At 44.4% G+C, this 230,686-nt stretch carries 182 protein-coding genes, 1 tRNA gene and 1 pseudogene (1 of these 184 cut by a window edge); 117 read left to right on the top strand and 67 right to left on the bottom strand.

The window, feature by feature from the left end; all coding sequences use genetic code 11:
- Nucleotides 1-82: 82 nt before the first annotated feature.
- From AABW11_RS08680 to AABW11_RS08690, 3 genes are all read left to right on the top strand, one after another.
- Nucleotides 83-661 (top strand): AI-2E family transporter, encoded by a 579-nt coding sequence (locus AABW11_RS08680; RefSeq protein ID WP_340104660.1) that lies wholly within the window; start codon nt 83-85, stop codon nt 659-661.
- Between the two features lie 136 nt (nt 662-797).
- On the top strand, nt 798-920 hold the full coding sequence (locus tag AABW11_RS08685) for a hypothetical protein (RefSeq protein ID WP_340104662.1): 123 nt from the start codon (nt 798-800) through the stop codon (nt 918-920).
- Between the two features lie 173 nt (nt 921-1,093).
- Nucleotides 1,094-1,435, top strand: a complete 342-nt coding sequence (locus AABW11_RS08690) for a cupin domain-containing protein (protein WP_340104664.1) — start codon at nt 1,094-1,096, stop codon at nt 1,433-1,435.
- A gap of 229 nt (nt 1,436-1,664) precedes the next feature.
- On the opposite strand, the gene AABW11_RS08695 is transcribed toward AABW11_RS08690, so the two are convergent.
- Nucleotides 1,665-2,225: a helix-turn-helix domain-containing protein gene (locus tag AABW11_RS08695; RefSeq protein WP_340104666.1), complete on the bottom strand. Its 561-nt coding sequence runs from the start codon at nt 2,223-2,225 to the stop codon at nt 1,665-1,667.
- A gap of 661 nt (nt 2,226-2,886) precedes the next feature.
- On the opposite strand from AABW11_RS08695, the gene AABW11_RS08700 reads away from it, so the two are divergent.
- The 3 genes from AABW11_RS08700 (at nt 2,887) to rpoN (ending at nt 8,479) form a co-directional block, all read left to right on the top strand.
- Entirely contained in the window at nt 2,887-6,120 is a 3,234-nt protein-coding gene (locus AABW11_RS08700; protein WP_340104668.1) for a S41 family peptidase, read from the top strand.
- Between the two features lie 275 nt (nt 6,121-6,395).
- On the top strand, nt 6,396-6,980 hold the full coding sequence (locus tag AABW11_RS08705) for a DUF3109 family protein (RefSeq protein WP_340104670.1): 585 nt from the start codon (nt 6,396-6,398) through the stop codon (nt 6,978-6,980).
- Nucleotides 6,977-8,479: an RNA polymerase factor sigma-54 gene (gene rpoN / locus AABW11_RS08710; RefSeq protein ID WP_340104672.1), complete on the top strand. Its 1,503-nt coding sequence runs from the start codon at nt 6,977-6,979 to the stop codon at nt 8,477-8,479. Before AABW11_RS08705 ends, rpoN begins: the two co-directional genes overlap by 4 nt.
- 360 nt (nt 8,480-8,839) lie before the next feature.
- Here rpoN and AABW11_RS08715 read toward each other — a convergent pair whose 3' ends face one another.
- On the bottom strand, nt 8,840-10,321 hold the full coding sequence (locus AABW11_RS08715; RefSeq protein WP_340104675.1) for a hypothetical protein: 1,482 nt from the start codon (nt 10,319-10,321) through the stop codon (nt 8,840-8,842).
- 12 nt (nt 10,322-10,333) lie between these two features.
- Nucleotides 10,334-10,813, bottom strand: coding sequence for an Lrp/AsnC family transcriptional regulator (locus tag AABW11_RS08720; RefSeq protein ID WP_340104677.1), 480 nt, complete (start codon nt 10,811-10,813; stop codon nt 10,334-10,336).
- 197 nt (nt 10,814-11,010) lie between these two features.
- Here AABW11_RS08720 and serS point away from each other — a divergent pair, with 197 nt between their 5' ends.
- From serS to AABW11_RS08755, 7 genes are all read left to right on the top strand, one after another.
- Nucleotides 11,011-12,276, top strand: a complete 1,266-nt coding sequence (serS, locus tag AABW11_RS08725) for a serine--tRNA ligase (RefSeq protein WP_340104679.1) — start codon at nt 11,011-11,013, stop codon at nt 12,274-12,276.
- Between the two features lie 534 nt (nt 12,277-12,810).
- Nucleotides 12,811-13,713 carry an AAA family ATPase gene (locus tag AABW11_RS08730; RefSeq protein ID WP_340104681.1) on the top strand — a complete coding sequence of 301 codons (903 nt, stop codon included), beginning with the start codon at nt 12,811-12,813 and terminating at the stop codon, nt 13,711-13,713.
- On the top strand, nt 13,691-14,119 hold the full coding sequence (locus tag AABW11_RS08735; RefSeq protein ID WP_340104683.1) for a CBS domain-containing protein: 429 nt from the start codon (nt 13,691-13,693) through the stop codon (nt 14,117-14,119). Before AABW11_RS08730 ends, AABW11_RS08735 begins: the two co-directional genes overlap by 23 nt.
- A gap of 19 nt (nt 14,120-14,138) precedes the next feature.
- Nucleotides 14,139-15,635, top strand: a complete 1,497-nt coding sequence (locus AABW11_RS08740; RefSeq protein WP_340104685.1) for a metallophosphoesterase family protein — start codon at nt 14,139-14,141, stop codon at nt 15,633-15,635.
- 369 nt (nt 15,636-16,004) lie between these two features.
- Entirely contained in the window at nt 16,005-17,009 is a 1,005-nt protein-coding gene (gene dgcN, locus AABW11_RS08745) for an N-acetyltransferase DgcN (protein WP_445263750.1), read from the top strand.
- Nucleotides 17,006-17,980, top strand: a complete 975-nt coding sequence (dgcA, locus tag AABW11_RS08750; protein WP_340104689.1) for an N-acetyl-D-Glu racemase DgcA — start codon at nt 17,006-17,008, stop codon at nt 17,978-17,980. Before dgcN ends, dgcA begins: the two co-directional genes overlap by 4 nt.
- 228 nt (nt 17,981-18,208) lie before the next feature.
- Nucleotides 18,209-19,387 carry a lactonase family protein gene (locus AABW11_RS08755; protein WP_340104691.1) on the top strand — a complete coding sequence of 393 codons (1,179 nt, stop codon included), beginning with the start codon at nt 18,209-18,211 and terminating at the stop codon, nt 19,385-19,387.
- Between the two features lie 237 nt (nt 19,388-19,624).
- Here AABW11_RS08755 and dusB read toward each other — a convergent pair whose 3' ends face one another.
- Nucleotides 19,625-20,614, bottom strand: coding sequence for a tRNA dihydrouridine synthase DusB (gene dusB, locus AABW11_RS08760; RefSeq protein WP_340104693.1), 990 nt, complete (start codon nt 20,612-20,614; stop codon nt 19,625-19,627).
- A 224-nt stretch (nt 20,615-20,838) separates the two neighbouring features.
- Between dusB and AABW11_RS08765 the strand changes: the two genes are divergently transcribed.
- From AABW11_RS08765 to radA, 3 genes are all read left to right on the top strand, one after another.
- Nucleotides 20,839-21,915, top strand: coding sequence for a class I fructose-bisphosphate aldolase (locus AABW11_RS08765; protein ID WP_340104695.1), 1,077 nt, complete (start codon nt 20,839-20,841; stop codon nt 21,913-21,915).
- A gap of 111 nt (nt 21,916-22,026) precedes the next feature.
- Nucleotides 22,027-23,094, top strand: a complete 1,068-nt coding sequence (locus AABW11_RS08770; protein ID WP_340104697.1) for a lysylphosphatidylglycerol synthase transmembrane domain-containing protein — start codon at nt 22,027-22,029, stop codon at nt 23,092-23,094.
- A 6-nt stretch (nt 23,095-23,100) separates the two neighbouring features.
- Nucleotides 23,101-24,447: a DNA repair protein RadA gene (radA, locus tag AABW11_RS08775; RefSeq protein WP_340104699.1), complete on the top strand. Its 1,347-nt coding sequence runs from the start codon at nt 23,101-23,103 to the stop codon at nt 24,445-24,447.
- Nucleotides 24,448-24,455: 8 nt separating this feature from the next.
- Here radA and rpsU read toward each other — a convergent pair whose 3' ends face one another.
- Nucleotides 24,456-24,650 (bottom strand): 30S ribosomal protein S21, encoded by a 195-nt coding sequence (gene rpsU / locus AABW11_RS08780; protein ID WP_116037453.1) that lies wholly within the window; start codon nt 24,648-24,650, stop codon nt 24,456-24,458.
- 257 nt (nt 24,651-24,907) lie between these two features.
- Here rpsU and AABW11_RS08785 point away from each other — a divergent pair, with 257 nt between their 5' ends.
- Nucleotides 24,908-25,462 (top strand): hypothetical protein, encoded by a 555-nt coding sequence (locus AABW11_RS08785; protein ID WP_340104701.1) that lies wholly within the window; start codon nt 24,908-24,910, stop codon nt 25,460-25,462.
- A gap of 32 nt (nt 25,463-25,494) precedes the next feature.
- On the opposite strand, the gene AABW11_RS08790 is transcribed toward AABW11_RS08785, so the two are convergent.
- The 4 genes from AABW11_RS08790 to AABW11_RS08805 are packed head-to-tail and all read right to left on the bottom strand — an operon-like array spanning nt 25,495 to nt 29,969.
- The gene (locus AABW11_RS08790) at nt 25,495-26,334 is read right to left on the bottom strand and encodes a TIGR02757 family protein (protein ID WP_340104702.1); all 840 of its coding nucleotides are present in this window, start codon (nt 26,332-26,334) and stop codon (nt 25,495-25,497) included.
- Complete coding sequence (mutY, locus tag AABW11_RS08795; RefSeq protein ID WP_340104703.1) at nt 26,334-27,425, bottom strand: A/G-specific adenine glycosylase; 1,092 nt, start codon at nt 27,423-27,425, stop codon at nt 26,334-26,336. The genes AABW11_RS08790 and mutY overlap by 1 nt, the downstream gene beginning before the upstream one ends.
- Nucleotides 27,425-28,993 (bottom strand): Ig domain-containing protein, encoded by a 1,569-nt coding sequence (locus AABW11_RS08800; RefSeq protein WP_340104704.1) that lies wholly within the window; start codon nt 28,991-28,993, stop codon nt 27,425-27,427. Before AABW11_RS08800 ends, mutY begins: the two co-directional genes overlap by 1 nt.
- A gap of 4 nt (nt 28,994-28,997) precedes the next feature.
- Nucleotides 28,998-29,969 (bottom strand): NAD-dependent epimerase/dehydratase family protein, encoded by a 972-nt coding sequence (locus tag AABW11_RS08805; RefSeq protein WP_340104705.1) that lies wholly within the window; start codon nt 29,967-29,969, stop codon nt 28,998-29,000.
- A gap of 78 nt (nt 29,970-30,047) precedes the next feature.
- Here AABW11_RS08805 and AABW11_RS08810 point away from each other — a divergent pair, with 78 nt between their 5' ends.
- From AABW11_RS08810 to AABW11_RS08830, 5 genes are all read left to right on the top strand, one after another.
- Nucleotides 30,048-31,202: a glycosyltransferase family 4 protein gene (locus tag AABW11_RS08810; protein WP_340104706.1), complete on the top strand. Its 1,155-nt coding sequence runs from the start codon at nt 30,048-30,050 to the stop codon at nt 31,200-31,202.
- A gap of 306 nt (nt 31,203-31,508) precedes the next feature.
- Entirely contained in the window at nt 31,509-32,756 is a 1,248-nt protein-coding gene (locus AABW11_RS08815) for an aminotransferase class I/II-fold pyridoxal phosphate-dependent enzyme (RefSeq protein WP_340104707.1), read from the top strand.
- Between the two features lie 5 nt (nt 32,757-32,761).
- A complete protein-coding gene (locus AABW11_RS08820; protein WP_340104708.1) occupies nt 32,762-33,895 on the top strand; it encodes a hypothetical protein in 1,134 nt (377 codons plus the stop codon).
- An 82-nt stretch (nt 33,896-33,977) separates the two neighbouring features.
- Nucleotides 33,978-35,369 (top strand): class II fumarate hydratase, encoded by a 1,392-nt coding sequence (locus tag AABW11_RS08825; protein WP_340104709.1) that lies wholly within the window; start codon nt 33,978-33,980, stop codon nt 35,367-35,369.
- 116 nt (nt 35,370-35,485) lie between these two features.
- Nucleotides 35,486-37,900, top strand: a complete 2,415-nt coding sequence (locus tag AABW11_RS08830) for an alpha-ketoacid dehydrogenase subunit alpha/beta (protein WP_340104710.1) — start codon at nt 35,486-35,488, stop codon at nt 37,898-37,900.
- A 192-nt stretch (nt 37,901-38,092) separates the two neighbouring features.
- Here the strand turns inward: AABW11_RS08830 and cyoE are convergent, their stop codons facing one another.
- Entirely contained in the window at nt 38,093-38,998 is a 906-nt protein-coding gene (gene cyoE, locus AABW11_RS08835; RefSeq protein WP_340104711.1) for a heme o synthase, read from the bottom strand.
- Nucleotides 38,999-39,140: 142 nt separating this feature from the next.
- Between cyoE and AABW11_RS08840 the strand changes: the two genes are divergently transcribed.
- Complete coding sequence (locus tag AABW11_RS08840; protein WP_340104712.1) at nt 39,141-40,100, top strand: COX15/CtaA family protein; 960 nt, start codon at nt 39,141-39,143, stop codon at nt 40,098-40,100.
- A 54-nt stretch (nt 40,101-40,154) separates the two neighbouring features.
- On the opposite strand, the gene AABW11_RS08845 is transcribed toward AABW11_RS08840, so the two are convergent.
- A complete protein-coding gene (locus AABW11_RS08845; RefSeq protein WP_340104713.1) occupies nt 40,155-40,487 on the bottom strand; it encodes a MerR family transcriptional regulator in 333 nt (110 codons plus the stop codon).
- A gap of 77 nt (nt 40,488-40,564) precedes the next feature.
- On the opposite strand from AABW11_RS08845, the gene AABW11_RS08850 reads away from it, so the two are divergent.
- Nucleotides 40,565-41,539 (top strand): glycosyltransferase family 2 protein, encoded by a 975-nt coding sequence (locus AABW11_RS08850; RefSeq protein ID WP_340104714.1) that lies wholly within the window; start codon nt 40,565-40,567, stop codon nt 41,537-41,539.
- On the top strand, nt 41,536-42,360 hold the full coding sequence (locus AABW11_RS08855; protein WP_340104715.1) for a class I SAM-dependent methyltransferase: 825 nt from the start codon (nt 41,536-41,538) through the stop codon (nt 42,358-42,360). The genes AABW11_RS08850 and AABW11_RS08855 overlap by 4 nt, the downstream gene beginning before the upstream one ends.
- 260 nt (nt 42,361-42,620) lie before the next feature.
- On the opposite strand, the gene AABW11_RS08860 is transcribed toward AABW11_RS08855, so the two are convergent.
- The 12 genes from AABW11_RS08860 to AABW11_RS08915 all read right to left on the bottom strand — a co-directional run bounded on the left by AABW11_RS08860 (nt 42,621) and on the right by AABW11_RS08915 (nt 56,451).
- The gene (locus AABW11_RS08860; protein WP_340104716.1) at nt 42,621-43,037 is read right to left on the bottom strand and encodes a type II toxin-antitoxin system VapC family toxin; all 417 of its coding nucleotides are present in this window, start codon (nt 43,035-43,037) and stop codon (nt 42,621-42,623) included.
- Entirely contained in the window at nt 43,038-43,283 is a 246-nt protein-coding gene (locus tag AABW11_RS08865; RefSeq protein ID WP_340104717.1) for a FitA-like ribbon-helix-helix domain-containing protein, read from the bottom strand.
- A 354-nt stretch (nt 43,284-43,637) separates the two neighbouring features.
- Nucleotides 43,638-43,928: a hypothetical protein gene (locus AABW11_RS08870; RefSeq protein ID WP_340104718.1), complete on the bottom strand. Its 291-nt coding sequence runs from the start codon at nt 43,926-43,928 to the stop codon at nt 43,638-43,640.
- A 1,288-nt stretch (nt 43,929-45,216) separates the two neighbouring features.
- Nucleotides 45,217-45,915, bottom strand: a complete 699-nt coding sequence (locus tag AABW11_RS08875) for an SOS response-associated peptidase (protein ID WP_340104719.1) — start codon at nt 45,913-45,915, stop codon at nt 45,217-45,219.
- 142 nt (nt 45,916-46,057) lie between these two features.
- Complete coding sequence (locus AABW11_RS08880; RefSeq protein WP_340104720.1) at nt 46,058-47,221, bottom strand: T9SS type A sorting domain-containing protein; 1,164 nt, start codon at nt 47,219-47,221, stop codon at nt 46,058-46,060.
- Nucleotides 47,222-47,374: 153 nt separating this feature from the next.
- Nucleotides 47,375-49,900, bottom strand: a complete 2,526-nt coding sequence (locus AABW11_RS08885) for a serine/threonine-protein kinase (RefSeq protein WP_340104721.1) — start codon at nt 49,898-49,900, stop codon at nt 47,375-47,377.
- Between the two features lie 56 nt (nt 49,901-49,956).
- On the bottom strand, nt 49,957-50,511 hold the full coding sequence (locus AABW11_RS08890; RefSeq protein ID WP_340104722.1) for a sigma-70 family RNA polymerase sigma factor: 555 nt from the start codon (nt 50,509-50,511) through the stop codon (nt 49,957-49,959).
- A gap of 146 nt (nt 50,512-50,657) precedes the next feature.
- Nucleotides 50,658-51,572: a glutaminase gene (locus tag AABW11_RS08895; protein WP_340104723.1), complete on the bottom strand. Its 915-nt coding sequence runs from the start codon at nt 51,570-51,572 to the stop codon at nt 50,658-50,660.
- 75 nt (nt 51,573-51,647) lie between these two features.
- Nucleotides 51,648-52,241: an acyltransferase gene (locus AABW11_RS08900; protein WP_340104724.1), complete on the bottom strand. Its 594-nt coding sequence runs from the start codon at nt 52,239-52,241 to the stop codon at nt 51,648-51,650.
- Nucleotides 52,242-52,255: 14 nt separating this feature from the next.
- On the bottom strand, nt 52,256-52,735 hold the full coding sequence (locus AABW11_RS08905) for a four helix bundle protein (protein WP_340104725.1): 480 nt from the start codon (nt 52,733-52,735) through the stop codon (nt 52,256-52,258).
- A gap of 214 nt (nt 52,736-52,949) precedes the next feature.
- Nucleotides 52,950-54,155 carry a 3-oxoadipyl-CoA thiolase gene (gene pcaF / locus AABW11_RS08910; protein WP_340104726.1) on the bottom strand — a complete coding sequence of 402 codons (1,206 nt, stop codon included), beginning with the start codon at nt 54,153-54,155 and terminating at the stop codon, nt 52,950-52,952.
- A 319-nt stretch (nt 54,156-54,474) separates the two neighbouring features.
- Nucleotides 54,475-56,451 carry an ABC-F family ATP-binding cassette domain-containing protein gene (locus AABW11_RS08915; protein WP_340104727.1) on the bottom strand — a complete coding sequence of 659 codons (1,977 nt, stop codon included), beginning with the start codon at nt 56,449-56,451 and terminating at the stop codon, nt 54,475-54,477.
- Nucleotides 56,452-56,557: 106 nt separating this feature from the next.
- Here AABW11_RS08915 and AABW11_RS08920 point away from each other — a divergent pair, with 106 nt between their 5' ends.
- Nucleotides 56,558-57,817, top strand: a complete 1,260-nt coding sequence (locus AABW11_RS08920; protein ID WP_340104728.1) for a hypothetical protein — start codon at nt 56,558-56,560, stop codon at nt 57,815-57,817.
- Nucleotides 57,818-58,320: 503 nt separating this feature from the next.
- Nucleotides 58,321-59,598 carry a dipeptidase gene (locus AABW11_RS08925; protein ID WP_340104729.1) on the top strand — a complete coding sequence of 426 codons (1,278 nt, stop codon included), beginning with the start codon at nt 58,321-58,323 and terminating at the stop codon, nt 59,596-59,598.
- Nucleotides 59,599-59,685: 87 nt separating this feature from the next.
- Here AABW11_RS08925 and AABW11_RS08930 read toward each other — a convergent pair whose 3' ends face one another.
- From AABW11_RS08930 to lysA, 3 genes are all read right to left on the bottom strand, one after another.
- Entirely contained in the window at nt 59,686-60,612 is a 927-nt protein-coding gene (locus AABW11_RS08930; RefSeq protein WP_340104730.1) for a hypothetical protein, read from the bottom strand.
- A 247-nt stretch (nt 60,613-60,859) separates the two neighbouring features.
- On the bottom strand, nt 60,860-62,011 hold the full coding sequence (locus tag AABW11_RS08935) for a 6-bladed beta-propeller (protein WP_340104731.1): 1,152 nt from the start codon (nt 62,009-62,011) through the stop codon (nt 60,860-60,862).
- Nucleotides 62,012-62,117: 106 nt separating this feature from the next.
- Nucleotides 62,118-63,272 (bottom strand): diaminopimelate decarboxylase, encoded by a 1,155-nt coding sequence (gene lysA / locus AABW11_RS08940; RefSeq protein ID WP_340104732.1) that lies wholly within the window; start codon nt 63,270-63,272, stop codon nt 62,118-62,120.
- A 386-nt stretch (nt 63,273-63,658) separates the two neighbouring features.
- Between lysA and AABW11_RS08945 the strand changes: the two genes are divergently transcribed.
- Nucleotides 63,659-63,796, top strand: coding sequence for a hypothetical protein (locus tag AABW11_RS08945; RefSeq protein WP_340104733.1), 138 nt, complete (start codon nt 63,659-63,661; stop codon nt 63,794-63,796).
- Between the two features lie 202 nt (nt 63,797-63,998).
- Here AABW11_RS08945 and AABW11_RS08950 read toward each other — a convergent pair whose 3' ends face one another.
- Nucleotides 63,999-64,262, bottom strand: coding sequence for a type II toxin-antitoxin system VapC family toxin (locus AABW11_RS08950; protein ID WP_340104734.1), 264 nt, complete (start codon nt 64,260-64,262; stop codon nt 63,999-64,001).
- A 360-nt stretch (nt 64,263-64,622) separates the two neighbouring features.
- Nucleotides 64,623-65,924, bottom strand: coding sequence for an NRAMP family divalent metal transporter (locus AABW11_RS08955; protein WP_340104735.1), 1,302 nt, complete (start codon nt 65,922-65,924; stop codon nt 64,623-64,625).
- Between the two features lie 229 nt (nt 65,925-66,153).
- Here AABW11_RS08955 and AABW11_RS08960 point away from each other — a divergent pair, with 229 nt between their 5' ends.
- The 4 genes from AABW11_RS08960 (at nt 66,154) to AABW11_RS08975 (ending at nt 74,252) form a co-directional block, all read left to right on the top strand.
- Nucleotides 66,154-67,218, top strand: a complete 1,065-nt coding sequence (locus AABW11_RS08960; protein WP_340104736.1) for a S1 family peptidase — start codon at nt 66,154-66,156, stop codon at nt 67,216-67,218.
- 543 nt (nt 67,219-67,761) lie between these two features.
- Nucleotides 67,762-71,706, top strand: coding sequence for a hydantoinase B/oxoprolinase family protein (locus tag AABW11_RS08965; RefSeq protein WP_340104737.1), 3,945 nt, complete (start codon nt 67,762-67,764; stop codon nt 71,704-71,706).
- Nucleotides 71,707-71,797: 91 nt separating this feature from the next.
- Entirely contained in the window at nt 71,798-72,211 is a 414-nt protein-coding gene (locus tag AABW11_RS08970) for a Fur family transcriptional regulator (protein ID WP_340104738.1), read from the top strand.
- A gap of 88 nt (nt 72,212-72,299) precedes the next feature.
- Complete coding sequence (locus AABW11_RS08975) at nt 72,300-74,252, top strand: heavy metal translocating P-type ATPase (protein ID WP_340104739.1); 1,953 nt, start codon at nt 72,300-72,302, stop codon at nt 74,250-74,252.
- A gap of 187 nt (nt 74,253-74,439) precedes the next feature.
- Here AABW11_RS08975 and AABW11_RS08980 read toward each other — a convergent pair whose 3' ends face one another.
- The 7 genes from AABW11_RS08980 to AABW11_RS09010 all read right to left on the bottom strand — a co-directional run bounded on the left by AABW11_RS08980 (nt 74,440) and on the right by AABW11_RS09010 (nt 84,320).
- A complete protein-coding gene (locus AABW11_RS08980; RefSeq protein ID WP_340104740.1) occupies nt 74,440-75,387 on the bottom strand; it encodes a response regulator in 948 nt (315 codons plus the stop codon).
- 167 nt (nt 75,388-75,554) lie between these two features.
- Entirely contained in the window at nt 75,555-77,843 is a 2,289-nt protein-coding gene (locus AABW11_RS08985) for a tetratricopeptide repeat protein (RefSeq protein WP_340104741.1), read from the bottom strand.
- Nucleotides 77,844-77,849: 6 nt separating this feature from the next.
- Nucleotides 77,850-78,356, bottom strand: coding sequence for an ankyrin repeat domain-containing protein (locus AABW11_RS08990; RefSeq protein WP_340104742.1), 507 nt, complete (start codon nt 78,354-78,356; stop codon nt 77,850-77,852).
- A 60-nt stretch (nt 78,357-78,416) separates the two neighbouring features.
- Nucleotides 78,417-79,889 (bottom strand): sulfatase family protein, encoded by a 1,473-nt coding sequence (locus AABW11_RS08995; RefSeq protein ID WP_340104743.1) that lies wholly within the window; start codon nt 79,887-79,889, stop codon nt 78,417-78,419.
- Nucleotides 79,890-80,143: 254 nt separating this feature from the next.
- The gene (locus AABW11_RS09000) at nt 80,144-80,947 is read right to left on the bottom strand and encodes a 3-keto-disaccharide hydrolase (protein ID WP_340104744.1); all 804 of its coding nucleotides are present in this window, start codon (nt 80,945-80,947) and stop codon (nt 80,144-80,146) included.
- Nucleotides 80,948-81,007: 60 nt separating this feature from the next.
- Entirely contained in the window at nt 81,008-82,324 is a 1,317-nt protein-coding gene (locus AABW11_RS09005; protein WP_340104745.1) for a Gfo/Idh/MocA family protein, read from the bottom strand.
- Between the two features lie 460 nt (nt 82,325-82,784).
- Nucleotides 82,785-84,320 carry a sulfatase gene (locus AABW11_RS09010; RefSeq protein ID WP_340104746.1) on the bottom strand — a complete coding sequence of 512 codons (1,536 nt, stop codon included), beginning with the start codon at nt 84,318-84,320 and terminating at the stop codon, nt 82,785-82,787.
- 815 nt (nt 84,321-85,135) lie between these two features.
- On the opposite strand from AABW11_RS09010, the gene AABW11_RS09015 reads away from it, so the two are divergent.
- Nucleotides 85,136-85,534, top strand: coding sequence for a DoxX family protein (locus AABW11_RS09015; RefSeq protein WP_340104747.1), 399 nt, complete (start codon nt 85,136-85,138; stop codon nt 85,532-85,534).
- Between the two features lie 311 nt (nt 85,535-85,845).
- Here the strand turns inward: AABW11_RS09015 and AABW11_RS09020 are convergent.
- Nucleotides 85,846-86,088, bottom strand: a pseudogene (locus AABW11_RS09020) (glycoside hydrolase family 97 C-terminal domain-containing protein); the annotation flags it as partial.
- 429 nt (nt 86,089-86,517) lie between these two features.
- Here AABW11_RS09020 and AABW11_RS09025 point away from each other — a divergent pair.
- Nucleotides 86,518-89,250, top strand: a complete 2,733-nt coding sequence (locus tag AABW11_RS09025; protein ID WP_340104748.1) for a DUF5916 domain-containing protein — start codon at nt 86,518-86,520, stop codon at nt 89,248-89,250.
- A 427-nt stretch (nt 89,251-89,677) separates the two neighbouring features.
- On the opposite strand, the gene AABW11_RS09030 is transcribed toward AABW11_RS09025, so the two are convergent.
- The gene (locus AABW11_RS09030) at nt 89,678-91,717 is read right to left on the bottom strand and encodes a glycoside hydrolase family 97 protein (protein WP_340104749.1); all 2,040 of its coding nucleotides are present in this window, start codon (nt 91,715-91,717) and stop codon (nt 89,678-89,680) included.
- A 596-nt stretch (nt 91,718-92,313) separates the two neighbouring features.
- Entirely contained in the window at nt 92,314-93,051 is a 738-nt protein-coding gene (locus AABW11_RS09035; protein ID WP_340104750.1) for an SDR family NAD(P)-dependent oxidoreductase, read from the bottom strand.
- 361 nt (nt 93,052-93,412) lie between these two features.
- On the opposite strand from AABW11_RS09035, the gene AABW11_RS09040 reads away from it, so the two are divergent.
- The 10 genes from AABW11_RS09040 to AABW11_RS09085 all read left to right on the top strand — a co-directional run bounded on the left by AABW11_RS09040 (nt 93,413) and on the right by AABW11_RS09085 (nt 107,499).
- Nucleotides 93,413-93,856, top strand: a complete 444-nt coding sequence (locus AABW11_RS09040; protein ID WP_340104751.1) for a DUF2267 domain-containing protein — start codon at nt 93,413-93,415, stop codon at nt 93,854-93,856.
- 100 nt (nt 93,857-93,956) lie between these two features.
- The gene (locus AABW11_RS09045; RefSeq protein WP_340104752.1) at nt 93,957-94,712 is read left to right on the top strand and encodes a hypothetical protein; all 756 of its coding nucleotides are present in this window, start codon (nt 93,957-93,959) and stop codon (nt 94,710-94,712) included.
- Between the two features lie 119 nt (nt 94,713-94,831).
- Nucleotides 94,832-96,037, top strand: a complete 1,206-nt coding sequence (locus AABW11_RS09050; protein ID WP_340104753.1) for an aminotransferase class V-fold PLP-dependent enzyme — start codon at nt 94,832-94,834, stop codon at nt 96,035-96,037.
- Nucleotides 96,038-96,197: 160 nt separating this feature from the next.
- Nucleotides 96,198-97,643: a lipase maturation factor family protein gene (locus tag AABW11_RS09055; RefSeq protein ID WP_340104754.1), complete on the top strand. Its 1,446-nt coding sequence runs from the start codon at nt 96,198-96,200 to the stop codon at nt 97,641-97,643.
- A 457-nt stretch (nt 97,644-98,100) separates the two neighbouring features.
- Entirely contained in the window at nt 98,101-98,559 is a 459-nt protein-coding gene (locus AABW11_RS09060; protein WP_340104755.1) for a hypothetical protein, read from the top strand.
- Between the two features lie 759 nt (nt 98,560-99,318).
- Complete coding sequence (locus AABW11_RS09065) at nt 99,319-101,802, top strand: cation:proton antiporter domain-containing protein (protein WP_340104756.1); 2,484 nt, start codon at nt 99,319-99,321, stop codon at nt 101,800-101,802.
- 881 nt (nt 101,803-102,683) lie between these two features.
- The gene (locus tag AABW11_RS09070) at nt 102,684-104,798 is read left to right on the top strand and encodes an amino acid permease (protein WP_340104757.1); all 2,115 of its coding nucleotides are present in this window, start codon (nt 102,684-102,686) and stop codon (nt 104,796-104,798) included.
- 123 nt (nt 104,799-104,921) lie between these two features.
- Nucleotides 104,922-106,712: a SulP family inorganic anion transporter gene (locus AABW11_RS09075; protein ID WP_340104758.1), complete on the top strand. Its 1,791-nt coding sequence runs from the start codon at nt 104,922-104,924 to the stop codon at nt 106,710-106,712.
- 125 nt (nt 106,713-106,837) lie between these two features.
- Nucleotides 106,838-107,104 carry a hypothetical protein gene (locus AABW11_RS09080; protein ID WP_340104759.1) on the top strand — a complete coding sequence of 89 codons (267 nt, stop codon included), beginning with the start codon at nt 106,838-106,840 and terminating at the stop codon, nt 107,102-107,104.
- The gene (locus AABW11_RS09085; protein WP_340104760.1) at nt 107,101-107,499 is read left to right on the top strand and encodes a type II toxin-antitoxin system VapC family toxin; all 399 of its coding nucleotides are present in this window, start codon (nt 107,101-107,103) and stop codon (nt 107,497-107,499) included. The genes AABW11_RS09080 and AABW11_RS09085 overlap by 4 nt, the downstream gene beginning before the upstream one ends.
- 12 nt (nt 107,500-107,511) lie before the next feature.
- Here AABW11_RS09085 and hisS read toward each other — a convergent pair whose 3' ends face one another.
- The 5 genes from hisS to AABW11_RS09110 form a co-directional block, all read right to left on the bottom strand.
- The gene (gene hisS, locus AABW11_RS09090) at nt 107,512-108,771 is read right to left on the bottom strand and encodes a histidine--tRNA ligase (protein ID WP_340104761.1); all 1,260 of its coding nucleotides are present in this window, start codon (nt 108,769-108,771) and stop codon (nt 107,512-107,514) included.
- A 165-nt stretch (nt 108,772-108,936) separates the two neighbouring features.
- The gene (locus tag AABW11_RS09095; protein WP_340104762.1) at nt 108,937-109,851 is read right to left on the bottom strand and encodes a universal stress protein; all 915 of its coding nucleotides are present in this window, start codon (nt 109,849-109,851) and stop codon (nt 108,937-108,939) included.
- Between the two features lie 15 nt (nt 109,852-109,866).
- Complete coding sequence (locus AABW11_RS09100) at nt 109,867-111,477, bottom strand: BCCT family transporter (RefSeq protein WP_340104763.1); 1,611 nt, start codon at nt 111,475-111,477, stop codon at nt 109,867-109,869.
- 52 nt (nt 111,478-111,529) lie between these two features.
- Entirely contained in the window at nt 111,530-112,768 is a 1,239-nt protein-coding gene (locus tag AABW11_RS09105; RefSeq protein ID WP_340104764.1) for a hypothetical protein, read from the bottom strand.
- 952 nt (nt 112,769-113,720) lie between these two features.
- Nucleotides 113,721-115,331 (bottom strand): arabinan endo-1,5-alpha-L-arabinosidase, encoded by a 1,611-nt coding sequence (locus AABW11_RS09110; RefSeq protein WP_340104765.1) that lies wholly within the window; start codon nt 115,329-115,331, stop codon nt 113,721-113,723.
- 417 nt (nt 115,332-115,748) lie between these two features.
- On the opposite strand from AABW11_RS09110, the gene AABW11_RS09115 reads away from it, so the two are divergent.
- The 7 genes from AABW11_RS09115 to AABW11_RS09145 all read left to right on the top strand — a co-directional run bounded on the left by AABW11_RS09115 (nt 115,749) and on the right by AABW11_RS09145 (nt 123,715).
- Complete coding sequence (locus AABW11_RS09115; protein ID WP_340104766.1) at nt 115,749-117,170, top strand: DASH family cryptochrome; 1,422 nt, start codon at nt 115,749-115,751, stop codon at nt 117,168-117,170.
- A gap of 69 nt (nt 117,171-117,239) precedes the next feature.
- Nucleotides 117,240-118,292 carry a PA0069 family radical SAM protein gene (locus AABW11_RS09120; protein ID WP_340104767.1) on the top strand — a complete coding sequence of 351 codons (1,053 nt, stop codon included), beginning with the start codon at nt 117,240-117,242 and terminating at the stop codon, nt 118,290-118,292.
- A gap of 347 nt (nt 118,293-118,639) precedes the next feature.
- On the top strand, nt 118,640-119,221 hold the full coding sequence (locus tag AABW11_RS09125) for a thioredoxin family protein (protein WP_340104768.1): 582 nt from the start codon (nt 118,640-118,642) through the stop codon (nt 119,219-119,221).
- Between the two features lie 3 nt (nt 119,222-119,224).
- Nucleotides 119,225-119,866: a pyridoxamine 5'-phosphate oxidase gene (gene pdxH, locus AABW11_RS09130; RefSeq protein ID WP_340104769.1), complete on the top strand. Its 642-nt coding sequence runs from the start codon at nt 119,225-119,227 to the stop codon at nt 119,864-119,866.
- A gap of 5 nt (nt 119,867-119,871) precedes the next feature.
- Nucleotides 119,872-120,534: a tRNA (guanosine(46)-N7)-methyltransferase TrmB gene (gene trmB, locus AABW11_RS09135; RefSeq protein ID WP_340104770.1), complete on the top strand. Its 663-nt coding sequence runs from the start codon at nt 119,872-119,874 to the stop codon at nt 120,532-120,534.
- An 80-nt stretch (nt 120,535-120,614) separates the two neighbouring features.
- Nucleotides 120,615-121,202 carry a TetR/AcrR family transcriptional regulator gene (locus tag AABW11_RS09140; protein ID WP_340104771.1) on the top strand — a complete coding sequence of 196 codons (588 nt, stop codon included), beginning with the start codon at nt 120,615-120,617 and terminating at the stop codon, nt 121,200-121,202.
- A gap of 11 nt (nt 121,203-121,213) precedes the next feature.
- Nucleotides 121,214-123,715: an acyl-CoA dehydrogenase gene (locus AABW11_RS09145; RefSeq protein WP_340104772.1), complete on the top strand. Its 2,502-nt coding sequence runs from the start codon at nt 121,214-121,216 to the stop codon at nt 123,713-123,715.
- Between the two features lie 192 nt (nt 123,716-123,907).
- Here AABW11_RS09145 and proC read toward each other — a convergent pair whose 3' ends face one another.
- On the bottom strand, nt 123,908-124,786 hold the full coding sequence (proC, locus tag AABW11_RS09150; protein WP_340104773.1) for a pyrroline-5-carboxylate reductase: 879 nt from the start codon (nt 124,784-124,786) through the stop codon (nt 123,908-123,910).
- A gap of 150 nt (nt 124,787-124,936) precedes the next feature.
- On the opposite strand from proC, the gene thrA reads away from it, so the two are divergent.
- From thrA to thrC, 3 genes are read left to right on the top strand one after another with little or no spacing between them, the layout of a single operon-like run.
- The gene (thrA, locus tag AABW11_RS09155; protein ID WP_340104774.1) at nt 124,937-127,411 is read left to right on the top strand and encodes a bifunctional aspartate kinase/homoserine dehydrogenase I; all 2,475 of its coding nucleotides are present in this window, start codon (nt 124,937-124,939) and stop codon (nt 127,409-127,411) included.
- A 3-nt stretch (nt 127,412-127,414) separates the two neighbouring features.
- Nucleotides 127,415-128,368, top strand: coding sequence for a homoserine kinase (locus tag AABW11_RS09160; RefSeq protein WP_340104775.1), 954 nt, complete (start codon nt 127,415-127,417; stop codon nt 128,366-128,368).
- Nucleotides 128,369-128,387: 19 nt separating this feature from the next.
- Nucleotides 128,388-129,707, top strand: coding sequence for a threonine synthase (gene thrC, locus AABW11_RS09165; RefSeq protein ID WP_340104776.1), 1,320 nt, complete (start codon nt 128,388-128,390; stop codon nt 129,705-129,707).
- A 7-nt stretch (nt 129,708-129,714) separates the two neighbouring features.
- Here the strand turns inward: thrC and AABW11_RS09170 are convergent, their stop codons facing one another.
- The 3 genes from AABW11_RS09170 to AABW11_RS09180 all read right to left on the bottom strand — a co-directional run bounded on the left by AABW11_RS09170 (nt 129,715) and on the right by AABW11_RS09180 (nt 134,278).
- Nucleotides 129,715-131,790 carry a thioredoxin domain-containing protein gene (locus tag AABW11_RS09170; RefSeq protein WP_340104777.1) on the bottom strand — a complete coding sequence of 692 codons (2,076 nt, stop codon included), beginning with the start codon at nt 131,788-131,790 and terminating at the stop codon, nt 129,715-129,717.
- 14 nt (nt 131,791-131,804) lie between these two features.
- Nucleotides 131,805-132,239, bottom strand: a complete 435-nt coding sequence (locus AABW11_RS09175) for a methylglyoxal synthase (protein ID WP_445263751.1) — start codon at nt 132,237-132,239, stop codon at nt 131,805-131,807.
- Nucleotides 132,240-132,421: 182 nt separating this feature from the next.
- Nucleotides 132,422-134,278, bottom strand: coding sequence for an adenylate/guanylate cyclase domain-containing protein (locus AABW11_RS09180; protein WP_340104779.1), 1,857 nt, complete (start codon nt 134,276-134,278; stop codon nt 132,422-132,424).
- A 109-nt stretch (nt 134,279-134,387) separates the two neighbouring features.
- Here AABW11_RS09180 and ndk point away from each other — a divergent pair, with 109 nt between their 5' ends.
- Together ndk and AABW11_RS09190 are read left to right on the top strand one after the other, a co-directional pair.
- Nucleotides 134,388-134,819, top strand: a complete 432-nt coding sequence (gene ndk / locus AABW11_RS09185) for a nucleoside-diphosphate kinase (protein ID WP_340104780.1) — start codon at nt 134,388-134,390, stop codon at nt 134,817-134,819.
- A 180-nt stretch (nt 134,820-134,999) separates the two neighbouring features.
- Complete coding sequence (locus tag AABW11_RS09190) at nt 135,000-136,172, top strand: exo-beta-N-acetylmuramidase NamZ family protein (RefSeq protein WP_340104781.1); 1,173 nt, start codon at nt 135,000-135,002, stop codon at nt 136,170-136,172.
- Nucleotides 136,173-136,206: 34 nt separating this feature from the next.
- Here AABW11_RS09190 and rlmB read toward each other — a convergent pair whose 3' ends face one another.
- On the bottom strand, nt 136,207-136,953 hold the full coding sequence (rlmB, locus tag AABW11_RS09195; RefSeq protein ID WP_340104782.1) for a 23S rRNA (guanosine(2251)-2'-O)-methyltransferase RlmB: 747 nt from the start codon (nt 136,951-136,953) through the stop codon (nt 136,207-136,209).
- Nucleotides 136,954-137,071: 118 nt separating this feature from the next.
- Between rlmB and AABW11_RS09200 the strand changes: the two genes are divergently transcribed.
- The 15 genes from AABW11_RS09200 (at nt 137,072) to AABW11_RS09270 (ending at nt 154,305) form a co-directional block, all read left to right on the top strand.
- Nucleotides 137,072-137,422: a hypothetical protein gene (locus AABW11_RS09200; RefSeq protein WP_340104783.1), complete on the top strand. Its 351-nt coding sequence runs from the start codon at nt 137,072-137,074 to the stop codon at nt 137,420-137,422.
- A 73-nt stretch (nt 137,423-137,495) separates the two neighbouring features.
- On the top strand, nt 137,496-138,350 hold the full coding sequence (locus AABW11_RS09205) for a glycerophosphodiester phosphodiesterase (protein WP_340104784.1): 855 nt from the start codon (nt 137,496-137,498) through the stop codon (nt 138,348-138,350).
- Nucleotides 138,351-138,442: 92 nt separating this feature from the next.
- Nucleotides 138,443-140,092, top strand: a complete 1,650-nt coding sequence (locus AABW11_RS09210) for a CTP synthase (protein WP_340104785.1) — start codon at nt 138,443-138,445, stop codon at nt 140,090-140,092.
- Nucleotides 140,092-140,565: an NUDIX domain-containing protein gene (locus tag AABW11_RS09215; RefSeq protein WP_340104786.1), complete on the top strand. Its 474-nt coding sequence runs from the start codon at nt 140,092-140,094 to the stop codon at nt 140,563-140,565. Before AABW11_RS09210 ends, AABW11_RS09215 begins: the two co-directional genes overlap by 1 nt.
- 207 nt (nt 140,566-140,772) lie before the next feature.
- Nucleotides 140,773-142,443 carry an amidohydrolase gene (locus AABW11_RS09220; RefSeq protein ID WP_340104787.1) on the top strand — a complete coding sequence of 557 codons (1,671 nt, stop codon included), beginning with the start codon at nt 140,773-140,775 and terminating at the stop codon, nt 142,441-142,443.
- Nucleotides 142,443-144,134, top strand: coding sequence for an NAD+ synthase (locus tag AABW11_RS09225; protein WP_340104788.1), 1,692 nt, complete (start codon nt 142,443-142,445; stop codon nt 144,132-144,134). The genes AABW11_RS09220 and AABW11_RS09225 overlap by 1 nt, the downstream gene beginning before the upstream one ends.
- A gap of 88 nt (nt 144,135-144,222) precedes the next feature.
- On the top strand, nt 144,223-146,214 hold the full coding sequence (locus tag AABW11_RS09230; RefSeq protein ID WP_340104789.1) for a LysM peptidoglycan-binding domain-containing protein: 1,992 nt from the start codon (nt 144,223-144,225) through the stop codon (nt 146,212-146,214).
- Nucleotides 146,215-146,226: 12 nt separating this feature from the next.
- Nucleotides 146,227-147,864 (top strand): S41 family peptidase, encoded by a 1,638-nt coding sequence (locus AABW11_RS09235; RefSeq protein WP_340104790.1) that lies wholly within the window; start codon nt 146,227-146,229, stop codon nt 147,862-147,864.
- Between the two features lie 2 nt (nt 147,865-147,866).
- The gene (locus AABW11_RS09240) at nt 147,867-148,703 is read left to right on the top strand and encodes a PHP domain-containing protein (RefSeq protein WP_340104791.1); all 837 of its coding nucleotides are present in this window, start codon (nt 147,867-147,869) and stop codon (nt 148,701-148,703) included.
- A gap of 18 nt (nt 148,704-148,721) precedes the next feature.
- Entirely contained in the window at nt 148,722-149,174 is a 453-nt protein-coding gene (gene ribH, locus AABW11_RS09245; RefSeq protein ID WP_340104792.1) for a 6,7-dimethyl-8-ribityllumazine synthase, read from the top strand.
- Nucleotides 149,175-149,244: 70 nt separating this feature from the next.
- Nucleotides 149,245-150,072 carry an isoprenyl transferase gene (locus tag AABW11_RS09250; RefSeq protein WP_340104793.1) on the top strand — a complete coding sequence of 276 codons (828 nt, stop codon included), beginning with the start codon at nt 149,245-149,247 and terminating at the stop codon, nt 150,070-150,072.
- Between the two features lie 27 nt (nt 150,073-150,099).
- Complete coding sequence (bamA, locus tag AABW11_RS09255) at nt 150,100-152,622, top strand: outer membrane protein assembly factor BamA (protein WP_340104794.1); 2,523 nt, start codon at nt 150,100-150,102, stop codon at nt 152,620-152,622.
- A gap of 3 nt (nt 152,623-152,625) precedes the next feature.
- Complete coding sequence (locus AABW11_RS09260; protein WP_340104795.1) at nt 152,626-153,165, top strand: OmpH family outer membrane protein; 540 nt, start codon at nt 152,626-152,628, stop codon at nt 153,163-153,165.
- A gap of 48 nt (nt 153,166-153,213) precedes the next feature.
- Entirely contained in the window at nt 153,214-153,735 is a 522-nt protein-coding gene (locus AABW11_RS09265; protein WP_340104796.1) for an OmpH family outer membrane protein, read from the top strand.
- 18 nt (nt 153,736-153,753) lie between these two features.
- Nucleotides 153,754-154,305, top strand: a complete 552-nt coding sequence (locus AABW11_RS09270; protein WP_340104797.1) for an OmpH family outer membrane protein — start codon at nt 153,754-153,756, stop codon at nt 154,303-154,305.
- A gap of 64 nt (nt 154,306-154,369) precedes the next feature.
- Here the strand turns inward: AABW11_RS09270 and AABW11_RS09275 are convergent, their stop codons facing one another.
- Complete coding sequence (locus AABW11_RS09275; RefSeq protein WP_340104798.1) at nt 154,370-155,482, bottom strand: vWA domain-containing protein; 1,113 nt, start codon at nt 155,480-155,482, stop codon at nt 154,370-154,372.
- Between the two features lie 182 nt (nt 155,483-155,664).
- On the opposite strand from AABW11_RS09275, the gene AABW11_RS09280 reads away from it, so the two are divergent.
- The gene (locus tag AABW11_RS09280; protein ID WP_445263752.1) at nt 155,665-156,219 is read left to right on the top strand and encodes a ribonuclease HII; all 555 of its coding nucleotides are present in this window, start codon (nt 155,665-155,667) and stop codon (nt 156,217-156,219) included.
- Between the two features lie 594 nt (nt 156,220-156,813).
- Nucleotides 156,814-157,245, top strand: a complete 432-nt coding sequence (locus AABW11_RS09285) for a VOC family protein (RefSeq protein WP_340104800.1) — start codon at nt 156,814-156,816, stop codon at nt 157,243-157,245.
- A gap of 176 nt (nt 157,246-157,421) precedes the next feature.
- Here the strand turns inward: AABW11_RS09285 and AABW11_RS09290 are convergent, their stop codons facing one another.
- Genes AABW11_RS09290 through AABW11_RS09305 form a run of 4 tightly spaced genes read right to left on the bottom strand, consistent with a single transcriptional unit; the run spans nt 157,422 to nt 161,701 of the window.
- Nucleotides 157,422-158,858, bottom strand: coding sequence for an OstA-like protein (locus AABW11_RS09290; protein ID WP_340104801.1), 1,437 nt, complete (start codon nt 158,856-158,858; stop codon nt 157,422-157,424).
- A 7-nt stretch (nt 158,859-158,865) separates the two neighbouring features.
- Nucleotides 158,866-159,393 carry an LPS export ABC transporter periplasmic protein LptC gene (gene lptC / locus AABW11_RS09295; protein ID WP_340104802.1) on the bottom strand — a complete coding sequence of 176 codons (528 nt, stop codon included), beginning with the start codon at nt 159,391-159,393 and terminating at the stop codon, nt 158,866-158,868.
- 13 nt (nt 159,394-159,406) lie between these two features.
- Nucleotides 159,407-160,042 carry a uracil phosphoribosyltransferase gene (gene upp, locus AABW11_RS09300; RefSeq protein WP_340104803.1) on the bottom strand — a complete coding sequence of 212 codons (636 nt, stop codon included), beginning with the start codon at nt 160,040-160,042 and terminating at the stop codon, nt 159,407-159,409.
- 30 nt (nt 160,043-160,072) lie between these two features.
- Nucleotides 160,073-161,701, bottom strand: a complete 1,629-nt coding sequence (locus AABW11_RS09305; protein WP_340104804.1) for an alanine/glycine:cation symporter family protein — start codon at nt 161,699-161,701, stop codon at nt 160,073-160,075.
- 195 nt (nt 161,702-161,896) lie between these two features.
- On the opposite strand from AABW11_RS09305, the gene AABW11_RS09310 reads away from it, so the two are divergent.
- The gene (locus AABW11_RS09310; protein ID WP_340104805.1) at nt 161,897-162,181 is read left to right on the top strand and encodes an HU family DNA-binding protein; all 285 of its coding nucleotides are present in this window, start codon (nt 161,897-161,899) and stop codon (nt 162,179-162,181) included.
- 177 nt (nt 162,182-162,358) lie between these two features.
- Nucleotides 162,359-164,392, top strand: a complete 2,034-nt coding sequence (locus tag AABW11_RS09315) for a glycoside hydrolase family 31 protein (RefSeq protein WP_340104806.1) — start codon at nt 162,359-162,361, stop codon at nt 164,390-164,392.
- Nucleotides 164,393-164,459: 67 nt separating this feature from the next.
- On the opposite strand, the gene AABW11_RS09320 is transcribed toward AABW11_RS09315, so the two are convergent.
- Genes AABW11_RS09320 through AABW11_RS09345 form a run of 6 tightly spaced genes read right to left on the bottom strand, consistent with a single transcriptional unit; the run spans nt 164,460 to nt 177,933 of the window.
- Complete coding sequence (locus tag AABW11_RS09320; protein WP_340104807.1) at nt 164,460-167,834, bottom strand: peptidase MA family metallohydrolase; 3,375 nt, start codon at nt 167,832-167,834, stop codon at nt 164,460-164,462.
- A gap of 24 nt (nt 167,835-167,858) precedes the next feature.
- A complete protein-coding gene (gene rnr, locus AABW11_RS09325; protein WP_340104808.1) occupies nt 167,859-169,997 on the bottom strand; it encodes a ribonuclease R in 2,139 nt (712 codons plus the stop codon).
- Nucleotides 169,998-170,021: 24 nt separating this feature from the next.
- A complete protein-coding gene (locus AABW11_RS09330) occupies nt 170,022-174,656 on the bottom strand; it encodes a hypothetical protein (RefSeq protein WP_340104809.1) in 4,635 nt (1,544 codons plus the stop codon).
- Nucleotides 174,657-174,714: 58 nt separating this feature from the next.
- The gene (aroB, locus tag AABW11_RS09335) at nt 174,715-175,809 is read right to left on the bottom strand and encodes a 3-dehydroquinate synthase (RefSeq protein WP_340104810.1); all 1,095 of its coding nucleotides are present in this window, start codon (nt 175,807-175,809) and stop codon (nt 174,715-174,717) included.
- On the bottom strand, nt 175,787-176,350 hold the full coding sequence (locus tag AABW11_RS09340) for a shikimate kinase (RefSeq protein WP_340104811.1): 564 nt from the start codon (nt 176,348-176,350) through the stop codon (nt 175,787-175,789). The genes aroB and AABW11_RS09340 overlap by 23 nt, the downstream gene beginning before the upstream one ends.
- Complete coding sequence (locus AABW11_RS09345) at nt 176,338-177,933, bottom strand: NFACT RNA binding domain-containing protein (RefSeq protein WP_340104812.1); 1,596 nt, start codon at nt 177,931-177,933, stop codon at nt 176,338-176,340. The genes AABW11_RS09340 and AABW11_RS09345 overlap by 13 nt, the downstream gene beginning before the upstream one ends.
- A 44-nt stretch (nt 177,934-177,977) precedes the next feature.
- Here AABW11_RS09345 and AABW11_RS09350 point away from each other — a divergent pair, with 44 nt between their 5' ends.
- The 11 genes from AABW11_RS09350 (at nt 177,978) to purB (ending at nt 190,851) form a co-directional block, all read left to right on the top strand.
- Complete coding sequence (locus AABW11_RS09350; RefSeq protein WP_340104813.1) at nt 177,978-178,628, top strand: hypothetical protein; 651 nt, start codon at nt 177,978-177,980, stop codon at nt 178,626-178,628.
- A 391-nt stretch (nt 178,629-179,019) separates the two neighbouring features.
- A complete protein-coding gene (gene lysC / locus AABW11_RS09355) occupies nt 179,020-180,387 on the top strand; it encodes a lysine-sensitive aspartokinase 3 (protein ID WP_340104814.1) in 1,368 nt (455 codons plus the stop codon).
- Nucleotides 180,384-181,055, top strand: a complete 672-nt coding sequence (locus AABW11_RS09360) for a dihydrodipicolinate reductase C-terminal domain-containing protein (RefSeq protein WP_340104815.1) — start codon at nt 180,384-180,386, stop codon at nt 181,053-181,055. Before lysC ends, AABW11_RS09360 begins: the two co-directional genes overlap by 4 nt.
- Nucleotides 181,052-181,933, top strand: coding sequence for a 4-hydroxy-tetrahydrodipicolinate synthase (dapA, locus tag AABW11_RS09365; RefSeq protein WP_340104816.1), 882 nt, complete (start codon nt 181,052-181,054; stop codon nt 181,931-181,933). Before AABW11_RS09360 ends, dapA begins: the two co-directional genes overlap by 4 nt.
- Before the next feature lie 3 nt (nt 181,934-181,936).
- Complete coding sequence (locus tag AABW11_RS09370; protein ID WP_340104817.1) at nt 181,937-182,683, top strand: 2,3,4,5-tetrahydropyridine-2,6-dicarboxylate N-succinyltransferase; 747 nt, start codon at nt 181,937-181,939, stop codon at nt 182,681-182,683.
- Between the two features lie 75 nt (nt 182,684-182,758).
- Nucleotides 182,759-183,211 carry a single-stranded DNA-binding protein gene (locus tag AABW11_RS09375; RefSeq protein WP_340104818.1) on the top strand — a complete coding sequence of 151 codons (453 nt, stop codon included), beginning with the start codon at nt 182,759-182,761 and terminating at the stop codon, nt 183,209-183,211.
- 235 nt (nt 183,212-183,446) lie between these two features.
- Nucleotides 183,447-184,841, top strand: a complete 1,395-nt coding sequence (locus AABW11_RS09380) for a hemolysin family protein (protein WP_340104819.1) — start codon at nt 183,447-183,449, stop codon at nt 184,839-184,841.
- On the top strand, nt 184,841-185,908 hold the full coding sequence (gene murB, locus AABW11_RS09385; protein WP_340104820.1) for a UDP-N-acetylmuramate dehydrogenase: 1,068 nt from the start codon (nt 184,841-184,843) through the stop codon (nt 185,906-185,908). Before AABW11_RS09380 ends, murB begins: the two co-directional genes overlap by 1 nt.
- Before the next feature lie 59 nt (nt 185,909-185,967).
- Nucleotides 185,968-187,782 (top strand): DUF2779 domain-containing protein, encoded by a 1,815-nt coding sequence (locus AABW11_RS09390; protein ID WP_340104821.1) that lies wholly within the window; start codon nt 185,968-185,970, stop codon nt 187,780-187,782.
- A gap of 64 nt (nt 187,783-187,846) precedes the next feature.
- Nucleotides 187,847-189,337, top strand: coding sequence for a M48 family metalloprotease (locus AABW11_RS09395; protein WP_340104822.1), 1,491 nt, complete (start codon nt 187,847-187,849; stop codon nt 189,335-189,337).
- A 221-nt stretch (nt 189,338-189,558) separates the two neighbouring features.
- Nucleotides 189,559-190,851, top strand: coding sequence for an adenylosuccinate lyase (gene purB / locus AABW11_RS09400; protein ID WP_340104823.1), 1,293 nt, complete (start codon nt 189,559-189,561; stop codon nt 190,849-190,851).
- A 21-nt stretch (nt 190,852-190,872) separates the two neighbouring features.
- Here purB and AABW11_RS09405 read toward each other — a convergent pair whose 3' ends face one another.
- Both AABW11_RS09405 and AABW11_RS09410 read right to left on the bottom strand, forming a co-directional pair.
- Nucleotides 190,873-191,292, bottom strand: coding sequence for a type II toxin-antitoxin system VapC family toxin (locus AABW11_RS09405; protein WP_340104824.1), 420 nt, complete (start codon nt 191,290-191,292; stop codon nt 190,873-190,875).
- Nucleotides 191,293-191,297: 5 nt separating this feature from the next.
- Nucleotides 191,298-191,543, bottom strand: a complete 246-nt coding sequence (locus tag AABW11_RS09410) for a type II toxin-antitoxin system Phd/YefM family antitoxin (protein WP_340104825.1) — start codon at nt 191,541-191,543, stop codon at nt 191,298-191,300.
- Nucleotides 191,544-191,671: 128 nt separating this feature from the next.
- On the opposite strand from AABW11_RS09410, the gene AABW11_RS09415 reads away from it, so the two are divergent.
- The 18 genes from AABW11_RS09415 to AABW11_RS09500 all read left to right on the top strand — a co-directional run bounded on the left by AABW11_RS09415 (nt 191,672) and on the right by AABW11_RS09500 (nt 207,441).
- On the top strand, nt 191,672-191,992 hold the full coding sequence (locus AABW11_RS09415; RefSeq protein WP_340104826.1) for a hypothetical protein: 321 nt from the start codon (nt 191,672-191,674) through the stop codon (nt 191,990-191,992).
- 80 nt (nt 191,993-192,072) lie between these two features.
- Entirely contained in the window at nt 192,073-193,551 is a 1,479-nt protein-coding gene (gene guaB, locus AABW11_RS09420; RefSeq protein WP_340104827.1) for an IMP dehydrogenase, read from the top strand.
- A gap of 2 nt (nt 193,552-193,553) precedes the next feature.
- Nucleotides 193,554-194,831: a glycosyltransferase gene (locus AABW11_RS09425; RefSeq protein WP_340104828.1), complete on the top strand. Its 1,278-nt coding sequence runs from the start codon at nt 193,554-193,556 to the stop codon at nt 194,829-194,831.
- Between the two features lie 42 nt (nt 194,832-194,873).
- Nucleotides 194,874-195,719: a M23 family metallopeptidase gene (locus tag AABW11_RS09430; RefSeq protein WP_340104829.1), complete on the top strand. Its 846-nt coding sequence runs from the start codon at nt 194,874-194,876 to the stop codon at nt 195,717-195,719.
- A gap of 5 nt (nt 195,720-195,724) precedes the next feature.
- Nucleotides 195,725-196,246 (top strand): bactofilin family protein, encoded by a 522-nt coding sequence (locus AABW11_RS09435; RefSeq protein ID WP_340104830.1) that lies wholly within the window; start codon nt 195,725-195,727, stop codon nt 196,244-196,246.
- A 3-nt stretch (nt 196,247-196,249) separates the two neighbouring features.
- Nucleotides 196,250-196,453, top strand: a complete 204-nt coding sequence (locus tag AABW11_RS09440; RefSeq protein ID WP_340104831.1) for an AtpZ/AtpI family protein — start codon at nt 196,250-196,252, stop codon at nt 196,451-196,453.
- A gap of 7 nt (nt 196,454-196,460) precedes the next feature.
- The gene (locus AABW11_RS09445; RefSeq protein ID WP_340104832.1) at nt 196,461-196,847 is read left to right on the top strand and encodes a hypothetical protein; all 387 of its coding nucleotides are present in this window, start codon (nt 196,461-196,463) and stop codon (nt 196,845-196,847) included.
- 13 nt (nt 196,848-196,860) lie between these two features.
- A complete protein-coding gene (gene atpB, locus AABW11_RS09450) occupies nt 196,861-197,913 on the top strand; it encodes a F0F1 ATP synthase subunit A (RefSeq protein ID WP_340104833.1) in 1,053 nt (350 codons plus the stop codon).
- Nucleotides 197,914-197,949: 36 nt separating this feature from the next.
- A complete protein-coding gene (locus tag AABW11_RS09455) occupies nt 197,950-198,171 on the top strand; it encodes an ATP synthase F0 subunit C (RefSeq protein ID WP_340104834.1) in 222 nt (73 codons plus the stop codon).
- Between the two features lie 12 nt (nt 198,172-198,183).
- Nucleotides 198,184-198,696 carry a F0F1 ATP synthase subunit B gene (gene atpF, locus AABW11_RS09460; protein WP_340104835.1) on the top strand — a complete coding sequence of 171 codons (513 nt, stop codon included), beginning with the start codon at nt 198,184-198,186 and terminating at the stop codon, nt 198,694-198,696.
- 9 nt (nt 198,697-198,705) lie between these two features.
- The gene (gene atpH / locus AABW11_RS09465) at nt 198,706-199,251 is read left to right on the top strand and encodes an ATP synthase F1 subunit delta (protein WP_340104836.1); all 546 of its coding nucleotides are present in this window, start codon (nt 198,706-198,708) and stop codon (nt 199,249-199,251) included.
- A 15-nt stretch (nt 199,252-199,266) separates the two neighbouring features.
- Nucleotides 199,267-200,886, top strand: coding sequence for a F0F1 ATP synthase subunit alpha (atpA, locus tag AABW11_RS09470; RefSeq protein WP_340104837.1), 1,620 nt, complete (start codon nt 199,267-199,269; stop codon nt 200,884-200,886).
- Nucleotides 200,887-201,783, top strand: a complete 897-nt coding sequence (gene atpG / locus AABW11_RS09475) for an ATP synthase F1 subunit gamma (protein ID WP_340104838.1) — start codon at nt 200,887-200,889, stop codon at nt 201,781-201,783.
- Between the two features lie 81 nt (nt 201,784-201,864).
- Nucleotides 201,865-201,949, top strand: a tRNA-Ser gene (locus AABW11_RS09480).
- 524 nt (nt 201,950-202,473) lie between these two features.
- Nucleotides 202,474-203,865, top strand: a complete 1,392-nt coding sequence (locus AABW11_RS09485) for a TolC family protein (RefSeq protein ID WP_340104839.1) — start codon at nt 202,474-202,476, stop codon at nt 203,863-203,865.
- Nucleotides 203,866-203,876: 11 nt separating this feature from the next.
- Nucleotides 203,877-204,473 carry an MlaC/ttg2D family ABC transporter substrate-binding protein gene (locus AABW11_RS09490; protein WP_340104840.1) on the top strand — a complete coding sequence of 199 codons (597 nt, stop codon included), beginning with the start codon at nt 203,877-203,879 and terminating at the stop codon, nt 204,471-204,473.
- Between the two features lie 159 nt (nt 204,474-204,632).
- Nucleotides 204,633-205,931, top strand: coding sequence for a glycosyltransferase (locus AABW11_RS09495; protein ID WP_340104841.1), 1,299 nt, complete (start codon nt 204,633-204,635; stop codon nt 205,929-205,931).
- A complete protein-coding gene (locus AABW11_RS09500; RefSeq protein ID WP_340104842.1) occupies nt 205,921-207,441 on the top strand; it encodes an oligosaccharide flippase family protein in 1,521 nt (506 codons plus the stop codon). The genes AABW11_RS09495 and AABW11_RS09500 overlap by 11 nt, the downstream gene beginning before the upstream one ends.
- A gap of 64 nt (nt 207,442-207,505) precedes the next feature.
- On the opposite strand, the gene AABW11_RS09505 is transcribed toward AABW11_RS09500, so the two are convergent.
- Nucleotides 207,506-208,339 carry an O-methyltransferase gene (locus AABW11_RS09505; protein WP_340104843.1) on the bottom strand — a complete coding sequence of 278 codons (834 nt, stop codon included), beginning with the start codon at nt 208,337-208,339 and terminating at the stop codon, nt 207,506-207,508.
- 118 nt (nt 208,340-208,457) lie between these two features.
- Complete coding sequence (locus tag AABW11_RS09510) at nt 208,458-209,552, bottom strand: glycosyltransferase family 4 protein (protein ID WP_340104844.1); 1,095 nt, start codon at nt 209,550-209,552, stop codon at nt 208,458-208,460.
- A 155-nt stretch (nt 209,553-209,707) separates the two neighbouring features.
- Between AABW11_RS09510 and AABW11_RS09515 the strand changes: the two genes are divergently transcribed.
- Nucleotides 209,708-210,178 carry a hypothetical protein gene (locus AABW11_RS09515; protein WP_340104845.1) on the top strand — a complete coding sequence of 157 codons (471 nt, stop codon included), beginning with the start codon at nt 209,708-209,710 and terminating at the stop codon, nt 210,176-210,178.
- On the top strand, nt 210,178-211,266 hold the full coding sequence (locus AABW11_RS09520; protein ID WP_340104846.1) for an HTTM domain-containing protein: 1,089 nt from the start codon (nt 210,178-210,180) through the stop codon (nt 211,264-211,266). The genes AABW11_RS09515 and AABW11_RS09520 overlap by 1 nt, the downstream gene beginning before the upstream one ends.
- Before the next feature lie 2 nt (nt 211,267-211,268).
- Here the strand turns inward: AABW11_RS09520 and AABW11_RS09525 are convergent, their stop codons facing one another.
- Both AABW11_RS09525 and AABW11_RS09530 read right to left on the bottom strand, forming a co-directional pair.
- On the bottom strand, nt 211,269-212,159 hold the full coding sequence (locus AABW11_RS09525) for a hypothetical protein (RefSeq protein WP_340104847.1): 891 nt from the start codon (nt 212,157-212,159) through the stop codon (nt 211,269-211,271).
- Nucleotides 212,159-212,659 carry a hypothetical protein gene (locus tag AABW11_RS09530; protein ID WP_340104848.1) on the bottom strand — a complete coding sequence of 167 codons (501 nt, stop codon included), beginning with the start codon at nt 212,657-212,659 and terminating at the stop codon, nt 212,159-212,161. The genes AABW11_RS09525 and AABW11_RS09530 overlap by 1 nt, the downstream gene beginning before the upstream one ends.
- 180 nt (nt 212,660-212,839) lie before the next feature.
- Between AABW11_RS09530 and AABW11_RS09535 the strand changes: the two genes are divergently transcribed.
- From AABW11_RS09535 to AABW11_RS09565, 7 genes are all read left to right on the top strand, one after another.
- Entirely contained in the window at nt 212,840-213,598 is a 759-nt protein-coding gene (locus AABW11_RS09535; RefSeq protein ID WP_340104849.1) for a DUF3047 domain-containing protein, read from the top strand.
- Between the two features lie 106 nt (nt 213,599-213,704).
- Nucleotides 213,705-214,706: a hypothetical protein gene (locus tag AABW11_RS09540; protein ID WP_340104850.1), complete on the top strand. Its 1,002-nt coding sequence runs from the start codon at nt 213,705-213,707 to the stop codon at nt 214,704-214,706.
- 67 nt (nt 214,707-214,773) lie between these two features.
- Nucleotides 214,774-215,940, top strand: a complete 1,167-nt coding sequence (locus AABW11_RS09545; protein ID WP_340104851.1) for a glycosyltransferase — start codon at nt 214,774-214,776, stop codon at nt 215,938-215,940.
- Nucleotides 215,941-216,389: 449 nt separating this feature from the next.
- The gene (locus AABW11_RS09550) at nt 216,390-218,918 is read left to right on the top strand and encodes an efflux RND transporter permease subunit (RefSeq protein ID WP_340104852.1); all 2,529 of its coding nucleotides are present in this window, start codon (nt 216,390-216,392) and stop codon (nt 218,916-218,918) included.
- 39 nt (nt 218,919-218,957) lie between these two features.
- Nucleotides 218,958-219,692, top strand: a complete 735-nt coding sequence (gene recO / locus AABW11_RS09555; protein ID WP_340104853.1) for a DNA repair protein RecO — start codon at nt 218,958-218,960, stop codon at nt 219,690-219,692.
- Nucleotides 219,689-221,239 carry a trypsin-like peptidase domain-containing protein gene (locus tag AABW11_RS09560; protein WP_340104854.1) on the top strand — a complete coding sequence of 517 codons (1,551 nt, stop codon included), beginning with the start codon at nt 219,689-219,691 and terminating at the stop codon, nt 221,237-221,239. The genes recO and AABW11_RS09560 overlap by 4 nt, the downstream gene beginning before the upstream one ends.
- The gene (locus tag AABW11_RS09565; RefSeq protein WP_340104855.1) at nt 221,236-221,781 is read left to right on the top strand and encodes a hypothetical protein; all 546 of its coding nucleotides are present in this window, start codon (nt 221,236-221,238) and stop codon (nt 221,779-221,781) included. Before AABW11_RS09560 ends, AABW11_RS09565 begins: the two co-directional genes overlap by 4 nt.
- A gap of 12 nt (nt 221,782-221,793) precedes the next feature.
- On the opposite strand, the gene xseA is transcribed toward AABW11_RS09565, so the two are convergent.
- The gene (gene xseA, locus AABW11_RS09570) at nt 221,794-222,987 is read right to left on the bottom strand and encodes an exodeoxyribonuclease VII large subunit (RefSeq protein ID WP_340104856.1); all 1,194 of its coding nucleotides are present in this window, start codon (nt 222,985-222,987) and stop codon (nt 221,794-221,796) included.
- 277 nt (nt 222,988-223,264) lie between these two features.
- Nucleotides 223,265-224,905 carry a phosphoglucomutase (alpha-D-glucose-1,6-bisphosphate-dependent) gene (gene pgm, locus AABW11_RS09575; RefSeq protein ID WP_340104857.1) on the bottom strand — a complete coding sequence of 547 codons (1,641 nt, stop codon included), beginning with the start codon at nt 224,903-224,905 and terminating at the stop codon, nt 223,265-223,267.
- Nucleotides 224,906-225,182: 277 nt separating this feature from the next.
- On the opposite strand from pgm, the gene AABW11_RS09580 reads away from it, so the two are divergent.
- The 4 genes from AABW11_RS09580 to AABW11_RS09595 all read left to right on the top strand — a co-directional run.
- Nucleotides 225,183-226,406: an ATP-grasp domain-containing protein gene (locus tag AABW11_RS09580; RefSeq protein WP_340104858.1), complete on the top strand. Its 1,224-nt coding sequence runs from the start codon at nt 225,183-225,185 to the stop codon at nt 226,404-226,406.
- Between the two features lie 187 nt (nt 226,407-226,593).
- Entirely contained in the window at nt 226,594-228,576 is a 1,983-nt protein-coding gene (locus tag AABW11_RS09585) for a hypothetical protein (RefSeq protein ID WP_340104859.1), read from the top strand.
- Entirely contained in the window at nt 228,533-229,786 is a 1,254-nt protein-coding gene (alr, locus tag AABW11_RS09590) for an alanine racemase (protein ID WP_340104860.1), read from the top strand. The genes AABW11_RS09585 and alr overlap by 44 nt, the downstream gene beginning before the upstream one ends.
- A gap of 759 nt (nt 229,787-230,545) precedes the next feature.
- Nucleotides 230,546-230,686, top strand: the beginning of a protein-coding gene (locus AABW11_RS09595; protein ID WP_340104861.1) for an endonuclease domain-containing protein. Its footprint extends 246 nt past the window's final position; only the first 141 of its 387 coding nucleotides appear in the window; the start codon lies at nt 230,546-230,548; the stop codon falls past the right edge of the window.

The following is a 230,686-nucleotide window of genomic DNA, read 5'->3' on the forward strand; positions in this document are numbered from 1 at the left end:
CGGAGGCCGGATAGGTGAAAAGCCTCAATACATTTTTAATTAATTTATTACGCAACCCACACAAATCAACATAGAGCCGAAAATGTTTATAACCTTTCTTCAAAAAGTTTTTGAGAAGAGTCAAAACTCTGAAATTGATGAGGTTATATTAAGAGTTCAAAATGTAACCCAGAATTATTTGGTGGGTCTGTTTACGGTTCTTGGGATTATGGCTGTTCTGAATTCTATCGGATTACTCATTATTGGTCTTGACTACGCTATTCCCTTTGCGATTATCGCATCTATTCTGGCAATCATCCCCTATGTGGGGGCAATATTAGGGGCTATTCCTGCCATTCTTTATGCGTTCCTGTTTTATGATTCACTTTTAATCCCGCTGCTTGTCATTGCGATTTTTACAGTCGTACAACTGATTGAAAGCAGCTTTCTCACTCCAAAAATTGTTGGGTCAAAGGTCTCTATCAATCCATTTGTGGCCATCATCGTATTGTTTTTGGGAGGAAAGATCTGGGGAATAGCAGGGATGATTCTCTTTATACCACTTATTGGAATCATGAGGGTTGGGTTTTCCCAGGTTCATGAACAAAAACCCTACGGGTACCTGCTGGGTAACTTTATTGAGTATAGGAAATATGAAGAGAATGAAAAGCAGGAACTGTAAATGGCTGTTCTAAAGGTGTCTAAAAAAACTTAAACTGTAGTAATTATGTAACATGAACTTGTTTAACTGTAACGACATGTACTGCTTGTTTCTATACATTGATTTATAGTTTATTAGTTAACCAAACGGAGTTCACATGGATAAGCATAACAGAGACCATAAGAAAAACAAGAAAGACGAGAAGAAGCCGGTAAACAAAAATCCGCAATTCACCCCGGAAAAGAAATCGGACGAAAAAGCGAAAGTCAAGAAAGCGTAATTAGCAAATCCGATCTGTTCAGGCGGGCTTCTGAAACCGGAAGCCCGTTTTTGTATTTATTCCCTTTTTCGAGTAAAAGATTTGGATTTGCATGAGAGATCTCTTCGTAATTGCGTATTATCAATTTTGGAAAAATTATGATATTAAACTATTGTTTATAAAAGAGTTTACCTATGAGTTCAAACAATCAGGAATTAGAGAAGGCGAAAACTCATATTATTGTTGAGATCATTGAGTATATACCGAATTCTGTGGTCATAAAGACGATCATCAAAAAAACCACGGGGAATATATCAGCGGTATCATTCGATTCCGGAGAAGCATTATCTGAAAAAATTTCGCCGTTTGATACTTTTATTCAGATCATAGATGGGGAGGCAATGATTGTAATTGATGGCACTGCGCATAAGCTCTCCGTTGGCGAATCGATTATTATCCCGGCACACACTCGAAATATTATTGAGGCCAAAGTGCGCTTCAAGATGATATCGACCATCATAAAGAGTGGATATTAAGGCGTAGGTATGGACAGTCTTGGATTGGGAACGGATGGTCATTCATTATAGTAAAGAAAAAAGATTTTGTGAGCTCTGAATAACCAGGGGAAACAAGCGTCAACCGTATAACTTCCGTAGCTATCACCTATAGATTTTTCGGAAAAGTGATCTACACTGATTGATCCTTTCGGTTACAGTAGAGTGGATGATTTAGCAGGAGAGCCTCTACGAAAGAAACGTAGGTTAGTTAAAAATCTTCGAGATTGCTTTGTCGCTTCTCCTTTAACTCTTTGAAGTAGGTAGGAGTAAGCCCCGTTACTTTTTTAAACTGATTTGAGAGATGAGCAACACTGCTGTAGTGTAGCTTATAGGCGATTTCCGTAAGTGTGAGCTCATCATAGATCAGCAGCTCTTTCACCTTTTCAATTTTGTGCTGTATGATGTACTGCTGAATCGTAATTCCCTTCACTTCCGAAAATGTATTGGAAAGATAGGTGTAGTCGTAATTTAGTTTCTCGCTGATGTAATCTGAGTCGTTCACTTTTGGTACTTCGTCGGAATAGTGAATCATCTCAATGATGACGGCTTTGATCTTTTCAACCAGGATGTTTTTCTTGTCATCCAGTAGTTCCAGCCCCGACTTCTTCAGGTTATTGTTGAACGTTTCCAGCTGTTGCTCTGTGATATCATCCTTGATCTCAACCATACCGAGATCTACAGAAATGCAATTCAGCCCAAGTTTTTCAAGCTCGCTCTTAACCAGCATTTTGCACCGTAAACTAACCATATATTTAATATATAGTTTCATAATGTACCTGTTGATTGAACACAATGGCCATTAAAAAGGTGTGGGGCTTAATGATTAGAAGCGGGCTTGATTGACTCGCTTGTATCATTCTAATAGTAAGATGATTTAAGACATGATATCCAACTTTTAAATTACTGAGTGCTAAATATAGTCAATAGTAACCCTTCGTACTTGTAAATATAAATGATAAGGTTACACATATCACACTTTTAATAACCATGCCCGGCGTAAGAAATTTGGATTAGTGTGCCATTTAACAAATCCAGATTCACTGTAAATAAAATATATTATGAATCGAAGGGAGGTTAAAAAACCCTGTTAATCCGCCAAGATAATTCTTGTTGACTAAGATAAATATGCAAATTTGTCTGAGTCCTTTACTATTTTAGGGCTTCAAAATCATAAAACGGATATCAATAACTTTATCGCTTTTACCAGTTCATAGTAAATGTGACCTTGAAGCGTCTGCAGTTCTGATTGCATCGGACGGAAGTTCTTCAAGCGTCACTGGATAACTAGCAAACGAACGCTTCTAGGACCTTTGGACGCTTGAAGGTTCTTAACTCCAATAACATATTCAAACGAACGCTTCAAGGACCTGAGGACGCTTGAAGGTTCTTCACTTGTAAACGAATTGCTTTTAATCAACGATCATCTACTCATGAAAAGATTTCTCACCGCACTGTTAATAACTCTCTTCAGTACTGCTGTTTTTGCCCAGGAAAACCCAAAATGGTTACGGTATCCGAGTATTTCAACGGAGGGATCTACTATTGCTTTTACGTATAAGGGTGATCTCTATTCGGTAGCCGCTTCAGGTGGAAATGCCACTCAGCTGACGTTCCATGAGGCTCACGATTATATGCCGGTATGGAGCAATGATGGGTCAAAACTGGCTTTTGCATCCGATCGGTACGGCAATTTTGATATCTATGTGATGGATGCTATTGGCGGCGATGCTACCCGGCTGACGTTTCATTCAAATGATGAGAAACCCTACAGCTTTAGTCACGATGACGCTTCTGTGATGTTTGGGGCCGTTCGTCAGGATCTTGCCAGTCACCGGCAGTATCCGACGGGCTCTCAGCCGGAGCTGTATAGCGTACCGGTCAGTGCAGGTCAGGTAGACCAGGTTCTTACCGTGCCGGCTGAATATGTGCAGCTGAACTCCGACGGAAGCATGATGCTCTATCACGATAAAAAGGGAGGCGAAAATGAGTGGCGGAAACATCACACATCATCAATCACCCGCGATATCTGGACGTATAATTTTGAGTCCGGTGAGCATACGATGATCACATCATTTGAGGGGGAAGATCGCCAGCCAATATTTACCTCGGATGAGCAGGAGATGTATTTCCTGAGCGAACGGGCAGGAAGCTTTAATGTCTTTAAAAAAGATCTTACCAACAGCGGAGAAGCAAATCAGCTTACAAATTTTGAGCTCCACCCGGTGCGCTTTTTGAGCATGGGAAATGGAACGCTGGCTTTTGGATATGACGGCGAGCTCTACACAATGACGGAGGGCGCAGAGCCTGTTAAGGTTCCCGTTACAATCAGAACCCAGGCCAAGGCTAACCCTGATAAATTTATCACCATCAACGGTGGGGTGGAAGAGATGGCGGTGTCACCGGATGGGAAAGAGATTGCGTTTATCGCACGCGGTGAGGTCTTTGTCACCTCTGTTGATGGATCCATGACCAAGCGCATAACCGATACTCCTGAAACGGAGGCGCACGTTACCTTTACGCCGGATGGAGAGAAGGTCGTGTACGCATCGGAGCGAAACGGTAAATGGAGTATTTATCAGACCGAAATCGTAAGAAATGAGGAAGAGCCCTTCTTTTTTGCATCAAGTCTGCTCAACGAATCCGCGTTGATCGAGACCGAGGTTGGCAATTACCTGCCAAGATTCTCACCTGATGGCAGTAAACTTGCATATGTCGCTGACAGACGTACGATTCGTGTGAAAGATCTGGAGTCAGGCGAAACGACTGATTTATTGACGCCTGAAGAACTCTTTCATATGAGTGATGGGGATAAATACTATCGCTGGAGTCCGGATAGTAAATGGCTGCTGATTGGCTGGAGTAAACTGCTCCAAAACAGCGAAGTGCTGCTGATGTCAGCCGATGGAGAAAGCCGCTACAATCTTACCGAGAGCGGCTATTACGATTATTCGCCCATGTGGATGAACGGCGGCAAACAGATGATCTGGTTCAGCAACCAGGATGGACTGAAGAGCTATGCCACCAGCGGCAGTTTCCAAAGTGATGTCTACACCATGTTTTTTGATCAGGAGGCCTGGGATAAATTCAATATGAGTGAGGAAGACTTCATGCTCATGCAGGAAATTGAAAAGCTGAATAAAGAAGATGACGAAGGCGAGAGTGATGAGGATGCTGATGACGAGGAAAATGAGGATGAAAAAGTAGAGGATATCTCCATCGACTTTGACCGGATGAAAGACTGGACGAAAAAACTGACGATTCACTCCAGTAACATGTCTGACGCTACATTGTCAAAGGATGGTAGCAAATTATACTATCTCACCCGTTTTGAGGACGACTACAATTTATGGGAAACTGACCTGAGGACGCGCGAAACCAAGATGGCGATCACGCTGAATACCGGCGGCGGAAGCCTTACCTGGGATAAAGAGATGGAAAATCTCTACTTGCTGAGCCGGGGCAGAATCTCCAAACTGGATCTTTCCGCAGGCAGTTCGGAGGGCATTGAGATAGCCGGTGAAATGGACTACGACGAAGTTGAAGAACGGCAAACCATGCTGAACCACATCTATATCCGAACAAAAAATATCTTTTATGAACCAACCTTCCACGGCAACGACTGGGATATGCTGTATGAAGAGTATCAAAAATATGTGCCGTATATCGGAAACGGCTATGAGTTTGCCGAGATGGCGTCTGAATTGCTGGGTGAGCTGAATGTTTCTCACGCCGGCGCAGGCTACAGCAGCAGCATCGGAAATGCGGATGCCACAGCCTCTCTTGGAATATTCATGGATTACGGCCATGAGGGGAATGGCATCAAAATTGTGGAAGTGTTGAAAGGCGGCCCGCTGGATAAAGCGGATCTGAATGTTCAGCCGGGGATGATTATCCGGGCGATAGACGGGGAGACTGTAACGCCTGACCGTGATGTGGCGTCTTATCTTAACCGAAAGGCAGGAAGGTATACGCTGTTGGAGATTACGGATGAAAATGGCGAGAATTCTCGCCAAGTGAGAATCAAGCCGATCAGTCTGGGTGAAGAGGGGCGATTGCTTTACGAACGCTTCGTGAAGATTAATGCTGACGAGGTAAAAGAGAAATCAAACGGACGGCTTGGATATGTTCACATTCCGGGCATGAGTGACGGGCCCTATCGCGATATCTATAAAGACATGCTGGGCAAGTACTACGATACGGAAGCAATGATCGTGGATACCCGTTTCAATGGTGGGGGTGACCTGGTTGCCGACCTTGTCATGTTCTTTTCAGGTGAAGAGTTCAACACCTACGCCACAGCAAGAAAAGCAGTTGGTGGTGAACCGACTTCGAGATGGACGAAGCCGACGATCACACTTTTTAACGAATCTAATTATTCTGATGGCCACTGCTACGCACAGGGGTACAAAGATATGGAGCTCGGACTCACCGTTGGCATGCCGGTTCCGGGAACGTGCAGCTGGGCCGGATGGGAGGGACTTCCCAATGGCGGCTACTGGGGCGTGGTGCCGGTCAGCGCCAAAAACAAAGCCGGTGAATGGATGGAAAACAACCAGACCGAACCGGACATCAAAGTGAAAAACCAGCCGGAAGTTATTGTTGACGGCAGGGATGAACAGCTTGAACGAGCCATCCGGGTGATGATGCGGGATTTAAATGAATAGAATTTCAGGTAATCAGATATTTCATCGGGGCACCATTGATTTAATAATCTGAAAATGAGAAGAAAATAATCATTGATCAGTCTTTGTAATTCTTTGAATAGCAATACCCTGTAAAATAATTTTAAGGCAAAGTAATAAAAAATTGATTCGTGCAGAGATTCTGTCATCATTCCTGATCTGGGATTGACTGAATTATTTTGCAAAAAGCAGGAAAGTATTTCGATCTTACACAGGTTTATATTTTGCTGTTTCCCATATAATCCTTTAGTTCTGTCATGTTTAAAGTACACGATGTTATACTGTCCGACGATATTGCTACCACCTGGTTTGCGTGTGACATAACACGCTGCAAAGGGGCGTGCTGTGTTGTGGGTGATGCGGGAGCGCCAGTTGACAAGAGTGAAATTGCGGTCCTGGAAAAAGCGTTTAAGCAGCTGAGCGATCGTCTTCATCCCGATGCGGTGGAAGCGGCTGAAGCGCAGGGCGTGGTTCGGCAGGATCGGGATGGCATCCATGAAATAACATGCGTGGATGATAAGGCGTGTATTTTTGTTGAGACAGATGACAACGGTGTGGCAACGTGTGCCATTCAAAATGCATACTACCGTGGCGAATTTAGCTGGGAGAAACCACTGAGCTGTCATCTTTTTCCCATCCGTTTAAAAAAAGTTGCGGGAACAGAGTTTGCAAACTTTGATTATCTTCCGGACATATGCTCGGCTGGCTGTGATAACGGTCGCAAGGAGGGAACTTACCTTTCTGATTTTTTAGAACGGGCATTGAAACGACGCTACGGAACAGATTGGTACAACGACTTTTTAACGGCGTGCCAGCAGATTAGAAGTGATGAACTGTCATGATTAAAACCGGTCAAAATTTAAAGCAAAGCCAAAATCTTCAGCAAAAGCTGTCTCCGCAGCAGATACAGTTTATAAAACTCCTTCAGCTTCCCACGGCGGCGATGGAGCAGCGGATCAAAGAAGAGATCGAGATGAACCCTGTGCTTGAGGAAGATGACCTGGATCGTCTTGAAGAGAGGGTTCAGGAGAATGACCCGGAATGGGAAAAAAAAGAAAAATCGGATGAAGTTGAGCCGGTTGATCAGCATGAGGACGTTGACTGGGACTCTTTTATGCACAACACGGAGTATGAGGGAAGCAATTACAACTCTGGTGGCGGAGGCAATGAAGACTGGAAAGATCTCCCCGACCCCTATCATGAGTCGCTTCTTGAAGAGCTTGAAAAACAGGTATCGCTCCTGGATCTAAGTGAAGATGAACGCCTGATCGCTGACCAGATTCTCGGATCACTGGATGAAGACGGATATTTCAGGCGTGAGACAGAGGCTGTTGTCGACAACATCGCGTTTAATCAGGGTGTTCTTGTCAATGCAGATGATATAGAAAAAGTACGAAAACAGATTCAGCAGCTGGACCCGATTGGGATTGCATCAAAAGATCTGAGGGACTGTTTAAGCTGTCAGCTGAAAAATCTGAATAATAAAAATGGTGCCCGCCAGAATGCGATTCAAATTGTGGACGACCACTGGGAATCGTTCGAGAAGAAACACTTTTCAAAACTAAAAAAACAGCTCGATATTGATGATGAAGAGCTAAAAGAAGCGTTTGATCTTATTCGCTCGCTGGATCCCAAACCCGGCGCCGTAGCCAATCCCGATGAAGATAACCAGCAGTATATTGAGCCCGATTTTGAGGTTTATTATGAACCGTCGGAAACAGATGAGGAAGATGGCGAGTTTGTGATCAGCCTGAACCGGCGAAATGTACCTCCGCTAAGAATATCTCCCGACTATAAGCAGATGTGGGATAACATCAAGAAAAAGCCTGAACAGGAATCATCCGATAAGAATGCGAAACGGTTTATCAAGGATAAGGTGGAGTCGGCGCAGTGGTTTATTGATTCCATCATTCAGCGGCAGAATACCCTGATGAACACCATGAAGACGATTGTATCACTACAGGAAGATTTCTTTAAGTACGGCGAGGGATTGAAACCCATGATTCTTAAGGATATCGCCGAGCGGATAAAAATGGATATTTCAACGATATCACGGGTTGTGAATGGGAAATATGTTCAAACCAATCACGGCGTGTATGAACTGAAATATTTCTTCAGTGAGGGGCTCCAGACCGAGGATGGCGAGGATGTCTCAAACCGTGAAGTAAAGAATTACCTTCAGGATATTATTGATAACGAAGACAAACAGAAGCCGCTCAGCGATCAGGCGCTTACTGATTTGTTGAAAGAGAAAGGATATAAAGTTGCACGCCGTACGGTGAGCAAATACCGGGAACAGCTCCAGATTCCTGTTGCGAGGTTGAGGAAGCAGATTATGTAGGTATATCTTAAACAACCCTCTAGCCTGAGTTCGATTCTTAAACGGATTCTCAAAAGTCCCCCTTTTCCGAAGGGATGCCCACGGCGAAAAAAGGGGGATTCAGGGGGATGTTCATCAGATCTATGAAAAAACCGATGGACACCCCTCTAAATCTCCCCTTGTTAGGGGAGACTTTATACTGAATAAATGAAATAGATTATAGATCGAACTGCGGTTTAAACCTCCCTCTGGCCTTATCATTGAACAAAATCCCTGATTCTGTTACTCAGAAACACCAATAAGAATACAAAAACCCTCCAAGAGTTTCCGCAAAGCGATCCCTGTGGGGGAAACTCTTGGAGGGCTTCCTGAGCTCGAGCTTTACGGCAGTTCGATTGCAAAAAGGATAGGTTCTAAAATTGATGGTGTAAAAAACAGGTAGACGAAAAGGCCAATGACCAGTATAATGTGAATTCCTAAGGTGCCTGAAAGAAAAAGAGTTCGCCCGTCTTCCAGAAATTTTGAGCTATCGATAGCTGCGATATTAAAGCTGAAAAACCAGATCAGGATAAAAACAGCACCGAGAATCAGGGTCCAGATTTCATCAAACCCAACCCTGTTAAATACGACAAGGAAAGTAACCACGATCAGGTTTAAATGAAGCGGCCAGCTGTATAGGTTGAGAATCTGACTGAATGAAGTCAGTTTTTTATTCGTGACATAGATCCAAATAACAGAGATTAGTTGGAGAATAACAGCTACAAGAATGGCAGATAAAAACAGGGATAGCAGTGTGCTCTCGAGCAGCATAAACGGCTGGAAATAATGTCGTATGACCTCCAGTCCCAGAGATGACACGATCACCTCAACACATGCAAAAAGGAAGAGGCCGGTGAGGAGTGCGTGCTGGATTAGTAAAATAAACCCCGGTAACACATTTCTCAGCCGATTCTCCATCACATCACTTACAAAAAAAGAATGGTTCGAAAAATAGCGGGTCATCGACTGACTGTAAATTGGCTGATACCGAAAGTGAAGTGCAAAACTTCCCCAGATAAGAAGGAGTAAAATAACGCTCCAATTCATAAAAGGAGGGGGTTCGGGCTGCTGGGGCAGGGGTAGCGTAATGTTGTTTCCATCTGTGAAATCCCTGAATAGATACCGAAGATCGCTTCGTTGTTCAATCTGCTCAAAAAACCAGCGCGCCGGTAGGATGGTGATTGACTCGTCAACGGTTTGCAGATCCTCAATGATTCTATTGAGCAAGGTATATGTGTCGTACTCATTGCCGGACGGCACCATGTGCATCACGGGGAATGCGCTTTGTAATGGCAGGTCGGGGGCCACTCTTTTGGATGTGAAGTTGTATCCGCCGGGAAGCAAATCTGCATCAGGAAACGCAGATTGGTAATAGAAAGGAGTTGAATACTTTCTGCCGAGCGAATCAGCGATAGCAGCGGCAGCCTGCTGGAAACCGTTGTAGGTTTCAAATGGGTAGCGGAACAGGCTTACAGCTGCAATTCGATCGCCGGCGCGCCGCTGAAAATCCTGGATACGCAAGCTGATTTCAGTGGAGACCGAGCCAAGTGTTTCGTCCAGTAAACCAGGCACCGAAAATTGAGGGCCTGCCTGAATTAAAAAGCGATAATTTTGGTCAGGCAGCCGGTCAGCCATAGCGGGGTCGGATATTTCAAACAGGCGGATATTCAGGTCATCGGCGATAGCAAGCTGCTGCGCGGTCGGTACAAAATCGTTATCGACGAATGTAAGTGCAATCCGCTGTGTCTGTTGCTGAGTGTCCTGGAGAGTTACCCCATAACCCGGCATAAGAAATAAAAAGAGCACTGAAAAGAGCAGGGGCACGTAGATCAGACTCTATTTTTTGATATTTGCGGTTCGCTCTATCGGAAGTAATCGTGTCTCTTTAAAACTGCTGAGCACGATATTAGACCGCGTTCGGGTTACGCCATCCCAGGACTGGATAAGAGAAAGGAATTTCTCGAACGATTCGGTGTTTTGTGTTCGTACTTTAAGAATATGAGATCCGTCGCCTGTGATAGAGTGACACTCAAGAACCTCGGGATGCTCGGTGACATGCTCAACAAAGTTGGTGTATTTTTCAGAACCATCCACCTCAACAAAAATAAACGCGGTGATATCGAAATTGAATTTTTTCGAATCCAGTATGGCATTGTATTCAGAAATCAATCCGCGCTGTTCAAGTTTGCGCATTCGCTCTGATACGGAAGGAACTGAAAGGTGAACAATGTCTGCGATTGTATTTCTCTGTGCACGCCCATCTTTCTGGAGGTGGTTCAGTATTTTAATATCCGTTTCGTCAAGTTGGTGACTCATATTACTTCTAACTTAATATTTCTAATTCTTATTGTGCCTACCTTAAATAAATTAGGAAATTTTGAGAAGAGATGCTTATATGAGTTATGGAATAAGGATCTAATTTTTATCTCTGACTGCGAAAAAGATTTCATTGCCGGTGAGATCAGCTTATCTTTGGGTATACAACCTGGAAAGTAAATTAGAGTGACCAAATTATGCTTGATATCACGTATATCCGTGAAAACAGAGACCTCGTCAAAGAAGGAATGATCAACAAAGGTGAAACCAATACATCGGTTGTTGATGAGGTTATAGCAAAAGATGAAGAATGGCGGGAGGCCGTTACTGAAACGGATAAGCTGCGGGCTGAAAGTAATGCGCGTTCTAAAGAAATTGGCAAGCTGATGGGGCAGGGTAAAAAGGAAGAAGCCCAGCAGATTATCAAAGAGACGGGAGAGAGCAAAGAGAAAATTAAAGAGCTTGAAGCCCGGATGTCAGAACTTCGTTTGGAACGCGACAACTTGCTCTATAAAATACCGAATGTCCCCGACAGCTCTGTTCCCGTGGGACATTCCGAGGAAGACAATGAAGTCTTCCATACGTGGGGTGAGCCCGCCGCCGATGATGTGCTGCCGCACTGGGATATTGCAGACAAAAAAGAGTGGATCGATTTTGAACGCGGCGTGAAGGTAACCGGTGCCGGCTTTCCTTTTTATCTTGGACGGCTGGCCGGCCTGCAGCGTGCGCTGGTCAACTTCTTTATTGCCGAAGCTACCGCGGCCGGTTACAGGGAGATGCAGGCTCCATATTTTGTGAATGAGGCATCTGCTCGCGGCACCGGCCAGATTCCCGACAAGGAAGATATGATGTATGAAATTCAGCGGGACCAGTTTTTTGTGATTCCGACGGGCGAAGTTCCGGTTACCAATTTTCACAGAGATGAAATTGTGGATCAGGATGAACTCCCTGTACAGTACGTGGCGCATACGCCATGCTGGCGTCGCGAAGCCGGAAGTTATGGAAAAGATGTTCGTGGATTGAACCGGCTGCATCAATTCGATAAGGTTGAACTTGTGAATATAGTACACACGGATGAATCGGACAGTGAGCTTGAAAAACTTCGTGAGCACGCGCAAATGCTCCTCGAAAAACTGGAGCTTCCCTATCGCACCCTTCTCATGTGTACCGGTGATATGGGGTTTACCCAAACGAAAAAATATGACCTGGAAGTATGGAGCCCTGGCCAGCAGCGATGGCTTGAAGTAAGTTCCTGCTCCAATTTCGGGTCATTCCAGGCGCGGCGGATGCAGCTTCGGTACCGTGATGATAATGGTAAAATTCACACGGCTCATACGCTGAATGGATCTGCCCTTGCGCTGCCCAGAATTGTAGCAGCCATTCTGGAAGCGTATCAAACCGAAGATGGAGATGTGAGAGTACCGGAAGTGTTGCAGCCGGCTATGGGAACAGCAAAAATATGATGAACAGACAAGAAAAAGTTTATTCTTCCCGGGATTGAGCTCTTTGAAAATGAGCGAATTTCTGCTGGAATGATAAAATTATATGGTGCTTACCCAAAATATTTTGGATAATAAAACTCCAAGTGGTAGGCAGAGTGACGTCCACTTAGCAGGATTAAATGGCAGCATGATCACATAGCAGGAATGGATTTCTAAGTCGTAACCACGCCGCCAATGCGTCAACCAATGAGCGTGTCATCCTGAATATGCGACCCGTGTTATCCGGGGAGAGTGGAAGGATCTGCGTTAGGATTAAGTTTGATAAGTGACGATATTTAACATGATAGAGTTGATCGTTCATAAATTAAACAACTATCCCACAGGCTTTCCTGTGGGTATTACATGAGATGTAATACCCGGGTAATTTCCTATGCCACAACGAGTAGGGAATGAAAAGGCCCCACAAGCACGTTTTATATTTTGCTAACTTTTAAGCAAAAGATGGTTTTGTAAAGCTATATTCAATGTAGATATAATCAACCCTGCCGGTCAATTATGCTTAAAATAGAGAAGGATGACAAAATCTATCCATTTTCCAAGGGCATACTTGCACGCTCTTTACTTCCCACCGGTTTATCCATAGACAGCATTTATAATATTGTTGGTGACGTGCAGCAAGAATATAAATTTGAAGAAGAGCCGGTTTCATCAGCTGTGATTCAAAACAAAGTAGCCCGTCTTTTGGTCGACAAAGAAATGGTTAAAGAAAAGAACCGGTATCTTGTCAGCCGAAAATTTGCACAGATAAAAGAACCGATGGTTATCCTCATAGGCGGAGTCGCCGGTGTAGGTAAATCGACCGTTGCGGCAGAGCTTGCAGATCGTCTGGGAATCCAGCGTGTTATCGATACTGACGAGGTCCGTGAAATCATGCGCTACACGCTTCCTGAAGATCTTCTGCCTGAATTGCATAAATCCAGTTTTGATGCGGGCGAGGTTGTAGCCGGGCCGGATATCAAGAAAAATGTGCTGGTGGGTTTTAGCCGGCAGGCCCGTATGGTAAATCGCGGGGTTCGGGCCTATATCGAACGAGTGGCAAAAGAGGGGATCAAAACAATTTTTAACGGAGTGCATCTTGTTCCCGGGCTGATGGAAATTGAGCAGAATAACAAGCCTGCTGAACATTTTACCTATCTGCTTACCCTGAAAGACGAACAAAATCATATCCGGAGATTTCATTCAAGAGCTGAACACAGTTATCGGAAAGCTAACCGCTATACCGAAAAGATGAAGAATATTGGAATTATTCAGGAGTATGCCATTGAAAGAGCAGAAGAATCAGGCACAACAATGATCGAAAATACCAGCCTGGATACTACAGTGACTCAAATTGTAGATGATTTGATCGATAACCTTCAAGACAAATATTTTCATTATGAAAAAGACACCACCCTCTGAAAAATTGGAAATTCCCATTCGGCGGTTCGTTACAAAACGGCTCATTGGTGTGAACAGGGACGCAACCATTCAGGAGGCGGCATCCCGAATGGTTGAATTCAAAATCAGCTCAATTGCAGTAGTAGATCATGAGGATGTGATTGGAATTGTTACTGATACAGATTTCAAAAAAAAGGCACTGGCTGAAGGGCGATCCCCGGAAGAAGCAGTTCACAAGATTATGACATCAAATCCCGTAACTGCAGATATAAACACCACAGTTCGGCACGTCCTGGAACTGATGTACAAAGAGAAAGTCAAGCATATTTTAGTGTCAGAAGATAAAAAAATTACGGGTATAACAACTCTGAAAGAATTGGAAGAGCTGGATTTGCACGGCCTCGAAACACTTATTGCCAGGGAATAAATACATTAAGCCACGTTTTATGAAGATTTTTCATTTTTCAGATATTCATGCGGGAAGTAAAAAACATTTCAGGCAAGAAAATCTGCTGCATATCATCGATGAGATTAACAACGGAGGATACGACCTCGCCATTTTTACAGGCGATGCCACTAATGAAGGCCAGCGTGATGAGTATGAATTAGCCCGTGAAATGCTGGATAAAATCGAGGTGCCGCTGATCTCTATTCCAGGCAATCATGACGCTCGTTCAGGCGGGATAAAACTATTTGAGGAGTACATCGGCCCGCAAAATGGCGTAAAAGTCTTTGGTGATGCGGTTGTCATTTATGTGAACAGCGCGATTGGCGATAGTAATGACGGCCGTGTAGGCAGGGTTAAATTTAATATGCTGAAAAAAGCGCTGAATGATCACAGCGACAAGCCCATAAAAATTGTAGCGATCCATCATCACATACTGCCAATCCCAATGTCGGGGAGGGAACGAAATGTACTGGCAAATGCAGGTGATCTGCTTGATTTGATCCAGAGGGCGGATGTAGACCTGGTGGTGTCGGGCCATCGCCATTATCCAAATGTTTACAAGGTCGAAAATACGGTTTTTATCAATGCTGGAACGGCATCATCAGCCAAAACACGATACGGGGATGTTAATTCCTACTGCACAATTGAGATTGACGATAAAGAAAATAAGGTGACCACCAAGCGGCTAAATGGCCAAAACACTACCCGGAACTTTAAGCGAAAATCGAAGCGTATTTTTACGGAATTCGGTGATCGGGAATTTAGGGCTGTACAATTATCCAATACCTATTTCTCAGAATCAAGTTCGTTTCTTTCAAATCATTTTGATCAAGCCCTTAAATCGCTTAAGACATTAGACCCGGATTTATTGATTCACTGTGGTGGTATTGTGAAAGAAGGGACTCCTCGTGACTATGATTTTGCGATTAAACAGCTTAATAAACTGGATTTGCCGATGATATTTACACCCGCCGCCAGGGATATCAACTACATTGGCTATCACCTCTTTAATCAGAGTTTTGGTGAACTTGATCAGAGCTTTAAAACCGATAAATTTTTGTTTCAAGGCTTGTCTACCCCCCAGTATGATTCATCAATTGGCGTGGTTGGGGAATCGGAACGGAAAGTGCTGCTTGAACTCCTGAAGGATTCGCCACAGGATTTTCGCACGGTATTCTTACATCATAATATAATTCCAATTCCTCATAGCCGAGAGAAAGGGCTGCTTGAAGATGCCGGTGACCTGCTCCGTGAACTTGTTGATGCGGACATTAATCTTGTTCTGACGGGGACGAGTTATCATCCTTATGCCACACGGGTTGGCGAAACGGTAATTGTGAACGTTAATTCTCTAAGCAGTGCCTACCAGCGAAGTCGCTTCGGGAATTCATTTAATATGATAGATATCTACGAAAAAGCTATTGTTGTATCTGAAGTTAATGCGTTGTGGGGAGAACACCGGTTCCTGGGAATTTGGGAACGTAATGAGAGGTAAATGGTTACAGCCGAGTTAGAATAGGAAAATAAAATAATCCTGTGTACAACGTCTCGCACAGTCTCATCAAGCCAATTGGGTCATTCAACACATAACACCATTTATTTATGTCATTTGGCAGAAAAAAAGGCTTACCATCAGGAATAATCTGAATATGTTCGCATCGATTGCTCTCAGATTCTGTTGTCAATCTACAATCATTTCCGTAGTGCAATAAATTGAATACTATAGATTTTTTTCAATAGTACGCAAACCAAATCGATGAGCCAGTTTTTTGAGACCGTTTCCACCCAAATCTAAGTGGGAAAAGTTTGTCAATCTTATTATCATCTCAGATTGTAACCTACTGAAAACATTACGATATCTATGATTCTAAAAACACCTTATCTCCTTTTTCTTGGCGATGCCCGCGATCAACTGGCTGCAAAAGTCGCAAAGGGAATTCGTGACTGGAGGCCTGAATTTGCACTCGGTCAATATAGGCTTCCGGATTGTAGTGCCGATTTGGGCCTGCCTGATATGACCATGGAAGAAGCGAAAGAGGCAGGTGTTAAAACCATGGTGATCGGTGTTGCCAACAGGGGAGGGGTCATATCAGATTCGTGGATAGAGGTGATGGTACAGGCACTCGAAAAAGGATTTGATCTCGCATCAGGCCTTCATAAACTCCTGAGGAATAACCCAACTCTGGTTGCTGCAGCAGAAAAGCATGGCCGGCAGCTGATTGATGTTCGTATTCCGCAGCAGGAGTATCCCATCGCAACGGGCGAAAAACGTACCGGGAAAAGATGCCTGACCGTTGGAACGGACTGTTCAGTAGGTAAAATGTACACGGCTCTTGCTGTTGAAAAAGAGATGAAGCAAAGGGGATTAAACGCAGATTTCCGGGCCACCGGCCAGACGGGGATCATGATTACCGGGCAAGGTGTACCGCTGGATGCGATTGTGGCAGATTTTATGGCCGGTGCTATCGAAATGATTACCCCCGATAACGATCCGGATCACTGGGACCTGATTGAAGGGCAGGGGTCGCTGTTTCATGTATCTTTTTCGGGCGTTACGCTTGCACTCATTCATGGCGGCCAGCCGGATGCTTTGATTCTTTGCCACGAACCGACCCGCGATCACATGCGGGGAATACCCAACTTCAAACTCCCATCACTGGAAGCGGTCAGAGATATGTCGCTGCAAATGGCCCATATTGTCAATCCTGATTGTGAAGTGGTCGGGATTTCAATCAACACGGCAGCGCTGGCTGTGGATGAAGCGAATGCATATCTCAAGGAAGTTGAAGACCGCATGAGGTTGCCAGCGGTTGATCCATTTCGCCACGGAGCCGCCCGTCTGGTGGATGAACTGGAGAAAATAGAATGAGTACGCTTCACGTTTCCATCAAAGCAGAATCATTTCCACTCGCTGAAGTGTTTACCATCGCACGCGGTTCACGAACTCACGCAGACTTGCTTATGGTAACTATCCGGCGTGATGGAGTTTTTGGTCGCGGTGAGTGTGTTCCCTATTCCCGTTATGGCGAGTCGATGGAAAGTGTGAAACATCAGATCGAGAGTCTTCCTGATGAGTTTAATCGAATAAGTTTACAGAATCTGCTTCAGCCGGGTGCTGCGCGGAATGCAGTGGATTGTGCTCTTTGGGATCTTGAAGCCAAAACGACCGGAAAGCGGGTTTGGGAATTAGCCGGACTGTCAACCCCAGGTCCTGAAATAACGGCGTTCACACTCTCCCTTGACACACCCGATCGTATGAAAGCGGCTGCCGAAAAACATGCCGATAAACCGATACTGAAAATTAAACTGGGCACACCGGATGATATGGAACGTCTTGAAGCAGTGCGTACCGGGGCACCGAAATCAAACATTATTGTTGATGCAAATGAAGGGTGGACGGCAGACATCTACAAAGAACTGGCACCACATCTTTTAAGGCTTGGAGTTTCAATAGTAGAACAGCCCCTGCCTGCCGGTGATGACGACCTGCTTGCAGAGATTGAACGTCCGCTGCCTGTCTGTGCTGATGAATCATGTCACGATAGAGCATCTCTCCCGGCACTGAATGGAAAATACGACATGGTTAACATCAAGCTTGATAAGACAGGAGGACTTACCGAGGCTCTGTTACTGAAAAAACAAGCTATTCAGGAGGGATATGATATTATGGTGGGCTGCATGGTGGGGTCATCGCTCGCAATGGCACCGGCAACGCTGGTGGCACAAAATGCAACCATCACCGATTTGGATGGGCCGCTGTTGCTGGCAAAAGACCGGGATACCCCGTTGAAGTTTGATGAGAACGGAATCCATCCGCCATCAGCTGAACTTTGGGGATAGTTTGAAATATTTAAGCCGGGATTATTGCTGAAGTATCAGTTTAGTTGTATTCAAACTCGTTTCGTAGATTATTAAGGTTATATCGCCGGGAAAATATAAATGGCTGAATAGTTCATATATCCCTTCCTAATACTAATCATATCTGATTTTTAACTCTTAGAAGGCTTTATAAAGCCAGTGATTTTACAAAGCTCTCTTGTTCATCACATAATCCATCATAAAAATAAAATGAAAATAGTGACCTGTTCTAATATTGAGTTTTTACTTATCAATCTGGTTTTCGGAATAGTTCTGACGGGCTGTTCCCAGGAACTGCAAACAGCCAACTCGAATGAGTTCGTTTATGTGGGTACGTTCCCGGATGATGAAAACGAGGGGCTTCATGTTTTCCAGTTTGATCGTATTACCGGTGATATGGAGGAAATTCAAACGATATCTGATCGCGAAGGTCCAAATTTTCAGGCGATTCATCCTGATAATAATTTTTTGTACTCGGTAAGTGATGACCCATTTTCTGATGATGAACCCTTTGGAACACTGTCAGCCTATAGCATTGATGCAGATACAGGAAAACTGGAGTTGCTGAACGAGCAGTCAGTACAAGGCCGGGGCACGGCGCATGTTAGCGTGGATCCGCTGGGAGAATTTGTATATGTCTCGAATTACAGTGAAGGAAATGTAGTCGTGCATAGAGTTAATGAGGACGGATCTGTTTCCGAAGCACTGGATATTGTGCAGCACGAGGGCAGCAGCATAAACGAGCAGCGCCAGCAGAGACCACATGTCCATTCAGCAATTCCCTCGCCGGATGGCCGGTTTATCTATGTATCCGACCTGGGAATTGATCAGATTAAGATCTATGAGATAGATCGTAATACGGGTGAAATTTCGGCGGCAAACATGCCCTTTTTTCAAAATGAACCAGGGTCCGGACCCCGGCATTTTACCATTCATAAAAATGGCCGGTTTGCTTATTCAGTTGAGGAATTGAGTGTAACTGTGGCTACATTAAAAGTTGACCCGGATGACGGTTCTTTAGAACAGGTACAGCGCCTGAGTTTACTTCCCGAGGATACAGAACGAGATGACTCGATGTCCGGCGCGGATATTCATATTTCACCCGATGGCCGGTTTCTGTATGCCTCTGTTCGGGGTGAAAACCTGATTGCTATCTATTCCATCAATGAAGAAAATGGAGAGCTTTCGCTGGTAGGACATGAATCTACGGTAGGAAGTCATCCCAGGAACTTTATGATAGATCAGAAGGGGGACTTTCTTTGGGTCGCAAACCGGGATAACGATCATGTGGTGGTTTTCAGAAGAGACCAGGAATCCGGTGAGCTCAATTTTACAGGTATAGAAGTCAATGTTGCAAAAGCTGTATGTGTAACTCAGTTTATTCCATGATGTCTGAGTTCTTCATAACAAATTGGAGCAATTCTCACCAACTGAGGCTGTGAGAAAATATTCGCCTACCATGATTGGCGCTCTGTTATGCTGAAAAACTCATTCTGAAACTTCTTTCTCTGACAAGCCACTTATTGGCTCAATAGTGAAGGAGTAGAACAGAGAGAATAAGAGCGTCGAGTCATTAAATTGTCAAACTGTTGAGCTGACACACTGCACAACTGTAAAACCGTAGCACTAAGCCACGGCGTAGAGTTCTTCCTCTTTAAAATTCAGGAGCAATTCAAGAACGGGCTGCATCTCTTTTTCCTGCATGATGGCGCCCCGAAGTTTCTTGCCGTTCCGGATACCTTTCAAGTACTGACCGTAATGTTTTTTCATGATGATGACGCCGTAACGCTCACCATGATGGGCCACGGACAGCCGGAGCTGCTCAGCACAAAGTGCAAGCCGTTCTTCGATTGTAGGATCAGGCAGCAGCTCTCCGGTTTCGAGATAGTGTTTGGTCTGCTCGAAAATCCAAGGGTTCCCGATGGCCCCTCTGCCAATCATAATGCCATCAACGCCGGTTTCTTCGAACATTTTTTTAGCCTGCTGTGGAGAATCAACATCTCCGTTTCCAATGATTGGTATTTCAAGTCCGGGAGTGTTTTTAAGCTGTTTGAGGTATTCCCAGCGGGCATCACCTTTATATTTCTGGCAGCGCGTTCGCGCGTGTACAGTGAGTGCTTTTACACCAAGTTTTTGAAGCATCAGGCCAACTTCACCAATCCGGATGGTGGAATCGTCCCAGCCGAGCCGTGTTTTTACCGTCACCGGCAGGTCGCCGGCCGCATCAACAACCGTTCCCGCCATACGCTCCATCATGCCTAAATCCTTCAGGCAGCCGGCACCGGCGCCTTTCTTTACAATCTTATAAACCGGGCATCCAAAGTTGATGTCGATCAGGTCAGGATTATTCAGTTTAGCCACTTTTGTAGCACCTTCCATTGCTTCTTCGCGACCGCCGAATATCTGAATGCCAAAGGGCCGTTCTATTTCTTCAAACGACATTTTATGCTGAGCAATGTCGGAATCACGAATAATTGCTTCCGAGCTGATAAATTCAGTATAGACGATATCCGCCCCCTTTGATCGGCAAATCTGCCGGAAAGGGGAATCGGTAACATCTTCCATGGGTGCTAGGAATAGGGGGTTGTCGGGTAAGGTGATATCGTGAAGCTTCATAAGTGGTACTGGAAAAATTATAAATAATTGGTCAGCAGGTTCATCTGACTCTCTTTTAGCTTTTAAAAATACTGTTTTTTTCTGTAGATAGCATCATTTTTCACAGAATGGGTTTACGAGACTGATTTGGAAGCGTTTCGATATCGAGAATGGATAGCCATTTGATAATCGATCATGTATATTCAACCATCAAATAATTTATAACCATAGAACGGAGCTTGAACATGGCACTTGATATTTCCGGTATCGAAGAACTTTTAGGTAACGATGCAGACTCTCTGCTGAATCACGTTTGCAAGACAATTCCAAAATCAGATCTTCACCTTCCAACTGATTCTTACGTTGACAGCGTTTGGTATCATTCTGACCGAAACAACAGGGTTCTTGGTAATTTAGAATGGTTGTTCAGTCACGGCCGGCTGTCAGGCACGGGGTATCTTTCTATTCTGCCTGTAGACCAGGGAATTGAGCACAGCGCAGGTGCCTCATTTGCGAAGAATCCAAAATATTTTGATCCTGAGAATATTGTTGAACTTGCAATTGAGGGCGGATGTAACGCTGTTGCTTCAACATTTGGAGTACTCGCCTCTGTCTCAAGAAAATATGCTCATAAAATTCCATTTCTCGTAAAGATCAATCACAACGAGCTCCTCACCTATCCGAATACGTACGACCAGATTATGTTTGGGTCGATTGACAAGGCTTACGACATGGGTGCTGCGGCAGTTGGAGCTACGATCTACTTTGGATCAGAGGAATCAAGCCGGCAGATCGTTGAAGTAGCCCGTGCCTTTGAATATGCTCACGAACTTGGAATGGCAACTGTTTTGTGGTGCTACACCCGGAACTCTGCCTTTAAAGTAGGCGATACAGATTATCATACATCGGCAGATCTCACCGGACAGGCAAACCACCTTGGTGCGACGATCGGCGCAGATATTGTGAAACAAAAACTGCCGACAAACAACGGCGGATTTAAAGCACTGAACACGGGTGATTCTTCCTACGGAAAACTGGACGAGCGAATCTACTCAGAGCTCACAACCGATAACCCCATTGACCTGACGCGTTACCAGGTGGCCAACGGTTACATGGGCCGTGCAGGGTTGATTAACTCTGGCGGGGCATCCGGTAAAGATGACTTTGCGGACGCTGTCAAAACTGCCGTGGTTAACAAAAGAGCCGGCGGTATGGGACTTATCAGCGGGCGAAAATCTTTTCAGCGGCCGATGGACGAAGGGGTAAAACTTCTGAACTTCATCCAGGACGTGTATCTCAACGATGAGATAACCGTAGCCTAAGTTTTAAATCTTCAAATTATATAGAGATCTTCGGTTTTATCTGCCGGAGATCTCTTTATTTTTATAGCTATATTCAGAGGAATCGGAGCTGAGACATAACCACTCTTATTTTTGTCAGACACGGATCTACATACGGGCGTTTCCTCTAAGAGCTTAATCTCATTTAAATACATTGCGATATCCATCACACTAAGTGTCGTGAGTATGGGCCTCGTGATCTATTTTACCTACACGCCGGGTGTGCTCGATCATTTGGCGCCAAAGCGGCTTCCCGGCCTGTTCATTGCCGTTGCGGTAACCCTCCTCAGAGTCTACTTTTCAGCCGCAAAACTTCGCTATCTTGCAGATAAAGAAATTGGCTGGGCAAAATGTTTCCGGATCATGCTCACCTGGGATTTTGCATCCGCCGTAACCCCCTCCACGATTGGCGGCGCACCGATTGCCACCTATGCAATGACGCGTGAGGGCATTAAGCTGGGAAAATCTTCAGCCATTGTTCTCTACGGCGTTCTTCTCGATCAGTTTTGGTATGCGCTTGCTGTACCTATTCTGCTGCTGGCCGGATTTTACTACGAAGTGATTCCCCCCGAAATTGGATTAGTGGGTAACCTTACCATGGTGCTGATCTATTCAGGCCTGCTTCTTTATGCAGGATTTTTAACATATGGTTTGATGATAAAACCGGCTTCTATTAAAAAAATAATAGCCTGGATTTTTAAATGGCCATTCCTGAACAGGCTTTCCGAAAAAATGAATGCCGAAGCTGAAAATCTGGAAGAGTACTCCTATGAAATCAGGCAAAAACCGATAGGCTTTTTTATGAAAGCCCTGTTTTTCACAACCATGAGCTGGCTTTGTAAAGTAGCCCTGCCGGTTATTGTTGTGCTGAGCCTGTTACCGGGGCCTGAAGTTTTGCTGGTACTTCGCAGTTTGGCCATGAACCTGGCGTTTCTCGTAATTCCTACACCGGGTGGATCAGGTGGTGTTGAAGGTCTTTTTGCACTGTTTCTGGGTCCGCTTATTTCCCGTACGTCATTCGTAGGCCTGGCAGTCTTTGCCTGGAGAATAATCACCTACTACATCAGTATAGGATTGGGGATCATCGCAGCATCGTGGTATGTTAACCACTCAGTTGTAGGGCCTGTAACAGAAGAAAAAGAACATTCAAACGTAATATAAGGCGGTGTGGCTAAACAGAAAATTCGGTATGAATGCGGAAATTGCGGGTACGATTCCCCAAAATGGCTCGGTGTGTGTCCCTCTTGCAATGAGTGGCACACGTTTGAAGAAATTAAGGAGACCAAAAGTTCTAAAAAGAAACACAAGGTAGAGATAGGAGAAGAGGATGAAACAGAAAAAGCAGTGCTTCTGTCTGATGTAGAGAGTAAAGAGCACGACCGGCGCTCCACAGGAATTACCGAGCTCGACCGTGTACTTGGCGGAGGCATTGTGAAAGGCGCATTTCTTCTTCTGGGTGGAGATCCCGGCATCGGTAAAAGCACGCTCATGCTTGAACTCGCCAAATCAAAACCCGACTGGAAAATACTTTATGTAGCAGGAGAAGAATCACCCACGCAAATCAAGCAGCGTGCAGCACGTATGAATGTGACCGGCGACCAGCTCTTTATTTTTTCGAACTCTAATATCGATTCTATCATTAATCAGGCGCGGAAAATACAGCCTGACCTCCTGGTCATTGATTCTATTCAAACCGCCTTCAGCTCAAACCTGACCTCACTTCCGGGATCGGTTCAGCAGGTGCGGGAATGCTCGGCAATGCTCCAGCAGCTGTCGAAGAAGGAGGGAATCACAACACTGATGATCGGCCACGTCACCAAAGAAGGTGATATTGCCGGTCCCAGAATTTTGGAGCACATGGTTGACACTGTGCTGCATTTTGAAGGAAATCAAAGCCAGTTTCACCGGCTGCTGAGAAGTGTGAAAAATCGATTTGGCCCGGCGCAGGAAGTGGGGGTGTTTGAGATGAAGCAGGATGGACTTTACGAGGTGGCTAATCCCTCCGAGCTCTTTTTGTCTGATCTTGATACGTCTATCAGCGGAAACTGCGTAACGTGCGTGATGGAAGGTTCCCGGCCAATCTTGATTGAGGTTCAGGCGCTTGTAACGGCAAGTACGTACAGTTCACCTCAGCGTACCGCGAACGGATTTGATCAACGCAGACTGGCACTGCTTATCGCGGTTCTGGAAAAACGTGCGGGCGTTTCATTTGCCGGACAGGATGTTTACCTGAATATAGCCGGCGGCCTAAAGATATCGGATCCAGCGGCAGATTTAGCCGTTATAGCCGCGCTTTCGTCGAGCATCAAGGATCACCCGATACGGAAAAAAGCTATTTTTATCGGAGAGGTGGGGCTTGGCGGCGAGATAAGGGGAATCCGTTTTCGGGAACAGAGAATACGGGAGGCTGAAAAAATGGGATTAAAATCGGTCGTTGCGCCTCCCGCAGAAAAGTCAATCCAAACAAGTATTGAGATTATAGAACGAACCTACATCTCTCAGATCGACAAGTAAAAAGCAGCTTAGTAATTCTCTCTTTGGCGTCGTCGTTCTTCACGAACACTTTTCTTGAGGGCTTCGCGGCGTTCCTCAGAAGGCTTCGTGTACTGCTGACGATCTTTATATTCATTCAAAAGCCGTGAGCGGGTTACCATTTTCTTAAAACGGTTAATTGCGCGATCAATGCTTTCGTTATCTTTTACGTTTACTCCAATCATATTCTTTATGTAGTTTGTAATTAGTTGACAGACGTCAAATATAGTGATTATTCTATCTCTAAAACAGTCTGTCTGTTTAAAAAATTTCATTACCTGTTACGCACCATAACCTATCACACAGAATGCCTGGCCTGATGTCGTTTATTAGAAATTATATTCATACAGTATCGTCCCTTTTTACGGAACCCCGCCAGGTTATCGACTCATTTTTGCATGACAACAGCGGGTCATATACACACCCTTTTAAATTCTGTCTGATGGGTACCGTCGTTATTATCCTGCTTAATACACTACTGCTCAATTTCAGTTTTGAGCCTGTTGCGGCGGATGTTCCGGCAGAATCGGAGGCGCTAAAACAGATGAGTGAGTGGACCCAGATTATTTCCGTGAGAGCAGCCACACAATTTCTGCCGCTCTCTTTATTCCTGCTGCATATTATAAGCCTTTCAATTGGCGCTATAATCTTTTTACGGAAAGCTACCAATGGTTTTTTTGATCATATTATCATCAATACCTACTCAGTTGGCGCTGCAATGGTAGCGCTGCCTCTCCTGATTCCTGTCTGGGGCTTTTCGGGAGCCCCGCTGACCGATCCATTTATTAACTCAACTGTTCCTGCAATGGTAGTAGCGGGAGTCGTCCTGTGGATTTATAATCTTTACTTCAGGCCTGAGGGATTCCTGCAGTGGATCAGGATACTGTCGGCTTACATCACCGGGTTTGTGATCTACGTACTTTTATCGGGCTTTGTCTCATCAGTAATTGCGTACACCGCCTTCGTGATTGAAAGGATTAGTAATATATCGGGGTGAGGATTTTTTGGAATGAGTTACAATTTTTTTCTCTACACCTTATTTAAGTGAAATTTCATTGGCAGTGAATAGTCAAGTGCACCAATGCCAAACAGCGCGTAGTCATACCGGGCGGGATCGTCCGGATTCAGTATGGCGAGAGTATCGGTGAGTTCGTTTACGGTTTTCCAGTCGTTCGTGCGGCGGGTGATCAGACCGAATTTTCTGCCCTGCCTTGCCACGTGCACATCCAGTGGAATTTGTAGTTCTGATGGGGGCATAAAACTCCAAATTCCGGGGTCAACCGGGCTGTTCTTGCGGATAGTCCACCTCAAAAACATGTAAAGACGCTTGCATGGACTCCCGTTTTCAGGATTGGAAACGTGTTTCCGGGTGCGGGTAGCGAGATCAGGTGACATCATAAAGAACCGCTCATGGAAAACGCCCAAAAAAGGTCGGGATTCTGCTTTTCCGGTCTGATAACATTCGTGCCAAAACGCTTCAAAATCCGAATATCTTCGGTAGATTTCCTGAAGGGTGAGGACCAGCCCGTGCATGTCAATTGGCTTAAATGTACGGTGTTTAAATCCTCTGAAGACAGAAAACTTGGACTGGCTGTAGCTCATTACAAACTCAAATGGCGAGTACCGCATGCGCTCCAGGAGTTCATTCACTTTGGCTACAACTATATCACGGCGTCCCCAGGCCATGGTGGCTGCCAGGAAACCGGCGATCTCCTGATCGCGTTTATCATTAAAAGCGTGCATAAACTGAACCGGATCTTTTGGTATATAATCAGGCTGTTCAACCCTGTCGTTGATGTGGTCGAGGAGCGGCTTGAGTTCAAAAAGAGCAGATTTCGAACGTTTTCGCAGATGGGGCTTTTCAGGCATCAGATCAACCCGTTATTATCCTTGTTGTTCAGCGTTAAAAGTTTGTTGATCAGCACTTTGTTCGCTTTTGGAAAGGGATACTCATCAATCTCATCAAGCGTGACCCATTTTAGGTCGGTGCTGGATTTTGGTTTGGGCGTTCCGCTTTTGATGGTGCACCAATAGGCGTGGAGAGTAATTTTAAAGTGGGAATATGCGTGTTTCAGATCCATAAATTTATCACCAACATCAACCGTCACGCCCAATTCTTCATGGAGTTCGCGTTCCACCGTCCTTTCTATAGATTCGCCCTTCTCCTTTTTTCCGCCCGGAAACTCCCATAGCCCGCCAAGCATGGCATCGTCGGGTCGAAGCGCTATCAATAGTCTTCCGTAATCATTTTTTATTAAACCGACACCAATATGATGATGGGGGACTTTCTTTCGGGGAGATTTATATGGGATGACGTCTGTTTCCGCAGTCTTATAGGCAAGGCAGTCTATTGAAAGCGGACAGCTTTCACACTCCGGATTTTTCGGCGTACAGACAGTTGCGCCCAGTTCCATTACGGCTTGGTTAAAATCGCCGGGAGAATCTTCAGGTATAAGTGAATCAGCAATCTCCTGAATGTCACTTTTTACCCCCGATTTTCTGACATCATCTTTGATGCCAAAGTAGCGGCTAAATACCCGGATAACGTTTCCATCCACGACCGCTTGCTGCCTGTTGAAAGCGATACTGCTGATAGCCGCCGCGGTGTATGGTCCAATTCCCTTCAGATTCAAGAGTTCGCTGTAGGAATCGGGAAATTCTGAGCTATATCCACTCACAACATCCTTTGCAGCCTGATGCATATTTCGAGCCCTGGAATAGTAGCCGAGTCCTTCCCAGATTTTGAGAACGGTTTGCTGAGGCGCACCGGCAAGTATATCAACAGTCGGGAATTTTTTCAGGAAGCGTTCGTAGTAAGGAATAACCGTGCTGACCTGAGTTTGCTGAAGCATGATTTCCGAAATCCATATTTTATACGGGTCGGAGGTTTGCCGCCAGGGCATAGTACGTTTATTTTTTTCAAACCAATCGAGCAGGGCGGTAAGGGGGAAATCGGTCACTATAAATCAACGCCGTTTTCAGTGTCTTCTGTTTCTATGTCCGTCATTTCTATCACCTGCATGTTGTAATCCTGAGATGCCGCTGCACCAAACTGATCGGTGGCAATAACCCTGAACTGATGATCTCCAACCTGGCGAATGGTAGGTTCCCAGCTGAATACGCCGGTCTGCTCGTTGAGCGATGCTCCGTTCGGCAAATCAACGCCAAGATAACGAATAAGCTCAGGGTGAGTGCCGTCTGGATCAAATGCAGAAATTTTTAGCTCAAATCGCTCATTAGCGGGTAAAGACTGCATCCTGGATGGAGCAAACCGCGGGGGGGAGTTGAAAGGCTTCACATCCACCGTAAATGATGTTTGTGTGTTTCTTCCCCTGGGAGTGGTGGCTGTAACGGAGACTTGGTGGCGGCCTGTACTAGAAGCGCCAGGCTGCCAGAATAGCGAGCTGCCCCGGACCCGTATGCCATCAATCGAGCTGTTAACGCTCAAAGTTATATCTGACACATTTCCTGGATATCCCAAGATTTTAATAGGCTGTAATAGCGGCTTGGGAAAGGGCAGGCTAACCGTTTCAATCGGTTGAATTGAAAACGGCTGGTTGTCAGAAGCAGATTGTTCGCCGGATAAAGATTCTTCAGGAGATCGCAGAACGGGAAAAATGGAATTAAATTCTGTGATATAAAAACGGTTTTTATTGACGGTAAAGTAGTTTCCGGCACGCTCGTTTTGCTTCCACTGAGTGAGATCATCACCAAGAACTCCAACCCAGAGTTGACCGCTGGTACTTCGAATAATGACTTCCTCCATCCAGAACGAGATATCATCAATCGGATGACCCAATTCATTTTGTAACCTGGTCTGGCCGTTTGAGTCAATCAAATAAATATTCCCGTCATTGTCTGCTCCGATTAGCTCGTTGTCGGCAAAGAAAATTTTATCAACAGACTCTTCAAGTTCCACACTCTCTTCTATTATAAGCTGATCTTCAGTTGAGTTGAATTGGTAAATATCAATCTGCCTGTTATCACTTAATACATAGAGAAAACGATTGGCATCGGAGGCCAGATCATTTACGATACGCCCCTCGAACCGGTCAGGGTCAACACCTGCAGGTTCAGTGTCGACGCTTTCAGGGGTTTGAAGACTCAGGGATCCCAGCGAGCCATTTCTCATGACGATGTAAAGATTGTTTCCGATCCTGCGTGTGGAAACAGGTACATCAGGCAATACGGTAGAGGAATAAACACCAAGGACTGAAGTTGGCTCAATGACGGTTAATCGCCTGGAATTGCCATAGAGATAGGCAAAACGGATATCGGCATGGAGGCGATTTCCCCTGCGCTGCATGCCTGTTGATGTGTAGAGCCACTGCAGTGAATCGGGATAGGCACGGTAAACAACCAATCCTTCAGATTCAGATAGCACGTACAAATGTGCTTCGGAGCTTTCAATATCCAAAATATCGGGAATTTCCATTTCCCTTGTGATATCATGGTTATACTGAGCAGTGACCTCCGAGCCGCAAGTGAAAAAAATGAGCAGTAGAGTTGCCTTCAAAAGATTGTTCATGAAATCAGAGCCATTTATGTTTTTTATACCAGTGAAGGGTTCGCGAGATTCCTTCTTCAAGTGATATTTTTGGTTGGTAACCCAGTTCCTTCTCAGCTTTTTGAGTGCTGCAGGTCCACTCCAGAACCATTTCCCGGGCTTTCTCACGGTTTACAACGGGATATGAACCAAATAATGTTGCAGTTGTTTCAATAAACCCCGCAACTTTTTTTACGGCTGCGGGTGGGATTTTTAGAGATATACTTTTCTTGCCAAACACGGTATCTGCTATTTCCTTGATCTCCTGCCAGCAGGTAATTTGTCCGGATATAAAATAGGTATGAATTCCTTTTCTCGAGTCGGCTGCTGCTTTTACGATACCATCGACCATATCGGACACATAAACCATAGATAATTTAGGTTTCCGGCCATCGCCAACGATCGGTGTTATCCCGAATTTCATCAGTTTGAAAAGCGTATAAATTTGATCTTCTCGCGGGCCATATACCGCCGGCGGACGGAGAATTTTAACAGACATTTCATCATTTACTGTCTTACGGATCATCTTTTCCATAAGCCATTTCGATTTCCCATACATACTTACCGGCTCCATGGGATCGGATTCCATTTTGGGAGCTCCGTTGCTTGGACCGGCGGCTGCAAGTGAAGAGAGAACTACAATATTGGATACACCAGCCTGTTCTGCCACGCGGAGCAGGTTTTCAGTGGCATCAACATTGGCCCGATTGAACTCTTTCTGTGTCGGTGCAGAAACAACACCTGCAAGATGATATAAGGTATCAACACCTGTGAGTGCTTCCCGGAGTGCCGTTATTGAACTCAAATCACCGTGGATACGGGTGTAGGGTTTACTTGCAAGCCACTTTTCACGATTTCGAACCAGGCACCGCACCTCCGAGTAATCAGCAGAATTCATCAAAGACTCAGCAAGATGACTGCCAATAAACCCGGTTCCACCGGTAACAAATGCTTTCATTTAATTGTATATTATTTGGCTGGTTAAAGACCGAGTATCTTCCTAAGATACAAAGTAGAACATTGTATAGAAAACGACATGAGTCATTTGAAGGTTGCCTTATTTACCGGCAATTACAATCATATTCGCGATGGAGTATCCCTAACTTTAAATAAGTGGGTCTCATTCTTAATTGAAAATAACGCGGATGTACTCGTTTTTGGTCCTACAGTCGAAAACCCGGATGTGGATCATGTAGGAGAGCTTTCGGCTGTTCCATCAATCCAAATGCCCGGGAGACCTGAGTACAGGATTACCACAGGGTTCCCAGATAAAAACAGGGAACAACTTGAGAAATTCCAACCCGATATTGTTCACATTGCCACGCCGGATATTCTTGGATTCAAAGCTTTAAAGTGGGCAGTCAAATCAGGTGTGCCTATCGTTTCCTCTTATCATACGCACTTTACCAGCTACCTTAAATACTACAATCTGGGATTTATTGAAAAAATTGGATGGACGTATTTACGCTGGTTTTACAAACATTGTGAGCAGATTTATGTGCCTACAAAATCGATGGCGGCAGAGCTCAGAGAGAAAGATATTGGACGTACATCCGACTCTTTAAAGATTTGGGCAAGAGGGGTTGATACCGACCAATTCAATCCGTCTAAACGAGACTTAGACTGGCGAAAAAAAATGGGGTTTAAAGATAACGATATTGTATTTACATTTGTGTCGCGGCTAGTGTGGGAGAAGAATCTTAAGTTGTTTGCAAGTGTAGTAAGTAAGCTTCAGGAAAAATATCCCAGTGTTAGGTCAATGATTGTTGGCGACGGACCGGCACGCGAAGAGCTGGAGGAGATGGCACCAGCCACGAAATTTACCGGGTTCTTGAAAGGAGACGAACTGGCGTGCGCCTATGCCAGCAGTGATGTATTCTTCTTTCCTTCCGATACAGAAACATTTGGAAACGTTACTCTTGAAGCGATGGCATGCGGACTTCCGTGCCTTGTTGCAGATGCCCAGGGGAGTAAATCCCTTGTCGATCATGGTGAAAACGGCTATCTTGTGCCGGTTGAAAACGAAACGGGTTTTTTTTCGTATGCTGAAAAACTTGCAAAAGATGAGATGCTAAGGATTAAGCTTGGAGACAGTTCATTGGAAAAAGCGATGAACTATACCTGGGAAAAAATTAACTCAGATTTACTGAACCACTACATGGAAGTTCTTGAAATTAGCAGAGAGAATTAAAGATTCTAATGTAACAGTTTTGTCTCATCACCGTTTATGTAGGTTAGATTTGATCAGAATCACCTGGAGAATTTGTTTCCAGCGATGAAATTTATCAAAAATATCTGAATTAATTTATGTCGCTGAGGGTTTAATTGTGCCAAACAAGCCAAATCAGTACACTGCAAATTTTGTTATTTGCAAATAATTAGATTTTTTAATTGAAAGATAGATAGCCAGTTGCCGGTGTTAAGCTTTTGTTAATTTGATGGAACCTTAATACTCGGTATATTCGTTGTTTCCAAAAGTTTAAATTAAAGTTTTGTAATGGGCCAACCTGAAGCCGATACACAACAATACCAATCGATTTTTAAAAAAGCCCACGATTTCACGAAGGCTGATGAAATTAAAAAAATGGGGCTCTACCCCTATTTCAAACCTCTTCAGGCTACGGACGGCTCAACGGTACAAATAGATGGCCGCGAAGTCATTATGGCCGGGTCCAATAATTACCTGGGCCTCACAAACGATCCCCGGACTATCAAGGCCGCACAGGATGTACTCTCTGTTTATGGAACAGGCTGCACCGGATCACGATATTTAAATGGTACACTCGATCTCCATTTAGAGCTTGAAGAAAAGCTTGCAAAATTTATGGGTAAAGACTCATGCGTACTTTTTAGTACAGGTTACCAAACCAATGAAGGATCTATCCAAACGATTGCAGGTAGAAACGATATTATTTTTTCCGATCGCGACAACCACGCCTGTATTGTTGTGGGCACACAGGTCTCAAATGCAAAAACTGTGCGATTTCGGCATGATGATATGGATCATCTGCGCAGTATGATTGCGAAATCTGATCCGGATGCAGGCAAGATAATTGTTACCGATGGTGTATTCTCCATGTCGGGTGTTATTGCAAACATTCCTGAACTTGTGGATATAGCTAAAGAATACAATGCTGGTTTGTATGTTGATGACGCTCATGCAATCGGGGTTATCGGAGATGGTGGGCGCGGCTCCGCATCAGTCTTTAATCTGCTGGATGAAGTGGACCTTATTAGCGGAACATTTTCAAAATCATTCGCTTCTCTTGGAGGTTTTTTGGTGGGTGATCGTGAAGTGATTGAATATATTCGTCATCACTCTCCCGCACACATATTTAGTGCAAGTATGCCCCCGGCTAACGTGGCAACTGTGCTTAAATCACTCGAAATTTTACAGGAGGAACCCTGGCGGCTGGAAAGGCTGGATAAGATTTCTAATTACATGCGCACAGAACTCAGAAATCTCGGATTTAATGTATGGTCGAGTCAAACTCCAATCATCCCCGTGGTTATTGGTGATATGTTCGACTGCTTTAAGTTCTGGAAAGAATTATTTGAAGAAGGCGTGTATTCAAACGCCGTTGTGCCTCCGGCAGTGCCAAAAAATCAATCACTGCTCCGCACCAGTTACATGGCAACGCATACCGATGAGCAGCTCGACAGAATTTTAAGCGCCTTCAAGAAAGTAGGTCTCAGACAAGGAATCATTGATAATAACGGCCGCTCACTGATCGGCGAATCGTAATTATTGTGAATAAACAAGCCAATACAGATGCCATCTCTGTAGTCGATTCAAAAGAAGAGAAGAAAGAATTTTTAGAGTTCCCCTACCGGCATTATCAGGATGACGAGTACTGGGTGCCGCCACTACGTATTGAGCAGAAAAAGCTGATTGATACGGAGAACAATCCTTTCTATGAAAATGCTGATATAGAGCTCTTTCTTGTTTATAATAATGAAGAACTTGTTGGGCGCATTGCGGCTATTATCGATCATCGCTATAACGATTATCATAACACCAAAACCGGGTTCTTTGGTTTTTTTGAATGCATTAACCGTGAGCGTACGGCCAGGCTGATGTTTCAAATGACTGAAGAATGGCTCCGCTCAAGAGGTATGAATGAGATAATGGGCCCTACTAATCCCGGAATGATGGATGAAATTGGAATTCTTGTTGAAGGATTCCAGAAATATCCGTCCATTCTTATGCCCTATCACAAAGAATATTATGATCTCCTTCTGAAATCTGTTGGCCTGGAGAAGGCTATGGATCTTCTTACATATGAAGTAAATCAGGATAATGTAGACCGTGAACGAATGAACCGCGCGGTAGAAATTGTAAAACGAAGAATTCCAAACATCAGTATTCGTAAAATCCGCCTGAATAAAATCAAGCAGGAGATCAAAATTATTCAGGAAATATTTAATGAAGCCTGGAAAGATAACTGGGGATTCATTCCGTTATCTGAAGCTGAATTCATGTACCTCGCAAAAGATTTGAAATCTGTTGTGGATGATAAATATGCTCATATTGCGGAAGTAGATGGCCAGCCAGTTGCTTTTTCGATAGCCTTGCCCGACTACAACCAGATCCTTAAAAACATGAATGGAAAACTCTTTCCATTCGGACTCCTAAAGATACTTTGGAACCGCAGGAAAATTACCCGCATCAGAACAGCGTTGATGGGCGTAATCCCTGAATACCAAGGGAAGGGGATTGACGCACTTTTACATAGAGAATCAATTGAAAACGGCCTGAAGTACAACAAATATGCTTCAGAAATCGGATGGATTCTTGAAAGCAATGTTCAGATGAACCGGGTTGCCGAGAAAATTGGTGGCGAGCATGACAAAACCTACCGAATGTACCGGAAATCGCTCTGAAACGGTTCCCCCACTTTTCTGATTGAGTCTCAAATATCGTATATTCAGGTCTAAGAAAAACCTGAATTAAGTATTTGAGATTATGAGTGAATTTCGAGTAGAAAAAGATTCGATGGGTGACGTAAAGGTACCAAAAAATGCCTATTACGGTGCCCAGACACAGAGAGCTTTTGACAATTTTCCGGTAAGTGGTATTCGCTTCAGCCGTGAATTTATTGCTGCACTTGGCCAGGTTAAGAAAACCGCCGCAAAAGTAAACGCCGATCTTGGTCTTCTCGACAAAGAAATATCATCCGCTATCCAAAAAGCAGCCCAGGAAGTATCTGACGGGAATTTTGATGAGGACTTTGTTGTGGATATTTTTCAGACCGGTTCCGGTACTTCCACAAACATGAACGCTAATGAGATTATTTCCCGGCGTGCTAACGAACACTATTCCGGAGAAAATGGCCCGATCCATCCTAACGATCATGTAAATTTTGGACAGAGTTCAAACGATGTAATTCCCACATCTATAAGAGTGGCGTCGGCTAAAGCTGTCACTGAGAACCTGATCCCTTCCCTGAGCCATCTTCACGAAACCTTTCTTAACAAAGCTGAAGAGCTAAAAGATGTTGTGAAAACGGGTCGCACCCATCTTATGGACGCAATGCCGGTTACTATGAAACAAGAGCTCAGCGGATATGCCCGTCAAGTAGAACTTGGTATTGACAGGCTTAATTCGGCACTTATCAGAATTCGGGAACTGCCTCAGGGAGGGACTGCTGTAGGAACAGGATTAAATACGCATCCGGACTTTGGGAAGCAGTTTGCCGCTGAAATTTCCGAGGCAACAGGAATCGATTTTAAAGAAGCCGAAAATCATTTTGAAGCCCAGGCTACTGTGGACGCCCCAGTGGAACTAAGTGGCCAGCTGAAGACAATTGCGGTTGGTATGATGAAGATTGGTAACGATTTCCGCTGGATGAATTCAGGACCGAATAGCGGGATTGGAGAAATTGAGCTCGAGGCCCAGCAGCCGGGTTCGTCTATCATGCCGGGCAAAGTAAATCCGGTAATGGAAGAATCTCTGACAATGGTTGCTGCACAGATAATAGGCAATGATGCTGCCATCACAGTCGGTGGTCAGTCAGGTAATTTTGAGCTGAATGTAATGTTACCACTGGTTGCTCATAACCTGCTTGAATCGATAAAAATATTGGGTAATTCGGTGAAGAATTTTGCTGAACGATCGGTGAAAGGATTCAAGGTAAAAGAGGATCGTATTAAAGAACTGGTAGGTAAAAATCCCATTCTCGTAACAGCTCTCAATCCACTGATTGGATATGACAAAGCTGCAAAAATCGCTAAAAAAGCATTCGCTGAAGATCGTGCGGTAATGGATGTGGCAAGAGAAATGACAGATCTTACAGATGACGAACTGAAGAACGCCTTGGAACCATTAAATATGACAAAAGGCGGCTTCATGGAGTAGAAAAGCGGTTTTATAATCGATTGCTCTTTGGTTTATCTATCGGAAGACCTTATTATTAGTCCGCCAAATTGGACAGTTCGAAGAAACGTGCGTGGTAATGAATTCTTAAAGGAATTATGAGTACAACAAAGGAAAAGCGTAAGACGAAATATTCTAAAAAAAAGGCGGAAGAAATTCTGAGTGACTACAGAATCGCTTGGCTGAGTCGGCATGTGTCGTACCTTGGAAGAAAAGAAGTGCTGACAGGAAAAGCTAAGTTTGGGATTTTCGGTGACGGAAAGGAATTGCCACAAATTGTGATGGCAAAATATTTCAAAAAAGGAGATTTCAGAGCCGGCTATTATCGTGATCAGACATTTATGATGGCCATTGACGGGCTCAAAATTGAGGAGTTTTTTGCTCAGCTTTATGCTAATCCGAATGTGGAAGAGGACCCGAATTCCGGAGGGCGCCAGATGAATTCACATTTTGCTACACGGCTTCTGAACGAAGATGGCAGCTGGAAACCTCAAACCGAGATGAAAAATACAGCGGCTGACTTGTCACCAACAGCCGGCCAGATGCCAAAACTTCTGGGGCTCGCCCAGGCGTCTAAAGTGTACCGACAGAGTGATGAACTTGGAAAACGAACGAATTTTACGAATCAGGGAAACGAAGTGGCTTGGGGTACAATTGGAGATGCAAGTACATCTGAAGGCCATTTTTGGGAGACAATGAATGCGGCCGGCGTTCTCCAGGTTCCCATGATTGTTTCGGTTTGGGATGATGGTTATGGCATTTCGGTATCAAAAAAATACCAGACCATCAAAGAAAGTATATCCAAAGCACTGCGGGGCTTTAAGCGAACAAAACGTCAGCCCGGCATTGAAATTATTACGGCGAAGGCGTGGGATTACCAGGAACTTATTGATGCATATGAAGAGGCGGAAAGGGTAGCTCGTGAAGAACATGTTCCGGTTCTTGTGCATGTTCAGGAAGTTACGCAGCCACAAGGGCACTCGACATCAGGCTCGCATGAACGGTATAAAGAAGAAGACCGCCTTGAGTGGGAAGAGAAACATTGCTGCAATCGCAAATTCCGATCCTGGATTTTATCAGAAGATATTGCCACAGAAGAAGAGCTTGATAAGATAGAAGAAGAGACCAAAGAGGAAGTGAAGGCTAAGCAGAAAAAAGCCTGGAAATCTTTTCAGGAACCCATTTTACGCCAAAAAGAGGATCTTAATAATAAGCTAAGCAACTTAATTGACTCCCATCCTGAGTTTTCAATACTCAGTAAATATAAAGATGAGCTGAAGCGTAAAACAAGACCCTATCGCAGAGATATTATTTCACTAGCGCGCAAAGCACTGACTGAGCTGAGGGGTAAAGATTCCGAGGCGATCAGGGATTTTAGAATTTGGCTAAAAGACCTTGTTGATAAAAACCGCGAACTGTATGATTCCCATCTGTACAGTGAGTCAAACCGCTCCCCTCTGCTTGTTGATGAGGTGAAACCTACCTACCCAAATGATGCTAAACGCGTTGACGGGAGGGTAGTACTGCGCGATAATTTTGATGTTTTATTTGATCAGTATCCTGAAGTAATGGTCTTTGGCGAAGATGCGGGGCAGCTGGGAGATGTGAATCTCGGCCTTGAGGGCATGCAGGAAAAGTATGGCAAAATGCGCGTGTCTGATACGGGAATTCGTGAAGCTACGATACTTGGCCAGGGCATTGGCCTTGCTCTTCGAGGCCTTCGCCCGATTGCTGAGATTCAGTATCTCGATTACTTGCTCTATTGCTTTCAGGGTTTGAGCGATGATTTGGCTACACTTCGGTATCGAACCCATGGCGGCCAGGCAGCACCCGTTATTGTTCGTACAAGAGGGCACCGGCTTGAGGGGATCTGGCACGCCGGGTCACCGATGGGCGTTATTCTTGGCGGGCTTAGAGGCATACATGTTTGCGTTCCCAGTAATTTGACGGACGCTGCCGGGTTTTACAATACTCTGCTTAAAGGCGATGACCCTGCACTGATAATAGAGCCGTTAAATGCGTACCGTCTGAAAGAAAAGCTTCCTGAAAATCTTGGTGAATTTACGGTTCCCCTTGGAATCCCATCCATCAAAGAGAAAGGTGATGATATCACGGTAGTTTCATACGGATCTACGCTGAATCTTGTTCACTCTGTTTTACCGGATCTAAAAGACGCAGATATATCTGTGGAGCTAATCGATGTGAGAACGCTTCTTCCGTTTGATCGAAACCAAATGATTCTGGAATCTCTGAAAAAGACGAATCGAATTCTATTTGTTGATGAAGACGTTCCCGGCGGGGCAACGGCGTATATGATGCAGCAGGTCATCGGCAAGCAAAAAGGGTACTATCATCTTGATTCAGAAGCAAAATGCCTGTCCTCGAAAGCGCACAGAACCGCCTACGCAAGCGATGGTGATTATTTCACCAAGCCTAATGCCGAGGATATTTTTGAGACGATCTATGGGATGATGAGCGAAGCGGATGTTTCAAAATATCCACCGTTGATTTGATTCAATGTATTTTGAGTTTCACTCCTGCTAAAGGAGTGCAAACCTAAGGCGTAAAACTAACTTGTACCAAAGGAATCGACCACTAAGCATTGTGAGTAGAATCCTTTAAAAAAGGGGGATTCCGGATCGTAGTTCGAAATGAATATTAAAAGTGGCTTTGTGCTTTAGATATTCCTTCAGCGGAAAGCCTTCTTAAAGAATGATCCAGTCAAGGAATATGAAAATCCAGATAAGCGGCAGGTAAGCGAAAGAGGAGAACATCACTCCCTTCGCCGTTGAAATGTCGCGCTGGATGGCAAATTTGAGGCCGTAATAAAGAAATGCAGCCGTTGAGAGGAGCGATCCTGAGAGATAAATCCAACTCACGAGATCCATCACAAAAAGTTTATAAACTGTAGGGAAAAGGATCAGCATGGGTAGAATGACCCAAATCGCGGCTTTAATTCCTTTCCGATCATTTTTTGGCAACATTTTAAATCCTGCGTGCTCATAGTCCTTTTTGCAAACCCAGGCTATGGCAACAACGTGGGGCACCTGCCAGCAGAAAACAATACCGAATAGGATCCACATACCGTGTTCAAGAACTGTTCCGGAGGCAGCCGCCCATCCACCGACAACCGGTAACGCACCGGGTACAGCACCCACAAATACGTTAAGAGCCGAAATGCGTTTCAAAGGTGTATAGGCAAACAGGTAAATGATGGTGGTGGCCAGGGAAACAATACCCGCTACAACATTAACCATGGCCAGGAGATAAGCAAGTCCGGCAAATATCAGAACGGTTGAAAAAATAAATCCGTTTTGAGAGCTGATTCTGGAATCGGGCAGGGGCCGGCTGCTTGTGCGATGCATCAATCCGTCGAGCCCGCGTTCCATAAACATATTATGTGCAGATGTGCCGGCCGCAATCAGGTAAGTGCCCAACAACGCATGAAACATCAGTACATAGTTCAGCGAGCCGGCTGAGCCCATGATAAAACCGATGAGCATGCTTGCTACAACACTCAATGTTATACCGGGCTTCGTAAGCTCGTAATAATCTTTTAAAGTGTCGGTAAAAAACTTTACCGAGCCCGATTGTGTACTTGTTGTTTCCATAAAACTAGTTATAAATGACAGCCTTAAATTTAAACTTTTTCAGCGTGATATGTTACCTTAATATCTGCTTCAAATTGGCGCCGTATAATTGGGCTTCAAAAGACTGAGCGGAGATAATGTCATTAATATTTGTGAATACTGAATGAAACTTAACTTATATCAAAAAACGGCAATCACGACGGTTATTGCCACATTGGTACTTATTTTAATAGGCGGCTTGGTTCGTGCTGCCGGGGCCGGGTTAGGATGTCCGGATTGGCCGCAATGTTTTGGTATGTGGATTCCTCCGACAAGCGCCGCTGAACTTCCGCCGCAGTATGATGCATCTCTTTTTAATCCTATTCATACATGGCTGGAGTATATAAACCGTCTGGTCGGTGTGCTCATTGGATTTCTTATAACGCTTACGTTTGTGTTTTCTTTCAAATATCGTAAAACAGATCCGGTTGTAACGATCTCTTCAGGAATTGCATTTCTTCTTGTGCTTGTACAGGGATGGCTGGGTGGACAGGTTGTGAAGTCCGGGCTTAGCGCCGGTATGATTACGATCCACATGATTCTGGCAATGATCATCGTAAACACGCTTCTATTTGCATCATTCCGTGCTATGAACGATCGGCTATCTACCCGATTGCTTCCAAAAACGAAGAAGTTATTGCTCATTGTTTCAGGAGCTATTTTGTTTGTTACTCTTGTGCAGTTGGTTCTGGGCACACAAGTACGGGAATCGATAGATGTGGCAAAAAACGTGCTCGAACTCCCGAGAGAACAGTGGATAAACACATCGGATTTACTGTACGTTGTGCACCGAAGTTTTTCCTGGATTGTGGTTATCTTGGCTGTTTATCTGCTTTATGTGAATAAAAAAAGAGATGTCCCCGGCCGTCTAAAAAATATTGGATATGCGATTTTCGGCCTGATCATACTGCAAATGTTCCTGGGTCTTGGAATGGAACGTCTGAATATTCCCGGCACCCTACAGCTTCTCCACCTCGTGAGTGTATCTGTGTTAATCTGTGCGGAATTTTTGTTTATGCTGATCGTTGGATTTTCACGTGATAAAGATCAGGGGCCGGCAAATTCAACAAAAGCAGCATCTTAATTGGTTTGATAAGAGTCATATTTACTTAAGAGGCAGGGCGGATGATATTGGGACCTACAATTTCTCCAGAAGTTTATTCAGAAATAGATTTACCTCTCTGAGATCCTTTTTGAGGTGCAGAGGGAGATCTTCAGTTCTAATACCCTCGGTTTCGGGTTCACCCTCTTCAATGATTTTTTTGGCACCTGCAGTACTGTACTTTTTTGTCTGGATGAGATCTTTCAAACGGAGGACGAATGTAAGGTCTTCTTCGCGGTAAGTACGATTTCCAGCTTTATTCTTTCTTGGTGAAAGATCATCAAAAATTGTTTCCCAGTACCGTAAAACGTGGGGTTCAATGGCTGTAATTTCGCTAACTTCACCAATTGAGTAATAGAGTTTCTTCATAGCACTGAAATCTGTTATTTTCTTTTTGATCATCCCGGGACGATAGAATGAAAATATTCTAAAGAATATGCAAGGCATTGGCTAAACAAAATACAGATAAAACAGTTAAAAGATCTGGCAGTGATTTGGAAATTAGTATTGTGATCCCTCTTCTCAATGAGAGAGATTCATTGCGTGAGCTAACAGGTCGAATAGATAAGGCTCTCAATAAATTCACTTACGAAATACTTTTTATTGATGATGGTTCGGATGACGGTTCCTGGGATGTAATTGAATCTCTCAGCGAATCTGACAACTCCGTAAAAGGGATTAAACTCCGCCGCAACTATGGGAAAAGTTCTGCTTTGCAGGCGGGATTTGTTGAAGCATCCGGCCGCTACATTGTAACAATGGACGCTGATCTGCAGGATGACCCATTTGAAATACCATCAATGATTCAAAAGCTCAAGGACGGAGCCGATCTCGTAAGCGGCTGGAAAAAAGTCAGGCATGACCCGGTATCGAAAACAGTGCCGTCTCGCTTTTTTAATGCCGTGACGCGGTGGACCACCGGCATCAACCTTCATGATTTTAATTGTGGACTGAAAGCCTATAGAAAGGAAGTAACGGAGCATATTCACCTTTATGGAGAGCTCCACCGATACGTTCCCCTTTTAGCAAAATGGCAGGGTTTCAGTAATATTGAAGAGCAGGAAGTAAAACATCATCCGCGAAAATACGGCCGTACGAAATTTGGGTTATCACGGTTTATGCACGGGTTCCTGGACTTGGTAACTTTGCTGTTTGTGCATCGGTACATGCAGCGCCCCATGCATTTCTTCGGATCTATCGGGGTGATCCTTACATTACTTGGAATAGCAATAAATGCGTATATCGCTATACTGAAGATATTTTTTGGACAGCCGATAGGCGATCGGCCCCTTCTGTTTTTGGGAATTCTGCTGGTCGTGATCGGCGTACAGTTTTTCTCCATCGGTTTCCTGGGTGAGATGGTCAACAAAAACCGGGTGCACAAATATATGCCCGGAATTGAGGAAAAGGCTGGTTTATGAGCAAAATTGAGTACGATCCGGTTAAGGACAAATTTTCGGCAATTATCAAGAATTCCCGGGTGTTGCGTAGGATCTTTTACTTCCTTTTGGATCTGTTTTTTCTGAGAAGCTGGCATATCCGACGTATGATCAAGCGAGCCGGGGAGGCGTTGGATCAAAAAGGAGAGTGGAAACTGCTGGATGCGGGCTGTGGATTTGGTCAGTACGATAGGTTTATTCTCAGCTGCTTTGATAACGTGACGGTTGATTCGGTAGATGTAAAAAAAGATTACCTGCGCGATAATGAGCATTATTTTGAAGATGAGATTAAGCGCGGAGAGGTCCAATTTTATTATGCGGATCTGCTACAGTTTGACGCCGATAAAACGTTTGATATGGCAATCTGTATTGATGTACTTGAACATATTGAAGAGGACGTTAGGGTGATGGAAAATATCAGCAAACATTTAAAACACGGCGGATATTTTTTGATGCATTCCCCATCTCACTACTCAGAAGAAGATGGCGATGAGGATGATTCGTTTGTAGGGGAGCACGCCCGCCCCGGTTACTCCAAAGAAGAGATTTCAGATAAACTGAAACAGGCAGGATTAGAGCCGAAAAGAGTCCATTACACCTACGGATTCTGGGGGCATAAAGCGTGGGTTCTGTCCGTAAAATGGCCGATGATATGGTTTAACAAACTGGGGCTGTTTGCGGCCATTCCGCTGCTGATTTATTATCCTGTTGTGATGCCTTTTTGCCTGCTGATGAACCTGGCCGATCTGTACACTAAAAACGAAAAGGGAAACGGGATTTATGCCCTTGCCAGAAAGGCATAAAATTGAACGTAGACATGGCATTTCTCAGGATGAATAAACCGGAATTAACCGGGAATCTGTTTGTGGTTTTTGATTATGCAAAACGATAGGAGTGCAAAAATGCCATGTCTCATTGGACCTTGCACTACACTTTCAGACATGATATTTTTAAAGATTGGAAAGCTGGAAAATCCTGAAAGTCTAATTGTAGCATTTCATCATGTAAAACAATGTAAGCACAGAAATGCCATGTCTCGTTCAGATTTTTGAAAGACTTCAGTCTAAGTCCATGGATTTATGACAACAATTCCACACTCCAGGAAATCGTCAACATTTCTTGTTGCAACTGTTGCTCCTCTTGAATGAGCAATCGCCGCAATCTGGGCATCGAACTGGCTTATCGGTTTGCCAATAGCTCTTCTTTTTGATGCGATGGATGCGTAAGACTGTGCTGCATTTGAATCGAAAGGCAGCACACGCCCCTTAAGATCTGTATTGAAAATTTGCAGAACGGCACTCTGAAGTTCTGATTTTCTCTTTCCTTTTGAGATAATCGATACTCCGTATAAAATTTCTGCTTCTACAATAGCAGAGGTGAAAAGCGACATTTTCGGATAAGAAGACACCCAGTTGACGACATTCTGATCAGGAGCGGGCCTCATTAATTCGGATATGACGTTTGTGTCTAAAAGAATCATTTAACTGAAATCAGCAGGTTTTCGAATGTCATCTCTCTGCAGGTCAGGTAGTTCAATTCCTCCGAAGGGAGCCATTCGTTCGCGAATTGAATCTGCCAGGTTCTCAGGTTCTTTATCATCTTGTGCAATCGCAGATTTCAGAATATTTCGTACCTCTTCCTCCATCGACCGTCCATGCTTCGCTGCCCGTATTTTCAACTCGGATTTCAGATCTCTATCAAGATTCCTGATCGTGATACTTGCCATAATAGTTCAATTAGATTACAATGAGATCAACGCATGCAATGATTGCAATATTGGAAATCAAATCAAAATTTCCAAGTGGTAACATAATCAGACATGGCATTTCTCAGGATGAGTAACTTTTCAACAAAACCGTAAAGCCTGCTAATGGAGTTTAATCATGAAAAACGAGTGGAGTGCAGAAATGCTATGTCTTGTTGTGGCTTTCAATGCTATCTCAGACATAGCATTTCTCATGACTGGTAAGCTGAATCAGTACAGAGAAATCTGCATATGGTGTTTTGTTTTATGAGAGGGGTGGATGCTCAGAAATGCCATGTCTCGCTGGGGCGTTGCCGGATCATCCTTGTAACTGCATCACTCATTGAAGAATAACATTTCATCCACCTCCTGGACCATCCGCCAGGAGAGCGTTGTGGTGTCGAACACCAGGTGAAAAAATCGCTGGGTTTCCGTTTTCACCACATAGTGATAGTGCACTCCCTTTCCGACGCGCTCCTTATGCATCTGCCGGATTTGCCGGATGTGAAACTGCTCTCCTTTAGGTGTCTCAAACCTGTAAGGGGTGATGTGGTATTTTAGCTTTGGGTTCGAGAACCCTCGTACCACGTTTAGTACATTGATTGGTGGGTATTTTTCCTTGTCCATAAACTCCTCCATTAAGGAAAAGTAAGTTTACACATATATCACACATATATCAATGTAAATTTTAGCGAATGGACCTGCAAGACCGCGAACGCAGAGAGCTGCTGGCAGAGTCCGTAGAGCGGTATCGCCGACCCGCTCTCTATACGCCCTCGATTAGCATAAATTTCTGAATAGGGATGGGCTTTCGAATACGATCAGGTATAAAAAGCCACATTGCCGTTGAATATGGTTTTCCTTCTCGGATCAGGCGACCTGGGCTACGGAAGGTGTGCCGTCCGTTTCACGGACTCATGTTAAGACTCAATCGCCGTTCACCCCACATTTAAACGTGGGGCTATGAAGGATCGTCCCTTTCGGGACTCTGGTCAGCCGGTTAATGGATTCGGGCCTTAGCAACTCATCCAATGATGGGAAGTCAGTGTGGATGAGGTTCTTCATCAGATGAATTGTGCGAGCTATACACCAACCATGATACAGAACTGAGAGGTTAATAGACCAAGGACCTGCAAGACCGCGAACGCAGAGAGCTGCGGGCAGAGTCCGCAGAGCGGTGTCACTGACCCGCTTTAGGACCCTCTCCCGTCCTCTTCCGCCGGGAGTCGGACTTGACCAGTCTTCGGTAAAAAACGCACTCCGCATGGAAAAGAACTCTCTGCAGTAATGGTTTGGTTTTCTGTTGATTAGCGTCGGGGTGAGAAAAACATGGTATATCTCTTCAATCCACTTTCAAAAATCGATGTTATGATTTTCTTCCACCCCATACTTCGGCTCAGCCTGTGACAGACATACTATGTTTCATTTATGAGCTGATAGAAACCATAGATTGCCGCTGTTGACTGTTTTCCCCTCGGGTCAGGCGACCCGAGTTACGTTGAGCGGCGTCGCCGACCCGCTACTTGAACATCCCGAACGATACAAATTACTTTAAATACAACGGTTTTTTATTTACATCCAGATGAGAAATAAACACGTTGTCGCTGTTGATTGCTTTCCCTCTCGGGTCAGGCGACCCGAGCTACGTGGAGCTGCAAGACCGCGAACGCAGAGAGCTGCTGGCAGAGTCCGGCCGGGGGCGTAGAACTGTCAAACCGTAGAACTGTTGAATCGGTAGTATTTCGAACCAAACATGGTATGTCTGTTCAATTTCCCTACATATATCTATCTATTGGCTGGTTTTGATACTGAATGCTGAATAGTAAAAAAATAGATATGCCATGTTTTAAGGACTTGAGCAGGTTACGGCACAACGCTGTCAGATCCGGTAGGTGCTGAACAGGTTGTTTAGAATTCAGGAAAAAAGATCACGATACGGCTCAATGAGTTCCGGTCGGTTGTTGCTCACATTTCCAACTTCTTTATTAACACGATAAAATTTTATGTCATCATCAGGCCAGGGACGGATTAGATCCTGCAGCGCTTCGGTATCATTAAAGGATGGATCGAGCCAGGTGTTAAACTCCTCCTGAAGTAGCAGAGCAGGCATTCGGTCGTGAAGCTCTTGCATGGGCTTGTTTGCGTCGGTAGTGATAATAGTGTAGCTGTTTATAGTCTCTCCACTGTCGGGATCTTGCCACTCTTCCCACAGACCGGCAAAGTGCATCAGGTTAGATTGTTTGCGCTGAACAAAATGGGGGACTTTTTCTGATGATGTGGTTTTCCACTCATAAAAGCCATTGGCTGGAACAATACAGCGCTGCGATTTGAAAGGTTTTTGAAATGATTTCTTTTTTGACAGTGACTCGCCCCGGGCATTAATCATCGAATAGCCGGTTTTTACGCTGTCGGCCCAAAATGGAACCAGTCCCCATCTGTGCGGACGGATGATTCTGTTGGCCTCTTCAGATTCATAGGGTTTGAGAACTACGGGCATGTGATGTGACGGTGCCACATTATAGTTTGGTTCAACCGGAAATGTACCGTCAAGAACTGCACCATAAGTTTTCTGAAGTTCTTCAAGCGTTGCTTTTAAGACATATCGTCCGCACATAAAATTTTACCTGGTTTGTTTTGAAGTAAAGGTGGGGAGATACTTTGAGAGTCGCAAGGATGAAGAGAAGAGAAGAGAAGAGAATTAAAAACTGCCCGGTTTATCATTTGAACGCCGGGCAGTGCTTCTAAAATGAGAAACACTATTTCAGAAGCGTCATCTTTCTCGTAAACATTTGATCACCTGCTCTGAGCCTGTACATATAAATACCGCTTGCAAGATCGCCTGCATCAAATGGCACACTGTATTCTCCGGCCTGTTTGAATTCATTGTTAAGCAGCGTTTGGACTTCTTGTCCGGTGAGGGAGTAAACAGTCAGTGAGACCTCAGCCGGGCTATCGAGCTGATATGAGATCTGCGTGGTTGGGTTGAACGGATTTGGGTAGTTCTGATTGAGTTTTACGGTCTCAGGAATATCAGGAGAGGATTCTGATGATACTGTTGTGAGTTCATCGAAAAGTGTTAACTGAATGTTGGCAGATGCCCGTTCATAGTCATCGTTTTGAGAAAATACGTCGATGTCCACGCTGGCACTGGCTACTTCAAAGCCGTTTTCATTAATAAAACTTACGTTAACCGTAGTAAACTCAAATCCTGATATTTCGGACGTTTCAGTTTCTGTAATACGAAGTACGGGTATTGATTCATCACCAATGAGTACTTGTCCATATCCATCAACTACGGCATTCACCGAATAATCCGTGCTGAATGGGGTGCTGCCAGACTGTGTTACCTCTGAGGTATATGAGTAATTCCACATGGTATTATAGGTGAGTGGAAAAGGAAAAAGGGGTTGAGCAGGTGTGTTTCGGACAGTGATTTCAGCGGTATTTGGGGACGCTGCATCAGCAGAAATAGTGCCATGCTCAACCAACCCATTTTCAGTAAGGCTGTTGTATGAATAAATAATCTGGTTAACCTCAAATATAACTCCATTGACCTCAAATGAGGTTTCAAATTCTGCTTGTGCCATTACATTTGCATCACTGAAGTGATCAAAATCGGCACCGAGTTTTCCGTCAAAACTATTGAAAAATTCTATGGAACCGGTAGATACGATGGAGTCTGCATTAGCGAAAACTGTTAAATCCCATGTTTCATCTTCTCCGGTTTGATCTATAATTGAAATGACAGGATCCGGATCGCTGTATGAGGTGGCAGTTACTTCGGTAGTGGTGTTCAGAAGCTGGGTAAAGGAGGATTGATCCAGGGTGATTTGGGCTGTAAGCCGATTCTGAGTCAGCGGCTGAATAACAAGTCCTATCAGGCAAAGTAAAAAAAGAATGAATGTAACTGTGTTTTTCATAACGTGTGATTTCTTGTTCGAGTGAAAGGAGTAGTTCTTTTAATGAATGCGTAACGTTTACCGAATAAGTATCATTAATTAGTCTCCTTAAGCACAAAAAGTGATAGGTGTGCTTACTCCTTGCGATGACAGGTTACAAAACGAAGCTGCTAACTACCTGATGGCATCTAAAAGCGCAAACTCCGGGGATGACGAAATCGACGGGTAAGATTTGAAGTCCTTAATCAGGTTGTTCATCAGGTTCACATCAAACCTTGAGAATGTGATTCGTTTCTCTTTAAGAGATTGAAACGCTTCACGGAATTCACTCTTAGCTACCTGGCTTTCGTTTGAGTTGAACCGGCTGAGCGAATAGTAGAGAATGGCCCGTTCAGTCCAGATATGATCATCGCCCAGTGCTTCTGAATAGATCTGAATGGCTCTTTCAAAAAAATCTGATGAACTGTCCAGTTGCTCCGCCTGAAGTTTTAGTTTACCAAGCGATTCGTAAGAAGCACCGGTTCTCCAATGCGACTCTCCAAAGTCCTCCCTGTTGATCTCTAACAGATCAAGCCTGATTTCTTCAGCGCGATCAAACCGCTCCATCGAAGCGTAAAGTACCGATAAATTATTGAGAATAATCTTGGTGTTTGGATGGTTTTCGCCATAGACAAACCTATTAATTTCAAGGGACCGGTTATAGTGAGCCAGCGCCTGTTCAGTTTCACCCTGGACTTTCATGAGAAAACCAAGGTTGTTGTGAATCACACTCATATCCACTGTATATGGATCCTCTGCAGGCAGCGAGTAAAGAACTTCTTTGTATAGCGTTTCACTTTTTTGATACTCATGATTACTCCGATATGCCTGCGCCAGATTCGTGCGTACGGACCGGATATAGGCGTCAGACAAGTCAGCAGTGCGGGCCGTGGTAAGTGCTTTATTCAGATGCATAATTGCAAGCTGAGGATTTCCGAGTTCTGACATCGTGTTTCCATATCCCGAATATAGGCCAGTGGTAATTTCTGGATCTGATATTTCGTTAATCTCCACAATCGAAAGTGCGCGATCGTAATAGTGAGCCGCCGGTTCAAATCCCCGGCGTTCTCTGTGCAGGCGTGCAAGCTCTAATGTGGGTTTAATCATATCAGACGCAGTAGAATCGCGTAACTCTGAAATGTAGCTATCGAACGCATTTTCAAGCAACGTTTGTGACTGCTCGAAATCACCAATTTTTTTATAGGCGTTCCCAAGGGATATCATGATGTCGGCCTTCGAAAGTTCTGATGCCTCCCAGTTATCGAGTTTTTCCAAACCGGATTGAAGGATGTCATACACGGTAAGTGTATCTGAAATATTATTTTCCGGATCTGATGCATCAAACAAATCAACCATAAAGCCGGCTATAAATGATGCCTGCTGCTCTTCTGCCATTGCTTTTTGACGTTCAGATTTAATCGTATCTATGTAGTAAAATGTCATTCCGGTCAGAATGATAAGAATAACCGCCAGCCCTGAAATGATCCCGCTGTTTCTGACCGTAAATTTTTTCAGTTTATAAAACTGCTGATCACGTTTAATTGAAATGGGGATGTTTTGCCGGTAATTACGAATATCAGAGAGTAAGTCACCGGCCGACTGATATCGTTCTGCGGGATTTCGGCGGAGTGCCTCTTGGAGAATGTCATCGAGGTCTCCCCGGAGTCGGACTGTTGTGGAATTGTCTTTCGCCCTGTAACTGGCTCGGGGTGGAGTTGAATTCGAAATAATCTGAATAGCTTCACGCGGAGATTTTCCATCCAGATTAAACGGGAAAGTTGTGGTAAGCAGTTCATATAGCAGCAGGCCCAATGCATATACGTCAGTAGATGTGGTAATCGCTTCACCGCAAAGCTGTTCCGGAGCTGCGTGCTGTATCGAAAACGGGTTCAGGCCGGCTGCATCTTCATCAGAACTGATCGATATTCCATCAGGGTCAATGATTTTAGCAATTCCGAAATCGAGAATTTTGCAGTTCCCGTCGGATGTCACAAAAATATTATCAGGCTTCAGATCTCTGTGAACCACCAGGTTCGAATGAGCAAAGTTTACACCTTCACAGATTTGTTCAAAAAGCATCAGTTTTTGTTCTACACTGCATTCTCGTGACCGGCAGTAATCGGTGACAGGGACTCCCTCCACATATTCCATCACAAGGTAAGGCCGCCCGGTTTCTGTGATGCCGCCATCGTAAATCCGCGCAATATGCGGATGATTGAGCTTTCCTAAGACGTTACGCTCGATATTGAACTGATGGATATGGTGAGAGTCGATGCACTCCCTGCGTAGTAGTTTTATGGCAACAGTGATCTGAAGATGTCCGTCTGTACGGTCAGCCCGGTAAACGGTTCCCATGCCGCCACTGGCCAGTTTTTCCAGAATTTTATAAGGGCCGATCTGCTGAGGTGGAGGTGACTGATCTTCAGCCACCGGCAGGCGATCTTCCTTGTTGATTTGATCGATCAGTTCACTGCTCGATTCAATGAGTTTGTCCCATAATGTATCGGATTTATGGATCGATTTTAGAAAGGATATGGCTTCCTGGCGCATCTCATCACTGAGGGCCGGGTCGTTTTCGATAAATGCAATGCGTTCCCCGGGAGGTAATTCAAGTGCACGATCAAGGATGGTATTGAGAGATGTCCAGTGCTTTGTATCCATAATTTTAAACAGAGCAGTTTCTTAGTTTTACATAGATGCGTGAACTGGATTAATACTCATTCATTTTCATTCATTTTTTGATAAAACCATCCGCGAGCTTTTATCCACTCCCGGTTGACCGTGCTTGGTGATATTTCCAGGTTTTCAGCCGTGTCTTCAATACTCAGTCCGCCAAAAAAACGAAGTTCCACAATTCTGTACATTCGCTCATCAAACGTTTTAAGCTCATCCATAAGATCGTCGATTTCGATAATGATATGAGCGTGTTCATCGATGCTGAGCCTCTCTTCATCGAGGGTAATCTTGTAGTTTTCTCCGCCACGTTTTTGTGCCGTTCGTTTACGTGCATAATCGACAAGAATTTGCCGCATAGACCGTGCGGAGATAGCATAAAAATGGGTGCGTCCATTGTAGTGAACAGCATCCTGGTTTACCAATTTTTCATACGCCTCATGAACCAGGCCGGTGTTACTGAGCGTGCGGGAAGAGTATTCATTATTTAATTGACGCCGTGCTATTCTCTTGAGTTTCTCGTAAACGAGCGGGTAGAGTTTTTTGTAAGCCTCTTTGTCTCCGGAACTTACGTCATTAAGTAGCTGTGTAATCTCCATATAGCCGGTCTGATTCTGGGGGTTCAGTTAGTCTATATGTAGCAATAAATATGCAAAATTTTATAAATTTTACTTTAAAAAATCTTAATAGTTATCTCTAAGTAAATGAAATGCCGTTAATACTGCTTGAGCAAATGGAGTAGTTCTTAAAAGATGGATGATTCCGTCACAGTCGTAAACCGTTCAAGAAACTCCATCCCTTTAAATGAATTTCCATTCGGATTCAGTTTCGGGCTCCAGACGGCGATGCTGTATTGGTTTGGGCAAACAGCGACAATACCTCCGCCAACACCGCTTTTTCCGGGAAGTCCCGTTCTAAAGGAAAACTCGCCCGCTTCGTCATACATCCCGCAAAGCTGCATGATGGCGTTGATTCGTTTCGACTTACTCACAGAGATGATCCTTTCCTCGGAATATGGACAATTTCCGTACCCGGCCAGGTAGAGAAATGTACTGGCGAGCTCACGGCATGTCATCTCGATGGAGCAGAGATTGAAGTAAAGATCGAGAACCTCTTCGATGTCATTCTCAATATTGCCAAATGCTTTCATCAGGTAGATGAGGCTGCTGTTTCTGTGGCCTGTTTTCTTCTCAGATTCCGCAACACGCTTAGAGTAATGGATGTCCTTGTTTCCGGTGAGACTTCGAATGAACTCAATCAGTTCTGTTTTGGGATTCTTGCAATGACTGATTAGAATATCGCACACAACAATGGCCCCGGAATTTATCATCGGGTTTCGGGGGATACCGTTATTGTATTCGAGCAGCGTGAGTGAGTTAAATGGTGCTCCGGATGGCTCCACACCCATTCGCTGCCAGAGGTAATCACCCTCGAGTTTATAGGCAAACGTTAGTGATAGCACTTTGGCAATACTTTGGATAGAGAATTTTTCGTCGGAATCACCTATGGAGAAGTGCTGATTGTTGAGGGTGGTGAGGTGAACCCCGAATTTTTCAGCATCAACGCCGGCCAGTTCGGGGATATATGTCGCCACTTCACCCGGATCGTCCATCTCTTTTAAATCATGAAAAATAGTGCCGATCGCGATCTGGTAGTCCATGTGAAAATTTTTAGCTGATTAAGAAAGCAATGAAGCAGCATAGCAGGAATTTTGAAAAAGACCTCTTGTCAACAATCAATCCGAACGCTTTTTCCATGTCTCATAACCGCCTTGTTGGGCTTTTCGATCTTTAGGAATCTCCCGGAGCGGCTCACACTCTTGCCATGAGTCTCGCATCTGTTGTGGAAGCCGCTGATACCATGACGTTCCTTCCGATTTCCACTTGGCCATTTCATCGGTCACATCTTTCACAATTTTGGCGGGATTCCCAACCACTACTTTTCGATTCGGGATGTTCATTCCCTCTTTCACAAATGCCAGCGCACCGATAACGCATTCTTTCCCGATGGTGACGTTGTCCATCACCACGGCATTCATTCCCACCAGCGTATTCTTACCGATGGTTGACCCGTGAATAATGGCTCCGTGACCGATATGTGCAGCTTTATGAAGCGTAACCGTCACACCCGGAAACATATGAATCGTACAGTTTTCCTGAACATTACATCCGTCTTCGATGACGATCTTGCCCCAGTCGCCCCGGATTGCCGCTCCCGGCCCGATGTATACATCCTTCCCAATAATCACATTTCCGGTCACTGCCGCCTGGGGATGGATGAAGGCGGTTTTGTGGATGACGGGTTTGTAGTCATTAAATTCGTAAACCATGGGGAATTAGTGGATTAGTTGATTGGGGAATTTGGTGATTGGGGATTTAGTTGATTAGCTCCAGATGATTGATCCAACGATTTGTACGAAGTGGGATCTTCTTTAATGATATTTGATTTCTGGCGGTTTAAATAAGCGATATATCCATTAGTTAATTTAATACAGCCGATAATTTTTTCTCGCAAGGATTTGTGTTTGATTTCATTAATGTATTCGCAGTCCAGGGCTGTGATTAAGTGATCAATCAATTCGTAAGCAGAGCCTCTTGACTGTCTGCAGAACTGGATATTTTCCTGGTAGTGGTATCTCCCATATCCTTCGGCAATGTTATTCCCAATTGAACGTGATGATCGGACCATCTGATCGGTGAGTTTATAAGTTTCCTCTTTTGGAAAACTTTTGCATAGCTGGAAAATTTCATTTCTTATCTCTCTGGCTTGCTGCCAAACGTTCAAACTCTCAAATGATCTGAATTCTGATTGGTTGTCTTCCATCTTAATTTGGTTTAATGTTGTTAGGTAAATTAGAGAAATAGGTAATTAGTTGATTTTGAAACTCTCTTAGTAAGATGTGATAACTATTATTTTAATTTCGAATAAATGTAATAATTAAAAAGTTGAAAGACCTTCCATTCCCATTCACCAATTACCCTATTTCCTTCTCTACTAAAAACCCAATCAACCAATTTCCCAATTTCAAATCAACCGATCAGCTCCTCTCCAAAACAACCGCATATCCCTGCCCTACACCTACACACATCGTCACCAGCGCATACTGCTTCTGCTGTTTCTGTAGTTCGATAGCTGCGGTTTGAAGGATGCGGGCACCGCTGACGCCGAGAGGGTGGCCGAGTGCAATGGCGCCGCCGTTCGGGTTGATGCGTTCGTCGTCATCATCAAGACCCATTTTTCGAGTGCAGGCTAGGACCTGGGCGGCAAACGCTTCATTCAGTTCGATGATGCCCATATCGTCCAGCGTCAATCCAGCGCGTTCTAAGGCAATTTCTGAGGCGTAAACGGGACCGATTCCCATAATCCGTGGTTCCACCCCGGCCACGCCCGAGGAGACAATCCGGGCCAGTGGCTCCAGGCCGTGATCATTCATCGCTTGTCCGGAGGCGATCAGCATGGCGGCTGAACCGTCATTAAGGCCTGAGGAGTTGCCTGCCGTCACGCTGCCGTCTTTTTTGAAGGCGGGACGAAGTTTGGCAAGAACTTCTGGTGTGGTTTCTGGACGAATAAACTCATCATCTTTGAAAAGCAGAGGCTCTTGTTTTCGGCGGGGAATTTCTACTGGCACAATCTCTTCGGTCAGGCGACCACTTTCGCGAGCTTTCGCCGCTTTCTGCTGACTCCATGCAGCAAACTTGTCCTGAGCCTCACGCTCAATTCCATATTTTTCAACCAAATTTTCGGCCGTATTTCCCATGCCGTCGGTGCCATAGAGCTCCTCCATTTTCGGGTTGATGAAGCGCCAGCCGAAACTGGTGTCGTGCATTTCAGAATCGTTGCCAAACGGCTTTGAGGATTTCGAAATCGCCCAGGGCCCGCGTGTCATGTGCTCTACGCCACCGGTAATGAACAGATCGCCTTCGCCAGCTGCAATCGCACGGCGGGCGTGAACGGCAGCCGACATACTTGAGGCGCAAAGCCTGTTCACCGTTTCACCAGGTACCGTATGAGGCAGATCGGCAAGCAGCAACGCCATCCGCGCCACATTCCTATTATCCTCACCAGCCTGGTTGGCACACCCAAAGATCACATCGTCGATAGCTTTCGGATCCACTTCGGGATTCCTTTTTATCAGCTCTTTAATGGTTAGTGCACCGAGGTCGTCAGTTCGAATAGGAGAGAGGGTGCCACGAAAATTCCCGATGGGGGTTCGGATAGCGTCGATAATGTATGCGTCTTTCATAGTGCTTTGTGTGCTATTCAAATTTGGATAGTAATTGTTTGTTGAATTGTTGAATTGTCGAACCGTTGAGAAATTTTGAATTTGATTTGGAATTAATTGCCGGCTCAAAAATCTTACGTTTCCACGATTCACCCAATTTCCCAATCCCAAAACCGGACGCTTCAAGGAGCTCCTCCGCCTCCCGGCGGATCGCACGCTTGCAGGAATGTGAACAACGGCTTATGGTCTTTTTTTATCCGGTCGTAAATGAGAGTCCATCCTAATTGAGGAATTAATGTTGTTCAAAACTTATGAGTAGCGGGTCAGCGACGCCGCTCTACTAACCCTCATACTCCTCTTCAATAAACTCAATCCGTCCCGCGATCTCTTCCCATTTGCCAAACGCTCCGTTGAGTGAGTTTTTCAGATCGTCATATTCCATGGAGATTTCCTTTACCCGGTCTGCATCATCGTAAAAATCGGGTTCGGCCATCATTTCCTCGATCTCTGCAATCCGCGTTTCGTAGGTTTCGATATCCTTTTCGAGTGCTTTAATGCGCTTTTTTAGTGGCTTGATTTTCTTCGAAAGCGCATTCCGTTTTTCAGCTTCAAGACGCCGCTGCTCTTTCCGGCTCAAAGTTTTGGACTGACCGTTTTCGCTTTTCGACGGCGCTGCAATACTCTGCTGACCATCACCGCCAGTCTCTTCTTCCTTAGACTTTTTATCGAGATAATAGCTGATATTACCCAGCCATGTTTTGATTCTGCCCGGCTGAACTTCAAGTGTTTTCGACACTATCGGATCCAGGAAATCCCTGTCATGCGATACAATCATAAGCGTGCCGGGGAATTGCTGAAGCGCCTGCTGCAGAATGTTTTTAGACTGCATATCAAGGTGGTTCGTCGGCTCATCAAAAATGAGAAAATTACCTGAGTTCAGCAGCATTTTTGCCAGTGCCACACGGCTCTTTTCGCCGCCTGACAACACACTCACTTTTTTGAATACGTCATCGCCCACAAACAGGAATGATCCGAGAATCGTACGAAGCCTGGTTTCGGATTCATGAGACCCTGCAAGCCGCATCTCATCGAGCGGTGTATTTTTAGGAGCCAGCTCGTCTGCCTGGTGCTGGGCAAAATAGCCGGGCGTGACGTTATAGCCCACTTTGCGATCACCATTTGTGATTGGCTCCAGACCCGCCAGGATTCGAATCATCGTGGATTTACCGGCGCCATTTGGACCCACTACGGCAATCTTGTCGCCACGCTCAATTTCGTAGTCGATGCCATCAAAAACCGTATTGTCGTCATATTTCTTTACAACATCCTCAAGTTTCATCACAACCTGACCCGACCGTTCCGGCGGCGGAAACTGAAAGGATATCTCCGACTGCTCCTGTTCCAGCTCAATCTGCTCCATTTTCTCGAGCTGCTTGATGCGGCTCTGAACCTGCTTTGCCTTTGTGGCTTTATACCGAAAGCGATCGATGAATTCCTGGGTCTGTTTAATTTCTTTTTGCTGGTTTTCGTACTGCTGTTTAAGTAGCTCCTTCTCTATAGCGTATTTTTTTTCGTAAAAGCTGTAGTTGCCGGCATACTCATCCAGCGAACCCATTCGCAAAGCCAGCGTTCGGTTGGTTACGTTGTCCAGGAACGCCCTGTCGTGCGACACAATAATGACGGCGCCGTCATAGTTTTTTAAAAATGATTCAATCCACTGCAGCGACTCAATATCCAGGTGGTTGGTCGGCTCATCAAGCAGCAGGTAGGTGGGATTCTGAAGAAGCAGTTTTGCTAAAGCGATTCTCATCAGCCAGCCGCCGCTGAATTCGGTTGTAGAACGGGAAAAATCCTCTTCATGAAATCCCAGCCCGACCAGGATTCGCTCAATTTCGGCCTGAAGGGTATACGATCCGGAGTTTTCAAGTTTATGCTGAATTTCCCCGAACTGTGTGAGTGCCTCGTCATGCTCCGTGCTGTCCGATGCGGCGGTTTCAAGTTTGGCCTGAACTTCATCAAACTCAGTGCGCAGCTTCATGATCTCAGCAAAGGCGTGCTCAACTTCTTCAAAAACGGTGAGATCCGGATCGGGTTCAACCCCATCCTGCGGCAGATAACCAACCGTGGCCTCGTTACTCATGCTGATGGAGCCGGAGTCAGCCTGCTGTTCACCGGCAATAATTTTTAACAATGTAGACTTGCCGGCACCGTTAGGCCCAACAAGGCCAATACGTTCGCCTGAATTTACTATTGTGTTGACGTTGTCGAAAAGTGCACGCTCACCAAAATGGAGCGTTATGCCATCTATCTGAAGCAAATGAAAGTGGTTAGGATGTTTAGTGTATCAGAATTATTTTGAAGCCGGATTAAAAAACGGCCGCCCGTAAAATACCAATGATTATCATCACCCAAAAAGATTTCGTATGAATCAATTTTCCAGGCTTTTTATTTTCTTATTAGTGTCCATAATGTTGTTCTCCTGCTCAGAAGAAAGGCAGCAGCCATCCTTCGAATTTACAGCCAGGAACCCGGCCGATTCCGGAAGCCAGTATCCGAACTTGTATAGAGACTCAACGGGTACTATTACCATGAGCTGGATACTTAAAATTGAGGAAGACCTGAACTCCATCCGATACTCAACATATACTGATCGTGGCTGGACCGCCCCGCAAACGGTAAATATCAGTTCTGACTATTTCGTGAACTGGGCCGATTTCCCCTCGGTTGTTTCAAAAGGTGGTAACGTAGTTGCTGCTCACTGGCTCCACAAAATTGAAGGTGGTCCGTATGCGTATAATGTAAATGTAGTGTTTCCCGGAGAACAGGCCAGGCGCTGGACAGAGCCGGTTGTTCCTCATAGTGACGAAACGGCAAGCGAGCATGGTTTCGTATCTATGGAGCCCTTATCTGATGATACCGTACTGGCGGTTTGGCTTGATGGGCGTCAAACTGCGGATCGCGAACACGACGAATACTCAGATCCGGAAAAGGCGATGACGTTGCGTTCGGCAGAAATCTCAAGTGATGGAACCGTTACGCGTCGGCGGGAGATTGACGCCATGGTATGCGATTGCTGCTCAACGGACCTAATAATGATGGACGGCCGCGCAGCAGTGGTTTATCGTAACCGTTCAGAAGATGAAATCCGGGATATTTTCATCTCATTTTACGACCTTGAGACAGGCGAATGGTCAGACCCAAAACCTGTTCATGCCGACGGCTGGGAAATCAATGGGTGTCCGGTAAACGGCCCGCGAATAGATCACAAAAACGGTAAAACCGGCGTGACCTGGTATACTGAAGCCGATGGCAACCGGCGCGTTTTGCTGGCAACATCAGGTGATAACGGCGAAACCTTTACCGAACCGATAACCATTTCAGAAGAAAATACAGCAGGCCGTGTGGACGTTTCAATTGCGGATGATGGCACAGTATATGCAAGCTGGTTCGCCACTCTGGACGACAATGGATACGTGATGATGCGGAGCGTAGCAGATGACGGAACACTGGGAAAACCGATACAGGTAGGAATTACTTCATCAAGCCGGAGAAGCGGATTTCCGAGAATGGCCCAAACCGGCGAGGGATTTCTTTTTGCCTGGACACAGACCGATCCGATTATTCGTGTAAGAACTGCCATCGTCACCTTTGAACAAATTGAACAGGCAAACCGGGGGGAGTAAATACATTTACATCCGTTCGGCTGTAGAATTTTTATTACTTAAAAATTGGTTCTACCGGGAAGTTTGTGGGTACATGTAATAATCCTATGCATAGTTTCATTAGACCAGATGAGTTATTCAGAAGGTTAATCCAGTAATCAGATAGAACACCAGTAATCAGATAGAACAAAATATGCTGCCTTTACAGATTCTTCACAAAACGGAGAACCACCGTTTTATTCAGAATGACAGTGATCAGGCTGGGTTTCGGGCGGCGTGATGAGAAGGCGATATTGAAAATGACGAATGGGCTAACGCCGCCCCCATACTAACCAACGAGCGTGTCATCCTGATCGAGCCATTGTAGTTGATGGCGAAGAGAAGGATCTGCAAAAGCAATGACCTAAAATTTTGGAAATTTTTGAACATGTTCTAAGCGATTATTCACATATTTTGTCATCAACCCACAAACTTTCCGGTAGAACCTATTAATTTACACTCTCAACCCAGATCATTCAGATATCATGCAGACATTAAAACTGATACCTCTCGTACTTTTGATTCTCTTCCAGGCATCGTGTGCCGGCGCTCAAATGACGGCCGATTCGGACGAAGACCGTCGCCAGCAGGCCATTGAAATCCTGGAACGGGTGCCGCTTTTTGACGGCCACAATGATGCTCCATACCAGTACAGGAATCGTGTGGGATATAAATTCAGCGAGCTCGATTTTTATGATACAACACAGCTTGAAAATCCCATGCACACCGATATCCCGAGGCTGAAGGAAGGCCGGGTGGGAGCCCAGTGGTGGAGCGTGTATGTGCCCGCCGGGATTCCCGAAGATGAAGCTGTGAAACGGACCATGGAGCAGATCGACTTTGTTTACCGCATGGCGGAGCGATATCCCGATGAGTTTGAAATGGCCTATACTGCAGACGACGTTGAGCGTATTTTTGATGACGGAAAAATAGCGTCGCTGATCGGTATGGAAGGGGGGCACTCTATCGCAAACTCACTGGCGGTGCTGCGATCGTTTCACAGGCTCGGCGCACGTTACATGACCATTACTCACGGGCGCACGCTCGACTGGGCAGATGCCGCAGGTGATGAACCTCAGCACGGCGGGTTGACTGAGTTTGGCGAAGAAGTCATTCGTGAAATGAACCGCCTTGGTATGATGGTGGATCTGTCTCATGTAACTCCCGAGACGATGAAAGATGCCATAGAGATATCTGAAGCCCCTGTGATGTTTTCACACTCAAATGCGCGCGCCATTTCAGGTCACCCGCGTAACGTACCGGATGATGTGCTCCGAATGCTGCCTGAAGAGGACGGCATTGTGATGGTCACATTTGTAGAGTCGTTCACCTCCGAAGAGCTTCGCCAGTGGTATGCTGAACGTAACGCATATCGCGAGAAAATAGAATCACTTTACCCGGGTCAGCCTGATTCGATAAGTACCAAAACCGACGCATGGATCAGTGAAAATGAGCAACCAAAATCAACGCTGGAGCAAGTGGCTGATCATATCGACCATATCAAAAATGTGGTTGGTGTGGATTACATTGGCATCGGCGGTGATTATGATGGTGTTTCGTCGCTGCCTTTGGGTCTTGAAGATGTTTCTACATATCCGGCTCTGTTCGCAGAACTGCTGAGCCGCGGCTATACGGAAGATGAGCTTGAAAAAATCGCCGGACTGAATATGCTGCGCGTGATGCGTGGAATGGAGGAGGTATCGGAAAGACTGCAGGCTGAAGAGGAGCCTAGTGAAACGCTGATATCTGATGTAGAGGATTGAAACATTCAAATCCCCGGAGCCAATTGGTGTCTCCGGGGCTTGATGTGAATCAAAGTGAGTTATACGCTTCAGACTGAAGTATTGTTGTCAGTTGCGCAGGTTGTTTCTCAGGCGGCCTGACGATGATCGGTTTTCAGATTCACTGCTGAAGGAGACCGTATCAATTTCAATCTCACTGGTATCGTGGTTCACCGTTTTGTTGGCACTCTTAAATGATGTGCTCTCTGATGCCAGCTGCTTGGCCTGTACCACAAGATTTTCAGCAATCTCGGTCACCTCATCCCGATGTTTGCGGAGCCTGTTTTTGCTTAGTTTTGAAATAAGGGGTACGAACAGAGCGGTAAGTGCCACACCCCCCAGCAGACCTAACCACGGAGAATCCATCACGGCATAGCTCAGCGCAATGCCAAGAGTTGTAAACAGAATGGCTGATGCTACACCCGAAAATATTTTCAGTCCATCCGAATTCCAGGAGAGGTTCCAGCCCTGACGTTTGCTCACACGAATCCGAAGTTTCTCACCGCGCTGCTGAATAAGCACGCGCAAGGTATGAAGTTCAAGCTCATCGGTATATTTCCAGTCAACGCTTGTAGAGGTTTTGTTGACCAGTGCCTTGCCTGAATAATCCCCAATAAGCTCATTCCACCAGGTAATTTCCTCTTGAGAGGTGCCAAACCTGTGATTCAGTTCAAGGATGAGATTATCAAGCATTCGCTCATCTGCAGTAGCCTTGATCCAGTGTTCTGCAACAATCTCTGATTTGGAGATTGTAGTATTATCCTCAATGTTATCTGCCTGGCTGTTTGGCGAGGTGTTTTTCTCCTTGAGTTCTTCGGCAGCGCGTCTCATAAGCTCCGGGTCAATACCGGAATCCGCCGCAATTTTTTCGAGATCCTGAATGGTGAGGCCTGCTTTATCGCTGGTAGAACCTTGCTCTGTTCTCTCTGATTCAAGCTCTACAGCTCGTCGAATGAGTCTGGCAACTTCTTCTTCTGAGTACAGGTGATCAGACATAGCTAGTTTTAAAAATGATGATTAAAAATGATCTTGATGTTTTAGCCAACATCAAGATTATGAATTTACGGTTTGAAGAGATAAAGTGTTGCGAATAGGATGTTAAGATCTGAATATGATTTGGTTTTCCGTAGTGATCGCGAAGGACTTAACTAAAGATATGACTTGAAATTATCCCACTATATATCTTCCTTGATGCTTTTGACGCTATTGATCGGCAAATACATAGTTCCAATAACCGCGGTAATTATTCAAACCGGTACTGATATTTTACTGCTCGCTGAATACCGGTATCGGGGTCAGATTCCAATGCAAAAAAAGCATCGTCGGTTACGATGCGGCTTGACTTACTCGTGGGGAAGTTAAATTTTGACAGCAGTTCTCCGTTGCTTGAAAGAACCCACCACTGATTTTCGGTTTCACTTTCGGTGATTGTTTCTAACCAAAAATTATCCTTGTCATCCATCACCACAGAACGAACGGCAGGCCACTTTTCCGGTATTCCGGTATTTCGAACCGCGGCTTTGTACTCTTCATTCTCAAGATAGTTTAAAACCTCGCTGTTGCTTAACGTCTTGTTAGCAAACGGGTGGTAAAACGCGCTTAAATACTCGCCGTTCAAACTATACTTTTTGAATAGTACATCTTCAGTCCAGATAGTGTAGATCTCATCAGCACTTGAAACTTTGATATTCCCACTGGGGCTGTAGGGTGAATGATAGACTCCTCTGTTATCAGGCAATTCAAAGTGTTCGGACTGAACCTGATCAAGAATCATGTCTGAAATTATTTCACCACTATTATTCATCAGATAGTGATAGTGCAGGTATTGGTGTTTTTCAATCTTTATAAAGCTCAATAAAAACCTGTTGCTATCAAGTATGATAAAATCAGATGGGAAAATATTGCTTAATTCTTCGATATGACTCCAGTTCCCGGGATTAAGCTGAATAGAGTTTTGGTACTCAAAGGAGTTGATATTGTAGATGTTAATCCTCATTTGTCTTACATCCATTGCATACAGCTTTTCGTCGTGTATTTGTGGACTGATGATGCTTCTGAATTCACCCGGCCCTTCACCATATCCGCCAATTGATGATATATAGGAGCCATTAGCATCAAAAACATGGATGGTAGCTCGGGACTGAGCTGCATCCGAAATATAAACTCTACCGGAATCGTCAACAGCCACATTTCTCAACCTTCCAAAAATCAGCTCATCAGATTCTTCAAAGACGCGAGCTTGTTCAAACTGAATGCTATGCTCTGCACTTTCATCTGATGGGTATACTTTAAGATTCTCGATTCCTTTCAGATGATCCGGAATTTCATTAGAATCTGGATTGATGCACCCCCCGCAAGAGAGCAGAAACAGGAATACGAGTGATAAATGCTTCATTAATGGAAGATTTTGAAAGACTGGCATTTTTTAAATGTCTTCAATTTATGATTGAGACTACATCTGCTAACTAAAAACTCAAAATTCAAAACTAACCACTCAGTATTTATATCTCATCAGAATAGTACGCCTTTACCTTCTCCCTCAAATTGAACCCGCTGCTCATCACCTCGCCGTAGGCTCCGGCGCTTCTGATAGCTACAAGATCGCCCCGTTCTACTTTCGGCATTTTGATTCCTTTTCGGAACGTATCGGACGTCTCACAGATTGGCCCGACCACATCGTAGGTTTGGAGAGGTTTGTCTGATGTGAGGACATCAACGCTATGAGACGCCTGGTAGAGGGCAGGGCGTATGAGCTCCGTCATGCCCGCATCAAGCACGGCAAAATCTGTTGTGATACCTTCTTTTACGAACAGCACTTTTGAGATGAGGCTGCCACACTGACCTACGATACTTCGCCCCAACTCGAAATGTACCTGTTGGCCGTCCCTTAGCTTGAGATTATCTTCAAAGAGATTGAAAAATGGTTCGAAATCGGGATAAGGTTCCTCATCAGGCTTTTCGTAGCTGATGCCGAGGCCACCGCCCACATTCACATGCGTGAGAGGAAATCCTTCCTCTTCAAACCGATCCTGAATGAGGTTCACTTTTTCACACAAATCCTTGAACGGCTGCAGGTCGCGGATCTGCGAGCCGATATGAAAATGGATGCCGGTCAGGTTGACCGATTTGAGGTTGGGCAGCATCTTAAACAGCTTAGGGAGATGCTCGGGATTGACGCCAAACTTATTTTCAGACAACCCGGTGGTAATGTATTTATGTGTTTTAGCTTTCACATTTGGATTAAGCCGGACTGATACGTTGGCAACTTTACCCGCTTCCCGGGCCAGTTCGTTCAGTACAGATATCTCCTGGATAGATTCACAGTTGAAGGAGAAGATGTTGTGATAGAGGCCGGTTCGAATCTCCTCGTCTGTCTTGCCCACGCCCGCAAACGCAATTTGATCAGGGGTGAATCCGGCTTCAATGGCGCGCTCAATCTCCTTGCCGCTCACACAATCAATCCCAAGTCCCGCCTCGCGAATGATCTCCAGAATGGGCAGATTGAAGTTAGCTTTTACAGCAAAATGCACGTGATACCCTTTGGACAGGCCATGTTTTTTCACTTGATCAAGCGTGTCCTGAAGCAGATTCAGGTCATAGTAGTAAAACGGAGTCTTGAGCGATCGAAATTTTTCGACGGGAAATGTGTCAGACATCAGTCAAATTGGGTTGGGTTGTCATCAAGCATGCAATAATACGGATTTGGATTCAATTATGTGAATGGGAATGTGGCCATAAACACTTACGGATACAATAAATCGATTTTTTTGATGAGAAATAAAATAAATGATTCTATTTACCACTCGAGAGTTTAAGATTTGGAATCAAAACCGACGGTCTTCATGGGTTGATAAGTGATTCTTTTAAATATGGGTTAGCAGATTGGCGGGTCTTTACATTTCCTCATGGCAGGTGGTCTTTCAAAACACCTGAGAGGAATTTAAATTTCCTGGCAAAGACGGGGAGAATAAATCCGTTGAGCGTCTGTGCCAGAATGATGACCGGCACGGGACGGAGCTCCATCACCCTAAACAGCAGACCAATGGCAAGCACGCCCATCCAGACTGACCGAAATTTCAGCCTTGTTACATTCTATGATGAATCGTTTGTGGGATCGGAAAGAAGTGATTTAGTCGTAATGGATCTGGATAGGGTGCGGTCTGGATACTTCTCAGGCTGATCGTTGTTCAAAGCCCTCTTCTCATAATTGCAGAACGCTTTGTTAGCCGCCGCGATAAATTAGAAAGTGTAATTTCTTTCACAGATTTAAAATCCTTTGTATTAAAAGTTGCCACTTTGTGGATGCTATGAGCTAAGCCAATGCTGATTATCTTAAAGTCATGGATTTTAAGGCCGGAAGGTGAATATCGATGCACCAATTCCTATAATATAGTTATTGAAACTTGTGTCGGATAGATAACTTCCACACTCTGAATTAGTTCATCAATAATCTCTAAAGCCAGTTCGGAGTTTAAATTATAGCCAGAGGATTTAGTGATGACCGTTAAAAACTCGATTAAATTCTTTGATGTGGTTATAAGCTGTTTCTCTCTTTGATCTAATATCTGTCTTGCCTGCCCGTAATATTTTGAGTCCTCATCAATTCCATAAACCAAAATGTTGGTATAAAAAAGTACTCTACTCATAAGCTAATGACCGCAGATCCTGATCATCCAGTTTCCCTTTGAGTTTTAAAGACTGGATATCAGGTCTGTTTTTTTTTAGTCTTTTTAAGAGAAGACAAATACAGGTAAACTTTTTCCAATTCTGTGTCGGAAAGTCGGTCTATTTCTTTTTTTAATTTCTCTTTTGTAATCATGGCATGCAGATTTGTTGACAGAAGTAATTTAACTTACGCCAAGGAATTTTCATAAGTATAGCAATGAAGGTTTTAAGGCGGCCATTATGTATTTAATCAGACATAACCGTCGATAAATAGTCTTTTCCTCAATATTTGATTTCACTACTACTTTCAAATAGTTGGAAGTGCTTGAGGTCTAAAAATCCTAATTCAACCAAACTCTCCGCCTTACCAAAGGAACAATCACAGCCAAAAACAAAATCCCTGAAATGAGGGTAAGCGTCGTTTGCCCTGGAACCGTGAACTCAAAGACTCCGGAAAGTGCAAGCAGCAGATTTGTCAGCCCCAACAGGATGCTCAGCCAGACGACGATGCCGGTCAACAGATTTTGAACGGTCCTGTTTTGATGTGCTTTTGGAAGGATCCGGCCATTATTCATCAGGAGAAAGAGGATGACGGCAATGACGGGCAGAATGATCCCGTTGAGCGCCTGCGCAAGAATAATAACCGGTATGGGCCGGAGCTCCATCACGCCAAACAGCAGGCCAATGCCGAGCACACCCATCCAGACCGACCGGAATTTGATGCCACGTTCACTCCAAGAGGATGGGGTTTTTGTATCGGAAAGAAGGGATTTTGCCGTAATGGATGCGGCCAGGGCGGCGGTGAGCGTGGAGCTGAGTCCGGCACCAAACAGGCCGGTGGCAAGTAGGAGTGATCCATAACCGCCCAGTTGCTGGGAGAGTGTAGAAGCCAGTTTTTCGAAGGAAAAATCACCGGAAATAGCAGTGCCGGTGAGCAGGATGGCGACAGAAATGAGTCCGCCCAGCCCAATCGCGATTCCCAGGCTTAGCTTCATCTCGGCGGGTGACTGGGCGTGTTTGAGCCCCGATCCCAGGAAAATGTTGTAGGGCACCACGGTTGTACCAATAAGCCCCAGCACGAGAATTTCAGACCCGTCAGGAATCGTTGGAATAAAGCCGTTGGCAAAGATCTCAGAAAGAGAAGGTGTAATCATGACGGCGGTAATCACAAAACAGATCCCCATGATGGCCACAATCACTCCCAAAAGCTTTGCAATCTGACGAACCGTACCGTTCCATAGCAGGATTCCCGCCGTAATACCAATCACTGCTACAATCAACGGAACAGGCACCGACCCGGTTACTAAAGTCAGGCCGGCAACGGCACCCAGAATATTCCCGGCCTCAAACGCGGCGCAGCCGCTGAGAATGGCAATCAGCGCGAGCCAGATCAGCCAGTTTCCCGCCCTTGAACTCCCGTATTCCTGCTTCATCGCCTGACCCAGATTTAGTCCGCTCACGGCGGTAATTCGTGCAGACGCCTCTTGCAGGATATAGCATGCAACTGTAGAGAAAATCAGCGCCCAGATGAGAGCATACCCAAATCCCGCACCGGCCGATGCGGCTGTGGTTACTGTTCCGGGGCCGATAAAAGCAGCGGAAATGACGGACCAAAATAGAATATTGATGATGCGTTGTTTCATGATGAGAATGTAGTCAAGGCAAAATTAGGAATGAAATTAACTCGTAGTGTGTAAACCCGATGATGCTCTATGTAAATCTGAGTTCAATTAATAATGTCTTTTGGATAGAGTGTTTTTTATCTGATTTACACTCATACGCATGTTGTAACCAGTACAAGGATAACTTTCAGTTTGAAAGTATCGTTATGTATAAAGAAGCCAAGTTTTTTCTAAACAAATGGATAAAGAAATGTCTGATTCAGAACTTATTTTCCCTGGTAAGAAGTCCCTCTTGCAGATAGGTATTATTATAGGTGTGCTGCTATTTACAGGTTGTTCAACATCAGAAAGAATAATTTTCGATGACAATGAAACATCTTATTACCGGAGTTCTACCGGCTCTGATGTTATCCGGGAACAGTTAAAAAATAGTTTAAAATCAATCAAAAGAGTTCAAAACGAGGTTGTCTACCAGACTTACTATTTTGATGAGTTGAATCCCCCAAGATGGACAGAACTGCGAGGCGTCGACTTTGAAACTGTAGCAGATCATTCAAAAATGGAAAACCATTCAACAGCAGGATCGGCCCTGACAATGTCCAACAGGGGAGGTCGTATCGCTTTGCTTACGGCGGCTCATATTGTTTCGTTTCCGGATACCATTTGGACGTTTGCTGATGAATCTGAGCCCGATGTTGAAAAACGGGTAAATGCAGTTTCTGTACAGGAGTCAGTAAACCATTTTGTGTATAGTGATGATAGAATCATCATATTTGATGTTGTAGTAACCGATCCGGATCGGGATTTAGCTGTTCTGATAAGAGATATGGGGGGTGACAGGGCTCGAACCTCTCTTGAAACACTTGCTATACCTCCAGGCAATGCTAACCAAATGGATTGGACGGATATGGTGTATGCGGTTGGCTACCCAAAAGGAATTCAAATGGTCACCCGTGGAATGTTGAGCAAAGCTTCGTTTAATCCCAGGAGGAGGCTAATCCTGGACGCCTCGTTTAACCCGGGGTTTAGTGGCGGAGCACTCTTTGCGGTCCGAAGTGACGGGTCAGGACTCGAGTGGGTAGGGCTTGTTATTATGGCTTCTGCAGAACGGGAACAGTATGTAGGACCTGAAGAAATCGCGGACGGGGAGTATCAATTTGGCAGGATATATGAAGGACCTTTGTATGTTCAATCTTCATTTCGATTGAATTATGGAATAACCTTTGCGATTGATATCAATGAGATCGGAAATTTCTTTCGTGATTATGAAGAGGAGTTGCGGCAAGAGGACATCCGGGTTCCTAAGATTCAGTGACTTGAACCCGTTGGATCCACCCTTCTCAGTACCCCTCCCTCCGCCGAAAGGCACGACGCCCGGAGGAGAGAAGTGTCAGATCGGAAGTCAAAAATCAAAAATCAAAAATCGCTAAATCGTAAGACTTAGTGACGGGACATAGGTGGGTTTTGCGGGCAGGTAATAATTCCAATCCTGGAACCCACCCCTGACTTCAAAAGCCTCGCTTTGCGAACTTTTTTAAGTCTGTCCCGCTCCGGTGGAGGGGAAGAATAAACCTGAGGCTGTCCAAAAAGGGTATTCAATAAAGAACTTTACAACTAAACAGTCATACCGGACTCCGATCCGGTATCTCCTGTCCATTCAAACGATTGGAGATCCCGTATCCCCCGGGATCCCATTTGGAAAGTACGGGATGACATCCTTTTTGCACAACCTCTCAGAATTCAAAGCGTACAGCGTTAGCTTAGAGCTGGGTTCCTTCCAGTATCTGAATCAGATTTGAGTTAATGTTTTGTTCTGTATCTTTGATCATCACTTGAAGACTTTAGATATACAGGCCCCATGAATACCCACGATTCAGCTTCTGCAGGTACCAGCCCATGGAAACTTTACATCGACACGGGCGGCACCTTTACTGACTGCCTGGCGTTTGCCCCTGATGGCGGGGAGCACCGGTGTAAAGTTCTGAGCAGCAGTTCGCTGCGTGGACTGGCATCTCCGGCAGAAAAGCCCTGTGAAATCAAAATTTCGATACATGAGAGAGTGCCGGATGACTTTTTTACCGGATTTGAATTTCTGCTGCTTAAAGAACCGGAGTCAACCTATAACGTCAAAGCGTATGATGCCGGCCGATCAACGCTGACACTGGATGGTGATATAGATCTTGCGGACGGTGATGAGCTTGCGTTTGAGCTTCGGAGTCCGGAGGAGGCGCCGATTTTAGGAGCGTGTATCATAACAAAAACACCAATGAACGGGGAATTTCCGCCGATGCAAATGCGGCTGTCGACCACCAAGGGAACCAACGCCCTGCTTGAGCGGGCCGGGGCGAAAACGCTGTTTTTGATCACGCAGGGATATCGTGACCTGCTGCATATCAGGAATCAGCAGCGACCCGAGCTTTTTGCACTCGATATCCAAAAATCAAAACCGTTCTTCCGTCATATTGTGGAAGTCCCGGAGCGGATTGATGCGGATGGGACTGTCATCACACCACTGGACAAAGAACTTCTGAAAGAGCGAATCGAACCATTTCTTGGCGAGATTGAGTCGGTGGGTGTTTGTCTGATGAACAGCTATCGAAATGACGAGCATGAGATACAGTTGGCCGGGATTCTGCGGGAGCTGGGTGTGAAATTCATCTCACGGTCGGCTGAGCTTAGTCCCGAAATAAAAATTGTGCCCCGAGCTGTAACGACAGACGTTAATGCTTATCTCGAGCCGATTATGGAACGGTATCTGTCAAGAATTTCGGACGTTATTCATGGGCACTCCTTCCGCGTGATGAGCAGTGGCGGCACCTTGGTGGAGTCGGAGCATTACCGGCCAAAGGATGGGTTACTAAGCGGGCCTGCTGGTGGTGTAATTGGCGCTGCGGCGATTGGGAAGCGGGTTGCAAAAAGCCTGTCAGGTTTCAGCCAGGGAAATTCTCAGACCAGATCTGATGCCATTGAAAACCTGACAGGCTTTGAAAAGATCATTTCTTTCGATATGGGCGGAACAAGCTCTGATGTGGCAAGGTTTGATGGTGAAATCGATTATGTGTACGAGCATTCTGTTGGCGATGCAACACTCTCCGCACCAGCGGTCGAGATCGAAACAGTAGCTGCAGGCGGTGGTTCTATCTGTGGTTTTGATGGACAAAGTCTTATTGTGGGACCCGAAAGCGCAGGGGCTGATCCGGGCCCGGCGTGCTACGGTCGCGGCGGCCCGCTGACTATTACGGATGTAAACCTGTTGAGCGGTCGGCTTCATCCGGCAAATTTCCATATTTCGATTGTACCTGAGGCGGCGGAAGAACGTTTGAATGAAATCCTGGAAGCGGCCGGTAAATTGTCCCGCGAAGAGGCACTGGATGGATTCCTTGATATTGCCAATGAGCGGATGGCGCAGGCAATACGAAAAATCTCGCTGCAGAAAGGGTTTGATCCCTCTGAATACGCAATGGTGGCTTTTGGCGGGGCCGGCGCACAGCATGCCCTCGCAATTGCGGCGAAGCTGAATATGGAACAGGTACTGGTTCCATCTGATGCGGGACTGCTCAGTGCCTACGGACTTCAGCAGGCTCGCCTCGAACAGATTGCTACAAAGCAGGTGCTGAAACAGTTAGATGAGGTTGAATCGGAGCTTGGTGCCTGGTTTGATGAACTAAAAGCAAAAGCCATGGAGGAATTAGAGAATCAGGGTGTTTCTGAAAACAGTATTGAAATTACGAGGCAAAATCTCTTTCTGCGGTTAAAAGGACAGGATTCCTCGCTTGAAATTGATTTTTCCAAAACCGGGACAATCGAAGATAACTTCAGAAAAGCATATGAAGATCAGTACGGCCATTGGATTGAGGATCGCGAAATTGAAGTGGAGGCAATTCGGGTGAAGGCTTCAGAAAGATCTCCCATTGAGGGGGGGCAATCCGAAGGAGCGAATGTGACGCCAGGCAGGGGAGTGTCCGCGGAATCTGAAATAACACCTCTCGACCTCGCTCCTCAAGGAGAGATCTCTTTTTCTACACCTTTTCAAGAGATTTATTCGAGACATGAACTCAAATCCGGCACGAAACTCACCGGCCCGGCGCTGATTTTGGATCCGTACAGTACGACTGTTATTGAAGAGGGGTGGAAGGGAACATTGCTTGATGATGGGACGTGGGTATTGAAAGACCTGTCAGGTTTTAGAAACCTGACAGGTCTAAAGTCTGACCAACGCTCCGAAGCCGTCAACCTGCAGCTCTACACGAACCGATTCCGATCCGTGGCGGATCAAATGGGGGAAATGCTTCGGAAAACGGCAATGTCAGTCAATGTGAAAGAGCGGCTGGATTTTTCCTGCGCACTGCTCGATGCAGATGGTTATCTCGTGGTAAATGCTCCGCATATTCCCGTTCATCTCGGGGCGATGGGAACGTGTGTTAGGACGCTGATTAAGGCACTAAAAAAAGACCCGTCAGGTTTTCAAAACCTGACGGGTCTCGGTGAGGAAAACGAATTCAAAGAAGGCGACATCATCGCCACCAATCACCCTGGTTATGGCGGATCGCACCTGCCGGATGTGACCGTGGTAACGCCAATCTTCTTTAATGGCAAGCGTATCGGGTTTGCCGCCAGCCGGGCTCATCATGCCGAGATGGGTGGGAAACGGCCGGGATCGATGCCCCCGGATGCCAACAACCTGGCAGAGGAGGGCGTGGTGATCCCGCCCACGTTCATTGCCAGGGGCGGTGAGTTCGACTGGGACCCCATCAAAAACCTGCTTCAAAACAGCCGCTGGCCAAGCCGATCTATTCATGAAAATATGGCCGATTTGCAGGCAGCCGTTGCGGCGAATCATCGGGGAGCGGAGGAGCTCAGGAAAATTGCGACTCAATTTGAAGTTTCTGAAGTAACACGTTATATGGACAAGCTGAAAAAGTATGCAGCCGGACGGATGCGATCAACGCTCAAAAAACTGCGTGATGGATCATATCATGCCGAAGAAGAGATGGATGACGGATCAAAACTTGTGGTGTCATGCGAGGTAAAAGAAGACTCGGTCAGCATTGATTTTACGGGAACATCCGGAGTCCATTCCGGGAACCTGAACGCTAATCCGTCGATCGTGAGCAGCGTGGTGATGTATGTGCTTCGGCTGATGGTGGACGAACCGCTGCCGCTCAACGATGGACTGCTGGATCCGGTGAAGCTTATCATACCGAATGGCATGCTGAACCCCAATTTTACGGATGATCCCTCCGACTGTCCGGCGGTGGTTGGCGGCAATATCGAAACGAGTCAGCGGCTGGCGGATACACTGCTGAAAGCGTTCGGGCTTTCTGCCTGCAGCTACGGGACGATGAACAATGTACTCTTCGGCAATGAATCATTTGGCTACTATGAAACGGTTGGGGGCGGAACCGGTGCGGGGGATAGATTTCACGGTTCTGATGCCATCCATCAACATATGACAAATACCCGCGCAACCGATCCCGAAGTTCTGGAACACCGCTATCCGGTTCGGCTGGACAGGTATTCAATCCGAAAAAATTCAGGCGGAAAAGGCAAGTGGAATGGTGGAGACGGTCTTGTTCGTGAAATGACGTTTCTTGAACCGGTCAGCCTGTCCGTTTTAGCACAGCATCGAGTGGTTGAACCGTATGGTTTGAATGGGGGTAAAAATGGCCAAACCGGTAAACAGTGGATTGAATCAAAAGATGGCTCACAAACCGAATTGAAGTGGAGAGACGGAGCCGATTTAAATAACGGAGACCGGTTTGTCCTGCATACACCGGGTGGCGGAGGGTATGGTGAACAATAGTCGTGACAGATTGCAACAAACCCCTTAAAAGACTGTTGATAATAAAACGGAAGGCGTAGTATTTTTATCTGAATTTAGATCAAAGTAAAACATGGAAACGGACACAGCAGAACAAAGGCTTGAATCCAGACGCATACAGCCAACGGCCATGCGATTGAGGGTTCTTAACTATCTCTCCGAAAGAAAAGCGGCGGTCAGCCTTGCCGATCTTGAACAACACTTTTCTAACTCTGACAGGACAACGCTTTACCGCACACTGAAAACATTCCAGGAGCATGGCGTTGTTCATCAAATATATGATGAGAGCGGAAGCACAAAATATGGACTTTGCGCAGAGAATTGTACCTGCTCTTATCCTGATGACATGCACGCCCATTTCTATTGCACATCCTGCGAGAATACATTCTGTTTCCAAAATCTGTCTATTCCGAATATTAATTTACCCGATGCATTTCAGCCATCATACGGCAACTTCGTGATTACCGGACGCTGCCCCGACTGTTGAAGCTAATCTTTGCAATACGGTTGCACGAGGTAAATCCATACTTTTCTGAAAGAATCTGGAAATAGAAATCCGTACATCCGAATTTAGTATGTCTGAAAATGTTACTGATGAAGCCTGCTGCGACTCGTGCGGTTCATGTTCGCCGCAAAAGACCTCCGAATCGTCGTCATATCTTACAGAGTATTGGGCGCCAATTCTTAGCGGGCTGCTTCTTTTGGGCGGTCTCTCAATAGAGCACTTGCTGCAGGCCGGCTGGTTTTCAGGCCCCGCTAAGCTGATCTGGTATCTCGTCGCCTACATGCCCGTTGGGCTACCGGTACTTCAACAGGGGCTCAAAAACGCCTTAAACGGCAGTCTGTTTACTGAATTCTTTTTGATGGGAATTGCTACGGTCGGGGCGTTCTTCATCGGCGAATATGCTGAGGGTGTGGCCGTTATGCTCTTCTATTCAGTGGGTGAACTCTTTCAGCAGCGCGCGGTACAAAAAGCCAGGGCAAATATCAGGTCGCTGTTGGATGTCCGTCCCGAGACTGCTCACCTGCTTCGCGACGGACAGGTGACGACAGTCCATCCCAAATCAATTTCTGTTGGAGAACAGATTCGGGTCAGGCCGGGTGAACGCGTTCCGCTTGATGGGGAACTGATATCAGAAGGTGGTGGCTTTGATACATCTGCCCTGACTGGTGAGAGTACGCCGCGCTATTTTTCAGAAGGGGAGACCGTACTCAGCGGCATGGTGAACCAAAACCAGGTAGTGGAGCTGGAGGTTACCAAGTCGTACGAGAACAGCTCGATTTCCAGAATTCTCCAGCTTGTCGAAGACGCATCATCCCGAAAGGCTGAGACGGAGCTGTTTATCAGGCGCTTTGCAAAAATCTACACGCCGGCAGTTGTGGGATTGGCTGCGCTGCTGGTTGCACTTCCTGCCATATTTGTAACTCCCTACGTTTTTGATGAGTGGCTGTATCGCGGCCTTGTTTTCCTGGTTATTTCATGTCCGTGCGCTCTCATGATTTCGATTCCGCTCGGCTATTTCGGTGGAATTGGAGCGTCATCCAAAAACGGGATTTTGGTAAAAGGCTCGAACTTTCTGGATGCGCTGACGTCGGTTAAAACGGTCGTTTTTGATAAGACGGGCACGCTTACGGAAGGACGATATTCTGTGCAGGATATCGATTTCATAAGTAATAACCAGGACCAGATGATTTCACTCCTAAACGCAGTTGAGACCTCTTCTACGCATCCGGTTGCTAAAGCGATAACAGAACATATTGGGAAGGAGACAATTCTTCAGCCGAAAGTAACTGATCAGCAGGAACTGCCCGGGTTTGGTGTGAAAGCAATTGCCGACGGTAAACCTGTCATTATCGGGTCTGAAAAGCTGATGAGACGGGAAAATATAGATTTGAATGGTCACGCAAAAAATGGGCGGTCAGACCGTTCAGTGGTCTACTTTGCTGTTGATGGTAAGCATGCGGGGACAATAACTCTGTCTGATCGGTTGAAAGCCGATGCTGCAGACGCCATCAAACAGCTAAAAAAACTTGGCGTTGAGCGGACGATAATGTTGAGCGGAGACCGGAAATCGATTGCGGATGAAGTGGGTAAAGATATCGGGATTGATGAGGTATTTGGCGATCTGTTGCCGGATGAAAAAGCGAACAAACTGGATAAGATTAAGCAGAGATATCCCGGTGTAACAGCGTATGCGGGAGATGGAATTAACGATGCGCCTGTGCTGGCTCTGAGCGATGTGGGAATTGCGATGGGAGCAATGGGAAGTGATGTAGCCATTGAAACGGCCGATGTGGTCATTCAAACCGACCAGCCATCAAAAATTGCGACATCTATCCGTATTTCGAAGGCAACCCGAACTATTGTCTGGCAAAATATTGGCCTTGCTTTAGGCGTCAAAGCACTGGTGCTTTTATTGGGTGCGGCCGGCATGGCAACTCTTTGGGAAGCGGTATTTGCTGATGTGGGCGTAACGCTGCTTGCTGTTTTAAATGCGGTAAGGATTCAGAAGATGGATTTTGATTGAGTTATGGAAATCACTGCTTTTGAGAGTTTATAGGGCTTTGATTGGCTCACTAAACACCCCTCCCACGCCATAGCGTGGACTCCCCTTTCCGCAGGGATTCCTTACGGGGCAAGGGAAGAGTTAATACTTCTACCTCTCAAATGCTGTTGCCCCGTTTTGGGAGAAAATTAGTGTTTACCATTGAAAATCACTTCACATAAAGACCCTGGAAAAGACCCCATAGCAGTGATCCACAATACTGCACGGTTTTGTTTATAATTTTAAAATCTTTTGTTGTAAACACACGCTGACGCTTGAGAATGACAAATCCATATACAGGTGTATCTTCAGGAATTCTCATCGTATTTTTCGTGAGCTCTTTGCGTGTTATTTTGAACAAAGGAATTCCAATTTCAGAACTCAATCCTTCTGCCATCGCAGTAGCAGAAAAAATTCCACTTTTCCCTGATCCGGAATTATTTGTGAGGTAAGCTTTTTTCTCCTGAGTCAGCACGTTGTAAGCGTGTTCAGTCTTGATGTCATCCGGCCCGAAGTCATCGGGCTGGCGACCGCCCAGATACATAAGCAGATTGGGCCGTTCATTTTCAATGGACCAAAATGAAATATAATCGATACCAAAATGTCGCTTTATATTGGCCCCAAGTCGACGTGCAGAGAAGAAAAAATCATTTTTTCCTGCATCAAAAACCAGCTCCTTAATGATTTCTATACTTTTTCTTCTATGATCTGTTTTCTGAGGGGTGGAAATTATAGTTCTTCCAACATGGCGTCTGATATGCTTTTGCAGGTTCTCTTTTCCCATATCGGTTAAAAGTGCGTCTTTGCTGATGAAAGTAGCTGCACCAAGCATCAGTGCTTTCTTTTCCCTTTCTTCGGTCACTTTTCCTGTAAAGATGATAACCGGAATCTCACGATAAGCGGAATCAAGCATAAGCGATTCTAACAGTTCCAGACCTGAAAGATCCGGCATCTGGATATCAAGAATCAGTAGATATACTGACTCCACAGCAAGTATATCTATTGCTTCCTGTGCATCAGAAGCAAACCGGAGGTCATATTGTTTGCCCAGAAGCGCTTTCAGAATAATATGTATCGTTGGTTCATCATCAACGATGAGCAGAGTTGGTTTCTTCATAACTGGGTGGCTGTAGTTTAAAATCTAATCACGTGAGTATAACTAAATTATCGGCACGTTGGAGAAATTGATTAACTGTAAACCTGAGTTCAATTGTAAATATTAGTGAAGTGCGTTAGCTATTTATTCTAATTTTTGAGTCTAACTCAAGTTTTAACAAAAAGCTGTCATAACCGTGATTGCACAACCTTCAATAATTGCTGAACCTGTGGATTGTTCGGATAGATCCTGCTCAACTCCTGGGCCTGTTTAAGCGCCATTTGGTTTCGTCCTTCTTGCAGATATAAGGTCGTCAATCCGTACCGAAAATCACCGTTTTCCGGCTCCAGTTCTATCGCCCGTTTGTATGCCGCTTCAGCTTGCTGTGGATTCCCCATCGTTTGATGAGCAATTGCAAGATTATAAAAAACACGGGCGTTGCCGGTTAGCAACTCCGCCGCCTGCTCAAAATAATCAACAGCTTCGTTCATCCGGTTTTCTTCAGCAAGCAACAGGGCCAGGGAATAATAGGCATCTCCAAACCGGGGCTCTTGGTCAATGACAGTTCGAAGCAGTTCCTCTGCCTCTTCATTTTTACCCTCAGCGTTGAGCAAATATGCCAGATTGATACGCGCAGGATTAAAATAGGGATCTCTTTGCAGAGCTTTCCGATAAGCAGCTATCGCCTGGTCTGTCTGCCCTTGTTTTTCAAAAAACTGTCCTCTGTTCATCAGGCCCTGTGGAAAATACTGGTTTACATCCAGGTAGGCTCTGTACTCCTGCATGGCGTTCTCAAAATGATCCCGGCTGCCTTCAGCTACGTCATGCAGAGCAAACCCCGCTAGTTGCTGAGCAGCCGAAAGCCTCACCGAGCGAACACTATCGGATAGTGCATGTTCCAGCAGTGTAAGTCGGCTATCAGATGGTAACGCCTCCATTGCTTTGGCAGCTGTGGTGCGAACCATTGGAGAGTCGGATTTTATCGCATCGCGCAGAATGTCAACAGCATCTTCATCCGGATAGCGCCCCACATACCAGACAGCTGTCGCGCGAATGATCTCCGGTTCTGAGGTATCTTCGATTAACTCCCGCAGGCCTTTGTTATCCGACCGCTGCTCTGCGTCGGCTTTCAATAATGCGTCTGAAAAATGATCGGGGCGGTCGGGGCCATACCACGTTTCAACAGCATCTGCTGCCCACTCCGCCGATCGGTCGGTGTGGCAGTCATTACAGGCATTGGGCGTGCCGAATTGGCTGCTTTGATCCGGACGCGGCACCCGAAAGCTGTGATCACGGCGGTAGTCGTTTTCCATATAAGTTCGCCCGGTCATATGGCAATTAATGCATTGGGAAGATTCAGTATTGGGCTCATGAAAATGATGGTCGGCAGTATTATACTCAGGCTCGTGGCAGCTCATGCACAGCTGGTTATTGGTCAGCGGCTGGCGCAGCTGCTGGCTGTGCGGGTCGTGGCAGTCGCTGCACGTTACGCCTTCAGTATACATTTTACTCTGCAGGAAGGATGCAAACACATATACCTCTTCAAGGATCTGCCCATCAGCAAAGTGAGTATTCGGGTGAGGAAGAGATGGATCAAAATGATCCAGGTAGGGATCCCCATGGATATAATCATCGGTGAGTTTTTGTCGAAGCGAATGGCACGGGGCGCACGTATTGATCTCCTCGATCTGTGAAGATGTGCTCGTCAGGGTCAGATCTTCCCGGATACGTTCCTCAGAGGCCTCTTCTCCCGCCGGACTCCTGACAAACTCTACGTGATCGCCGCCCGGCCCGTGGCACGCCTCGCAGCTTACATCGATGACGTCCCAGCTGGTGTGAAACGAATCGGCCTCGGCGATATAATTCTGTTTCAGGTTGGTCGAATGGCAGTCCGCGCACATTGTGTTCCAGTTCATGGAACCCCCTGTCCAGTGCATCCAGTCATCAGAGTCATACTCTTCATCAGGCTGCAGGGAAAACCATCGGTTTTCCTCCGTATCCCAGGCAATATGCAGCGCCTGTATTTTGCCGTCCCCAATATTAATCAGGTACTGCTGAAGCGGTTCCCAGCCGAAGGTGTAGTCAATTGTATAGGTTTCAGATTCTCCCTGCTCAGTGGCATCCACCATGTAGTTTTGGCCGTCTCTATAAAAACGATAGCTATTTTCTCCCTGCGAAAATTCTGCGTCCTCAAAATCTCCGCGTACATGTTCGTCATCTGCTTCCCCGATGGCATAATCGTGATGTGACCCTTTCCATGCGTCCCACTCTTGCCCGTGGCACGATTGGCAGGTTTGATCGCCGACAAACCGGTGATTGGGCGGGATACCATCGGAATTTGTCACTGTAGTTTCAGCCTTATCATTTTCTTGTTTGCAACTAAAAACGATACAGAAACAGAAGAAAAGAAGCAGAATGCCAATCAATCTGAGTGATGGTGAAAAAAACACGGACATATCAAGAGTATACTTCTTCATACTTTTCTACTGCTCACGTCTTGTTTCCATATTCGTGTGATCACTACCGGAAGCAAAGTCAATAGCTCTATCTCCATCTTTATCTTCCAGCGAAGCATCTGCTCCGTATTCAAGTAAAAGCTCAATTATTTTCAGATTTCCCTCTGCTGCAGCGTACATCAGCGGTGTCCACTCCTCCACTGAATCAGAACAGTTGACATCCGCACCATTTACGAGCAGCTGAGAAATTGTCTCTGGAAAAGGGCCGCTCGTGGTGAACATAAGATGCGTGCGGCCTTGATCATTTTCCAAATTTAGCTCTGCACAGTTTTCAATCAGTAAATTAATCACTTCATTAAGTCCATTGAAAGCGGCAAACATCAGTGCTGTACGTCCCAATTCATTGGCCTCATCCAAAGAGATACCTTGCCAGATGGATGCATTTACAGTCTGCAGATCACCGCTAAGTGCTGAACTATGTAAATAACAGCTTCTTTTAACTAATCCGAAACTCACTCCAATTCGTGATGTCATGCAGGGCAACTTGCGAATTGGCAGGATATAATTATGTAAAATGCTTTTGAATCTCCCAAGCTACTGCTTCACGTGAATTTTCTTTTCGTCAGCACTGAATTGAGACGGTCGGCGAAACCGCACATCGGTGGCGTCGGCTTTTTCGAATGTATCAAACATTTCCTGCCTCATCTGTTGTACCCGTTCCTGGTGTTCAGGAACATCGATCAAATTGTGCATTTCATTTGGATCGGTCTCCAAATCGTAAAGTTCATTCTTATCCCATACTCCGTGGTAGTAGATATATTTATAACGGTCACCCCGAATCGCATAGGTAGTGGGTGTATGAGGAAAAGAGTGTTCCCAGAAGTATTGGTACACAAAAGTTGATCGCCAGTCATCAATCTGCTCACCCCTTAATAACGGCAGGAAGGATTGGCCATCTAACGCATGATCCTCAGGCATGGAGCCTCCGGCAAGATCCAGCCAGGTTGGACTCATATCAATGTTCATTACGTTTTCTTCTATCACGGTTCCCGGTTCAATCATCCCCGGTGCCCAAGCCAGCATCGGCACCCGCATCGATTCCTCGTATGCCTGTCGTTTATCAATGAGCCCGTGCTCGCCAAGCATAAAGCCATTGTCGCCCATATAGATGACAAGTGTTTCCTCAGCCAGTCCTTCATTTTCCAGGTACTCTATTACACGGGCAACGCTTTCATCTACAGCCAGAAGCGACTCGCTGTAACGTGTAATAATCTCATCGAGATGTTTGGGGTGATCATCCCGGTTGTGGTACATATAGTCCACACCGTGCCAGCTATAACGTTGTTCTCGAACCCAATCGGGTTTTCCTTCGTAGTTGCTTTCAATATTTTTCATCGACTGAGGTTGCGGGATATACGCATCGGCGTACTCTCCTTCATGCCGCTGAGAGGGTTCAAATTCAGCATGAACAGCCTTGTGTGAGAGATAGGCAAAAAACGGTTGATCGCGGTCAATCTCATCCAACCAGTCAATGGTGTAGTCGGTCAGGATATCTGTGATGTATCCCTCATAATCATCCCGTTCACCATCAATATTTAAGGTGGGGTTATAATAAACACCCTGTCCCCGGAAACTAACCCATCGGTCAAAACCCGGTTTGGGATTGTCGTGATCACCACCGATATGCCATTTTCCAAAGTAGCCCGTTTGGTAGCCGGCTTGTTGAAGAGACTCACCAATCATGGCTGTACCTTCAGGCATGATGTTGTGATTGTCGACAACACCGTGGCGAAACGGATATTGTCCCGTAAGGATTGACGCCCGGCTTGGCGAACAGAGCGATGTGCTTACAAATGCATTGGCAAGATGCGCCCCTTCCTCAGCCATGCGGTCCATCGCCGGTGTTTCCAAAAAATCGGGACTATTGGGATGGAAGCTCATGTAATCGTATCGGTGATCATCTGCCAGGATAAAGATTACGTTTTTAGGTTGCTGTTGAGCAAAGCTAAGAGTACTGCATATCAGCAAAAGAGAGATGAGAAATGAGAATATCGAAATTTGTTTCATATCTAAGTTAGTTTATTGTTTTTAACAGGGAGACAATAATGAAGGAATTAATCCGGATAATTCTCCAGAATTTCATGGACTTAGAATGTCAGATTTTCCTGCTTTTGCAGCTGGTAATCCCGGCAAAGTAGCCTTTTGCAGTTTTGGGGATCAGTCAGCAGGCGGAAACCGCACTGAATATCCAGAGGCATGCCTGGCGCATAATTAAGCATGACGGTATTAACGTTAATTACCGGGCATTTTCATTCAAACAGTTATTCCATATGCTCTTTAATACTGAATTGATCGTTATCAAGCGGACGGATCCAGATGTTTCGGAAACTCACTTTCGAGTTGTGATCTTGCAACTGAAGGGGAGCTTTTCCGTGCGCTTCATATTCCGGGTAACCGATATATGGAGTATGACCGTAGATCTCGGTGTTATTTTGCACAACCACTCCATTCCATATAACCGTAATTCTCGCCGGTTCTTTCAGTGATCCGTCGTCGTTAAATCTTGGTGCTTTGTAAGAGATGTTGTAGGATTCCCACTCTCCCGGTTTTTTTGTTGGATTAACCAATGGGGATGTTTGCTTATAAATGCTGCCGGCCATCCCGTTAACGTATGTTGGATTTTGATAGGCATCCAATACCTGGAGTTCATACCGGCTTTGCAGGAAGATACCACTATTGCCGCGGTCCTGACCTTCATGTTCCATATTCATCGGTGATCTCCATTCAATATTGAGCTGCACATCACCGAATGATTCTTTGGTTTCTATTCCGCCTGTTCCGGGCACTACAGTCAAAGCACCATCTTCCTCAATTTCCCAACCAACATCACCGCCGTCAAAAGATTGCCAACGATTGGTGTCGGTGCCATCAAAAAGGATTATAGCATCCGATGGAGCATCGAAAAAGATGTTGTCACCCGAATCAATTACGGGCACTTCAGGTTCATAAAATTCAGTGTCTTCCGGTTCCATATCCTGATTTTGGGCACAGGATACTGTTACGGTTCCGAATAAAAGAAGTAAAGCAATAAGAGAAGCAAGTTTGGGATTTAGTATAGTATTCATTGAATGATTTGCACTTTAATTTATAATTGAGTGGCTTTTGATGTTCAATTTATAATTGATTCAAATGCTTGGAAACGTCCACGGATTTCTGTAGTCCGGTTTGATAATATCCGAATATTCATGCTCATCAACCAATTCGCCCGTGCTGTACCACTTCAGTGTATCCCCTGTGAGGTACGAAAGATTCCCCAGGTGAGCGTACATGGCCGCTAAGTGACCTGCCTCAATAGGAGCCGCTGCCGTTTCATTTCCGCGAATACTTTCAATGAAATTATTGGCGTGAACATCATGATAAGAGGAATCTCCTTCTTCTGAAATCCTTTCAACAAGCGGTCGGTCATCTTCTCCTTCAACCGGGATAATTTCCCAGCTCTCACGATTCACTACAAGTGTGCCTTTATTCCCTATAAATGCAATTCCATAATGGCGATTATAGGGCCCTATTTCAAGTCCGCCGGTATGCTTCCATTCCATATTAAAGTCATCAAATGCATAGGTAGTAGTCTGTGTATCAGTCACTTCAATCGCTCGGTCCATTCCTGAAAAAATGCCGCCAATAGAGTGAATCGAGTTTGGCATTCCCTCGACCTCCATTGCCCAGAGTGCAATATCCAGCAGGTGAACACCCCAGTCGGTCTGCACCCCGCCGCCATAAGGCCAGAAAAATCTCCATGAACCGTGGAAATGATTTTGGTTGAAAGCACGGTTTGGTGCGGGTCCTAACCACATGTTGTAATCCACTCCTTCAGGCACGGGACTGTTCTCCACAGGATCAGCACCTATTCCATACCCAAAATTTCCCCAAAGATCTACCTGTCGGATTTTTCCGAGATGTCCGGACTGAACAAGATCAACTACACGTTGCCAATGAGCACCGCTTCGCTGCTGCTGGCCAACCTGAACCACATGACCATAATAGTTTGCCGCTTTCTTCATTACGTTGATTTCTGCAATAGAATTGGCCAGCGGTTTTTCAACGTAAACATGTTTTCCTGCTTCAAGGGCGTGAACTGTCTGCAGGCAGTGCCAGTGATCTGGGGTTCCAACAATCACGGCATCAAGGTCATCGTTTTCGAGTAATTTTCGATAATCACTATAAAGCTCCGGCGTTTCTCCAGTCATCTGTTCAACATCCGCAGATCGATTCTCCAAAATATTTTGGTCAACATCACATAAACCAATACAGTTAACACCTTCAACATTTAGTGCATTTGTCAAGTCACCAAAACCCATCGATCGGCATCCGATAAGGGCTATATTTACAGTGTCTGACGGAGCAACGGTGAAATTTTTGAGGCTTGAAAAGGGCGCAACTGATGCCGCTGCCAGAGCCGAACTTGTAGTTCTGATAAATTGGCGTCGTGTATATTTGGTCATAGTAGCAAGGTTTTCTTAGCGAACGATGATGCTATTGTTGAGTCCTTAACTATAAATGATTTTTTTTAAGGATGAAAGCGGTTTTATCCAATTGATTTGCAGCTTCTTCCATTTATTGTATAACCTTATAAACACACAAATGCTAGGCTGATCTCTTCCTATGGTTATGGCTGCTCAAAGCCTGTCATTATCGCTTCGGGTGCATATAAAGTGCAAGCAATTGTTATTCAGAACTCACAAATTGAGTCTATCAGCCAATCACTCAAAAGCCCGAAATGTATATCCGGAAGCGGCGGCTTCCTGGTTTTCACATCCATCCATAAACCGACGACTGGGGTTTTTTGATCTTCGCAGTTTCAATTAGAAGAACAAGAGTTTATCATCAAAATTTTAGAGTAAAGTAGTTACATCATTTGGATTGATATTGATATGGATCGGTTTTTGCGACAGGTAAACCACTTCATTGCTGATTCTCATACATCAAATTCTTCATTTTATTCAGGACATCTGCATAATCCGGATCATGTGCAAGGTTACGGGTCTCTTCGTAATCTTCCTGATAGTCATAAAGCTCCCGGGCAATGACCTGGTTTCCCGGTTCGGGGTGGAAGAAATTGGTTCCATCCCATTCGGGGTTCACAACCCACTCGGTATAACGGTAGCGATCGCTTCGTATGGAATATCCCATTCCATTGGGATCACCGTGAATATTCCTGGGATACTGGCTGAGTGCATAGGGCTTCCAATCTGAGGCCGGATTTTCCATAAGTGGCACAAAGCTTTGCCCCTGAATCATTTCTGGCATTTCCAATCCGGCAAATTCAACCAGTGTTGGAAATATATCAAGAAGTTCTACCGGCCTTTTAACCACGGTTTTGGAAAACAGATCCGGATGGCGAAACATCAGGGCACTGTGAGTGGCCTGTTCGTAATTGGTATGTTTGCACCACATCCCATGATCTCCCAGATGGTACCCATGATCTCCGAACAGTACAATCGCTGTATTTTCATCAAGGCCGGTTTCTTCCAGCGCATCCAGTATAATGCCTATCTGTGCATCTATAAAACTGACTGACGCATAGTATCCATGTGTCAGCTCCAGCTGTTTCTCTTCGGGTATAGGTTCTCCACGTCCTGGAATATCGGGATAATTACGCAGTTCCCAGGAGTCCTGAAAGGCAAATTCCGGGGCTCCTTCCGGCATTTTCATGAAATCAGGGAGTGAGATTTCGGCCGGGTCATACAGATCCCAATATTTTCTGGGCGCAGAAAAGGGTAGGTGCGGACGAATAAAACCGATTGCATAGAAAAATGGCTCTTCAGTTCCAGCTTTCCCTTGTAGAGCTTCTACTAGTTCCATCGTCATATGGCCATCCGAATAGGCAATATCCGGTACATCGGCAATTTCGACTGATGGTCCACGTGTAAACAGGTAGTGTTCAAGGCCATTTAGGCCTCTCTCTTCAGCAAACTTGTCACGCATTCTATTATATGCAATGTTGTCTTTATCGGCGTAGTCCTTATGCCCGCCCATGTTCCATCCTTCTGTCCAGGCAAACGAATCATACGTCTCTGAGCCGGGACGCAGATCATGTTCCCTTCCTCGCCCCGGGAAATGAAACAACTTGCCCCAGCCCCTTGTCGAATAGCCATGTTCCTTGAAATGCTGAGGAATAGTCACTACTCCAGGAACCGTTTCACGGACATGAGTATTCAGATCATATACGCGAGTGGAATCAGGACGTAAACCTGTGAGCAGACTGGCACGTGAAGGTGAACAAATAGCCTGCTGACTATAGGCATTTGTAAATAATATGCCTTCGTTGGCCAGTCGGTCAAAATTTGGCGTGTGGATAATATCATGTCCGTACACATTCAGCATAGGTTTGAGATCATCCACTGAGATGAACAGGATATTCATCGGATCTTTGTCTGTGTTGCCTGAAAATAAAAAAAAGGCCGCTATAGAAAACAGAATGAGTGATATACGTGGCAAAATGGAGGATGTTTATTATTCAACGATTTAGTGTTTATCTGAGGCTGTTAATCTGGTTCAGGTTTCAGCCTGCTAATGGAGACATTATGATATACGTTAGTCTGGATGAGGGAGCCAAAACACTCGTAAAAGCAGATCTTACCCTTGTCAAGGTCGAGTGACTGGAACAGAGTTGATAACGTCAGTTTTACAGCCGGCACATCTTTGATACATTAAAACGGTTTAAATTCGATGTGTCTATTATGTTAAAAACAACGGTCATTCACAACAGTTTTGATTGAATCCAGTGATTGTGTTCTTTTGCTGCTAGCAGACATCCCAAACCAGCTCAATTCGGTTATCGATGTATTTGCTGATGTTGGCGTAACGCTGCTTGATGTTTTGAATGCTATCCGAATTCAAAAGATGGATTTCGGATAGTGATGAGTGAATGATATACAAATTATTAATCCAATCTTATTTACAGCTTTTCATGAGGTCTTATTAAGCCGCTTAGGTCATTCAGTAAGTAAGATTCGATATTTTTATCATTCGATAGGACAAAATTTGTTGTTTTAACAGTTCAAGCCATTGTAGTAAACGGCGCAGAGTCCCTTGGGATGTTAAAAAAGGATCTGCAAAAGCAAAGTCCCGTTCTCTATAATAAATTAAGGATGTTCTAAATGGTAGTTCAAAAAAAACTTGCCACCCAACCACAAGCTTTCCCGTGGATCCTACAAAATTATGATGTAAAGAGTTGAATTTCTTCCTTTTAATGTGAATTATAGACTGTGATTCAAAAAATATAAACATCGTAAAAAACTGGGGACATAGTTATGAACTTTCAAGGAATGAAGAAGTTAAACGATTTGGCACCACTTCTGCTAAGAATAGGTGTAGGCGTCATTTTTATTGTGGCTGGATGGGGAAAACTGAACGGAATAGAAGGAGTTCAAGGATTTTTCGGTGATCTTGGAATTCCTTTACCCGGATTAATGGCGTGGGTTGTAGCAATCGTTGAGTTTTTTGGCGGGCTGATGGTTTTACTTGGAGCATATATTCGAATTCCCGCGATGTTACTGGCATTTACCATGGTTGTGGCTATACTGACAACAAAACTAGGAGGCGAATTCAGCGCCGCAAGACTGGATATTATGCTGCTATTGACCACATTGGCACTCTTTTTCCTCGGAAGCGGGAAATATTCAGTGGATGATAAACTTGACAGGAGCTGACTAACTTCTACAGAGAATTTTTAGAAATATACTTCCAATAAAAGTCCTGTAGTTAATTCTACAGGCTTTTTTGTGTTTGGAATAATCATTTAACATTAATTTTTAAGAAACGACTTATGAGTCCACTCCGAAAAGTCAGATTTAGTGCCGCTAATTTTCAGAGGGCATGACTTTTCGGAGTGGACTCACTTATAGATCTCAAATCTCAAATCTTTCTGATGAGAGGAATCTGCATAGTTTCACAATCCATATATCTGTACCGACGGAAATTACCTAATCACCTAATCACATAATACCAAACTCCCAATCCACTAATTCTCAACCACAATAAACCGTATCGCCTGGCCGCCGCCGGGAGCGAGTTCCAACACAAGATTATCTCCAGCCGTGACCTCTTTCTCTTCCGTTGCAAACCCATATGGATTCGACTCCCAGTCTGCATCCTCCGAATCGTGATAAATTTCCGCAACGTATTGTTTTCCGTCATCAAGGAATTCCAGTTCGATGTCGAACGTGCGTGCTTCCTCATCCGTCACGCTGCCGAGGTACCAGTCGTCACTGTTCCTATTTTTCTGACATTAGTGATGAGGTTGACCATCTCAGTAAATAAAACCCAAATAAGAACTCAGGGCTTTTATGCAGGAAAAAATGTTTAACCATAACATTGATCGATTTCTACATTAATAAGATTTGGTAGAAAAGCATCTGAAAATTGGAGGTAAAAAACTCCTTTTTGTGAGCGGCACCCGGTTATTTGAATCCAGAGAAAGAGGTGATTTTATCAACATTAATTTCTTCTGTTAGAAGAGAAACAGCAAAAAATATTTAAATCATAGCTTTGATATTAGTATGAAAACCGAGTCAAAACTATAATTAGTGGTCGTTTAAATGTTGAAGCGCAATCGTTTGTGACTTTTTTTTGAAACAAGAATTAAAGAGGTCCGTAGATCAGCCATATAAATTTTATTTAACATCTAATATCTATGGCCAACTATATTACATTTTCTATTAAAAAATTTTCTCTCGCTTTCTTTACTGTAATTTTAGTGTGTATTGGTTCAATATTACCTTTAAGTAGTCAAGCCAACTCCTTTTTTAAAGATTCTGCAGCTAAAACTACCGATAAGACCAAACGAGATGATTACCGCTTACACGCAGTTCGTGTAATTTCTTCTGATCTTAAGCTTGATGGCAAACTGGACGAAGCTGCCTGGGCAGATGCTAAAACGATCAGCAACTTCACCCAGCGGTCACCAGTGATCGGCTCTTCTGCCAGCGAAAATACAGCCGTGAAATTTTTGTATGACAATGATGCACTCTATATCGGTGCGATACTATACGACTCCTCACCTGACTCGATTGCCGCGCCTCTTTTTCGCCGCGATGAAGATGGTTTCAGTGATTGGTTTTTTGCCGGTATAGATAGCTATAATGACGAGCGAACTGCGTTTGTGTTTGCTACTAATCCAAGAGGCGTGCAAAAGGATTTACTCTTTTATAATGACAATCAGGAAGATACAAGCTGGGATGCAGTCTGGGAGAGTTCAGCTGTTATTCATGAAGACGGCTGGTCTGTTGAAATGCGGATCCCCCTCTCACAAATTCGCTATAATCAATCCAAAGATATAAATACAATGGAGTGGGGTATAAATTTTTCACGGCATATTGCCAGAAAAGACGAGGTAGTGTATTGGTCGCCAACACCTCCGGATGATTCTGGTATTGTATCGAAATTTGGACGGTTGGATAATTTGAATAATTTACCAAAGAAAAATCAGCTTGAATTCATCCCCTATATTTCAAGTAAGCTTGACCGGACGCCGCTGACCGGGCAAAACCCCTTTATCAACGAATATGAGTCATCTGTTAATGTCGGGGCGGATATTTCTTACGGATTGAGTTCAAATATGACTTTGACAGCGACACTCAATCCCGATTTCGGTCAAGTGGAGGTAGATCCGGCTGAAGTGAATCTTTCGGCATTTGAAACGTTTTTTCCTGAACGGCGACCATTCTTTTTGGAAGGGTCAGAAATCTTCGATTTTGGTTTTCGGCCTATATTGAATTTGGGAGGTACCCCACAGATATTTTATTCGAGACGGATTGGCCGGGCGCCACAGGGAAGTGTCCCTTCGGAAGCGGCTTACAGCGATGTTCCGTCTCAGACACCTATTGCTGGGGCTGTAAAACTGAGTGGCAAAACACCAGGAGGATGGTCCGTAGGACTGATCAATGCGGTGACGCGACAAAATGATGCCTCTTATAGTCATTCTGATGGTCGTATAGAATCTATTGCTGTTGAGCCGCTGACGAACTACAGTGTTGGTCGGTTGCAAAAAGATTTCCGAGGCGGCAAAAGTGTCGTTGGTGTAATGATGAATTCCGTCATCCGGAATCCATCGCAACCGGCCCTCGCCGGGATTATTTCGGATCAGGCTTATAGTGCCGGCGCAGATTTTCAACATCAGTGGAACAATCGAAAATTTAGGATTAACGGGAAATTTGCCGCTAGCCAGGTCTCTGGCTCAAAAGCGATGATCTCACGTCTACAGCAGTCGAGTGCACGATATTACCAACGACCCGGGGCGGATCATCTTAATTTGGACCTCAACCGAGGTTCGCTCAGCGGGGTATATGGGGATCTTATGGTCACCAGGCAGACCCGGCACTGGATAACCCAGTTTAGGGGATATCGTGTGAGCCCGGGATTTGAAGTGAATGACCTCGGTTTCCAGACCGCTGCGGATCGAAGTACGTTTACCGGCGTCAACTTGTACAAGCAGCCTGAGGCAAACGGGATTTTCCGAAACTATTCTGTTTTTACCCTCGCAGCTCTGACATTCAATACCGCCGGAGATCTTGTGGGTAACATGACTGGAATCGGCAGCTCCTTCCGTTTTAAAAATTTCTGGTCAGTCAGTACAGAGGTATTGGGGTCGTTACGTTCGTATGACGATCGATTAACAAGAGGCGGCCCTATGGGTATGACTCCGGCATCTATGAAATTTAATACAATTGTTTCGACTGATTATCGAAAAAAACTGCAGCTTAAATTCACATCCCGACAGACTATAGACGAACTGGGCGGTCACAGGCGATCCGGATCGGTGATGGTCAGATACCGTCCTCTTCCTGCAGCCAATTTTTCTATAGAGCCACAGTTTACAAGTTACAAAACAACTACGCAGTATGCGGGCACAATCCAGTCACCATCAAATACGGCAACCTTTGGAAAACGCTATTTATTTGCAGATATGCATCAACAAACATTGGCTGCATCTATCAGGGCCGATTGGACTTTTTCCCCAAAACTCAGTCTTCAGTTATTTGCCCAGCCTTTTATTTCAGCTGGAGAATTCAGCCGGTTTAAAGAGCTCGAGCGAGCAGGAAGTATGGATTATAAAGTTTATGACGAAGAATCGGGCTCCGTTCAGTTCAACTCTGAAACAAATCGTTACGAGATAACTCCCGGCGATATAGCTGAAGAATCTTTCGAGATTCGCAACCCGAATTTTAATGTGCGATCGATTCGAGGAAATGCCGTACTTCGGTGGGAATACCGGCCCGGATCAACTGTATTCTTCGTTTGGCAGCAAACGCGAAGCAGCCGGGGAAATGCAGGAACACTCAATTTAGCCGATGATTATGACCAGCTGTTTCGGTCACCTGCCAACCATGCATTTCTCGTGAAATTATCCTTCTGGCTGGGAACCTAAAAGGAAGTGGTTTCTAATGAAAGTCTATAGTTTGATGGCGAAATTTGTGAGCTATCGCATTGACCCTATTCGAAATGTAGATCAATTCTTCTGGAGACCCTTTGATCAGATCCCTTGGGGGAGTAAAACGGTATTTCTCTGTTTTGAACCTCATGGGATGCCAAAGGCAGACAATTAGTAAAAATAATTTCGCACTATTAAACGAAAGAAATGACTGGTTAAACCGACTCGATGAGAAGCTGCAATTACTGAGTTTTACTATTTAATTAAATATAAGATGCCCGTAAAACCGGAAATCTGATAAGCAACATTCTCCGTTACCCAATTTCAGAGAGATTAAAGTCTGAATTAGGTACAGCAGGTCAATCCATCGGAAATTGCCGCTATTCACCAATACCAAAATGAAAAACACTTTATTCCCAATCACCTAATTCTCAACCACTCTGAATCGTATCGCCTGGCCGCCGCCGGGAGCGAGTTCCAAAACAAGATTATCCCCGGTCGCGATCTCTTTTTCTTCCGTTACAAACCCGTATGGATTCGACTCCCAGTCTGCATCGGCCGAATCGCGATAAATTTCCGCAACGTATTGTTTTCCGTTGTCCAGGAAATCCAGGTTGATTTCGAACGAGCGTGCTTCTTCATTAGTCAAGCTGCCGAGGTACCAGTCGTCACTGTTCCTGTCTTTTCTGACGATGGTGATGAAATTGCCGATCTCGGCATTCAGCACACGCGTGTCATCCCAGTCGGCTGGCACGTCTTTGATAAACTGAAATGGTTCGGGACGTTCTTCATAATTCTCGGGAAGATCCGCGGCCATCTGCAGTGGACTGTAGATGACAACATATAGCGCCAGTTCTTTGGCAAGCGTGTGATTCACCCGATTGTCGGGCCGGTATTCTTCAAAAGTTAAATCTACAATTCCCGGCGTGTAGTCGAACGGGCCAGCCAGAAGCCTAGTGAACGGAATATAGAGCACATGGTCAAGCGGATTGCCCTGGTTTTCGCCCCAAGCGTTGTATTCCTGTCCGCGCGCCACTTCACGGGTCATCAGGTTGGGCCAGGTCCGCCGCAGGCCGGTATCTTTTACACCTTCATGCACGTTTAGCATAATCTTATAATCTGCCGCCAGCTCTACAATATCCTGGTGATGATTGACCATATGCTGACCATGATGCCATTCATAATGTTTGTTTCCTTCCTCATTAGTCCAAAAAATCTCCTGCCCGTGGCCTACGTATCCTGTTTTTACTGCCCGAACACCAAGGTCGTTATACAGTTCAAATCCGTCTTCAACTTGCGATTCATAATGTTCAATTGTCGCGGATGTTTCATGATGCCCCATCAGACGCACACCTTTTTCAAGTGCATAATTGGCCAGGTAATCAAGGTCAAAATCATCCATTGGCTCGGTGAAACTGAACACAGCGCCGCTTTCGTACCAGTTTTCATCCCAGCCTTTGTTCCAGCCTTCTACAAGCACGTGATCAAATCCATGCTCGGCCGCAAAATCGATGTACCGTTTTGTGTTCTCGGTTGTGGCACCGTGTCGGGGCCCGGGCCCCCAGGTAGATTTGTCAAGGTGCATCTCCCACCAGATACCCACATATTTTCCAGGTTCAATCCAGCTCGTATCTTCCAGTTTATTGGGCTCGTTAAGATTCAGAATGAGGTATGAGGTGATCAGGTCGCCCGGATTTTCCGCGATCTGAATGGTTCTCCACGGGGTGACCGACGGGGCTTCGGTGCGCACCCGAATGCCATCATACCACGGCATAAGGTTTGCTTTGAGCCGGTTGCCCTCTGTTCTCTCCAGTGTCATGGTGGAATAATCTACAAGTGCCGCTTCATGAATGCTAAGGTAGAGCCCGTCATCGGTTTTCATCGTTAGCGGTGTGTGGACGGTGTCGGCCTCAGAGAGCGGCGTTTCGTTGGTGAGATATTCAAACCGGTTCCACTGGTAAGCGCCAATCCACCAAGCCATATGGTTGCCGGTGAGATTAAATTCAGTCAGTTCATCCATGATATTGAATGCTTTCAGGTTGTCTTGTGCCGGGAACTCGTAGCGAAACCCAATGCCATCATCAAAAGACCTGAAGACAATGATCAGTTCGCGATTCTCACCACCTGGTTCTTTAAGGCCTACTTTCAATTCGTTATAGTGATTACGAATCTCTCTCTTTTCACCCCATACCTGTGTCCATGTATTATCGAAAGTAGTTGATTCAGTGTATTCTATCTCAAACGGACCCGCTAAATCGGTTTCATTCTCAAGCTCAAACCCAAGGGCTGACCGGTCAATGACAGTTTCTGTGTTTCGGATTACAGAGTAATAGGGCCGGCCATCAGCCAGTTCAAATGTAATCGTGTGATTTCCCGCCGGAGAAGAGACTGTATGGCTGGTATCTGCTGCTTGAAATGGGTTGAAAGCGAGTAAAATCAGAAACAGGTAGTTGAGAGGAGCCATGGCAGGTGAATTTATATTATGTTTCCCGCAAAATGCTTACGCCGTATGAAATTACGATGAAATATAACTCCAAAGATTTTATGGTGTATATCGGTGAAATGTCCTCAGAAAAGTTGGCCTCGGAAAAACAGATTACAGAAAACATAATGTGTGATTAAAAATTATGATAGATCGACCCAGTTAAGGTAAACATCGTCAATATATAAGAGATATTGCTGTTGCAGATCCTCCCACTTGCCTCGGAAAAAACGGGCAAGTGTCAGGATGACGAGCTGATTTGTCGGGGCGTGGGCGGCGTGTTTATGACACAGATATTCATTCCAATTTAATGATCACGCCGCCATTTATTCCTGTAAAATTGGTGTCATTCTTCTCAAAATGGTGGGTTTCCATTTTGAGAAGAATCTGTAAAAGCAATAGATATAGCACTATCAATGGAAATTGCTTAATGAACTTTCTTGCTAATTGTATTCAAAAACCTCGATGAGACTCTTAGAAAAACTGTGCTTACTAAATAAATTTGGTTACACGCTGTATTTCCCTTGGAATTGAAAAAAAATAAAGTTGGATGCAGACCTAAACCGTCTCTCAAAGCGTCAATGTTCATAAATCATTTTGCGGGTCATGCCGCCGTCAATCACGAGGTTTTCTCCATTGATGAAATCATTATCAGGCTTTGTGAGAAACAGGCATGCACGGGCAATGTCCTCGGGTTTGCCCACTCGTTTTGATGGATGCTGCTCGTGATCTATATCTCGAAGATCGTCATAGTTTTCCGTTTTAATCCAGCCCGGGCTAATGCAGTTCACATTGATGTTGTCTTCTGCATAGGAAATGGACATGGCGTGGGTAAGAGCCAGTAGTCCACCTTTGGATGCTGCGTACGCCTCAGAGTTTGGTTCCGACATCATTGCACGGGTCGAAGCGATGTTGACGACAGAACCACCGCCGTTACTTTTCATCTCTTTTGCAGCTTCCCGGGTCAGCAGAAAACTGCTTCGAAGATTAGTGTTAATGACTCTATCCCAATCTTCAACGGTGAGTTCATTGGGCTGGGTAAATTCAGATAAACCGGCATTGTTGATGACAACATCAATTCTGCCAAATAACTGTATAGTTTTTTTGACCAGATTTTTGATGGAAGCCGGGTCAGATACATCGCACTCCACAAATTCAGCTATCAGATTGTCATTGTTCAGCGACTCACTGATAGCTCGGCCGTGTGTCACGTCAATGTCTGCGATAACTACGCTGTATTCGTTTTCAGCAAAAGCGGTAGCTATGGCTCTGCCGATTCCATTTGCAGATCCTGTAATAATGGCTGTTTTATTCATAGGTAATGATTCTATTTTATTTCAATTTATTTTGAGAAAATTTATGAGAAATGTTCCTCTTCCGTTTGGTTTATTTGAGTTTTCTAAGGCTCTGTCTATAGTTGAAACAAAATACCTTTCAAGAACCTTCGGGAGAATTAAAAGATGAATATAATGTCCTGATTTGTAGCTCTTAAGAAATTATGAAGTCTCTGTGCAAGAGGAGGTAGAAGCAGTTAGATGACACAATAAAACCATAATCCTAACAAGCTCATTTTTTAGTGTCATATGAACGTGAGTTGTTGTAAAAAAGTTAAACTTTTAGAGCGGTAAATCACCGATAAATTATAGAGAGAAATATTAATTAAATCATTCTATCCTTATGAATAATTCACCAGTTGACGTTGAAAAGTACGTACACGATGTTAATGAATATATTAATCAGCTTGCCGTGGATCTTGAACATCCGGAAGAGCAACAAAGAGTGTTAAGAATTTGGCGGGCAGTGATGCACACAATCCGGGACAGAATTACAATTTCAGAATCCTTTGATCTGATGGCGGCACTCCCGTTAATTCTACGCGGAATTTATACCACCGGCTGGAAATACACGGAATCGCCTAAATATGACTATGATACCGTAGAGGAGATGAAAGACCAGGTGAAGTCTCTTCAAAGCCAATATGGAGAGCAAGACTTTAACTGGATGAAATCCACTGAAGAAATAATTTCAATTGTTCTGGATTCTCTTGAAAGATATTTCACAGATGGACAAATGAAGCATATCAGAAGCCAGTTGCCGAAAGATATAAAGACGCTCGTTTAGTTTTAGCCCGCTTTTTTCACAAAGAAAATTATACGTGAGAAATGCGGGTAAGAATCGATTACAATTCGATGCTAAAAATTATACAAGCCGGGACCAGACTATGCTTCAATTTTCAAATCAGCCTGCAATTAACCGATTAAAAGTAAAAGAAGCAGTTTTCCTGATGATGGTATTTGGCAGTATGCTTGCTGGCTGTAACACGACCGACTCATCAAGTGAAGAACCGGAAGCTGTATTCGAATACGATTTCAGAGAAATGAAATCAGGTTGGGAGCCATTTTTCACAAATTATAACGTCGGCAATAGGGAAGGAATGGATTTCGATACCGGCTATCGTTCGCTTCCCGAGCCATTAAACACGGCAGACATGGCGCAATATATTCGCGCCACGAATCAAAGTGATGATGTCAAAATGTTGTTCAGGCGGCAGGTAAACAGACTTGAGCCTAATACAGAATATAGCGTTCAGTTCGTCATCCGATTTGGAACATCTGTGCCATCGGGATGTTTGGGAATTGGCGGGTCGCCGGGCGGATCTGTTCGTGTTATTACAGATGTGAGCCGCATGATGCCCGAACCGATTATTGAGGATGAGTACTATCTTCTGAATGTTGAGCAGGCAGGTAACCCTGAAGAGTGGTATCAAAATGCAATAGTGGGCGACATCGCAAACAGCCGTGATTGTGAAGATGGCTACCAATATGAAATCAAAGAGCTTCAGTCTGACCCGGGCCATGCTTCTGTAATCACTGATGAAAACGGAGCTGCATGGCTGCTCTTCGGTACACGATCAGGTTTTGAAGGGACGACTGAGCTATATTATACTTACTTCAAAGCTGAATTCCATGAAATGTAAGACAGGTAATTGTGCGTCAAACCAGAGGGTGGAAATCTCTGAGTATTAGGGGACATTTGTTAGTATGTTTGTGATGTTGAATTCTCACCCGCAAAGCTATCAATTCAGAAAAAGTTTTTATGACTGATCATTCACCCGCGTCTCCGGATCAAATCAAAAAATGGCGAGAGGATACCCCGGGCTGTACATACAGAAATCATCTGAACAACGCCGGCGCAGCCCTGATGCCACAGCCTGTGATTGATACAGTTCAGAATCATCTTGAACTCGAATCCCGAATTGGGGCATATGAGGCTGGTGATGCAGCTTCGGAAGATATTCAGAAAGCGTATACATCCGTAGGTGAATTGATCGGCGCGGATTCAAAGAATGTAGCGGTGGTTGAAAATGCAACGGTTGCGACGTCTCAAGCACTAAGCGCGTTCGAATTTGAATCCGGTGACACAATCATTACCACAAACGTGGACTACTCCTCCAACCAGATTATGCTCTTAAATCTGTCGAAACGCTTTGGTGTAGACATCATGAGAGCAGAAGATCTGCCGGAAGGCGGTGTGGATCCGGCGTCAGTTCGCCGGTTGATCCGAAAACATCGCCCCAAACTAATGCTAATGAGCTGGATTCCAACTAATTCAGGGCTGGTTCAGGATGCCACATCAGTAGGTGGTATCTGCAGGGAGGAGAACGTGCCAATTATATTGGATGCCTGCCAGGCAGTAGGGCAGATTGCTGTGGATGTAAAGGAATTGAAATGTGATTTCCTGGCCGCAACCTCCCGAAAATTCCTGCGCGGACCCAGGGGAATGGGATTTTTGTACGTCTCCGATCGCGTGCTGGAAAAAAACATGTATCCATTGTTCCCGGATACACATGGCGCTCGATGGACGGGCCCCGAAACGTTCCGGCTGGAGGAAGGAGCCAAGCGATTTGAGAACTGGGAATTTCCCCACGCCCTCTTACTGGGAATGGGAATGGCGGCAGAGTACGCGAATCAGATTGGGGTGGAGGTAATTGCGCAGCGGGCTACTGAGTTAGGAGACTATACCCGTGGCAAGCTTACAGACATACCGGGCGTTCGCGTGCTGGATTACGGTAATCAGAAATGTGCTATTGTATCGGCCACTTTTGAAGAAATAGAGGCAGACGTTCTCGTTCAAAAACTCAGAGAACGTAACATCAATACAAGTTCAGCTTTTAGAACATCCGGTGTGATTGATATGAATTCAAAAAAAGCAAATGCGGTTCTGAGAATATCACCCCACTACTACAACAGGCGGGATGAGGTTGATCAGGTTGTGGATGAGTTGAGAAGTTTTATGATGTAGCTTTCAGGCAGGATTTGACTTAAGAGGCTCATTATAAATTTCCTTTTGAGATTCCCGGTGAAGAGATCTTGATGGGAATCTAAAAAGAGGATAATTCGTTGTTATTGATAGGGTTACAAAATATATTTTGATGTAACTATTTAATTTAATCCCAACGCCTATGTTTGAAGGGATATACCAGGCTGATTATTGGATAAGCCGATACATTATTCAACGCGGCATGGGATTAATCTACCTGATTGCGTTTATTACAGCCTTCAACCAATTTCGTCCGTTACTTGGTGAAAACGGGCTGATGCCGGTTCCGGAATTTTTGAAAAATACTACCTTCAAACAGTTTCCGGGTATCTTTCAATGGCATTACTCCGACCGCCTGTTTGGGTGGGTGTCCGGATCAGGTATCTTCCTCTCCCTGCTGGCACTGTTTGGTTTTTCTGATGCGGGCCCGATTTGGCTCTCTATGCTGATATGGTTACTGCTTTGGGCGCTGTACTTGTCTATCGTTAATGCGGGACAAATTTTCTACGGTTTTGGGTGGGAATCTCTGCTTCTTGAGGCCGGATTCTATGTCATCTTTCTTGGACCGCTGCACTATTATGCACCATTAATCATGATTTTTATTCTTCGCTGGCTTGTATTTCGAGTGGAGTTTGGAGCGGGACTCATTAAAATGCGCGGAGATAAATGCTGGAGAAATCTCACCTGCCTGAACTACCATCATGAGACACAGCCTCTTCCAAATCCGTTTAGCCGTTTTTTCCATAATTTGCCGGAATCGATTCATAAGTTCGAAACGCTTTCTAATCATGCAGTTCAGCTGGGTGTCGTTTGGCTGCTATTTGCCCCTCAACCGATAGCCTCATATGCAGCTGTTCTGATTGTTCTCAGCCAGGGATACCTTATCATCAGCGGCAACTACGCGTGGCTGAATTTACTGACTCTTCTGCTGGCATTCAGCGGGTTTAGTGATAGTTTTCTTCAGCAGATTCTGACTATTTCACCTCCGGCCGAATTGGCATCCCCCGTTTGGTTTATGGGGCTGTCGGCAGCACTGGCTGCTGTGGTGATCTATTTGAGTATTGATCCGGTTAAAAATATGATTTCACCTGCGCAGCGCATGAATGCAAGTTTTAACAATCTGCACTTGGTTAATACGTATGGTGCGTTTGGATCGGTCACTAAGGAGAGGCGGGAAATTGTGGTTGAGGGAACCACCGATGAACAGATTGATGAGAAAACTGAGTGGAAGCCATACGAATTCAAAGGGAAACCCACCGATCCCGGCCGGCAGCCACCACAAGTAGCTCCATATCACCTGCGGCTCGACTGGCAGATGTGGTTTGCTGCTATGCGGGACGTGAGAATGTGTCCCTGGTTTATCAAATTTGTTAAGAAGCTTCTGCAGAATCAGAAATCGATTGCAAAACTATTGAAAACCAATCCGTTTGAAATGCAGAAGCCCACATATATAAGGGCGAGGCTTTATATCTACAGGTTCACAACACCGGAAGAAAAACGCGAAACGGGGCAGTGGTGGCATCGCGAGTATCAGCATGATTATTTGCCGCCAAAATCACTTGATGATTTATCCGGACTCGATCTGTGATCAAGATCAAAAAGTGAATGTGAGACCTGTATTTTCATGTTATGGAGCCAAGGATATAACCTGAGTTCAATTTTAATATTCAAATGAATACGTTATGAGGCTGTCAAAAAAAGCGGGAAGAAGAACATTCATCTTCAACTTCGTCATGCCGGACCCCGATCCGGTATCTCCTGCCAATTTTGAGGGATAGGAGATCCCGCATCCCCGAAGTGATCCCCACGGGAAAGTGCGGGATGATGCCCTTTTTGGACAGCCTCGGCAACGGATGGTAGCCGGAAGGGTTTGAAGCATAAAATTTGATAGATTTCCAATTAAACCATCTATTATTTAGTATCCCTGAAGGAATTATCAGCATTCTAATTTTTTAACATGTTATGCATCAACGGCAATTAAATATCTTGTTTATACCGATTAGTTAATTAGCTAATACTTAATTTAATACAGAGGAAATACAACTATGGCACTTGCACCCTCAAAAGACCTTATTGAAAATATAAACAATCTTGTTCACCAGGAAACTCAGCTTCAAGAGCATTGCCTGGATCTCACGATATCTGAAATTTATGAGTTTAGTAATGCGGGATCTCTGGATTTTGGCGGAGAGGAATTTGAAGCCGCATCAACAAGCAAGCTTGATCCGGTAAAAAAAGATTCTGATGATTCATATGGATGGTGGAATCTGGCGGGAGGCACATACCTTGCCATTACCAATGAATCGTTCAACCCGATGGATAATCATTCTGTTTTTATTACACCTCATCAACATGCACGAGAGGCAGGGTTGATGGTTAATACTGTCATCGCGGAGAGAGTTGAATCCGAGCCGGGGATACGGATTCCCATTCGCGTTCCCGAAATAGGCTGCAAAATTAAGGAGAACGCCAGGTTTGCATCCGCCTATATCGTATCTGGATAACTTGAATGTTCCGTTAGGCTGCTTTTAGATTGAGTCTTGCAACGGACAAATTTAGTGCAATGTCAAAGGTAAGGGGCCGAAATCAAGTCATCGGGCGGGTCATCCATTGATATTATATTTTATCCCAAGTCACTCGATCTTTCGAAAAAATCACACCAAAAGCGTTCATGGCTATACAAAATTTCATCACTGACACGACACTATGGTACAGTTTCATTGGATTGATATATTTGATGTAATGACCATTATAGTTTTAATCGTAAGTGGTTTAATTCCCCGACCTTTTTGGTTGGAAAAGGCGTAGGTCCCTCAGCCAGCAGAGTCTGTTGCACAACTACAATCTTCAACTCTCGGTAAAGGTCAAAATTTCTGACCGCCTTAGGGCAATTACGTATTTATCATCGAGTGGTATCTGTGTATTGATCTGTTAAAGGATCTTTACCTACTCCTATCACCACAAATATCGCAAAAAAGTAAACCGCAGCTTTTTTGACACTATAGCTGCAATTGACGCCTTCTGAAGTAATTTTAAAATGCTATACTCAACCATCTCTTGAGATTAAAGTTTACGCTCGCGAGCCTGGCTTTACAAGTTTCTATATCGAGACAAATAAAATCGAGTTTGAGCTGTCCAAGAGAGCCATACCAATATCAGACCAATGAGCGCCTGAACAGATGATTTTAGCTTATAAAAACTGAAATCATTATCATCTGTGCTTAAAATACTTTCTAAAAAGTTTAACAGATCTCTCGCTCATCATGACTGAATATTTCAGCCTTTCTCTGCCATTTTCAGATCCTGTGCTGATATTTGCCCTGGTTATGCTAATTATTCTGCTGGCTCCACTCATCTTTAACAAGCTGAAGATTCCGGGATTGGTGGGCATCATCTTGTCCGGAACCCTGGTTGGGCCAAGCGTACTTGGCCTTCTTGAACGCGACAGCACCATTGAGCTTTTAGGAACCGTTGGATTACTTTATTTAATGTTTATGGCGGGCCTTTCGATAGATCTGAATCGATTTGAAAAGTTACGCAACAGAAGTATTGGATTCGGGGTGATTTCTTATCTCTTTCCTGCAGTAGGCGCATACTACATGGGTATCTTGTTCTTTAACTATTCCGTGCCAACGTCCCTTTTGATGGGCGCAATTGTGGGATCCCACACCTTACTGGCCTACCCGATAGCAGAGCGTCTTGGGATCACAAAAAACACGGCCGTTACTATGTCTATCGGGGGCACATTAGTAACAGATGCGCTTTCTCTGGGCGTTCTTGCTGTAATTGCAGGTACAGCAGGTGATGCATCTGGTGTGGGTTACTGGCTTGGTTTTGGATTGTCCGTATCGGTTTTTGTTATTGGCGCGGTTATTATTTTACCCAGGCTGGGCCGCTGGTTTTTCAGAAATATAAAATTCCACAATAATACAGATTACGTATTTATGGTGGCTGTGTTATTTACTACAGCCTTTCTGGCGGAACTAGCCGGGCTTGCCTCAATAATAGGGGCGTTTTTAGCAGGCTTATTGTTAAACAGGCTTGTACCGGAAAGCGGGACCCTCATGAGCAGAATCCAGTTTGTGGGAAATGCCATGTTCATCCCGTTTTTCCTTATTTCGGTGGGAATGCTGGTGGATGTGGCTGTACTGGGAAGCTACGACGTATGGGAGAAAGCGATCGGCCTTATGGTGCTGGTTTTTATAGGTAAAGCTGTCGCATCTGTAATCATAAATTTATTTTTTGGCTATTCTTTTGAGGAAGGGCTTGTCATTTATGGATTAACGACGCCACAGTCTGCAGCCACTCTTGCTGTTACACTACTGGGGTTTGACCTGGGTTTTTTCAACCAAACAGCCGTAAATGCCGTGGTTATTTTGATTTTGTTCTCCTGTTTACTGGGCCCCTGGCTGGTTGAAAAGTATGGCCGGATTGTGGCAACCCGGGATGAAGAAAAGCCATTTAATCCCGCAGATGCACCGCAGAGAATCCTGGTTCCACTGGCTAATCCCGAAACATCCGACGCTCTGATGGATATTGCATTTATGGTGCGGGATGATAAATCGGGCCAGCCAATTTATCCGCTTACTGTGGCAAGAGACGGCAGAAATGTAGATGCTAACGTGGCCAGCAGTGAAAAAATGCTCAGTCATGCTGTTTTGCATGCTGCATCGGCAGAAGTGCCGGTAAATCCGATCACGCGTGTTGACCTAAACGTTTCAAAAGGGATTTCCCGGGCTGTAGAGGAAAGGCGAATAACCAATATAATTGTGGGCTGGAATGGGGAAGTTTCAACACGTCGCCGGGTATTTGGCAGTGTGCTCGATCAGCTTCTTGAGGAGGTGGATGAGATGGTAATGGTGTGCAAAATTGAAAAACCGGTCAATTTATTTGAACGGCTGGTAGTAGCTATACCACCGCTATCTTCACTTGAGATAGGATTCAGAGGCACCATTCACTCTTTGAAACTAATGGCCGAAAGGATGGGCGTTAGCATGGTTGTGATATCAACAGATGCGCGGGAGCCCTATGTAAAAAAGGGAGTGCTGAATGTGAAACCGGATATAGATGTGGAATTTAGCACTATAAACCGCTGGAGCGAACTGCCGGCCTGGCTGGATAAGTTTCGAAGAGAAAATGACCTGTTTACACTTATCAGCTCAAGAGAGGGGACCATCTCCTGGCGTCCCGGCTTGGACCGTCTGCCACGAGTAATTGTTCAGCGCTATCCCGATTTAAGTTTTCTTATTACTTACTCATCCGAGATAGAAGAGGAGGCTGATCAGGGATTGGGATATGCTCAAAATGTGGAGCTTTTGAAACACAGCCGTGTAAAAATTGGACTGGATTCAGAGACTATAGAAGAAGCATTGAACGAGCTGATTTCCGATGATGAACTTATCGAACACATAGCGATCGAACGTATCACAAAACGGTTGTTAAAAAATTCGGCTGATTACAGTCCCGAGATGATGCCCGGCGTGCTGTTTTATGAATCTCATACGTCAAAAGTAGATGATAAAGCGCTGTTTATCGGGATTTCAAGGGACGGAGTTAAAGCGAAGCAAACCGCAAACCAGGCATATATAATTATCGTGTTCCTGAGTCCAAAAGACCTGAAGGCACAAGACCACTTACGCGCCCTCACCAAAATTTCCGGAATGATCCGTCCGGGAGAAGATATTGAAAGGTTGAAATCTTCAAAGAGCAAGAAAGAAATTCTGAACACTCTGCTTGGCAAGAGATAAGATGGCATTGTAACTAAACTAAGTGTGGGATATACTAAGAGTTGAATCATGTGAAAGCACTAAGCTCACATGGTTTTTCCGTTTTAATAAAAGACAGTCTGAAAGGAACGTCACTAACACTATAAACTTTTGTGCTGCTTGCTGATAAATAAGCACCAGCCAAATTATTAACCCCGAAAAACTGAGTTCGATTTAAAAAATGGCAAAAACAGTTCAAAATGGGCGTCATCTCGCACGTTCCCGCAGGAATCCTTTAGGGGATGCGTGATCTACTGTCCTTAACAAAGGCATGACATAAGTGATGACAAATTAACTTAACTAACGCCCACTTCGGACTGTTTTTGTTGATATCCGATAAATTTAAGCATCGAACTCAGGTCCGAAAGCTATTTTTACTGATGGACATGTTAGTGCTTTCAAACGGAGGCCTTGCGCCAGAAATACTGCGGATCTGGTCTTATTTATAGCCAAATCTGATAAGAATATAGAAGTGTTGGTGCTAAATGTTATCATGGATGAGATTCGCTGAGTCTATTATTAAAACGAGAATTACGTACAAAATAACCTGGTTTGCAAATGACACTGTAAATGAACTTATAAAGCTTGCTGTGGCTTATAAAGTTACAATCGAAGCTCCTGTGATGAGAGGAAAAAGTATTGAAGAATAAATTTTTTTGAAACTTTGCCAAAAAAAATATTGATCTAATCGTAACGGGGAACTATTGTCAGGCCGGGAACGAACCGCTTAAACTGGCCACAGGGTCGAAAACATTCTGCATTTGACTCCTTGTCCCGTTCTCCTATTCAATACATAGGAAACAAGTAATCGCGGTAAATGCTGCTGTATCTATCAGTATGAATTATTATAAAAACAAACAGATTTGAAAAAGCACAAACGACTCAAAAAAGAGCTCAAACTTTTTGATGTGTATGCTATTAGTACGGGAGCTATGTTCAGTTCCGGATTCTTTCTTCTGCCGGGACTCGCTGCCGCTCAAACCGGACCTTCCGTAATACTTGCGTACTTTGTTGCCGGAATCCTCATTTTACCGGCTATGTTTAGTGTGGCCGAGCTGTCAACAGCAATGCCTCGTGCGGGTGGTGCCTACTACTTCATCGACCGAAGCCTCGGCCCGCTGTTTGGAACGGTTGGGGGAATTGGATCGTGGTTGGCCCTTATTTTTAAGAGTGCTTTCGCCCTGATTGGTATGGGTGCTTACATTGCCATTTTTATTGATCTGCCGATTACACCTGTGGCAATTGCGCTCACAATATTTTTTGGAATCACTAACGTTGTTGGAGCCAAAGAGAGCAGCTGGCTACAAAACGTGATGGTTGCGACACTAGTCAGTATTCTATTTTTCTATGTATTCCAGGGAGCGTTTGCTGTTTTCAATGTTGACTTTTTTGACGTGGTGAGGCAGGAATTTTCGCCGTTTTTCCAGTTTGGACCGCAAGGGTTTTTTGCCACTATTGGATTTGTATTTGTTTCTTATGCTGGTTTGACTAAAGTAGCCAGCGTGTCGGAAGAGGTGCAAAACCCCGATAGGAACATTCCGCTGGGTATGATGCTTTCTTTGGCAACTGCTACATTTATTTACGTTGTAGGAGTATTTATTATGGTGATGCTGCTCGAGCCGGAAGCTCTTCATTCCGACCTCACCCCGGTAGCAACCGCAGGCGATCAGTTTTTAACATGGCTTCCCGGAGATACAGGACTCATATTGGTTGTAATAGCTGCGATAGCTGCGTTTGCCTCTACGGCCAATGCTGGAATAATGTCGGCTGCGCGTTATCCTCTCGCTATGGCTCGTGATGAGCTTATCCCGACCTATTTCTCAAAATTGGGTCGTTTTGGAACTCCTACAATTGCAACCGTGGCAACCACCATAATCATGATATTTCTACTGGTTGCCTTCAATGTAGAATCCGTTGCAAAACTGGCGAGCGCCTTTCAGCTTTTACTTTTTGGCATTTTGAATGTTTCAGTGATTGTAATGCGGGAGAGTAAGATTGAGGGGTACGATCCGGGGTTTAAGTCACCCTGGTATCCCTGGATGCAGATCGCCGGGTTTTTTATCAGTATGTTTTTGATTGCTGAAATGGGGCTTTTATCTATTATTTTCACAATCGCAATAGCCGCTGTTAGTGTCGTTTGGTACTTTAGCTATTCGAAAGACAAAGTGGAGCGAGAGGGCGCCATTTATCATGTTCATGCAAGGCTTGGTAAGTACCAGCATGAAGGCCTTGAAAGAGAAATGAGGGGCATCATGCGAGAGAAAGGGCTGCGCAAGGAAGATCCTTACGAAAAAGCGATAGGCCGAGCCGTGGTAATGGACCTGTCTGACAAACTGCATATCGATGAAATTACTGAAAAGGTGAGCGAAAAATTCGCCGAACGGGTGGACATTTCTGCAGATAAAATCTACTCTTTATTCATTGAAGATTACAGGGAAGGCATTATCCCTGTAGGCAACGCTTGTGCTATCAAACACGTGCGTGTAAAGCAAGATATGGATACAGAAGTTGCCCTGATCCGTATCAAAAAGGGACTGCCGTTTGAGAATATCAATCTTGAAAATAATGATAAGAATCTTGATGAAAAACTTAACAGCCTGATCTACCTGATGAGCTCAACAGAGCAATCGGGTCAGCATTTGAGAATCCTGGCTCATTTAGCTGAAATGATTGATGCTATTGATTTTAAAGAACGCTGGCTCAAAGCTAAAGATGAAGCTGAACTTCGGGAAATCCTCTTGCGTGATGAGCGTTTTATTAATCTCAGGATTCGTGAAGAAGGCCCCACGAAAGAATTGATTGATAAACGTGTGAAAGATCTCAATCTGCCCGGAAGTACACTCATTACAGTAATAAAGCGCGAAGGGTCAATCATTTACGCTCACGGAACTACTGAGATCAAGAAAAACGACCGATTGTCTATAATTGGGGCAAAGAAAGATATTAATGACCTGAAAGAGAAATATGTGGAAAATTGAAATGCATGGACCGATTACTCAGTTTATTGTATGTGTAGCAGTGTCTTGGGGTGATATCTAAACTCTATAAAGACACTTAAGACCAATATGTTTTATCGTTGATACAGGTTGAAATTCATAACTATGAAGCTGGATTCTCTGTTCGAACGCATTAAAGATCAATTTACGATTCTGCGCTGGCTGCCGGATTACACCAGTGGAAAATTCCGGGAAGATATTAAAGCAGGCCTTACAGTCGGGCTGATATCCGTACCCCAGCTTATGGCGTATGCGGTGATTGCGGGTCTGTCACCGGTCTATGGGTTATATGGCTCTCTTATTCCGCTGCTTATATATCCTCTGTTTGGCACATCCCGGCACCTGGCTCTCGGTATTGTTGCTACTGATATGATTATTATTGCGTCGGGGGCCAGCATGATTGCATCACCCGGTACTGATGAATATGTGTCTGTTGTGCTTTTGTTAACGATGTTCACGGGATTGGTGCATATGAGTCTTTCCTTGCTGAGGATGGGGTTTATGGTCAACCTGCTGTCCAAACCTGTTATCTACGGCTTTATGGCGGCGGCCCCCCTTATCATTGGATTTAGCCAGCTTGGAAATCTCTTGGGTTTTGAGCTGGAGCGCTCGCAATATGTGTGGGTGCTTGCGATCGATGCACTGAACCAGATTGGATCTGTCAATTTGTGGGCGTTAGGAATTGGATTGATCGGTATTGGACTGCTTATCATCCTGAAAAAAATCAACCCGATGTTTCCCCGGGCGCTGGTTCTTTTAGCTTCTGGAGGCGCTTCAGTATGGTTCTTTAATTTAGAGAGAGTTGGAATCGACCTGATTGGGAGCATTCCTTCCGGGCTGCCGTCATTTCAACTGCACAGCTTCTCGTTCGAAGATCTCAGGGAGCTCTTACCCACAGCAATTACTCTTGTACTGATCCAGCTTATGTCGGTGATGTCACTGGGTAAAACTTTCGCCAGCAAATATAAATACCCTTTGAATCCGAATCGTGAATTTTTTGCAATAGGAGCAGCAAATTTTCTGGGCAGCTTTTTCCAAAGTCCTCCAATCTCAGGCAGTTTTTCACGTACTGCTGTCAACGATCAAAGCGGTGCTCAGTCGGCGCTGTCAAATGTAGTGTGCGCCGTGGTAATCGGGCTGACTCTTCTTTTTCTGACACCCTATTTTTACTATATCCCGATTCCCGCACTTGCTGCTATCATCATTGTAGCTACACTTTCCCTGCTTGACTTTAAAGAGCTGCAATACTTTTTCAGAACAAAGCCGATAGATGCTTATATCGCCCTGTTTACTTTTTTTGGCGTTTTATTTATCGGTATTCAGGAAGGTATTTTGATGGGGATAGGGGCGTCCCTGGTTGCAGTTATTTATAGATCCAGCCGGCCTAATGTAGCAGTACTGGGGCACGTTCAGGGCTCCAGGGTATTTAGAGATGTCACTAAAAATCCTTCTGCAATTCCAATTGATGAAATCCTGATTCTGCGGTTTGATACTTCACTTTCTTTCAACAATGCTGAGTTTATCAAAGATTTTATTATTCAGAAGAGTGAAGAGAAAAGTAAAAAAATCCGCGCTGTTGTAGTTGACGCAACCAGCATTAATGATCTCGATACTACCGCTATCGATGCTCTTGAATCCGTTGCTGAAACGCTGGCTGACTGGAATATCGAGTTTCATTTTGGCGGTTTGAAAACTCCTGTACACAAGCCATTGCTCCGATCGGGGTTGGCCCGTAAACTTGGCGGAACACACTTTCATGAAAGTACTGATAAAGCCGTTCAGTACCTGTTAAACAAATGGGATGAAATCGACAAGGAAGAAACTGAGGTAGAGCTTTCGGAAGATCAGGAGGATCCTTCTGGACGCTTAAAGGATTATCTCGGGGATGTAGAATGAGCTTCACCTTCATTTAATGCACCCATTTGATGCCAGCATTTATTTTAGTCGGGTTTAACCCAGCCATTTGATGATGCCTGAAAATATAACTTGCAATTTCTTTAAAAATATGTGAATATGCTTTTATGCGAACAACAATAGACATACCGGATTCTTTGATGAAAAAAGCCAAAAAACAGGCAATTGAAGAGGGAATTACACTTAAAGAATTCTTCACCCGAACGCTGGAAAAGGAACTTTCTGTCCCTGATCAATTATCAAAAGCTCCGTGGGAATCACTTCGGGGTGCCGGGGCATCAGATCAGTTATTGCCCGAAGATTCAGGCTTTGAGGGGTACTCTGGCCCGGACTGGAATCATGCTATACAGGTGAATGAGTCTGATGATCAATGATTATCCTTGATACTCATATATGGTTATGGTGGCTTTTGGGTGATGGAAACCTAACCCATCGGGAACGCGATGTATTAGACAGGAAAGCTGCGAAAAAAGAACTTTGCATTTCTTGGGTTAACATCTGGGAAACGGAAATGCTTGAACGGAAGGGGAGAATTCAGCTTTATCCTGATTTCAGCTCCTGGATATTGCAGGCAACGAAACCACAGATCGTAAGCGTTTTACCTGCTGATATAAAACTTGTGGTTGCTCAGAGACAGCTGCCCGAATCATTTCATGGCGATCCGGCAGACCGGCTGATTACTGCGACGTCCATACTTTCAGGTTACCCATTAGCCACTCACGATAAACGGATTCGGTCATCCGGGTGCTGCAGGATCTGGGAACCTTAAAAGATGGATAGTTTAGTTGCTGAGCCGTTCAAGTATTTCAGGGAAAGAAATTGATTCTTCCTCACTGTTCACCATATCCCGAAATGTAAATTTGTTCGTTTCTAGTTCGTGATCACCTACAATTATGGCATATCGAGCATTTTCTCGGTTGGCATCCTTCATTTGGGCTTTCATAGAGCGCCCTTTATAATCTATTGTGGCCGATATGCCAAGATCTCTGATGTCTGGCAGATGTGAGAGTCCCCACTTGCGGGCTGCATCACCAAGAGTGACGATATAAACATCCACTGACTTTTCATCCCCCAGCTGAATTCCTAGCTCGTCACATGCAATCAAGAGACGCTCCATTCCTGCTGCGAACCCAACAGCCGGAGTTGGCTGTCCGCCGATTTCTTCAACAAGAAGGTCATACCGTCCGCCACCGGCAAGTGCGTCTTGCGAACCGAGATCGGGGCTGATCAGTTCAAACGCAGTTTTTGTGTAGTAATCCATACCGCGAACCAGATAAGGATCTTCTTCAAACGCAATGTCAAGATCCGTTAAATACTCTTTTACAGCTTGGTAATGCTGGAGCGATTCATCACTTAGATAATCAGTTATAAGGGGTGCAGACTCGATAAAAGGCTGATCTTCTTCTTCCTTTGAATCCAGAATACGAAGCGGATTTTTCTCAAAACGCTCCTTCGATACATCGCTAAGCTTCTCAAAATTAGGTTTCAGATATTCTTTTAACGCAGCTTTATAAGTATCGCGGCTTTCAGGATCACCAATCGAGTTTAGTTTAAGTGTTGTATTTTTAATGCCGATTTTCTTGTAGATATGAATCATGAAAGCAATCACTTCAACATCTGCAAGCGGATCATCACTGCCGATTACTTCAACACCAAACTGGTGAAACTGTCGTTGACGGCCTTTTTGAGGGCGTTCGGCTCTGAACATAGGCCCGATATAGTAAAGTTTCTGAGAACCGCCTCTCTGTTCCATATGATGCTCTACATAAGCCCGGACTACAGGTGCAGTTAGCTCGGGACGCAATACATAGTTGTCATCACCCCGGCTGAAAGAAAATATTTCCTTCGATACGATATCCGTTAACTTTCCGAGTCCTCGCACAATGAGCTCGGTCTGTTCCATGATGGGGGTGCGGATCTCTTCAAGGTTAAATAGCTCAGCCTCCGTGCGTATCAACTGTTCGAGGTATTGCCATTTTCGAATGTCATCCGGAAGTATATCCACCATACCAAGGTGGGTCTTATAGGTTGGCTGTGCCATGAATCTTCTTATCTGATATCAAATAGTAATTATGTGAGGCGCTAAAGATACAATGGATTTTGCAGAATATACACGCTATAAAATAAAGCTAAATGGCGGAATTTAACATGCACAAAAAAAGCTCCGACGGTAAATCCGGCGGAGCCTAAAGCATATTTGATAGTTCTAAGAACCAAACAGTTTTTTAAGGAACTTCTGGTGCTTCTGTTTGTCCTTTTTGATAAGAAGCGGGACCCCAAATCTGAAGTAAGCCATTTTATCGGTGAAGTCTTCCCGAAAAACGCTTGTAATCCCTTTGTCGGCTTTAGATACACCCACAATCATGTCGATTTGCTCTTGTATCACAAGGTCGTAGATTTGATCCATCTTGGATCCTTCCACATTTAAAGAGAATTCAAACTCAACATCTTTAGGGATGGAGTGTTTTTCAATGAATTCCTCTTTTTTGTTTTTAAGATACTCGTTCATTTTTTTCTCATCATCCTCTTGTGGTAAGTAGGGAAAAAATTGGGCGGGATAGTTATAAACGTTCTGGGCTATCACATTGCCACCATCATCACGTGTCATTTCATATGCCAGATGAATAGCTTTAGCCGATTGGTCGGAGAAATCAGTCGGGACCAGCACTTTTGTAAGCTGATATCGGGCTGCTTCCGGGACGAACAAAATAGAGGAATATACATATTTCATGATCTTCCGTGGAATCACTCCTTTACCGGTATAACCTGCCTTTTTCCCCATGATGGTCATATCCGGGTTGATGGAGTTCATCTTCTCAACGATCACATCCGTAGGTCGGCCTTCTTCAATTAATAGCTCAGTTTCTGCTTTTGATTCTGAAAAGTAGTTATCAATTTTTTGCTGGAGATCTTTGCGAATAACTTTGTCAAAATCTTCCCTGTTTTCCAGCTCAGGAAAGAGCTGAACCATGTCATCCGCCACTTCCGTGGATTTTATGACATGAATGAATGTTATTTTTTTTGGCTTGATTTCTGAGGTTAAAAAGTCTGCGTACCCAATCAGTATGTCATCCATACTAGTTAGATCTAAACAGACAAACCATTCTTCTAAACGTTCCATAGATGTGCTCCCGAATTACTTAGTTTGTTTTTGAATTGTTTTTTTCACGATTTCCCGGTAGGAGTCTTTCTCTTTGTCTTTCAGCTTATTCAAGTTCTCATTGTACTCGCGGTTCAGACCCTGTCGAAGGCTGTAACACATAATGAGTAATATTATGACAAAAGGAAGACCCGAACTGATGGCAGCTGCCTGGAGTGCTCCAAGACCACCACCAATAAGCAGTACGGCTGCCACGAACCCCTCTGTAGTTGCCCAGAAAATACGCTGGCCAACAGGCGAGTCGAGCTTACCGCCACTTGTCAATCCGTCAATAACAAGTGATCCTGAATCGGATGACGTTACAAAGAAGCTAAGCACCAGAACAATAGCCAGAAATGATGTGATTGTGCCAAGAGGGAATTCGTTCAAAAGAACAAAGAGTGATGTCGTTTGGTCTGCCTCTACTGCACTTGCAATTTCAGCTATTCCACTTGTTTCGAGGAAAAGAGCACTTCCGCCAAATCCACTCATCCAGAGAAAAGTAATAATTGTGGGGACAATTAGCACACCCAGCACAAATTGTTTTACTGTGCGTCCTTTGGAAATACGCGCTATAAACATCCCCACATAAGGAGACCATGAAATCCACCAGGCCCAGTAAAAAACTGTCCAGGTGCTCATAAAGCTGCCTTCCTCAAAAGACTGCGTCCAGGTTGCGTACTCCGCGAAATTCTGGAGGTAATAACCCGTGCTTTGAACGAATGTCCCAAGAATGTAAAGCGTAGGGCCTACCACAAGTATAAAGAGAAGAAAGATCCCCGCAAGACGAATATTGAACTCACTCAGGACTTTTACGCCTTTATCAATTCCCAGCACCACCGAACCTGTTGCCACTAAGGTTACTGCTGCGATTATAATAACCTGAAGAGTAATGGTGTTTTCGAAGCCAAATACGAAGTTCATACCGGCACCGGCCTGCTGAGCACCAAGGCCAAGCGATGTAGCTAAACCAAAAAGGGTGGCTAACACTGCGAGAATATCAATCGCATCACCCATCCATCCTTTTATACGGTCGCCCAAAAGCGGGTAAAATACAGACCTGAAAGACAGCGGGAGATTCCGGTTAAACGCAAAAAACGCGAGAGCAAGCGCTACGAGAGCGTAGATAGCCCATGCGTGTAGTCCCCAGTGCAGGAAGGTAACTCCCATTGCATCACGAACAGCCATAGTTGAACCTGCCTCAGCGTGAGGGGGATAGAGCAGATGCCACATCGGTTCGGCCACAGCAAAGAACATCAGGCCGATACCCATTCCTGCACTAAACAACATGGCAAACCAAGCCATTGTGCTAAACTCGGGTTTGGCATCTTCACCTCCAAGGCGGATGTTTCCAAACTTGCTGAAAGCGAAGTAAAGGGAAAACCCAACGAAAATGTTAACACCGGCCACAAACAGCCAGCTTGCCCAATCTGTAATATTCACCCGGGTCGCATTAAATGCTGTTTCAGCCGCCTCACCTGCAATGAGCGTGCCGATGATAAGAGCTGCAATTAAAAATACGGACGGCCAAAAGACCGGCCCGTGAATATCAAACCATTTATTGGCACCGGCTTTTCCCGGCGTCCCGTTTTCTCCTCTTAAAGCCATACTTATAATTTATTAATTAATATTAGAAATTTTGACTGATAGTTTTTGAATTTTAGAAGTAGAATCCAACATTGATATTAAAGCGGATGTTATATTCAGAGTCGCCTATGCCGAGATCTTCATGCCCGGGCCCCACGCCAACACCAAAGCTATCTGTAAGCCATGGTTGATTAACACCCTGCGCAATATCAAAGTAGGTATACACAGGTCCTGCAGATACCAGAAAGCCGGTGATATTTTGAATTGTAGATTGAAAGTTGTCGTCTAAAGATAGTGTGGTTCCGTCTGCAAGTGTTGTTGTTCCTTCTCCAACAGTGTTTTGCATGTAGCTGAAATCATTGTAGAAATTCAGATTGGTTACAGGACCCCATTCAACATCATAAGAATAAGCAAGACCAAGAGTGGCAATCCAGGCGTCGGTACTTACCTGATAAGGTATACCATAGGCGCCCATAAAGGCTGTGCTGACCTCATTTCCTGATGCATTGGTTGCATCCATGCTATAATACAGAAATTGTGGCATGATATTAAAATTACCGGAATTTAAATCTGCGTGGATAGCTGCAGCATACTGTCCGCGAAAATCATCCTGTGCTGAATTGTAGAGTTGCCCATACTGGACAGAACCACCAATTTCTCCGTTTGATAGCTGATAGGCACCCCGGACATTGAACTGATTTCGCTCTGTAAGAGGTGTGTTTCCATTAGGTACTACATCGTATGAATACCGTCCGGACCCACCGACTCCAAAGCTTCCTGATCCGCCCACAGGACCTTCGGGCTCGGCTTGAAAAAAGTAGGCAAAATCCCACTGCCAGTTATCTGTGGACTTGGTGAGTTTGAAGCCCATGTCATGGTCATCTTCCAATCCTACATAATATGGAAGGCTAAACCACCAGTTGTGTGAATTATATTGGAGGTTGCCAAAAGGAACTTGAGTTGCACCCAGCTGTCCCTGAACATTTTCAGAAAAGTTATATTCTAACCATCCCTGTTTGATGAAATGCGTACCAAACGTAGGATAGAACCGATATTCAAAGTTAAGCCCAATACCACCGGGATTGTCATACAAAATGTTAATTCTCCAAGTGTCAAAGGTAAACTGAGAACTATTTGCATCTATATCACTTTCATAGGTTGAGAGAAGCATATTATAACGAACGGCCCCTCCAACATGAAGTGATGGCTCTTCGTCATCTGATTGTGCCTGTGCTGTAATGTCGAGCCCGCTCGCGAAAAGCAGTATAAAAAGACTGAGTAGAATATTTCTTATAATCTTGATCGCTTCCATATATCTATTATTTGAATTAATCTTATGAAAATTAAGGTTAAATCTTATTTAGTTATCAAGTATATGTAAAACAACTGAGTAATATTTAATTCCATTTATTTTAAAGAATCGAAGAACCATATCAAAACTCAATTATTAAATAAACCCTTGAATAATTGGCACTTATAGGTTTTTAAAGGGAGTTCGGGTAGAATAATTTCAGAAGGTACACTGAAAAAGAGTTCGGGAATATTCATGCTGAATTATTGTAGAGGGTCGGTTCATTCATAAGCACTATCCCGTCAGATAAAAATCAGATGAACTTCCGCTATCTTAAGATGAGTTTATACATGATTTTTCTCTGTGAAATAAACTCGTTTCATGTCAACCGAAACTCGTCATCTTTGATGAACGGAGGTTCTGATATGAGATTAAAACTCAAAAAATGGCACGTATCCTAAGACACCATATCTTTGATTGAAAACTATCAACCTGAGTTCGATTGTTGACATGACCAACTTCCATATTTTTGATTCGAATTCAGATTAACAGACCTTTCACAATTTAGAGGATATGTTAACCTAAGATTTTTGGACCTCCTGGAACCTTTATAGAGCTGTTGAAAAGTTTTATGGATACAAGTCTTTGCCTGATATTGTGTCCGCAGAAGTTTAGCAATTGAGCGTTAAGGCCTATCTTGACTTAAGGTTGCCTAAAAATAAAGTGCGATATCAGATGTGAGATGCCGAAATCGAGTCATCGAATGGGTCATCCATTTTTTTTATTTTAAACTGGTTTGAATCGATTATTCGAAAGACCCAACCCGAGAGCGTTCGGAGTTATTATGACATTTCATCAAACACAGACACAACGCTAATTAAGCGATCACATTAGTTATATGTGATGAAAATAGCATCACTTTTGAAGTGTACACGCCAAACTTTGACCTCAACGCTGTATGAAGGTAAGAATGTTAGTTTCCGACTTTTTTACCCCATTTGGAACGTCCGGTTGACGTGAGACCTGCATACGTAACTGTTGTCCTCCTGGGCCTCGCTTCCCAATCCCAGGCGCTGTCTACAATCAGGTCAACGCCATTAATTGTTAGTATTTGAGTGCTTTCATCAAACGACCATGTGCCGCCTGTTCCTCCAGACATCGATTGATCTCCGTTCAGCTCAATTGTGTGAGACAGCTGCATAACCTGGTATTGATATTCCAGTGTAATCACTTCCCATGTACCTGCAATATCTTCCGTCGTGATTTTTGTATCCGGCACGGCAGCATACCTCTCCGGGGCAACGACAGGCCATCCATCTTCCGTCCAGTAGATTTCACGGACATGGCCCATCATAACTGCATTTGATGCATTGATTCCATTTATACCGGGCGGCAGCCGTCCTTGTGATGAATAGTACCAATCTCCCGTATCAGGATCTCTGAAAATTGAACAATGTGCGAAGCCTGTCCAGCCGGGGTGGCCTTTAAATTTGTAGGGATGTGTGAGCAGGGGATAGGCTACAGCTCCATCTGTTACATTGCTACCTTCAATCCCGACATATGGCCCGGTTATCTCCCGTGATCTTGCGACTCTCGTGTTATATGCTTGTGATAATTCATCATATGCCAGGAACAGGTAGTAATAGTCGGTTTCCTCGTTGTAGACTATTTCAGGTGCCTCAAGCCCCTGCCATCTGTTACTATTTACATCACCCCGGCCGGCAATTCTGGTTCCAAAATCTTTTAGTTCATTAAGTTCTGACGGCTTACCCGTAACCGGATCTACTTCAACTGCCGCTATCCCGGAGTGCCAGGATCCGTAAATTAACCAATGTTCATTCTCAGGTGTAACAATGTATGATGGATCGATGGCGTTGAATTTAAAATAGCCGCTCCAGTCATTGCCGCCATCCCGCTTGTAGGTTTCTTCGCCGTCTGCAACCGAGTAAATCACCATTCCTTTGTCTTTCCAGTTATTTGATGATAAATCATCAGATTCAGCCAGCCCGATAAAAGCTCTTTCTGTCCAGTATTCGCTACTATCATCTCCCAAAATTGGATTAGTGACCACCACGCTGTAGTAAAGTCTGTAGGTGCTTCCCACTTTAGCGATATATGGGGCCCAAAAACCATAATTTGGATTATCTATAGGGGGTAATGCGGGTTCCATATCCGCACGAATGCTGTTTAGCGAATCTTTTACCCATGATGGTGCAGACTCAAATACCGATCCCATATGTTCCCAGTTGACCAGATCGGCAGATCTTCGAACCGGGTAGTGGCCTCCCGCTTCGTGAGCATTACCATACGATGCATCTGTCTGGTACATATAAAAGTAATCCCCGTTTTTAACGACCGTTGGATCGTGAACGTTGGCCAGGTTCCAGGATGAACGTTGATTCCAGGACGCAATAGGTGTGTAATCATCAGAGTAAACGGGGCCGCTGAAGTCATCAAGTAAACCTGTAAAGGGGTCTTTTTCGGGCTCATCATTTGGTCCCGTGCTGCTGTTATCACACCCGGTCAGAATGCTGAAAATCAAACCGACGAGGATTGTGTATTTGGTAATATTGAAAGTTTTCATGGCGACGGGATGTGTCGGTTAGTGACTTCTCGAAGGCTGGAATTTTTAGGGCAACAGCAGCTGCAGTTTTCAAAAAAAGCCTTTTTAAAACAAAAGATGAACTGTTATTTCGATAAATTTAAATGATACACTTATAGCTTGCAAAAATTACCTGACCTATTGATAGCGCTTTTCTAAATGTAACGGACCAAAAGCAGCAAACTCTATTCCAGTGAAGTGTTTGGAAGGTTGATTCATTACATGCTGATTAAAAGAATAGCTTGAAGTAAACTCTACAAAACTTTTTAAGCATCTAAATCCGCTGTATTACTGTTTTTGATGTTCAGTTTTTTGCAAAAGCGGCACGGCCTCAACTATTTGTTCACAGAATAAGTTTAGCATGTGAATTGATAACTTTCCATAAATAACCCTCTGAAAATGCGAACAGTAATTTGGTATCGAAACGACTTGAGAACCATTGATCATCAACCCCTGTCGGAAGCTGCAAAAAATGGTGATGCCATCGGTGTTTACTTATTCGATCCAAGACATTTTGAAGACACGGCCTATGGATTCCCTAAAACGGACGCCATGCCTGCGCAATTTTTGATTGAATCTATCAAAGATTTGCGTGAGAACCTCCGTGAGCTTGGAAGTAACCTGCTTGTTAGGGTGGGCAAGCCTGAAGAGATGCTGCCGGAAATTATCGATCAAACCCGTGCAGAACAGGTGGCTTTTCATGGTGAAGCCGCTCCTGAAGAGAAAGCCGTAGAGCAAAAAGTCGAAGAGTCACTATCGATACCACTCAAAAAATATTGGGGCCAAGCCATGTATCACAGAGATGATCTCCCATTCGATCTGCTTACGATTCCGGATGTATACACTCAGTTCAGAAAGAAAGTTGAAAAAAAGAGTACCGTGAGATCACCTTTAGCAGCTCCTGAAAGCATAAGCTGGGACACTTCTGTTGAGATGGGGGATATTCCGTCTGTCGAGGACATGGGGCTTACAGCGCAAGAGATTGATGAGCGTGCAGTGCTTCCATTTAAAGGAGGCGAAACGGAAGCCTGGAAGCGGCTGCAGCACTATTTTTACGATGCTGATGAACTGCGAAATTATAAGTTTACCCGAAATGGTTTACTTGGGGCTGATTATTCCTCAAAATTTTCTCCCTGGCTGGCTCATGGCTGCATCTCAGCACGATCGATTCATGCGGAGGTTGAAAAGTATGAGCAGGAGATTCACAAAAATGTGTCGACTTACTGGATGAAGTTTGAGCTCATCTGGCGGGATTATTTTCGCTATTCAATGATCAAATACGGAAAACAGTTATTTCAGCTCGGCGGTATCCAGGGAAAAGATCTGAAAAAAAGCACCCATCAACCCACTTTTGAAAAATGGGCACGAGGCGAAACCGGTATTCCATTCATAGATGCCAACATGCGTGAACTAAACCAGACTGGATATATGAGTAATCGCGGACGCCAGAATGTGGCCAGCTTCCTCGCGCAGAATTTGAATTTTGACTGGCGATGGGGGGCAACTTATTTCGAGTCGAAGCTGCTGGATTATGATGTATGTAGCAACTGGGGAAATTGGGCATATAACTCCACGGTAGGTCACGATCCGCGAAACCGGTATTTCAACATCATAAACCAAGCCAGAAAATATGATAAAAAGGGTGAGTACGTTCGGCGATGGATTCCTGAACTGAGCGAATTACCCTCGGAATTTATCCACGAACCCTGGAAAATGACTGAAGATCAGCAAACACTGTATGAAACACGTGTTGGTGAAGACTATCCGAATCCGATGATTGATCTGGAGGAGAGTTACGAGAGAATTAAGAGCAACGGGTAAAATTTATACTGCCTTCTAAATTGATGGAGAGCGTTTGTTTTTGTAATATATGTGCAAATTATGTGCATTATGAATACCAAACCAATCAAAGGCAAGGGCGCCTCAACAAATCCCAGTCATCGTTTTACGGACGAATCAATTGAGTATGATATTGATGAAACGACGGGTCAGCTTCAGAAGCCGGCCCGTAAGATACATACCGATCATACAAAAGGTATCATCTCTAAAAACCAAAGTCCGGATATTCCGTTTGATGTCAGTATAAACCCTTACCGCGGTTGTGAACATGGTTGTGCCTACTGTTATGCTCGTCCCACTCATGAGTTTTTGAACATGTCGCCCGGCCTCGATTTCGAAACAAAAATTGTGGCCAAGTATGATGCCCCAAAGCTGCTTCGGGAAAAACTGGCATCTGAGTCCTGGAAACCACAAACCCTTGTGATGAGCGGTGTGACAGATCCATATCAGCCGGTTGAGAAAGAGCTGAAGATTACCCGTCAGTGTATCGAGGTTCTTACCGAGTCATATCATCCGCTGGTTATCATCACAAAAAATTATGGGGTAACGCGCGACATTGATCTGCTGAAAAAACTGGCTGATGTACGTGCGGTTCGTGTGGTGTTGTCAATCACAAGTCTAAAAAATGAACTTATCGGTACGCTTGAGCCGCGTACGTCCCGGCCGAAAAAACGTCTTAAGGCAGTTCGTGAACTTACGGAAGCCGGTATCCCGGTTCATGTAAATATAGCGCCGATCATTCCGGGACTCACAGACGAAGAAATTGTGCCCATCATGGAGGCATCAGCAGAAGCGGGGGCTGAATCGGTTTCGTGCACAATTCTGAGGCTGCCCTATTCTGTGAAGGATATTTTTTTGAAATGGCTGGATGACCATCAGCCCAACCGAAAACAGAAAGTTATTAATAAGTTGAAGAGCCTGAAAGATGGAAAACTGAACCGGTCGGAGTTTGGCGAGCGGTTTCGTGGCGACGGAGCTTATGGAGAGCAGATTAGGCAGCTAATGGATATTCATAAAAAACGATTGGGCCTAAACAAGAATCGGGAACCACTTAACTGTGGTGATTTCAGGCGGCCGGCCACCGACCAGCTTACACTGTTTTAGATAAACCGTTTTACAGAGGCTCTCATTCCGGCTTTCAACTCATAAGATAAACTGATTTCCATTTCACCTACATTAAGTGAGAGTTATTCGCAAGTATTGCTTTTTGCGGTTTGCATGCTTAGGCTGGGCGCAGCTTTTGAATGATGCGGCTTTGAGTTGTACTTCCGGGTTAGGCAGATAAGCAAATCAGGTTCAATGAATTACTGTAGTTAAACTTGGTGTCCATTTTTGTTAGATTAAGAGCCTTAATAATATGTGTAAGATATTCCATCACACAAAAACAGTGAATGTATAGAGCGATACTTCTGTTGAATTAATCTGAAATTTATAAACTCAAAAAGAACATTATGTCTGAAGTAAATTCACAAATGTTGGAGCTTGGTACCAAGGCACCAAAATTCTCTCTCACGGATGTTATATCGGGGGAAACATACAATCTGAAAACGTTCAGAGGCAATAAAGCACTGCTTGTTATTTTTATGTGCAATCATTGTCCCTATGTAAAGCTGATCAAAGAGTCGCTTGTTGAATATGCAACCGACTATATGCCCAAGGGCGTTGGAATTGTTGCCATCAGTTCAAACGATGTTGAGAATTACCCGGAAGACAGCCCTCAGAAAATGATAGAAGATGCCGAGGAGTTTGGGTACCCATTCCCTTATCTCTATGATGAAACCCAGGAGGTTGCCAAAGCTTACAAAGCAGCATGTACCCCGGATCTGTTTTTGTTTGATGAAGAACATAAACTTGTTTACAGGGGGCAGTTTGATGATGCAAGGCCCGGTAACGATATTGAGCCAACTGGTAAAGATCTTCGTGAGGCAACAGATAAAGTGCTTGCCGGTGAGCCTGTACCAGAAGATCAGAAACCCAGTATTGGCTGTAACATAAAATGGAAAGAAGGAAATGAACCGGACTATTTTGGATAAATCATGAGTATAGATATAGCCGGTTTACGGGAAAATTATACTCAGGGCGGCCTCCGTGAAGATGATATTCCAAGGGATCCTATCATACTGTTCAGGCGGTGGGTGGAGGAGGCTGTAAAATCTGAAATTGCTGAACCAAATGCGATGTCCCTTGCCACAGTCTCCGAGGATGGTTTACCAAATTCAAGAATTGTACTGCTGAAAGGTATCGAAAATCGTTCTATTCGCTTTTTCACAAATTATAAAAGCAGTAAAGGGCGTGATTTGGAAAAAAACCCGGTAGCAGCTGTATGTTTTTGGTGGCCTGAACTCGAGCGTCAGGTTCGTATCAGGGGATCGGTGAATAAACTAAGCCGTGAAGAGTCTGATGCTTATTTCCAAAGCAGGCCAAGAGAGAGTAAGCTGGGTGCGTGGGCATCAGAACAGAGTTCTGCTGTTGAAAATCGTGAAAAATTACGAAAAACGTACGAATCGATCTCAAAGCGATTCAAAAATACAACCATTCCGACACCTGAATTTTGGGGAGGATACGAGGTAACAATTAGTGAGATCGAATTTTGGCAGGGTCGTCCTTCCAGGCTTCACGATAGAATATTATTCATATTTGAGCAAAATAAGTGGAATCATAAACGGTTACAGCCTTAAGGTTGATGGGGAAAAATAAGCTGCAGCGGTACGCCGATAACAAAGGGTTCGAAAATGTATTTGAACACACTGACTTTAAAGATGAAGAACCGCCAAAAGGCAATTGGGCAGAAGAAGTATTTGAGAATAAGAATCCAATAGTTCTGGAACTTGCTTGTGGAAAGGGCGAGTACACAACAAATTTAGCAAAAGCGAACCCGGAAAAGAATTTCATTGGAATAGACATTAAAGGTGATCGGATTTGGAAAGGAGCAATTCGGGCTCAGGAAGAGGGGCTTCAAAACGTTCGGTTTCTTAGATGCTATATCGATCACCTGGAACAATTTTTTGCTGACAATGAAATCAGTGAAATATGGATTACGTTTCCCGATCCCTATCTGAAAAAAGGCGACATCAAAAAAAGATTGACCTCACCCAAATTCCTCGACATTTACCGTACGGTAACAACAAGTGATGCCCAGTTACATCTAAAGACAGATTCTCAACAATTATTTCGCTATACCCTTGATGTTATCAGCGACCAGGGATTAGTTGTTTCAGAACGGATAGATGATCTCTATTCTGAGACTGAGCTGTCAGACGAACTTCAGATTAAAACATACTACGAAAGAAAACACCTGGAGAGAGGACGGACCATCCAATATGTTCGTTTTTATTTGAATCCCTGATTTAGTGGTTTAAGCTCTTGACTTTTCAGTTGAAAATGATAAATTGATAGTATTAACTTAACACCGTTAACCTTCTTTTTATGCCCCTCAGGGAAGATATTTTAGAAGTTAGCCGCACTATTCTTGTTAAAGATGGATTCGGAAAAATGTCGATGCGTAAAATCGCAAAACATGCGGGCGTATCTGCCACAAGTATTTATCTGCACTTTCAGAATAAAGATGAGCTTTTGCTGGCCCTGATTGAATCGAGCATAGCAAAGTTAGCTCTGGCACTTGAAAAAAACCTCTCTGATTCAGATGATTCAATTACCAAGCTTGAAAAGATAGCGCAGGCATTTGTAGAATTTGCGCTCAATAACCCCCAGGAATATGAAATCATTTATATGGTTCGCCCTGAGGAGATGCCGAAGTTTCCAAAAGAGAAATTTCAGCAAGTACGTAAGATCTATGAATTACTGGCTGATATTATCAGGGAAGGATCAAGCAAGGGGCCACTTAGTGTTGATAAACCACTTATGAGCGCTTATACGTTATGGGCACAGCTACACGGAGTTGCTTCCGTTATCATTAGTAAACGTCTTGATACCCGAATTCCTACCGGTGAATTCGTCAGTCAGGCAGTGGAACACATTATTCAAGGATTTATATCACAAAAAACACCGGCCTAAAGGAGACCATTATGGAATCAATAATTCAAGATATCGCGTTCTTTTCTGAACTGTCTAGCTGGACGACCTGGGGCAGTGTAATAGCCGTTTTACTCATTTTAGGGTACACAGGCGCTCCATTGATCATCTGGGCTATCGCGGGATTGGTAGCGCTTGCAGGATTTGGCGCACCGGTGTGGCTAATGATAACTTATGTTGTGATTGCCGCAATATTTAACTTAAAACCGTTCCGAAGAGCTCTTTTTTCAGGGCCAATAATGAAGCTGCTTGACACTCTGAACATTCTTCCGGCGATTTCAGAAACAGAACAAACTGCTATTGATGCGGGGACAGTTTGGGTGGAAGGGGAGCTTTTTTCCGGCAGTCCCGATTTCAAAAAGATGATGAATGAGGCCTATCCAGACTTCACAGACAAAGAGAAGGAATTTCTTGAAGGCCCGGTTGAGGAAATATGCTCTATGGTGAGTGACTGGGATGTCTTTCAACGCCGCGGGTTTGATGATAAAACGTGGGATTATCTGAAAGAAAAACGGTTTTTTGGTCTTATTATACCTGAAGAGTATGGAGGCTATGGATTTTCCGCAAATGCGCACAGTGCTATTGTTGCCAAACTCGCCTCTCGATGTGGCCCGCTGGCAACAACTGTTATGGTGCCAAACTCATTAGGCCCGGCCGAGCTGCTTATGCATTACGGAACCGACGAACAAAAGCAACATTATTTGCCGCGTCTCGCTAAAGGCGAAGAAATTCCATGCTTTGCGCTAACAGAACCCAATGCAGGCTCCGATGCCGGTTCAATGCAGAGCACGGGTGAGGTAATGAAAGGTGAGGATGGCCAGCTCTACCTAAAACTTAACTGGGATAAGAGATATATCACCCTTGCAGCTATTTCTACAGTAATCGGGCTGGCATTCAAGCTGTACGACCCGAACGAATATCTTGGAAAAGGCAAAGATCTTGGAATCACTTGTGCATTAATCCCCAGCGATACAGAAGGCGTTGAGCTTGGTAAGCGTCATGATCCGCTTGGCGTGCCGTTCTACAATTGTCCTACCCGGGGGCATGATGTAACTGTGCCGATTGATGCAGTCATCGGTGGGAAAGATGGAACCGGAAATGGCTGGCGTATGCTGATGGAATCACTAGCGGTGGGTCGCGGTATTTCTCTGCCCGCTCAGTCTATTGGCGGTGCCAGAACGGCATTCAGAGCAGTGGGTGCCTATGCGGCTATACGGAAACAGTTTGGACTCAATATAGGGAAATTCGAAGGGATTGAAGAGCCTATGGCGCGAATTGGGGGCTATACCTATTTGATGGATGCCGCCCGAAGCTATATTTGCGGTGCGCTGGACAAAGGTGCGAAACCGGCGGTTATCACGGCCATTGCAAAATACAACTTTACAGAACTTGGCCGTGAAATTATCAACGATTCGATGGACATCGTGGGAGGAGCCGGCATTTCACGAGGTCCTCGAAATATTTTTGCACACAGCTACATTGCAACCCCGATTGCCATTACAGTAGAGGGCGCCAATATTCTTACCCGCACGCTAATGATCTTTGGCCAGGGAGCCATCAGAAGCCACCCCTATGCACTCAAAGAGATTAATGCGCTGATGGATAAAGACGTAAAAGCTTTCGATGAAGCATTTACAAGTCACCTTGGGCATGTCGTTAAAAATATGAGCCGTTCGTTGCTCCTAACCCTCACACGCGGACGACTTGCGAGTTCACCCTCAGGCGGAGTTGCTGCAAAATACTATCGAAAGCTCGCTTGGGCGTCAGCTTCGTTTGCATTTATGTCTGATATAGCTCTCGGTTCCTATGGTGGTGCACTGAAGATGAAAGAAAAACTGGCAGGCCGGTATGCTGATATTCTCAGCTGGATGCTCCTGGCAACGGCGACCCTCAGGCGGTTTGAAGCGGAAGGCAAACGAGAAGAAGACAGAATTTTCTTTGAATGGTCGATGCAACACGCATTCTATCGTATACAGACTGCGTTTGATGAAATTTACAACGAAATTGACGTGCCGGGCTTAAGCTGGGCTTTTCGCGGTCCGATTGGTCTCTGGTCGCGCATCAACAGGATTGGTAAAAAACCGTCTGACAAGTTGGGCCATAAAGTTGCCCAGGCGATGCAGCAGCGCGGTGATCAGCGGGATCGAATGACGTCTGGAATTTACATTAGTAAATCCACTGACGAAGCAATCGGCAAATACGAACACGCAATGATGCTGATTGAAGAGTCTTTCCCAATCTATAAGAAGCTTTATAAGGCAACGAAAGCACGTGAACTTAAAAAAGCTACCGTACTCGAACAGCTTGAACCGGCAGTAGAGAAGGGCATCATCAACAAGCAGGAAGCTGAGAAGGTGAAAGCTGCAGAAGAAGCCAGGTATGATGCCATTCTTGTTGATGAGTTTACCCTTGAGGAGTACAATGAAAGTGCCATTGACCCGTCCAAATCAGAAGGCAGGGGCATGGAAAAAGACAAAAATCCATTGATAGCTTGAAAAGTCCCACTTTCCTAAAGTAGGGATGCCCGCAGCGAAAAAGAGGGATTGAGAGGAATGTCCATCGTTACTGGATAAATCCATTTAACACCCCTCTAGCCGATGGCACTCCTTCGGAGAAATCTCCATTTGACAGGGGGCGACTTTTTCTTCGAGAATTAATCGAACTTAAGTTAAACTAAATTCAGGCCGCTATTCTTTATCAGAATGAAGGGTAGCGGCTTTTTTTGCAGAGTGAAGAATGCCTTTGATCATCGCTGAACTGAAGCCGCTGTGCTCCATCTCGTTGAGACCCGCAATTGTGCATCCACGAGGCGTAGTAACCCTATCGATTTCAAATTCAGGGTGGTTATCTTTGTCTGCCAAAAGAGAGGCTGCACCCTTTGCGGTTTGAGCCGCCATCTTGAGTGCTTCATGAGCATGAAAGCCGATTTCAGTCCCTCCCTGAGAAGCTGCGCGGATAGAGCGCAGAAAAAATGCAATACCGCACGCACAAAGAGCAGTAGCGGCTGTCATCTGTTCTTCCAGGATAGATACCGTCTTGCCAACAGTGTTAAAGATTTCCGTGGCCGTTTCAAGCACATCGCTATTGTCGGAATCCGTGCAGATACATGTCATCGATTCACGAATGGCGATGGCGGTATTTGGCATTGCCCGCACTATGCTTAATTTGTCACTTACTATGGTCTTTATATAAGCGATATCAACACTTGTTACCACAGAAATCAACAGATGCTTTTCAGGTTTAAGAAATGGACCAATTTGCTTTAGCAAATCATCAATTTGACTGGGCTCTACTGCCACAATAATTATTTCAGATCTCTTAATGGCCTCTTCATTACTATTAGTAACATAAAACCCCTGATCTTTATATGTCTCCAGCAATGTGATTCTTCGACGCGTGAGGGCGATTGAATCTGCTTCATATTTACCCGATTTAACTAAACCTGTGGCTATGGCAGTACCAAGATTTCCGGCTCCAAGAATGGCAATATTTTTACTCATGTCAGTATTATTTTTTTCCACTGTTATATTAAAACGTAATAAACACATTTGGATGAAGGAATGCATAAATTTGTTTAAAAATGAGCATAAGACTTGGGAAGCGCTTCTATAAAAAAGGGCCATTACTTTAAATTACTATAGAAAATAACTTGAACAGGAAGTGACAGTTGACTAACATAAACGGCTTCTGTAACTACATTTAAATAATCTACCTATATGCAAGTGTTGAAATTTGGCGGGTCTTCGATGGGTACTGCCGAATCGATATCAAACGTACTTTCTATTGTAACGCAACGGGCTGAGAGAGGGCCGGTTGCTGTGATTGTTTCTGCAATGAGAGGCGTGACCGATCAACTCGTTGAAACGTGCAACCGAATGGAGCGATCGTCTTTTAGCTATAACGAAACCATAGACGCGTTAGAGAAGCGACATTTCAATATAGCCCGTGAGATGTTACCGGCACAAGAGCAAAGTGACCTTATCACTGAGCTGAAGATGCTTTTAAATGAACTCGAAGATGTGCTGCAAGGCGTATCCTTAGTACAGGAAATCACGCCAAAAACCCGCGATTTTGTGATGGGGTTTGGTGAACGCCTATCGGCTAAAATTCTCACCCATCTGATTAAAAGTCAAAATATAGACTCTGAATACACTGATGCGCGTTCGTTTATTGTTACCGATTCACGCTTTGGTAATGCACGGGTAGATCTGAAGGTGACATATAATAAAATCCGCTCATATTTTGAAGCTACTGATGAGCCCAAGGTATTTGTTGTGACCGGTTTTATAGCTGCTACCAAACGGAATTTATCAACCACACTGGGCCGCGGTGGATCAGATTACACGGCTGCTCTTATAGGAGCTGCTCTCAATACCGATTTAATTGAGATCTGGACGGATGTGAACGGGTTGATGACGGCAAACCCCGGTAAAGTTAAACGGGCTTTCCCAATTTATGAAATTTCCTACGAAGAGGCGATGGAACTTTCACACTTTGGAGCTAAAGTTATTTATCCGCCTACCCTGATTCCGGCGCTAAAAGCCCAGATCCCAATTGTAATCAAGAATACGTTTGATCCCACTCAGCCCGGGACCTCTATCAGGAAAGAAATCACGCCTACAAACAATCTGATTAAAGGACTGTCGTCTATTGACAATATCACCATGCTAACAGTGAAGGGTAGCGGAATGATTGGGGTGAGCGGGATAGCAGCAAGGATTTTTCGTTCGCTGGCAGACGCCGACGTAAATATTATTATGATAACCCAGGCCTCATCTGAACATACGGTATCTATAGCTGTGCTCCCGCATCAGGCCATGATTGCAAAAAATGCCATTCACCGGGAGTTTGAAGAGGAGCTTCAGGGGCAGGAAATTGACGATGTGGAGGTTGAAAAGGATCTTTCGGTTATTGCCATTGTGGGTGATAACATGAGGAATATACCAGGAATCGCAGGCCGTATTTTCAGGGCGCTGGGTCGCAACGGAATTAATATCCGCGCAATAGCCCAGGGATCATCAGAAAGAAATATTTCGTTTGTCGTAAGCAACAGGGACGAAAATAAAGCGATTAATACACTACATGACGCCTTTTTCCTTGCCGGTGTTAAAACCGTTAATTTGTATTTGGCGGGTATTGGGTTAATTGGCGGTACGCTGCTCGAGATGATCAGGGAACAGCTGCAGGTGTTTTATGATGACTACAATATTGAATTTTGTCTGAGGGGCGTTGCAAATTCCAAAAGGATGCTGATTCGCGAAGGTGGCATCTCACTTTCAAACTGGAAGGATGAACTGGAAGAAAAGGGAGAGCCCACGGATCTTGAGGGCTTTGTTCAGCTGGTAAAAGAGCATAATCTGCCGAACTCAATTTTTGTGGATTGTACCGCCAGTGATGAGGTCTCAAATATTTATCCCAAAATACTATCCTCAAGCATCTCGGTGGTCACGCCTAATAAAAAAGCCAACTCCGGATCATTGAAATATTACAAGAAACTTCACGATCTGGCCGAAAAACACAACGTGGCCTTTAAATATGAGACCAATGCCGGGGCCGGGCTGCCAATTATTTCAACGATTGATGAGCTGGTATCCACAGGCGACCATGTTGATAAGATTGAGGGTGTGCTGTCCGGAACCCTCAGCTATATTTTTAACAACTTTTCCGGTGATAAGAAATTTAGTGATATCGTCATGCAAGCCCGGGAGAAAGGATATACAGAACCGGACCCGCGAGAGGATTTGAATGGCAGAGATGTGGCCCGAAAACTTTTAATATTGGCTCGTGAAGCAGGTTTTAAAATTGAACCTGAAGATATCGACGTTCAAAATCTTGTTCCGGAAGACGCCCGGAACGGATCTGGTGTCGAGGAATTTTTTGAGACATTAAAGCAGCATGATGACGATTTTGAATCACTCAGGGCTGATGCCGAGAAAAATGGTAAAAAACTCTGCTATATCGCCCGGTTTGAAAATGGACGGGGAGTCGTTAAGCTGGAGCAGATATCCAGCGAGCATCCATTTTTTGGGCTTGATGGAAGCGACAACATCATGGCCTTATACACGAGATATTATAAAGAGAGCCCGATGGTTATAAAAGGGCCGGGGGCTGGAGCTAATGTCACATCAGGTGGTATTGTAGCTGATATACTGCGCGTTGTAAGTACCAAAGCTGCAAGTAATGCAGGATAACCTATGACCAAACAAACTTTAAAATCCGCAAAAGCATTTGCACCGGCGTCCGTGGCTAATGTGTCCTGTGGATTCGATGTTCTCGCCTTTGCTATTCACGGACCTGGAGATATTGTAGAAGTGTCGATTAAAGACACGCCTGGAGTAGAGATAACTGATATTGAAGGAGATGGTGGTTTATTACCCAAAGATCCGCCTGTCGAAAATACGGCCGGACGTGCAGTGATGGCCATGCTGAAGGATCTGGATATAGAGGACAAAACCGGCATATCAATCCGCATCAAAAAAATGATGCCGCTTGGCAGCGGAATGGGGTCGAGTGCTGCCAGTTCTGTTGCTGCAGTAGTTGCTCTCAATAAACTGCTTGACACACCATACGAAAAAAGTGATCTGCTTCAGTTTGCTCTGCAGGGTGAACTTGCGGCAAGCGGCAGTCCGCATGCCGATAATGTGTCAGCGTCACTTCTGGGAGGCTTTACACTTGTTCGAAGTCAGCATCCGCTTGATATCGTGAAGCTCCATGTTCCAAAGGGTCTCGTTGCTGCAGTTTTTCATCCTAATATTTCCATCAGCACCAAAAATACACGGCTAATACTCAGAAAATCTGTACAAATGTCGCAGGCAGTTCAGCAGTGGGGTAACGTTGGCGGGCTGATTGCAGGACTGTATACCGAAGATTTTGATTTGATTTCACGTTCAATGACAGATCATATTGTTGAACCGGCCCGGTCGATTCTCATACCCGGATTTGATGAAATGAAGGAATCTGCCTTAGAATTAGGTGCCCTTGGATTCAGCATATCAGGGGCCGGACCGTCAGTTTTTGCCCTATGCCGGTCAGAAGAGGATGCAAAAATAATAAAAAAAGAGATTGCAAGAATCCTCGATACTTTTAACTTATTAGTGGAGGCATACATATCTCCAATCAATCTTGAAGGGAGCAAATCTGTGACATAAGACATAAAAAGCATTTGTTATGAGATTATATAGTACCAATGGTATATCGGACGGTGTTACATTTCTTGAAGCAGCTGAATCCGGGTTGGCTCCGGATGGCGGACTCTACATGCCAGAAAGTTTACCTGCACTATCGCTGCCATTTAATGATCCGGAATCGGCCGGAAATCTGACATTGCAGGAAATTTCTAAACAGGTATCCAGGCTATTCCTATCTGATTCACTCTCCACCAAAGAGATTGATGAGCTGATTGACGACGCAATTACGATGAAGGCACCGCTCCTCAAGCTCAAAGATAACCTTTTTGTACTGGAACTATTTCATGGCCCCACGCTTGCGTTCAAAGATTTTGGGGCACGGTTCATGGCAAGGTTGTTTTCGAAACACCGGTCTGTATCGACAAAAAAATTGATCATTCTCGTTGCAACATCCGGTGATACAGGTGGCGCGGTTGCCAATGGATTTTATAATCTTGATGGTGTAAACGTCTGTCTGTTGTTTCCAAAAGGGAAGGTGAGCGATATTCAGAGAAAACAGATGACTACGTTAGGCAATAATATCACTGCACTCGAAATCGAGGGCACATTTGATGACTGCCAGCGCCTTGTGAAACAGGCCTTTTCTGATGATAACCTTAACGGTACTCTTCGTCTTAGCTCTGCAAATTCCATCAATGTTGCAAGGCTGCTGCCTCAGAGCTTTTACTTTATTCACGCCTGGTTTCAGCTAAAAAAATTCACTCATAAAAACCCTGTATTTGTAGTACCCAGCGGCAACTTTGGAAATCTAACAGCCGGATTAATGGCAGAAAAAATGGGAATGCCCGTGTCAGCATTTGTAGCCGCAACCAACAGGAATAAAGTTGTACCTGAGTATTTAGAAGGAGCAGAGTTTTCGCCACGTACTTCCATTCAGACTATTTCAAATGCGATGGATGTTGGAAATCCGAGTAATTTTAGCAGAATCAGAGCGCTTTATAATGAAGATGATGAGGCAATTCGTCACCATATAAAAGGGTACTCATTTACCGATGACAGTACTCTTTCAATGATCCGTAAAGTTTATGAAAAGTATAATTATATAACAGATCCTCATACGGCAATTGGTTTACTTGCTGCGGAGGAGTATCGCAAAGATTATGACAAAAACGCTCCCCGGATAGTCCTTTCAACTGCTCATCCCTCAAAATTTTTGGATGTAGTTGAACCCGAAATTAATGGAAAAGTATCTATCCCAAAAAGATTATCTAATGCTATCCTTGAGGATGAAATGTCATTTCCTCTGTCATCTTGTTACTCAGAGTTTAAGCGAGTGATTTTGAATGCCTTTGATACCTGATAATGCGTCAGTTTTCCTCCACCGCTTTTTTCAGTTTGTTTAAGGAAGATATTGGGGCATCACAGGTGAAATTCCTGCACACATAAACCATTGCTTTGTTTTCCATGGGAAATGATTCAGTGAATGGAGAGATTGTATTCAGGGCCTCTTTGGTTTGATGGGATTTGAGAAGCACAGAATGCTTAAATCGATTTCGCCTGGATAAATAATCCAGAATTTCCTGTGTCTCCGAATCTTCCTGGCTGCCGGTGACGGCAATTTCTACAGGATCATAAAGAGCGGTAAGTTTTGTAATGAGGGCAAATGTATAAGCCGATGGGTTATCGGCAATGACCTCAGAAAATGATGTCAGAATCCGCTCAGACGTCTCTTCATAGTCTGGATTACCCGTAAGTCTCGACAAACGGAATCCGTTGAGAGCCGCCACGGAATTAGACGAGGGAAGAGCACCGTCGTAAATCTCTTTCTGCCGGCCCATGGGAGTTTCTGAATCTGATGAAGTCAGGTAAAACCCACCGTGTTCTTCATCCCTAAACCGCTCATTGAACTGCTTCTGAAAGTCAATTGCTTTTTTCAGATAAGTCGGGTCATGTGTGGTTTCATACAGCTCAATCAGTCCCCAGATCAACGCTGTATAGTCATCGGCCATTGCATCGATACCTGCGCCACCAACACGATAACGGTGCAGCAGGCGGCCATCTGATGTTACCATTTCAGAGCTGATAAAAGATTCAATCTCAACAGCAGCATCCGTAAACGCCGAATCACTGAAAATGGCACCTGCAGTTGCGAGCGCGGCCATCATCAGGCCGTTCCAGTCGGTCAAAATTTTGTCGTCAAGCAGAGGACGCGGGCGCTTTTTCCGAATATCATTCAGTTTATCCCGGATCTCATCAAGTGTATTCCCCAGCTCATCTGGATCACTGTCTTTGTCAGCCGCCAAATCAAACAAACTGCGGGAAAGATAAGGAATATTCTTACCGGTAAATTCACCGGTGGCTTCATCGCGGAAATTACCTTTCTCTTTGATGTTGTAAACCTCGCAAAACAAATCCGCCTGATCGGCTGTCAGCAGTTCAAAAATTTCATCACGTTCCCACACATAAAACTTCCCTTCTTCGCCTTCACTGTCAGCATCTTCAGCTGAGTAGAAAGCGCCTTCAGGTGACAGCTTAATGGCTTTCAGATAATCAAAAATTCGATAGCATGTATCCTTGAAAACCGGATCGCTACTCACGCGCCATCCCTCAGTGTAGGCCAGCATCAGCATCGCCTGGTCGTACAGCATCTTTTCAAAATGCGGCAGCAGCCACTTTTCGTCAGTGGAGTAGCGGTGAAACCCGCCGCCAATATGATCCCAAATTCCACCCTGGCGCATTTGACGAAGCGTGTGCAACGCCATTTCCCGGGACGTTTGATTGCCAGTGGCTTCTGCATGGTGCAGTAAAAATAGAAGATTATGTGGTGATGGAAATTTTGGTTCTGAGCCAAATCCTCCGTGCTCGTCATCAAATTGCCTTTGGAGTGCTTGCTGAGCATCGTCAATAATGTTATCCGGCAGCGATTCAGTGGATGTTCCAAGAGAAAGCGTTTTTGAAAATCCGTCGCGGATGCTCTCCACGCTTTGCCTGATGCGTTGTCTGTCCTCTGTCCATATCTTTTGGATTTGAGGAATCAGGTCTGTCATCCCCAACTGCTGGCCACGGGAATTTTTCGGCAGGTAGGTTCCTGCAAAAAACGGTTCCTTGTCTGGTGTCATGATAATTGTCAGGGGCCAGCCGCCGCGGCCGGTCAGCATCTGGCATACCGTCATGTACGTATTGTCGATATCAGGCCGCTCTTCACGGTCCACTTTGATGTTGATGAAAGTGTCATTCATCAGTTCAGCCACTTGTTTATCCTCAAAACTCTCATGCGCCATTACATGACACCAGTGGCAGGTGGCGTACCCAATGGAAAGAAAGACTGGTTTATCCTCAGTTTTCGCTTTTTCAAAGGCTTCATCACACCAGGGATACCAGTTGACTGGGTTTTCAGCGTGCTGGAGGAGGTAAGGGGATTTTGCATTTTTGAGGGAATTCATATTTAAAGATTATTTTAAATTTCTTCTTTCAATCGTTCGCCATAATCCACAAGATATCGTTCGTAGGGCTCGTCCATCAGGGGAGAGGTAATCAGGAAATCTGCTGATGAGCGGTCGCACGCTAATGGAATATTATACACTATTGCCATCCTCAGGAGCGCTTTCACATCCACATCATGCGGCTGTGCCTGAAGCGGATCCCAGAAAAAAATCAGGAGATCAAGCTTGCCTTCGGCAATGGCAGCACCGATCTGGAGATCGCCGCCCAGGGGACCGCTTTTAAACCGGTGTACCGGAAGGTCAAGTTTTTTGGCAATAAGCCCACCCGTTGTACCTGTGCCAAATAGTTCATGTTTTTTAAGAAGGTCGCTGTTGAATTCGGCCCAGTCGAGCAGGTCAAGCTTACGGTAATCATGGGCTATGAGTCCAATACGTTTTTTCTTGTCCATCGTGGCGGTGTGTGAACCAATGCTTGGATGAGACTTTGAGGGTTTTATCTTATTCAAAATAGCTGTGGTTAGTTCAGGTTAATACTCTTAGAATAGAAATTATATCGGTAAAGCCAAACAGCAAGTCGTGGATATTGAACCTGAACGATTCGTTACTAAAATGGAAGGGAAGATGTGAAGAGTCAGATCACGAGCTTGAGAGCGGGTTTGTGTAAAGAGAGGCGTTTAATAGCGTGATTCTGATCGCCAAAACCTTTTAACTTTGAGCTGAAAGAATCAATTTTGCAGAACATATCGTCTTGGTCGAGTAACGTTTGCAGATGGGGATTCTCCAACACTTTTGATGAGAGTACAAGCTCGTCACGATTCGCTTTCTCAACCAAGCGGGCTGCTAAATTGACGGTATTGCCAAAATAATCAATCCGGTTGTTAAGCGTAACGGCGTAGCAGCTTCCGTGGTGCAGGCCGCCTTTCAGACGTATCGGGGCATCCGATTTGTCTGAATCAAAAAAAAGTTTTTGCGCCCGTTGATAAGCCCGTACCGCAGAAGCAGGCTGTCGGAAAACGGCCATTATTGCATCTCCAATTGTTTTTACGATGGCGCCTCGTTCCTCCCGGATTATTTTCCGTAGAACCTCAAAATGATCCATTACTTTTTTGATGGCTTCCTCGTCGCCACTGTCAGAATAAATTGACGAAGAGTCAATAAGATCAGTAAACAACACGGTAAGTTCATCGCACTTCATCTTTTGTGATTCCCGAAGATACTCTTTCGGGAAACATTCTCTGAAGAATTGTTGAGATGTTACTTCGGCGGCCGAAACGCCATAGTCTTGCCATCGCCGGTCTTCAATTGAAATCAGCAATGGATGATCAGCTTTGTTTTTTACGATCATGTCTGATTGAGGCGAAAGCAGCGTTTCACCATTATCTTTCTCACCTTGCTCCAGTGTCATAGTCACATTATCGAGTCCTTCCACATCGGGCCTAACATGAATATCACGATCGAGTGTGTCGGTTCGGACACGGTATTTTCCGTCAGGCAGCATCAGGTTCACAAAATGCTTTGCTCCCGGCTTGATATACTGCTGCATAACTACATGTGGCCGGTGCTGAGGACCGGATACGCAGTACATATCGTCACTTAGCTTTCGAACCAGCGGATGTGATTTAAAAATAATCTGAGTGGTGTTATTTAAATCAAGATCCATCGTGTCACCGCAGTGATTGCAGTAGTGAGACGTGCTGATTTCAAACAGGCGCCTGGAAACTTTCAGAGTGCGTCTGCACCGAGGACAGACCTGCCTCCATTCCATGTTTAATATATTGAGTATCACGGCATGGTAGGCTGTCTCGAGTACCCGATGCAACGGAAATGACCATAGCTTTGAAAGAACCAAAGGTTCAATTGATTTCAGATCTTGCTCGTCTGAATAGTGCAAAAGATCAATAATTCGGCGGGATAGTTCCGGCTCGTTACTTTCGGCTGTGAGTTTTTTTTGCAGTTCGCGCCATTTACCGGGATTCTTCAGGCTTAACAGTAATGATGATGTCTTTTTTTGTGGAAACTGGTGGGAGGCGATTGATTCATCGTAGCGCCTGATGACGTGTTTTAATCTCTGTTTAAAGGCTTTGGAAAAATGAGTTTTTGTTCGAAGCGAACCCATGAATCCACGGGAAATCCCTTCAAACTGAATAGATATATCAGTGCCCGGTTCTTTTTTATTACGATCAGGTATGAGTTCAATTTTGATCAATAATTCTTCGTAGGGGCCGCGCTGGTAATTTCTGTAAACCTTTAAATAATGAGGAGCTTCCCAGCGGTAGGGTTCTTCCTGCCAGATATCGGCACGGCGCAAATGATCGTACTCGAGCTGAGCAAAATGTCGGGGCAAACTATGCGATATCATTGCCTCCTGCACCGGTAACTGCCCGACGTCTTTAAAAAATCGATTTGTATCCGAGACGTACGGCCACAGCTGTCGCGGTGTTCCCGCTGAGTGTATTCGCCAACTGTAGGAAAAAGGGTAACTTTTCATCAATTTTTTTTAAAACACGTTTCGAGATTCTGAACGTGATGCCGTATCTTAGCACTTCTCTAATATTAAAAGAGAAACTAACATCTAATTTGTTACAAAAAATATTACTATGGCTGTAGAACGTACGTTAACAATCCTGAAACCGGATTGTGTAAGAAAAAAATTAATAGGCACTGTCACTGCCCAGATCCAGGAGGCCGGATTTGAAATCAAGGCGATGAAACTGACCCGTCTCACGGAGGATACTGCCGGCGGATTTTATGCCGTTCACAAAGAAAGACCATTTTTTGGAGAACTTGTTGAATTTATGAGCAGCGGTGCATGTGTTCCAATGATTCTTGAGAAAGAAAATGCGATTGCTGATTTCCGCGAATTGATAGGTGCAACTAATCCAGAAGAAGCTGCAGAAGGAACCATCCGCGCTAAGTTTGCCGACAGTATCGGTGAGAACATTATTCACGGATCTGACTCTGTTGAAAATGGCCGGCTTGAGGCTGCTTATTTCTTTCCCGAATCTGATGTAGTTGCCAACGAGGCCTGATCCGATTCTTAGTAAAAGTTTTTAAATCGCCCCCGGTTTCTTTTTGGGGGTGATTTATGTTTAATCATCTGTGATAACGATAGCTACTATTTTATGAACGCACTCATCTCTCCAAAAACGAGCCCAGTTTGGATGATTCTGATTTTCTCATTAATCGTTCTTACGTCATGTGGATCTGAAATGGCTACTGACACAAACTCATCGGCTGGTGTAAAAACGGGAGGTGAACAGCTCATCAGTAACCATTTGCCAGAACTCGAGGGCAAAAATATCGGTCTTGTTATGAATCCGACGGCCGTAGTTGATGGCGTGCATATGCTTGATACATTGATGGCTCTGGACGTTGATATTGCGGCACTTTTTGCACCGGAACATGGATTCCGCGGCGAGGCGGGAGCAGGAGAGAAAATAGAAGACGGAGTGGATCAACAAACAGGATTACCGGTTTACTCTCTTTACGGCAGTACCCGCAAACCTACACCCGAAATGCTCGAAGGAATTGATATCCTGTTATTTGATATGCAGGATGTTGGTGCCCGATTTTATACCTATCACGCCACCATGGGCCTTGTAATTGAAGCCGCAGCGGATGCCGGAATTCCTGTCTGGATTTTAGATCGTCCCAATCCACTCAGTGGTGAGTATGTGAGCGGATGGATTCGGGAAGATGAGTTTTCATCATTTGTTGGGCCATATCCCATTCCAGTAGCGCATGGCATGACGCTGGGAGAATTAGCACAGATGATTGCGGGTGAGGGGTGGCTTGATACTGACGCCGCCCCCAATGTTCGGGTGATTGAAATGGCCGGATGGAATAGATCTATGCTCTGGCCCGACACAGATCTCCCATGGATTGCTCCTTCCCCAAACCTGCCAACATTTGAACATGCGTATGTCTATTTGGGCACATGTCTAATCGAAGGAACCTCTCTTTCAGAAGGCCGCGGGACCGCCGATCCGTTCTTAACACTGGGGTCACCAAACACAATATTGACTGAAGATCAAATTGATCGATTGAATAGCCGGATAACCGGTGGTACCGTCGCCCCGGCGGTATTCACGCCGCGAGAAATACCGGGTGTTGCTCTTAACCCTAAACATGAAGGTAAGGAGTCTTACGGAATCCGACTCACCGTAAATGATTACAACTCCTACCAGCCTTTCGAAAATGGACTGATTATTCTTTCTGAACTGATGCAAAGTACGCCCGAAGCCACCACAAGAGATTTTATATATAAACTTGCCGGGTCAAAAGAGATAGACAGAATTATCAGCGGAGAGCTCCAGCCAAGTGATGCGGACTTTTACATCGAGCCTTTCATGAATGGGCGGGATCAATATCTGATTTATTGAGCGGGCATAGTATAGTCGCAAGGCTAGTTTTCGATCATTTTTGGCGCTGAATCATCTGTCGTTTCCACTCATAACAGACTAACGCTGCACTCACTGAAGCGTTTAGCGATTCAACGTCATTTTCCATAGGCAGAGAAAGTAGGAAATCGCAATGCTCACCGGTTTTTTTCCTCATACCGCGCCCTTCATTGCCAATTACGAACGCCATAGGAACGTCATACGACTGGTCCCAAATAGTTGATTTTGCTGTTTGGTCGAGACCGGCAATCCAGAACTTATTCTCTTTTAGCGTGAGAATGGCCTGGTTTAAGTTTACCGTACGAATAATTGGAATGCGTCCGGCGGTGCCGGCGCTTGTCTTCAATACCGTAGCATTTACAGGGGCTTGCCGGTGCTTCGGGACGATAACAGCTGATATTCCTGCTGCTGCAGCTGTTCTTAAAATAGCTCCAAGGTTATGCGGATCCTCAATTTCATCAAGGCATAAAACCGCTGTTTCCGGTGTAGGGTCTAACTCATCCAGCCAGTCTTCAAACTCCAAATATTTTATTTCAGATATTGCGGCCACGACACCCTGATGATTGACATCGCCGACGAGTTCTGTCAGTTTTGCTTCGGGAACTTTTACGACAGGAATTCTGTGGCCGGATGCGGCGTTCACGATAGTATAAGATGCAGATGATCTGAGATTATCTCTGATGAATATTTTTTCAATCGTATCCGGTTCTCTGCTAAGAAGTTCCTGAACTGGATTGGTTCCAAATGAATATTTATTAGTCATTTATAATGTAATATTTTGGCTGTTTGTTTGCATCTGAATTCACAAATGGTGATATATGATTGTATAAAACTTGCTTAATGACAACTAAGCTTCATAACCCATACGAGAAGAGATCCAGATGATGAATGATGACCCTAAAGAAAAGAAATCCGGAGACCAATATCTTGGTCTAACTGATAATACCAGTAACAAATCGAAGTCTTCGCTCCACAAACTGAATTCCTACTGGAATAGCAACTCGCTCCAGGTTTTGGCGGGCAGTATCCAGATTCTTGCAGGAATGAGTATTGTAGGAATAACAATACTGGGCTTGCTGACTCCACTTTGGATCGCCGCCATATTGAGTATGCTGGGCAGCATATCAAGTATGTTTGGGGTCTACATGATCTTCCAGGCGGTATCGGCTACTGGTAAATTTGATACACTTATCAATCAGTCGATCAAGCGCGTTATTCGTGACCAGAATTAGAAGCGCTTCCTGTTTTATTTAAGTTGACGCAAATTCTATTGCAACCGGATAAAAGTTTGGAAGGTTTTATCATTTGAGTCGAAACCACATCTACACTCTGAAAACATCAGCCGGTATTCGTACTGTTACACCTTTATTAGAGCCCGTCTCTTCTTTTCATTCAGCTCCCGGGTTTTTCAATATCGCTCACCGCGGGGCAAGTTATTACGCTCCGGAGAACACATTTCCTGCATTTCATAGAGCAATTGAAATGAAAGCAGATATGATTGAGCTGGATGTCACGCTTTCCCGTGATAAAATTCCAGTGGTCATACACGATAGTAAGCTTAAGAGAACCACAGATGGACGCGGGTTGGTTCAGAATTATTTTGAACGAGAGTTACGTGATCTTGATGCAGGGCAGTGGTTCAGCCCCGAGTTTCGGGGTACCGTGCTTCCACGCCTTGAAGATGTATTAAAATGGGCTTCAAAAAAAATACTTCTCAACATCGAGATCAAAAAAGAGGCGGTTACTAAAAAACCAGAAGGTGGCGTTGTTCAGCTGGTTTACGAGCTGATCAAAGAGTGTGATATGACCGGGCAAGTGATCATTTCCAGTTTTAGCAGAATCGCTGTTAAAAGAAGTTGGGAATTTACGCCCGACATACCCACGGCATATCTTATGAGTCCCTACGCGTTGGGAACGGTAAGAGAATATCGCTTGATGAAAAAACTTAATGCAACAGGGTTGAACATGAAGCCTCATCAGATGAGGAAAAGGCTGATGTCACTGGCCGATAAAAACAAGAGTCCTGTTTGGGTATACACAGTTGATGATGAAAAAGAGATGGCCGAAGTCATAAAAAAAGGAGCTACGGGTATCTTTACGAATAGACCCGATGTGCTTGGGCGGGTTGCTTCTGATATATTTAAGAATCATCAGGAATAGCCCGGAAAAAAATTGATTCTTTTTACTATTTGGTTGAATAGGAATGGGGAGCCTGCTATTTTAAATTTTCCATCAATCAAGCCAAATCTCTCATGTCCACAAAATACATTCTCGTCACAGGCGGGGTAACTTCATCACTCGGAAAAGGCATTATTTGCGCATCATTAGGCCGGTTGCTGGTAGCTCGCGGACTAAAAGTGACCGTTCAGAAACTGGATCCATATATTAATGTGGATCCCGGCACTATGAATCCATACGAGCATGGTGAAGTTTATGTGACCGATGACGGTGCAGAAACAGACCTTGATCTTGGCCATTATGAGCGGTTCCTCGATATTAAAACATCACAGGAAAATAATGTAACCACCGGGCGCATTTATTATGATGTGATCAAGAAAGAGAGAAAAGGGGTTTACCTTGGAAAAACGGTACAGGTCATTCCGCATATCACTGATGAAATTAAGTCTCACGTCACAAAACTTGGAGAGTCTGAAAACTACGATGTGGTGATTGTAGAGGTGGGCGGAACCGTAGGCGATATTGAAAGTTTGCCATACATTGAAGCGATGCGCCAGCTTAAATACGAAGTAGGGCGTCAGAATGTACTCTCTATCCACCTCACGCTTGTGCCGTATCTTGCCGCCGCCGGTGAACTTAAAACAAAACCAACACAGCATTCTGTTAAGACATTGTCGGAAAGCGGGTTAAGCCCCGATATCCTGGTCTGCCGGTCGGAACATCCCCTGGACAACACTATTCGCAGTAAGATTGCCCAGTTTTGTAACGTGGAAATCGAGGATGTGATAGAGTCGCTTGACGCTCAAAGCATTTACGAAGTACCGCTGCTGATGCAAAAAGAGGGTCTCGACAAACAAGTAATTCAAAAGCTGAATATCGAGACAGATAAGCCGGATCTTGAAAAATGGATCCAGTTTGTTGATAGACTAAGATATCCCGACAAAACGGTAAAAATTGCCCTTGTTGGTAAATATGTGGAGCATCATGATTCTTATAAGTCGATTGTTGAAGCCCTGATCCATGGCGGTGCCGTTAACGATGCGAAAGTGAAGATCAAATGGGTTCAATCAGAAACGCTGAATACTCAAAATATTGATAAACATCTGAATGATGTGTCGGGTATTCTCGTGGCGCCGGGATTCGGGGATCGCGGAATTGAAGGAAAATACCTTGCTGTTCGATATGCCCGTGAACAAAAGATTCCGTTTTTTGGAATTTGTCTGGGCATGCAGTCTGCCGTTGTGGAATTCGCCCGAAATGTTGCTGGTCTCGAACACGCAGACAGCACAGAGTTCAATGAAAAAACACCACATCCCGTTATAGATCTGATGCTTGATCAGAAAGAAGTTACCGACAAGGGCGGAACCATGCGCCTGGGTAAGTATGCATGCAGCCTTGTGGATGATACTCGTGCAGCTGTATCTTACGGCAAGCAGACTATTGATGAGCGTCATAGACACAGGTATGAGTTTAATAACGCTTTCAAGAAAAAACTGACAGATGCCGGTCTTGTGATCTCCGGAGTTAACCCGGAAAGGGACTTGGTTGAAATTATTGAACTTAAAGATCATCCGTGGTTTGTGGGAGTTCAGTTTCATCCGGAACTTAAAAGCACCGTTTACCAACCTCATCCGCTTTTTGTATCACTGGTTGCCGCATCACTCGACCATGCAGAAAATAAAAAAATCGAAGAGAGCGCGGTAGCTGAAACGCCCGTCGAGTGATGGCAGAGTCTACCTATGCCGGCCGGATCAGAACAAGAGGCTGTGCAGTAGTCATTAAAGACGATAAAATCTTGCTTGTTCAGCAGCAAGTTCCCACACGTAAAACACCTGTTTGGCTGCCTCCCGGAGGAGAGGTTAAGCTTGGAGAAACAGCTAAAGATGCTGCTGCAAGGGAGGCATTTGAAGAAACCGGCATAAAGATTGAACCATCTCGTCTTATTGCCGTTCACGAATTTATAGAGCCGCCGTTTCACGCGGTTGAGCTTTATTTCTTATCTAAACTGACAGGGGGAACTCTGTTAACCGGAGTTGACCCGGAGCTGCAAGCTGATGATCAACAGATTTTAAAGTGTGAGTTTATTGATCTGGAGAGACTATCGGGAATGTCAATTTTCCCGCCTTTTGTACGGGAAATTAACTATGACTGGTTGAGTACGGAGTCTGTTGTTCAACATTTTATGAGTAGCAAATGACCTATTTTCATTAACTAAGCATAAAGTAATCAAAAAAATAGCTGTTCTATTCAAAATTTTATGCGCCAATTTAAATCCTGAACAGGGTAGCAAACAGCTGCCTTTTTTGTGTTTGTGATTTTTTTTCTTTTCCCCATCTGAACTCTTTTTGGTTATGATCATTTGTTATATTGTCGTTCTCAACAAAAAGAACCATTAAACCCGTTTATGAATCGAATACTACTTGGTTTTGTACTTCTCTCATTGATTCTCGCATCCTGTACTACTCAGCCGCAGGGCACACTTATCCATAACGTAAAAGGATACACTCTGCTCAATAATGAACTCCACACATTTGACGCGCTCGTGTTTGAAGGAGATGAAATTCTGACAACCGGCTCAGCCGAAGAACTTTCAAAACAGTATTCGGAATTTAACCAGGTCGACGGACAGGGCAACACGCTTTTGCCCGGATTGATTGATGCCCATGTTCATGTGATGGGCCTTGGCTTCCAGGAGCTGGATGTGGATGTGTCGGGAATTGAGTCGCTGGAGGGTACGCTGGAAAAAATTGGCGAGTATGCCCAGGCGAATCCGGATCTTGAGTGGATACGGGGGCGCGGATGGAACCAGGTGCTTTGGGAAGAGAACGAGTTCCCAACGGCTGCTGATCTCGATGAAGTCGTGGGCGACCGCCCGGTATGGCTCACCCGAGTTGATGGACATGCAGGTTGGGCAAACACCCGGGCCATGGACATTGCCAACATTAGCCGGGACACGCCTGACGTTCAGGGCGGCCGCATTATTCGCAACTCGCGTGGTGACGCCACCGGAATTTTTGTGGATGCCACGATGAATTACGTCTCCAGTAAGATTCCCGGACGAACCGAGGAGGAGGAAGAAACCGCATTTTCACTGGCACTCAATTCCATGGCTGAACATGGACTCACCTCAGTACATGATGCCCGTACCGGTCGCGAGACATGGGAAATGTATAAGAACTATGCAGACAGCGGAGATCTTAAAACACGAATTTACGCGATGATTGCCGGTACAGGGGAACAGTTCGATCAATTATCGAAAGACGGCCCCATCAACCAGTATGCGGATCATAAGCTGGCCCTTCGAAGCGTGAAAATTTCTGCGGATGGTGCACTGGGCAGCCGGGGTGCAGCAATGCTGGAAGAGTACAGCGATGATCCCGAAAACAAAGGACTGCTCTTTTTTGATCAAGAAGAACTAAACGGCATGCTGTTGAAAGGCGCAGAAAAGGGGTATCAAATGAATATTCATGCCATTGGTGATGCGGCTAACCGCCAAGTCCTCGATGGATTTGAATATGTAGAGCAGCAGCTTGGTGATCAGTCAGAGTTAAGGCACCGAGTTGAACACGCCCAGATTGTAGCTTTGGAAGATATTCCCAGGTTTGTTGATCTCGATCTCATCGCATCCATGCAGCCCACACACGCCACCAGCGATATGAATATGGCTGAAGATAGGGTAGGGTCCGAGCGAATTCAGGGAGCCTATGCCTGGCAAACATTTCTCGACCAGGGAACGGTGATAGCTGCCGGTTCTGATTTCCCGGTTGAGAATGTAAACCCATTTTATGGACTCTATTCAGCCGTGACACGAAAAGATCACGGAGGTATGCCACCCGGAGGTTGGTACAGTGAACAGGCGATGAGCAGAATTGAAGCGCTGAGGGCGTTTACCATTGATGCAGCCTATGCCGCTCACCAGGAAAACGTACTTGGTACACTTGAACCGGGAAAAAAAGCAGATTTTATAATTGTAGACAAAGATTTCTTCGAAGTGGATGCCTCAGAAATTTGGCAAACAGATGTACTACAAACCTGGATGGGCGGAGAAAAAGTATTTGACGGGGGGACAGATTAATGAAGATACGTCTTCATCAATTAAACCCTACAATCGGCGATTTGGAAGGAAATAGAAACCTGATTCTTTCCGCTCTCGACGGAGCTGAATCGAATGGAATAGATCTTCTTATTTTACCGGAAATGTGCGTGACCGGTTATCCGGTTCAGGATTTGCTTGAGCGTCCATCGTTCCGAAATGCCGTTTACTCGATAACTGATGAACTTATCTCTGGTACGACTAAAACGGCACTTCTGTTTGGAAGCCTCACGGCTAATGAGGAAGGCTCAGGCCGAAAAATGTACAACTCGGCTATTCTTGCCCGCGATGGTCAAGAAATTGGCCGGATTCATAAAACACTGCTTCCAACTTATGACGTGTTTGACGACCTCCGGTACTTTGAACCCAATACAGAGTTTGATTGCCTCACGCTTGATGGCGTAAAGCTTGGGGTTACTATATGCGAAGATATTTGGTACAACGAAAATGAGTTTCAGTACCATCATTACATGATAGACCCGGCTCATAAACTGGCAGATAAAGGAGCAGAGGTTATTATTAATATATCGGCCTCGCCGTTTACTAACACTAAGCATGAAAATCGCCTGCATATGCTTGGAAAACATGCCTCAGAACTCGAATTGCCCGTTCTCTATTGTAACCAGGTGGGCGCACATACGGAACTTGTGTTCGATGGAGGCTCTTTGGCCATGGGAGCAAACGGGAAGGCAATCGCACATACCCGGGCTTTTGAGGAATCATTCACCGATGTACATTTCAATCAGAAAGACAAATCCTTACAGGACTCATCCTCCAGGGGCTGGTATCCTGAATCGGAGAACGAACGTCATTTTTATGCCATAAAACGCGGGCTTAAAGATTACATGGAAAAGACCGGTGTGACTGATAAAGTAATTTTAGGGCTGAGTGGCGGTATTGATTCTGCTTTGGTGGCGGTACTTGCTGTCGAAACACTGGGTGCGGAAAATGTTCACGCCGTCACGATGAGTAGTGAATATTCAAGCGAAGGAAGCGTGGCGGATTCGGTAAAACTCGCCAATAATCTTGGGATGACCTTATCTCAAATTCCTATTGAAACTATTTATGATGAATTTAACGCAACATTAGACCCATTATTTAAAGACTTACCATTTGGTGTGGCCGAAGAGAATTTGCAGAGCCGAATTCGCGGGTCTTTATTAATGACGATATCCAATAAATTCAATGCTTTTTTGCTCGCTACAGGAAACAAATCAGAATATGCGGTAGGATACGCAACACTTTATGGGGATATGAATGGTGCTATTGCACCGATAGGAGATCTGTATAAAACTAAAGTATTTGAGCTTTCGGAGTGGCTGAATAAAGAGTACTACAAAAAAGAGATGATTCCCGAAGAAATACTGAAAAAGGCACCGAGTGCAGAATTGCGTCCCGATCAAAAAGATAGTGATACTCTTCCGGAATATGATATTTTGGACTCCATCCTATTTCAGTACATCGAACGTATGAAACCGCTGGAAGAAATAGCAGACAGTGGCATTGATATAGATACGGTACGATCGGTTGTTGCACTTGTTGATCGTCAGGAATTTAAAAGATTCCAGGCAGCGCCGATAATTAAATTGACTTCCAAGTCGTTCGGTACCGGAAGACGTAAACCATTGGTTCAAAACTGGACTTCAAATGAGATCAGAAATTCTGCGGATTAATCAAAAAGATATTTTGCGTTTTCCGTAGATTGTGTTGATCATATAATGTTATAAAAATCGACCACTAACCATCTATTAACCAATTTTTATGAAATCATTTAACCTGCTCTTATTGCTGTTTCTTATGGGCTCAGTGGCCAACGCACAACAGCAATCAGATTCGGACAATCAGCATATGGAAGTCCAGAAAAAGCTGATTCCATACACAAATCCTCTTTTGAATGTTGGTGATTCGCGTGTCGTGGAAGAACCAACTCGTGAATTGGGTCAGCTTGAAAAGGAAACAATGCGCAGGATATCGGATGTATACCGGATACATGTACTTGCGATTGACGCCCAAATACAAGACGATCTTGTTCAGGCAGAAATACATATAAATGATGCATTTGCGTCCATCCAGGCGCTCATGGATGATTTCCCTGAAATACAGAGCAACCAGCGGTTTGCTGCATTATACCGCAGCGTGATGGCAGAATATCGCGAGTTTTATGCCATATCTGAGCCGATAAATGATGTAGAGGGAGATATTTTTGAAATTCGTGATGAACTCTTTGCTGAAGAAGATGAATGGATTGCTGAAGGATTTAATTTGCCGGAAAATCTTTCGTTTAACAGAACCGAAGTTCCGCTTGTTCAAAATCAGCATGTCAGCCGACACCTCATGTACTACTCCATGAGACGCCCCGAAGTGATGGAGCGATGGCTCGAGCGTTCAGAATATTACTTTCCTATGATGCTCGAGATTTTTGAAGAAGAGGGCACTCCCAAAGAATTGATTCATTTGTCGATGATTGAAAGTGGTCTTGTTCCAACGGCTCGAAGCTGGGCGTCTGCTGTAGGTTTATGGCAGTTTATCCGCGCAACGGGTGCTGTATATGGTCTGGAAGTTAATTGGTGGGTGGATGAGCGCCGCGATCCGGTTAAATCAACCCGTGCAGCCGCTCGTCATTTGAATGATCTATATGAGATTTGGGGAGATTGGCATCTCGCCCTTGCCGGGTATAACATTAGCCCAAGAGGATTAAAACGGGCCATCAGGTCGGCCGGTAACGTTGAAGATTACTGGGTGGCTTTTCCCTATCTGCCACGAGAAACCCGTGGTTATGTACCCGGCTTTATTGCTGCAACGATGGTTGCCAGTAATCCTGAAGAATTTGGATTTCAAAGAAACTATGGCGGGGAACGCTATCAATATGACGTGGCTAATGTTGATGGGCTGATGCCGCTCGATAAACTTGCTGAAGCAGCCGGTATCACAACAAACAAGCTCAAAGAATTTAATCCTGAATTATTGCGATGGGCCACACCTCCCGGCGACTCATACCCGCTTAAGCTGCCACAAGGAACGAAAGATCAATTTCTGCTGGCCTACCAGGATATTCCAAAAGACGAACGTGCCAGCGAAATTGCCATGCATACCGTAAGCAGCGGTGAAACACTTGGGTTTATCGCCCGTCGGTACGGAACGTCGGTTCGATCGCTTTACGAGACCAATGAAGGCTTGAGTAACATAATTCATCCCGGTCAGAGACTTGTCATCCCGATTGCACCAGGTTCATCCGGGCAGCTTTCCGCCAGTCAGCCTTCAAACCAGCAGCGCAGCAGCAGCTCCTCAAGATCTTCGAGCAGGAGCCAGGTTCAGGCTCCATCAAACACTACGCCAGTGTCCTATACTGTGAAAAGTGGTGATACCGTCGGGCATATTGCCGAATGGTACGACGTTAGGGCATGGCAGCTTCGTGCCTGGAATGGCATTTCCAACACTATTCGTGTGGGACAGCGGCTGACCGTTCATGTGCCCAACAGCCGTTCGAGCTACTACGAGCAAGTTGAAGATCTTTCCTACTCTAAAAAGCAGGAGCTTGAGCGTCAGCAGCGGTCAGGAGAAAATATCTTTGCCGGCCAACTGGCTGACAATTCATCCTCCGGTGGAACAATTTCTTACACCGTGAGGAGAAATGAAACTTTGGGCGGGATTGCTCGCCGGCACAGTGTTTCCGTTGCCGCTATTCAAAGGGCTAATAACCTAAGTGGTACAACAATTTATGCAGGTCAAACTTTAACAATCCCTGCTGACTAAATAAGCATTTATATGCTCCCAATTTCCAAGCGGTATACTACTATAATCCTGCTGATATTACTGTTAGCAGGATCTTTAGCGTTCACACAGGCAAACGACCTTTTTTTCCAGATAAAAAAACAGCTCACCATATTTAGTGATGCTTACAAAGAGGTAGCCACGCTCTATGTGGAAGATGTAAGCCCGGAACGGCTGATGACAACAGGCTTGAACGCCATGTTAAAAGAGCTTGATCCTTACACGGTGTTTATCCCAGAGGGAGAGCAGCAGCAAATGGAAATCATCTCAACAGGCTCTTATGGCGGGGTGGGCATCGATGCCGGGTACCGTGGTGATGACATCGTTGTTATTGCTCCCCTGGAAGGTTATCCCGCAGATCGTGCAGGAATTCGACCGGGAGATATTATACTAAGAATCAATGATGTTCTTGTCGCCGGTATATCACCGGAAGAAGTTCAGCAACTCACGATTGGTGATCCCGGGACCGAGATTACCTTAACAATCAGGCGAGCCGGCATGGATGAGCTTCTTGAGTTCAAATTGGAACGTGAACAGATCGTCGTAAAGAATATTGAATATGCCGGCCGTTTGGAGAGCAATCAGAATGTTGGCTACATCAAGCTTACTCGTTTTGGACAGCGCTCAGCTGAGGAAATCAGAGAAAAGCTACTTGAATTTGAATCAAACGGCGTCAACAGCCTGATATTAGACCTTAGAAATAATCCGGGGGGGTTGCTGAATGAAGCCGTTGAGATTGTGGATAAGTTCATTGAACCGGGAGTAACGGTTGTAGAAACTAAGGGACGTATTGAAAATGAAAACAGCACCTTTGTGTCTGATGAACCTCCGGTATTTGAAGACTTACCGATTATTGTTCTGATGAATGAAGGAAGCGCGAGTGCGTCGGAGGTTGTGGCGGGAGCATTTCAGGATCTTGACAGGGCAGTGATTCTGGGCGAAACCAGTTTCGGTAAAGGGCTGGTTCAAACGGTTAGGCCGTTGTCTTACAATACGTCACTGAAAATCACTATCTCCCAGTATTTCACTCCCAGCGGACGCAGCATTCAGTCTGTTGACTATACGGGTGGAAACGGGTCTGACGGACGGCAAATCCCCGACTCTCTGCGCCGGGCGTTTACCACAAAAAATGGCCGAACGGTTTATGACGGATTTGGCATTGAGCCGGATGTGAAAGTGTCTGAAGATAAGCTTACCCGGCTTCAGCTTGCATTGCTTCAAAACAATAACTTTTTCTTCTTCGTGGCTGATTATATCGCGCGAAATGGTAACGAAAGACCGGAGAATATGTATGAGCGGTTTTTGACTTATCTTGAAGTTGAAAATTTTGACTATGAAACACCGGCAGAAAGAAACATCAAACAGTTGATGGCGAATGGTGATATTTTCTACAATGAGCAACAATCGAATGAGTTGCTTAGTCAGCTTCAGGAATCGGTTAACCGGAAAAAAGAGCAGCTTCTTGAAGAGAATAAGGGTTTCATCGAAAAAAAATTGCGGGAAGAATGGGTAACGCAAAGCGGAACAACTGATGAAAAAGTGCAATATAATTTACAACAGGATGTAATGATCCAGGAAGCGATTCAGCTTTTTGGAAACCGCAATAGTTATGATGTAATTTTAAAACCATAGTTTTGGGCAAAGCAGATCTTCACATACATACAAATGCTTCCGATGGGGACTGTACGCCCCGGGAAATACTGGAGAAAGCTATTGAGAAGGGACTTAAAACTATTTCCATTACAGACCACGACACAATCAAAGGGTATAAAAAAGCCAGAGCCCTGGATTTAAGCAATCAACTGGAGCTTCTTCCGGGCGTAGAAATGTCTGTGAAATGGGGAGATAAAGAAGTTCATCTGCTTGCCTACTGTTTTGATCCGGATAACGAAGATGTGAATATTCTGCTGCTTCAGCAGAGTAGTGCAAGACGCCGGCGCATGGCAAAAATCGTTAAAGCCTTGCAGAAGCAGGGGATCGATATTGACATGGATGAAGTGAAAGCCGAAGCAGGTTTCAGTAATATTGGAAGACCTCATGCCGCATCCGTTTTGATAAACAAAGGAGTTGTATCGTCATTTAATGAAGCGTTTATCCGGTATTTGTCATCCGAAAAGCTTGATCACATCAACGCAGAGTACTGTACGATTTCTGAGGCTGTTCAAGTCATGAAAAAGGCAGGAGGAGTGCTATCTCTGGCACACCCCGGGCCATTGTATTCATCAGGTGAAATTGAGCAAATGATTGATCTTGGAGTTGACGGGCTGGAGTGTATTCATCCGAGTCATCCATATCCGGTTCAGAAAAAATTTACAAAACTGGCTGAGAAACGGAATTTAACGATCACCGGTGGAAGCGACTTTCACCGACCGTCTAAATCAGGGTATGAGCCCTATTTTGGAATTGTTACCTTAGGTGAGCAGTATGTGGAGTCACTAAAGCGAACGTCGACACAGCGAAAAAACACTTAATACCGATGGGATTTACAAATGAATTGGGAAAGTAAAAGGATAGCAGTTGTTGCAGCAAAATGGAATTCGTTTGTCACGGATCCTATGCTTGAAGGGGCACAGGCAGCACTTAAAGGAAAAGGAATTACAGACGATCATATTTATACTTTCAGATGCCCCGGCTCCTACGAACTGCCTCTTGCCTGTAAAATGTGTATCGATAAGCTCAATGTTGATGGTGTTGTTGCAATAGGAGCGGTCATTCAGGGCGGTACTCCGCACTTTCACTATGTGTGCGATGCGGTTAACAAAGGAATATCGGAACTGAATATACGATATGACACACCGGTCTCGTTTGGTGTGTTAACGACTGATACTGTAGAACAAGCTATGGAAAGAGCCTCAATAGATAAAGGGAACAAAGGGGCTGAAGCAGCTCTGGCCGTTTGTGATATGATTGAACTCGAGAATTCAATCACACAAACAGAGTAATAATTCCTTCTTGATTAAGGTTTAGATTAACTCTAATATATATGGCTGTAAACAATCACAACGGATTTCTTTGAAACCATTTACGCTTACAAATAACGAACAGACTGATGCAGACGTAAAACTGCAGAAAGAGATAAGTGAATCGGGGAAAATACCCGGTCACATCGCTATAATCATGGATGGTAACGGACGCTGGGCTCAAACAAAAGGCAACGTTAGAATTTTTGGTCATAAAGCCGGTGTCGAATCAGTTCGTGATATTACAGAGTCTTGTGCACAACTTGGCGTGAAACATCTCACGCTCTACGCTTTTTCCACTGAAAACTGGAACAGGCCCGCAATAGAAGTGAATGGCTTGATGAAGATACTGGTGAACAGTTTAAAAAATGAAGCCGAGCGCCTGAACAGGAACAATATTAAATTTGTAACCATCGGGCAAATTGAGCGGCTTCCTGAAAAATGCCAAAAACAGATTAGCGAAGTAACTGAACTCACAAAAAATAACGACAGCCTGCAGCTCTGTCTCGCATTAAGTTACTCTGGACGATGGGATATTACAGAAGCAGTTAAGAAACTCTCGAAACGAGTACAAGCCGGTGAGTTGAATCCTGAAGAAATTAACGACCAGTTAATTGGCGCACATTTGTCAACTGCAGAGGTACCTGATCCCGATCTGATTATTCGCACAAGCGGTGAATTTCGAATCAGCAATTTTCTTCTGTGGCAGCTGGCCTATTCAGAACTTTATATAACTGAAACTTTCTGGCCGGATTTCAGGAGAGATGAGCTTTACGAGGCAATAAAATCGTACCAAGAACGTGACCGTAGATACGGTGGAGTTAAGAATGGATATTCCAAATCCGTCTCTTCATCAGTTTTCAATAAAATCATTTCATAAAAAAAGCTGAAAAGGTTCTCTCAAAAGGTGGCAAAAATTAAGCATCTCTTTTATTGTTTTGTAATCATAACTACTTCAATCGGGTTTATAAATCATGCATCGGCACAGGATAGTACCGGCATTGAGATCCAGAATCCCGAAAATATTATTCCTCAGCAATACGAAATCCGCGAGGTTACCGTCACGGGCCTCGTTACCGGGAGGGAAAGCTATCTTATCAGCAGCAGCGGATTGCGTGTGGGAGAAACCATTACCATTCCCGGTGATGACATCTCAAATGCCATTAAGCAGATCTACAGGACAAATCTCTTCTCAGATGTTCAGATTTTGTACGAACGATTTCCGGGCAGCCTCGTTGATATAGAAATTGCAGTTGAGGAGCAGCCTCGTCTTCAGCGGTATGAAATTGAAGGCGTGAAGCGATCTCAGCGCCGTGACCTGAATGAACGGCTTAACTTGATTTCCGGCCTCGCTGTCACAGAAGCAGTGAAATCCCAGGCATTGAACACCATTGAACGATACTTTTCGGAAGAAGGGTATTGGAACACTTCTATCGATGTTATTGAGGAACCCAGCGAATCAAACCCTGACCGGGTAAATCTTATTTTTGACGTGTTTCGGGGCGACAGGATTAAAGTTCGGGAAATAAATTTTGAAGGGAATAATGAATTTTCTGATCGTAAACTTCGAAAAAGCTTCGATAGTATTAAACAAGATCGCTGGTGGAGAATATTTACCCGTCATGTTTACACCGAGGAAGCGTACACTGAAGGAATTGAAAATTTAAAACTGTTTTACAGGGAAAACGGCTACAGAGATATTCGAATCCTGGAGGATTCAATTTATGTAGATGCATGGCGTCATGGGCGCGATGGTGTTTATTTCAACATTGATATTGATCCGGGCCCGCAGTACAAGGTTAGAAATATTACGTGGGAAGGAAATACGGTATATACTGATGAACAACTCACTCAAACACTTGGATTTGAGAAAGGTGATGTATTTAATGAATCCAAGTTTCAGCAAAATTTGGAAATCAATCAGTCTGAATCGGACGTAACAAGTTTATATCAAAATATTGGGTACCTGTTTTTCCAGATAATGGAAAATATAGAAATAGTAGGTGAGGATTCACTTGACCTGCATTTTGAAATTATTGAAGACGAGATTGCGACAATTCGCGAAGTATCATTTACAGGAAATACCAAAACACATGATGATGTTGTTCGCCGGACTCTTCGTACGGTTCCAGGTAATACATATAGCCGCTCTGCAATAATCCGGACAATTCGTGAACTCGGCCAGCTTGGCTATTTTACCCCCGAAGGCATCACACCTGATCTTCGGCCAAACCGGCAGGAGCGTACAGTAGATATTGAATACGGCCTTGATGAAACACAGGGGTCAGATAACTTTGAGTTTTCCGGTGGTTTTGGCGGGCGACAGATTGGAATTATTCTGGCGGCCCGGGTTAACTTCAATAACTTCTCTTTTCAGCGGATGTTTGAGCCCGGCGGCTGGAATCCTATTCCGTCCGGCGATGGCCAGAAACTGTCACTTGGAATCCAGGTAACAGGAAGCGGATTCCAGAGCTATAACTTTAGCTTCACGGAACCGTGGTTACGCGGCCGGCCAACCTCACTTGGTGTTTCACTCTCTTATGATTTATTGAATTACAGCAACAGGGGCAGATCATTCTTTAACACACAAAGAAGTGGTGTCAACGAGAGGAACGAACTCTTTTCAGCGAGTGTAAGTCTGGGTCGCCGACTCGATTGGCCGGATGATTTCTTTCAGCAGCGAACTGTTCTTACGTTTAATCACTATAATGTTGATGGAATCAACCAGTTTTTTGATGACGGTAAAGCAGATTTATTAACACTGCGCCAGGTTATCGAGCGGAATTCCACTGACAGTCCAATTTCACCATCTACGGGATCGAAGTTTAGCATATCTGCTGAAGTAGCGCTGCCTGTTCCGGGTTTCTCTCAGTTCTATAAACTGAAAACCGGGTATCAGCATCACGCAACTATTGTAGATAAGCTCGTGCTTTCGTCTACTGTTGATTACGGATACATGGGTTACTTTAGTGATAATAACAGAAGTAATTTTCAGAGATTCTTCCTCGGCGGTACTGAATTGCAGCAGCGTCAGAATTTCACGAATGACAATATTAATATGAGAGGCTTTCCCGGTGGCCGGGGCGGTGTTATATCACCTGTAAACGAACAGCGAAATCTCATTGGTGGCCGTGTATTCAGTAAGTATTCATTAGAACTACGATATCCGGCTGTACAATCTGAACAGTTACAGCTCATTCCATACGCGTTTGTTGATGCAGGGAACACATATAGCGAACTTGAAAACTTCGATCCGTTTGAACTGAAACGTGCTGCTGGTTTTGGAGCCCGGATATTCCTTCCTATTCTCGGACTGGTTGACATTAGTTATGGCTACCGATTAGATGGTACAAGTCCAAGCCTTCAGAATTCAACAGGTCTGAGCCCGGGCGAGTGGGAATTTCTCTTCAATATTGGTGCACCATTTTAGAAAATGAAACGTTTAATATCCGGCATATTTATTCTTTTAGCTCTTAGTGAAACAGCAGCTTTTGCGCAGGAGCAAAAAACAGGTTTCATTGATTCAGAAATTATCATGCAGAACATGCCGGAATATTCAGGGATTGAACAGCGATTGAATTTACTGAGCGAAGGATGGCGGGATGAAATTCAGGAACTGGAGGAACGAATAGCTGAGCTGGAAGAAGAATTTGAGGCTCGTGAAATATTGTTCACTGAGGAAGTCCGCCAGCAGCGCTTAAATGAGATTCAAAATCTCAGACAGCAGCGCGATCAGCTTGTTGAAGACAAGTTCGGACCAGATGGCGAATATTTTACCACTCAGGAAGAACTCCTTGAACCGATTCAACGACAAATATTTGAAGCGATCGATGTGGTTGCCCGGCGACAGAATTTTGATTTTGTTTTCGACAGGTCACAACAAACCCGTTTTCTTTTTGTCCGTGAAGAATGGAACATGACAGAGGATGTGATGTTAGAGATGGGTATGGATCCGTCAACGGTAAGAAATTGAAAATAAAAAGCCGTACATTCGGCTCCTAAAATTTAACTACGTAAATATATGAAGAAACTACAGCTAATACTTTTCGCTCTTTTATTCCCGGTTGTTGCCCAGGCACAACTCAGTGTTGGGGTGATGAGCCCGGATCAGGTTTTGGATGCCCTGCCTGAAACCGCACAAATCGAAAGCCAACTACAGGAATATGTTCAGCAGCGCGAACAGGAATTTCAAACTCGCTACCAATCCTGGATTGAAGACCTTACGGCCTATTCTGAAGCCGCTGAAGCCGGTGAGTACACCGAGCAGCAGCAACAGGAAGAAGAAGCCCGGCTGGCTGAACGAGAAGAAGAATTGACAAGTTTCCAGACACGCATACAAAATCAGATTAGGCAGCGTCAAAATGAACTCTTTACGCCTTTACTTGGCAGGGTAGAACAGGCGATGGAAACTGTTTCGGAAGAAATGGGCCTAAGTTATGTACTCAATAAACAATCAGGTACCGGCGACCCTATTGTTTACTATGTATCAGATCGCGGCGTGGATATTACAGAACGAGTTATTCAAAATCTTACACAAAACTAATACAGAAGATTTCGCATTATGAAAACAGCTAAAATATTTTTACTCACAACCTTAGTCGCTATCACCGGATTCATGTTTGCACCTGCTGCACAGGCACAAACAGAAGATATGAAAATCGGCTTTGTTGACCCTCGGGCTGTTCTTGAGCGCATGCCTGAAATGAGGGCCGTACAGCAGAGACTGCAAAATTTTGCAGAGCGCAAGCAACAGGAGCTAAGCCAAAAAGAAACAGAACTACAGACGGAAATCGAACTCTATCAGCAAAAGGTAGGAGTTATTTCTGAAAGTGCGAGGCAATCGGAAGAAGAGCGATTAAGTCAGTTAGACACTGAATTTCGTCAGCTTCAAAGCGAAGTGGAACGTGAATTTCAGCAGCAGCGAGCTCAGCTGATGTCTCCACTCTTAAATCAAATTCAGCAGTCGATCAATACGGTTGCCGAGACAAAGAGCCTGGACTATGTTCTAAACACAACAACGTCAAACGGCGATGTGATCATTTTGTACGTGTCTGAAGAAATTCAAAATGAGTTTGACATCACAGATGCTGTTATGCAAGATCTGGGTATCTAACCGGCCAATTCAATATTTATAATCTTACAAGGTATGAAAGGCGTCTCAATCGGGACGCCTTTTTTTATGTCACGTTTTTCCGCCGGTTACGAATATAATCCTCAAAAATATAGCCGCCGAGTTCATTTAATGAGGAGTAATAGGCGCGGCCTTTGTTAGCTTCGGTGAGTTCACGTACGAAATTTTGCAGATAGGGATCTCGCGCAATCATAAAGGTTGTGATATCAATCTGCTTTCTGCGGCAGATGACAGCCTCATCGAGTACACGATTGATGATCTTTCGGTCGAGCCCAAAACTGTTTTTGTAAAGCCTCCCATTCTCAAACATACATGACGGCTTACCGTCGGTAATCATGAAAATCTGCTTATTGGAAAACTTCTTACGCTGCAGGATACTCCGGGCTACTTCCAGTCCGTGCTGTGTGTTGGTGTGATAAGGCCCGACTTTCAAATAAGGAAGATCTTTAACCTCAATTTTCCAGGCTTCATTACCAAATGCGACGATGTCAAACGAATCATTTGAGAAATTCCGCATAATCATTTCCGACAGCGCCATCGCAACTTTTTTGGCCGGCGTGATGCGATCCTCTCCGTACAAAATCATCGAATGGCTAAGGTCAACCAGCAATACGGTAGATGCCGAGGTATAGTGATCGGTATCGTGCACTTCGAGATCTGTCTCCCGAAGCTGGAACTTGTCAAGTGAACTGTGCTGCAGCATGTTCATAAGCGTTCCTGTGCTGTCAATATGGCCGATATCGTCCCCCGGTGCCCATTTACGGGTCTCAGGTTGCCTTTCAAGGCCGCGGCCGGTATAGGGCGTTTTATGCTGGCCTTTGCCCCCTTTTTTAAGCTGGCGGAATATTTCATGCAGTGACTTTTCCCTAATGCTCCTGTCAGTTTTTGATGTAGGAACCATTACAGATTGATCTTCATCAAACCGGATATATCCGCGGTTTTGAAGTTCATCAATGAAATCACCCACGCCGAAACCGTCGTCAAACTGATCGGTTATGTTATACTCTTTATCAATGTCGTTCAGCCATCTCAGTGCCTGTGAGACATCACCACCGGATATTGTCAAAAGCTCCTGGAACAGGTCCCAGAGAGTATCAAAAGGTGATTTACCATCCGTTCTGCCAAACCGTTCATTCCACTGTTGATAAAGAAACCGCATCTAAATTACCTCTGTTTTATTAGATTTATAGTGGTAACTGATCTGTGGATAAAATCATTGCATCATGTTCCCAAAAAACGCTACGTTTAGCTGTCTGTAATTTAAATGAAAATCTCCAGTTTGTGGAATTAGATCGGTATACATTTGAAAAACAGCTCTGGAGTGAGGGCTACACGCGCGCGATGGGGCTCGATGAAGTGGGGCGCGGCTGTCTCTGTGGGCCTGTAGTGGCGGCGGGTGTAATTTTAGATCCAGACACTTCAGAAAATCTCGGGTTGAAGGACAGTAAAACAATCAAGAAGGCTGACAGGGAAGATCTATCGGCCCAAATAAAAAGCGAAGCACTTTACTGGACGATTAAATCATGCTCTCCCACAGAAATTGATAAAATGAATATTCTTCAGGCGTCTCTGAAAGCAATGCAAAAATGTACTGAAAGCCGCGGGGCAACGCCGGATTATCTGCTTATTGACGGGAATAAATCACCGGCCACAATGCTACCTCTTACGTGCCTGGTAAAAGGTGATAACCGCTCTGCGTCGATTGCGGCTGCTTCGATCCTGGCGAAAGTGTACAGGGATGACCTGATGGTTAAGCTTCATGAAAAATATCCATATTACGGCTGGAACAGCAATGTGGGCTACCCAACACAAGAACACTTCGCCGGACTTGAAACATATGGTTATACAATGCACCACCGCAAGAGCTTTAAACTAAGAACGGAGAAAAGTTTTTGAAGAGTGATTCATTCTTTGACACTTAAAATTAAAATGAGAGTTTTGTATTGCGACTCCGTTGGGTTAAAGATTTGTGGGTCTACCATAAAGTTTGTGGGTACATGTTATAATCCTATGCACAGTATTATTAAACCAAATGTGTGATTCAAAACGTTAAACCAGTAATTTGATAGAACAAAACATGTTACTTTTGCAGATTCTTCACAAAACGGAAACCCTCCGTTTTATTCAGAATGACAATGATTCGGCTGTGGTGTCGGGCGGCGTGATTATAAAGCGATATTAAAAACGACTGATGAGCCCACGCCGCCCACGTGCTCACCAAAGAGCGTGTCATCCTGATCGAGCCATTTTCGTTGATGGCGAAGAGAAGGATCTGCAAAAGCAATGGCCTATAATTTTGGAAAATGTTGAACATGGGCTAAGAGATTATTCACATATTTTGTCATCAACCTACTAACATTCCGGTAGAACCAATTTTTTTTATCGGACCAATTATAATGGATTGAAAACGGGTTTCTGCATTGCAGAAGCCGACAGATTCATTATATTTTTATTCTTATATCTAATTAATCGATTTAAACACTCTTTCAGATGACAAAAGAACAGAAAATTCCTCGATTTCACCTTGCTTTCCCGGTTAAAGAGCTCCAGCAAACCTTAATATTCTACAGAGATGTACTTGGATGTGATACCGGGCGCAGTTCGGAAAAGTGGATCGACTTTAATTTCTTTGGTCACCAGGTTGTTGCTCATTTGAGCCCTGAGGATGCTGGTAAATCTGCTTCAAATGAAGTAGATGGTCATGAAGTGCCGGCCAAGCATTTTGGCGTGATACTGGAGTGGGATGAGTGGCACGAATTGGTTGACCGCCTGATTGAACATAACCTGGAGTTTGTGATTGATCCGTACATACGGTTCAAGGGTGAGCCGGGTGAGCAGGCAACAATGTTTTTTCTGGACCCAAGCGGAAATGCACTTGAGTTCAAAGCATTCAGGGATGAAAGCCAGATTTTTGCAGTTTGACTCGTGAGTGGTTTAATCATAAACACATATGATCATACCCCATTGCCAGTTCGAGAGGCTGTGAAAATATTCAGTGTTCGATATTTGTCAGGACCTGATAGCGTGCGAAGATCCTGTCAGCGTCCGGTATTTAAAATCGAATTTACCTCACATCTGGCTCTCATAAGCTGATAAACTTAATTGTTAATCCTACTATCTCCGCTATCTTCTTCGCGTTCCTTAATATACTGAACGTAGCGGGGCGGGAGTTCAAAAAACGGATCGCGGGGTATCTCTGGTAGGCGAGGTGTTTGAATCCTGGGCCGTTTCGGCTTCAGGTCGGGATTCCACTGAAAATTGTCGAGTGTTCGATCTGCGCCGCCCTCATTTTCCGGGATATAAGTCCCGTCAATATTAGTTATGGCTTTGAAGTAATCAAACTCACCATTTTCAAACAACATGGTTGATGAGCCGGCTGCCATCATCTCCATTAAACCGTCGGGCTCTCCGGCATCATTTTTTTGGTGGAAAATTATTTCTGAGTTCTCGAACACCACAAGACTGTCAAGGTCGCCGGCGTCAAAATATGCGTGAAGTGTATCACCGGTCATCTGGTTCAGGCGTCCCGTTGCCGTATCTTCCTGGACGGCAATGGGGCGGGGATGGGATTTTAGAAACCGTATGTCGCTATCATCAAGAGTTGCTTCTATGTACGGGCCTGTCAGCTGGATATTTTTCTGCCAGACGATAGGGTTGCCTTTAAGTGTAAACAGCTCCTTGGCATCGTCATAATTGACGGTATCAGCAATTGCCGAAAACTCAGGTGACCATACCCGAACCTGCTGGTAAGCATCCATTAGCGAGCTGCTGTCGGTTTCCTGAAGCTCGATTTTTTTTGCCAGAAGGTGGGTTGTATCTGTTTCAGATTCATTGACCTCCATCAGCCAGGCGTCATTTCCCGTCAGTAAGCGATAGCCGGTAGAATCGGCGTAAAGATAGTTGCCCGAAAAGGTCACCTTCTGATCAAAATCATCTGCATAAACGCGGCTATGCAGCTCATAAAGATCTTTTGATCGATTCATAAATAATGAATCAGCTTCCAGGTATTGAGTGGTATCTGAGAGCTGCACATTTCCCCTGAAAATTGCGCTGTCGGCATCCTGGTAGTAAATACCTGATTCGGCCAGCAGCGCACCTGTCTCGTCCTCAAAACGAACCGGTGACTGAAAAACAGCGAGATCAAGTGGTGTAGACACATCAACCATTTCACTGAAAACCGTGTTTGTGGCAGACTCTATGATAACCCGGCCCCTGAACTGGCTGAAATCGATAAGGGTATTATAAAAAAGAGTGTCTGCCCAGATAGTTTCATCCTCGGTCTCAATTTGAATATTAAACGCGTGAATCCTGTTTCTGTCGATAAACTGATAGGCACTGTCCGCGAGCATGGTCATCTCCTCGGTTCTCAGAACCACACTTCCAAGCAGCTTACGGACATTTTCACCGTCAATGATGACACCTTCTGCCCGTTCTGCATTTTCGATAAACACATTACTTTGAGCGGCTGAATGTTTGGGATTAGTAAACATGCATGCGAGCATCAAAAACAGTAAAAAGAATAATTTTGATTGCATTACAGCTTTATTCAACAAGCAGGCGCCCCCTTGGTTCTTCAATAGTAAACGTTGCAAGATTGGTAGGTCCGCTGAATCCACGACCTGACAGGCTGTCCTTCGGTGTAATGATGATAACGAAATGGTCTGATGTAATCTGATCGGTTGCATCTGACCATTTCAGGAAATCGGAGTAAAGACGGTTATCCGACTGGGTGTGTACCCTCACGGAGTCGAAAAGCTCAAATTCACTTCTGGAATCGTAATAGATTGCTCGTTTGCTCCAGGCTTCAGTCTCAATTGCTCCTGTGGAATCGAAGAGCTGTACGTACACGGGACCATCAATATGAGTCTCCTTCCGCTCCGGCATCTGGTAACTGATAGCATACGACCCCTCAATTAGCACGCGTGACCGGCCGTTATTCATTAGCATCATCTCTACGTCCCAGCTCTCGGTTGTAGTGGTGAGCGAATCATTCAGATATGATTGGACCTGCTGAGCATCGTATTCGGAAAGTTCCGAACAGCTCGATAAAAGAAGAACTGCTATAAACAAAACAGGAAAAACACTACGTAGTACCAAAGTAGCGATCCCCCGCGTCTCCGAGGCCGGGGACGATAAAGGCGTCATCGTTAAGTTTCTCGTCCACCGCTGCCGTAATAATTGAAACATCGGGATATTTTTCTGTGATTCTTTTCAGTCCTTCAGGTGCACTTATCAGGGATGTGAACCGTATGTTTTTAGCTCCCTGTTTTTGAAGATAGCCAATGGCATCATCCGCACTTCCGCCGGTGGCAAGCATCGGGTCAACCACAAGAACTAGTCCGCCTGATACTTCGTCCGGCAGGTTTGAATAGTAATCAACGGGCTCATGTGTTTTTTCGTCTCTATACATTCCAAGATGCCCGATTTTAGCATCAGGTATGAAATTCATGATGGCATCAACAAGAGTGAGTCCGGCTCTCAGAATAGGAACCACGATAATTTCTGTGTTGATGTGATAGCCGCTCGTTGCTTCAATTGGTGTATGAATGGTGGTTCTTCTGAGCGGCAGATCTTTCAGAGACTCATAAGCCAGAATTGTGGCAATTCGGCTCATAGCCGATCTGAATCCAATAATATCGGTTGTTTCATCCCGAAGTATCGAAAGATCTCTGGCAACAACCGGATGATCAAGAATCGTTACGTTTTGATGTACGTTCATAATCAAATATCTAAGCTTAGCAGATCAGTATTAAATGTCTGTATTATCGAAATATTTCCGTGTGATTTTTACGACCACGCCGGAGAGTGCAAACAGTGCAATAATGTTAAAAAACGCCATCAGACCGAGCATCACATCTCCGAAAGCCCATACGGTAGTCAGGGCTGTGATAGCTCCTAAAAAGTGCATTCCAACAAACGTGAGCCGGTACCAGAAGATAGACTTAAAGCCAAACAGGTACTGTGCGGCACGATCGCCATAATAACTCCAGCTGATGGATGTAGACACTGCAAAAAGAAGCACTGCAATAGTAACGATTAAACCGCCGCCGCCGGTCAGTGGTGAAAGACCGATCTCGAATGCACGTGACGTAAGCGGTGCACCATTTTCAACAACACCGCCGTAAAGTGCTTCAAGCTGCACATCATTGTCTTGGTAAATCACCGGGTTGTTGTCTACGCCTTCAATGCGTCCGTTGAAAAGAACACTTTCTTCGGTATCTGTAAACATGGTATCGACGGACACATTGTATCGAAGCATATCGCCATTTACAGGCATCCCATCCTCAAAATAGAGTATTGAAGGGTCTTCGCCTTCATTAACAACATATGATACAGGATCTTCGGTAGGAAATACCGTTGCTGAGTGATACATATCCCATGCGCCTGTTGCCACAATAACAAGACCTGTAATCGTACAAACAATCAAAGTATCGATGAACGGCTCGAGGAGTGCAACCACGCCCTCACGTACCGGCTGATCTGTTTTAGCTGCGGAGTGAGCAATAGGAGCTGAGCCCTGGCCCGCTTCGTTAGAAAACAGACCCCGCTGAACACCGTAACTTAGTGTAAATATAAAAGCTCCCGATCCAACGCCAAGCAGTCCGGCTTGCGGATTAAATGCGCTTGTTACGATTTGTACGAAGGATGGGATAACTGCATCGTAGTTTATAATCAATATGATGAGACCGCCAAGAACATAAAGTGTTGCCATAAAGGGAACAAGGCGGGAGGTAACATAACCAATACGCTTAATACCGCCTAAAATAACAGCGCCGACGAGACCTGCCGTTATGAGACCGGTAAGGGCTTTAGGAATTTGAAAGTCGGTGAGCATTACATCGGCAACTGTGTTTGCCTGCACGGCATTTCCGGTAAGAAATGCGCAGATGGCTGCCGCCGTGGAGAAGGCGATTGCGAGCCATTTCCAGTTGGGCCCGAGCCCTTTTTCGATGTAGTACATGGGGCCGCCGGATACCGAACCGTCCTCATTTGTGATACGGTACTCCTGCGCAAGTGTCACCTCAGTAAACTTAATGGCCATTCCTAAAACCGCGGTAATCCACATCCAGAACAGGGCGCCCGGTCCTCCAAAGTGAATAGCTAACGCAACACCGGCAATATTTCCGATACCGACCGTTGCTGATAATGCAGTACTGAGAGCCTGGAAGTGGTTGATGTCGCCCTCATCGTTGGGATCATCATAATGGCCGCTAACAACTTTCAGACCATGCGAAAAACGGGTGATTTGTATAAAGCCGAGCCTGATAGTGATGAAAATACCGAAGGAAAGGAGTACAACAACCATAAATGGCAGTGACTCCGGCGTGTTCCAAATCAAATCTAAAAGTTCATTAATGATCCATTCGAATGTTTCCATCTATAAAATAATGTGGTTGGGATTTCCTCAGCCTCGAATGTATAAATAAATAAAGTCAGTTTTTAATAAAAATTAGGGATTAATGAACGATTTGGGTTTGAAATTTCTTAAAGCACAAAACAACGAGACCCAGCTTAAATTGCCTGCTCTCACACAGCTACCAGTAACGAAATTTAAAAAAACAATTATTTTGATATGACTAAAGCAGACATGGTTGATGTAATATCGTCATCTACAGGATTAACAAAGGTGGAAACAGAAGCAGTTGTCAATGGCTTTATGGATACGGTTATCGACGCAATGAAGCGTGGAGAAACTATTGAGTTGCGTGGCTTTGGCAGCTTTAAAGTTGTAAAACGTGCCCAAAGAGTAGCCCGCAATCCGAAAACCAATGAGGAAGTTATTGTTCCGGAACAATACGTTCCGACACTTAAAATTTCAAAAGATTTCAAAAGTCAGGTTAATAATTCAAATCCTTGATTATTAGAATTATTTGGGCACGTCTAGCCGAATAGTTTCTCTCCCCATCGGTACTTTATCCTGCAATCAGAACCTCGTATCTTCCCTATTAAATTTTAAGCAGCGGGAAGAGTTGAGTATGATTTTTAAAAAGCTTTGTAAAGATGAAATCTGCTACAATGGTTTAAATTGAGCAGAATGAGTACCAGTCATTTTTGTTTTACACTCATTACACTTCTAATTGTTTTCGGGTCGGGTTGTTCAACCATTCCCCCATCCGATTTCTACGAGGTTGATGGGTTGGTTTCAGGTGCTTTAACCGACTCATTCGAAGCACCTGGATGGCATCCGGTACAGTTCATTAATAGCGAGGGACTTGAATTTAACCCGGATAGTTCTGCTAATGCGGGGCCTCTGAGCTTTTCAGTCTATATATCAAATCCCGGCAATTATTCTTTTTGGATTCTCGCTGCATCAGGCAAAAAAACTGAATCATCCACCGCTCTTGATGCAAGCGTTTCAGGACAGGATGGTTATTTAATATCCCAGTTATCAGCTAATCTTACTGATGAGTACCGGCTCAGATGGATAAGGTTTGGTACACATTCTTCTGCAAACCTGATAACTATTGATGACGCCGGACAGTATTCTTTTTCAATACGGCCCAGAAACTCTGAGAATATACACATTCACAAATTTCAGTTATCACGGGATAATATCGACCCGCCATTTGGTCTGGGGCTCCCCTCATCCACAGGATTAGATCTAAGTGCCGCTGATCTTTTTCGTGAAATCCCTGTGATGCTTCCACCAGCATGGATATTTAAACCCGTTATCGGTGTCACAGGCATGTTTGATGCTTCAACGGGCAAGCCTGATGGATTTGCAATGCTACACAGTGAAACGGGAGGGGTTTGGACTGACGCTGAAGAGGATACTGACCTTAAGAATAATTCAGCAGGATTGCCCGCTACGGACACAGCAACGGGAGTTAAAATGAGTGTTAGTAAAACGTGTGAGGATCGTGCAGCTCAGATTTTTGAATCAGGTTACCGCTTCATCGTTACAAGAGATTCACCTGGAGTTGAATGCCTTGAACGTATTCATCAAACTTTTCAAAAAATAGATGGACGTGACCGGCGTTCGATTGTGTTCCACGGCATTAAGAATGCGCACAAATCTGAGTCAAAACGTTTTCCTGCCCCGATGATCCCGGCTTATAAATTTGAGTGGACAGCAGAACCATTTGTACAAGGTGGGGATTTCTTTCCGGGCGGGTACCAGGAGTTAGTCAATGATCTTACAGACCCGGCCAATAGTCTATATGGAATGCCGTTTTTGTCGATGCCAATTGATTATCAATCCCGGATGGATTCGGCATCCGGGTGGGATTCAGAGTTGTTTATTCGTACCGTTCAGCTATCGCCTTTTATACCCGTGATGAACCTGGTGCTTCCAGATAATATTTTTGATGAAGCGGGTTTATCAGATCATCTAAACTCTTTGGAAAAGGAGCAGCTCTTTGATGCGCTAACCCTCCGGACATCCCTTTTTCCATATCACTACTCGCACGCGCATTACACCCGCCAGACAAATGAAGGAATCATTTCAGGATTCAGACAGTATCCAAGGCAGTATATGTACGGTGATGCTTTCTTAGTAGCACCCGTAACAGAGCCAAATGCGGAGGGCCGGATAGTGTTCTTTCCTGAAGGCAGGCGCTGGTACAACTACTATTCAGGTCAGTCATATGAAGCCGGTCAGTCGTGGTTTGTAGAGACTCGACGGGATCAACTGCCGCTATTTGTTAAAGCCGGCTCCGTCATTCCGTATCATATAGATGAGACTTCAAATCATTTAAAAATAGATATTTATACCGGAGATGCCGGGGCCATACGGCTGGTTGAAGATGATGGCACCACAAGGGCTTACAGACGTGCAGAAGCCGCGCGCACGATGTTCCGTTATAATGAGGTGGAGGGAAATCTGAAGCTAACGATAGGTGCTGTTCAAGCTGAGTTTGAAGGAATGACAGCCCAGCGGTCCTACGCTATCCATTTTAAATTCTTAGACGATCCAGACTTGGTAGAAATAAACGGAAGTAAAATTAATCGATCATCAATGGATAGTCAGGTTATGAGCTGGCAGTACATTGAATCCGAAAGTGAAGTAGTAGTTACGATGAATAGCGTGTCAAAACATGAAAAGTTTGATGTCATTATTCATCCCTGATAAGAAGTGTCCATAAAAAACCCGGGAGAGTATCCCGGGTTTTGGTTCTTAAATCTATACCTGCGTTTTAAAAATCAATTCCGATCGAGAAATAGTGAATCGGATCGCTATCAAACCCGCCGCGAAAATAAGGCCAGCCAACATCGTACCGGAAGGGAAGGCCAAGCAAAATAGTTCTGAGGCCAAAACCGGCACCTATTAAAATATCACCGTCAATAATGGTTGAGGATGGATCTCCTTCTAAGGGTGAACCATCCCTTGGTAGCCCGGTATTTGGGTTTAAGAAAATTTCTTCTCTGCTGGCAACTTTAAAATCAAGTTTCGGGCCCTGAGTTTCAAATACAATTGGTTCACCATTTTGATTGGTGAATCTGGAGTACGGTATATTAAAACCCCATGCGGCACCGGCATCTACAAATGCAACCCCGGTTATATTATACAGCGGAATCAATGGGATTGGTCCCGGAAGTACGGCGGCAAAAAGCGGGAACCGGAATTCAGCATTTATAAGCGAAAACTTATCGCCAAACGTCGTGTTAAATTCATGGCCTCGCAGCGGTGTGGCAGGAAGGGTAAAGAATGTATCGGCCAGGCGGTCGAACGGGATTTCTGCATCGCTCCAGCGCTGGTTAATCCATCCCAGCATACCGCCCATAAAGAATGTTTGAGAGTCACGCCCGATGCTATAAGCTCCCGATCCTCTGAAGGCAAACGATGTGCGGTTACCCAGATCGAAATATTTTCTGTAATCACCGAGAATGGTAGCAAACTGTGGCGTGCTGTTGGTAATATAGGGACTCCCGGACAGGCGTATAGAATAGCGGGAACCGCCGCCGGGTGTAATGCTGCCGGGTTGAGGTATCGTGTAATCTCCGGTGAATGTAACGGATGGATTCAGAAAGAAGCTGTTATCGTTCTGGGCATTTTGTGATCCCAGGCTTCTCACGGAACTGAAATCCCTGTAAATACCGATAGCTGATACACCGTAGTCAAATCGCTGATATCGGTTTAGCGGATATTGGAAATCGGCATTCAGGCTAAAAGTCCTGAATCGAATCAGCTCTCCAAAAAACGTTTGGTAATTACGAGACTGGTGATTAAAAGAGGTATAAAAATTTGTGCGATTTCGGAGAAAACCGTACTGAATCAGGTAATCACTATTTCTAAGGTCAAATGTGAGATCAGATCCAATAGTCAATTGGTGATCCCCAAAAAGATCGCTCAATGTCACAAATGCAATTGCAGATGAACCGGAGTATGTATTTACCTGCCCTGCCGCGTAGCTAATATCGGGCGAAAACTGCAGCCTGTAGTCTTTTGGGCGATAAAGGCCGCTATCAGTTACATTGTTTTCCGGCTCAAAATTTCGTGGATCATCTCTGAGTTCAAGCGTGCTATCACGTACGACTTCTTCCCCAAACTGATAATTTCGAAAATCGATTCTGTCATCGTCCTGCTGGGTTGTAGTGTCGCTTTGAGCCTGGCCTTGATTTTGTTGTTGGTTACGCTGAGCCGGCCGTGCTTCAGCGAGGACTTGTCTCGCGTTCAGAACATTTCCCTGAGACCTGTTTGTAATAAGTTCACGGGCATAACCGATAGATGGAACTCGCTGTGCAGGAGTCCATTCTTCTCGCTGCTGAGCCCAATGATTTGGCGTCAGCCGCCTGTCCATGCGTCTTGAAAACGGAGAACGAATAACAAATATGTCTGGAGATCCTTCATTCAGTGAGTTGAAGGCGAGCCTGGTTCCATCGTATGATATGGAAATTTGCATAACACCCGATTGCAGGTCAGTCAGCGGATATACCGTCCGGCTGGCTAAATCGTACTCGTAAATATTCGGAATACCATTTTGATCAGATACAAATAAGAGGCGTCCGTCGCTGGTTGAAGTAGGCTGAGTTTCTGACCAATTTACTGTATTCGTAAATCGTGTGATCCGGGATGTATTTATATTTATTGAATAAATGTCAGTCTCAAAGAATGAGTCATTCAAAATTGGAGTTGAGCCGGCAAGATAGGTGTGAGGCTCAAGAGCATCACCACGGTTTGAAACGAAATAGACTGTTTCACTGTCGCTTGCCCATGCGGGTTCTTTATCAGTAAACACATCACCCGTGAGATTCAGAAACTCATCCGTTTCTAAGTTGAAGACAAAAATACTTTGATAGGGGCCTATGTTTCCATCAAATGCAATTTTAGATCCATCAGGAGACCAGGCAACGGAGTTAATGGCATCAAGGCTCGGAAAACGCGTTGTAGTAGATCTCTTAGTTTCGTAATCAACAATTGCGAGATTGTATGATCCCTGTGATTTGCTGGACAAAGCAATACTCCGCCCGTCGGGTGACCATGCCAGGTTAGGATTGAGAATATTGAGTTCTTCGAACATAGGGCTATCCGAACCACTTACAATTGTCTTCAGTTTATCACCGCTGTTTGCATCTACTACTATAACATCAAAGACACCACGGCGATTGGAAATCATAGCAATTCGATCACCATTTGGGGATATGGCAGGACTCGTGTTATAAGACGATCGGGCATTTCTTTGCCCGGTAATTTGCGATGCAGTACTGCTGAGCGTTTGTCGTTCAGCAACCTCGGGGAAATATCGCTGTCTGTAAAACTCATTCCACCTTTCAGACAGCTCTTCAACATTAAGGCCAACGGACTGCTCGATGGCCTGTTGAACATTTCGGGTCAGCTTAATACGCTCAAGTATCTCGGTGATTTTGGGACGTCCGTACTCATTTTCAATGTAATACCAAAAGGCTTGACCTCCGCGATATGCAAAATAGCCGCCTAAACGCTGAATAGGGGGGAGATAGTCGTTAAGTACGGCATCCCTCATAAACATATCAGTTTGAGTGTCCCACCCAAGTGCGAGATACTCGGCTAATCCTTCTTCAAACCAAAGCGGAAATCGAAGCTGGATGTTATTTTGCACAATTGACTGTACGCTTCCGCCATAATACACATCGTTGATGAATGCGTGAGTGAGCTCGTGCTGTACCGTTCTGCGAAAATCGGCATAATCGCCCATGAAAGGCTGAGTCATGCGATTCTTGTATTTATCGGTTACACCCCCGATTCCCTGCGCGTCAACCGGAAGCTGAACCACGTTGGTCTGTGAGAAATCACTGTGAGAATCGTAGATAATTACGGGTATACGGTCTGTCAGCTGAGATCCGAAATCGTTTTCAAGCTGCTCAAGAGAAGACTCTACAGTCTCTGCTGTAAACTGGGCCAGGTGATAGTTCTTGGAATTGTAGTAATAAATATCGAAATGATCGGTTTCGATAAATCTCCAGTCAAATTGTTCATACTGAACCCTGTTTTTCCCAAAGTAAAAGTATTGGGCGTATAATTGTTCAGTTACGAATGAACCTATAAAAAGTCCCAGCAGGGGAGCAAGGACCAGTTTTTTAAATAGAGACATAATTTGTTTGAAATGAATTAGTGATCAACCAAGAGTAAGATCAATTTGTCGTTTATCCATGTCGGTCCGTGTAACTTTAGCCTGAATGGAATCACCCAATCGATACTTCTTGCCTTTAGAACGACCGGTGAGGCAATGTAATTGTGGATTAAAAATATAATAATCATCCTTCAAATCGCTCACTCTAATCATCCCCTCGCAATAGCTATCGTCGAGTACTACATAAAGCCCGTTCTCGGTTACACCGCTGATAGTTCCTTTGAACGTCTGACCGATCCTTTCTGATAAATACTCAACCTGCTTCAATTTAACAGAGTCGCGTTCAGCTTCTACGGCATAACGTTCCCGTTCGCTGGAATGTTCACCCGTTTCAACAAGCTGATCGTACGTATACTCAGTTCCGCCCGAATTGTAACGCTTCAACAGACGGTGGACAATCACATCTGGGTAGCGGCGGATTGGGCTGGTGAAATGGGCATAATCTTTAAATCCGAGCCCAAAATGCCCGATATTTTTAGGACTGTATTCCGCCTTCGCCATTGATCGGAGCAACAATCCATTGATGATGTTTTCGAGAGAGGTGTCCTCAACTTTATTAAGGAACTCATTAATCTTCTGAGCTGAAATTTTACCGCTCAGATCAAGTTCAATGCCCAGGGGTTTTGCGGTCTCCTTTATGTTGTTGAGTTTCTCAATGTCCGGCTCGCCATGAACCCTGTAAAGAAATGGATGGTCGTTTTTAGATTTTTTATTACTTCGAAGTTGGTCAACATGCTTGGCAACGGTTTTATTAGCCAGCAGCATGCACTCTTCAATAAGTTTATGTGCAAACTTCCGCTCTTTTACGATCACATCAATAGGTTTACCTGTGTCGTCGAGAATAAAGCGTGGTTCGGGCGTTTCAAATTTGATGGATCCTTCCCTGAAGCGCTTATCAAGAAGAACGTTAGCCAGGGCCTGGAGTGATTTTAGCTGATTTTCATAGGGATGAGATTTCTCGCCATCCAGCACCTGCTGCACCTCATCGTAAGTAAATCGCTGTCGGGAGTGAATAACTGTTTCTTCAATAGAATGATCCACAACTTTCCCATTAGGTGCAACCTCAATGAAGCAGCTGTAGGCCAGTTTATCTTCAAAAGGGCGGAGGCTGCATAGCCCGTTACTCAGCCGTTCCGGAAGCATCGGGATGACTCTGTCTACAAGGTAGACGCTTGTACCACGTTCGTACGCCTCGTCATCAAGAACCGAACCGCGAGGCATGTAGTGTGTTACATCTGCGATGTGTACACCGAGATAGTAATTTCCGTTGTTAAGAATTTTGATGCTCAGCCCGTCATCAAAATCCTGGGCGTCAGGCGGGTCGATGGTCATCACAACTTCATCTCTCATATCCCGTCGCTTGTCGATCTCTTTCTGGGGGATTTCGTCGGGTATATTATCAGAGAATTTTTCGACTTCCGGTGGAAAAGCAGCATCGAACTGCTTTTCAGCAAGAATGGAGAGGATATTTGCCTCGTTGCTGCCCGCATCACCTAAAATACTGTCGATAGATGCTTGCGGATAACCGCGGACATCGTCCCAGTTTACGAGGTTAAAAGTTACTTTCTGGCCGGGCTCAGCTCCGTTCAGATCTTCAGGGTTGACAAAGAAATCGACCCGTGAAGATTTTTGATCGGGTTCGATGATATAAGTATTGTGGGCCTCTTTTTTAAGTGTGCCAACAAACTTAGATCGTGCCCGTTTTTCGACTTCTACAATTTTACCAATTGCCTTGTTGCTCTTCTTGTGATACCCGGTAATCCGAACCTTCACAATGTCTCCATCGAGGGCGGTACTCATTTGCCGGCTTGGTATTTTGATATCCTCGTCTCGACCTTCAACAATAACGTATCCGTCTCCGTGACTGGTTACATCTAGCTTTCCAGATAAGGTGTTGTCTTCTTTAGCAACGGGTTCATTCAGGCGAACGAGATTTCCCTTGCTGATTCTTAAAATATCTTTTTGCTTAAGCTTATTGATAGAGCTTTTTAGCTTTTGCGAGTCTTTCTTTGACGATAGACTTAGTGCATCCAGTAAGATTGGAATAGGTATGGATGCATCCGGATAGGATTCTAAAATCTTTACTATTTTTTTGTCGAGTGATGTTAAGTTGTCTTTACTCATGTAATGTATCTTGTATTAATTAAATTAGTTTTCTGCCAGCGAATCAGAATCTTCGTCAACGGCTGGCTCGTCTTCTTTCAATCCAAATAACTTTCGGATGGATGAAAAAATTCTGTTTTTTAAATTTTGCCAGGTATTAAACTGGAATTGAGCTTCTACGCCCATTCCATTCATTTCCTGAGTTTGGCGGGATTCAGTTTCAGCTCGATTTGATAATGTAACATCCTGCCTGTGAAATGCGGTAATTGAAAATATTTGATTGATTCTGTAGGTGGCTCCAAGATCACCAATTTCACTTTCACCGGTAATCTGACCTTCACGCCGCAATACAATTCTGTCATTAAACAGCCTGAGCGCAACACCCAGATCCACTTCATTAAAGGCGTTTAAGTTGAAATCCACATCCAGCGTTACATCACTGCGAAGTAATGCATTGATCTGATTTGATAGCAGCGGACTAATGATCTGACTGGATACCAATGGATTAACCAATGTATTCGTTCCGGTTACGTTTCCGAACTCGGGATTCTGCAAGTCGTCGGAAGGTACAAAATTTCCCGTTAACAAGATTCCAAAAGCTTGTAATACTTTTTCTTCCTCATTCTGATTTAATCGATTGATCTGAGCCGCAATTGTAGGATCTTGTGTGCCTTCAATTCCGCTTGGAAGCTGGAAAAAGAATTCATTTTCAATTTGGCTGATGGTTCCCCCTATCTGCAAAATAAGTTCAATTGGAATTCGCTGAAAACTTGCACCGGTTGGTATCAAGGTGGAGATATCGGGCCGGGCGCGGTAGGAGGCGGTTACGTCGAGATTTGCTTCGGTAAGATCTCCCTGCCAGCTAATGGTACCGCCATCCTGGATGCTGAACCGGCGGGTAAAAATATCGCCAGCGACAAACTGGTAGTCTCCACTCGAAATATTAAACCGGCCGAACATACTCAAATCCTGGTCGTCTAAAATAAGCCTGATCTGCCCGGTTCCTCTTGCAGTCAGGATATCGTTTGTTACCGGATCAAAAATGAGCTCCACCTGAACAGGATCATTTGCTATAAACTGAAGATTCATACTGAACAGTTCAACGAACGACAGATCTACTTCACCCTCTTCATCATCCGATGCTGATCCATTTTGAATGGAGCCAAGCTGCACAGGGCGCTGCTCATCAAACGAGTCAACGAACTGAACAAACCGACGGTCTTGCTGGAGTTCGGTTTCCTCAAGAAGTGGAATGGAAATGTTTGAGTTACTCGACAGTATAATAGGGGTTAATGAACGAAGACTTGGTGATTGGCTGGTACCATCCAAAACAGCTGTTCCGCTTCCGGTAAGATCGGCGTAGAAGGGAACATTGGGATCCTGAATATTATTCATAAACCGGAGATCGTTGAGCTCCATCCTAAGATCGAGATAATTCATAGGGCCGAAATCATCAAGATCTACCTGCCCATAAAATAGCCCTGAGCCACCGCGTCCGTCATCAATTTGTATGTTCTCAAAAATAAGTCCATCAGCGCGATTAAATGTCAGCTCACCGCCAAGAGTATACGGAACGTTTGTGAATGCGGGAACGCCGTCAACTTCATCAACGTCAAAATTTGCTTCAAAATCATAGCCGGTACTGTCAACCACAAAATAGCCGGTTCCCCGGCCACTTCCCTCCATCTCAGAAATGATATTGGGAACTATAAATGTGACAATCCACATGTCAATTTCTCTCAGGTCTGCATCAAAGTAAACTAAATTACCATCCCCACTTTCATTTTCTTGGTCGGGTGTTTTAAAGTAGCCTTCAAAATATAAATCATTTCCAATACCGTTATTTCCATCCAGGTAGTCACCATACTTTTCGGGATCGGTATAGAGCCTGAGTTCCGTATCAAAACGGTTTTCCTCGGCATTGAAACGGCTGCGCAGTGTTACATCCCCCACCAATCGGTCATTTATGCGGCCGTTTACTACTGATAGATCTCCCAGAATAGATGGCACCTGGGTCAATGTTCGTGTGGTAAATTCACCGTCTACGACACCTCCAAACTCTATCCTTCCACCGATCAGATCGGACACCCGCCCTAGGTTGAAATTTCGAATATTGTAAACAACCGAATCTTCATAACTCTGGCTGAAGGTGCCATCCACCTCAAAATAGTCTTCGTTACTTTCTAATATAAACTCGTTAAATGTGAGGGCCCCATCACGCCTGTAAATAATGCCCGGCGAACCATTTGAGTACCAGGCATACTGATTTGATCCAACAGCTAATGAATCCATGGTTGTGCTGAAAGTCTCGTCTCCCCAAATGGAAGTAGTTTCAGCGTAATAAAACAGATTTTCGAGGGCACTATCAACTTGCTGCCTTACGGTAATTAAGGTGTCTCTCAGGCTCATGTTCACTGAAGTTCCGGACACATCATACTGACCGTTTAAAGTCATGTCCGGGCTGTTTATCTGGAGATCGATTACACTGTTGTTTTTTAGTTTACCGCCATATTGAAAATTACTGGTCAGCGTCATCCCAACATCGCTAAATCTGGAGTTGTTAACTGTGAGGGAATCATCAAAAAAACTACCGTTGATGCTCAGCCTGTTCCGGGAGGCGTTAATATTTAAATTCATTTCGGCGGATGATTCAAGAGATGGTATATCGGGAAAATAAATCTTCAGAAGACCAAGATCGCGCGATGATATTTCAATTGAAATATCGGCTGTATTCTCGAACGTACTGTTTGTGAATAAATCAGGCAGTGTTATTTCATTTAGCTGGCGATCAAAAAATAACTCTTCGTTGATGCGCCCGGCTAAATAATCATACCAGTGCCGGGCAGCTCCTGCCAGCTGGTTCGGATAAAGTGTACCAGATGCATTCATATTTAGGAAAGAGCTCGTCATCCGTAATTCGCGGGGCTGATCCGGTTCCGGGTTATTTATATCGGCGTAAAACTGGTGAGAGCGGAGTGTGTCGGAATTAATTACCGACTCATTAATTTCGATGGAAAGGCGCCCGGCAAGGTCATTAAGGTCTGTTCCTTCTCCATTTGCTGAAAGTCTACCATTAAATGTAGCGTTGTCGTAGGGCAGATTCGGGAAATAGTCGGTGAAATCGAGCTGTTCAGCAACAGCCTCAATCGAAAATTGTGTCGTGTTGCCAATTGAATACGATCCGGTTGCCGAGCCTTCGGTTTGATTACTGACGATGCTTAATGAATAGTCACCGCTGGTGTTCAGGTATGAAAGATCAGCATTGAGCGCCTGTATATTATGTGCCTTTATCTTGCTGTCCGTCAATTGAAGAGATGTTTCTACAGTGGCTGTGCGATCAAAACCCTGACCACTTGCGGTAAACCTGCCGTTTAACATAGATGTTCCGGAACTATCCCTAAGTAGTGGTGATATGTCGAGTGAATCCAAAGCAGCGTTCAGGCTAAATGTTTGATTCCCAAAAAACTCGATATCAGAGTCTACCGTTGCATTACCGATATCTGTATCTAATTGAAGCTGAGCCTGCAGAGAATTATAACTGCCGGTGACGCCACCCTGAATAGTTGAAAAACCGTACAGCTCAATTTGATTGGTATTGGGTTGAATTTGCTTCAGAAACGGTTGTAAATCATTAGGATTCAATACCAGGTTACTGATGGAAAAGTCGTACGTCAGTTCATCATCAATGAGATTTGTAATAACGCCGTCGGTAATCAGATAAGATTCCCCGTTAATCAGCTGAAAGTTATCGACAAAAAGTGAATCCAGGTTACCGTTAATATCGCCACTGAACTCAAGAGAATTGGTTAACTGAAGACCGGTGTTCTGAAAACGGTTTAGAATATCAGCGCTTACATTTACCCGGTCAATGTTTAGAAGGTAGGAAGCATTCAATAGCTGTTCTTCAACATTTTGTTCAAACAAGTTGACCGGTGATGCTTTTGCAGAAAGCTGTAAAGTTGCGCTTTCAGATCTGAAATCAAATCCATTTAGTTCCAGCGAAACCCCATTTGCAAATAACTGAGCATTCAGGCTGAGCTCGTTAAAGTCGTTGACATTTGTATTTGCATCAAATGAGGTTATTTCAACAAACTGCTGACTTTCTAGCGACTCTACGAAAAAGCTGGCATTCAGATTGGTAAGCTGAAGAGGGTCAGGCAGCGACAGGGTAGTGGATGAGTTTATTGATCGATCCACATCCACACGTCCATTCGTAATTGAGATTTGAGGAGCAAAAATTGAAAAATTGTTGATAAAATTTCTTGCCTGCCCCTGATTTTCAGAAGGTGACGATCTGGCAAATAGTTTTACAATGTTAATACCTGATTCATCCTGTTTTAAAAACAGGTCAGGAGATTGCAAATCGAGTTCGGTTATATTGATATTTCCCCTGATAAACTGCCACAAATCAAGAGAAATAAAAAGTTCATCAACGGATAGGGGGGAATCAGGCTCACTCATTTCGGTCCCTGAACTATCAGGAATAGAAAATTCCACATCATTAAGCTGCGCCCGAAATGGGATAAATCCCTGGAGAGAACCAAGGGTTACATTGCCGGTATACTGGTCGTTGAAGGCGTTGACAATCTGTCCGCTAAGGTAATTTTTACTTACAGGGAGCTGTAGCACACCGAGAGCCAGCGTACTTAAAATAAGTACGATAATTATTAAGTAACTCAAAAACTTGAGCAGGAAATTCCAAATGTTGTAAATCCAGCGTAGAAACAATGAAATCTAATTATTGAAGTTCATGGTATACGGTGAGCCAGGCTTTGTGAATGCATTCTTTCTCTTTAACTGACATAACCACAGGTTGTTGCCAACTTTTTAATAAAACAAATCGAAATGTATTATCTATAACTTTTTTGTCGCTTCTCATGGCGGAAAACAATTCATTTTCTGGCAGCATCTCTCGGGTTACTTTGAATGAGTACAGTGAACGAAAGTCGCGGATAGGCTTATCATCAAGTTCTCCGCCCATCTCTTTAGAGAGCTTAATGGCGGAAAGCATACCCAGATAGACAGCCTCTCCGTGGTTTAGCTGGTCAAAGTCTGATACCTTTTCTAATGCATGGGCAAACGTGTGGCCAAAGTTGAGAAATGCGCGAGTTCCAGATTCAAACTCATCGGCGGCAACAATATCTGCTTTTATTTGCGCACATTTTAAAATTAATTGATTTAATTCATTGCGGAATGAGTCAAGCACATTGCTATCGTGAAATATCTTACACTCATCAAATATTGCGGGATCGTCGATAGCCCCATATTTGAGGATTTCACTTAAACCGTTGGTCCAGTCGCGATGTGGCAGTGTGTCAAGAAAATCTAAATCGGCTATCACTTCCTCGGGCTGGTAAAATGCCCCAATCAGGTTCTTGCCGGTAGCATGATTAACACCCGTTTTGCCGCCAATTGAGCTGTCAACCATGGCAAGAAGCGTGGTAGGAACGTGTACGAGGGGAATTCCCCGAAGGGCAGATGCGGCTACAAAACCTGCTAAATCACCTGTGACACCCCCGCCAATGGCAAAAAGAGGCGTATTTCTTCGAACTCCGGATTGCAGCAGAAAATCAATGAGGTCATTCCACTGAGTTACGGTTTTACTCTGCTCGCCCGCTGGAATCACTCGGCAGGTATATTCAACATTCAGTGAATCGAATGTATTCGAGATGCGCTCGCTATGATACTTCCACACGTTTTCATCTACAAGAATAAAACAGGTGTCAAACCCGGTGTTCTGTTGTAATGCTGCAATTTTTCCCTCAAAAACAGAGCTTCCAACAGTGTAGCAATAAGTTCCGGATGATGATTTAACGTCTATTGAAGCCGTCATAAAGCGTCAGTTTTTTTATAATTTCATGTACTATCTCGTCAGCCGGGCGATCACCGGCATTAACTGTAATTTCTGCCTGCCGGTATAGCGGGAGTCGCTGCTCAAGTAACCTTTCAATTTTTGATCCGCTTGCGTTGTCCTCCTTTTCGCTGCTGCCGGCCTTAAGCATGGGCCGATTTGCATCTCCCTCAACCCGGTCAGAAATTACGGAATGCGGCACATCAAGAAAAATGAGCCAGCCGTATATTTTGAGATGATCAACAATGTGCTGATTTTGCAGTGATCCGCCACCGAGTGACATCACTCCTTTAAAATACTGCGATTCCCGAATAAGAAGTTTGCGTTCGAGCGCCCGAAAACTGCCTTCGCCTTTCTGTTCAAATATTTCGGGAATCGAAAGGCCGGCCTTTTCTACAATCATTTCATCAAGATCGCAGAACGGAACTTCCAGCTCTGTGGCCAGTTTTCTGCCTACGGTTGATTTACCGGATCCCATCATTCCGCATAAAAAAATGGGTCTGCGTAACGCTATTTTGTCCATTCGGATAGTTTTTTCGGTTCTACCATTTCAACGTCTTCACGGTGAACGCGTACTGTACCCGCGGGTGCGCCCTTAGGATTAGATACGTACTTTCGCTTAGTTACAATGACAGGTGCAAGTTTTGAGCCCTTGGCTTTCGAATTCCATGCCGCAACAGACGCTGTTTTTAGCAGTACGTGGCGGGGCGGATAGTCTTTATTATTGTTCATTCTTATTACAACATGCGACCCACCCACTCCGCGAGCGTGCATCCAAATATCTTCTTTATGGGCGCGTGCGGTTAACTTGTCGTTGCTTTTTGCATTTTTCCCAATCCAGATTTCATAGTTGTCTATCTCTGCCCGCCGAAACGGCAGCGTTTCAGTCTGCTGATTTTGGGATAACACGCCAAGCCTGTTCAACTGTTCTTTATGATCATTTAGCCAGTCATCAAATTCGTAAATCTTATCAAGATTGCTGAACGACTGCTTAACCTCTTTTAGTTCACGAAGTTCGTCCTCAAGTCGATTCTTTCGCTTCCTGGACTCTTCCACACGCTTTTTTGCCTTGGATGCTTTTTCGTAATAGCGCTGGGCATTTTCGGCTAACGATTTCTTTGGTTTGATGGATATTGTTACGGGTTCATTATCGTGGTAAAAATCAGGAAACGTTACGCTCTCTGTGCCATTTTGCACATCTTCATGGGCATGGGCCATCAATATGTGACCGTAATTTTCATAGTTGTCTGCGCGTTCAAGTGCTTTATCCGCCTCCTCAAGTTGTTCAATCGTCCGTTTTGCCTTATCAATCGCTCCCTGAAGTCTCGGTTTGATGCTTTCAATACGTTTAGAAAGCCGGCGCTCGCGTGACGTTTTGTAATATGCATACCGGACAGCCTCGTTGCAGGTATCGAATACTTCGATATCGTCGAGCGGAAGGTTATCGCGGGAGATGAGACAGAGATTCCCGTTTTGAAGGACCCTGAATTCAGGATTATTCATCATTTGGTTTGCCAGTTTCAGTGTCAGGTCACGAATAAATTGCTGACTCCTTTCTTCCAGGTCATAATGATCAATAATTGGCTGAATGAGATGTCTGGGGAATTTGGGATCGGTTTTGGTAATCACCGTTTTTGGCTTCCAGGAGGATTGTAGCTCCGGCATAGGACGGCTCTCTCGCGGAGTGGGTTTCGGCTCGCCTTCATGACGCTCCGGCGCTTTAAATGATTCTGTAATTGTCCGATCGCTGATGTGATAGATGTTTGGTGTATTCCCAAAAAGCTGGAAAAGCAGTTCATCCCCGTTGTCAAAAACTATCGTCAGCCACCGATCACCCTTGGCAAGATGAACACTTTCAATTAAATTATCTTTAAGATCGTCGAAAAATGTTGTGACATTTGCCTTCTTGGGATTCCGGTAGTCATCCGTGAAAATCGCCGTTTCACGACTGTCTGCACTAAATATAAGCCTGAACTCTTCATTGTTTTTTTGGAAGAAACCCTCCCAAACATTTTTGTGCGGTGAATACCCGTAAGTATATATTGCTCCAACACATTTGTTTTTAATGTGCTTGCTTAAATATATTAAAGAGTAATAATTATTCATTACGGGATGTCATAAAATATTGAAAACAGAAAAATAAATGGTGTATGGATTACCCGATTTTTCAGTCAATTGTGAACAAAATAAATGGTTCGCTGCTCAAGAGAAACATTAATGTTACAAAATTCAGAACCTGGGACGAGCCGAAAATTAACGCTGCAGGCCTTGAGTTTTATATTGATCTCAGCCAGTCTACCAATCATTTAAAATCTCTATCCATTAATTTTGATTGGGACCGGTTTCGTGAGGCCTCACTGGCACGCCAGCTAAACGGAACAGATAGCCATCCCATACTCCAATCAGAAACGTTTACTACCACAAGCGTAAAACCGATTATTGATATTGAAGTGACCTGGCACTTCCGGGAAGACCGCTGTCAGCCTGATAACTCAAACGGAGATGCAAATTTCAGAATTCAGAAGGCCGGGGAGTGGATGAATGAAGCGAGTGAACAGGTGAATGAGTTGCTGTTAAGTGATGATATCATTACGCGCTGGCACATTGAAGTTGATGGTGATAAAAATGGTAAATATTTAAGTGCCATTAATTTGATATCGTATTTTCAATACTCATTTACTGATATTGAAAGCCTTAAAGAAGTACATAAATTTGTGGACCGAAAACTGGTTCACCTTTTATACAAAGCTAAACGTGTAGTGGAGATGGTTGACAAAACTGTCCAGGACCATGCTGCCTAAAATAAAAAAGGCACGCCAAGCGTGCCTTTCACAGTCATTTAAACAGAATATTACTTCTTCTTCTTGTGACGATTTTTACGTAATCTTTTCTTTCGCTTATGCTTCGCAATTTTCGCGCGTTTTCTTTTCTTTCCGCTGGGCATAAATAATCACCTTATCAGATTTATATTGGTGTTTTAAATTTAGTCTAGTCTGCAAAGATACAAATCTATTTGTAAATACAATAATTCAGATTTATCCATACATGGCCGGTGTTAGTTGCCAAACCGCCTAGCTCCGGACGGCAGCATAATTAGGACAGAGTATAGGCCTGGAAAATCAAGACAATTCAGGTCTGATTCCTACAGCGGTTTTCAGTATATTTGTAAGCTATAATAAATTAAATAGTCTGATGCCAACTCTTATCAAAGTAGCGAAATTTGGCGGCACAAGTATGGCGGACGCTGAAGCGATTAGGCGATCTGCAGAAATTGTTGCCCGGGATTCCGATAAGCGCCTTATTGTAGTTAGCGCCACATCCGGAACGACAAATCTTTTAACGACACTCTGCAGCACGCTGCCCGGTAAGGAAAAGCGCGCTATTGTGGATCAAATTGAAGAAAAACATCGTACGATATGCTCTCAACTCAAAGAGCCAAAAACAACTCAGCCAGGCATCGATAAGATCATTAGTGAACTTCGTACACTCAGTGAACAAGATATTGTTGGGCCGAAGCAAAAAGATGCAATACTGGCATGTGGTGAGCGAATGTCGTCTCTGCTGTTCACTGCTTTTCTAAATGAGATTGAACCGGGCGCCCGCTGGTTTGATGCTCGCGAAGTTATCCGGACAGATGATGCTTATGGCAGTGCGGAGCCGGATATTGAGGCTATAGAAAGTCTTGCCGGTGAAAAGTTACGTTCTCTAATAGTAAGTCATAAGGTCATATCTCAGGGGTTTATTGGTTCAGATTCCGATGGAATCACCACAACATTAGGGCGCGGTGGCAGTGATTATTCAGCCTCGCTTTTTGCAGAAGCCTTAAATGCGGATGTTCTTGAAATCTGGACCGACGTTACGGCTATCTATACCACTGACCCTAGAATTGAACCTGAGGCAAGGCCGATTACTGAACTTAGTTTTGATGAAGCCGCTGAACTGTCTGTGTTCGGTGCAAAAGTGTTGCACCCTGCTACCATTAAACCTGCCATTCGTAAGTCTATAAAAGTATATGTAGGATCGAGTTTTCATCCTGATCAGCCAGGAACATGGATCGTCAAGAATCCGAAGAGCAAGCCTGTGATCCGAGCGATCAGCCTGCGCAGAAACCAAACACTGCTCACTGTTCACAGTTTGGACATGCTCCATCGGCACGGTTTTTTAGCAAAGTTATTTGATGTACTGTCAAAATATAAAATTAGCGTAGACCTTGTTACGACAAGTGAAGTGTCTGTCTCTTTAACCCTCGATACAGATGTACAGTCATCTGCCAAGAACAGCCTGTCTGAACAGGTTCTGGCGGAACTTGAATCTTTTTGCGATGTTGAGATTGAGGAGAATCTTGCACTGGTTGCACTCGTTGGAAACAACCTGCATGCAACAGCAGGACTCAGCGGCCCGGTCTTCGGATCTCTCGAAGACATAAACATTCGGTTGATTTGTCATGGTGCCAGTTCACATAATCTCTGTTTTTTAGTTGATAGCAGCCACGCAGACCAAACAGTTCGCAAGATTCATAAAACGTTTATCTCAACAAGAAACAGCACATTTAACTCATGAAAATTTCTGTAATTGGAACCGGAAAAACCGGTGGTTCAATAGCTGAGCTGCTTGGAGAACAAGCCGTCTCGTTTAACAGCTCAAATAAGCCAACTGCGAGTAAAGTTGCTAAAACTGACGCGGCAATAATTTTTGTGCCTGGTGAGGCAGCTCCTGAAATTATTGAAATAATGATTGATGCCGAAGTCCCCGCTGTTTGGGGCACTACGGGGTACGGCTGGTCTGAAGACCTCCCGGAGCGGGTAAAGGCCATTCAGAGTAAATGGGTCATCGGGTCTAATTTTAGCCTTGGAATGAACCTCGTTCGAAAGGCGCTCAATGTGCTGGGAGAAGGGAGTGATATGCTTGATTCCCCGAAATTTCACATTCATGAAACCCATCACACTGATAAAAAAGACGCCCCGAGCGGAACGGCTTTATCGTGGGAAAAATGGCTGAACAAAGAGGCACGGATCTCTTCCAGCCGTATTGGGGACGTGAAGGGAATTCACGAGCTTCATATCAAAACAGTCAATGAATCGATCTACCTCAAGCATGAGGCTCATGATCGCAAATTGTTTGCCGAAGGAGCTATTTGGGCCGCGAAAAAACTGCTGAACGATACAGAGATAATTCCCGGAGTTTATCCGTTTTCTGAACTTTTTGACAAAGCATTTTCAAGTCAATGATAAAAGATACTACACTTTGGACCGCTCTCATTACTCCGATGAAAGAGGATGGAAGCATAGATTTTAAAACACTAGAACACCTGATTCGAACTCAGGAAAAAGCTGGAAACGGGATTCTGCTAATCGGAAGTACCGGCGAAGGCCTTGCGCTGACTGAAAATGAGAAGCGGGATGTCGTTGAATATAGTTCATCACTCAACCCCACTGTTCCCCTGATGGTCGGAGTGGGAGGCATGAATACAGATATACAGGAATCGTGGATTCAGCACTGTAATTCTTTACAAATTGATGCATTTTTACTGGTCACCCCACTCTATGCAAAACCAGGTCCTAAAGGGCAGAATGCATGGTTTCAGCGACTGCTTGATGCATCAGATAAACCCTGCATGATTTATAATATTCCTTCCCGTACCGGAATCGATCTGCCAACAGACGTTGTTAGATCGCTTGAAGAGCATCCGAACTTTTGGTCTATAAAAGAGGCAAGTGGAAAACTGTCGGTATATCAGCAGTACAGACGTACGGCTCCCGGTATTCCTTTGTTCAGCGGAGACGATGCTCTGCTTGCATTTTTCAAACCGGCAGGATGTGCCGGGCTCGTATCAGTGGCTGCCAATGTTTGGCCCGAAGCCACGGCGTTGTATGTGGAAAAATGTCTGAGTGGCGAAACGAAATCGCTTTTTCCGCTTTGGAACCGCGCTGTTGGGGCACTGTTTTCGGCCTCAAATCCAATTCCTGTGAAACGACTTCTCCATCATAAAGGTGAGATACAAACTCCGGAATTGCGGTTGCCGCTGGTAAAAGAAGAACTCTCAGATCTCGCCGAACTCAAAGCGATTGACAAAGAAATTGAAACCTGGTATAAAAATAATACATAACGAATGAGCTGGAAAAAAATATTAGATCAACTTGAAGAAGGATCAGTTCGCGCAGCCTACCCCGATGGTGAATCCTGGGTGGCAAACGTTAAAGTTAAAGAAGCAATCCTTGACGCTTTTAAAGCTGGTGAAAACGTAGGCTATGGCGGAATATATGAGGGATTTGTTGATAAAGATAACCTCCCGCCACGGCTAATGCTGCCGGAAGACGGCGTTCGTCTTGTGCCCGGTGGGTCAGCCATCAGGCGTGGTGCATTTGTTGCCAAAGGCGTGATTTTAATGCCGCCGGCATATGTCAATATCGGTGCATACGTAGACGAAGGGACAATGGTGGACAGCCATGCGCTTGTAGGATCGTGCGCTCAAATTGGCAAAAATGTTCACCTGTCAGCAGGAGTACAAATTGGAGGTGTACTTGAACCAGTAGGCCTCAGCCCGGTGGTAATTGAAGATGATTGTTTTATTGGTGCCGGAAGTGTTATTGTTGAAGGCATACTTGTTAAGAAAGGAGCCGTGATTGCTCCGGGTGTTACCCTGTCTAAGTCGGTTCCCGTTTACGATTGTGTCCAGGAAAAAATGCTTGGTAAAGGCGCGCCAATCCCCGAACGGTCAGTTGTAGTTCCTGGTACCCGCCCTATTTCCAGCGACTGGGGTAAATCTCAGGGTTTAAGCGTATCTTGCCCTATCATTATTAAATACAGAGATGAAGGAAGTGATGCGTCTTTGGAGCTTGAAGAGGCACTCAGGTAAAAAAAAAGTGTAAGGGGTTGAACGATTTATGTTCATACTATCAGAACAAATGTTAATTAAACAAAGGAGTCAGTTATGAGTTCATTAAATAAAGCAATGGTAATCGGCAGACTTGGCGCCGATCCCGAAGTGCGCTATACACAGTCGAATACTGCGGTTGCCACATTAAGTGTTGCAACAACCGAGCGGTATAAAGACCGAAATGGCGAGCAGCAAGAATCTACCGAGTGGCATAGAATAGTAGCCTGGGGAAGATTGGCTGAAATCTGCCAGGAATATCTTAAAAAAGGGTCGCTGGCCTATTTTGAAGGACCCATTCAAACGCGACAGTGGGAAGATAAAGACGGCCAGACGAGATACACTACTGAAATAAAAGCACTGAACATGCAAATGCTTGACACCCGAGGAGATATGGGATCAGGCGGCGGTGGACCATCCTCCCAGAACAGAAGCTCGCAGAAAGAACCTGTTGGGAGCTCAGTGGATCTTGACAGCCTGGATGATATGGATGATGATCTTCCATTTTAAGCTTACAAGCTTGCTTCATTATCTGTAAATTATATTATAGGGTGGCAAATCTATTTGATTGTCACCTTTTTTTATTAATCTTTATGATTAAAGCTGTAACTATAGCACAAGTGGCAGTGCTATAGCCGGTAATTTTGTATTTTAGAGCTTTTTAGATTTTACTGTTTGGCCTCAAAACAGACCAAACATTTATTAGTCGTGTGTTGTACAGCACGTAATAGTTACTAACATCTATTTGGATACATTGGACGAACCTCCAAGCAACCCTGCTATTTTTCTTTTTCAACAGTTTATTTTTGCCGTAGCTGAATATGGTATGCCTCTTGATTGGCTAACCATTTCCATAGAATCCGTAATTTTGATTCTGGGTCTCATTCTCAGTGCATTCTATTCCGGCTCTGAGGTTGCATTCTTCTCTCTGGTCAATAACCTCGAACAGTTAAACCGTTCGCCTCAATATAGCAGTGCAGATACGCGGACGTTGAAGATGCTTGAAAAGCCTCGCCGTCTGCTGGCTACAATATTAATTGGAAATACGTTTGCTAATATTGTCAGTTCTGTTCTCGGGGCTGTCATTACCGGTAAGATTGCTGCCGCCTATGGTTTACCCTCAACGTTAGTGTATACGCTTGAGATTATCGTACTCACATTTATGATATTAATACTGAGTGAAATCACGCCAAAAGTGATTGCCATAAACAACCCGCTAAAAGTATCGAGGCGGATGAATATGTTTATTTATTCAAATTTTGTCATGCTGACGCCTATTTCCAGGCTTATTGCAGATTCGACGATGAATCTTGAAAAAGCACTTCCTACGCCATCAAACCGAATGACCACGGAAGACATCAAAACGATGGCAGAGGTGAGTGAAAAGGAGGGGTCCATTCACGGTGATGAACGGGAAATTATAGAAAACGTCATCGAATTTGGTACTATTTCTGTTCGTGAAATTATGACATCACGTGTTAACATTATAGCCGTCTCGGTTAGTTCAACTCTCCCTGAGGTCATTGCACTTATAAAAGAGAAAGGTCTGTCAAGAATGCCGCTATACGAGAATGATCTTGATACAATCATAGGCGTTATTTATGCAAAAGATGTCCTGCCGTATATTAACAGTGAGATGGAAGACACTATTATCAATTGGAAAACCATTGCCAGGAAAGCGTTGTTTATCCCGGCCACGAAAAAATTAGACGACCTGCTGAGGGATTTCCAGCACGAAAAAACTCATATCGCTACGGTAGTTGATGAGTACGGGGGCACAGAAGGAATTGTTACTCTTGATGATATTCTCGAGGAAATCGTGGGCGACATTGTTGATGAGTACGGAGACATTGAAGAGAAGCTTTATACAAAGTTTAAAAGCGGCGTATATGTATTTGATGCAAAAATTGATCTTGATGATCTGGATGAAATCATGGACGTTGACGTGTCTTCACCGGAAGATGAATTTGAGACGCTTGGTGGCCTTGTCTACCATCTTACGGAGCGAATACCCAATGTAGGCGAACGAATGACCTATAAAAATCTTGAGCTGACGGTTCACTCTCTTGAGAATAACAGGGTGAAAAAGGTACGGGTAAAAGTACAAAACAGGGCATCATCAGAAAAAGGGAAGGTCTGATGCCAAATGCTCAAACCAAGTCAGTCAGCGACAAGCCTGTTATTCGCGAAAATGTGAACCTTGCGCCACTGAATACGTTAGGGGTGGAAGCGGTGGCCCGTCGGTTCGTAGAGATTGATCACCCCAACCAGCTGAGACAGCTACATGATGATGGATTCTTTGATCGGCAAATTCCAATTGTATTAGGTGGCGGGAGTAACCTTCTGTTTTTAAACAGACCTGATCGCCCGGTCTTGAAGATGTCAGTATCGGGAAGAGACATCGAAGCCCGGGAAGATGGCAGTGTTCTGTTAAAGGCCGGCGCCGGGGAAAACTGGCATCAGCTGGTGAAGCATTCCATTGAGAAGGGCTTGGGAGGTATTGAAAATCTGGCACTGATTCCCGGAACTGTCGGAGCTGCACCTATTCAAAATATCGGGGCGTATGGCGTTGAGCTGAAGGATGTGTTCCATAATTTGACTGCCTTTGAAATTGAGACCGGCAAATTCCGGACATATACCGCAGCAGAGTGTAATTTTGGATATCGTGACAGCATTTTTAAACGTGAACTGAAAAACCAGGTAATTGTGTGTGATGTGACACTTCAGCTTACGAAAAACGCGCATGATCTGAACGTTGACTACAAAGGATTGAACGATCACCTTGAGTCCAAAAAAATATCTGATCCAACGATTAAAGATATTTTCAATTCTGTGGTGGAGATTCGCCGTGCCAAACTTCCCGATCCTTCAGATATTGGAAATGCCGGCAGTTTTTTCAAAAATCCGGTGCTATCAGAGGAGCAGTTTGAAACGCTGCGATCGAATTATCCTGAGATGCCTTCCTATAAAGTCGGTGATGATGAGTATAAGATTCCGGCAGCCTGGCTGATAGAAAAGGCCGGCTGGAAAGGCAAACGGGTGGGGAATGTGGGCACCTACAAAAATCAGGCGCTCGTTATAGTGAACCACGGCGGGGCCACCGGTGAAGAGATATACAATCACGCACTAAAGATTCAGGAATCGGTGCGTAACACATTTGATATTGACCTTCGCCCCGAGGTAAATATTGTGGGAAATGAGTCGTGACTAAATCGAATAACGTCATAATACGTGATTATACCTTCCGCGAAACGGTATCCTGCCCGTTGAAACTTCAATTTCTTCAGCAAGAAAATTATAATGATCAGCGTGACGATCTTTTCAGAAGGCGGACAAAGCGGATTCTTAGAGAATCAATCGCCAGGCAGTTTCAAAATATCCGGTTTACTTCGAACTCAACAGAACTTGCTGCTTCTGAAACTGCTGAGTGGCTGAAGGAAGATTTCGTCTCAATTTGCGGTGCAGTAGTGCATCATGGATCCATTCGCGCTCGGCTGCCCATTCTTTTGAAAGAGGAAAACTCCCTCACGATTATCCAGATTCATGGTAAAGCGCTAAAAGGAGACCCTTCAGTACTCTTCCGACGACAACCCCTCGGCAAGTCCATTCAGCGATATCTATTGAAAGCAGCGTATCGATATTACGTTGTTAAATCTGCTCACCCGGATGCGTCTGTTGACTGCCTGTTTATGTTTCCCCAAAAGTCATTTACGGCACGAAGCAATCATCTCTACGAAAAGACACAGGGGGCCGACGAGATAGATCCAGACGTACTTGAGGAACTGAAAGACCTGTTTGTGCAAGTTGATGGAACCGATCGTGTACGTGAAATGATGTCATCTATACCACCTGCAGTATCACATCCCTGGTTTACGGGGCAATCTCTGGAGACCGCACTTGAAAAAATTGAGTCACTTAATGAAAAAGGTGCAAAAGGGGTTGTTCAACAGGTGCACTTGGGATGCAGAAACTGCAGGTTTAGAAAACCAGTCAATCAGCATGAGCCCGGTTGTTGGGATATTCATTTTCCGGATGCCAATATTCAAAATCGTGATAGACACCTTTTTGAATTGATTGGCCATCAAGTTCAGGAAAAACAATTGATTGACGAGAGGTATCAGGAGAGAGTCACCTATACCCGCGATTTTTCTGATGCCGGAAAAGTAATTGAACATACAGATCGTAAAATTGCAATTTATCACCGAAAAGCGATGCAGCTGCTTGATGCAAAAAACCGGAAGCTTCCGCTTGTATTTGCCAAGAAACTGCTCTCGGAAGTAGCTAATTTAGAACTCCCGTTACATTTTATAGATTTTGAAGCGGCTACACATCCTGTACCGGTCGAGAAAGGAAAGCGCCCGTACGATCCTGTCTTGTTCCAGTTTTCGTGCCACTCACTTTTATCTGATGGCAACCTTGTTCATACGCAATGGCTGGATCAAAAAAATTACTCCTCACCGCATTTAGATATTATTGATGGTCTGGCAAAAATTCCAAATCTCGATAAAGGTACAATCGTCCAGTTCTCGCCTTTCGAACGGCAGGCATTTCACAAGCTATTCAATGAAATGAAGCAAAATCGAGATGCAAATGAAGTGAAGTATAAGTTTCTTAAAAAGGTGTTAAAAATTGGGGATAAGGATCAAAAAAGCCGCTTTTTGGATATTAGCGTATTGCTGAAAGATGGCTACTATAATCGGTTTATGAACAGCGGGCTCTCCCTCAAAGAAATTTTATACTCGGTTTTACAGGTAGAAAATGAATTGGGAACGTTTGAAAAGAAAACACATATCATTGAAGGCGAAGAAGTGAATCTGTTTAAGGAAAAAGATGGGAGACTTATCGATCCATATTATCAACTATCTGATGAAAGGTCACAAATCAGGGATGGAATAACGGCAATGCATGCATATCTATGTATGAAGGCCGGGGTATTGAGCGAAACTCAGCAGAAGCTTGTACCGATTCTAATGAAGCGATATTGTTCCATGGATTCTTTGAGCTTGTATTTGATTTATCAGCACATCGTTAAATTAATGGAAATGAAAGATTCAGAAATAGATCTAGTGATAGACGGATGATTTATTTAATAAAAGTCTGAGCTAAACACTATCTTGAAAGTCATTAAAAGACAAACTTAGTACTATGAAAAATATATTCAGATACACCGTTTTTTATTTGTCAGTTTTAATTGTTGCAAGTGCATGCACGGTTCAAAAGAACCCGGTGTCGGGCAATAAGCGGTTGTTGGCTTATAGTTGGGAAGAGGAGGTCGAAATTGGGCAAAATGTAGACCAGGAAATTGTTGCCCAGTATGGTCTCTACGACGATCCAAAAATTACTGAATATATTAAAAGCTTAAGCCAGGATGTGCTTGCAAATAGCCATATGCGTCGAGAGGATACGGATCGTAAATTTCGAGAAACAGAATTTTATTTTAAAGTACTCGACAGCCCGGTTGTGAATGCATTTGCACTCCCCGGTGGATATGTTTATTTCACTCGCGGGTTGATGGCACATCTCAATAATGAGGCGCAGCTTTCGGTAGTAATTGGTCACGAAATTGGCCACGTGGCGGCACGTCATGCCTCCCAGCGGGCATTCCGGCAGCAGGTTGGCCAATTTGCCGTGATAGGAGGAGCGGTTCTGGGAGAAGAACTCCTGGGTTTGCCGGGAGGTGATATTCTTAATTTAAGCAGCCAGGCGGCTCAGCTTTTGTTTCTTAGTTACAGCCGCGAGGCTGAACGAGAATCAGACCGATTGGGTGTAGAATATTCAGCAAAAACAGGATTTAAAGCATCTGAAGGGTCAGAATTTTTTACGAGTTTAAAACGCATATCTGAAAAATCAGGCCAAAGCATTCCTACAATGTTATCCACCCATCCTGATCCCGGTGAACGCGAAGAGCGCATTCCACGTCTTGCACAGCAGTGGGCAGAAGAGGGATATGAACAGACGATAATCAACAAAGACCGCTATTTCGAAATGCTCGATGGAATGGTGTTTGGGGAGAATCCTCGTAATGGGTTCGTTGAGGATGGTCAGTTCGTTCATCCCGACATGGAGTTTCAATTTCCGGTACCTGAAGGGTGGCAGGCGATCAATCAACAGCAACAGGTTGTATTGGTAAGTCCCGAAGAGGATGCGGTTATCATTTTCAGAATTGATAGTGAATCTGACACTCCCCGGAGTTCAGTTCAGCAGTTTATTGGCCAGGAAGGAATCACAGTCAACAGTCAGTCGGAGGCACAAAGCAGTGGTGATTTTCCTGCGTATCGGGCAAACGTAACGATTTCACAGCAGGAAGTAAACTTAAGAGCAGTGATTTATGCGATGGAGTTTGAAGGCCGGATATTTCGGTTTATCAATTATACTTCGGAAGGACAGTTTTCAACCTACCAGGATATTCTTGCAGGTGTTCCTGCAGAATTTGTCAGGCTTACAGATCAAAATCTACTGAATATTCAGCCGGTAAGGCTACAACTTATTCAGACAGACAGATCGGGCGCGTTCAGCAGCTTTTTACCCGAACAGCTGCCAATGGAAATTGCACCGGAAGATGTGGCCATTATTAACCAGGTTCAGCTTGATAGTTCGATTGAATCGGGTCGGTTCCTCAAAATCCCGGTTCAGTAATTAGTCATTTTTACTGGAATGGTGTTATGTCACAATTTTCGACTGTGATACCGCACTGAGATGCGGTATCTAATGATTTTTTTTCAGGCTAGATATATATTAAATATTGATATACTGACTCTGATCGGGATAACTTTCTTCTTGTAACCAATAGTGTAGTAATTCTCATGGATCTGACGAAAGAATCCATATTGACCCAAAATTTAAAATAGTAAACAACCATGATTGAACGATACGCCAGAGAAGAGATGTCAACAATATGGTCGGAAGAAAATCAGTTTCAGGCATGGCTGGATGTTGAACTTGCGGCCTGTTGGGCCTGGAGTCAACTCGGAAAAATACCGGCTGATGACGTTGAAAAACTGTATGAAAACGCATCGTTTGATGTTAACCGAATCCATGAAATTGAAAAACAGACACGCCACGATGTAGTTGCTTTTACCCGGTCGGTCTCCGAAAGCCTCGGCGATGAAAAAAAATGGGTGCACTACGGACTTACCTCAACCGATGTGGTTGATACAGCGAACGGCTACCGGCTTAAGCAAGCGAACATATTATTAAGAACGGGGTTGAACCGTTTTCTGGATGCACTTCGCGAAAAAGCCAAAGAACACAAATTTACAGTTATGATGGGCCGCACCCACGGCGTTCATGCCGAGCCTACCACCTTTGGGCTGAAGTGCGCGCTTTGGTATGCCGAGATGGAGCGTAATATTCAGCGGTTCGAAGCGGCCGCAAATGATGTAGAATTTGGCAAGCTGTCCGGCGCAGTGGGGACCTTTGCAAATATTCCTACTGAAGTAGAAAAATTCACGTGCCAGAAACTGGGCATTTCGGCAGCACCCATATCAACTCAAACTCTACAACGCGACCGTCATGCTTATTATATGGCAACGCTTGCAGTAATTGGCGGCACCATGGAAAAAATTGCGGTGGAAATTCGCCACTTGCAGCGAACGGAGCTTCGAGAGGCAGAAGAGTTTTTCAGAAAAGGGCAGAAGGGATCATCTGCCATGCCACATAAACGTAATCCGATTAGTTCAGAGAATATTACGGGGTGCTCGCGGGTTCTGCGAGGATACATGATGTCGGCCTACGAAAATATCCCGCTCTGGCACGAGCGCGATATATCGCATTCATCGGTAGAACGCATCATCCTGCCGGATGCAACAATTCTTCTCGATTATATGCTGAACCGGTTCTCCGGAGTCATCGAAAAGCTGATGGTCTATCCTGATAACATGAAAAAGAACATGGATAAGACTCACGGCCTCGTTTTTTCGCAGCGGCTTCTGCTAATGCTTATTGATAAAGGGATATCCCGCGAACTCGCTTACGACACCGTTCAGCCGCTTGCGATGGAAGCGTGGGAAAATCATAAGCCATTCCGTCCATTAGTGGAAGCGGATGAAACTATCAGAGAAAATCTAACGCCTGAAGAGATTGAGAGTGCATTTGACCTTGACCATCATACACAGCGGGTAGATGAGATTTTTGAGAGGGTTGGGATTTAGGCAGCAATCAGACCGTATTTCTCAAACCCCCGATACAACATCCACTTTCAAATCCCTGGCCGCATCAAGCAAAACCGAATCTGTTGAAAAGAGAGTCAGTCGGTTTGTAATAGAAAATGCGAGATGAAGGCTGTCAAGTGTACGAAGGGGTTGCTTTGTTTTAGATAGAACCCATCGCGCCGTATGAAAGACGGTTTCTGTTAACGGATGTATTTCAAAAAGGCCGGCACGCAGATGCTCATTAAATTTGTCAATAACTTTTTTTTGTTGATCTGGAGTAAGTTGATTCATTCTGAGTTTTTTATTCAGCATCGAGTGAAACTCAACTTCAGTTAGTGCACTCACGATTGGCGACTCATCTTTCAGTAGAATAGACTGAACTTTTTGAGTGTGACTCTCTTCGATATAGTAAGATCCCAGGCAGCTTGTATCAATATACATGTCGGTCAACGATCGTTGTCTCTCATTTCTCTTAAAATCTCGCCGGCCGGTTGTTCAGATGAAACACCAAGTGATTGCCTGAAGTCTGATAAATCCGGTAGCTTCTTGCGAGGTGTTTCTTGGTAGGGAACAATTTTTGCAATTTTTTTTGAGTAACGTTTGATAATTGTCTCTTCTCCACGTTCCGCTCTTGTCAGGTATTCGGCAATCTGCTCTCTGACTTCATTGACATTCACTTCTTTATTGCTCATAATTGTGTAAGTAAATTTATGTACAACTCTAATCTAAGGAAAATAAAGATATTTAAAAAGGGGTGACATTAAGATGTCACGCCGCCGCTGTATCATATGAGTGAATCATAAATAAACCACATATTATCATGAATGCAGCTCTTAAAACACCACAACGTTTCCAGGCAGAACCGGTACTTCGATCTATTTTCAAAGAAGCTGAACTCGAACACCGAACCATCATTCAAATGTTCAACCTCCTTGGGTGGGGCGATCTTCCCGATGAATTGAAATTTACGATTAAGGAAGATGTGAAAGGATACATCGACGAGCTAAACGGAGAATATTCCACGAACTGTCCGCTCGTTCAGCGCAGAAGGGAAAGTGTTGATTTTTGGGTCAACAGTTATAAAGATGGCATCTGTTCTTTAGAAACCGTTTTAAGTTCTCTGAAGACAACCTGGCTGTAGAAAAAACAGGAGTGAATGATTAAACAAGTTGGATTGGATTTCTTATCTTTACTAAAATGTAAACGAAAAGAATTGCCTCCATGAGTTCCCATTCCCCCTTCGATAAGATTACCCGGCAGGGATTAACCTATGACGACGTTTTATTAGTGCCAAATCACTCCTCTGTGCTCCCCAGAGATGTGGATTTATCCGTGCAGCTTACTCCAACGCTCGAGTTAAAAACACCCATCATCAGCGCGGCAATGGATACCGTGTCGGAGTACCGCATGGCTATTGCACTTGCGCGTGAAGGTGGCATAGCGATGCTCCATAAAAATATGTCGATTGAGGATCAGGCCGAGCACGTGCGGCTCGTAAAGCGTAGTGAAAGCGGGATGATTGTGGATCCTGTAACGCTCCCGCCGGATGCAACAGTAAAAGATGCCCGTGCACTTATGAAAAAACATAAGATTGGCGGGATTCCGATTGTGGAGGAAGGTAACAAGCTGATCGGAATCGTAACCAACAGGGATCTTCGCTTCGAGCACTATGTCGACAAAAAGCTCAGCGAAATTATGACAAAGGAGAACCTCGTAACCGCCAAGCAGGGTACAGACCTGAAGCAGGCGGAAAAAATTCTCCAGGAGTATAAAGTAGAAAAACTTCCGATTGTTGATTCCAGTGACATCTTGGTGGGATTGATCACATTCAAAGACATTGAGAAGAAGATGAACTTTCCCAATGCTTGTAAAGATTCAATGGGAAGACTCAGAGTGGGTGCTGCTGTCGGTGTAACGCCGGATACTTTAGACAGAGTATCGGCACTTGTAGACTCGGGCGTGGATATTATTACTGTTGACACAGCTCATGGCCATTCTGCTGGCGTGCTGAAAATGATCGGCCGCATTAAATCGGAATATAAAGACCTGAATATTGTGGGCGGTAATATTGCCACAAGATCTGCCGCAGAAGCTCTTGTTGATGCCGGCGCAGATGTAGTTAAAGTTGGTGTGGGTCCCGGATCAATCTGTACCACGCGTGTTGTGACCGGCGTAGGTGTTCCGCAGCTGTCTGCTGTGATGGAGGTTGCAGAATTCACCAGGAAGAATAACATTGGGCTCATCGCAGACGGCGGAATTAAGCAGACGGGTGACATTCCCAAAGCAATAGCCGGCGGCGCGCAGGCTGTGATGATGGGGTCGATGTTTGCTGGTGTGGATGAAGCACCTGGTGAGACGATCATTTACGAATCAAGAAAATATAAGTCATACCGCGGCATGGGAAGTCTTGGTGCGATGGACCAGGGATCGAAAGACCGCTACTTCCAGGATGTGGAAGACGATCTGCGTAAACTGGTACCAGAGGGCATTGAAGGACGGGTGCCATACAAAGGATTTTTAGGCGAGGTTGTCCACCAGATGAATGGCGGCATCCGCGCGGCAATGGGGTATGTGGGTGCACCGACAATTGAGGATCTTCAAAAAGCTGAATTTGTTCAAATCTCGGCTGCAAGTTACCGGGAGAGCCATCCACATTCCGTACAGATCACTAAAGAAGCTCCCAATTACTCGGTCTCATAACATTGCTGAAAAAAGTTCTCATCATCGCCTATTACTTCCCGCCCATGGGAGGAAGTGGCGTGCAGCGACCGGCCAAGCTTGCTAAATACCTAAGGAAATTTGGATGGGAACCTGTAATTCTCGCACCTGAACCCGGCGCATATATAAGTTTTGATGAGTCCTTGCTCCTAGAACTTAAGGAGTTAAATATTCGGATTGAAAGGGTTAAGCCGAATACACCATTTCATAAATCAGGAAAGTCAAAAAAGAAGGTGTCATCATCACCGTTCAAAGAAAAGCTTGTGAAATGGCTTACGTCATGGTTTTTTCTGCCCGATAATAAAAGAGGGTGGGTTGAACCTGCCGTTGCGAAAGCAATTGAATTACACGCTTCTGAATCGTTTGACGCGATCCTTGCAACTGCTCCGCCCTACAGTAATTGTTTAATTGCTCAAACGATAAAGAAGAAAATTGGTTTGCCCGTTTTGCTTGATTTTCGTGATGATTGGTTGAAGAGTCACTGGATTTGGTATCCAACAAGCTGGCACTATAGGAAAATGAAAAAAATAGAACAGAAGGCATTAATGTCTGCTGATGCTATCTCTGTGGTGAATCCAATGTATAAGAGCTCATTTGAGGAAAGGTTGGCAAAAGGCAAACAGATTGATGTTCGTGTGATACCTAACGGATTTGATCCTGAAGATTACAATCAGGCAACACCATCAGGTTCTGATAAACGATTTACAATTTTGCATAGCGGCAGATTTTATAATGTGATTCAGCCCGATACTCTATTAAAATCTGTGAAGCTTGCAATAGATAAACAACCTGAATTGCAGAGCTGTCTGTCGCTGCAGTTCCAAGGGGGGCTGGGAAGGCGGCATTGGTCACTTATCAATAAACTGGGTCTTGAAATAGTTACGACCGATTTTGGCTATGTTGAACACGGGCAGGCCGTGAAAAATATCACAAACGCTGATCTGTTATATCTAACGCTGGGAGAACGGAAGCATATGAATGCGGTGACACCTGGCAAACTTTTTGAATACATGGGAAGCCTGAAACCAGTTTTGGCACATATCCCCGAAGGCGTAACCGCAGATTATTTACGGAAATACAATGCCGCTTCTATCATAGCTTTGAATGATGAAGTTTCCGGGGCACAGGAAATTCTGAACTTTTATGAGAAGTGGAAGCGGAATAATTTGCCGGTTGGAGATGAGAAATTTGCCACCCGGTTCAGCAGGCTAAAAATCGCAGAGCAGTTTAGCGGACTTTTGAGTCAAATTGTACATCATTAAACACATTATTTTTATTACGGGCAATCAATTGACGATTTATTTATGTGGGAATTTATAAAAAAAATATTCTCTGAACGAGAAGGTGACGTTACAGTAGTTGTACTGGATGATCAAAATCCGGATGGTTCCAGCTCATTCAAGCTGGCGGCTCAGGATGTTATTAAAGTAACTTTATTTGTAGTCATCTTATCGGTGCTTATTACAACTATTATATTTTTTGCCACACCCCTGGGCTCTCTTTATCAGCAACAGCAGGATGCTTCAATTCGAAATGAAGCCATTGCTATCAGTCAGAGACTTAATACATTACAAGATTCGCTGGAAGCAAGAGACCGGCAGCTGACGGATTTAAAACATGTTTTGCAGACGGTTCCCGATACGACTTTTAATGTAAGCTCAACAATGAATCAGGGCAATAGTGGAGAGGTAGATTTTGAAACTGATTTTCCTTTTTTAAATGCCTATGAAATGCTTTCGCAGGATCAGATCATATTTTCGGAATCATTGGAACGAGCACCCGATTTTCCCGCCAATCTTCCTGTTGATGGAACACTCAGCCAGAACTTTGATGCGGGCAAAGGACATTTTGGTATAGATATTGCAGCAGCTACTAACACAAGCTTTACATCGATTGCCGATGGAGTGGTCGCGTATGCTGAATGGACAATCAATTATGGATATGTTATTCACTTGCAACACAACAACGGTGTTACCTCGGTTTACAAGCATGGATCAAGTTTACTGAAACAACAGGGCGATTATGTTCTGAAAGGGGATGTACTTGGAACCGTAGCAGATACAGGCGTATTAAGCAGCGGTTCTCACCTGCATCTTGAAATCTGGAAGAATGGAATTCCCCAAAATCCCGTAATGTATTTAAATAACTAAGAATAATGTTTAAGAAAGAGGAAAATACAACCATGTCTGCATCAAAAAATCAAACTCCTTCACTTACTATGATCAGTGAAGGCACAACTATACATGGAACGATAAACACCGAAAATGATATCCGTATTGCGGGAAAAACCGACGGCGAGCTGATTACAAAAGGGAAACTGATTGTAACCTCCACCGGGATTGTTGAAGGCGACATCAAGGTGAAAGATGCCGACATTGCGGGAAAAATTGACGGTGAACTTCGGGTTAGCAATAAGTTAACGCTGCGACAGTCAGCAGTGGTTGAAGGCGACATCTACACAAAAACCCTTATTGTAGAGGAAGGTGCCGAAATGGTGGGTGCCTGCAGAATGGGTGCAGAAGCTTCCAAAGCTCCAACTCCGACATCGCCACTAAATTTGACGTCTAAGGATAAGTCATCTGATTCTAAAGATGAGAGCAATAATTCGCGTTCAAAACAGGATTCAGGCCTTCACTCAAAAAAGGCAACAGAAAACGGAAAATACATTAAAGCCTGATAGTTGACGAATTCCGGTGGAGAAAATAATCTAAAATATGTGTCGCTCGGCTTTGAGATAGCCGCAGGTTTAGGGGTACCTATTGGGATCGGGTTCTGGATCGACAGAACCTGGGCGACCATGCCTTGGTTTACATTTGCCGGAATTATACTTGGAGTTTCAGTTACCATCATGCTGATGGTGCGGCTGGCAAATAATCAGGAGTAAGCCGGCTATGGAAACATCAGAATCGGTAAAAAGCGGTCGGATTTTAATTGCGATCGCTTTAGGTTTTTTAGGATTCACATCTGCATTTCTATTCTTTCCTCGTTTAGACGCCGCTGCTCTGTTTGCCGGGTACGGGGTAGGGTTTCTTGCTATCGGGCTGCATTATCTAATTTCGGTCCTGTCATTGAGATGGGAGAACGAAACGTTTTTAGCCCTTTATACACCTCTCTCACTGCTTCGTTTAATCACAGTATTAGGGATCTTTATAGCCCTGATTTTTTTGGGAAAATTTGACCAATTTAGTTTTACTGTTAGTTTTTTAATTTCTTATATTTACCATTCTGTGATAAATATTTTTCTACTGAATAAAAGAACTAACAACCGACCGGGTTGAATCAGACCTAAAAATGAAACAAGCTTTGCGCAGTACTCTTTTTTCAATTCTTTTATTGATGCTATTTCATCCGGCAGCTATTGCACAGGATCAGTCTGCACAAGCCGAAGAAGAGCCGGTTATTGACGTAATGGGCAAGATCGTTGACCACGATTATTTAACACTGGTTGGTGTTAAAATCTATCTTCCCAGAATTCTTATCGTTGATGGCGAACTTTATGTTTATGGAAGTACAAAGTCCGCTTTAGAATCGGGTGATTTTCAGGAAGTTGATGGGGCGCTAGTTAGGGCCGACGGCGCGCCAGTTTCGCTTGACATGTCAATTACGTCACACCTTATGTATGTGTGGTTTGGAATAATCCTTACCTTAATATTTACTATTTGGGCTGCCCGTCGGTATAGGCGTGGAATAGGAAAAAGCACGGAGCCGCAGGGGATAACGCAAAATATTTTTGAAGTTCTTTTCATCTTTATTCGTGATGATATTGCCAAAGAGTACATTCCGGCTGATAAATATCATAAATATATTAACTACCTGTTTTCAGTGTTCATGGCCATTACATTCATGAACTTGTTTGGCCTGTTGCCATGGGGTGTATCGGCTACTGCTGATCTTACGGTAACAGCAACCCTTGCTGCAATCACATTTTTTATTACACAGTTTAGCGGTTCAAAAGATCACTGGCGTCATGTTTTTATGTTTCCCGGTGTACATCCGCTTATTCGCGTAATTTTAACGCCGGTGGAGATTCTCGGACTGTTTACAAAGCCATTTGCTCTCGCTATACGGCTTTTTGCAAACATGCTATCAGGCAAAATTTTGATTGTCTGTATACTCGGATTGATTTTCATCTTTACAGATATTTTCGGCCCCGCAGTTGGTGTGGGTTCCAGTGTTGTATGGGTTTCTCTAACCGCAGCACTTTATATACTAAAAGCTTTTATCGCGCTCTTACAGGCCTACATCTTTACACTGCTTTCAGCGGTGTTTATTGGGATGGCGGCAGAAGAGCACGATCACGAACATGACACAAACGTTGCGGCAGCAACTGACGTGAACACTTAATAACAACGATCAATAAATAACAAAAAGGTATACAATATGGGTTTCTTAGCAGCAGGAATTGGAGCTGGAATTATTACACTCGGTGCCGGTATCGGAATCGGGCTTATTGGTAAAGGTGCGGTAGAAAGTATTGCACGTCAACCGGAAGCATCAGGCGACATCCGTGGAGCTATGATTTTGACCGCAGCCTTTATTGAAGGTGTTGCACTGTTTGCCGCTGTTGTTACAGCAATTCTGGCCCTTGGAATCTCCGTTTAAAAAACATCACATATGTTCTTTATAGCAGCCGGAGGAGGGATCCTCTCATTTAATACTGGCTTTGCGATTTGGGTGTTGATTTCAATGCTCGTGTTTCTCTACATCATGGGGAAATACGCTGTTCCGCCAATTCTTCAGGCGCTGAACGAAAGAGAGCAGCGAATCAAAGACTCTCTGGAATCAGCAGAAAAAGCGATTGCGAAAGCAGAGCGTATTTCTGAGGATAATAAAAAAGCGCTGAAAGAAGCAGAATTAAAAGCGCAGAAAATCCGAAAGGAAGCGATTGAAGAGGCGGAATTGCTCCGGACCGAAAGGATCGGGAAAGCAAAGAAAGATGCCTCCAAACTTCTTGAAGACGCCAGGAATACGATTGAGCAGGAGAAGAAACAGGCTCTGTCTGAACTCAGAAATGAGGTAGCAGAATTAGCTGTAAAATCTGCTTCAATGATTATTGAAGCCGAGCTTGATCAGGAAAAGAATAAAAAGCTAGTCGATAACTTCATTGGCGATCTGTCAAAAAACTAAAGGAAACGAATGATTTCTAAAGCAGCCCGGCGATATGCCAATGCTCTTTTGCAGTCTGCACTGGAGCAAGACATACTCGACGACGTTGAAAAAGATATACGGTTCATCTTGAATACGGTGCAGGATTCCCGGGATCTTGTTGTCTTTTTGAAGAGCCCAATCATTAAGACGGAAGATAAGCAGGATGTGCTGTCTACAATCTTTCATGAGCATATTTCTGGCGAAACAAAGAGTTTGCTTCGTCTGCTCTCTGAAAAAAACAGAGAGAATTTACTGGAAGATATCTGTCAAGGGTTTATTCAGCTCTATAATAAGCATGAAGGAATTATACAGGTGGATGTTACTACTGCGTATGAGTTAAGTAAGTCGCAAACAGATGACCTTTTAAAGGCCCTTGCCTCTTCAACCGGAAAAAAGATTGAGATGAATGTAACCGTCGACGAAGATATCATAGGCGGATTAATCGTTCGTATTGATGACACGGTATTGGACGGCTCAGTGAAACACAAAATCAGAAAGCTCAAAAATCAGTTTGCAGTAGGTACTGCAGTATAAAATTTAGGTAGGAATATGAGTCAAGTAAGACCTGACGAAGTCTCAGCAATTTTAAGAAAACAACTTTCCGGATTCGACAACGAAGCGGAAACATATGATGTGGGAACCGTTCTTGAAGTAGGAGACGGTATTGCCCGTGTGTATGGCCTTTCAAAGGTTCAAGCAGGGGAACTTGTAATACTGCCTGATTCTCTGAGTGAAGACGGAAATCCAATTCGAGGGATGGTACTGAATCTTGAAGAAGACAATGTAGGTATTGTGCTTTTTGGTAATTCGACATCAGTTGAGGAAGGCCATTTAGTAAAGAGAACAAAAAATATCGCATCCCTTCCTGTAGGTGACGAAATTCTTGGTCGTGTTATTGACCCGCTGGGTCGCCCGCTTGATGGTAAAGGTGCACTGACGGGAGATTTGATCACCGTACCGCTCGAACGAAAAGCGCCGGGTGTTATTTATCGCCAGCCGGTTGATGAACCCGTTCAAACAGGAATTAAAGCGATTGACTCGTTAATTCCAATCGGCCGCGGCCAGCGAGAACTTATCATTGGTGACCGTCAAACAGGTAAAACAGCTGTTGCAGTTGATACAATCATCAACCAGAAATACACGCAGGATTCTGATAAACCGATTGTATGTATTTATGTAGCCGTAGGACAGAAAGGATCTACAGTAGCAAATATTGTTAAGACACTGAATGAGTACGACGCAATTGATTACACGTGCGTTGTATCTGCACCAGCCAGTTCATCGGCACCGATGCGTTATATTGCGCCTTTTGCTGGAGCAGCTATCGGGGAATATTTCCGTGATACAGGCCGCCACGCGCTTGTGATTTATGATGATCTTTCGAAACAAGCTGTGGCCTATCGTGAACTTTCACTGCTCCTTAAACGACCACCGGGCCGTGAAGCATATCCAGGTGATGTTTTCTATCTGCACAGCCGTTTGTTGGAACGATCAGCCAAAATCATTGAAAGTGATGAAGTGGCTCAGATGATGAACAACATTCCTGAAGAACTTAAGCCCAAGGTGAAAGGCGGGGGGTCGTTAACGGCACTCCCCATTATTGAAACCCAGGCGGGTGATGTATCAGCATATATTCCGACAAACGTAATTTCTATTACCGACGGCCAGATCTTTCTTGATACAGATCTGTTTAACAGTGGTATTCGCCCGGCAATTGATGTGGGTATTTCAGTATCACGTGTGGGTGGTTCTGCACAGGTAAAATCAATGAAGAAACTTTCAGGAACGCTTAAACTCGACCTGGCCCAGTACCGGGAACTGGAAGCTTTTGCTAAATTCGGTTCCGACCTTGATCCCTCAACTCAGCGTCAGCTGAAGCGTGGAGAGCGAACAGTAGAATTGATGAAGCAGGGAGAGTATAATCCATTACCTGTAGAACAGCAGATTGCACTGCTCAAGATTAATAATGTAGGGCTGCTTGATGAGCTCCCGGTAACAAAAATTCGTGAATTCGAAGATACGTACCTTGAGACGATCGGGGCCAAGTATAGTAAAAAGATGCAGGAACTGTCGAAAACAGGTGTGTTAAGCGACTCTTTTGGGGAGGAGCTTGTTGATGCAGCTCAAAGCGTAATCGATCAAATTTTGGCAGCTGAAGAGGTAGAATAGATGGCTAACCTTCGGGATATTCGAAACCGGATTTCATCCGTTAACAACACTCAGCAGATAACAAGAGCCATGAAGATGGTGGCTGCTGCAAAGCTACGGAAAGCACAAAACCGCATGACTTCTATGCGGCCGTATGCCACGAAGCTTAAGGAAGTTGTATCGCGTTTGGGATCATCCTCTGACGCCAAAAATCCACTGTTGAGGAAACCCGATGAAATTGACCGTGTCTTGCTTTTAGTGGTCGGGTCTGATAAAGGTTTGTGTGGTGGTTTTAACAATAACCTTTTTAAGGTTGTAGAACGAACTATCGCTAATGACTACTCAGAGCATCACAAAAATGGAACACTCGATTTGATTACAATTGGACGCAAAGCCACTGTGTACTTCAAAAAACGAGAGTATAACATCGTTGATAAATATCCCGGATTTTTTGATAATCTTGAGTATGATCTTACGGCTGAGATTATGGAACACGTTATCAAAAAATACACATCTGAGTATTACGATAAAGTGCTGATCAGTTTTAATGAATTTAAAACTGTTATCGCTCAAAACAGACGCGTGTTACAAGTATTACCGGTAGATCCGGCGTCTCTGAAAAAAGATGAAAATGAAGATGAATCTTTGAAAACAAGCGATTATCTTTACGAGCCTGATTCGTCTTCGATACTTGATGAAATATTACCGGTTTACGTGATTATGCAGCTCTGGAGAGCTGTGCTAGAATCGAATGCATCAGAACAGGGAGCTCGGATGGCTGCCATGGATAACGCCACTGAAAATGCCAAAGAGCTTGAAGAAGAATTGACGCTGAAGTATAACCAGGCACGACAAAGCGCCATTACTACCGAGATATCAGAAATTGTATCGGGTGCCCAGGCGCTTGAAGAGTCTTAGTCTTAGATCTTTAACTTATTGACGACCGGTACTGTTGATGGTATATTTCCATAGCAGTTCAACAAACTCTTTTTTATTTCCGGAGGGATGGCAGAGTGGTCGAATGCGGCGGTCTTGAAAACCGTTGAGGCGCAAGTCTCCGGGGGTTCGAATCCCTCTCCCTCCGCATTATTTTTTATGCATACATATTGAAAAGCGAGTCGCACGGTACCTATTAGCATGGAAGTACCGATGATGTGTATAAGCGATTGGAGGAACACAATGCCGGGCGACAGCGGTATAAAAATGTCGTCGTCCTTGGGTTTTCTATATTACAAGGAAGAATGTAAGACACGTAGTGAAGCAAGGCAGCGTGAAAAGTTTTTCAAAAGTATTGATGGATATCGATATTTAAAAAAATAAGGGCATCATTTAAAGCTTTTGATGATTGGGAGGCGTTAGTCTCCGGCGGGTTCCCCCGAAGGGATCCCTTTGGGAGAAACCCTCTCCCTCCGCTTTTTTTTAATTATTAATTTTAAAATGAGGCGCAAGTCTTAGGTGGGTTCCTCCGCAGGGATTCATTCGGAAGAATCCCTCTCCCTCCGCATTTTTTTTCTAAAGCCCCAAAAATATTTGGGGCTTTTTTTTTTAAATATAATTCTTCTTAATACGTTTGTGGCGATAACACTTCTTATAAACTGAAATAATAGAATGAAGTCACGTTTGTTTACTGTCCTTTTACTTGCTGCATCAGCCTTAGTACTTCAATTGCCAGCATCAGCCCAGGATACACTTAGTATATCGTTACCCGACTTCATTGAAAGAGGGATAGAACGGTCCGGACAGGCTGACTATCTCGAAAATGCAGTTCATCTTGCCGAAAATAGGGCGAAACAGGCTAAAGATCAGCGTATTTTGCCACGGATTAATCTGAGCACACAACATGGGCTAATTCCGGGTGTAGACAGTAATAAAGAGAATTTATCACCAAATGAATTTTACTTAGATCCTGACCTTTCAAATGATTGGGAGAACTGGGCAATATTTACCAGGGCTGAAGTTAGTGCTGCACAACCAATATATACCTGGGGTGCTTTAACCAATGCAATAAATGCTACTGAAGCCGCTGCCAATGCAGCGCAGTTTAGATTTGAGGCCGAAAAATCAGAGATTGAAATTCAACTCTTTGATCTTTATTACAGCTATCAGCTAGCTCTTGAATTAGAACGAATACTAATTGAAGCTGATGAACAGTTACGGCAGGTTGAGCGTCAGCTGAATAAGATGCAGGAGGAAGGAGATCCCGATCTGGATCAATCGGATGTTTTTAAATTTAATATTTTTAAAGCCGAGTTTGAAGTACAACGGGAAGAAGTACGACAAAGCCTCGACAACGTTCGGCGAGTCTGGGCTTACATTCTTGATCCGTCACAAAACAATGTTTACGAACCTGAAAGTCTATACCTCGATGCTGTGCCATTTGAACTTGAGTCGTTTAACTACTACAGGTCAGTTGCAATGGACGAGAGACCCGAGCTGATGGGAGCTGATGCGGGAATCAGTGCCGCCAGCAGTCAGATTGAAGCTGTTAAATCACAGTATTATCCATCGTTGTTCCTGGGTTTGTCTGGTAGTTATGCAAATACTCCCAACCGGCCCCGTCAATCGAACCCGTTCATCATAAATAATACGAACTATGCCTCTGCAGCTGTGGGGCTTAGTTTTCGGCAAAATTTAAATTTTTTGACGACACAAACTAAAGTTGATCGTGCCCGAATAGAGAAGAAACAAGTCGAAGATCTTAAGCTTGCATTAACCGATGGTATTTTCCTTGAGTTAAATGATACTTATCGTAAAGCTTCTGTTGCTCAAAAACGTGTTACTCAGCTTGAGGAAGTTCTCTCCATTTCAAAAAACTGGGTCCGGCAAGAGCAGCTTGATTATGATTTTGGATTTGGTGATGTGAAAGACCTCCTTGACGCCGTACAAAAAGAGTTAGAAACGAGAGTTGAATTGAAACAAAATACCTTTGAATTGAATAAGAGAGTTGCAGAGCTTTATAAAGCAGCGGGAATTCCTGTTGTACAGCTTAGAATAAATTAAAACTGTTTACTATGTATTTTAAAAAACTTGGCTTAATAATTATATCATTCCTCCTGGCCGGATCAATTTTTGCCCAGGATGGAGAGCAGCAGATTCGTCAGATGCTTAATGAAAGAGATAACGAGATAAAAGAGCTTCTCGGCCCTGAAGGAACATCTTACACGCAGGAGCAGCGCAATGAACTCAAAGAGATTATTAATGGCGTGATCGATTTCAGGTCCATGGCAAGATATGCACTGCAAGACACCTGGAATGAACTCTCAGATGAAAGAAGGGAACGGTTTGTAGATCTTTTCGCAACCGTTGTCAGGGATCAGTCTTTGAACCGGCTTGAAATTTACAGAGCGGAAATTGAATATGAGAGTATAGAGGTCGATGGAGATTCAGCAAAAGTAAGCACTGTTGCTCAGCTTGAGAATGTCAGAACTCCTGTAGGTTATGAAATGGTAAAAAAAGACGGAGAGTGGGTGGTGACTGATTTTTCGATCGACGGAGTTTCTACTGCAGAATCTTACAATACTCAATTTCAGAACATTATCAGAAAGCGTGGGTTTGATGCACTTTTCGATAGTTTAGAACGCCGTGCAGCGCGTGCGTCTTCCACTTAATACTTTTCTTTTGGGCCGGTTTATTTCACCCGTAGTTACCGGCTTTTTTCCAAAATAAGAAAACTGATTTCCCGGCAAGTGTCATCAACATATGCTCATCTATCATTCAATTTCTTATAATTCGTTTTACTTCTTGGACTCGATGACTACCTTTCGTCCATGAAAACGGTATTGATGATCGCCCCTTATTTTGTTCCACGTCGCCGCGTGGGGTCGCTCAGGCCCTACAAGTTTGCGAAACATCTCACATCTTTTGGCTGGAAACCGGTTGTATATACTATCGGCTCACCTGATGATCATCTTACACAACATGAGAAACAATCTCTGGCCGGAGTTACTGTAAAACACATCAATCCGCCATTTGATCGAACGACGGGAATGAAATCTGAACGTGATATTAAACCGAAGTACAGAGTATGGGCTGAATGGTCTAACCGGATCGCTGAGTGGTTCGACCGGCAGGTGCCGATGGATACCTGGGTGTTTTTGTTTTGGAGCGCCTATTCGAAGATTTTGGAACAATCAAAGAGTTTAAACCCTGATGTGATTTGGAGTACCGGTGATCCATGGTCGGGCCACTGGCTGGGGCATAAGCTGGCGAATGATCTGAAAAAACCGTGGATCGCAGATTTTCGTGACCCATGGACGCTTTCTGGTTTATCTCTTCGGGAGCGCTCGTATCTCTCGAATCTGGCTGATAAACGTCTTGAAAAAAAATTCATATTAGCTGCTGATAAAGTCATTTTTACAGCGCAGTCAACTGAAGATATCTATTCGAACTACTATTCAATTGCACCGGAGAAAACGGCTACGATCTATAATTCATTTGAGCTGCCGGATCAAAAAGAATTAGCAAGTCCAGAAAAGGAATGGTCCGCTGATATTGATGTTTCAAAACTGAATCTGATTTTCTTTGGATCATTCAGGCGCTTGAGCCCCATCAACCCGATTGCGGAAGCAGTGGCAGAGCTTCCGGAAGATGTTCGGAAACGGATTAGAGTTCACTCTTTTGGTACTCTCGAGCCGGATGACGAAGAGACTTTGAAAAGACTTGGTATATCGAGTCTTTTTAAGACTCACGATAAGGTTGTACCGGAGAAAGCGCCCGCGGTATTTGCGAGTGCGGATATATTGCTCGTGAGCACCAGCCGTGAACGCAAATCAATTATCCCGGCGAAGCTCTGGGAATATATGATATCTGACAGGCCCATTTTATCGATCACACCGAATCCGGAGATTGGAGAAATTCTAAGCAAATCGGGCACAGGGCGTCATTTCCATAATAGCAATACAGATGGAATTGCAGATGTTCTAAAACAAGCTGTCGATAGAAAATTGAACGGTGAACCACTGTTTGATATAGATCGGAAACCGGATCAAATCAGAAAATATTCCGCAAAAAATAATACCCGCAAACTTGCTCAAATTATGGATACCTTAGCCGGCGATGAGCACTAAAAAAGGAAGTTTAACTGAAAAAGCGGGTGTCGTGGTTTTTGCCAGGATTATCACCACGGTGATTGATCTGGCGATTGTAATAGCCACAATTCAAATCCTTTCCAAGACTGACTTCGCAATCATCGGCTACCTGCTGATGGTCCATGAAGTAGCAAGGAACCTTGCCACCCTTGGCTTTCCCGAAAGTATCTTTTATTTCTTTGAACGTGTTAGCGGAAGTGCCAAACGAGGATTTACGGCGCAAACGACCTCTATCTTACTGCTTACAGGTATTGTTGCCGGTGCGTTCGTTCTGCTAATAAGCTATTTTGCTCCTCAGTTACTTACTGAGTGGGACCCATTTAATGTTCAACAGGTACAGGATTTACTGCCCTGGATGGGGCTGCTTGCTGTTCTTGAAATCCCAACCTGGCCGGTTACTAATGTACTTCTTGCCCTTGACCGGCAGAAAGATTCCGCCTGGTATGAGATGAGCACAAGTCTGCTATCTTTCGGATGCCTGGTGGTTCCACTTGCCTTGGGCTATGGTCTTGAAATTGCAGTTTACGGACTCGTTATTTATGGTGTTATCCGTTTTATCGGATCGTTTATCTGGCTTCATATGGTACTGCCAGAAGGTAAACTGTCCGACACAGACATTTCTCTCAAAAAGCAATTCGATTTTGCGCTGCCGCTTGGGTTTTCATCACTTACTAACAAACTAAACCGGTATGTGGACAAGTTTGTTGTATCAATCCTTCTGCCAGCCGCCGCCTATGCAGAGTACACGATTGGAGCCCAGGAAGTCCCGATTATTCGTGTGATTCCATTTGCTGTGGGTTCTGTTCTAATCAGCCGCTATGTGAGTTTGCAGCTTGAGTCGAAAAAAGAGGAGCTTCTTGAGCTTTGGTACAAAGGCGTTGAAAAAGTAAGTTTGCTGGTGGTGCCACTTACAATTCTATCCATTATTATTGCCCCGGATCTTATTTCATTAATTGCAGAGTCGGAGGGTACAGACTACTCTAACGCCGTGCTGCCTTTTCAGATATATAATCTTATTGTTTTGGTTCGAGTAACGCATTACGGAAGTATTCTTCAGGCGTTCGGCGATACGAAAGGCGTGTTTTATATGAGCCTGAATCTTGTGGTGGCAAACATTATTTTGAGTGTGCCGTTTACGATTTGGTTTGGGATTGTTGGAACAGCTTTATCAACATTTATCGCCAATATTTATAACTGGCTGATTTTACTGCGCCGGATTGGTGGTCACATGGAACTGCCGTTTTACAAGGTGCTACCTTTTCCTTTTTACTTTAGCGTGCTTGGAACTTCAGTACTCGTTGCGATTCCGGCATGGTATGTTCGGATGGAGTACATTTCAATAGAGAGCACAATCATAGGGCTGGTTACATCAAGCGCCATATTCCTGATCTCATTTGCAGTTGTGGGTACACTATTAAAAGTGATAACTCCTGACGACTGGCAGAAACTGAAAGACTGGCTGTCTTTCAAATTTCTTACTTCAAACTAATTCCATTTGGCAGATTTGATACACGGTTTTTCTGGTTCCCAAGTTTGATTTACCGCCGAGCCTATTAAGATCTTGTAAGGACAGTAATACCTTTATCAGTCTTTTGTATATCGGCGTTGAATTCCGGAAACTCTTTAAGCCAGCGCTGAACAATGCCTGCCTCTTCCTCACGGTTAGTATCGTGAATGATGATGGTACAGATTTGTGCCAATTTATCGGCCATTAACGGCAGAGCAGGATAACGGGCAAATTTTACCGTGCTTACCGGGGGACCATCGACTATAAGAAGGTCGATGTCTTCCTCAGGAGAAAAATCTGACAGGTCGTACCATTTAAAACTTTCTCCCTTCAATTTAATATCAATCAGAGGAGCAACCCGCAAATCGATGCGGTTACTTAATCCATGCTGATTAATCTCAGTGCGGGTAATCTCAGCGTACTCTTTGTCATGGTCTAGACTAATCAGTTTTCCATCAGGGCTATACTTTTCAAGCCCATAACCATTAATCAAGGATGTGATACCGCTTCCCAACTCTACAATGGTTTTTGGTTTGCTAAAGATGATTTGCCGGAGAACTGTAACGGCCAGTTCGGGTGTGGCCGCCCAGCTTGTCATGGGGCGCAAAGGAGCCCTGAGAGGCAATAAGTTTTGAATCTCTCCAATTGCCTGAATTTTATACTGCAAGTGTTCCGATTCTTTCTTGTTGACCCGATAAAAATGGGTCAGTATTAAAAGCAGGATAAAAACGGTCAGAATTAAGAAGACAACTGTTTCAGCCGTTCGATCGAGTAATAATGCGGCAAGTATCAGGAATACTGCATACACAGTTAGATGAACCAGCAGAAATGGCCAGTCAGCATGTTTGATTTTGTTGATAGGCGGATCAAATATGTTCATACGAGCCGGTAGTGATACATTACATTTAGATTATTTGAACAAAGCATACAAAAGAATATAAACATTGGCTACTTGCTTTTAGCAAATCGTAAACCAGGTAAAATTTTGATTGATGGTTTTACACTAATTGCCTGTAAAGATCTTCCGTTTTTTTTATCTGGCTGTTAAGGTTGTGTTCTTTTTCGACCATCAGACGTCCTCCAAGGCTTACTTTCTTTACAAGGTCTGCATCTTTATAAAGTCTGATAACAGCACGCTTCAATGCATCAGAATTTCGTGTTGGCACCTGTAATCCTGTTTCCTCGTTAATAACGAGTTCAGGTAGCCCGGCATGATTACTCGCAATTACGGGTATACCGGTCGCCATTCCTTCCACAGTTGTTTGCGGAAGCCCTTCCCGATCCCCATCTTTGGCCTGAACACTTGGTACCAATAAAATATCGTGGTTTTGAAGTGCTTTAAAAATGTCAATATTATCTGTGAACCCGTGAAAAGTTACACAATCTGACAGGCCGGCATCTTTTACATATGATTTAAGCTGCGGCAGTAATTCACCATCGCCGTAAAGATCGAGTGTAATGTCGGGAATTACTTTTCTGATCTCGGTCAGAGCGCGAAGTGCGTATATAAACCCTTTCTTTTCTACGCAGCGGCCAACCATCATCAGCCTGGGGCCGGAACTATGTCGCTGATTGAATTCAATATTTTCAACGTCAACTGCAAGTTTAACGACGCTGATTTTATTTTTATCAAAGCCAAGTTTCACCAGATTTCGCTTCATATCATTAGAAACTGCAACGGCCCAGTCCATGTTTTTTCTGAGTCGCTTGTACCGCTGCTTCCAGCCAAACTCTCTTGGCAGCCTTGTGACATCGTGTCCGTAAAAATTTACAATAAGAGGGAGCCCTGCTTTGTTTCGAAGTCGAATTAAACGATAGGAATCAAGCCCAAAATGACCGTGTATGATATCTGGTTGCTCATCTTTGACTACATCAAACAGAAATGATGGAGTCATATTTAATTTTATCTGAACAGTGTTCCAGAAACCCTGAAGCCCATATTTTGGCATCTCATAGATATTGAGGTCTTTAACAAAAGATTTGGCATAACATGTGGTGATGACCGGCTCAAATGTCTTATGATTTCTTACCAATCCATCGATAAAGGTTTCTGAGGGATTGAGGTAAGTCGTTTTAAAATGTAGTACTTTCATTTATTGAGCTGACTTGAAGGAAGCAATTTCTTAGTTTAAAACTCATGAAATATAAAGCTTTAAATGCTGCTTAAAAGAGATTTGAAGTACAAAAATCTCGAAGCTAAATACAGAAAAGATAACATACCATCATGTTCAATCTTTCTAATAAAACTGTGAAGAGACTTTTTATTTTTGTCTTGATTTATCTGCCGCTGCAGTACGCTGTAGTAGGTATTGTAGGACTTAAATCATCTGAGCCATGGCCAGCATTTGTATTTCCAGGCTTTAAAAGTGTTTATGTTTACGGGGATTCCTACCAGTTGAATGATTTTGTTCTGGCTGTTGAAATCAACGATAACCGCCTCATGAGAGAATTTACGCCCCGTCAGTTTTTCTATGAGATTCCAAATTCCCAGCTTGCTGGTTTTGTACGCACAAACCTGGAATCTGCCGTCGATATCAGGGCTTTTGATTCATCTACAAGGAAATGGTTTCATGAACGGGGTAATGAATTACTTGGGACACCGGCGAGAAATATTTACTATGTTCACCGCCGACGCCACATGACCCGGATAGATGGAAGGCTGAAGACTGATTCGGTTAAAGTCGTGAAAAGAGTTAGGATTGCAGAGGTGGCGGATTAATGGGAAATAATTGGTTCGATAGATGGATTTTCGAGAGTTATCAACCCACTATTCAGGGACTTGCTCTTTTCAGAATCTTTGCATCCCTTCTGATTCTCTTTTTCCTGATGCCGGATGCAGCATATTACACTGATTTAGCCTCATTCCCGGATGATTTTTTTACTCCACCGCCCGGCCCGATGATGTTCTTCGATTCTTTTCCGCCTGCTTGGTTTTTTTACTCAATTCACGTTTTGCTTGCCTTGTCATGGATATGTGTTCTTATTGGCTTTAAAACTCAAAAAGCATCAATTGCAGCCGCAATTTTTATGCTTATCCTGCTGGGGTTTATTTTTAGTATCGGGAAAGTAAATCATCAAATGTTAATTATTCTTCTACCCTTACTTATGGCGTTCTCCAGTTGGGGAGGGGCCTACTCATTCGATGCAGGTTTGTCGGGAAAAAAAACCAAGGCCAATGGCTGGACACTCACATTGCTGGCTCTTTTTATTGGATTTATGATGTTTACGGCAGGTTTTCCTAAAATTTTAGGAGGGTGGCTTAATGGGGATACGTTCGCTACACAGGGACACCTGCTGAATCAATATTTTATAAGAGGGCGAACAGAATTGCTTTCTGGTTACATGGTAAGTATGAATATCCCCTTGATTTGGGGCATACTCGACTGGGGAACTGTTTTCTTTGAAACAGGATTTTTAATTGCTGTTCTGCGCGCCGGTTGGACGCGTCTTTTTGTATGCTTTGCTGTTTTCTTTCATTTTTCGACGATGCTCACCTTAAACATTGCATTTCTGGTGAATTTTCCTGCTTATGCGGCATTTCTTCCCTGGGGAAAGATTCACGAGTCAATCGCATCCCTGGTCGACTTGAATGAAAAACCATACACCATACCTTTAGTTTTTGGAGGTGCACTTTTCTGCCTCTTTGGGATTATCAAAATCATAGATAAAATGTATCTTTTAACGCCAACAAGAGAGCCTAGTTTTGACGAGCTAGCCTTGATTAGTGGAGCAGTTCTAATCGTATTAACATTAGGTTTAAAGAAAGCAATTGGTTTGTTTTCATCTGTTAGAACGCAGTCCGTTTGATATTATAATATTCTTTTGAGCAGTTTAGGAGTAGTTTTTATATATCTGTCAAGTAATATGTACCATGGAAAACCTATGAGAATGAGCTGCATTACAAACGCATCAAATCGAATATTCATCGTCATCGTTATTCCGATATGCATCCCGATAAGCAGCATGGTGGTAAACGGCCTGATTTTCTTAAACCACATTGTGAAGCCAATCAATTCTGTGAACCATCCAATAAGAAGAATTATTGAGGCTACAGCCGTACTTTGAAGTGCCATCGACTGAAGAAAGTTGGGTTCCCAAAAGCCTTCCCTTGAAAGAATATCAATACTTTTTTCACCAATCCACAGCCATAAATGGCGGCCATCGTTCCAGCTGAGACCCGTTCCGATAAGTTTTGCGAAAAACGCTGAGGTATAACCAAGTCCAATAAAGAAAATGATACCCCCCATCACAAACCGCGGCATTTTCTTTTTATCAGGGAAGAAGATGGCTCCAATGGCAAAACAGAGCACCGACATACCGATCAGGTTTTGGCTATGGGGGATTTCTCCCTGGGAGAAACGTGCCACGTACTGGATGTGAAGAAGAATCATGACAACCATATACTGCCATTTATACCCCAGCCTGAAATAGCTAAAGATAGAAAGCAATGTGATAAACGCGGCATTGGCAAGGGCCAGGTAGTTATCAAAAAACATCGAAACGTCGATGTAGTTTGCCAGCCCGAGTGAAAGAACGACCTCAACGTTTCGGCTTGCGGTATAGATTCCCCACTCCCATGCAAACTTTATGGTGTAGAAAACGACAAAGAGTTCAAAAAGTTTAAAAAAGATAATTTCGCCGGGTGACTGATCCCGGCCGGGTTCAAATAACTGGTTTCCAAGCCTCTGAGTCCACTTCATTAGTTCATTCCTCCGTAGGCGGTTTCGGGAAGAATTGGATTGAGATACGTTGAATCTGCCGTCAGTAGAATAAAGGGAGTGATTTTGATAGCCACAGAATCTCTTCCAATCAATTCACCACGAACCTTAGACACCATCCATCGTTCCCCTGAGATTGAATTTGACCCAAACATTTCGATCAAAGCCTGCCTGCGGGAATCGGTCCAGTTCTGTGTTTTAACAACAAAATTGGAAAAGTCAATCTGATCAACACCGTATTTACCAACAGGTACAACATCAGACTCCCTGTTTTGGAGCAATTGAGTCTCCCAAAGGTCGGCATCTGCTTTCGAGGATACATCAAGAACCATCGCCCGCGTCCAGGGATTTCCTGCCTGCGAAAACATAGGATAAATACTAAATGGCCAGAATTCGCCTTCGTGCGGTGCTACAAGCAGGGCGTAAATAAGAAGCGTTACCCCAATAATTTTCATACCACGTCTCGATATAGATGCATTCATTTTGCTTTAACTTAATGTTTCAAATCGGCTCGTGCGGGTTTCAATTTTATAGTAACTTCACCACGGGAACTTTGGCGGTTCATTTCGATTGAAAAAGAATAAATATACGTTGTATCTATTCTGAATCGTTTTGGATGCAAAAATAAGAAATATTCTCAATAATTAAGGCTTCGCTTCAGCATGTTTAAAATTATTTTAAATGCGTTATTATTTACAGGAATTATTGCAGTAACTACGCTTCACGCGCAGGAAGCTATTAATTCTGTTCAGTTTGGCGAGGATGGAGTTGTGTACCTCGAAGATTTTGAGCACTATGAGGTGGGTACAATTCCGGATGAGTGGTATAACCGGGATGGCGACGGTATTCCTGCGAATTATGAAGAGGTTAATCGCAGGGATTATAAATACAAAGTCAGGCAGGAAAACGGGAACAAGTTTTTGAGATACGAGGGCACAGAAGCCAAACACCTCAATTTTCCGCTCATCGATAAACAAAAGATTAATATTCATGAAACGCCGATTTTAAAGTGGGACTGGCGAATTTTCGATATTCCTGAAGGCGGTGATGAAGACAGCAGTTCTTACAACGATGTAGCTGCAAGTGTATACGTGGTGTTTGATACCAGTCGAATCCTTTTTCAGAAAGTTCCTGTATCTATTCGTTATACCTGGAGTTCAAAACATCCTGTGGGGTCTGTATTTTCAAAATTGCGGGGACGGCAGCGAATAATGGTCGTTGGAACGGGTGAGAATAATCTTGGCGAGTGGCAGACATTCGAACGTAACATTGTGGAAGATTATGAAAATATTTTTGGCAAAACTCCTCCCCGAACTCCCATAGCAATTCTTATATTAAGCGATGGTGATGAAACCCGCTCGCATATAAAAGCTGACTACGATAACTTTGAACTTCATCCTGCCATTGATTTTCATCGGTAAATAAAAGTATATGTGGCACCAGTACTATGACATTTTTTTGATAATGGGTAGTCATCAATGATCTAAAATGAAACATCAGTAATCCACTAATAAATACGTAAGTTTTTTGGACTCAGAAGCAAAACCATCACAAGGTCGTGAAGGATACATTTACACCAGCTACGGTAAAGAAAAATACCTGAGGAGTGCCTTTGTCTCAGCCCTAACTATTCGCCGGTATGATAAAGCTCGGCCCATTGCCCTGATATGCAGCCAGGAGCATGCCGACATTATCGACAGCATAGGTTTGAAAGACGTCTTTGACAGGATTGAAATACTCGACGAAAAGCACCAGTCAATAGTAGGTTTCAAGCACAACCTGCACCACTACATGCCTTTCGAGCGTAATATGTATCTCGATTCGGATATGATCTGGTGCAGGCACCCGGATAATCTGTGGCATGCCTTTAAACCCTATGGGTATACAATAACCGGACAGGATTCGGCCGATGTGTTTTATGGAGCTCCTAAAAATGCAAAGGTATTCCTCGATGTTTTGCTTCGCAGGCGCCAGCGCACGGTCAGAAAATTTGGATTGTCTCATCTCTATCGCGTTCAGACCGGGATTATGTACGCTGCCGATAAAGATCTCACCCGGAAAGTAAACGATCTTGCTGCGCACTATCTTAAGCAAAAAGAGAAAACCCATTTCGTCAGTAGAACTACTGAAGCCGGTCGGAGCCTGGAGAGCTGCGAATGGAGCCTTGGTATGGCCATGAGTAAGCTTGAACTTTTCGTATATCCCTGGTTTAACGGCTATGAAAGCCCACAGCTCGATTATATCCACGGCATGGTTGAACATGATCAGGATTATATTGATGTAGTGGTTCAGTATTTTTGTAATCCATTTATACAGGCCTTAAGGGGACTTAAATCAAAGGCTTTGCGTAACTTTGTGCTCTCGTTTTTTTCACTATTACCCAGGAGTATGGATCATATGTGGGTAACACCCTACGTGCTGCATTTTGGATGGAAACATCAGAAAGAGCATTTTTTTGAATTTGCAGAACAGCAGTGGTCTAAGCACTTTCAGAAGGATCTCGATCACACCGAACAGGTCGGCAAATAATTTAATTGTCAGCTGTATTTTCTAACTGCTTCAGGAACTACAATATGGATGAATCGAACCTATTTGCATGAAAATTGTTGATGTCGCTGAATTTTATACGGATACAGGCGGCGGTGTTAAAACATATATCAATCAAAAATTACAGGCCGCCAAGAGGCTGGGCCATGAGATGGTGGTGATTGCTCCCGGCACTGAGGCTGGCGAAGAAGAACGGTTTGGCGGGCGCATTCTGTGGGTGAAAGGCCCAAAGCTGATTCTTGACCCAAATTACGTGGTGCTATGGAGAAAAAGTGAAGTTCACCGTCTGCTTGATATTTTACAGCCGGATGTTGTAGAGGGCTCATCTGTGTGGACCGGCGGGCATTTTGCCGGAACATGGGAAGGAGATGCCGTAAAGTCGCTTGTTTTTCACCAGGATCCCGTGGCTGTTTATCCGCAAACATTCTTGAATTCTTTCATCTCACTCAAAAAACTCGATAAACTCTTTGGCTTTGCCTGGAATTATATCGGTAAAGTAAGCCGTATGTACGATACAACTATTGTCAGCGGTGACTGGCTGAATGAGCGGCTTCAGAGGTTTGGTGTGCACAATCCAACAACCATTAGATTTGGGATCAATAAGTCGTTTTTTTCACCTCAGCGGAGAGACCCTGAACTGCGTAAAAAGCTGCTGAAAGAGCTTGGCCTTGACGAAGATGCATCACTCTGTATTTCTGTGAGCCGTTTTCACCCAGAAAAAAGAGTAGGAACCATTATTGATGGATTTCAAAAAGCATCACAAAATCGACCGATGGGGCTCATTATATTTGGTGGGGGGCCATTTGAGAAATGGGTGGCCTATAAATCAAGCCGGGTGGACAATGTGAGGCTAATGGGATTCACATCAGACAGGGATGAACTGGCGAATATTATGGCAAGCTCTGATTATTTTTTGCATGGATCTGCGGCAGAAACATTCGGAATTGTCGTAGCTGAAGCGATTTGCAGCGGTCTGCCGGTTGTGGTGCCCGATCGTGGTGGGGCCATGGATTTTGGGAACCCCGACTATTCGGAAGTTTATAAAACCGGCGATAGTGATGAAATGGCCGATGCGATCATAAGAATCGTCAACAGAGAACGTAGCTTACTGTTGGAGGCATGTAAGGTTGCATCACAAAACTATGTAAGATCTGTTGATGACCATTTTGATGAGCTTTTCTCTTATTACGAATTCTTAGTTAATAATAGAGAGTAATCCCAAATCGGCGGGATGACTCTTTCACACCTTAAACCCGAGTTCGATTCTTGAATAATGATATCAAAAGTCCCCCTTAAAAAAGGGGGATACAGGGGGATGTTCAACAAATCTGTGGAAAAACCGATGAACACCCCTCTAAATCTCCCCTTTTTAGGGGAGACTTCGTACCGAATAAATGAAATTGATTAATAATCGAACTCAGGTCTCAAGACATAGACAGTGAGTGCTATATGTTTTGTGCTGATGGGGATTGAACGTTATAGCAAAAGATGTAATTTTGATAATAATAATTATCACCTAACCAAGTCGTTAGCCTGTCTGTATGGCTTATAAGACGCTCATAATTAATCATTATAAACCATCAATTAGATTATGAAACTTTTGTACTTTAACGGGTTAAACTTGTAGCGCTTATTCTTTATCTCTACGTATAGTATTGTTTATTCATGCAAAAAATTATTGAGTTTCTTGAGCCGCTAATTCAGCACAATATCAAGCGACCTTACTGGGTTCTTTTTATTGCGCTGATAACAGCAGTAGCGGGTGGTTATGTTGCCTCAAACCTGACTGTCGATACAGACTTTGCCAATCTTTTGCCCCCATCAAATCCAAGCGTACAGGCACTGGAGAAACTCAGGCAAACAGCCGGCGGTGAAACATCAATGAAAGTGGCGATTAAATCTCCAAGTTTTGAGGCGAATGTAGAATTTGCCAACAAGCTTGCTGAGGAAAGTCTCAAGCTCCACTACGAGCGTTATAATGGACCTTTCTTTACCGACACAGAGTTTCGGCGAGAAACTGAGTTTTTAAAGAATAATACGCTTTACCTGGCTACAACCGCTGAGCTCGACAGCATTATTCAATATTTACAGGACGAAATTGATCAGGCCAAAGAAGAGGCCAATCCATTTCTCGTAGATTTTGATGATTTTGACGATGAGGAAGAGGCTGATGAAGAGGAAGATCTGGATCAGTTTAAAGAAAGCTACAATATGCTGGTTCCGTCGGAATATCCTATAAATGAAGACAGCACGCTTGCAATTCTTACGCTCTATCCAAGCGGATCAAGGAGTGATATTACTTACCTTGAAGACATGTTCTCCGAGCTTCGGAATTTGATCGACAGACTTGAACCATCATCATATCATCCGGAAATGGAGGTTAGGTTTGGCGGCCGCATCAAACGCCATCTAACAGAGCTCGAATCCATTATGAACGATGTGTACAACAGTTTTGCAACAGGTATATCGAGCGTGATTCTGTTGGTGATACTTTATTTTTCGATAAAGAAATATCTGAATTACCGGCGGACAGATCCAAGGCTTCAGAAACATTCGCTGCTTCAGCACATCATAAGGGCACCCGTTCCGATGCTTATTATCGGTATTCCGCTGCTGGTGAGCCTGATGTGGACCTTCGGGATTACCTCGCTCTACCTCGGCACGCTCAACACAATGACGTCCGTACTGTTTGTGATACTTTTCGGGCTGGGTATTGACTACGGGATTCATTATTACGCCCGCTATATAGAGCTTCGGGCAGAAGGCAATAACGTAGAGGACAGCGTGCTTTTGTCTTACATGAGAACCGGCACAGCTATTGTTGTGAGTGCCCTTACTACCGCTTCGGCTCTCTTTATTTTAATGTTTGCTGATTTTCGGGGGTTCTCTGAGTTTGGTTTCATTGCAGGGATAGGAATTATGTTTGCCCTGTTCTGTATGCTATTTGTTTTGCCATCGCTGCTGGTGCTATTTGAGCGATGGAACTGGCTATTGCTGCCCCCGAGATCTGAAGACCGCGCTGTAAAACCAATATTCAAGAGATTTCCGATGGCGCGAAGTATCATCGTATTCAGTGTTGTAACGGCGGTTACGGTGATTGCATTTTCAGGAAACCTGGAATTTGAATACGATTTTGGTAAGCTGGAGCCTGAGTTTCCTGAATATCGTGAGTTCCAGGAATTTACCAGTGGGGTAGATGAGAATGAGTACCACAATCCGGCATTCGTTATTGTAGATACCTATGAAGAGGTTTTTGAAGTGGTGGATACACTGAGGGCACGTATGGAGGCGGACCCGAACACGATGATTGAAGAAGTTGAAGCAATCCAGGAACGATTTCCGCCCTTTGAAGAGATGAAAGAGCAGAAACTCCAAAAAATATCGAGAATCAGAGAGCTGCTACAAGACCCGTTTATTGAAAACCAAGAGGGCGAAAATATCGACATTTTGCGTCAGTCATCTCAGACGCGAGAACCTCTCACAGAAGAACAGATTCCTGATTTCCTGAAAAACCGGTTTATAACCAACGAAGGGGAAATCGGCCGGTTTGTAATTGTTTACCCCAAATCGGGATTATCTAATGGGCTTCGGTCAATCAGATTTAAGGAAGATGTATCGAATATTCAGCTCTCTAACGGTAAAACGTATCACGCCGGCAGCACCTCTATCGTGGCAGCTACCATGCTCGATCTGATGAGAACGGAAAGCCCTTATATGGTAATCGCAACTTTCATTGTGGTCTTTATCTGCATCGCACTATCGTTTCAATCCATGCGCTGGACCCTTATTGCGCTTATTCCGCTTGTTATTGGTTTGCTCTGGTTATTTGGTATACAGTTGCTGTTCGGCTTAAAGTTTAACTTTTACAATCTTGTGGTTTTACCTGCAATTCTGGGAATAGGTTGCGATAACGGTGTCCACCTTGCTCACCGATATCGCGCAGAAGGCAGGAAAAGTATGTGGGAAGTCCTGTCGAGCACTGGGCAGCATATTACCATAGGATCGCTGACGACTATGCTTGGATTTGCAGGCTTACTCTTCACTAATCATCCCGGCCTGCAGTCAATCGGTATAATGGCAGTTGTTGGGATTGGTATGACACTGCTCTCGGCATTGACATTCCTGCCATCAATGGTTCAGTTTCTGGAAGACAAGCATCTGCTTAACAAACCTGATGAGGACAACGATAACTGATTCACTTACCGGTGACTATAATTCTGGACGCGATTTGCTATGATTGTAAAGTCTGACGCTATTGTTATGAAAACGGTTGATTATAGTGAATCAAGTATCATAGCTACGCTCTTTACAAGGGAGAAAGGCAAAATTGCAGTTATTGCAAAGGGGGCACGAAAACCTAAAAACAAGTTTTCCGCTTTTCTTGTGGTAGGGCAGCTGCTTGAAGTGGTTGTTTACATCAAAGAGAGCCGCTCCGTACAAACTCTATCTGATGTTTCCTATAGTAGAAAATTGCATTCATTTCGGGTTGATATCGAAAAGATGGCGCTGATGATGACAACACTGGAGCTATCAAACCAGGTGCTACACGACAATGAAGTAAACACACCTCTTTTTGAATTTTTAATGAAAACCCTTGTTTGGGTCGATAAACAATCTGGGGTCCCGGCACAGCTCTTTCCTTATCTGCAGTTACGTATTGCAGAATACATTGGAATTGGCGTTCAGTATATGAAATCTGACGAATCTGACGGTGGATATCTAAATATCAGCTCCGGGCTCCTCTCTCCTCAAAAGGAGGATGATCATGCCGAAAGACTATCACCACTGCAATTTGCGTTTGTGAAAAAATCACTGCATTCTGCAAACGCATCTGTACTTCGAATCGTTATGGATTCGAATGAGCTTAAACAACTGATTCAGACTTTAGATAAATATTTTATATATCATGTCGAAGGCATGAAACCTCGGAGGTCAGATAAGATCTTCGATCAACTATTGATGACATGAGCTCAGGAAATAAATTTCTTACCGCTGTTCTGCTAGTATTAATCGGTATTGTCTTAGGAATCATCGTCATGTTTTTTCAGCGCGATACTGCGCTGGCAGATCTGTCCGAAGTTCGATTTATAGAGGTGAACCGAAGTGAAACTCCTTACTGGACCGATGAGGACCTTGAAAAGATAGATGACCGGTTTGTGTTCCGTACGGTTGCCCGGAGTGTAACACCCACCGTGGTCTATATTGAAACGATTGTACCGACACGCAGTCAGGATTTTAACGGTACTGAAGGCGAGGAAGACGACTCAATCTGGCGCCGGTTTATACCACCAAGAGCTCAAACCGTTGGGTCTGGAGTTCTTATCTCGTCCGATGGATACATTCTTACAAATAACCATGTAGTTGAAGATGCGGTAAATGATGGCATCACCGTTACACTTGAGGATAAGCGCACATATGAATCCCGGATTGTAGGACGTGATCCCAGTACCGACCTGGCCGTGATCAAAATTGACGGGGGTAACTTTCCCAGCTTGACCATCGGAAACTCGGATAATATTGAAGTGGGTGAATGGGTAATGGCAATCGGTAATCCCTTCCGGCTGCAGTCTACGGTTACGGCAGGTATTGTGAGTGCACTGGGCCGGGAAGTCGAAATTATCAATGATCTGCGTCGTATTGAAAGCTTTATACAGACAGATGCCGCCATCAACAGGGGTAATAGCGGCGGTGCTCTTGTAAACACCAGTGGTGAATTAATTGGCATCAACACGGCAATTGCTACGCAAAACGGCAGTTACCAGGGGTATGGATTTGCTGTTCCAAGCAACCTGGCGATGAAAGTGGCCCGGGATATTATTGAATATGGCGAAGTGCAGCGGGGGATGCTTGGTGTTCAGATTCGCTCAATGGATGAGGATCTGGTGCGGGAGACAGGCCTCGATCGTATACGAGGCGTGTATGTGGCGAATGTAGATTCTGAGAGTGCTGCAGCAGAAGCTGGCCTCAGGGCAAGCGATGTAATCCTGGAAGTAAACGATCAGCCTGTAAATGCATCAAACAAGCTGCAGGAAAAAGTTGCGATGTACCGCCCCGGGGATGCGGTTAGCCTGTCTGTGTGGCGTGATGGAGATATAATATCGATGAGTGCTCAGCTTAACAAGATAGAGCGTCCTGAGCCTGAACCCGAGGAACTTTCATTTGATATACAAAAAATAGAGCCGGAAGACGATGCCTTCAGGCCGCGACCTGACCGTGAAAATAGTGGGGTCACAAATCATACGTTTAGCAGTCTTGGTCTTCGTATCCAGGGATTATCATCTCCCGATGATCCTGACATAATGGATTTTTATATTGATGGAATTGCACCGGATTCCCCGGCTTATCACAGGGGTCTACCTGATGGTGGAGAAGTAATTAGCATTAATGGCGAAAACGTCACAGACTCAGGAGTTTTGGAACAAATTATTTCTGAATCGGTTATGAACAGAACACCCATTGAATTTAAAATAATAACAGAGCAGGGCTCTGTTGGCTACTATATATTGACTCCATGAGAAAATTCTTTTTTATACTGATCGTTACCGGACTTTTCTTCTACTCGTGCGGTTCTGCTGAACAAACACAGCACGATACTGGTGATTCTCAGACAGCGGAAGAGCAGGTGAGTGAGGATGGAGCGCCATCTTGGTATAATCATGCAAACCGCACATATCAGGATTCCACCGAATTTGCAGGAACTGGCATGGCTATCGCTGGTGATTCTCTTGTGGCTGTCAAAAAATCCACAGAGCAGGCGCAAAAGTACCTCAATTATGCCATCGATTCATACGCTGAAGATGTCAGGCGTAAGTTGATTGATGGGAATTCAGCCAGTGAGTTAGATTCAGCAAACTTTGTATTATCACTGAGACAAGCAGTGAAAAATCTGCAATTTGCGGGTAACGATTTAAAAATTGAAACGAAACATACAACAGTCGATGGATCGGTTCATCTCGTCTATTCAAGAGTCAGCCTGAACAGGGACCGTGCAATTGACAGACTGGCTGCTGCAGTAGATCACGACCTCTTTTCACTCTCCATTCGGGAAGAATCTTAATCTGGATAATTATCAGTTAATCTCCATGCTACCATCTTTCCATTCAATTCGAATACCCTGATCTTTATCTGCGGCAGCTTTCGACTGCACCCATTTTTTTCCTTGCCATACCCGCGCAAATCCTCTTTCAAGCGGTTCATTTGGGTTATGCTTTTCAAGTTTGTAGACAAGATCGTTAAAACGGCTCCGCCTGTTTAAAAGCATTGATTGCTGCCTGTGCTGCATTTTTTCTCGAAGTGATGTTACCCGGTTCCGAAGATGTATCAGCCGGTCCTGCACTTTCAGCAGTGCATGGGAGTGGCCCAGCCTGTAGACGTACTCTTTATATTTCTCAATTTTCGTTTTCAGGAATGACTCAATTCCCATTGTGTAATCATCTATTTGCATTCGCAGATCGTTGATATCGGGTGCGGCTATCATGGCTGCTTGTGTGGGCGTGGCGGCACGCGAATCGGCCACAAAGTCACTGATACTAAAATCAACTTCGTGCCCCACCGCACTAATAACAGGAATAGTGCAGTCGTATATGGCCCGGGCAACTTTTTCTTCATTGAACGGCCAAAGGTCTTCAAGTGACCCACCTCCGCGGCCAATTATCAGCACATCTATGTTTGGTTGAGTTTGCATTGTATTAATGGCTTCAACAAGCTCACCGGCCGAATTTAAACCCTGAACGCTGGCGTGATGGAGATAGAGCGTTGCCAGCGGCCATCGCTGCTCGAAAGTAGACCGGATATCGTGAAAAGCAGCCCCGGTGGAGGATGTGATCACCCCAATATGCTGTGGAAAAGCTGGAAGTGGTTTTTTATGAGCATCATCAAATAAACCTTCCTTCTGAAGTTTTGCTTTGAGCTCTTCAAACTTCTGCTGGAGGCGCCCCACTCCGGCCTGTTGAACAAGCGAGACGATCATCTGGTAGCGTCCATGGGGCGCATACACCTGGATATCACCTCCGAGAACAACTTGCTGACCATCGCTGAGTTCAACATCCATCCGCTGAGCGGTTGACCGCCAGACAACACACGGAAGCTGAGCGTTGTCATCCTTTACCGTAAAATAGTAGTGGCCGTTCCTGCTCTGATTCACATTGCTGATTTCGCCCTCCACAAGTACATCTCTGAAATTAGATTCAAGTACCTTTTTGATCTGATTTGTGATATCAGTGACGGTGGCTACATCAAAAGAAAATGGAATTTGGTCGGGCATAAAATTCTTTGATTTCTATTTGACGAAAGATAACAGTTAACTCAGCTAATCTCTGCCTCGTCTGACGAGTTCACGGTTCCGACCAAAAAGTATCGCGTCACATTAACTCGACAGTCGAAAAAGACCACAAAGTGATCCCTTCGGGGCAATCGACAGTCGAGGTATCGTTCTCGTCTGACGACTTTGGGAAAGAAAAAGTTAAGGTTTCAAAACCCTCAGTCGTCTGACGAGTTCATCTTCTCTAATTCGATCCACTCGACAGTCAAGGTACTCAGCGCTATTTCCCAAGTACCGAATCTACAATATCAATCGCCTGTTCCTGTATTTGTTTGAGGTGGTCGGACCCTTTGAAACTTTCCGTATAGATTTTGTAGATGTCTTCTGTTCCGGATGGGCGGGCAGCAAACCATCCGTTTTCAGTTTCTACTTTAAGACCGCCAATCGGGGCGTCGTTTCCGGGAGCCCGGGTCAGTTTTTTCAATATTGGTTCGCCGGCCAGTTCATCGGCTTTTACCTGGTCAGGTGATAAATCCTTTAAAATGCTCTTCTCCTCGAGAGTAGCAGGTGCATCCAGCCGTTCATAAACAGGACTGCCAAATGTTTTTTCAAGTTCCTGATAGTGCTGAGACGGATCTTTCCCGGTTTTAGCTGTGATTTCAGCCGAAAGTAAATCCATAATGATGCCGTCTTTATCAGTTGACCATACCGTCCCGTCTTTCTTCAGAAATGACGCTCCGGCGCTCTCTTCTCCCCCAAAACCATAAGATCCATTTAGAAGACCGTCAACAAACCACTTGAATCCCACCGGTACTTCTGCAAGTTGCCGGTCGATGGATTTTGCCACGCGATCAATCATGCTGCTTGATACGAGTGTTTTCCCGATCGCAGCTTCATCACTCCAGCCCGGCCGGTTCTGAAAAAGGTACTGAATAGCCACCGCGAGATAGTGATTTGGATTCATCAGGCCGCTTTTTGTTACAATGCCGTGGCGGTCGAAGTCTGTATCATTTCCGAAGGCGATATCGTATTTGTCTTTCAGATCAATCAGGCTGGCCATGGCGTGCGGTGATGAGCAATCCATACGGATTTTGCCGTCTTTATCTACGGTCATAAAGCGGAATGTGGGGTCCACCTCTTTATTCACCACCTCAATATTCAGGCTATATTTTTCAGCGATGGGTTCCCAGTAATCAATACCGGACCCGCCCATAGGATCTGCCCCGATTTTGAGGCCGGATTCACTAATAACTTTCATATCGATTACGTTACCGAGATCATTCACATAAGGCGTGATATAATCAAAAGCAGAGACGTTAGATTTCTTCAGCGCATTTGCCAGCGATATTCGTTTCACATCAGCAAGCTGACTCTGCAGGTGACGGTTTGCGGTTTTTTGAATAACATTTGTGATATCTGTTCCGGCAGGCCCCCCGTGAGTGGCATTATATTTAAACCCTCCGTCAGACGGAGGATTGTGCGACGGCGTAATCACCACACCATCGGCTTTCTGCTTGCTTTCACCACGGTTCCAGGCAAGTATAGCGTGAGAAACGGCAGGCGTAGGCGTATATCCAAAATCTGTTTGGTAGCGCACCTCTATATTATTTGCAGCAAATACCTCTATGGCAGACACGAGGGCGGGTTCGGATAGTGCATGGGTGTCCATTCCAATAAATAGCGGACCGGTAATTCCGTTTTCCTCCCGATAGTCGGCCACGGCCTGGCTGACGGCAAGAATATGATCTTCATTAAATGTGGTATCATGAGATGTACCGCGATGGCCGGATGTTCCAAAGGAGACAGACTGAAGCTTATTACCTGGATCGGGCTCTTTGGTATAGTAGTTTGTAATGAGCCTGGGAACGTTTTCAAGAATTGAATAGGGCGCTTTTTTTCCTGCAAGGTTGTGATCAGCCACGGTTATTCTCCGTTATAAAGTTGGGTTTACGTTTTTGTGAAACGAAAATTGAAAATGATAGATAATGCAGTAAATGGCAAGTAAAAAGAGATTCGGCCACCGGATAACAAAAGTTAGGTTAAAAGTATTAGAGGAGTATTATAGTATCACCCGGAATGATCATGCAGTTAGATGCATTAACTTATATAACTCATTGAAATACAATATTTTAAGAAGCGATCACAGACATCGTTCTTTTCAATATCTAATAATTAATTTTTTTAAAAACTGATACCTTATGAGTAACAAAGTAGCACTATTGGGATGGAGTCTTCCCGCAATTGAAAGCATGCAAAAAATGGACAGGCCATTTGTGGTGGTCAGCTTTCCTGAATTTGCCGATACTGCCAAAGATAATGACATCCCTTTTTTAGGCTGGAATTTCAAAGACTGGAACGAAAAATCAAACAGTCTGCAGCTTAAAGAGCTATTGGATAAGCACAGTGTGGACTTTGCCGTTCCACTTTACGAGGAAACAGTAGAATGGGCCGGTGCGCTGAATTCTATTTTCAGGGACGATCCGCGACTTTTGAACCGTGCGTATTTATTCCGTAATAAGGCTATTATGAAGCGTAAAGCACTGCTTGCCGGATTACGGGTGGGTTTGTTTGAAGAGGTTTACACACGGCAGGGTGTTCACGATTTTATGGATCGTCTGAACGAAGCAAACCTGCAGCTGCCGGGCGAAGAGGATGCCTGGGTACACCTGAAACCGTTTAGCGCGGCCGGTACGGTAGGGCATAAGTTATTGCGAACCAAGAATGACATTGAAGAGAAGGTTATCGATAAAGACTTTCCCTGTATGGTGGAGAGTCATCTGCCGGGCAAAGAGTTCTCATGCGAGGCGTTCATTCACAACGGAGAGATTCGGTTTCTGAATATTACAGAGTACGTCAAGCTCGGTTATTCCAATTTTGTCCCCGCCGGACCGGAGCTTGAAGCCAAGCGTCCGCTGATCCGCGATGCAATGGAGCGACTCGTGAAATCATTTGGCATTGAATATGGAATGATTCACCCCGAATGGTTTCTGACTGAAGATAATACTCTCAATTTTGGGGAGGTAGCATGCAGAATTCCGGGTGGCCACATTTACGAGCTGATCGAAAAAGCTCACGGTTTTGACCCAATCCAGGCGCTTGTGCTCTGCAGTGATCCGTCAGCTACTGAAGAGGAAGTGAAGAATTTCTTTCCTGACAAGGAGATTAAAGAAAACCAGAATTATGCCGGTAGCGTGATGGTTTACCCGAAACCGGGCCGCATCACAAAACTTCAGATTCCGGACGAACTTAAAGAGGACTCCTTCTTTGAGGATCACACACTCTATGCGCCTTCCGAACACAAAGTATCTGATCAGCGGGAAGGGTTTGGAAATCACTACGGCACTGTGTTCTTCAACGGAGATGACCCTGACCGTATGCGCGAACTTCTGCGGCACTACCAAGACGTGGATTTTTATGCGTAACTTCTATTGACCATAAATACCGAATAGTTCAGAAACAATCTGGCGTGTCTATTATATGATCTGTTACCACATCCAATAAAAAGGATAGTGGTGCAGATTTTTTTATAATGATAGGCGTTTATACGTTTAATGAATCTGCATCAAAAATACATTTTCAGAAACTCGATTTAAAAGAACAGCACAACAATTGAAAAAAAGCAGTAAAAATATATCTAAAGGCGTTAAAAATAAATTTTATGAGACACTTGAAAACTACTCGGAGGCAACACCGCTTTTAGCAGAATCCCACAAGAAGAAACTTCTCAGCAGCCTCGATGTTCTCACCGATAGTAAGGCAGGAGTACAATTTTTGTATGAGAGAATTGATGAGCTTGTAAACGCAGGAATATTCACAGATACCATGTGGGATGATCCGGCCCGGCTTGTGCCCACACTTGTTGGCGGAACACTTAAAGCCGGTGGCCATAATACGATTGTTGAAATCATCAGCGAACTGCGGATTATCGCCGTTGCCAATGAAAAAATCCGTTACAAAAATTTCTCTGCCGGCAAAGCCAGTACATTTTTGGAAGACGCACTCGTAAATAACTTGGATCTAATATTCCCCGGCGGATCAGAGGAAGATCGTAATATTGAGGAGGCGACGCGTCGAAAAGTGGATCTTCTGTTTGATTTTCTGACAGAACAAATACCTATAAGCAACATAAAAGGTCGCCTATCAACGGAGATTGAGCTGATTTGTGCCCAGCGGCCAGTGGTCACAGATCGGGTGTTAGAAATTATCCGCACGGTGAAAGAAGAAATTAATCTCGATCCCGATAATGAGGAAGACCGGCGCCTTAATAAATATGTTAAAGCAGTATTCGCTCCCTCTGAGAAAGCCGGTGAATTGTCACCGGAAGAGTACGATGCTTACCTTGAAACAGCCAAACGCAAAGAGATTATCGCGGAGTGTGAAGCGCTGGCTGACACGATGCATAAAACCGGGCTTGCAGTGGCATATCACGCGAAACTTCTTCGTAGTGTAGCCAGCGACGGTGCACTTGTAAAACTGGCGCTTGGCCTCGACAACGTAGGTAAGGCCGAGTACGATAAACATAAAAAGTTCGTCAGTGAACTTATTACCGCCGTTATTCATCCCGATACGGCGCGATCGTGTTTCGGTCTCTCCAAACTCCTGGAGCGCTCACTGTTATCGCACCAGCCGGTAAAAAGCGGCCTGCAGCGATTGCTGGGAATGGAACTGGACACTGCAATTGCCGAGCACATCCGGATATCACGAAAAAACAGTAGTCTCAGTTCCACACAACTTCTCACGGCTGATTGTCTTGGTATTCTCGGTCAGCCGCTTGGCGTGGGGCAGGGATGGAATCCCACGTGTCAGTCTGCCCGTGGAATTAGTTTATGGAGCAGCCACGCGCCCGGTAAACTGCTGCGTATGATTGAAAGCGCGGCCAAAGCCAATAGTTTGTGGATGAGGTTCGAGGGACAGATCATAAAATCGGAAGAACTGGGGCTGGGCCTGGTGAAAGAGCTGGATTATAACCTTGATGCTGTATCGGTTGTGTTAGTGCCGCATCTTGACAAAATATATAATGAGATGATGCGCCGGGCTTCTAACCGTGCCGATGATCCTCACAAGTGGGTTAATCCCGCAATGTACGGCCATTGGATCCCGACCGGATTTATCTCAGCCTACGATTATCTGACGAACTCCATCAAAAATTACGAAACGTTTATTCGCACATTTTATATCACCCATCACCCCGATTATAACGGCGGCAATGACCTTGCATATCCTAACCCGGTGGGCATATTTCTGACATCATCAACCGGTAAGCTGATTGGATTTCACGCTGTTTCGATCCTTCGGGTCCGAAAAGTGAAGGGGCAGGTTCGTGTATATATTCTCAACCCGAATAACGAGGGGCGGCAACGCTGGCAGGATAACATGCGCCCAACCGTTGCCGGCAATGGAGAACGCGCCGGGGAGTCATCACTCCCGTTTCACCAGTTTGCATCAAGGCTGTACGCTTACCATTACAATCGGTCCGATCTGAACGATTTGAAAGAGGTGAGTGAAGAAGAGGTTCAAAAGGTAAAAGAGCTGGCAAAAACAAGCTGGGGTGATTCATACCAGTGGATGGAGACAGCCGGGCTGGCACTTTAGAAAAATTACCTGTAACAACTATCAAAAAAATAATACTAATAAATTTACATCAATGGTTCGGCACTCATCCAGGATAGAATTAAGCCAGTCGGCTCTGAAGCAAAATCTGACATTTATCCGCAAAAAAATTGGCCCGGATGCGATCTTTTCTTCTGTTGTGAAGGCCAATGCGTTTGGTCATGGTATCGAAACATTTGTTCCTATGGCAGAAAAGGCAGGCGTCAGGCATTTTTCTGTTGCCTCAAGTTACGAGGCGTGGGAGGTCAGCGAAGCGTGTGCGAATGATAGCACCATTATGATTATGGGAATCCTCTATGATGATGACCTTGAGTGGGTCATTAGCAACGAGGTCGAATTTTTTGTATTTGATATACCGCGCCTCAAAAAAGCAAAACAGGTCGCTGAAAAGCTGGATAAGAAAGCGATTATTCATCTTGAGGTTGAGACCGGCGGTAACCGGACAGGCCTGGATGAATCTGAACTTAAAACAGCACTTAGCTATATAAAGAGGCACAGTGATTACCTGCAGTTTGAAGGATTTTGTACTCATTTTGCCGGCATTGAATCTCTTTCGAACCAGTTTCGGATTCAGAAGCAGAAAGATAAATTTCATGAGCTTTATAAGGTTGTCGAAGATGAGGGCCTGTCTCCAAATCTAAAGCATACCGCTTGTTCTGCTGCAGCACTTGCATTCCCTGAAACAGTTATGGATTTGGTACGGGTTGGCACCGCTCACTATGGGATGTGGCCAAGCCCGGATATTTACAATCTTCATCTTCAGCAAACCGGCAAATCCAGGGATGCCCCGCTCAAGAGGGTGTTGAGCTGGAAGACCGATATCATGCACATTAAAGAGGTGAAGAAAGATGAATTTGTCGGATACGGTACCAGTTTCCAGGCACCACAGGAAATGACAATTGCTGTTTTGCCTCTTGGCTACAGCAATGGCTATCCGCGTGCGCTATCCAACAGGGGAGAGGTACTTATCCGCGGCAAAAAAGCACCGGTCGTGGGACTCATCAACATGAATGTGTTTATGGTGGATGTGAGTCATATCGGCGAAGCCAAAGTGGGAGATGAAGCGGTTTTGATTGGCCGCCAAAGCAATCATGTGATAAGCATACGGTCATTTTCAGAATTTACAAATGCTATTAATAACGAACTTGTGAGCCGTCTGCCACAGGCTATTCCGAGGTATGCAGTGAAGTAGACCCACCCCTCCGTCTCCCCTCCCTACGCCGAAAAGCTCGACGCATGGAGGGGAGAGGCAATAGATCGGAAATGGGAAATCGAAGATCTCACAAAATGCTAAATCAAAATGGTTACGATTTCTTTAAAAGCTTCTCGGTTGAATGATTTAGGAGTTTTGAGATTTAGCGTCGTAGCTATTCAGTGATCTTATCTCGAAAGAATAAGGCCCTCTAAAAATCCCCTCTCGGAGAAGGGAAAAGCACATCAAAACGAGCACAGCACGAAGGGGTGTGTTGATGGGACAGGAAGCGTTCCGCGATGTCGACTTTCGATCCAGGTCCAGGACATACCCCTGAATCTTGAAAGGCTCGCTTCGCTCACTTTCTCAATTCTGTCCCCTCTTCCCATTGGGATCCCTCCGGGGGGAGATGGGATTTGTCAAAGCCCAATGTTAGATCTTGTTGCTGAGTGTGGAAATTGTGATGGCAGAAGAAATCCCCTCTTGAGAGGGGAAAAGCACATCAAAACGGGCGCAGCTCGATTGTGATGGCGAGGGGTGTGTTGTTGTGGCAGTAGGTGTGGCGCGATATCGACTTTCGATCCAGGGCTCGGGCACACCTCTGAATGTCGAAAGATTCGCTTCGCTCACTTTCTCTATTCTGTCCCCTGGAGATGGGATTTGCGATCCTCTTAAATTTTTTTCTAAAGAACAAATCTGTAAGGAAACAGCAGTTATAGGATCATACTCATAACCATTCAACAAAACCGAAGGGTGAGTATGAGACGACCAATTATTCCCTACAATCCAAAGCTAAAACAAAAAGCGAGGCGACTCCGTAATAACAGCACATTGAGTGAAGTGATATTATGGAGACACTTGAAAGGTAAACAAATGACAGGGTTTGATTTTCATCGCCAG

The organism is Rhodohalobacter sp. 8-1 (assembly GCF_038150125.1).
Taxonomy (GTDB): domain Bacteria; phylum Bacteroidota; class Rhodothermia; order Balneolales; family Balneolaceae; genus SW132.

Excerpts from the sequence above, each read along its gene's own strand:
- AABW11_RS08690 (WP_340104664.1), top strand. The coding sequence starts at position 1,094 with ATGAGTTCAAACAATCAGGAATTAGAGAAGGCGAAAACTCATATTATT.
- AABW11_RS08900 (WP_340104724.1), bottom strand. The coding sequence starts at position 52,241 with ATGGTTTACGAATTTAATGACTACAAACCCGTCATCCACAAAACCGCC.
- xseA (WP_340104856.1), bottom strand. The coding sequence starts at position 222,987 with ATGCCCGACCAAATTCCATTTTCTTTTGATGTAGCCACCGTCACTGAT.
- ribH (WP_340104792.1), top strand. The coding sequence starts at position 148,722 with ATGAATTGGGAAAGTAAAAGGATAGCAGTTGTTGCAGCAAAATGGAAT.
- AABW11_RS09285 (WP_340104800.1), top strand. The coding sequence starts at position 156,814 with ATGACAAAAGAACAGAAAATTCCTCGATTTCACCTTGCTTTCCCGGTT.
- AABW11_RS08905 (WP_340104725.1), bottom strand. The coding sequence starts at position 52,735 with ATGGAAGACAACCAATCAGAATTCAGATCATTTGAGAGTTTGAACGTT.
- AABW11_RS09485 (WP_340104839.1), top strand. The coding sequence starts at position 202,474 with ATGAAGTCACGTTTGTTTACTGTCCTTTTACTTGCTGCATCAGCCTTA.
- AABW11_RS08700 (WP_340104668.1), top strand. The coding sequence starts at position 2,887 with ATGAAAAGATTTCTCACCGCACTGTTAATAACTCTCTTCAGTACTGCT.
- AABW11_RS08870 (WP_340104718.1), bottom strand. The coding sequence starts at position 43,928 with ATGGACAAGGAAAAATACCCACCAATCAATGTACTAAACGTGGTACGA.
- AABW11_RS08975 (WP_340104739.1), top strand. The coding sequence starts at position 72,300 with ATGTCTGAAAATGTTACTGATGAAGCCTGCTGCGACTCGTGCGGTTCA.
- AABW11_RS09525 (WP_340104847.1), bottom strand. The coding sequence starts at position 212,159 with ATGAAGTGGACTCAGAGGCTTGGAAACCAGTTATTTGAACCCGGCCGG.
- AABW11_RS08810 (WP_340104706.1), top strand. The coding sequence starts at position 30,048 with ATGAGTCATTTGAAGGTTGCCTTATTTACCGGCAATTACAATCATATT.
- AABW11_RS08960 (WP_340104736.1), top strand. The coding sequence starts at position 66,154 with ATGTCTGATTCAGAACTTATTTTCCCTGGTAAGAAGTCCCTCTTGCAG.
- AABW11_RS09535 (WP_340104849.1), top strand. The coding sequence starts at position 212,840 with ATGTTTAAAATTATTTTAAATGCGTTATTATTTACAGGAATTATTGCA.
- upp (WP_340104803.1), bottom strand. The coding sequence starts at position 160,042 with ATGAACGTACATCAAAACGTAACGATTCTTGATCATCCGGTTGTTGCC.
- AABW11_RS09495 (WP_340104841.1), top strand. The coding sequence starts at position 204,633 with ATGAAAACGGTATTGATGATCGCCCCTTATTTTGTTCCACGTCGCCGC.
- dgcA (WP_340104689.1), top strand. The coding sequence starts at position 17,006 with ATGAGTACGCTTCACGTTTCCATCAAAGCAGAATCATTTCCACTCGCT.
- AABW11_RS09490 (WP_340104840.1), top strand. The coding sequence starts at position 203,877 with ATGTATTTTAAAAAACTTGGCTTAATAATTATATCATTCCTCCTGGCC.
- thrC (WP_340104776.1), top strand. The coding sequence starts at position 128,388 with ATGAGATTATATAGTACCAATGGTATATCGGACGGTGTTACATTTCTT.
- AABW11_RS08920 (WP_340104728.1), top strand. The coding sequence starts at position 56,558 with ATGAATCAATTTTCCAGGCTTTTTATTTTCTTATTAGTGTCCATAATG.
- atpA (WP_340104837.1), top strand. The coding sequence starts at position 199,267 with ATGAGTCAAGTAAGACCTGACGAAGTCTCAGCAATTTTAAGAAAACAA.
- AABW11_RS08945 (WP_340104733.1), top strand. The coding sequence starts at position 63,659 with ATGGCAAGCACGCCCATCCAGACTGACCGAAATTTCAGCCTTGTTACA.
- AABW11_RS09395 (WP_340104822.1), top strand. The coding sequence starts at position 187,847 with ATGAAAAATATATTCAGATACACCGTTTTTTATTTGTCAGTTTTAATT.
- AABW11_RS08765 (WP_340104695.1), top strand. The coding sequence starts at position 20,839 with ATGGCACTTGATATTTCCGGTATCGAAGAACTTTTAGGTAACGATGCA.
- AABW11_RS09360 (WP_340104815.1), top strand. The coding sequence starts at position 180,384 with ATGAAAATTTCTGTAATTGGAACCGGAAAAACCGGTGGTTCAATAGCT.
- AABW11_RS09160 (WP_340104775.1), top strand. The coding sequence starts at position 127,415 with ATGACCAAACAAACTTTAAAATCCGCAAAAGCATTTGCACCGGCGTCC.
- AABW11_RS08930 (WP_340104730.1), bottom strand. The coding sequence starts at position 60,612 with ATGTCTGATCACCTGTACTCAGAAGAAGAAGTTGCCAGACTCATTCGA.
- AABW11_RS09085 (WP_340104760.1), top strand. The coding sequence starts at position 107,101 with ATGATTATCCTTGATACTCATATATGGTTATGGTGGCTTTTGGGTGAT.
- ndk (WP_340104780.1), top strand. The coding sequence starts at position 134,388 with ATGGCTGTAGAACGTACGTTAACAATCCTGAAACCGGATTGTGTAAGA.
- AABW11_RS08790 (WP_340104702.1), bottom strand. The coding sequence starts at position 26,334 with ATGCCTGAAAAGCCCCATCTGCGAAAACGTTCGAAATCTGCTCTTTTT.
- AABW11_RS08735 (WP_340104683.1), top strand. The coding sequence starts at position 13,691 with ATGAAAAAGACACCACCCTCTGAAAAATTGGAAATTCCCATTCGGCGG.
- AABW11_RS09310 (WP_340104805.1), top strand. The coding sequence starts at position 161,897 with ATGACTAAAGCAGACATGGTTGATGTAATATCGTCATCTACAGGATTA.
- AABW11_RS09110 (WP_340104765.1), bottom strand. The coding sequence starts at position 115,331 with ATGAAAACTTTCAATATTACCAAATACACAATCCTCGTCGGTTTGATT.
- AABW11_RS09060 (WP_340104755.1), top strand. The coding sequence starts at position 98,101 with ATGGCACTTGCACCCTCAAAAGACCTTATTGAAAATATAAACAATCTT.
- AABW11_RS09025 (WP_340104748.1), top strand. The coding sequence starts at position 86,518 with ATGGCCAACTATATTACATTTTCTATTAAAAAATTTTCTCTCGCTTTC.
- AABW11_RS08740 (WP_340104685.1), top strand. The coding sequence starts at position 14,139 with ATGAAGATTTTTCATTTTTCAGATATTCATGCGGGAAGTAAAAAACAT.
- AABW11_RS08815 (WP_340104707.1), top strand. The coding sequence starts at position 31,509 with ATGGGCCAACCTGAAGCCGATACACAACAATACCAATCGATTTTTAAA.
- atpB (WP_340104833.1), top strand. The coding sequence starts at position 196,861 with ATGAAACAAGCTTTGCGCAGTACTCTTTTTTCAATTCTTTTATTGATG.
- AABW11_RS09565 (WP_340104855.1), top strand. The coding sequence starts at position 221,236 with ATGAGAAAATTCTTTTTTATACTGATCGTTACCGGACTTTTCTTCTAC.
- AABW11_RS09510 (WP_340104844.1), bottom strand. The coding sequence starts at position 209,552 with ATGAAAGTACTACATTTTAAAACGACTTACCTCAATCCCTCAGAAACC.
- AABW11_RS08890 (WP_340104722.1), bottom strand. The coding sequence starts at position 50,511 with ATGGAGATTACACAGCTACTTAATGACGTAAGTTCCGGAGACAAAGAG.
- AABW11_RS09435 (WP_340104830.1), top strand. The coding sequence starts at position 195,725 with ATGTTTAAGAAAGAGGAAAATACAACCATGTCTGCATCAAAAAATCAA.
- AABW11_RS08695 (WP_340104666.1), bottom strand. The coding sequence starts at position 2,225 with ATGAAACTATATATTAAATATATGGTTAGTTTACGGTGCAAAATGCTG.
- AABW11_RS09500 (WP_340104842.1), top strand. The coding sequence starts at position 205,921 with ATGAGCACTAAAAAAGGAAGTTTAACTGAAAAAGCGGGTGTCGTGGTT.
- AABW11_RS08685 (WP_340104662.1), top strand. The coding sequence starts at position 798 with ATGGATAAGCATAACAGAGACCATAAGAAAAACAAGAAAGACGAGAAG.
- AABW11_RS08990 (WP_340104742.1), bottom strand. The coding sequence starts at position 78,356 with ATGACATCACGAATTGGAGTGAGTTTCGGATTAGTTAAAAGAAGCTGT.
- dapA (WP_340104816.1), top strand. The coding sequence starts at position 181,052 with ATGATAAAAGATACTACACTTTGGACCGCTCTCATTACTCCGATGAAA.
- thrA (WP_340104774.1), top strand. The coding sequence starts at position 124,937 with ATGCAAGTGTTGAAATTTGGCGGGTCTTCGATGGGTACTGCCGAATCG.
- AABW11_RS09315 (WP_340104806.1), top strand. The coding sequence starts at position 162,359 with ATGAGTACCAGTCATTTTTGTTTTACACTCATTACACTTCTAATTGTT.
- AABW11_RS08755 (WP_340104691.1), top strand. The coding sequence starts at position 18,209 with ATGAAAATAGTGACCTGTTCTAATATTGAGTTTTTACTTATCAATCTG.
- AABW11_RS09050 (WP_340104753.1), top strand. The coding sequence starts at position 94,832 with ATGACTGATCATTCACCCGCGTCTCCGGATCAAATCAAAAAATGGCGA.
- AABW11_RS08705 (WP_340104670.1), top strand. The coding sequence starts at position 6,396 with ATGTTTAAAGTACACGATGTTATACTGTCCGACGATATTGCTACCACC.
- AABW11_RS08840 (WP_340104712.1), top strand. The coding sequence starts at position 39,141 with ATGAAACTTAACTTATATCAAAAAACGGCAATCACGACGGTTATTGCC.
- AABW11_RS09235 (WP_340104790.1), top strand. The coding sequence starts at position 146,227 with ATGCTCCCAATTTCCAAGCGGTATACTACTATAATCCTGCTGATATTA.
- AABW11_RS09190 (WP_340104781.1), top strand. The coding sequence starts at position 135,000 with ATGGCTACTGACACAAACTCATCGGCTGGTGTAAAAACGGGAGGTGAA.
- AABW11_RS09405 (WP_340104824.1), bottom strand. The coding sequence starts at position 191,292 with ATGTATATTGATACAAGCTGCCTGGGATCTTACTATATCGAAGAGAGT.
- serS (WP_340104679.1), top strand. The coding sequence starts at position 11,011 with ATGCTTGATATCACGTATATCCGTGAAAACAGAGACCTCGTCAAAGAA.
- AABW11_RS09340 (WP_340104811.1), bottom strand. The coding sequence starts at position 176,350 with ATGGACAAAATAGCGTTACGCAGACCCATTTTTTTATGCGGAATGATG.
- AABW11_RS09040 (WP_340104751.1), top strand. The coding sequence starts at position 93,413 with ATGAATAATTCACCAGTTGACGTTGAAAAGTACGTACACGATGTTAAT.
- AABW11_RS08785 (WP_340104701.1), top strand. The coding sequence starts at position 24,908 with ATGGGTACCGTCGTTATTATCCTGCTTAATACACTACTGCTCAATTTC.
- AABW11_RS09200 (WP_340104783.1), top strand. The coding sequence starts at position 137,072 with ATGATGAATGATGACCCTAAAGAAAAGAAATCCGGAGACCAATATCTT.
- AABW11_RS08855 (WP_340104715.1), top strand. The coding sequence starts at position 41,536 with ATGAGCAAAATTGAGTACGATCCGGTTAAGGACAAATTTTCGGCAATT.
- AABW11_RS09055 (WP_340104754.1), top strand. The coding sequence starts at position 96,198 with ATGTTTGAAGGGATATACCAGGCTGATTATTGGATAAGCCGATACATT.
- lysC (WP_340104814.1), top strand. The coding sequence starts at position 179,020 with ATGCCAACTCTTATCAAAGTAGCGAAATTTGGCGGCACAAGTATGGCG.
- AABW11_RS09275 (WP_340104798.1), bottom strand. The coding sequence starts at position 155,482 with ATGCGGTTTCTTTATCAACAGTGGAATGAACGGTTTGGCAGAACGGAT.
- AABW11_RS09345 (WP_340104812.1), bottom strand. The coding sequence starts at position 177,933 with ATGAATAATTATTACTCTTTAATATATTTAAGCAAGCACATTAAAAAC.
- lysA (WP_340104732.1), bottom strand. The coding sequence starts at position 63,272 with ATGTCTGACACATTTCCCGTCGAAAAATTTCGATCGCTCAAGACTCCG.
- atpG (WP_340104838.1), top strand. The coding sequence starts at position 200,887 with ATGGCTAACCTTCGGGATATTCGAAACCGGATTTCATCCGTTAACAAC.
- AABW11_RS09455 (WP_340104834.1), top strand. The coding sequence starts at position 197,950 with ATGGGTTTCTTAGCAGCAGGAATTGGAGCTGGAATTATTACACTCGGT.
- murB (WP_340104820.1), top strand. The coding sequence starts at position 184,841 with ATGCCAAATGCTCAAACCAAGTCAGTCAGCGACAAGCCTGTTATTCGC.
- pdxH (WP_340104769.1), top strand. The coding sequence starts at position 119,225 with ATGAGTATAGATATAGCCGGTTTACGGGAAAATTATACTCAGGGCGGC.
- AABW11_RS08970 (WP_340104738.1), top strand. The coding sequence starts at position 71,798 with ATGGAAACGGACACAGCAGAACAAAGGCTTGAATCCAGACGCATACAG.
- AABW11_RS09265 (WP_340104796.1), top strand. The coding sequence starts at position 153,214 with ATGAAGAAACTACAGCTAATACTTTTCGCTCTTTTATTCCCGGTTGTT.
- AABW11_RS09045 (WP_340104752.1), top strand. The coding sequence starts at position 93,957 with ATGCTTCAATTTTCAAATCAGCCTGCAATTAACCGATTAAAAGTAAAA.
- AABW11_RS09035 (WP_340104750.1), bottom strand. The coding sequence starts at position 93,051 with ATGAATAAAACAGCCATTATTACAGGATCTGCAAATGGAATCGGCAGA.
- AABW11_RS09000 (WP_340104744.1), bottom strand. The coding sequence starts at position 80,947 with ATGAATACTATACTAAATCCCAAACTTGCTTCTCTTATTGCTTTACTT.
- AABW11_RS09115 (WP_340104766.1), top strand. The coding sequence starts at position 115,749 with ATGCGAACAGTAATTTGGTATCGAAACGACTTGAGAACCATTGATCAT.
- AABW11_RS09230 (WP_340104789.1), top strand. The coding sequence starts at position 144,223 with ATGAAATCATTTAACCTGCTCTTATTGCTGTTTCTTATGGGCTCAGTG.
- AABW11_RS09560 (WP_340104854.1), top strand. The coding sequence starts at position 219,689 with ATGAGCTCAGGAAATAAATTTCTTACCGCTGTTCTGCTAGTATTAATC.
- pcaF (WP_340104726.1), bottom strand. The coding sequence starts at position 54,155 with ATGAAAGACGCATACATTATCGACGCTATCCGAACCCCCATCGGGAAT.
- AABW11_RS09075 (WP_340104758.1), top strand. The coding sequence starts at position 104,922 with ATGAAGCTGGATTCTCTGTTCGAACGCATTAAAGATCAATTTACGATT.
- AABW11_RS09095 (WP_340104762.1), bottom strand. The coding sequence starts at position 109,851 with ATGGAACGTTTAGAAGAATGGTTTGTCTGTTTAGATCTAACTAGTATG.
- AABW11_RS09215 (WP_340104786.1), top strand. The coding sequence starts at position 140,092 with ATGGCAGAGTCTACCTATGCCGGCCGGATCAGAACAAGAGGCTGTGCA.
- AABW11_RS09170 (WP_340104777.1), bottom strand. The coding sequence starts at position 131,790 with ATGAATTCCCTCAAAAATGCAAAATCCCCTTACCTCCTCCAGCACGCT.
- AABW11_RS09545 (WP_340104851.1), top strand. The coding sequence starts at position 214,774 with ATGAAAATTGTTGATGTCGCTGAATTTTATACGGATACAGGCGGCGGT.
- aroB (WP_340104810.1), bottom strand. The coding sequence starts at position 175,809 with ATGACGGCTTCAATAGACGTTAAATCATCATCCGGAACTTATTGCTAC.
- recO (WP_340104853.1), top strand. The coding sequence starts at position 218,958 with ATGATTGTAAAGTCTGACGCTATTGTTATGAAAACGGTTGATTATAGT.
- AABW11_RS08845 (WP_340104713.1), bottom strand. The coding sequence starts at position 40,487 with ATGAAGAAACTCTATTACTCAATTGGTGAAGTTAGCGAAATTACAGCC.
- guaB (WP_340104827.1), top strand. The coding sequence starts at position 192,073 with ATGAGTTCCCATTCCCCCTTCGATAAGATTACCCGGCAGGGATTAACC.
- AABW11_RS09550 (WP_340104852.1), top strand. The coding sequence starts at position 216,390 with ATGCAAAAAATTATTGAGTTTCTTGAGCCGCTAATTCAGCACAATATC.
- AABW11_RS08680 (WP_340104660.1), top strand. The coding sequence starts at position 83 with ATGTTTATAACCTTTCTTCAAAAAGTTTTTGAGAAGAGTCAAAACTCT.
- rpoN (WP_340104672.1), top strand. The coding sequence starts at position 6,977 with ATGATTAAAACCGGTCAAAATTTAAAGCAAAGCCAAAATCTTCAGCAA.
- AABW11_RS09580 (WP_340104858.1), top strand. The coding sequence starts at position 225,183 with ATGAGTAACAAAGTAGCACTATTGGGATGGAGTCTTCCCGCAATTGAA.
- AABW11_RS09530 (WP_340104848.1), bottom strand. The coding sequence starts at position 212,659 with ATGAATGCATCTATATCGAGACGTGGTATGAAAATTATTGGGGTAACG.
- AABW11_RS08825 (WP_340104709.1), top strand. The coding sequence starts at position 33,978 with ATGAGTGAATTTCGAGTAGAAAAAGATTCGATGGGTGACGTAAAGGTA.
- AABW11_RS08720 (WP_340104677.1), bottom strand. The coding sequence starts at position 10,813 with ATGAGTCACCAACTTGACGAAACGGATATTAAAATACTGAACCACCTC.
- AABW11_RS08800 (WP_340104704.1), bottom strand. The coding sequence starts at position 28,993 with ATGAACAATCTTTTGAAGGCAACTCTACTGCTCATTTTTTTCACTTGC.
- rlmB (WP_340104782.1), bottom strand. The coding sequence starts at position 136,953 with ATGACTAATAAATATTCATTTGGAACCAATCCAGTTCAGGAACTTCTT.
- AABW11_RS08830 (WP_340104710.1), top strand. The coding sequence starts at position 35,486 with ATGAGTACAACAAAGGAAAAGCGTAAGACGAAATATTCTAAAAAAAAG.
- AABW11_RS09260 (WP_340104795.1), top strand. The coding sequence starts at position 152,626 with ATGAAACGTTTAATATCCGGCATATTTATTCTTTTAGCTCTTAGTGAA.
- AABW11_RS08935 (WP_340104731.1), bottom strand. The coding sequence starts at position 62,011 with ATGAAGCATTTATCACTCGTATTCCTGTTTCTGCTCTCTTGCGGGGGG.
- AABW11_RS09415 (WP_340104826.1), top strand. The coding sequence starts at position 191,672 with ATGAATGCAGCTCTTAAAACACCACAACGTTTCCAGGCAGAACCGGTA.
- AABW11_RS08980 (WP_340104740.1), bottom strand. The coding sequence starts at position 75,387 with ATGAAGAAACCAACTCTGCTCATCGTTGATGATGAACCAACGATACAT.
- AABW11_RS09175 (WP_445263751.1), bottom strand. The coding sequence starts at position 132,239 with ATGGACAAGAAAAAACGTATTGGACTCATAGCCCATGATTACCGTAAG.
- AABW11_RS08995 (WP_340104743.1), bottom strand. The coding sequence starts at position 79,889 with ATGAAACAAATTTCGATATTCTCATTTCTCATCTCTCTTTTGCTGATA.
- AABW11_RS08880 (WP_340104720.1), bottom strand. The coding sequence starts at position 47,221 with ATGAAAAACACAGTTACATTCATTCTTTTTTTACTTTGCCTGATAGGA.
- dusB (WP_340104693.1), bottom strand. The coding sequence starts at position 20,614 with ATGAAGCTTCACGATATCACCTTACCCGACAACCCCCTATTCCTAGCA.
- cyoE (WP_340104711.1), bottom strand. The coding sequence starts at position 38,998 with ATGGAAACAACAAGTACACAATCGGGCTCGGTAAAGTTTTTTACCGAC.
- AABW11_RS09015 (WP_340104747.1), top strand. The coding sequence starts at position 85,136 with ATGAACTTTCAAGGAATGAAGAAGTTAAACGATTTGGCACCACTTCTG.
- AABW11_RS09445 (WP_340104832.1), top strand. The coding sequence starts at position 196,461 with ATGGAAACATCAGAATCGGTAAAAAGCGGTCGGATTTTAATTGCGATC.
- AABW11_RS09080 (WP_340104759.1), top strand. The coding sequence starts at position 106,838 with ATGCGAACAACAATAGACATACCGGATTCTTTGATGAAAAAAGCCAAA.
- atpH (WP_340104836.1), top strand. The coding sequence starts at position 198,706 with ATGATTTCTAAAGCAGCCCGGCGATATGCCAATGCTCTTTTGCAGTCT.
- AABW11_RS09520 (WP_340104846.1), top strand. The coding sequence starts at position 210,178 with ATGGGAAATAATTGGTTCGATAGATGGATTTTCGAGAGTTATCAACCC.
- AABW11_RS09145 (WP_340104772.1), top strand. The coding sequence starts at position 121,214 with ATGGAATCAATAATTCAAGATATCGCGTTCTTTTCTGAACTGTCTAGC.
- AABW11_RS08985 (WP_340104741.1), bottom strand. The coding sequence starts at position 77,843 with ATGAAGAAGTATACTCTTGATATGTCCGTGTTTTTTTCACCATCACTC.
- AABW11_RS09125 (WP_340104768.1), top strand. The coding sequence starts at position 118,640 with ATGTCTGAAGTAAATTCACAAATGTTGGAGCTTGGTACCAAGGCACCA.
- AABW11_RS09320 (WP_340104807.1), bottom strand. The coding sequence starts at position 167,834 with ATGTCTCTATTTAAAAAACTGGTCCTTGCTCCCCTGCTGGGACTTTTT.
- AABW11_RS08955 (WP_340104735.1), bottom strand. The coding sequence starts at position 65,924 with ATGAAACAACGCATCATCAATATTCTATTTTGGTCCGTCATTTCCGCT.
- AABW11_RS09030 (WP_340104749.1), bottom strand. The coding sequence starts at position 91,717 with ATGGCTCCTCTCAACTACCTGTTTCTGATTTTACTCGCTTTCAACCCA.
- rpsU (WP_116037453.1), bottom strand. The coding sequence starts at position 24,650 with ATGATTGGAGTAAACGTAAAAGATAACGAAAGCATTGATCGCGCAATT.
- AABW11_RS09140 (WP_340104771.1), top strand. The coding sequence starts at position 120,615 with ATGCCCCTCAGGGAAGATATTTTAGAAGTTAGCCGCACTATTCTTGTT.
- AABW11_RS09505 (WP_340104843.1), bottom strand. The coding sequence starts at position 208,339 with ATGAACATATTTGATCCGCCTATCAACAAAATCAAACATGCTGACTGG.
- AABW11_RS09410 (WP_340104825.1), bottom strand. The coding sequence starts at position 191,543 with ATGAGCAATAAAGAAGTGAATGTCAATGAAGTCAGAGAGCAGATTGCC.
- AABW11_RS09280 (WP_445263752.1), top strand. The coding sequence starts at position 155,665 with ATGGGGCTCGATGAAGTGGGGCGCGGCTGTCTCTGTGGGCCTGTAGTG.
- AABW11_RS08965 (WP_340104737.1), top strand. The coding sequence starts at position 67,762 with ATGAATACCCACGATTCAGCTTCTGCAGGTACCAGCCCATGGAAACTT.
- AABW11_RS08885 (WP_340104721.1), bottom strand. The coding sequence starts at position 49,900 with ATGGATACAAAGCACTGGACATCTCTCAATACCATCCTTGATCGTGCA.
- AABW11_RS08730 (WP_340104681.1), top strand. The coding sequence starts at position 12,811 with ATGCTTAAAATAGAGAAGGATGACAAAATCTATCCATTTTCCAAGGGC.
- AABW11_RS09350 (WP_340104813.1), top strand. The coding sequence starts at position 177,978 with ATGGATTACCCGATTTTTCAGTCAATTGTGAACAAAATAAATGGTTCG.
- AABW11_RS09430 (WP_340104829.1), top strand. The coding sequence starts at position 194,874 with ATGTGGGAATTTATAAAAAAAATATTCTCTGAACGAGAAGGTGACGTT.
- AABW11_RS09100 (WP_340104763.1), bottom strand. The coding sequence starts at position 111,477 with ATGGCTTTAAGAGGAGAAAACGGGACGCCGGGAAAAGCCGGTGCCAAT.
- AABW11_RS09305 (WP_340104804.1), bottom strand. The coding sequence starts at position 161,701 with ATGGAAACATTCGAATGGATCATTAATGAACTTTTAGATTTGATTTGG.
- purB (WP_340104823.1), top strand. The coding sequence starts at position 189,559 with ATGATTGAACGATACGCCAGAGAAGAGATGTCAACAATATGGTCGGAA.
- AABW11_RS09210 (WP_340104785.1), top strand. The coding sequence starts at position 138,443 with ATGTCCACAAAATACATTCTCGTCACAGGCGGGGTAACTTCATCACTC.
- AABW11_RS09370 (WP_340104817.1), top strand. The coding sequence starts at position 181,937 with ATGAGCTGGAAAAAAATATTAGATCAACTTGAAGAAGGATCAGTTCGC.
- AABW11_RS09180 (WP_340104779.1), bottom strand. The coding sequence starts at position 134,278 with ATGAAAAGTTACCCTTTTTCCTACAGTTGGCGAATACACTCAGCGGGA.
- AABW11_RS08925 (WP_340104729.1), top strand. The coding sequence starts at position 58,321 with ATGCAGACATTAAAACTGATACCTCTCGTACTTTTGATTCTCTTCCAG.
- AABW11_RS09375 (WP_340104818.1), top strand. The coding sequence starts at position 182,759 with ATGAGTTCATTAAATAAAGCAATGGTAATCGGCAGACTTGGCGCCGAT.
- trmB (WP_340104770.1), top strand. The coding sequence starts at position 119,872 with ATGGGGAAAAATAAGCTGCAGCGGTACGCCGATAACAAAGGGTTCGAA.
- AABW11_RS09105 (WP_340104764.1), bottom strand. The coding sequence starts at position 112,768 with ATGGAAGCGATCAAGATTATAAGAAATATTCTACTCAGTCTTTTTATA.
- AABW11_RS09005 (WP_340104745.1), bottom strand. The coding sequence starts at position 82,324 with ATGACCAAATATACACGACGCCAATTTATCAGAACTACAAGTTCGGCT.
- AABW11_RS09270 (WP_340104797.1), top strand. The coding sequence starts at position 153,754 with ATGAAAACAGCTAAAATATTTTTACTCACAACCTTAGTCGCTATCACC.
- proC (WP_340104773.1), bottom strand. The coding sequence starts at position 124,786 with ATGCATTCCTTCATCCAAATGTGTTTATTACGTTTTAATATAACAGTG.
- AABW11_RS09065 (WP_340104756.1), top strand. The coding sequence starts at position 99,319 with ATGACTGAATATTTCAGCCTTTCTCTGCCATTTTCAGATCCTGTGCTG.
- rnr (WP_340104808.1), bottom strand. The coding sequence starts at position 169,997 with ATGAGTAAAGACAACTTAACATCACTCGACAAAAAAATAGTAAAGATT.
- atpF (WP_340104835.1), top strand. The coding sequence starts at position 198,184 with ATGTTCTTTATAGCAGCCGGAGGAGGGATCCTCTCATTTAATACTGGC.
- AABW11_RS08865 (WP_340104717.1), bottom strand. The coding sequence starts at position 43,283 with ATGGCAAGTATCACGATCAGGAATCTTGATAGAGATCTGAAATCCGAG.
- AABW11_RS08895 (WP_340104723.1), bottom strand. The coding sequence starts at position 51,572 with ATGGACTACCAGATCGCGATCGGCACTATTTTTCATGATTTAAAAGAG.
- AABW11_RS09290 (WP_340104801.1), bottom strand. The coding sequence starts at position 158,858 with ATGCAATCAAAATTATTCTTTTTACTGTTTTTGATGCTCGCATGCATG.
- AABW11_RS08950 (WP_340104734.1), bottom strand. The coding sequence starts at position 64,262 with ATGAGTAGAGTACTTTTTTATACCAACATTTTGGTTTATGGAATTGAT.
- hisS (WP_340104761.1), bottom strand. The coding sequence starts at position 108,771 with ATGGCACAGCCAACCTATAAGACCCACCTTGGTATGGTGGATATACTT.
- AABW11_RS08805 (WP_340104705.1), bottom strand. The coding sequence starts at position 29,969 with ATGAAAGCATTTGTTACCGGTGGAACCGGGTTTATTGGCAGTCATCTT.
- AABW11_RS09120 (WP_340104767.1), top strand. The coding sequence starts at position 117,240 with ATGAATACCAAACCAATCAAAGGCAAGGGCGCCTCAACAAATCCCAGT.
- AABW11_RS09225 (WP_340104788.1), top strand. The coding sequence starts at position 142,443 with ATGAAGATACGTCTTCATCAATTAAACCCTACAATCGGCGATTTGGAA.
- AABW11_RS08875 (WP_340104719.1), bottom strand. The coding sequence starts at position 45,915 with ATGTGCGGACGATATGTCTTAAAAGCAACGCTTGAAGAACTTCAGAAA.
- AABW11_RS09220 (WP_340104787.1), top strand. The coding sequence starts at position 140,773 with ATGAATCGAATACTACTTGGTTTTGTACTTCTCTCATTGATTCTCGCA.
- AABW11_RS08860 (WP_340104716.1), bottom strand. The coding sequence starts at position 43,037 with ATGATTCTTTTAGACACAAACGTCATATCCGAATTAATGAGGCCCGCT.